The sequence below is a fragment of the Shinella yambaruensis genome (assembly GCF_050859155.1).
Lineage (GTDB): Bacteria > Pseudomonadota > Alphaproteobacteria > Rhizobiales > Rhizobiaceae > Shinella > Shinella yambaruensis.
Window position 1 is genome coordinate 115,343 of the sequence record NZ_CP150640.1, and the last position, 230,686, is coordinate 346,028.

186 protein-coding genes and 1 pseudogene (2 of these 187 cut by a window edge) are annotated in these 230,686 nt (G+C 66.2%); 78 read left to right on the plus strand and 109 right to left on the minus strand.

The genetic code is table 11. The annotated features are described in order from the left end of the window. The 3 genes in view from WMC41_RS26535 to WMC41_RS26545 are tightly spaced (at most 11 nt apart) and all read left to right on the plus strand, a layout consistent with a single transcriptional unit that may run on beyond the window. Positions 1–1,298, plus strand: the 3' portion of a protein-coding gene (locus WMC41_RS26535) for a sugar ABC transporter ATP-binding protein (protein WP_432349580.1). The gene continues 193 nt to the left of window position 1, outside the view; only the last 1,298 of its 1,491 coding nucleotides appear in the window; its start codon lies off the left edge, out of view; the stop codon is at positions 1,296–1,298. Between the two features lies 1 nt (position 1,299). After that, positions 1,300–2,310 carry an ABC transporter permease gene (locus WMC41_RS26540; RefSeq protein ID WP_432349581.1) on the plus strand — a complete coding sequence of 337 codons (1,011 nt, stop codon included), beginning with the start codon at positions 1,300–1,302 and terminating at the stop codon, positions 2,308–2,310. A gap of 11 nt (positions 2,311–2,321) precedes the next feature. Next, positions 2,322–3,305, plus strand: a complete 984-nt coding sequence (locus WMC41_RS26545; protein ID WP_432349582.1) for an ABC transporter permease — start codon at positions 2,322–2,324, stop codon at positions 3,303–3,305. 19 nt (positions 3,306–3,324) lie between these two features. Here WMC41_RS26545 and WMC41_RS26550 read toward each other — a convergent pair whose 3' ends face one another. From WMC41_RS26550 to WMC41_RS26585, 8 genes are all read right to left on the minus strand, one after another. Then, on the minus strand, positions 3,325–3,771 hold the full coding sequence (locus WMC41_RS26550; RefSeq protein WP_432349583.1) for an RrF2 family transcriptional regulator: 447 nt from the start codon (positions 3,769–3,771) through the stop codon (positions 3,325–3,327). A 112-nt stretch (positions 3,772–3,883) separates the two neighbouring features. After that, entirely contained in the window at positions 3,884–4,849 is a 966-nt protein-coding gene (locus WMC41_RS26555; RefSeq protein WP_288080106.1) for a helix-turn-helix transcriptional regulator, read from the minus strand. An 80-nt stretch (positions 4,850–4,929) separates the two neighbouring features. Beyond that, entirely contained in the window at positions 4,930–6,162 is a 1,233-nt protein-coding gene (locus WMC41_RS26560; RefSeq protein ID WP_432349584.1) for an MFS transporter, read from the minus strand. Positions 6,163–6,231: 69 nt separating this feature from the next. Further along, positions 6,232–8,520, minus strand: a complete 2,289-nt coding sequence (locus tag WMC41_RS26565) for a TonB-dependent receptor domain-containing protein (protein ID WP_432349585.1) — start codon at positions 8,518–8,520, stop codon at positions 6,232–6,234. 147 nt (positions 8,521–8,667) lie between these two features. Beyond that, positions 8,668–9,594 (minus strand): helix-turn-helix transcriptional regulator, encoded by a 927-nt coding sequence (locus WMC41_RS26570; protein WP_245081962.1) that lies wholly within the window; start codon positions 9,592–9,594, stop codon positions 8,668–8,670. Between the two features lie 274 nt (positions 9,595–9,868). Next, entirely contained in the window at positions 9,869–10,585 is a 717-nt protein-coding gene (locus WMC41_RS26575; protein ID WP_432349586.1) for a TetR/AcrR family transcriptional regulator, read from the minus strand. Then, positions 10,582–12,387: an ABC transporter ATP-binding protein gene (locus WMC41_RS26580; protein ID WP_432349587.1), complete on the minus strand. Its 1,806-nt coding sequence runs from the start codon at positions 12,385–12,387 to the stop codon at positions 10,582–10,584. Before WMC41_RS26580 ends, WMC41_RS26575 begins: the two co-directional genes overlap by 4 nt. Further along, entirely contained in the window at positions 12,384–14,153 is a 1,770-nt protein-coding gene (locus WMC41_RS26585) for an ABC transporter ATP-binding protein (protein ID WP_432349588.1), read from the minus strand. Before WMC41_RS26585 ends, WMC41_RS26580 begins: the two co-directional genes overlap by 4 nt. 361 nt (positions 14,154–14,514) lie before the next feature. Between WMC41_RS26585 and WMC41_RS26590 the strand changes: the two genes are divergently transcribed. The 5 genes from WMC41_RS26590 to WMC41_RS26610 are packed head-to-tail and all read left to right on the plus strand — an operon-like array spanning position 14,515 to position 31,349. Next, positions 14,515–23,601, plus strand: a complete 9,087-nt coding sequence (locus tag WMC41_RS26590; protein ID WP_432349589.1) for an amino acid adenylation domain-containing protein — start codon at positions 14,515–14,517, stop codon at positions 23,599–23,601. Further along, the gene (locus WMC41_RS26595) at positions 23,601–26,948 is read left to right on the plus strand and encodes an amino acid adenylation domain-containing protein (RefSeq protein ID WP_432349590.1); all 3,348 of its coding nucleotides are present in this window, start codon (positions 23,601–23,603) and stop codon (positions 26,946–26,948) included. Before WMC41_RS26590 ends, WMC41_RS26595 begins: the two co-directional genes overlap by 1 nt. Then, positions 26,945–27,715 carry a thioesterase II family protein gene (locus WMC41_RS26600; RefSeq protein ID WP_432349591.1) on the plus strand — a complete coding sequence of 257 codons (771 nt, stop codon included), beginning with the start codon at positions 26,945–26,947 and terminating at the stop codon, positions 27,713–27,715. Before WMC41_RS26595 ends, WMC41_RS26600 begins: the two co-directional genes overlap by 4 nt. A gap of 14 nt (positions 27,716–27,729) precedes the next feature. Next, a complete protein-coding gene (locus WMC41_RS26605) occupies positions 27,730–30,306 on the plus strand; it encodes an aminotransferase class I/II-fold pyridoxal phosphate-dependent enzyme (RefSeq protein ID WP_432349592.1) in 2,577 nt (858 codons plus the stop codon). Continuing rightward, a complete protein-coding gene (locus WMC41_RS26610; RefSeq protein ID WP_432349593.1) occupies positions 30,303–31,349 on the plus strand; it encodes an OsmC family protein in 1,047 nt (348 codons plus the stop codon). Before WMC41_RS26605 ends, WMC41_RS26610 begins: the two co-directional genes overlap by 4 nt. Here the strand turns inward: WMC41_RS26610 and WMC41_RS26615 are convergent. After that, complete coding sequence (locus tag WMC41_RS26615) at positions 31,312–32,046, minus strand: 4'-phosphopantetheinyl transferase family protein (RefSeq protein WP_432349594.1); 735 nt, start codon at positions 32,044–32,046, stop codon at positions 31,312–31,314. The two genes, WMC41_RS26610 and WMC41_RS26615, sit on opposite strands and share 38 nt — an antisense overlap. A gap of 244 nt (positions 32,047–32,290) precedes the next feature. Between WMC41_RS26615 and WMC41_RS26620 the strand changes: the two genes are divergently transcribed. From WMC41_RS26620 to WMC41_RS26650, 7 genes are read left to right on the plus strand one after another with little or no spacing between them, the layout of a single operon-like run. Then, positions 32,291–36,646 (plus strand): SDR family NAD(P)-dependent oxidoreductase, encoded by a 4,356-nt coding sequence (locus tag WMC41_RS26620; protein ID WP_432349595.1) that lies wholly within the window; start codon positions 32,291–32,293, stop codon positions 36,644–36,646. A gap of 11 nt (positions 36,647–36,657) precedes the next feature. Beyond that, entirely contained in the window at positions 36,658–40,683 is a 4,026-nt protein-coding gene (locus WMC41_RS26625; RefSeq protein WP_432349596.1) for a non-ribosomal peptide synthetase, read from the plus strand. Beyond that, complete coding sequence (locus tag WMC41_RS26630) at positions 40,680–43,985, plus strand: amino acid adenylation domain-containing protein (RefSeq protein ID WP_432349597.1); 3,306 nt, start codon at positions 40,680–40,682, stop codon at positions 43,983–43,985. The genes WMC41_RS26625 and WMC41_RS26630 overlap by 4 nt, the downstream gene beginning before the upstream one ends. Beyond that, the gene (locus WMC41_RS26635) at positions 43,985–45,196 is read left to right on the plus strand and encodes an isochorismate synthase (protein ID WP_432349598.1); all 1,212 of its coding nucleotides are present in this window, start codon (positions 43,985–43,987) and stop codon (positions 45,194–45,196) included. The genes WMC41_RS26630 and WMC41_RS26635 overlap by 1 nt, the downstream gene beginning before the upstream one ends. 3 nt (positions 45,197–45,199) lie before the next feature. Then, positions 45,200–46,852 (plus strand): (2,3-dihydroxybenzoyl)adenylate synthase, encoded by a 1,653-nt coding sequence (locus WMC41_RS26640; protein WP_432349599.1) that lies wholly within the window; start codon positions 45,200–45,202, stop codon positions 46,850–46,852. 3 nt (positions 46,853–46,855) lie between these two features. Beyond that, positions 46,856–47,203, plus strand: a complete 348-nt coding sequence (locus WMC41_RS26645) for an isochorismate lyase (RefSeq protein ID WP_432349600.1) — start codon at positions 46,856–46,858, stop codon at positions 47,201–47,203. 3 nt (positions 47,204–47,206) lie between these two features. Further along, positions 47,207–50,752, plus strand: coding sequence for an amino acid adenylation domain-containing protein (locus WMC41_RS26650; RefSeq protein WP_432349601.1), 3,546 nt, complete (start codon positions 47,207–47,209; stop codon positions 50,750–50,752). A gap of 43 nt (positions 50,753–50,795) precedes the next feature. On the opposite strand, the gene WMC41_RS26655 is transcribed toward WMC41_RS26650, so the two are convergent. The 9 genes from WMC41_RS26655 to WMC41_RS26695 form a co-directional block, all read right to left on the minus strand. After that, complete coding sequence (locus tag WMC41_RS26655) at positions 50,796–51,803, minus strand: AbrB family transcriptional regulator (RefSeq protein ID WP_432349602.1); 1,008 nt, start codon at positions 51,801–51,803, stop codon at positions 50,796–50,798. A 59-nt stretch (positions 51,804–51,862) separates the two neighbouring features. Next, entirely contained in the window at positions 51,863–52,501 is a 639-nt protein-coding gene (otnC, locus tag WMC41_RS26660; RefSeq protein WP_272808180.1) for a 3-oxo-tetronate 4-phosphate decarboxylase, read from the minus strand. Further along, on the minus strand, positions 52,498–53,760 hold the full coding sequence (otnK, locus tag WMC41_RS26665; protein ID WP_432349603.1) for a 3-oxo-tetronate kinase: 1,263 nt from the start codon (positions 53,758–53,760) through the stop codon (positions 52,498–52,500). The genes otnC and otnK overlap by 4 nt, the downstream gene beginning before the upstream one ends. Positions 53,761–53,779: 19 nt before the next feature. Continuing rightward, the gene (locus WMC41_RS26670; RefSeq protein ID WP_432349604.1) at positions 53,780–54,445 is read right to left on the minus strand and encodes an arylsulfatase; all 666 of its coding nucleotides are present in this window, start codon (positions 54,443–54,445) and stop codon (positions 53,780–53,782) included. A gap of 146 nt (positions 54,446–54,591) precedes the next feature. Further along, positions 54,592–55,668 carry an ABC transporter ATP-binding protein gene (locus WMC41_RS26675; RefSeq protein WP_432349605.1) on the minus strand — a complete coding sequence of 359 codons (1,077 nt, stop codon included), beginning with the start codon at positions 55,666–55,668 and terminating at the stop codon, positions 54,592–54,594. Beyond that, on the minus strand, positions 55,661–57,421 hold the full coding sequence (locus tag WMC41_RS26680) for an ABC transporter permease (protein ID WP_432349606.1): 1,761 nt from the start codon (positions 57,419–57,421) through the stop codon (positions 55,661–55,663). The genes WMC41_RS26675 and WMC41_RS26680 overlap by 8 nt, the downstream gene beginning before the upstream one ends. A 64-nt stretch (positions 57,422–57,485) precedes the next feature. Continuing rightward, complete coding sequence (locus WMC41_RS26685; protein WP_432349607.1) at positions 57,486–58,592, minus strand: ABC transporter substrate-binding protein; 1,107 nt, start codon at positions 58,590–58,592, stop codon at positions 57,486–57,488. A 130-nt stretch (positions 58,593–58,722) separates the two neighbouring features. Continuing rightward, positions 58,723–59,817: an isocitrate/isopropylmalate dehydrogenase family protein gene (locus tag WMC41_RS26690; RefSeq protein WP_272808186.1), complete on the minus strand. Its 1,095-nt coding sequence runs from the start codon at positions 59,815–59,817 to the stop codon at positions 58,723–58,725. Between the two features lie 86 nt (positions 59,818–59,903). Then, positions 59,904–60,830 (minus strand): GntR family transcriptional regulator, encoded by a 927-nt coding sequence (locus WMC41_RS26695; protein ID WP_272808187.1) that lies wholly within the window; start codon positions 60,828–60,830, stop codon positions 59,904–59,906. 181 nt (positions 60,831–61,011) lie between these two features. On the opposite strand from WMC41_RS26695, the gene acnA (WMC41_RS26700) reads away from it, so the two are divergent. Continuing rightward, a complete protein-coding gene (gene acnA, locus WMC41_RS26700; protein ID WP_432349608.1) occupies positions 61,012–63,582 on the plus strand; it encodes an aconitate hydratase AcnA in 2,571 nt (856 codons plus the stop codon). A gap of 189 nt (positions 63,583–63,771) precedes the next feature. Further along, a complete protein-coding gene (locus WMC41_RS26705) occupies positions 63,772–64,152 on the plus strand; it encodes an ectoine synthase (RefSeq protein ID WP_432349609.1) in 381 nt (126 codons plus the stop codon). A gap of 70 nt (positions 64,153–64,222) precedes the next feature. On the opposite strand, the gene WMC41_RS26710 is transcribed toward WMC41_RS26705, so the two are convergent. From WMC41_RS26710 to WMC41_RS26755, 10 genes are all read right to left on the minus strand, one after another. Beyond that, on the minus strand, positions 64,223–65,149 hold the full coding sequence (locus tag WMC41_RS26710; protein ID WP_432349610.1) for an IS110 family transposase: 927 nt from the start codon (positions 65,147–65,149) through the stop codon (positions 64,223–64,225). 267 nt (positions 65,150–65,416) lie between these two features. Continuing rightward, entirely contained in the window at positions 65,417–66,301 is an 885-nt protein-coding gene (gene purU, locus WMC41_RS26715; RefSeq protein ID WP_263195050.1) for a formyltetrahydrofolate deformylase, read from the minus strand. 35 nt (positions 66,302–66,336) lie between these two features. Next, entirely contained in the window at positions 66,337–67,482 is a 1,146-nt protein-coding gene (locus tag WMC41_RS26720; protein ID WP_288080134.1) for a quaternary amine ABC transporter ATP-binding protein, read from the minus strand. 4 nt (positions 67,483–67,486) lie between these two features. Next, positions 67,487–68,359, minus strand: a complete 873-nt coding sequence (locus tag WMC41_RS26725; protein WP_338341924.1) for an ABC transporter permease — start codon at positions 68,357–68,359, stop codon at positions 67,487–67,489. Positions 68,360–68,475: 116 nt separating this feature from the next. Next, on the minus strand, positions 68,476–69,480 hold the full coding sequence (locus tag WMC41_RS26730; RefSeq protein WP_272808191.1) for a glycine betaine ABC transporter substrate-binding protein: 1,005 nt from the start codon (positions 69,478–69,480) through the stop codon (positions 68,476–68,478). A 102-nt stretch (positions 69,481–69,582) separates the two neighbouring features. Further along, on the minus strand, positions 69,583–70,587 hold the full coding sequence (locus tag WMC41_RS26735; RefSeq protein WP_244770589.1) for an Ldh family oxidoreductase: 1,005 nt from the start codon (positions 70,585–70,587) through the stop codon (positions 69,583–69,585). 10 nt (positions 70,588–70,597) lie between these two features. Continuing rightward, positions 70,598–71,170 carry a DUF3726 domain-containing protein gene (locus WMC41_RS26740; protein WP_432349611.1) on the minus strand — a complete coding sequence of 191 codons (573 nt, stop codon included), beginning with the start codon at positions 71,168–71,170 and terminating at the stop codon, positions 70,598–70,600. After that, positions 71,167–72,861 carry a hypothetical protein gene (locus WMC41_RS26745; RefSeq protein WP_432349612.1) on the minus strand — a complete coding sequence of 565 codons (1,695 nt, stop codon included), beginning with the start codon at positions 72,859–72,861 and terminating at the stop codon, positions 71,167–71,169. Before WMC41_RS26745 ends, WMC41_RS26740 begins: the two co-directional genes overlap by 4 nt. Further along, a complete protein-coding gene (locus WMC41_RS26750) occupies positions 72,858–73,853 on the minus strand; it encodes a membrane dipeptidase (RefSeq protein WP_244770592.1) in 996 nt (331 codons plus the stop codon). The genes WMC41_RS26745 and WMC41_RS26750 overlap by 4 nt, the downstream gene beginning before the upstream one ends. 4 nt (positions 73,854–73,857) lie before the next feature. After that, positions 73,858–75,309, minus strand: coding sequence for an aldehyde dehydrogenase family protein (locus WMC41_RS26755; protein ID WP_432349613.1), 1,452 nt, complete (start codon positions 75,307–75,309; stop codon positions 73,858–73,860). 98 nt (positions 75,310–75,407) lie between these two features. Between WMC41_RS26755 and WMC41_RS26760 the strand changes: the two genes are divergently transcribed. Next, positions 75,408–76,301, plus strand: a complete 894-nt coding sequence (locus tag WMC41_RS26760) for a LysR family transcriptional regulator (RefSeq protein WP_432349614.1) — start codon at positions 75,408–75,410, stop codon at positions 76,299–76,301. Positions 76,302–76,320: 19 nt separating this feature from the next. On the opposite strand, the gene WMC41_RS26765 is transcribed toward WMC41_RS26760, so the two are convergent. After that, complete coding sequence (locus WMC41_RS26765; RefSeq protein WP_272808197.1) at positions 76,321–77,301, minus strand: GlxA family transcriptional regulator; 981 nt, start codon at positions 77,299–77,301, stop codon at positions 76,321–76,323. A gap of 98 nt (positions 77,302–77,399) precedes the next feature. Here WMC41_RS26765 and WMC41_RS26770 point away from each other — a divergent pair, with 98 nt between their 5' ends. The 4 genes from WMC41_RS26770 to WMC41_RS26785 are packed head-to-tail and all read left to right on the plus strand — an operon-like array spanning position 77,400 to position 82,412. Continuing rightward, a complete protein-coding gene (locus WMC41_RS26770) occupies positions 77,400–78,650 on the plus strand; it encodes a sarcosine oxidase subunit beta family protein (RefSeq protein ID WP_432349615.1) in 1,251 nt (416 codons plus the stop codon). 12 nt (positions 78,651–78,662) lie between these two features. Continuing rightward, positions 78,663–78,932: a sarcosine oxidase subunit delta gene (locus tag WMC41_RS26775; protein WP_244770596.1), complete on the plus strand. Its 270-nt coding sequence runs from the start codon at positions 78,663–78,665 to the stop codon at positions 78,930–78,932. Further along, positions 78,929–81,892 (plus strand): sarcosine oxidase subunit alpha family protein, encoded by a 2,964-nt coding sequence (locus WMC41_RS26780; RefSeq protein ID WP_432349616.1) that lies wholly within the window; start codon positions 78,929–78,931, stop codon positions 81,890–81,892. Before WMC41_RS26775 ends, WMC41_RS26780 begins: the two co-directional genes overlap by 4 nt. Further along, positions 81,885–82,412, plus strand: coding sequence for a sarcosine oxidase subunit gamma family protein (locus tag WMC41_RS26785; RefSeq protein WP_432349617.1), 528 nt, complete (start codon positions 81,885–81,887; stop codon positions 82,410–82,412). Before WMC41_RS26780 ends, WMC41_RS26785 begins: the two co-directional genes overlap by 8 nt. Here WMC41_RS26785 and WMC41_RS26790 read toward each other — a convergent pair. From WMC41_RS26790 to WMC41_RS26845, 12 genes are all read right to left on the minus strand, one after another. Continuing rightward, positions 82,409–83,344 carry an alpha/beta hydrolase gene (locus tag WMC41_RS26790; RefSeq protein ID WP_432349618.1) on the minus strand — a complete coding sequence of 312 codons (936 nt, stop codon included), beginning with the start codon at positions 83,342–83,344 and terminating at the stop codon, positions 82,409–82,411. The two genes, WMC41_RS26785 and WMC41_RS26790, sit on opposite strands and share 4 nt — an antisense overlap. Before the next feature lie 88 nt (positions 83,345–83,432). Then, complete coding sequence (locus WMC41_RS26795) at positions 83,433–84,332, minus strand: glycine betaine ABC transporter substrate-binding protein (protein ID WP_432349619.1); 900 nt, start codon at positions 84,330–84,332, stop codon at positions 83,433–83,435. Positions 84,333–84,360: 28 nt separating this feature from the next. Continuing rightward, the gene (locus tag WMC41_RS26800) at positions 84,361–85,368 is read right to left on the minus strand and encodes an Ldh family oxidoreductase (protein ID WP_432349620.1); all 1,008 of its coding nucleotides are present in this window, start codon (positions 85,366–85,368) and stop codon (positions 84,361–84,363) included. Beyond that, positions 85,365–86,489, minus strand: coding sequence for a mandelate racemase/muconate lactonizing enzyme family protein (locus tag WMC41_RS26805; protein ID WP_432349621.1), 1,125 nt, complete (start codon positions 86,487–86,489; stop codon positions 85,365–85,367). The genes WMC41_RS26800 and WMC41_RS26805 overlap by 4 nt, the downstream gene beginning before the upstream one ends. 139 nt (positions 86,490–86,628) lie before the next feature. Continuing rightward, positions 86,629–87,519, minus strand: a complete 891-nt coding sequence (locus tag WMC41_RS26810; protein ID WP_432349622.1) for a glycine betaine ABC transporter substrate-binding protein — start codon at positions 87,517–87,519, stop codon at positions 86,629–86,631. A gap of 23 nt (positions 87,520–87,542) precedes the next feature. Continuing rightward, the gene (locus tag WMC41_RS26815; protein WP_432349623.1) at positions 87,543–88,301 is read right to left on the minus strand and encodes an ABC transporter permease; all 759 of its coding nucleotides are present in this window, start codon (positions 88,299–88,301) and stop codon (positions 87,543–87,545) included. Continuing rightward, entirely contained in the window at positions 88,298–89,413 is a 1,116-nt protein-coding gene (locus WMC41_RS26820) for an ABC transporter ATP-binding protein (protein ID WP_432349624.1), read from the minus strand. The genes WMC41_RS26815 and WMC41_RS26820 overlap by 4 nt, the downstream gene beginning before the upstream one ends. Next, positions 89,410–90,072, minus strand: a complete 663-nt coding sequence (locus WMC41_RS26825; RefSeq protein ID WP_244770606.1) for an ABC transporter permease — start codon at positions 90,070–90,072, stop codon at positions 89,410–89,412. Before WMC41_RS26825 ends, WMC41_RS26820 begins: the two co-directional genes overlap by 4 nt. A gap of 24 nt (positions 90,073–90,096) precedes the next feature. Then, positions 90,097–90,777, minus strand: coding sequence for an isochorismatase family protein (locus WMC41_RS26830; RefSeq protein WP_432349625.1), 681 nt, complete (start codon positions 90,775–90,777; stop codon positions 90,097–90,099). After that, entirely contained in the window at positions 90,777–92,081 is a 1,305-nt protein-coding gene (locus WMC41_RS26835; protein WP_272808209.1) for a M24 family metallopeptidase, read from the minus strand. The genes WMC41_RS26830 and WMC41_RS26835 overlap by 1 nt, the downstream gene beginning before the upstream one ends. A 91-nt stretch (positions 92,082–92,172) precedes the next feature. Beyond that, positions 92,173–93,108 (minus strand): GlxA family transcriptional regulator, encoded by a 936-nt coding sequence (locus WMC41_RS26840; protein WP_432349633.1) that lies wholly within the window; start codon positions 93,106–93,108, stop codon positions 92,173–92,175. Between the two features lie 73 nt (positions 93,109–93,181). After that, entirely contained in the window at positions 93,182–94,717 is a 1,536-nt protein-coding gene (locus tag WMC41_RS26845) for a trimethylamine methyltransferase family protein (RefSeq protein ID WP_272808211.1), read from the minus strand. A gap of 228 nt (positions 94,718–94,945) precedes the next feature. Here WMC41_RS26845 and WMC41_RS26850 point away from each other — a divergent pair, with 228 nt between their 5' ends. Both WMC41_RS26850 and WMC41_RS26855 read left to right on the plus strand, forming a co-directional pair. Next, positions 94,946–95,833, plus strand: a complete 888-nt coding sequence (locus WMC41_RS26850) for a LysR substrate-binding domain-containing protein (RefSeq protein WP_432349626.1) — start codon at positions 94,946–94,948, stop codon at positions 95,831–95,833. Positions 95,834–96,054: 221 nt separating this feature from the next. Further along, a complete protein-coding gene (locus WMC41_RS26855) occupies positions 96,055–98,475 on the plus strand; it encodes a GcvT family protein (RefSeq protein ID WP_432349627.1) in 2,421 nt (806 codons plus the stop codon). Between the two features lie 23 nt (positions 98,476–98,498). Here WMC41_RS26855 and mmsB read toward each other — a convergent pair whose 3' ends face one another. From mmsB to WMC41_RS26890, 7 genes are all read right to left on the minus strand, one after another. Then, a complete protein-coding gene (gene mmsB / locus WMC41_RS26860) occupies positions 98,499–99,386 on the minus strand; it encodes a 3-hydroxyisobutyrate dehydrogenase (RefSeq protein ID WP_244770613.1) in 888 nt (295 codons plus the stop codon). A gap of 64 nt (positions 99,387–99,450) precedes the next feature. Further along, positions 99,451–101,046: a GMC family oxidoreductase gene (locus WMC41_RS26865; RefSeq protein WP_432349355.1), complete on the minus strand. Its 1,596-nt coding sequence runs from the start codon at positions 101,044–101,046 to the stop codon at positions 99,451–99,453. A 99-nt stretch (positions 101,047–101,145) separates the two neighbouring features. Continuing rightward, positions 101,146–102,150 (minus strand): branched-chain amino acid ABC transporter permease, encoded by a 1,005-nt coding sequence (locus tag WMC41_RS26870; RefSeq protein ID WP_272808215.1) that lies wholly within the window; start codon positions 102,148–102,150, stop codon positions 101,146–101,148. Position 102,151: 1 nt separating this feature from the next. Next, a complete protein-coding gene (locus tag WMC41_RS26875; RefSeq protein ID WP_244770616.1) occupies positions 102,152–103,039 on the minus strand; it encodes a branched-chain amino acid ABC transporter permease in 888 nt (295 codons plus the stop codon). Positions 103,040–103,043: 4 nt separating this feature from the next. Continuing rightward, positions 103,044–103,745 (minus strand): ABC transporter ATP-binding protein, encoded by a 702-nt coding sequence (locus tag WMC41_RS26880; protein WP_244770617.1) that lies wholly within the window; start codon positions 103,743–103,745, stop codon positions 103,044–103,046. 1 nt (position 103,746) lies between these two features. Further along, positions 103,747–104,529 (minus strand): ABC transporter ATP-binding protein, encoded by a 783-nt coding sequence (locus tag WMC41_RS26885; RefSeq protein WP_244770618.1) that lies wholly within the window; start codon positions 104,527–104,529, stop codon positions 103,747–103,749. 18 nt (positions 104,530–104,547) lie between these two features. Then, positions 104,548–105,753 carry an ABC transporter substrate-binding protein gene (locus tag WMC41_RS26890; protein ID WP_272808217.1) on the minus strand — a complete coding sequence of 402 codons (1,206 nt, stop codon included), beginning with the start codon at positions 105,751–105,753 and terminating at the stop codon, positions 104,548–104,550. 174 nt (positions 105,754–105,927) lie between these two features. Here WMC41_RS26890 and WMC41_RS26895 point away from each other — a divergent pair, with 174 nt between their 5' ends. After that, positions 105,928–106,911: a LysR family transcriptional regulator gene (locus tag WMC41_RS26895; RefSeq protein ID WP_244770620.1), complete on the plus strand. Its 984-nt coding sequence runs from the start codon at positions 105,928–105,930 to the stop codon at positions 106,909–106,911. Here WMC41_RS26895 and WMC41_RS26900 read toward each other — a convergent pair. From WMC41_RS26900 to WMC41_RS26940, 9 genes are all read right to left on the minus strand, one after another. Next, positions 106,881–108,143, minus strand: a complete 1,263-nt coding sequence (locus WMC41_RS26900; protein ID WP_432349359.1) for an MGH1-like glycoside hydrolase domain-containing protein — start codon at positions 108,141–108,143, stop codon at positions 106,881–106,883. The two genes, WMC41_RS26895 and WMC41_RS26900, sit on opposite strands and share 31 nt — an antisense overlap. 23 nt (positions 108,144–108,166) lie before the next feature. Next, the gene (locus WMC41_RS26905) at positions 108,167–109,225 is read right to left on the minus strand and encodes an ABC transporter ATP-binding protein (RefSeq protein WP_432349361.1); all 1,059 of its coding nucleotides are present in this window, start codon (positions 109,223–109,225) and stop codon (positions 108,167–108,169) included. A 12-nt stretch (positions 109,226–109,237) separates the two neighbouring features. Continuing rightward, positions 109,238–110,071, minus strand: a complete 834-nt coding sequence (locus WMC41_RS26910) for a carbohydrate ABC transporter permease (protein WP_432349363.1) — start codon at positions 110,069–110,071, stop codon at positions 109,238–109,240. Continuing rightward, complete coding sequence (locus WMC41_RS26915; RefSeq protein ID WP_432349364.1) at positions 110,068–110,919, minus strand: carbohydrate ABC transporter permease; 852 nt, start codon at positions 110,917–110,919, stop codon at positions 110,068–110,070. Before WMC41_RS26915 ends, WMC41_RS26910 begins: the two co-directional genes overlap by 4 nt. A 123-nt stretch (positions 110,920–111,042) precedes the next feature. Beyond that, positions 111,043–112,320 carry an ABC transporter substrate-binding protein gene (locus tag WMC41_RS26920; protein WP_432349366.1) on the minus strand — a complete coding sequence of 426 codons (1,278 nt, stop codon included), beginning with the start codon at positions 112,318–112,320 and terminating at the stop codon, positions 111,043–111,045. 31 nt (positions 112,321–112,351) lie between these two features. Next, complete coding sequence (locus tag WMC41_RS26925) at positions 112,352–113,362, minus strand: substrate-binding domain-containing protein (RefSeq protein ID WP_432349368.1); 1,011 nt, start codon at positions 113,360–113,362, stop codon at positions 112,352–112,354. Positions 113,363–113,877: 515 nt separating this feature from the next. Then, positions 113,878–114,747: a bile acid:sodium symporter family protein gene (locus WMC41_RS26930; RefSeq protein ID WP_244770627.1), complete on the minus strand. Its 870-nt coding sequence runs from the start codon at positions 114,745–114,747 to the stop codon at positions 113,878–113,880. A 25-nt stretch (positions 114,748–114,772) separates the two neighbouring features. Continuing rightward, entirely contained in the window at positions 114,773–115,141 is a 369-nt protein-coding gene (locus tag WMC41_RS26935; RefSeq protein ID WP_432349370.1) for an iron chelate uptake ABC transporter family permease subunit, read from the minus strand. A 272-nt stretch (positions 115,142–115,413) separates the two neighbouring features. Then, complete coding sequence (locus WMC41_RS26940) at positions 115,414–116,049, minus strand: TetR/AcrR family transcriptional regulator (RefSeq protein ID WP_432349372.1); 636 nt, start codon at positions 116,047–116,049, stop codon at positions 115,414–115,416. A 148-nt stretch (positions 116,050–116,197) separates the two neighbouring features. Between WMC41_RS26940 and dctP the strand changes: the two genes are divergently transcribed. Further along, entirely contained in the window at positions 116,198–117,298 is a 1,101-nt protein-coding gene (gene dctP / locus WMC41_RS26945; RefSeq protein ID WP_432349374.1) for a TRAP transporter substrate-binding protein DctP, read from the plus strand. Between the two features lie 127 nt (positions 117,299–117,425). Here dctP and WMC41_RS26950 read toward each other — a convergent pair whose 3' ends face one another. Both WMC41_RS26950 and WMC41_RS26955 read right to left on the minus strand, forming a co-directional pair. Continuing rightward, complete coding sequence (locus tag WMC41_RS26950) at positions 117,426–117,803, minus strand: DUF4112 domain-containing protein (protein WP_244770710.1); 378 nt, start codon at positions 117,801–117,803, stop codon at positions 117,426–117,428. A 445-nt stretch (positions 117,804–118,248) separates the two neighbouring features. Continuing rightward, positions 118,249–118,665, minus strand: coding sequence for a MarR family winged helix-turn-helix transcriptional regulator (locus WMC41_RS26955; RefSeq protein WP_244770630.1), 417 nt, complete (start codon positions 118,663–118,665; stop codon positions 118,249–118,251). Positions 118,666–118,819: 154 nt separating this feature from the next. Here WMC41_RS26955 and WMC41_RS26960 point away from each other — a divergent pair, with 154 nt between their 5' ends. The 9 genes from WMC41_RS26960 (at position 118,820) to WMC41_RS27000 (ending at position 128,091) form a co-directional block, all read left to right on the plus strand. Further along, positions 118,820–120,016 (plus strand): substrate-binding domain-containing protein, encoded by a 1,197-nt coding sequence (locus WMC41_RS26960; RefSeq protein ID WP_432349377.1) that lies wholly within the window; start codon positions 118,820–118,822, stop codon positions 120,014–120,016. A 314-nt stretch (positions 120,017–120,330) separates the two neighbouring features. Next, a complete protein-coding gene (locus WMC41_RS26965; protein ID WP_432349379.1) occupies positions 120,331–121,548 on the plus strand; it encodes an urea ABC transporter substrate-binding protein in 1,218 nt (405 codons plus the stop codon). Positions 121,549–121,614: 66 nt separating this feature from the next. Next, positions 121,615–122,481 carry a branched-chain amino acid ABC transporter permease gene (locus tag WMC41_RS26970; protein ID WP_272808229.1) on the plus strand — a complete coding sequence of 289 codons (867 nt, stop codon included), beginning with the start codon at positions 121,615–121,617 and terminating at the stop codon, positions 122,479–122,481. Further along, on the plus strand, positions 122,478–123,512 hold the full coding sequence (locus WMC41_RS26975; protein ID WP_432349382.1) for an ABC transporter permease subunit: 1,035 nt from the start codon (positions 122,478–122,480) through the stop codon (positions 123,510–123,512). Before WMC41_RS26970 ends, WMC41_RS26975 begins: the two co-directional genes overlap by 4 nt. Further along, positions 123,512–124,234, plus strand: coding sequence for an ATP-binding cassette domain-containing protein (locus tag WMC41_RS26980; RefSeq protein WP_432349384.1), 723 nt, complete (start codon positions 123,512–123,514; stop codon positions 124,232–124,234). The genes WMC41_RS26975 and WMC41_RS26980 overlap by 1 nt, the downstream gene beginning before the upstream one ends. Continuing rightward, complete coding sequence (locus tag WMC41_RS26985; protein WP_432349386.1) at positions 124,224–124,937, plus strand: ABC transporter ATP-binding protein; 714 nt, start codon at positions 124,224–124,226, stop codon at positions 124,935–124,937. The genes WMC41_RS26980 and WMC41_RS26985 overlap by 11 nt, the downstream gene beginning before the upstream one ends. A gap of 32 nt (positions 124,938–124,969) precedes the next feature. Then, positions 124,970–125,269: a putative quinol monooxygenase gene (locus tag WMC41_RS26990; RefSeq protein ID WP_244770637.1), complete on the plus strand. Its 300-nt coding sequence runs from the start codon at positions 124,970–124,972 to the stop codon at positions 125,267–125,269. 25 nt (positions 125,270–125,294) lie between these two features. Next, complete coding sequence (locus WMC41_RS26995) at positions 125,295–126,794, plus strand: aldehyde dehydrogenase family protein (protein WP_432349388.1); 1,500 nt, start codon at positions 125,295–125,297, stop codon at positions 126,792–126,794. A gap of 70 nt (positions 126,795–126,864) precedes the next feature. Then, positions 126,865–128,091 carry a M20 family metallo-hydrolase gene (locus WMC41_RS27000; RefSeq protein WP_432349390.1) on the plus strand — a complete coding sequence of 409 codons (1,227 nt, stop codon included), beginning with the start codon at positions 126,865–126,867 and terminating at the stop codon, positions 128,089–128,091. A 30-nt stretch (positions 128,092–128,121) separates the two neighbouring features. Here the strand turns inward: WMC41_RS27000 and WMC41_RS27005 are convergent, their stop codons facing one another. From WMC41_RS27005 to WMC41_RS27015, 3 genes are all read right to left on the minus strand, one after another. Next, complete coding sequence (locus WMC41_RS27005) at positions 128,122–128,682, minus strand: GNAT family N-acetyltransferase (protein ID WP_432349392.1); 561 nt, start codon at positions 128,680–128,682, stop codon at positions 128,122–128,124. 41 nt (positions 128,683–128,723) lie between these two features. After that, the gene (locus WMC41_RS27010; RefSeq protein WP_432349394.1) at positions 128,724–129,986 is read right to left on the minus strand and encodes a flavin-dependent oxidoreductase; all 1,263 of its coding nucleotides are present in this window, start codon (positions 129,984–129,986) and stop codon (positions 128,724–128,726) included. Between the two features lie 302 nt (positions 129,987–130,288). After that, positions 130,289–131,371 (minus strand): NAD/NADP octopine/nopaline dehydrogenase family protein, encoded by a 1,083-nt coding sequence (locus WMC41_RS27015; protein WP_432349396.1) that lies wholly within the window; start codon positions 131,369–131,371, stop codon positions 130,289–130,291. Positions 131,372–131,564: 193 nt separating this feature from the next. Here WMC41_RS27015 and WMC41_RS27020 point away from each other — a divergent pair, with 193 nt between their 5' ends. The 9 genes from WMC41_RS27020 (at position 131,565) to WMC41_RS27060 (ending at position 140,587) form a co-directional block, all read left to right on the plus strand. Beyond that, complete coding sequence (locus WMC41_RS27020) at positions 131,565–132,617, plus strand: LysR family transcriptional regulator (RefSeq protein WP_432349398.1); 1,053 nt, start codon at positions 131,565–131,567, stop codon at positions 132,615–132,617. A gap of 1 nt (position 132,618) precedes the next feature. After that, a complete protein-coding gene (locus WMC41_RS27025) occupies positions 132,619–133,719 on the plus strand; it encodes an extracellular solute-binding protein (protein ID WP_244770644.1) in 1,101 nt (366 codons plus the stop codon). A 71-nt stretch (positions 133,720–133,790) separates the two neighbouring features. Next, on the plus strand, positions 133,791–134,771 hold the full coding sequence (locus tag WMC41_RS27030) for an ABC transporter permease (protein ID WP_336314401.1): 981 nt from the start codon (positions 133,791–133,793) through the stop codon (positions 134,769–134,771). Between the two features lie 10 nt (positions 134,772–134,781). Next, positions 134,782–135,573: an ABC transporter permease gene (locus WMC41_RS27035; RefSeq protein ID WP_244770646.1), complete on the plus strand. Its 792-nt coding sequence runs from the start codon at positions 134,782–134,784 to the stop codon at positions 135,571–135,573. A 5-nt stretch (positions 135,574–135,578) separates the two neighbouring features. Next, complete coding sequence (locus tag WMC41_RS27040; RefSeq protein WP_272808241.1) at positions 135,579–136,649, plus strand: ABC transporter ATP-binding protein; 1,071 nt, start codon at positions 135,579–135,581, stop codon at positions 136,647–136,649. A 16-nt stretch (positions 136,650–136,665) separates the two neighbouring features. Continuing rightward, complete coding sequence (locus WMC41_RS27045; RefSeq protein ID WP_432349400.1) at positions 136,666–138,138, plus strand: NAD(P)-binding domain-containing protein; 1,473 nt, start codon at positions 136,666–136,668, stop codon at positions 138,136–138,138. Between the two features lie 27 nt (positions 138,139–138,165). After that, complete coding sequence (locus WMC41_RS27050) at positions 138,166–138,666, plus strand: CMD domain protein (RefSeq protein WP_432349401.1); 501 nt, start codon at positions 138,166–138,168, stop codon at positions 138,664–138,666. Position 138,667: 1 nt separating this feature from the next. Further along, a complete protein-coding gene (locus WMC41_RS27055) occupies positions 138,668–139,246 on the plus strand; it encodes a peroxidase-related enzyme (protein ID WP_432349402.1) in 579 nt (192 codons plus the stop codon). Further along, positions 139,247–140,587, plus strand: a complete 1,341-nt coding sequence (locus WMC41_RS27060) for an MATE family efflux transporter (RefSeq protein ID WP_432349404.1) — start codon at positions 139,247–139,249, stop codon at positions 140,585–140,587. It abuts the gene before it with no gap. Between the two features lie 6 nt (positions 140,588–140,593). Here the strand turns inward: WMC41_RS27060 and WMC41_RS27065 are convergent, their stop codons facing one another. The 9 genes from WMC41_RS27065 to WMC41_RS27105 all read right to left on the minus strand — a co-directional run bounded on the left by WMC41_RS27065 (position 140,594) and on the right by WMC41_RS27105 (position 149,733). Beyond that, the gene (locus tag WMC41_RS27065; protein ID WP_432349406.1) at positions 140,594–140,998 is read right to left on the minus strand and encodes a GFA family protein; all 405 of its coding nucleotides are present in this window, start codon (positions 140,996–140,998) and stop codon (positions 140,594–140,596) included. 275 nt (positions 140,999–141,273) lie between these two features. After that, positions 141,274–142,707 carry an NAD(P)(+) transhydrogenase (Re/Si-specific) subunit beta gene (locus WMC41_RS27070; RefSeq protein ID WP_432349408.1) on the minus strand — a complete coding sequence of 478 codons (1,434 nt, stop codon included), beginning with the start codon at positions 142,705–142,707 and terminating at the stop codon, positions 141,274–141,276. Between the two features lie 16 nt (positions 142,708–142,723). After that, positions 142,724–144,307, minus strand: a complete 1,584-nt coding sequence (locus WMC41_RS27075) for a Re/Si-specific NAD(P)(+) transhydrogenase subunit alpha (RefSeq protein WP_432349409.1) — start codon at positions 144,305–144,307, stop codon at positions 142,724–142,726. A 181-nt stretch (positions 144,308–144,488) separates the two neighbouring features. Further along, entirely contained in the window at positions 144,489–145,289 is an 801-nt protein-coding gene (locus WMC41_RS27080) for an ABC transporter ATP-binding protein (RefSeq protein ID WP_272808249.1), read from the minus strand. A 50-nt stretch (positions 145,290–145,339) separates the two neighbouring features. Further along, positions 145,340–146,110 carry an ABC transporter permease gene (locus WMC41_RS27085; RefSeq protein WP_244770655.1) on the minus strand — a complete coding sequence of 257 codons (771 nt, stop codon included), beginning with the start codon at positions 146,108–146,110 and terminating at the stop codon, positions 145,340–145,342. Between the two features lie 64 nt (positions 146,111–146,174). Beyond that, entirely contained in the window at positions 146,175–147,170 is a 996-nt protein-coding gene (locus tag WMC41_RS27090; protein WP_432349410.1) for an ABC transporter substrate-binding protein, read from the minus strand. Between the two features lie 331 nt (positions 147,171–147,501). Beyond that, entirely contained in the window at positions 147,502–148,500 is a 999-nt protein-coding gene (locus tag WMC41_RS27095) for a CobW family GTP-binding protein (protein WP_432349411.1), read from the minus strand. Between the two features lie 2 nt (positions 148,501–148,502). Then, a complete protein-coding gene (locus tag WMC41_RS27100) occupies positions 148,503–148,970 on the minus strand; it encodes a RidA family protein (RefSeq protein ID WP_244770658.1) in 468 nt (155 codons plus the stop codon). Positions 148,971–148,992: 22 nt separating this feature from the next. Continuing rightward, positions 148,993–149,733 carry a GntR family transcriptional regulator gene (locus tag WMC41_RS27105; protein WP_432349412.1) on the minus strand — a complete coding sequence of 247 codons (741 nt, stop codon included), beginning with the start codon at positions 149,731–149,733 and terminating at the stop codon, positions 148,993–148,995. 224 nt (positions 149,734–149,957) lie between these two features. On the opposite strand from WMC41_RS27105, the gene WMC41_RS27110 reads away from it, so the two are divergent. Then, positions 149,958–151,331, plus strand: a complete 1,374-nt coding sequence (locus WMC41_RS27110; protein ID WP_432349413.1) for a cytosine deaminase — start codon at positions 149,958–149,960, stop codon at positions 151,329–151,331. Positions 151,332–151,404: 73 nt separating this feature from the next. Here WMC41_RS27110 and WMC41_RS27115 read toward each other — a convergent pair whose 3' ends face one another. The 9 genes from WMC41_RS27115 to WMC41_RS27155 all read right to left on the minus strand — a co-directional run bounded on the left by WMC41_RS27115 (position 151,405) and on the right by WMC41_RS27155 (position 161,174). Next, positions 151,405–152,394, minus strand: coding sequence for an isochorismatase family protein (locus tag WMC41_RS27115; protein WP_432349414.1), 990 nt, complete (start codon positions 152,392–152,394; stop codon positions 151,405–151,407). Next, entirely contained in the window at positions 152,394–152,591 is a 198-nt protein-coding gene (locus WMC41_RS27120; protein WP_018431063.1) for a 2-hydroxymuconate tautomerase, read from the minus strand. The genes WMC41_RS27115 and WMC41_RS27120 overlap by 1 nt, the downstream gene beginning before the upstream one ends. Before the next feature lies 1 nt (position 152,592). Then, entirely contained in the window at positions 152,593–153,294 is a 702-nt protein-coding gene (locus WMC41_RS27125; RefSeq protein WP_432349415.1) for a resolvase, read from the minus strand. Continuing rightward, the gene (locus tag WMC41_RS27130) at positions 153,273–154,619 is read right to left on the minus strand and encodes a dihydroorotase (RefSeq protein WP_432349416.1); all 1,347 of its coding nucleotides are present in this window, start codon (positions 154,617–154,619) and stop codon (positions 153,273–153,275) included. The genes WMC41_RS27125 and WMC41_RS27130 overlap by 22 nt, the downstream gene beginning before the upstream one ends. Then, the gene (locus tag WMC41_RS27135; RefSeq protein ID WP_432349417.1) at positions 154,616–155,506 is read right to left on the minus strand and encodes a dipicolinate synthase subunit DpsA; all 891 of its coding nucleotides are present in this window, start codon (positions 155,504–155,506) and stop codon (positions 154,616–154,618) included. The genes WMC41_RS27130 and WMC41_RS27135 overlap by 4 nt, the downstream gene beginning before the upstream one ends. After that, a complete protein-coding gene (locus WMC41_RS27140) occupies positions 155,503–156,591 on the minus strand; it encodes an NAD/NADP octopine/nopaline dehydrogenase family protein (protein WP_432349418.1) in 1,089 nt (362 codons plus the stop codon). Before WMC41_RS27140 ends, WMC41_RS27135 begins: the two co-directional genes overlap by 4 nt. Before the next feature lie 661 nt (positions 156,592–157,252). Continuing rightward, the gene (locus WMC41_RS27145; protein WP_432349419.1) at positions 157,253–158,692 is read right to left on the minus strand and encodes an amidohydrolase family protein; all 1,440 of its coding nucleotides are present in this window, start codon (positions 158,690–158,692) and stop codon (positions 157,253–157,255) included. Between the two features lie 112 nt (positions 158,693–158,804). Further along, positions 158,805–159,977, minus strand: coding sequence for a M24 family metallopeptidase (locus WMC41_RS27150; RefSeq protein WP_244770667.1), 1,173 nt, complete (start codon positions 159,975–159,977; stop codon positions 158,805–158,807). Positions 159,978–160,013: 36 nt separating this feature from the next. Further along, the gene (locus WMC41_RS27155) at positions 160,014–161,174 is read right to left on the minus strand and encodes a mandelate racemase/muconate lactonizing enzyme family protein (RefSeq protein ID WP_244770668.1); all 1,161 of its coding nucleotides are present in this window, start codon (positions 161,172–161,174) and stop codon (positions 160,014–160,016) included. 139 nt (positions 161,175–161,313) lie between these two features. Between WMC41_RS27155 and WMC41_RS27160 the strand changes: the two genes are divergently transcribed. From WMC41_RS27160 to WMC41_RS27170, 3 genes are all read left to right on the plus strand, one after another. After that, positions 161,314–161,625 carry a hypothetical protein gene (locus tag WMC41_RS27160; RefSeq protein ID WP_272808262.1) on the plus strand — a complete coding sequence of 104 codons (312 nt, stop codon included), beginning with the start codon at positions 161,314–161,316 and terminating at the stop codon, positions 161,623–161,625. Between the two features lie 692 nt (positions 161,626–162,317). Continuing rightward, entirely contained in the window at positions 162,318–163,430 is a 1,113-nt protein-coding gene (locus tag WMC41_RS27165; RefSeq protein WP_432349420.1) for a tyrosine-type recombinase/integrase, read from the plus strand. 214 nt (positions 163,431–163,644) lie between these two features. Further along, entirely contained in the window at positions 163,645–164,109 is a 465-nt protein-coding gene (locus WMC41_RS27170) for a hypothetical protein (protein ID WP_432349421.1), read from the plus strand. A gap of 23 nt (positions 164,110–164,132) precedes the next feature. Here the strand turns inward: WMC41_RS27170 and repC are convergent, their stop codons facing one another. The 3 genes from repC to repA all read right to left on the minus strand — a co-directional run bounded on the left by repC (position 164,133) and on the right by repA (position 167,762). Next, complete coding sequence (repC, locus tag WMC41_RS27175; RefSeq protein WP_432349422.1) at positions 164,133–165,353, minus strand: plasmid replication protein RepC; 1,221 nt, start codon at positions 165,351–165,353, stop codon at positions 164,133–164,135. Positions 165,354–165,508: 155 nt separating this feature from the next. Next, the gene (gene repB / locus WMC41_RS27180; protein WP_432349423.1) at positions 165,509–166,483 is read right to left on the minus strand and encodes a plasmid partitioning protein RepB; all 975 of its coding nucleotides are present in this window, start codon (positions 166,481–166,483) and stop codon (positions 165,509–165,511) included. 70 nt (positions 166,484–166,553) lie between these two features. Continuing rightward, entirely contained in the window at positions 166,554–167,762 is a 1,209-nt protein-coding gene (gene repA / locus WMC41_RS27185; protein ID WP_432349424.1) for a plasmid partitioning protein RepA, read from the minus strand. 448 nt (positions 167,763–168,210) lie between these two features. On the opposite strand from repA, the gene WMC41_RS27190 reads away from it, so the two are divergent. The 6 genes from WMC41_RS27190 to WMC41_RS27215 all read left to right on the plus strand — a co-directional run bounded on the left by WMC41_RS27190 (position 168,211) and on the right by WMC41_RS27215 (position 173,846). Then, positions 168,211–169,212, plus strand: coding sequence for a LacI family DNA-binding transcriptional regulator (locus tag WMC41_RS27190; protein ID WP_432349425.1), 1,002 nt, complete (start codon positions 168,211–168,213; stop codon positions 169,210–169,212). A gap of 166 nt (positions 169,213–169,378) precedes the next feature. Further along, positions 169,379–170,413 carry a sterol desaturase family protein gene (locus WMC41_RS27195; protein ID WP_432349426.1) on the plus strand — a complete coding sequence of 345 codons (1,035 nt, stop codon included), beginning with the start codon at positions 169,379–169,381 and terminating at the stop codon, positions 170,411–170,413. Then, entirely contained in the window at positions 170,410–170,721 is a 312-nt protein-coding gene (locus WMC41_RS27200) for a MocE family 2Fe-2S type ferredoxin (protein WP_064333906.1), read from the plus strand. Before WMC41_RS27195 ends, WMC41_RS27200 begins: the two co-directional genes overlap by 4 nt. A 78-nt stretch (positions 170,722–170,799) precedes the next feature. Then, complete coding sequence (locus WMC41_RS27205) at positions 170,800–171,744, plus strand: substrate-binding domain-containing protein (protein ID WP_272808269.1); 945 nt, start codon at positions 170,800–170,802, stop codon at positions 171,742–171,744. Between the two features lie 48 nt (positions 171,745–171,792). Next, complete coding sequence (locus WMC41_RS27210) at positions 171,793–172,998, plus strand: NAD(P)/FAD-dependent oxidoreductase (protein WP_432349427.1); 1,206 nt, start codon at positions 171,793–171,795, stop codon at positions 172,996–172,998. Beyond that, entirely contained in the window at positions 172,998–173,846 is an 849-nt protein-coding gene (locus WMC41_RS27215; protein WP_432349428.1) for a sugar phosphate isomerase/epimerase family protein, read from the plus strand. The genes WMC41_RS27210 and WMC41_RS27215 overlap by 1 nt, the downstream gene beginning before the upstream one ends. 11 nt (positions 173,847–173,857) lie before the next feature. On the opposite strand, the gene treY is transcribed toward WMC41_RS27215, so the two are convergent. The 3 genes from treY to treZ are packed head-to-tail and all read right to left on the minus strand — an operon-like array spanning position 173,858 to position 178,751. Then, complete coding sequence (treY, locus tag WMC41_RS27220; RefSeq protein ID WP_432349429.1) at positions 173,858–176,509, minus strand: malto-oligosyltrehalose synthase; 2,652 nt, start codon at positions 176,507–176,509, stop codon at positions 173,858–173,860. A gap of 33 nt (positions 176,510–176,542) precedes the next feature. Then, positions 176,543–176,914, minus strand: a complete 372-nt coding sequence (locus WMC41_RS27225; RefSeq protein ID WP_244770681.1) for a CBS domain-containing protein — start codon at positions 176,912–176,914, stop codon at positions 176,543–176,545. Between the two features lie 25 nt (positions 176,915–176,939). Continuing rightward, entirely contained in the window at positions 176,940–178,751 is a 1,812-nt protein-coding gene (gene treZ, locus WMC41_RS27230) for a malto-oligosyltrehalose trehalohydrolase (protein WP_432349430.1), read from the minus strand. 238 nt (positions 178,752–178,989) lie between these two features. On the opposite strand from treZ, the gene glgX reads away from it, so the two are divergent. Together glgX and WMC41_RS27240 are read left to right on the plus strand one after the other, a co-directional pair. Next, the gene (gene glgX, locus WMC41_RS27235; RefSeq protein ID WP_432349431.1) at positions 178,990–181,074 is read left to right on the plus strand and encodes a glycogen debranching protein GlgX; all 2,085 of its coding nucleotides are present in this window, start codon (positions 178,990–178,992) and stop codon (positions 181,072–181,074) included. A 9-nt stretch (positions 181,075–181,083) separates the two neighbouring features. Beyond that, complete coding sequence (locus WMC41_RS27240; RefSeq protein ID WP_432349432.1) at positions 181,084–182,109, plus strand: DNA topoisomerase IB; 1,026 nt, start codon at positions 181,084–181,086, stop codon at positions 182,107–182,109. 10 nt (positions 182,110–182,119) lie between these two features. Here the strand turns inward: WMC41_RS27240 and WMC41_RS27245 are convergent, their stop codons facing one another. From WMC41_RS27245 to WMC41_RS27260, 4 genes are read right to left on the minus strand one after another with little or no spacing between them, the layout of a single operon-like run. Continuing rightward, the gene (locus WMC41_RS27245; RefSeq protein ID WP_288080202.1) at positions 182,120–182,377 is read right to left on the minus strand and encodes a DUF2934 domain-containing protein; all 258 of its coding nucleotides are present in this window, start codon (positions 182,375–182,377) and stop codon (positions 182,120–182,122) included. 29 nt (positions 182,378–182,406) lie between these two features. Further along, positions 182,407–182,667 (minus strand): DUF982 domain-containing protein, encoded by a 261-nt coding sequence (locus WMC41_RS27250; protein ID WP_272808450.1) that lies wholly within the window; start codon positions 182,665–182,667, stop codon positions 182,407–182,409. 2 nt (positions 182,668–182,669) lie between these two features. After that, positions 182,670–183,062: a CBS domain-containing protein gene (locus WMC41_RS27255; protein ID WP_244770686.1), complete on the minus strand. Its 393-nt coding sequence runs from the start codon at positions 183,060–183,062 to the stop codon at positions 182,670–182,672. A 13-nt stretch (positions 183,063–183,075) separates the two neighbouring features. Continuing rightward, entirely contained in the window at positions 183,076–183,282 is a 207-nt protein-coding gene (locus WMC41_RS27260) for a hypothetical protein (RefSeq protein ID WP_272808278.1), read from the minus strand. Positions 183,283–183,418: 136 nt separating this feature from the next. Between WMC41_RS27260 and WMC41_RS27265 the strand changes: the two genes are divergently transcribed. The 4 genes from WMC41_RS27265 to WMC41_RS27280 all read left to right on the plus strand — a co-directional run bounded on the left by WMC41_RS27265 (position 183,419) and on the right by WMC41_RS27280 (position 188,790). Continuing rightward, positions 183,419–184,201 carry an SDR family oxidoreductase gene (locus WMC41_RS27265; RefSeq protein WP_432349433.1) on the plus strand — a complete coding sequence of 261 codons (783 nt, stop codon included), beginning with the start codon at positions 183,419–183,421 and terminating at the stop codon, positions 184,199–184,201. Between the two features lie 397 nt (positions 184,202–184,598). Next, the gene (locus tag WMC41_RS27270; RefSeq protein ID WP_432349634.1) at positions 184,599–188,111 is read left to right on the plus strand and encodes a PAS domain-containing protein; all 3,513 of its coding nucleotides are present in this window, start codon (positions 184,599–184,601) and stop codon (positions 188,109–188,111) included. Between the two features lie 87 nt (positions 188,112–188,198). After that, positions 188,199–188,390 (plus strand): DUF3008 family protein, encoded by a 192-nt coding sequence (locus WMC41_RS27275; RefSeq protein ID WP_288080205.1) that lies wholly within the window; start codon positions 188,199–188,201, stop codon positions 188,388–188,390. 22 nt (positions 188,391–188,412) lie between these two features. Then, positions 188,413–188,790: a response regulator gene (locus WMC41_RS27280; RefSeq protein WP_244770691.1), complete on the plus strand. Its 378-nt coding sequence runs from the start codon at positions 188,413–188,415 to the stop codon at positions 188,788–188,790. A gap of 88 nt (positions 188,791–188,878) precedes the next feature. Here WMC41_RS27280 and WMC41_RS27285 read toward each other — a convergent pair whose 3' ends face one another. The 3 genes from WMC41_RS27285 to WMC41_RS27295 form a co-directional block, all read right to left on the minus strand. Next, complete coding sequence (locus WMC41_RS27285; RefSeq protein ID WP_432349434.1) at positions 188,879–190,462, minus strand: calcium-binding protein; 1,584 nt, start codon at positions 190,460–190,462, stop codon at positions 188,879–188,881. 197 nt (positions 190,463–190,659) lie between these two features. Continuing rightward, positions 190,660–191,598, minus strand: coding sequence for a helix-turn-helix transcriptional regulator (locus WMC41_RS27290; protein WP_432349435.1), 939 nt, complete (start codon positions 191,596–191,598; stop codon positions 190,660–190,662). A gap of 115 nt (positions 191,599–191,713) precedes the next feature. Beyond that, positions 191,714–193,474, minus strand: coding sequence for a peptidoglycan D,D-transpeptidase FtsI family protein (locus WMC41_RS27295; RefSeq protein WP_432349436.1), 1,761 nt, complete (start codon positions 193,472–193,474; stop codon positions 191,714–191,716). 266 nt (positions 193,475–193,740) lie between these two features. Between WMC41_RS27295 and WMC41_RS27300 the strand changes: the two genes are divergently transcribed. Both WMC41_RS27300 and scpB read left to right on the plus strand, forming a co-directional pair. Continuing rightward, positions 193,741–194,694, plus strand: a complete 954-nt coding sequence (locus tag WMC41_RS27300; RefSeq protein WP_432349437.1) for a DUF1403 family protein — start codon at positions 193,741–193,743, stop codon at positions 194,692–194,694. 2 nt (positions 194,695–194,696) lie between these two features. Beyond that, on the plus strand, positions 194,697–195,383 hold the full coding sequence (gene scpB, locus WMC41_RS27305) for an SMC-Scp complex subunit ScpB (RefSeq protein WP_244770697.1): 687 nt from the start codon (positions 194,697–194,699) through the stop codon (positions 195,381–195,383). A 39-nt stretch (positions 195,384–195,422) separates the two neighbouring features. Here scpB and WMC41_RS27310 read toward each other — a convergent pair whose 3' ends face one another. From WMC41_RS27310 to tcuA, 9 genes are all read right to left on the minus strand, one after another. Beyond that, positions 195,423–196,868 carry a M20 family metallopeptidase gene (locus WMC41_RS27310; protein WP_432349438.1) on the minus strand — a complete coding sequence of 482 codons (1,446 nt, stop codon included), beginning with the start codon at positions 196,866–196,868 and terminating at the stop codon, positions 195,423–195,425. A 130-nt stretch (positions 196,869–196,998) separates the two neighbouring features. Beyond that, a complete protein-coding gene (locus WMC41_RS27315; RefSeq protein WP_244770699.1) occupies positions 196,999–198,543 on the minus strand; it encodes an ABC transporter substrate-binding protein in 1,545 nt (514 codons plus the stop codon). A 29-nt stretch (positions 198,544–198,572) separates the two neighbouring features. Further along, complete coding sequence (locus WMC41_RS27320) at positions 198,573–199,436, minus strand: serine hydrolase (RefSeq protein WP_244770700.1); 864 nt, start codon at positions 199,434–199,436, stop codon at positions 198,573–198,575. A gap of 1 nt (position 199,437) precedes the next feature. Further along, positions 199,438–201,066, minus strand: coding sequence for an ABC transporter ATP-binding protein (locus tag WMC41_RS27325; protein WP_432349439.1), 1,629 nt, complete (start codon positions 201,064–201,066; stop codon positions 199,438–199,440). Continuing rightward, positions 201,063–201,881, minus strand: coding sequence for an ABC transporter permease (locus tag WMC41_RS27330; RefSeq protein WP_244770702.1), 819 nt, complete (start codon positions 201,879–201,881; stop codon positions 201,063–201,065). The genes WMC41_RS27325 and WMC41_RS27330 overlap by 4 nt, the downstream gene beginning before the upstream one ends. Beyond that, complete coding sequence (locus WMC41_RS27335) at positions 201,878–202,822, minus strand: ABC transporter permease (protein WP_244770703.1); 945 nt, start codon at positions 202,820–202,822, stop codon at positions 201,878–201,880. Before WMC41_RS27335 ends, WMC41_RS27330 begins: the two co-directional genes overlap by 4 nt. Before the next feature lie 176 nt (positions 202,823–202,998). After that, positions 202,999–203,904, minus strand: coding sequence for a LysR family transcriptional regulator (locus tag WMC41_RS27340; protein WP_432349440.1), 906 nt, complete (start codon positions 203,902–203,904; stop codon positions 202,999–203,001). Positions 203,905–204,118: 214 nt separating this feature from the next. Continuing rightward, positions 204,119–205,252 (minus strand): tricarballylate utilization 4Fe-4S protein TcuB, encoded by a 1,134-nt coding sequence (gene tcuB / locus WMC41_RS27345; RefSeq protein ID WP_432349441.1) that lies wholly within the window; start codon positions 205,250–205,252, stop codon positions 204,119–204,121. Then, a complete protein-coding gene (tcuA, locus tag WMC41_RS27350; RefSeq protein ID WP_432349442.1) occupies positions 205,249–206,670 on the minus strand; it encodes an FAD-dependent tricarballylate dehydrogenase TcuA in 1,422 nt (473 codons plus the stop codon). The genes tcuB and tcuA overlap by 4 nt, the downstream gene beginning before the upstream one ends. Positions 206,671–207,055: 385 nt before the next feature. Here tcuA and acnA (WMC41_RS27355) point away from each other — a divergent pair, with 385 nt between their 5' ends. The 4 genes from acnA (WMC41_RS27355) (at position 207,056) to WMC41_RS27370 (ending at position 213,179) form a co-directional block, all read left to right on the plus strand. Further along, complete coding sequence (gene acnA, locus WMC41_RS27355) at positions 207,056–209,749, plus strand: aconitate hydratase AcnA (protein WP_432345939.1); 2,694 nt, start codon at positions 207,056–207,058, stop codon at positions 209,747–209,749. Between the two features lie 114 nt (positions 209,750–209,863). Then, positions 209,864–210,601, plus strand: coding sequence for a sulfite exporter TauE/SafE family protein (locus WMC41_RS27360; RefSeq protein WP_244770279.1), 738 nt, complete (start codon positions 209,864–209,866; stop codon positions 210,599–210,601). 29 nt (positions 210,602–210,630) lie between these two features. After that, positions 210,631–211,785, plus strand: coding sequence for a 2-methylaconitate cis-trans isomerase PrpF family protein (locus WMC41_RS27365; protein WP_432349443.1), 1,155 nt, complete (start codon positions 210,631–210,633; stop codon positions 211,783–211,785). Then, the gene (locus WMC41_RS27370; protein WP_432349444.1) at positions 211,782–213,179 is read left to right on the plus strand and encodes a CoA transferase; all 1,398 of its coding nucleotides are present in this window, start codon (positions 211,782–211,784) and stop codon (positions 213,177–213,179) included. Before WMC41_RS27365 ends, WMC41_RS27370 begins: the two co-directional genes overlap by 4 nt. Before the next feature lie 32 nt (positions 213,180–213,211). On the opposite strand, the gene WMC41_RS27375 is transcribed toward WMC41_RS27370, so the two are convergent. Next, on the minus strand, positions 213,212–213,868 hold the full coding sequence (locus WMC41_RS27375; protein WP_244770276.1) for a GntR family transcriptional regulator: 657 nt from the start codon (positions 213,866–213,868) through the stop codon (positions 213,212–213,214). 139 nt (positions 213,869–214,007) lie between these two features. On the opposite strand from WMC41_RS27375, the gene WMC41_RS27380 reads away from it, so the two are divergent. The 6 genes from WMC41_RS27380 (at position 214,008) to rraA (ending at position 218,964) form a co-directional block, all read left to right on the plus strand. Beyond that, positions 214,008–215,096 carry an AbrB family transcriptional regulator gene (locus WMC41_RS27380; protein ID WP_432349445.1) on the plus strand — a complete coding sequence of 363 codons (1,089 nt, stop codon included), beginning with the start codon at positions 214,008–214,010 and terminating at the stop codon, positions 215,094–215,096. A gap of 118 nt (positions 215,097–215,214) precedes the next feature. Next, complete coding sequence (locus WMC41_RS27385) at positions 215,215–215,472, plus strand: hypothetical protein (RefSeq protein ID WP_244770274.1); 258 nt, start codon at positions 215,215–215,217, stop codon at positions 215,470–215,472. After that, on the plus strand, positions 215,390–216,286 hold the full coding sequence (locus tag WMC41_RS27390) for a LysR family transcriptional regulator (protein WP_064333882.1): 897 nt from the start codon (positions 215,390–215,392) through the stop codon (positions 216,284–216,286). Before WMC41_RS27385 ends, WMC41_RS27390 begins: the two co-directional genes overlap by 83 nt. A 120-nt stretch (positions 216,287–216,406) precedes the next feature. Next, positions 216,407–217,492, plus strand: coding sequence for an Ldh family oxidoreductase (locus WMC41_RS27395; RefSeq protein ID WP_432349446.1), 1,086 nt, complete (start codon positions 216,407–216,409; stop codon positions 217,490–217,492). Between the two features lie 3 nt (positions 217,493–217,495). After that, positions 217,496–218,473, plus strand: a complete 978-nt coding sequence (locus tag WMC41_RS27400) for a D-2-hydroxyacid dehydrogenase family protein (RefSeq protein ID WP_432349447.1) — start codon at positions 217,496–217,498, stop codon at positions 218,471–218,473. Next, on the plus strand, positions 218,470–218,964 hold the full coding sequence (rraA, locus tag WMC41_RS27405; protein WP_432349448.1) for a ribonuclease E activity regulator RraA: 495 nt from the start codon (positions 218,470–218,472) through the stop codon (positions 218,962–218,964). Before WMC41_RS27400 ends, rraA begins: the two co-directional genes overlap by 4 nt. 72 nt (positions 218,965–219,036) lie before the next feature. Here the strand turns inward: rraA and WMC41_RS27410 are convergent, their stop codons facing one another. The 4 genes from WMC41_RS27410 to WMC41_RS27425 form a co-directional block, all read right to left on the minus strand. Beyond that, a complete protein-coding gene (locus WMC41_RS27410; RefSeq protein ID WP_432349449.1) occupies positions 219,037–220,095 on the minus strand; it encodes an isocitrate/isopropylmalate dehydrogenase family protein in 1,059 nt (352 codons plus the stop codon). A 36-nt stretch (positions 220,096–220,131) separates the two neighbouring features. Next, positions 220,132–221,238 carry a 4-oxalomesaconate tautomerase gene (locus WMC41_RS27415; RefSeq protein WP_432349450.1) on the minus strand — a complete coding sequence of 369 codons (1,107 nt, stop codon included), beginning with the start codon at positions 221,236–221,238 and terminating at the stop codon, positions 220,132–220,134. Between the two features lie 92 nt (positions 221,239–221,330). Continuing rightward, positions 221,331–223,295, minus strand: coding sequence for a tripartite tricarboxylate transporter permease (locus WMC41_RS27420; protein WP_432349635.1), 1,965 nt, complete (start codon positions 223,293–223,295; stop codon positions 221,331–221,333). A 199-nt stretch (positions 223,296–223,494) separates the two neighbouring features. Further along, a complete protein-coding gene (locus tag WMC41_RS27425; protein ID WP_288079973.1) occupies positions 223,495–224,595 on the minus strand; it encodes a Bug family tripartite tricarboxylate transporter substrate binding protein in 1,101 nt (366 codons plus the stop codon). A gap of 175 nt (positions 224,596–224,770) precedes the next feature. Here WMC41_RS27425 and WMC41_RS27430 point away from each other — a divergent pair, with 175 nt between their 5' ends. Next, positions 224,771–225,682 carry a LysR family transcriptional regulator gene (locus WMC41_RS27430; protein ID WP_432349451.1) on the plus strand — a complete coding sequence of 304 codons (912 nt, stop codon included), beginning with the start codon at positions 224,771–224,773 and terminating at the stop codon, positions 225,680–225,682. Between the two features lie 21 nt (positions 225,683–225,703). Here the strand turns inward: WMC41_RS27430 and WMC41_RS27435 are convergent. Beyond that, positions 225,704–225,802: pseudogene (locus tag WMC41_RS27435) on the minus strand (hydrolase); the annotation flags it as partial. A gap of 60 nt (positions 225,803–225,862) precedes the next feature. Beyond that, on the minus strand, positions 225,863–226,051 hold the full coding sequence (locus WMC41_RS27440) for a pirin-like C-terminal cupin domain-containing protein (protein ID WP_432349452.1): 189 nt from the start codon (positions 226,049–226,051) through the stop codon (positions 225,863–225,865). Positions 226,052–226,171: 120 nt separating this feature from the next. On the opposite strand from WMC41_RS27440, the gene WMC41_RS27445 reads away from it, so the two are divergent. The 5 genes from WMC41_RS27445 to WMC41_RS27465 all read left to right on the plus strand — a co-directional run. Then, the gene (locus WMC41_RS27445; protein ID WP_432349453.1) at positions 226,172–227,284 is read left to right on the plus strand and encodes an FAD-dependent oxidoreductase; all 1,113 of its coding nucleotides are present in this window, start codon (positions 226,172–226,174) and stop codon (positions 227,282–227,284) included. Between the two features lie 123 nt (positions 227,285–227,407). Further along, entirely contained in the window at positions 227,408–228,034 is a 627-nt protein-coding gene (locus WMC41_RS27450; protein WP_432349454.1) for a hypothetical protein, read from the plus strand. A 97-nt stretch (positions 228,035–228,131) separates the two neighbouring features. Beyond that, positions 228,132–229,886, plus strand: a complete 1,755-nt coding sequence (locus WMC41_RS27455) for an alkaline phosphatase (protein WP_432349455.1) — start codon at positions 228,132–228,134, stop codon at positions 229,884–229,886. 72 nt (positions 229,887–229,958) lie between these two features. Beyond that, complete coding sequence (locus WMC41_RS27460; RefSeq protein ID WP_432349456.1) at positions 229,959–230,423, plus strand: hypothetical protein; 465 nt, start codon at positions 229,959–229,961, stop codon at positions 230,421–230,423. A 2-nt stretch (positions 230,424–230,425) separates the two neighbouring features. Further along, positions 230,426–230,686 carry the beginning of an ABC transporter ATP-binding protein gene (locus WMC41_RS27465; RefSeq protein WP_432349457.1) on the plus strand. 426 nt of this gene lie beyond the right edge of the window, so only the first 261 of its 687 coding nucleotides appear in the window; the start codon lies at positions 230,426–230,428; its stop codon lies off the right edge, out of view.

The following is a 230,686-nucleotide window of genomic DNA, read 5'->3' on the forward strand; positions in this document are numbered from 1 at the left end:
AGGTCGATTTCTCGATGCCGGCAGAGGCGCAAGGCGCCGGCATCGCGACGATCTACCAGGAAATCAACCTCGCCCCGCAGCGCTCGGTGGCGGAGAACATCTACCTTTCCCGCGAGCCGAAGCGCTTCGGCCTGATCGACCATGCCGCCATGCGGCGCGGCGCCGAGGCCGTGCTGAAAACCTTCAACCTCTCCATCGACGTCGACCGGCCCGTCGCGCATTTCGATGCCGCGACCCGGCAGATGGTGGCCATCGCCCGCGCCGTCACGCAAAAGGCCCGCCTCGTCATCATGGACGAGCCCACTTCCTCGCTCGACGAGCGCGAGGTCGCCGTGCTCTTCGAGACGATCCGCACGCTGAAACGCGCGGGCGTCGCCGTCATCTTCATCGGGCACCGGCTCGACGAGCTCTACGCGATCTGCGACCGGGTGACGATCATGCGGGACGGCCAGACGGTCGCGAAAAGCCCGATGGCGGACATGCCCAAGATGGCGCTGGTGCGCCACATGCTCGGCAAGGAGCTCGCCGCCTTCCAGGCGATCGCGCCAGATGAGGACGCGCCCGAGCGGCCCGTCCGCCTCGCGGTCGAGAATGCCGGTGCAGGCGTGCGTGTCCGCGATGTCAGTCTCGACGTGCGCGAGGGCGAGATATCGGGCCTTGCCGGCCTGCTCGGCTCGGGCCGTACGGAGACGGCGCGCCTGATCTTCGGTGCCGACAAGATGCAGCGCGGCACGATCCGCATGGACGGCCGCGCGCGCACCTATCGCGAGCCGGCCGACGCCATCGCCGATGGCATCGGCCTCGTCTCGGAAGACCGCAAGATCGACGGCATCGTGCCCGACATGAGCATCCGCGAGAACATGACGCTGGCGCTGCTGCCGAGGCTGAAGAAGGCCGGCATCGTCGACCGCGCGCGGCAGGACGAGATCGTCACCCGCTACATCCGCGCCCTCGGCGTCAAATGCGCCTCGCCCGACCAGCCGATCAGGGAGCTCTCCGGCGGCAACCAGCAGAAGGTGCTGCTTGCCCGCTGGCTCGCCACCGACCCACGTGTCCTGATCATCGACGAGCCGACCCGCGGCATCGATATCGGCGCCAAATCGGAAATCCTCAAGCTGCTGCGCAGCCTCGCCGACGAGGGCCTCAGCGTGCTGATGATCTCCTCCGAGCTGGAGGAGCTGCTCGCCGCCGCCGACTGCGTGACCGTGCTCAGCGACGGCACGTCCGTCGCGACCCTGCCGCGCAAGGACTTGAGCGAAGCGGCACTGCTTTCCGCCATGGCCCATCAGGTTGAATGACATGACGACGATCGAGACCCCCGCCCCGCAGCCCTCCGGCACGCTTTCTCCCGGCAGCCGGCTGTTCACGCTGGCGAGCCGCTACGGCACGTTCGTCGCCTTCCTGGCGCTCATCGTCTTCAACGTCGCGGTGACACCGAACTTCCTTTCCTGGCAGACGCTCAACGTGAACCTCACGCAGGTCGCGACCATCGTCATCGTCGCGACCGGCATGACGCTCGTCATCGCCACCGGCGGCATCGACCTCTCGGTGGGCTCGCTGATGGCGATAGCGGGCGCGCTCGCGCCGATGATCTTCATGGGCCAGTTCTGGCAGGTGGAGAACATGGCATTCGCCGTGGCGCTCGCCTTCCTCTTCCCCGTCGTGGTCGCCGGCCTCTTCGGCCTGTTCAACGGGCTGCTCGTCACGCGCTTTTCCATCCAGCCGATCATCGCGACGCTCGTGCTCTTCATCGCCGGACGCGGCATCGCGCAGGTCATGACCAACGGCAACCTGCAGGTCTTCAGGAACGAGGGCTTCCAGTTCATCGCCATGGGCCGCATCGCCGGCATTCCGGCGCAGGTCGTGCTGATGACCGTCATCGTCGCCCTCACCTTTGCGATGATCCGCTACACGGTCATCGGCCGGCAGATCATCGCCGTCGGCGGCAACGAGAAGGCCGCAAGGCTCACCGGCGTGCCGGTGAAGCGGGTCAAGCTCTTCGTCTACATGATCAGCGGCGCGCTTGCGGGGCTTGCCGGCCTCGTCGTGGTGGCGCGCAACTCCGCCAGCGACGCCAACCTCGTCGGCCTCGGCATGGAGCTCGACGCCATCGCCGCCGTCGCCGTCGGCGGCACGCTGCTCACGGGCGGGCGGGCGAACATCATCGGCACCGTGCTCGGCGCCTTCGTCATCCAGCTCGTCCGCTACACGCTATTGGCCAACGGCGTGCCGGATGCGGCCGCCCTCATCGTCAAGGCCGGGCTGATCGTGCTCGCCGTCTTCATCCAGCAACGCGCCGACAAGCCTTGAGGAGACCCATCATGCATGCCCTCCTCCGTCCGTTCGCCATCAAATCCTCCGGCGACATCGCCCGGCTCGGCGTCCTCCTCGCGCTTTTCGGCCTCATCCTCTTCGGGGCGCTGCGTTACGACAACTTCCTGTCGTCCTACAACATCCTCTCGTTCCTGCGCTACAATTCCATGTTCGCGCTGATCGCCCTCGGCATGGCCTTCGTCATCATCACCGGCGGCATCGACCTTTCGGTCGGCGGCACGGCGGCAATGGCGAGCGTGGTGGCGGCGCTCCTTTCGCCCTGGCACTGGGCGGCCGGTCTCCTCGGCGGCATGGCCGCCGGCTGCGCGGTCGGCGCACTCAATGGCTTCATCATCACGAAGATGCGCATCCAGCCCTTCATCGCAACGCTCGCGACCATGCTCGCCGCCTATGGCACGGGCCTGCTCATCGCCAACAACCAGTCGGTCTCCGTCTCCTACGACAGCGGCTTCACGGTGATCGGCCAGGACGATTTCCTGGGCTTTCCCATTCCTGCCTGGATCGCGCTCGCCGCCTATGTCCTCGGCTGGCTGGTGCTCGAAAAGCTGCCCGTCGGCCGCCACGTCCTCGCCATCGGCGACGGCGAGGCGACAGCCGGCCTGATGGGCCTGAAAGTCGAGCGCACGCTTGCCGCCGTCTATCTCGCCTCCGGCACGCTCGCCGGCCTTGCCGGCGTCATCCTCGCCTCGCAGTTCGGCGCCGGCCAGCCGACGGAAGGCGTCGGCTGGGAGCTTTTCGCGATCGCGTCCGTCGTGGTCGGCGGCACGCTGCTGACGGGCGGTTCGGGCTCGGTCGGCGCGACGCTGGCCGGCGCGCTCCTCCTGGCCATGGTGTTCAACATCCTGAACTTCGAAAACGGCCTCGGCTGGATCTCGTTGTCCGCCTACTGGCAGTCCGTCATCCGTGGCGCCTTCCTGCTCGTCGTCGTCGTGCTGCAGGCCAAGCTGATGGCGCGCCACAGGAGCGCCTGAAGCGGGCATGGCCCATCCGTCACGCGCGCCCGTCATGGCCCTGCGCCAGCCGCAAGGCCGGTGGCATCATGTCCGCTGGACACTGCACGTCGCGGTGGGCCTCCACGAGATCCGCGATCGAATGGCAATCCAGAAGGTCGAGCATGGAATTGGTGAGATCGCGCAGAAGCGGTCCCAGAAATGCCTCCTGATTGCTGGTTTCGAGGGCAAAGGCGCGCGGCTGCGTCAACCGCACGACGTCGCCGAGCAGGATGTGGTCAGGCGGTTGAAGCAGCTTGAGCCCGCCGAACCGGCCGCGGCGCGTGGCAATCCATCCGGCTTTCGAGAGCTGAAGCACGACATGGGCGGCGCGGTCCTTCGACGTTCCGGCCTCCGCTGCTGCAAGGTTGGTGTCGATCTGCCTGCGGCGCCGGGCGCAGGACACGAGAATGCTGATTGCGATTTCCGTTTGCCGTGTCAGGCGCATGCTGCCTCCTCCCGATCCCGGTTGCGCTGGAGCAATTCCGGTGGGATCCGGTTCACGGAATTGCTCCAGCATCTGTTTTCACCGCGGCGATGCCGCTTCGGCTGGAAATGCGTCAGAGCGCAAGGCTCGTCTCCCGGCCGACCCGCCCGATCTGCGTATGGGACGTCTTCTTCATCGCCTTCGGGGTCGTGCCGAACTGCTTGCGGAACGCCGCGGCGAAGTGGCCGAGATTGGTGTAGCCGACCTGGTTGGCCACCGTCGTCACCGACTGCTCGCCCGCCAGCAACGCGCTGCGCGCAACGATCATCCGCCGTTCCTTGAGATAGCCGAAGGGCGTCGTGTCGAAGAGGACCTTGAAGCCCTTCTTGAGCTTGAAATCGTTGATGCCGACCTCATGGGCGAGCGCCACCAGCGAGGGCGGATCGGAGAGGTTCTCGCTGAGAATGTCGCGCGCCCGCTTCAGCCGCTCGATATCGCCCGGCGAAAGCGCGCAATCGCAATGGGCCATGCACAGCCGCTCGAGGCCAAGCGCGATCAGCTCGTAGGCCTTGCTGGTCAGGAAGACCGAACGCAAGGGCTCGCTGACCTGGGCGGTGGCCATCTGGTGCAGCACGGCCTGAATGGAGGCGGACGGCAGGATTTCGCGGCTGAGCCCGCGCGCGCCGTCGCCGGCGAGAAACATCCGGATCGCCTCCGGGCAGGCCGCACTGAAGACGCGGCTCATATAAGCGTGCGGCAGGCCGACGATGACGACGGAGAGCGCCTCATCGCGCCCGACCGTCGCCGGTTCGGCCGAAAAACCGTTCGAGACGAGCGCCGCCTCGCCGCTGCCGAAGGCAATCCCGCGCTGCCCGGCCCGCCCGGGCAGGGTGAGCGTGCCGGCAACGACGAAAACCATCGCCGATCCGCGCCGCGGCAGCGCCAGCGGCAGGTTGCAACCCGTATGGGCCGCGCCGCTCACCATGGTGAGGCTGATGCCGTGATCGAGATGCACGACTTCGGTGCGGATGCCGAACGCCTCTTCGCAATCGGCACTGTCGAAAACCTTGATGTCTTCGCGCTGTCTGGTCTGCATCATGGGACACCTCACGCATTATGGAAGAAGGGACAGAGTCTTCCCGCTGGCATTGGCATCGGCATTTCCCGGCCCGTGCGCCTTCAGCCGGAGACGCCGTAGGCCGGCGCGCCCGCCGCCGGACTGTCCGCCACCGCCCGGTCTTCGCGGTAAAGCTTCAGCGCGAGCAGGCCGGCGAGGACCGCAAGGCCTGCCGCGATCAGCACCAGCGCCTGGTAACCCACCGCCCCGGCGACCTGGAGGGCGACGGCGCCCGACAGGAAGCCCATGAAGCTGTAGAGGCTGTATTGCGCCGTGAAATCGGTGCCCTCGCTGCCCGCCGCCGACCGGTCCATCATGATGGTCAGCATCACGGTGGCGATCGGGTTGTAGATCAGGAAAACGAGCACCAGGCCGGGCACGATCAGCAACGCCTCGCGCGCGCCGCCGGCAAGCGGCAGGACCGAAAGGATGATCGCCGCCTGCGCAAAGGCCGCGCTCACCAGCATGCGCTTGCGGCCGAAGCGGCGGATCAGCAGGCCCGCGCCGAAGACGGCGAGAAGGCCGACCAGCGAGCCGACGATGTTGAGCGTGAAGCCGACGGCCTCCAGCGGCCAGCCGATATCGACCAGCATGGGGCTCAGCATGGCGAAGATCATGCCGATGCCGAGCGGCACGATGACCATCAGCGCCGCCCAGCCCGCCATGCCCGGCCGCGCCCAGACGCGCCAGATGCGGCCGTAACCGGCGGCGGCGAGGGACGCCGGAACCTGCGGTTCCCGGAAGAAGAGGATCTGCACGAAGCAGGCGGCAAGCACGCCGGCCATCAGGAGGAAGCAGCCGGTCCAGCCGATCGTCGGGTAGAGCGCGAGCGTCAGCCCGCCGCCGAGCACGATGCCGACGAGGCCGCCGGCCACCTGCACGCTGTTGCCGAGACCGCGCAGCTCCGCCGGCAGGAGACGGCAGGTGACGGCGTCCGTCGCGATATCCTGCGTCGCCGAGAAGACGGTGAGCACGAGCCCGAGCACGACCAGCAGCGGGAAATTGGCGAGGCCGTCGATCTGGCCGATGAGGACGAGCATGGCGATCATCGCCGCCTGCATCATAAGCAGCCAGCCGCGATAATGGCCGAGCCGGCCGAAGGAGACGCGGTCGACGAGCGGCGCCCAGAGGATCTTGAACACCCAGACGAAGCCGAGCAGGTAGAGCGCGCCGATCTCTTCCAGCGTGCGGCCCTGTTCGCGCAGGATCGCCGGCAGGCCCATGAAGAAGAAGGAGACCGGCAGGAACTGCGTGACGTAGAGGCTGGCGATCAGGATCCAGTTCGCGGGTTTCATTTCGGTCCTCGTCTTTCGTTTTCACCGGCCCGGGCACTGGCCCGGGCCGTCATTTCTTCAGGGTGGCGATCAGAACCTGGTCGTGATGCCGAGGCCGATCGTGCGGCCGCGCGAGACCAGGACGGAGTTGATGTTCGCCGTCATATGCGCGCCCTGCTGCTCCAGCCGGTCGCCGATGAGGTTTTCGCCGAACACATAGAATTCCGTCTGGTCGATCTTCAGGCCCACCCGCGCATCGATGATGTGCTGGGCGTCGAGATCGAAATTGTTGCCGGTGTCGCCGGCGCGCTTGCCGACGAAACGGTAGCCGAGATAGCCGGTGAGCATCGGATCGCCCGACATGTTGAGGAAGTCCGCCTCGCCCTGGTAGGTGAGGCCGAGATTGGCCGACCAGAGCGGCACGTTCGGCACCTCGTTGCCGACCTTGGCCTGCAGGACGCCGCCCGCCGGGATACCGGTGATCTCCGAATGGGTGAGCGTGACGCCGGCGAAGACGCCGAAGCCGTTGTCGAACTCCTTGCGGACCTCCGCCTCGACGCCATAGGTCTTCAGGTCGAAGTTCTCGATCGGGAAGGTCATGGTCGCCGGGTCGAAGCCGAAGATCGCCTCGTCCGTCACGTCGTTGTAGAAGCCGGCGACGGCGAAGCTCGTGCCGCTGTCGATGAGGTCGCCCTTCCAGCCCACTTCATAGGTCCAGATCGAGGTGGCGTCGTACCCGTCTTCCGGCAGGCCGATCGCGGCATTGCCGGTGAAGCGCGGGAAGCCGCCCGCCTTGTTGCCGCGGCTGACGCTGCCGTAGATCAGGTTCTCGTCGTTGAGCTTGTAGCTGAGCGAAACGCGGCCGGAGAACATGTCGAAGTTGCGCGCGCTGTCCTGCGCGAAGCTCGCCACCGTGCCCGGGAAGCCGGTGCCCGTGTAGAGGGCGTCGATCTTCTTGCGTTCATGGGTGTAGCGCAGCCCCCCGCCGATCTCGAAGCGTTCCGCGAAAGGCTGGGCGATGTCGAAGAAGATCGCCGAGGACGTCGAGGTGAGGTTGACGTCGCGCGTGCCGTTGATCGAGGCCGACATGGTCGAGGTCCCGAAGGCATCTTCATGGAAATCGTTATAGGAGAAGACGCCGCCGACCACCCACTTCGTCTCCGAATCGTCGAGCGATTGCAGGCGGACTTCCTGGTAGAACTGGCTTTCGCGCTGGTCCGTGACGTTGAACTCGCCGTCATTGGTGTAGAATTCCGGCGGAATGACCATGCCGAACGCGCCGAAGGTGGCGCTGTTGATGTAACCGTCCGAATTGTCGGTCCAGTTGTAGATGTCGTAATAGGTGAAGCCCGTCGTGGTCTTCAGCGCGAAGGTCTCGAAATCGTGCGAGGTGTTCAGCGTGACATAGCCGAGGTCGCGCCTGAACTCGGGCGTCTCCTGATAGGCGTGGCTGTCGCGCAGGAGGTACGGATAGCCGGTGTCGCCGTCGTATTTCTCGTAGCCGAGCGTGAGCTTGACCTCCGTCGTATCGCCCGGCGTCCAAAGCAGGGTGCTCTTGATCGCGCCGACGTCGAAGCCGCCGATGTCCTTCTCGCCGGGATGATCGTTTTTGACGTAGGCCCCGCGGCCCTGGTAACGCACGGCGAAGCGGCCAAAGAGCTCCTCGTTGATCGCGCCGCCGAGGATGAACTCGCCCTTGCGGTAGCCCTCGGTGCCGACTTCCGCGGTGATCTGGCGGATCGTCTCCGCATCGGGAACCATGCTCGTGATGTTGATCGCGCCGCCCGTCGAGTTGCGGCCGAAGAGCGTGCCCTGCGGCCCGCGCAGCACGTCGATCTGGCCGACGTCGAGCATCTGCCCGCTTGCCGCGAAGGCCGGCATGGGCACGCCGTCGATGATGGTCGGCGCGGTCGAGTTGTCGGGCGACAGCAGCGTCGAGAGCGTGCCGACGCCGCGCACGATCGGCTGGGCGGTGCGCGGATCGTCACCGTAATTGGGGATCTGCAGGCCGACGACGCGGTCGGAAAGGTCCTGCACGTCGTTGATCCGCTCGTTCGCCAGCTTCTGATCCGTCACCACGGAGACGCTGACGGGCACGTCGAGCGGGTTTTCGGCGTAGCGGCGGGCTTCGACGGTGATCGCCTCCAGCGTGGTCGAACCGTCGGCGGCCTGGGTCTGGCTCGTTGTCACGCGGTCGGTCTTGTCCTCCTCGCGCACGTCCTGCGCCAGCGCCGAGCCCGCCGCCGCCATCGTCACCGTGAATGCGACGCCGGCCAGAAGCCGTGCCCGCCGGGTCGGCGCGCCGATCCGTTTGACGCCGGTCGCCGCATGGGTGCGGGCGAGGAAGGTGCGACGCGGTTCAGTCTGTGCGGGCGGCATTCGATACTCCAGTCGAATGGGCGAAGTTCACCGGCGCGGACCAAAAGGCCCACGGTCGGCTTCGCTTCGCGGTTTGAAATCAAAGGAAGATTATTGTCTCGGCTCCGGCATCGCCATAGGGCGGGTTTATGCCGGCGGGCAGTTTCCTTATGCGTGCGGATAAATCTCGCCGCGCGTCAATTGTCCCGGCGAATAACCGAAATAGCGCTGGAAGGCGGTCGAGAAATTGCTGCCATGGCGGTAACCGGCGAAGTGCGCCGCCTGGGTCACGGTCCAGCCGTCGCGTTCCAGCCCGTCGCGCGCCTTCTCCATGCGCACGTCATGCAGGAAGGCGATGACGGACTGGCCGTAGACCTCGCGGAACTTGATCTTCAGGCTGGAAACGCTGACGCCGGCCTCGCGGGCGAGCGAGGTGAGGCTGTGCTCGGCCCCGGGTTCCGACATCATCAGGTCGCGGATGCGCGCCATGCGCATGCGGTCGTTGCCCCTGACATGCGAGCGCTCGTCAGGGCCTTCCCGGCCGGCGGCCTGGATGGCGAGGGCCACGACCTCCAGCGTGTAGCTTTCGACGAGCAGGCAGCCCACCGTGCCGCACAGTTGCGGATTGAAGAGCTGGCCGCAGAGCGCGCTCATGCGCACGCCCGTGCCGAAGGGAACGATCTCGCTGCTGCGCGTGCGTGCATCGACGAAATCGGCGAGATTGGCCTCGGCGATCACCTCGGGCCGAAGCTGGATCAGCATGGACTTGCAGCGATGGCCGCGGCTGTAGCGACCGGTGGTACGCACGTCGTCGGCGAAGGAGAAGAAGGCGGCCTCGCCCGGTTGCAGCACCATGGTCTGGCAGCCGTTGCCCGGATTGAACTCGGAGGGCCGGCCCTCCAGCGACAACACGATGGAGAGCGAGCGCGGAAAGATCGCCGAATGGTCGCTGTCGCTCAGCGCCGTCATCTGCGCGGTGCTGAGATTGATGCCCGTACTCAGCTCGCGTAGCCCCAGCCAGCCTTCGAAGAGCGGACTTTCCTCGTCGCCGCCGGCCTTTTGCGTCAAAAGCGCATAGTCGTCACAGAACACCATCGACGCCTTGGAGAAATCCCGCGCGGAAACCGCAGGTCGATGCGCTTGAGAATGATCCGACAATCCCGTCATCTACGACAACCCGTTCAAGGTGGAACCGCGTGGGGCATAGACGAATGCAGCCGCCGGATCGGACCACGGCCGTTCCGGCGGTTGATGCGCCGCCATGTCGCAGACACTAAGTCATGAATTTGCATTTAGCAATAAACATGACAAAAAAACTCCAGATATATAACCCGCCGCAGAAGATCGGGCCATGCCGAGCGCTTCGCGGTCAGCCGTTTCCGCCCTGCGCGTCTGGCGGGCGCAGCGTCGCGGCTCCCGCAAGGATCACCTCCAGCTTGCGCCGCCACCATTGTCGCGGATGGCTGCGCAGGACCTCCGCCATGGTGTTGAGCGCGGTGGCGATCGACGCGTCGATCCTGCCCGCCTCGCTCCACGCGCCTGCGACCTTCTCGCCGAGCGTGTCGCCCTCCTCGCGCGTCTGCTGGAGGCTCTGCCAGGCGGAGACGCTTTCGGTCGTCATGTCGATGATCATATCGACGACGAGGGCAGCATCGGACGTCGAAAAACCGAAGGCTTCAAGCCGGCGCACCGCCTCGGCAAAGGCCTCTATGCCGGACTGGGGGGTGTTGCCCAGCCGCCGCAGCACCTGCGCGAGGCCCGGATGGGTTTCGTAGAGGTCCCACACGGCCTCCGCCATGGTCCTGAGGTAATCCTGCCAATCCTCTGTCTCGGATCGCCAGTCGAGCCGGCCGATCGCAAGATCGGCCGCCGCGAGCAGGATGTCGTCCCGGCTCCTGGCGTGACGATAGAGCGAGGAATGGTCGACACCGAGGCGGGCGGCGATCCGCACCAGCGTCGCCCCGTCGAGGCCGATGTCGAGGGCCGCCACCGCGATCGCCTCACGCGAGATAAGCGCCGGGCGTCCGGGACGGGCCTCTCCCTCCACGCCGCCGCGCGGCGCGCGCTTGCGTCCCGTCGTGCTCATGGCCTTGCCTCCGTCTCGTCGTCGCCGATCTGCCAGCGTGCCGCCCGGTTGCGCAAGCCCCAGAGGTGGGCATAGAGCCCGCCCCGCGCAAGCAGGTCGTCATGCGTGCCCTGTTCGGCGACCACCCCGCCGTCGAGCACGACGATATGGTCGGCGTTGCGGATGGTCGAAAGGCGGTGGGCGACCACGATCAGCGTGCGGTCCCGGGCAAGGCCGGCAAGGGCGGTCTGGATGGCCCGTTCGTTGCTCGGGTCGATGGCTGCCGTCGCCTCGTCGAGCAGCACGATCGGCGCGTCCTTCAGGATGGCGCGGGCGATGGAGATCCGCTGCCGCTCGCCGCCGGACAGCATTGCCCCGCCCTCGCCGACGCGCGTCTCGTAGCCATCCGGCAGCGCCATGATGAAATCATGCGCCTGCGCCCCGCGCGCTGCCGCCTCGATGGCCCGCCGGTCCGCCCCCGGCCGGCCTTCCGCGATATTGTCGTGGATCGTTCCGGAAAACAGGTAGACGTCCTGGAAGACCACGGCGATGTGCGCGGCGAGATCCTCGAACCGCATCGCGCGAAGATCGACGCCGCCGAGCGTGATTCGCCCCTCGCCGACCTCCCAGAAGCGGGACAACAGGTTGAGCAGCGTGCTCTTGCCCGAGCCGGACGGACCGACGACGGCGACGACACTGCGCTCGGGGACCGCAAAGCTGACGTTCCGCAGCACCGGCCTTCCCGGCACATAGGCGAAGCCGACCCCTTCGAAGGAGACGGCAAAGCCGTTCGGTCGCGCCGGTGTCTTCGGCTCCGGCAGGAGGGGGGCGTGAAAAATATCGTCCATGCGCGCGAGCGACGCCTCCGCCGTACGCGCCGTCTCCATGACGTTGAGCAGGGAAAGGATCGGCGCGTAGAGCGTCGTCAGCAGGCCGAGCACGCAGACCAGCGTGCCGGCCGGAATCTCACCCACGACATGGCGATAGCCCGCAAGCGCGATGACCAGCGGAATGCCGAGCATCACGATGGCGGCAAAGCCGACCATGGGCACGACGAGCGCGGCGATCATGCGCACCGAAACCGCATGGAACCGGTCGAGCGCGGCGCGAAAACCCGTCCAGCCGTCGGCGAGCCGGTTGAACGCCCGGATGACCTTCATGCCCTCGACATAGTCGATCATCCGCGCCGCCGCCTCCGCCTGTGCGCCTTGCCGGTCCGCCGCGAGCGCCGCCAGGCGCCGGCTCGACCAGAGGAAGACGGGCGCAGCGAGAAGGATCGGCGCGAGCGCGATCAGCGCCGCAGGCCAATCGGTCGCAAGGAGGAAGCAGAAGACGGCGAACGGCAGGCCGATCGCCTGGGCGATCTTCGGCAGGCCCTCGGCCAGAAAGACCTCCAGCATCTGCATGTCGCCGGTCAGCGCCGTCACCGTGTCGCCCTTGTGGCGGCAGAGGTGAAAGCCCATCGGCAGCAGGCGAAGCCGCTCCAGCATGGCCATCCGCAGGTTCCCCGCGACGAGATGGCTGGCGATCCAGCAGTCACGGGTCGCCAGCAGGCCGAAGAGCACCTGGCCCGCAAGGGCGCAAAGCATCAGCGCGCTCGCCTGCGCGGCCCATGCGGCGGTGACGGCGCGGCCCTCGGCGAGATCGGCGACGACCCAGACGGCGACGGCGAAGGAGAGGCCGAGCGCGGCCGATTGCAGGAAGCGGAAAAACGTTCCCCGCACCACCATGCCCCTGTGCGGGCCGGTCAGGCCGAAGAGGCGGACGAGGCTGCGGATATCGGAGCCGGCCGTGGCGGAAACGTCATGCACGTGGACGTTCATTGCGCCGCCTCCGGCATCCTGTTTTCCCCGGTGAAGGCGGCCGAACGCACCGCTTCCCAATCCGCCCACAGGTCGGCATAGAGGCCGCGCCGGTGCAGCAGGGCGTCATGGCCGCCGCGCTCGGCCACACGGCCCTCCGACAGGACGACGATCTCCGACGCCGCCGCGATGGTGTGAAGCCGATGGGCGACGACGATCAGCGTGCGGCCCTGGGCAAGCGCGCTGATCCCCGCCTGGATGGCCGCCTCGCTGTCCGGATCGGCAAAGGCCGTCGCCTCGTCGAGCACGATGATCGACGCATCCTTCAGGATGGCACGGGCGATGGCGATGCGCTGGCGTTCACCGCCGGAAAGTTGCACGCCACGGCTGCCGATAGCTGTGTCATAGCCCTGCGGCAGGGCCGAGATGAAGCCGTCCGCCTGGGCCGCCCGCGCCGCCGCACGCACCTCCTGCCGGCTCGCGCCCGGCCGGGCGATCGCTATGTTGGCGGCGATCGTATCGGAGAACAGGAAGACGTCCTGGAAGACGAAGGCGATCTCGTCCATCAGCTGCGCCGTCGGGATGTCGCGCAGGTCGACGCCGCCGAGCGTGATGCGCCCGGCGGCGACATCGTTGAACCGCGCGACGAGCGTCGCCGCCGTGCTCTTGCCCGAACCGGACGGGCCGACCAGCGCCGTGACCACGCCGGCGCGCGCTGTGAAGGACACATCCCGCAAAACCATGCGCTCGCCATAGGCGAACGAGACATTGTCGAAGACCACATCGCGGCTGGAAAACGCCACGCGACATGCCGACTCCGGCTGGGCCGGCGTCGCCAGCAGGTCCTCCACCGCCCGCGAGGCGACGGAAATCTGTGCGAGATGCTGGAATAGCGTAAAGAGTTTCATCAGCGGCAGGCTGTAGCCCGCGCCGAGAATGACGAAGAAGACGAAGGTCGCGACATCCAGCGTGCCGGCCGCCATGAGCCAGAGGCCCGCCGGCAGGATCAGCGTGATATTGGCAAGGACGAGCGCGTTGAACGCCCCGCCGAGCGGCACATAGGCCCGCGTGATCTCCGTTTCGATGCGCACATAGTCGCGCACGGCGGCCGCCGCCCCGGCGAGGCTCTCGCCGCTGCGGTTGAAGATCTTCACCACCGGCATGCCTGCGACATATTCCACCACGGCGGCGTTCATGCGCGCGCTCGCCCCCTGGAACGCCGGCACCTTGCGCGCGGAGCGCAGCATGGCGATGCCGATCAGCAGGAAGGAGAGCGGCGTCAGGAACACCGAGGCGAGCGCCATGCGCCAGTCGACGGCAAAGAGCCAGGCGGAGACCGCGAGCCATGTGACGACGGCACCCGTGCCCTCCGGGATGCCGTGCGCCGCGATCATCTCCAGCCGCTCCGGCTCGTCGATGACCAGCGCCTTCGCCTCCCCGCCGGTGCGGGCGGAAAGCCAGCCGAGCGGCAAACGCGAAAGATGCGCCGCGACGGCGAGGCGCAGGTTGCGGATGACGCCGAAGGCGGCGGCATGGCCTTTGGCGACGGCGGCTGCCTGCGCCGCGTGGCCGAGCAGGACGACACCGGCGGCAAGCCCCGCCGACGACAGGACGGAAGAAAGCGACACGGTGCCCTCGATCACCGAAACGACGACCCGCCAGACGATGTAGAGCGGCACAAGCTCGAAGGCGGCGGCGAGCGTGGCGAGCAGCATCGACAGGACGATGGCGCGCCGCGCGCCGCCGGCATGGCCGAGCAACAGGCGGAAGCTCGAAAGGTAGTCCACCCTTTCTTGCGCGCCGGCCGGCCGACAGGTCCGTCCGCGCCGCGCCGTTTGCGTTTCGTCACACTCCATCACGCACTCCCGGGCACACAGGCTGACGGCAGCACTAAACGGCTCGGCGACATTTTGCAACATACTGTTTCAAATTCTCCATGGCGCTACTCGCAAGACTTGTTTTCCTCAACGCTTTCAAGGTTATAAATCGAAAAACTCCGCAAGTGCCTCCCGCATCTAAACTCCGCATCCGGCCTAATTCGCTCCTCTGCGGAGCGGTCCGTACCCGGCGCTTCATTGTTTAAGGGACAACAGACCCGCGACCGCCGGCCGGCGGCGCGTGAACGAGTGCCGGACTGCGGAGAACGCCGTGACTGTTGAACCCGTTGCGATCATCGGAATGACCTGCCGGTTTCCGGATGCGCCCGACGTCGAGACCTTCTGGAAGAACCTCGTCGAGGGGCATGAGGCGATCCGCCCGCTCTCGCGCGAGGAGATGGAGCGCCAGGGCGTCGACCCGGCGCTCGCCGCACGGCCGGATTATGTGAACGCCGGCACGGTGGTTGCCGACGCCGACTGCTTCGATTTCGCCTTCTTCGGCTATTCGCCGCGCGAGGCAGAACTGATGGACCCGCAGCATCGGCTGTTCCTGGAGGAATGCCGGCGGCTGATGGACAGCGCCAACCTGACGCGCAGCGGTCTCAAGGTCGGCGCCTTCGCCGGCTGCCGCCAGAGCACCTACCAGCCGCTCCTGCCGCCGATCCGGGCCGAGGAGATCACCCGCACGGAAAGTTTCCAGCAGCTGATGGGCAACGACAAGGACTACCTCGTCACCCGCGCCGCCTACAAGCTGAACCTCACCGGGCCGGCAATGACGGTGCAGACCGCCTGCTCCAGCTCGCTCGTCGCCGTGCACCAGGCCGTCGAAAGCCTTTTGGCACGCGACTGCGACGCGGCGCTTGCCGGCGGGGTCGCCATTTCCTTCCCGCAGGGCGCGGGCTATTTCCGCCAATCCGGCATGATCTTTTCCGAGGACGGCCATTGCCGGCCCTTCGGCGCGGCCGGCACGGGAATCGTCGCCGGCAACGGCCTCGGCCTCGTCGCCCTCAAGCGGCTGGCGGATGCGGAGCGGGACGGCGACACGATCCACGCCGTCATCCTCGGGTCGGCCGTCTCCAACGACGGCAGCGCCAAGATCGGCTATACCGCGCCGGGCCGGGACGGACAGCAGCGCGCGATCCGTGAGGCGCTCGCCCGAAGCGGCGTTTCCCCCGCCGATATCGGCATGCTGGAGGCGCACGGCACCGGCACGCCGCTCGGCGATCCCGTCGAGATCGGTGCGATCTCGGATATTTACCGCGCCGCCGGCGCTGATCCGCAGAACACGGCCCTCGGCTCGGTGAAGGGCAATCTCGGCCATCTCGATACCGCCGCGGGGGTCGCAAGCCTCATCAAGGCGACGCTTTCGGTGCGCGAGGCCCGCATTCCCGCAAGCCTCCATTGCAAGCCGGAAAATCCCCGCATCGATTTCGCCGCTTCCCCCTTCGACCTGGCCGTCGAAACGGCCGAATGGCCGGAGCGTTTCGAAAGGCGCATCTCGGCAGTCAGCTCCTTCGGCATCGGCGGCACCAATTGCCATATGATCGTCGCGGCCGCCCCGACACGGAAGGCATCGGCCGGGATCGCCCCGCCGCGACAGGTGCTCGTCTGGTCGGGCCATGGCGCGGAGACGCTCGGCGAAAGCCTTCCCCTCATCGCCGATCGGCTCGACGACGGCCGCCTCACCGCCCAATGCGCGACCGCCGCGCTGCGCCGGCAGCATTTCGGCCATCGCGTCGCCGTGACCGGACGGACGGCGGAAGAGCTTTCGGATGCGCTTCGGGCGGCAAGGCCCGCCAAGGCCGGCGGAGGCCGCACCGCCTGGATGTTCAGTGGCCAGGGCAGTCAATATGCGGGCATGGGCGCGGCGCTCCATCGCGAGAGCGCGCCGTTCCGCGACGCCATTGAAGCCTGCCTCGCCGGTTTCGCCGCGAACGGGATTTCCGATCTCGACCGCGTGCTCTTCGATCCCGAGCGGGCGAGCGACCTCGACCGCACGTTCTATACCCAGCCGGCCCTCTTCAGCTGGCAATATGCCTTCGCCGAGATGCTGCGCGGCTGGGACTTTGCCCCCGATCTCGTCTTCGGCCACTCGGTCGGCGAGTTCGCCGCCGCGGTGACGGCCGGGCTTTTGCCGCTCGACGCCGCCATCCGCCTCGTTGCGGCACGCGCCCGGCTGATGGAGAACGGCACGGAACCCGGCACGATGATCGCCCTCTCCCTGCCGGCGGAACAGCTCAAAGCCCTGCTGAAAAACCATGCCGAGATCAGCCTCGCCGCCATCAACGGCCCCGATCGCTACAGCCTGAGCGGCCCGGAGCGTGCCGTGACGACGCTCGCCGCCGATCTCGCACGTCAGAAAATCGCCCATCGCCGCCTCGCGGTGAACCGAGCCTTCCACTCGCGGACCATGGAGGCGATCCGCGCCGACTTCACCGCAGCCTGCCCGGCACCGCAGCAAGACGACGAGAGCTGCATCATGCTCTCGACGCTGACGGCCTATGCCGTTGAGCCCGAAGAACTCGACGCCGCCTATTGGTATCGGCAGCTGCGCGAGCCCGTGAATTTTTACGGCGCGGCACAGCGGCTTGCCGAATTCGAGATCGACAATGTGCTGGAAATCGGCCCGGACGGCGGCTTCTCGCGTCTGCTCCGCAGCATGGAGCTACCCCAGACCATCGGGACCGTCGTCGACAGGAACGAAGCCGATCTCGCCGCCGTCATCGCGGCACTCTACCGGCTCGGCTGTGACGAACCGGTGGAGTCTCTTTATCGCGCGTCCGGCGCGGCGTTCACCGAAATGCCTGCCATCCGCCTCGCCAGAGGCCGGTGCTGGCCGGATGGCGACACTGTGGCGACCGCGCGCAGCGGCACGGCGTCCGGCCTCGCGCCGCTGCTTTCGCCCCTGTGGCAACCGCTTGCAGGACGCGACAGCGGCTTCCGCCTTTCCTTCGCACACCCGCTGCCGCTGGCGGCCCGTCCCCTGCACGCAACGGACAGCCGCGGCTTCCTCGGCCGCGGCGCGATCAGCCTCTCGCTCGAAGATGCGACAATCGACGCAACCTACGAGCCGGCCTGCGGGTCCGATCTGCCGGACGCCCCCTCGCTGCCGCTCGCCGCGTGGCTGGCAGCCGCCGCGAGCGCCGGCAGGGCGATTTCGGGCGGCTGGCTCTCGCCCGGCTGGCAGGCCGCGACGGATGTCAGGGAGGTGGAGGACGGCGCCTATCTCACCGATGGCCTGCGCTGCCTCGCCCGCCTCGATCTCGTCACGCCGAAAAGCGCCGAGGAAGACCAACCCGTCCAGCTCTGGCGCTGGCGCTGGCAGGAGCTTGCGCGCCTCTACCAGCAAAAGCTCAGCCGCTCGTCGATCGCGGCCGCCGAGGACTGGCTGATCGTCGGCGACAATGCGGTGGCCGGCGACCTCGCCGCCATCGGCCGCTGGATCGGCCACAACGTCATCCTGCGAGATGCGCCGGTCGAGGGCGATTTCGCCCAGGTGGTGGATTGCCGCGGAGCCGGCGCCGCCGACGCGTTCGGCGACGGCCATGCCCATCTCCGAACGGCGGTGACGCGCGCGCTCGAATGGCTGCACTACGGTCTCGCCCATCCGGCCTGCCGCATCGCCAATCTCGTCTCGCATGCCTGCGACCCGTTCGACGCCACGGCCTTCGGGCCGGACTGGGCGGTCATGCAGCTTTGGCGCAGCCTGCGCAACGAGCAGCCACACCTGCCGATCGCCTGCCTCGACATCGGCGACGCCACGGACATCGAGACGCTGGCGGCTCATCTCGAGCACCTGCACGATCTCGGCGCTGCGCTCGCCTTGCGGGGTGGAAAACTCTACGAGCCGGCGCTGGAGAGCCACCCGGCGATACGCGACACCGTGCCCATCGCCTGGCCGCAGGACAGGCTGACGCTGGTCGCCGGTTTCGGCGCGGTCGGCCGGGAACTCGCCCTGTGGCTCGCCGGTCAAGGATGCCGTCATCTCGCCATCGTCCTCCACCGCGCGCCGGACGCCGCGCAGGACGCCTGCCTTGCGGCCCTTTCCGCCGCTGGCGTCACCGTCACCATGGTCGAAGCCAGCCTCACCGATGTCGAAGCCCTGCGCAAAGGCATCGCCGCGCTCCCCCGGCCGGTCGGCCAGGTGTTCCACACCGCCCATGCCGGAACCAGCCAGTTGCTGGCCGACGAGACCGCGGAGCGCTTCGCCTCCGCCATCGCCGTGAAGGTGGCGGGCAGCCTTGCGCTTTACGAGGCCGTGGCGGACCAGCCGCTGGCGCTGTTCTGCCTGTTCAGTTCCGCCGCCTCGCTGCTCGCCATGCCGGGCGCGGCCTACAACACAGCCAATGCCTGGCAGGATTCCTTCACCGCCCATCTTCGGGCAAAGGGCGCGCCGGCGCTCTCCATCGCCTGGGGCCAGTTCGCCATGGACCGGCGCGCCGACAAGCTGGAGCAGCTCGGCAAGACGAGCCTTCGCCCGATCCCCGCCGAGACCGGCTTTGCCGTGATGAACCGCCTCCTGAAGGACGGCGTGAGCGGCCTCGTGCCCATCTCGGTCGATCCGTCCGCCCTCGCCGCCGCGACGGGCGGCATGCCCGCGACGCGCGGGCTGCTGCGCCCGCTGCTCGCCGCCGAGATGGCGCGGGAGGAGGAAAGCGTGGTCGATCTCGCGCTCGGCGGCCTTTCCCCGGCCGAGCGCGCCGCGCGCATCGCCCGCTACCTGCGCCAGGTCATCGGCAAGCGGCTGAAATTCGCCAGCGACGCGCTGGACGCCGCCAAGCCCTTGACCGAACAGGGCGTCGATTCCCTCATCTTCCTCGAACTCGTGCACATCATAAACGGCCAGTTCGCCCTGACGCTGCCGCCGACCGCCGGCTACGAGCACGGCACGATCGACGCATTGTCGAAACACATCGCCGGCCTCCTCGCCGAAGGCGACGACATCGATTTCTCCAGGCCGCTCGGCAAGGGCGAGATCGAGATCGTCGCACGCCCGCAAGAACGCTTCGAGCCGTTCCCGCTCACCGACCTGCAACAGGCCTTCTGGGTCGGCCGCAGCGGCGGCATGCAGCTCGGCAGCGTCTCCTGCCACGAATATATCGAGATCGACCTCGAAGACCTCGACGTCTGCGCGCTGGAGACGGCCTGGAACCGGCTGATCCGCCGCCACGAGATGATGCGCTGCATTATCACGCCCGCCGGCCGCCAGCGCATTCTCGAAACCGCGCCGCACTATGCCGTCAAGGAACGCGACCTCACCCGCCTCGCCGAGGCCAAGCGCGACGAAAGGCTCGGCGTGATCCGCGAGCGCATGTCCTATCAGGTCTTCGATCCGCAGGCCTGGCCGCTCTTCGAGCTGACGGTGAGCCATCTGCCGGGCGGCCTGTCGCGCATCCATCTCGACATGGACCTCCTGGTCTTCGACATCCAGAGTTTTCGCGTGGTCTTCGGCGAACTCGCCACGCTGCTCGCCGACCCCGATGCCGAACTGCCGGACCTTACCCTTTCCTTCCGCGACTATGTGCTCGCCGAGGAAGCCGCCCGCCGCGGCCCGCAATGGGAGCGCGCGAAGACGTTCTGGCTGGACAAGCTCGACGCCTTCCCGGCCGCGCCCGACCTGCCGCTTCGCCGCGCGCCGGCCGAGGTGACGCGCCCGACCTTCCGCACGCTCGACCATCGCCTGTCCTCCGCCCATTGGAAGCGTTTCCAGGCCGAGGCCGCCAAGCTCGGGCTGACGGCGAGCGGCGCGCTGCTCACCGCCTTCACCCATGTGCTGTCGACCTACAGCAAGGCCCCGGACTTCACCCTCAACATCACCTATTTCAACCGCAAGGCCGTGCATCCGCAGGTCATGGACATCTGCGGCGATTTCACCTCGCTGATGCTGCTGCCCGTCGCCGCGCGCGAGGGCGAGACCTTCCTTTCCGCCGCCCGCCGCACGCAGGACGATCTCTGGCAGGCCTTGGCCCACCGCGAATTCAACGGCATCCGCCTGATGCGCGAACTCGGCCGCCACCGCAGGACGGGGGCCGACAGCGTCGACATGCCCGTGGTCTTCACCAGCATGATCGGCATGGATTTCGACGATCCCGCCCGCGCCGACTGGCCGCTGACCAGCCGCCAGGTCTTCCAGATCAACCAGACGCCGCAGGTCTGGCTCGACTATCAGGCGACCGAATATGGCGGGGCGCTGGTGACGCGCTGGTTCATCGCCGACGACCTGTTCGAACCGCGGCTGATCGAGGGCATGTTCCGCGCCTATACCGACTTTCTTCAGATGCTGTCCGAAGAGAACGGACTCTGGGAGACGCTGGTTCCGGACCTCCGCCCCGCGGAAGACCGCAGCCTCGCCGCCGGCCTCGCCGTCGCCGGAGAGCGGCCTTCCGGCTCCCTCATGCCCTCGCTTCTGCAACGCAGCGCCGAGGCGCGGCCGGAGAGCGTCGCCATTCTCAGCCCGCAGGGCGACCGGACCTACGCCGCGCTCCGGGCCGACGTGAACCGCCTCGCGCACCACCTGATCGCGCTCGGCGTAAAACCGTCCGAACCCGTCGCCGTGGTCATGGCGCGCCAGCCGGATGCGGTGCTCGCGGCCCTCGCGATCCAGGCCGCGGGCGCGTGCTACGTCCCGGTCAACGGCGACTACGAGAACGAGCGGCTCACCGCCATCCTTCGCGACCTTTCGCCCTTCGCCGTGCTGACGAGCGGCGCCGGTCCCGCCCTGCCGCCCGAATTCCGCCGGATCGACCTTTCCGGCCTTACCCTCGACGGCCTGCCGGAGACGGCCCCGGAACTGCGGCAGACGGAAACGGACCTCGCCTACATCATCTACACCTCGGGCACGACCGGCCAGCCGAAGGGCGCGATGCTCGACCATCGCGGCCCGCTGAACACCATCGCCGCGCTCATCCGCCGCCTCGCCGTCACCGAGGCCGACCGCACGCTCTCGCTCTCGGCCTTCCATCACGACATGTCGGTCTTCGACGTCTACGCCATGATGGCGACCGGCGGGGCCGTGATCCTGCCGGATCGCGAGCGCTCGAAGGACGCCATGCACTGGCTGGACCTCGTAAAGCGCCACCGCCCGACCATCATCAACGCCGTCCCGGCCTTCGTCTCCATGCTGCTCGACGCGCAGGCGCTGAGGGGGGCGGACCTGCCCGCCCCGCGCCATGTCATGATGGGCGGCGACTGGATTCCCCTTGAGTTGGTGCGCCGCCTGAAGGCGCTGTGGCCGGACTGCGCGATCCACAGCATCGGCGGGCCGACGGAGACCGCGATCGTCTCGGCCTACTATCCCCTCGCCGCGCTCGACCCGGCCTGGACGAAAATCCCCTATGGAAGGCCGCTGGAGAACCAGACCTGCCGCATCCTCAACCCGGCCGGGCAGGAGTGCCCGACCGGCGTCGTCGGCGAGATCTGCACCGGGGGCCTTGCCATGTCGCTCGGCTACTGGCGCGACGAGGCACGCACGGCGGAGCGCTACCGCCTGCATGCGCCGAGCGGCGAGCGGCTGTTCCACACCGGCGACCTCGGCCGGCTCGGCGCGGACGGCGAGATCGAGATCGTCGGCCGCATCGACAACCAGCTGAAGATCAACGGCGTGCGCATCGAGCCGAGCGAGATCGAGGCCGTGCTCGGAGAACATCCGCATGTGGCGGAGGCGGCCGTGGTCTATGGCGGCGCGCCGCTGAAGCAGCTGCACGCCTATTTCACCCTGACCGCCGATGCGCCGGCGCAGCGCGGCGAAACGAACGGCGACAACGGCTGGCACCGTGCGCTCACCATTGGCGACTGGGCCTGCAACGACCTGCCCGACGATTTCGACCTCGACCGCTACGGCGCGCACTTCGCCGCCATGGAGCAGCTCAGCACCTGGGTCATGCTCGGCGCGATGCAGGAGGCCGGCTATTTCCGCAAGGCCGGCGACACGGCGCGGGAGGACGAAATCTCGTCCGCCCTCAGTGTGAAAGAGAACTACGCAAAACTCTTCCGAAGCTGGCTCGACGTGCTGGAGGCGGACGGCTATCTCGACCGCGCCGGGGACGTCTACCGCACCACGCCGCGCATCGCCGAGGCCGACGGCCGCGCAGAATTGCAGGCCGGCATCGCGGCCCGCGCGGCGGCGGGGGCGGATTACGATCGCCGCATCTGGTCGCTCTACGAGCGCTGCATCGCCAATCCGCGCGCCCTGCTCGACGGCACGCTCAATCCGCTCGAACTGATGTTCGAGGGCGGGCGCACCGATTTCGTCGAAAGCTGGTATCGCGAGAACCCGGTCTCGAAACACTTCAACACGGTGGCCGGGGAAACCGTGCGCGGCCTGTTCGAGGGCCACGATCCCGCCCGCCCCATCCGCATCCTGGAATTCGGGGCCGGCATCGGCTCCGTCACGCACGACATCCTGAAGGCCCTGCCGCACGAAAACTTCACCTACACCTTCACCGATCTTTCGCGCTACTTCCTGGAGAACGCGCAGAATGTCTTCGCCGACTGGCCGCAGATGCGCGTCGGCCTCTACGACATCAACGAAGACCCGGCGCTGCAAGGGCTGGAGCCCGCCGCCTACGACCTCATCATCGGCGCGAATGTGCTGCACGACGCGATGGACGTGAACCGCAGCAGCCGGTTCATCCGCTCGCTGCTGAAACCGTCCGGCCATCTCCTCCTGGTGGAAGGCACGCGCAATCCGCGCTTCCAGCTCGTCAGCCTCGGCTTCGTGGAAGGTCTCAGCCACTACGAGGACGAGCGGCTGGAGACCCATCTGCCCATGCTGAGCGCGGATGCCTGGCAGGCCGTGCTCGAACGGGCCGGCTTTGCGCGCCGCACCGCGCTACCGAAGCCGGGCAACCCGGTCGAGCGGATGAACTATCACGTCGTGCTGGCGCAGAACGGCGATACGGCAACCGTCCTCTCCCGCGAGACGCTCGACGCCTGGCTGAAAACCCGCCTGCCCGACTACATGGCCCCGCAGCAATGGCATCAGCTTTCCGCCATGCCGCTGACGGCCAACGGCAAGGTCGACCGCTCGCGCCTCGCGGCCGCCGTCGAGAGCGCGGTGCGCGAGGTCGAGCAGGCCGACGATCCCCTCGCCGAGGGGCTGGAAACCGTGCTCGCCGCGCTCTGGCGCGAGGTGCTGGGCCAGGAGATCGTCTCCGCCTCGGCGAATTTCTTCGTGCTCGGCGGCGATTCCCTGCTGATGACGCGGCTTTCGAGCCTCATCCAGCACCGCTTCGGCGCCGCGCCGGATCTCGCTTCGCTGCTGCGCGCGCCGCTCTTGAAGGACCAGGCGCGGCTCGTCGCCGATCTTCCGGCGGCGAAGGCCATCGAGGACGAAACCTTCGAGAGCGGAGTGATCTGATGACCGGCGCGGAACCGATGACGCTCGGCGAACTCAAGCGCCGCATGCAGGAAAGCCGCATCCGGCTGTGGGTGGCGGAGGGCGAATTGCGCTATGCCGCCCCGCAGGGCTCGATGACCGCCACGCTGCGCTCGGCGCTCGGCCACCACAAGGCGGCGCTGATCGGCGAGCTAACGCAGGCCGCGACCCTGCTTGTCGCGCGGCCGGAAGCGCGGCACGAGCCCTATCCGATGACCGACCTCCAGCAAGCCTATTGGGTGGGCGAGCATGGCGGCTACGCGCAATCGGCGATTCCCTGCTTCTTCCACCATTGCCGTTTCGAAGCGATCGAGCCCGAGACCGTGCAGACGGCCCTCCAGCGCCTGCAACGCCGCCATGAGGCGCTGACCGCCTGCTTCCTGCCGAGCGGCGAACAGGTGATCCCGCCGCCCGGCGCAAACCCCTGCCGGCTTTCGGTGGTCGATCTTCGCGCGCTCGCGCCGGACGAGGCGGCATCGCGGCTCGGCGCGCTCTGCGAAGCCTATCCGGAAACGCTGCCGCCGCTGGAAAAGGGCCCGCCGCTCGCCGCCACGCTGGTCCGGCTCGACGGCAGCGACCGCCTCCTCATCGCCTTCCGCCTGATCGCGATCGACGGACCGTCGCTCGCCATGATTTTCCGCGACCTGTTGCGCTATCTCTTCGACGACATCGCCGGGGAGGAACCGCCGCCGAGCCTCAGCCACCGCGACTATGCGCTTGCCTTGAGGGACGCGACGTCCGCCGAGAGCATCGCCTATTGGGAAAAAACCCTGCCGACGCTGCCCGGCCCGCCGGACCTGCCGGCGACGGGGGAAACGCCGCTCTGGTCGGATTTCCGCCGCCTCGCCGGCAAGCTCGACGCCGAACGCTGGCGGCGCCTCAAGAGCCGGGCGGCCGAACAAGGCGTCACGGCCAATGCGGCCATGCTGGCGCTCTATGCCGCAGCGTTGCGGCCCTTCGCCACGCACCCGGATTTCACGCTGAACGTGCTGGCGAACCACCGGCCCTTCCAGCATCCCGAGCTTTCGCTGATGACCGGCAATTGCTCGAACACGACGCTGGTCGATTGCACGGGAACGGGCAGCTTCGCCGACCAGGCACGGCGGCTTCAGGCGCTGATGGCCGAACGCCTCGCCCATGCGAGCGTCAGCGGCGTCTCGCTGATCCGCCGGCTGCAACTTTCCGCGAGCGCCGAGACGCCCGCCGCTCCCTTCGTCTTCACCAGCGGCATCAGCAGCGGCCGCCCGGTCCTGCCGGACGAACACACGAGCCGCTTCGAACTTGTCGGCAGCCACCTGCGCACGCCACAGGTTTCGATGGACCATCAGGTCATCGAGAACCATGAGGGCCTGATTTACTACTGGGATTACGTCGCTGGCGTCTTCGCCGAGAACCTTCCGCAAACGATCTTTGCCCGCTACGAGGCGGCGCTCCTGGCGCTCGTCGATGATCCGTCAGCATGGCTCCGCGACGATCCGGCGGAGACAGAGGCGCCGGCCCTGCAAGCCCTCGCCGAAGATCATCCGGACGACCGCGCCGGCACGCTGCCCAACCTCTTCCTCGCGACAGCGCGGGCGAGCCCGTCGGCCACCGCGATCATCGACGCCGAGGGTGCGGCCCTCACCTATGCCGCCCTGCGCCGGAAGGCCGAAGCGGTCGCCGCCGCGCTCCTTGCCCGAGGCGCACAGGCGGGCGACATCGTCGGGATCACGCTGCCGAAAGGCGCTGCCCAGATCGTCGCCGTCGTCGGCGTCAGCCTCGCCGGCCTCGTCTGGCTGCCGCTCGACAGCCGCCTGCCCGTTGAACGGCGCAACACCATCCTCAACCGCAGCGGCTGCCGCTGGCTGATCGCCGACGACCCGCGCGACCTACCCGCGGATGCGCGCGCCGTGACGGCCGATGACATCGCGGCGCATGCGGATGAAGCCGTCATCCCGCCCCGCCGCGAGCCCTCGGATCGGGCCTATGTCATCTACACGTCGGGCTCCACCGGCGCACCGAAGGGCGTGGTGATCAGCCACGCCGCCGCACGCAACACGATCCTCGACATCAACCGGCGCTTCGCCATCACGGCGGCAGATCGCGTGCTCGCGCTTTCCGCCCTGAGCTTCGACCTCTCGGTCTACGATATCTGGGGCACGCTCGCCGCTGGCGGGGCCATCGTCGTCCCGGCGGACAGCGAATTCCCCAACCCGCACGCGACGCTCGCCCTTTGCGCCCGCGCCGGCGTCACCGTCTGGAATTCCGTGCCGGCCCTCATCGACATGGCGCTCAGCGCCGCACGCCGCCGACCCGCGCCGGAACTGTCGCAGCTGAAGACCATCATGCTCAGCGGCGACTGGATTCCCCTGCCGCTCGCCCGCCGCCTGCGTGCGGACTATCCCAAAACGCGCCTTTGGAGCCTCGGCGGCGCGACGGAGGCGGCGATCTGGTCGAATTTCTATCCGGTCGAAACCGTCGAGAGCGATTGGACCTCCGTGCCCTACGGTTTTGCGCTGGCCGGCCAGCAACTGCATGTGCTCGACGCACGCAGCCGCCCCTGCCCGGCGGGCGTCACCGGCGAAATCCACATCGAGGGTTTCGGGCTTGCCGAGGGCTACCTGAACGACGCGGCGAAGACCACCGCGAGCTTCATCCGCCACGCCAGCGGCCGGCGGCTTTACCGCACCGGCGATCTCGGCCGGATCATGCCCTGCGGCGCGATTGAATTCCTCGGCCGCAAGGATTTTCAGATGAAGATTCGCGGCCACCGCATCGAGGCGGGCGATATCGAGGCGCATCTGACGCGCCACCCCGACGTGGATCAGGCGCTCGCCCTTGCCGTGCCGGGGCCGGACGGCGCGCCCATGCTCGTCGCCTGCCACACCGGCGCGGCCGATCCGTCGATCCCGCTCGCCGCCTGGCTCGCCGAGCGCCTGCCGCGCTACATGGTGCCCGACCGTTTCGTCCATCTCGACGCCCTGCCGCTCAGCGCCAACGGCAAGCGTGACCGCAAGACGGCCACAGCGCTCGTCGTCGCCGGCCTCACGCATACGGGCACAATGGAAAAACCGGCGCTCGGTGAAACGCTTGGCCCGCTTGCGAGCCTCTGGGCCGAAGTCACCGGCCGCATGCCGCTTTCGCCGGACGAGAATTTTTTCCAGAGCGGCGGCAACTCCTTGCTCGCCGTCCACCTCGCCCGCGCGATCTGCGAGCGTTTCGGCGTGGAGATCGGCCTTGCCGAAATTTTCCGCGAACCGACGCTCGGCGGCCTCCAGGCGGCGATCACCAGCCGCAGCCCCGCCGCCGAAAGCGCCCTTCCCCAGGAAACCCGACGAGCCGCCTCATGACCTGCCTTCCCTTCTCCGACACGAAACCGCTCGCGACCGTCGACCTCTTCTGCCTCACCTATGCCGGCGGCAGCACGGCGGTCTATCGCGACTGGAACCGCCTCTTCCCGGACTGGATCTCCGTGCGCCCCGTCGAATATCCCGGCCGCGGCACGCGCATGGGCGAGCGGCTGGAAAGCGACCCGGCCCGCCTCGCCGACCAGTTGCTCGCCGAAATCAGACCGCATCTCAGACGCCCCTATGCGCTCTTCGGCCACAGCCTCGGCGCGGCGCTCGGCTACCGCATCGCGCTCGGCCTGATGGAGAGCCTGCCGCCGCTCGCCTTCTTCCCCTCCGGCCGGCACAGCCCGGATTGCGAGGACCCCGCGCCGAAGCGCGCCCATCTCGACGACGCCGGCCTGCTCGATGAGGTGCGCGCCCTCAACGGCTCGCCCCGCGAGGTGCTGGACAACCGGGAACTGATGGCGCTGCTGCTGCCGATCATCCGCAGCGATTTCCGGCTCAGCGAGACGATCCGCGCCGAACGGGACGCACGCCCGCTCGCCTGCCCGCTGCATGTCTTCGGCGGCACCGGCGATCCGGAAGTGCCGGTCGAAGGCATCGGGCGCTGGCGCACCGTCGCGGCCGGCGATTTTTCGCAGACGCTGATCGAGGGCGACCATTTCTTCCTGCACCACGCCGGGCATGTGCAGACGATCGCCGACCGCATCGCCGCCGTGCTGGCCCCGCTCGCCGCGGCGCAGCCCGCCGCGCGGCGGCGCGCCTAGCCAAGGAGAACACGATGTCCCGCCCCTTCTGCCAGATCGTCGGGTTCGGCCCGGCCTGCATCAGCCTCCTCGTCAGCGCCGACCGGCGCGGGCTTCTGCCGGACTTGCTGGCGCGCGGCCTCGTCATCCACGAGCGGCGAGCCGGCGATGAAGAGTTGCTGCTCGCCGGCGCCAACTACGATATCCCCTCCAATTCCGACGCCAGCGACTTCCTCGACGGCATTTCCGCAGACGGCCTCTTCGCCCCGGTTCTCGACAGCGCGCCGGCCCGCCTGATCCGCGCCCGTGGCACGCAATCCGTGCCACTCCAGCTGGTAGCCCTCCTGACCGCCGAACTGCGCCGCACCTTCCTGGCGGCGGCGGGACAGCATTCGAATCTCTCGATCCGCCGTGGCCGGATCGCCCGGGAGATCACGCAATCGTCATCGGGCTGGGAGGCGCATTTCGACAACGGCCCCTGCGTCGAAAGCCGAATCGCCGTGCTCGCCGCTGGCAGCACGCCGCATCTTGCCCCCGATCTCCGGCGCATCACCGGCGAGGCCGGCGTGCCGCTCCTCCATTCGGAGGAAACGCTGCGGCCCATCGACCTCCAAAATCTTCTGCCGGAAAACGCCCGGCGCATCGTCGTCGTCGGCGCGTCGCACAGCGCCTTCTCCGTGCTGCACAAGCTGATCGAGGCCCTTCCCGAGCGCGACATGGCGCTGACGCTGCTCCATCGTACGCCGATCCGCCGCATGCATCGCAGCGCCGCGCTGGCCGAGGCGGCCGGCGAAACCTTCGATCCCGTCGCCGATGTGTGCCCTTCCAGCGGCCGCGTCTTCCGCTTCCAGGGCCTCTACACCCGCTCGAAGGCACTCTACGAGCAGATTCTCGCCGGGCGGCACCCGGCGGTCACGCTCCGCCATTGCCCCGATCCGGCGGAGGCCGAAGCGGTGCTGCGCGAGGCCGACGTCGTGATCGCGGCGACGGGCTACCGCCCGAACATCCCGCTGCTCGCCACGGCGGCGGGTCGTCCGATCCGCATCGGCCGCAACGGCAGCGCGGCGCTCGTCGACGCCTCCGGGCATCTCTGCGACACGCAGAACGGTCCTTGCCGGGCCTCCTCGGCATCGGCCTCGGCTTCGGGCGCATCCGCTCGGATATCGGCGAGCCGTCCTACCGGGGCGCGGCCGTCGGCATCAACATCTTCCAGGGCCCGGACGGCGACGCGCTCTGCGACAGCATCCTCTCGACACTCCAACAACAGGCAGGAGAACCTCTTGGCAAAGAGTATTCTTAAGGAATGGGCCGGGCGCTTCCGCAGCGAAGCCACCGGCGTTTCGGCGAAGACGGAATGGGCCGACCAGCTCACCCGCGCCCGCAACGCCGGCCCGCGCATGACCAACCAGACCACCATCGACCCCGCCCGCCACGGGCCGGGCACGCTCGCCGTGCATGCCGGCACCTATAACGACCCGATCACCGGGGCGGTCGGCACGCCGGTCTTCGCCGCCACCACCTTCCTTTTCCAGAAGGAAAGCTACGAAGCCTTCGACCAGGGCATGATCCGCGACTACCCGATCTACACCCGCTACGGCAACCCGAACCAATGGGCCGTGCAGGAGAAGGTGGCCGCGCTGGAACACGCCGAAAGCGCCATCGTCTTCTCCTCCGGCATGGCCGCGATCAGCACGACGCTGCTGGCGCTCACCAACAAGGGCGGCCATATCGTCACCGCCCGCGACCTCTACGGCGGCAGCTACAACCTGATGCGCGAGGACATGCACCAGTTCGGCCGCGAAGTGACCTTCGTCGACCCGATGGACATGGACGCGATCACCGCGGCGGTGCGGAGCAACACGGAGGTGCTGTTCTTCGAGACGCTGACCAATCCGCTCCTGAAGTTCGCCCCCGTCAAGGCGCTGGCCAAACTCGCCGCCGAGAACAACATCTTCCTCGTGCTCGACAACACCTTCCTCTCGCCCTGCTGCCTGACGCCGATCGACGACGGCGCGCATGTGGTGATCCACAGCGGCACGAAATACCTCAACGGCCACAGCGACCTCATCGCCGGCACCGCCGCCGGCAGCCGCAAATATCTCGACATGATCTGGGCGCAGATGCTCAAACTCGGCGGCAGCCTCAACCCGCAGGATTGCGCCATCCTCGAACGCGGCATGAAGACGCTGGCGCTGCGCATGAAGGCACATACTGAGAATGCCCTGGCGCTCGCCGAATGGCTCTCCCGCCATCCCGCCGTCGCCCGCGTCTACCACCCCGCTTTGCCGGGCTATCCCTACTCTTGGGCGGCGGAATCGCTAGCGCGCGGCAGCGGCGGCATGGTCTCATTCGAGGTGAAGGGCGGCGACAAGGCGGGCCTCAAGCTGATGGAGAACCTGAAGCTCGTCCATGCGGCGACCAGTCTCGGCGGTGTCGAATCGCTCATCAGCATGCCGTTCAACACCAGCCACAGCAGCCTCATCGACCGGCAGCGGCGCGAGGTCGGCATCAATCCCGGCCTGATGCGGCTTTCCGTCGGCATCGAGGATATCGGAGACCTCAAGGCCGACCTCGACCGCGCGCTCGGCGCAATCGGAGACATCAGACAATGAAGAACGGCATCAACGTCGCCGCCGTCAGCGAACTCGTGCACGAAATCCGCAAAGTGCCGGGCGAAAGCGAGATCTTCTACGGCGTCGACCTCGAATGGCTCGGCGGCCTGACCATGGACATCCGCACCAAGCCGCTGCGCTTCGGCAGCAAGCGGCTCGGCCGGGATTTCTCCTTCCGCGTCAGCCACCACGACGATCCGAGCCCGGAAGCGGCCCCGACGCCTGCGGATTACTTCACCACCGGCCTCGGCTCCTGCGTCGCCAACATCCTGGTGCAGGGCGCGTCCTACAAGGGCATGACCATCGACAAGCTGCAGGTGAACACAGTGACGCAGCGCAGCGGCGGAACGCTTTCCGGCACCGCCGTGACGGTGAAGCTGGAGGCGGACGGAAGCTGGCTGCAATACAAGCAGATGATGATGAACGTCGCGCGCTTTTCGCCGAACTACATCACCGTCACCCTGCCGAACCGCATTGACCTCACCTATCGCCACGTCCCCTCCGCCTTCCGCAAGAACGGCGCGGCAGCGAACGGTGACGGCCATGCGCCGGCCACCGCCCAGGCGGGCTCCAACGCGCCGATCCATCTCGGCGTCGATATCGCCTGGCGCAACGCCACTCAGTTCGACGTTTCTTTGCGCGACAGGCAGTACCAGGACGAGCGCTGGTCGCTGCCCGCCCGCTTTTCCGTCGATCAGCCGGCCCCGGCGCTCGGGCTGAACGAAGCGCCGAACCCGCAGGAATACCTGCTCGCGGCCGTGCTCTCCGATCTCGCCCAGCAGCTCGTCATCGTCTGCCGCGAGCGGGGCAAGCCGCTGCGCCAGCTCAACGCCTCCATGCGGTGCCGGCTGGACATGCGCGGCTGCTTCAACATCTTCGACAAGTCCGCCGTGCAGCTGCAGGACAACCAAGTCGAGATCGCCGCCGTCAGCGACAACAGCGAAGAGGAGATGAAGGATTTTCTCAAGCAGGCGCAGGCCGCCTCCGCCTGCTGGCAGGGTTTCGTCAACGCGACGCCCGCATCGCTGGATCGAGCCGGCTGAGCTCGGCAAGAATCGCTTCGAGGTCGCCGGCGTTCTCGCAAACGGCGACCTCGGGCACCGAACCATCGGCGGCGACGGCGAGCACATGCCCGTCGCCCAGCCGACGCCAGACGCCGGAAAAACGATCCGCGGGAAGGCGCGCCGCGAACCCTGCCCCCTCTGCCGTCACGGTCACGCTCTCCGGCGGAATGGCGAAGCCCGCGCCATGCGCCTTGAGAGCGGCTTCCTTCGCCGTCCAGATCTGCAGGTGACCAATGGCGCCCGCCGCGATCTCGGACGGCGCGAGGAACGAGGCGGCGATCTCGTCCCAGAAATGCTGCGGCCGGTCTGCCTCCACATCGACGCCGATCCGGCCCGACCGGGACAGCGCCACGGCCACCCAGCCGCCGCCATGGGAAAGATTGAAATCGAGCGAACCCGTATCGGCAAGGAACGGTTTGCCCCTGGGCCTGCGCGAAAAGGATAGGCTGGCGGGATTTCGCCCCGTCGCCGCGCCGAGCAGCCGCCGCAGCAGCCCATGCGCCGCGCGATACCGCTCCGTATCCTCCGGCTTCAGGAAACGCCCCGCCTGGAACCGCTCGGCGGACTCCAGCACGGCGTCCGGATCGAAGCTGCCGAGAACGGCGGAAACCGGCATGGCGATGGCGATGCCCGCGCACAGCCATTCTCCATCCACCGTCTTCGACCACTCGAACATTGCGTCCAGTCACTCCGCCAAGGGCACTTATTTCTCCGCATCTGGTCGGACAGGAAGCGCCGAGCAAGCTTAGGATGCCCTCGTTCCGGAAACAAGGCCGGATCACATATTCATAAATTGAATCACCCACTTAACCGTGGAACGCAGACGTGTGCCCGATGATCGACCCTGCTCTCTCGAAAATCCTCGCCCCGGCGCAGCCGAAGCACGGGCCATCCGCGTGACCGGCGTGGCGGCGCACGACATGCAAGAGGTTTCGGAAGCAATGGACGAACGGGTCGCCGTCATCGGCCTCGCCGGCCGCTTTCCCGGCGCGCCGGATGTGCACGCCTTCTGGAAGATGCTGGAGGCCGGCGCGTCGGGCCTTGCGCAGCTGCAAAGCCGGCCGGATGTGGTCGGTGCGCGCTTCGCCCTTGCCGACAAGGAGTGCTTCGACGCCGCCTTCTTCGGCTTCGCGCCCTCCGAAGCGGCTTTGATGGACCCGCAGCAGCGCGTCTTCCTCGAAACCGCCTGGCACGCCATGGAGGACGCCGGCTACGGCGCGGGCGATGGCGGACGTGTGACCGGCGTCTTCGCCGCCGCCGGGTTCGGCGATTATGTGCTGCGCCATGTCGGCCTGCGCTCCTATGCCGACAGCGCTGCCGACTATTTCGCCATGCTGATCGGCAACGACAAGGATTTCCTCGCCTCCCGCGTCGCCTATCTGCTCGACCTGAAGGGACCGGCCGTCGTGGTGCAGAGCGCCTGCTCCAGCGGGCTGCTCGCCGTCCACCAGGCCGTCCAGTCGCTGCTGTCGCGCGAGATCGACATGGCGCTTGCCGGCGCCGTCTCCATCTCGATGGATATCGAGGAGGGCTACCATGCCGATCCCGGCGGGCCGATGTCGCCGACCGGCAGGATCGCGCCCTTCAGCGCGGGCGCGAACGGCATCGTCGGCGGAAACGGCGTCGCCGCCCTCGTCCTGAAACGCCTCGGCGACGCCGAACGGGACGGCGATTTCATCTACGCGGTCATCGAGGCCAGCGCCGCCAACAACGACGGGCGCGAGCGCGGGAATTTCACCGCGCCGGGCATCGCCGGCCAGAAGCGGGTTCTCTCCGAGGCGCTCGGCCTCAGCGGCCTTTCACCCGCCGACATCACCTATATCGAAGCCCACGGCACCGGCACGCCGATCGGCGACCCGATCGAGATGGAGGCCATCCGCGCCGTCTACGGCCATGGCGATGCGCCATGCCTCGTCGGCTCGGTCAAGGCGAACACCGGCCATCTCAACACGGTGGCCGGGCTCGCCGGCCTCATCAAGGCCATCGGCGTCGTGCGCACCGGCACCGTGCCGCCGACAATCAACTTCACCACGGCCAATCCGCTGCTGGATCTTGCCGGCTCGCGCTTTTCCATCTGCGATCGCCCGACGCGCCTTCCGCCCGCCGAGCGCCATGTCGCGGCCGTCAGCTCCTTCGGCTTCGGCGGCACCAATGTACACATGCTGCTCTCCAGCCCGCCCCGCCGCGATGCGATCGCGACGGAGGAGCCCGCGCTTCTCTGCTGGTCCGCCCGCACGCCGGATGACCTTGCGGCCATGGAGCGATCCCTCGCCGCCGTCTGGACCGCCGACAACGGCGCAAGCCTCGTCGATCAGGCCGGGACGCTGCTGTTCGGCCGCCGGCAATTTCCGCACCGCCGGGCGCTCACGGCCCGCAACCCCGCGGAGGCGCTGCGCAAGCTGGAAGCCGGTGCCGCCACCCATTCCGCCGTGGCCGCACCTAGCCGACCGATCTTCCTCTTCCCCGGGCAGGGCACGCAATTCGCCGGCATGGGCAGCCCCTTCCACGACAGCCTGCCGGTCTACCGCGAGACGCTGGACCTTTGCGCCGCCCTGACCGAACCGATGCTGGGGGAGGACATCCGCCCCCTGATCTTCGGCACCGAGGACGACGCGCTGAAGCCGACGCTGGTCACGCAATTCGCCCTGTTCGCGACGGAATACGCCCTCGCCCGCAGCCTGATGGCGGCCGGCCTCACGCCTGCGGCGCTGCTCGGGCACAGCATCGGCGAATATGTCGCCGCCTGCCTTGCCGGCGTCTTTTCGCTGGAGGACGCGCTGCGGCTCGTCCATGCCCGCGCGCGGCTGATGTCACGCCTGCCGGCGGCCGCCATGCTGTCCGTTCATGCCGGAAGGGAAGCGCTCGTACCCTATCTGCGGGACGGCAGCGTATCGCTCGCCGTCGTCAACCGCCACGATCGCTGCGTCGTCTCCGGTGCGCCCGAAGCCCTCGGCATCCTTGCGGAGACGCTCGCCGCCGAGAGCATCGCGACGCGCATGCTGGCCGTCTCGCATGGCTTCCATTCCCACCTGATGGAACCGATCCTCGAGGAGTTTGCAGCGGCCTGCAGTACCGTAGCCTTCGCTGCACCATCGATCCCCGTGCTCAGCAACACCAGCGGCGATGTCGCGGCCGCAACGGAGATCACTACCCCGGATTACTGGGTCCGGCATCTGCGCCAGACCGTCCGCTTCTCCGACGACGTCGCCAGCCTCGCCCGCCTGTGGCCCGGTGCGACCTGCCTGGAGCTCGGCCCCGGCACGAGCTGCACCGCCGCCGTCACGGGCGCCGCCGCGGATCTTCGCGCCCTGCCGACACTCGCCTCGAACGCCTCGCAAACGGAGGATCTCCTGTCGGCGCTCGGCCGGCTCTGGGTGGAGGGGCACGACGTCGACCCCGACCTCCTGATGCTGTATCGCGCCTGGCGGCGCACGCCGATGCCGGGCTATCCCTTCCAGCGCGTGGCCCATCTGCTGCCGCAGATAGAGCCGGGGCGGGAAAGCATGGCGAAGCGGCCTCGGATCCTGCCGCCCGACGAATGGTTCCATGCTCCGCAATGGCGCACACTGGCCTTGCCGAAGACTCCTTCGACGCCGGGCCGCAGGCCACGCGTGCTCTTCCTGCCCGAGGGCGCGGCGGGGCCGGCCGGCCTCGGCGATATCCGCATCCACCCCGGCGAACACTATGCCGCGCTGCCGGACGGCGGGTTCCGGCTTCGTCCGGGACATGCCGGCGACTTCTTAAAGCTTGCCGACGCCTTGCAGGCGCGCGGCGTCACCGGCGCGGATTGCCTCTTCGGCTGGCTGATGGACGAGAAGGCCGACGCCCGAACGCATGGCCATGACAGCCTCGTGCGCCTTGTCCAGGCCTTTGCTCCCGCTGGCCTTCTCTCCCATATTGTCCTCTGCACGCGCACGCTTGCCACGCTCTGCGGCGACGAGGCGCCCGATGCGGAGCAGGCGCTTGCCCTCGGGGTTCTGAGAGCGATCCCGTTCGAGCAGGCCGGCCTTCGCGCAACCTGGCTGGATGCCGACCGACTCCCCGCTCAGCCCAACCTCGATCGGCTGGAGGCGGTAGAGACCGCAGGCGGCCTGCACGCTGGTGCCTTCGCCCTGCGGCGCGGCCGCTTCTGGCGGAGGGACGTTCCGCCGGTCGCGCTTGCGCCGGCGACGCTCCCCGACGTCATCCGCCCCGGCGGAACCTATCTCGTCGCCGGCGGCAATGGCGGGCTAGGCCGCCGCCTGGTCCAGGCGCTCGCGGCCGAGGGCCGCCATGTCGTGGTGATCGCCCGTTCGCTCGACGAAGACGCCCCGTATTTCGCCGAATGCCGGCGAAACGACGGTCGTCTCACCCTCATACGGGGTTCCGCCGCAGACCGGAATCTTCTGCGCTCCGTCGCCGCAAGGCTCGTCGCGGCGGGCGAACGGCTCGATGGCATCTTCAACCTCGCCGGCCGCTATATCTCCCAGACGATCGCGGACATGACGCTCACCGGGACGGACGGCAACCGTGCCGCAAAGGTCGAAACGACGCGCGCGCTTCTCGACGTCTTCGGTCCGCTGGAACCGGATTTCCTCGTCGTCTTTTCCTCGCTCGCCGGCGAAACCTCGGGCTACGGCAACAGCGACTACATGGCCGGCAATCTGTTCCTCGATTTTCTTGCCGAAAGCCGGGAGCCGGGCCTGCGCCTCGTCAGCATCGGCTGGGACAACTGGCGGGAGGGCGCGTTCGGGGCCGCGCAGGACGACGGAAAGACGCTTTTCGCCGGTGCGGCGGCCGACGCCATCGGGGTCGAGGCGGGCCTTGCCGCCCTCTGGCGGATCATCGCGAGCGGCCTCTCCCATGTGATCGTCACGCCGCGCAATCTCGACGACCGCCTGCGGGAAACGAGCGAGGCCGCCCGGCAACGCCTGGAGCGCATGGCCACGCCTGCGCAACCGGCCATCGTCGCGGCGGATGAAGGCTCCCCGCAGGAACAGGCAGTACGGCTGCTGTTCGCGCAGACGCTGGGCCTTCCGGGCGTCGCCCCCACGGACGACTTCCTGCAGCTCGGCGGCGATTCCATCCTCGCCGTCCGCTTCCTCTCGAAACTGCGCCGCATCTTCCAGGTCGAGCTGGGCCTGCCGGATTTTCTTTCGAACCGGACGGCCGCCCTCCTGTCGCGCCGGCTGGAAGCCGTCGCCGGGACGGAGCAGGTCGCCCTCGCCTACCTCCATATTCACGCCCTCCCGGACGCCGAGCGGCAGACGCTCGCGCGCCAGGTCGCCACAGCCTGAGACGGAACGTCATGTCGAGCAGCAGCACAGCCCTCTCCTTCGATCCGGCGCTTCTGAGCCGGCTCCTCGGCGTCGAAGCGGGCGCGGCACCGCCACAGCAGCGCACGGAGGACATGCACGCGCCCTTCCTGCTGACGGAGATCCAGCGCGGCTACCTGCTCGGCCGCGATCCGTCGCTGCCGCTCGGCGGCGCGGCCTGCCAGTTCTACTACGAGCTGGATTGCGAGACGCTCGACATCGCGCGCTACCGGGCGGCATGGGGCATCGTGATGGCGCGCCACCCGATGCTGCGCGCCCGCATCCTCGACGCCACGCGCCAGGAGATCGCCGAAACCATACCCGCGCTGGAGATCGTCGTGCGCGATCTGAGCGACGACGCGGCGCGGGACGCGACGATCGACGCCATTCGCCGGCGCCTCTCGCGCGCCCTTCCGGCGGAGAACCGCTGGCCGATGATCGATGTGGAGCTCAGCCTCCTGCCGGCCGGCCGCGTGCGTGTCCATCTGCGCTTCGACCTCCTGATCGCCGACCAGCAGAGCATCCTCATCCTTCTCGACGAAGTGGCCCGCTTCTACCGGGATCCGGACCTTCACCTGCCCACGCCCGACATCACCTTCCGCGACTGCGTGCTCAGCGAGCTCGATGAAGCCGATCTCACCCGCGCCCGCCGCTACTGGCGGGAGCGCGCGGAAAGCCTGCCGGATGCGCCGGCCCTGCCGGTGATCGCGCCTCCGAACGAGGCCGGCACGCCGGTCTACGACCGCCTCTCGCACACCGTCGACAAAACGCGGTGGGACCGTCTCAAAGCCACAGCGGCGACGCTCGGCGTCACGCCCTCGACGGCGCTGCTCTCGCTGTTTGCCGAAGCGCTCTGCGCCTTCGCGGCCGACCCGCATTTCTGCCTCAACATGACGCTCTTCAACCGGCCGCCGATCCACCCGGATGTCGATCGCGTGGTCTGCGATTTCACTACCAACATGCTGTTCGAGGCCGATCTCCGGCAGGCCGAGACCCGATGCGCCCGCTTTACCCGGCTCCAGGCGCTGCTCTGGCGCGACATGGAGCACAGCCTCGTCAGCGGCACGGCCGTCACCCGCGAAATGGCCTTAGCGCGCGGCCATCTCGACCGCCCCCTGATGCCCGTCGTCTTCACCAGCACGCTGACGCAGAACGACACGCGCCTCTATTCCGACGCCGCCGCCCAGCCGGGCCGGCCGGTGCTGGCCCTTTCCCAGACGCCGCAGGTCATGCTCGACAACCAGGTGATGGAATGGTCCGGCGCGCTGACGATCAACTGGGACATCGCCGTCAACGTGCTGGACATCGCCGTCGCCCGACCGCTCTTCGACCGCTTCGTCACTCTCGTCGAAGCCGTCGCCGACGATCCGGCCATGCTGGAGGAGACGGTGGGCGGACGCGCCGACCCGACCGATGCGTTGATTGCCCCGGCGATCGTGCCGGAGGCCGAGCGGCGCGAGCGGCTCGCCGACCTGTGGCTGCGCGCCCTGCCGGGCGCGATGGAGCGGCCCGCGATCGCCACATCGGGTGCGGTGCTGACCCATGGGGCGCTCGCCCGGCAGGTGGCGGGAATCGCAAACGCCCTCGTTGTCGCCGGCGTCCGCCGCGGCGAGACGGTGGCGATCCGCCTCGAAAAATCGCCGGAACAGATCGCCGCCTGCCTCGCCGTCGCGCTCGTCGGCGGCGTCTATGTGCCGCTGGACACGGCCCAGCCGCTCGCCCGCCAGGCCCGCATCCTCGAAGATCTCACACCGGCCGCCATGCTGGAGCGCGGCGCGACTCCCGACGCCCTTGCAACCGGCGCGCCGGCCGCGACGATCGACCTTTCCCGTCTTGGCGAAGGCGACCCCGCGCTGTTGCATCACCTCGCCGGCGCGCAGCCGGATGATCCCGCCTACATCATCTACACGTCCGGCTCGACCGGAAACCCCAAGGGCGTGACGGTGACGCATGCGGCCGCCGTGAACACGATCGCGGATGTCAGCCGGCGCTTCGGCATCGGCGGCGCGGATTGCGTGCTCGGCCTTTCGCAGCTTCACTTCGACCTCTCGGTCTACGACATTTTCGGCGTGCTCGGCGCCGGCGGCACGCTCGTCCTGCCCGATCCCGCCGAACAGCAGAACCCCGCCCATTGGCACGCGCTCGCGACCCGCCATGGCGTGACGCTCTGGAACAGCGTTCCCGGGCTCTTTTCGCTCTATGTCGACTATCACGAGGTCGCAGGCATCGCGCCGCCGCCGGCGCTGAAGACGGTGATGCTGAGCGGCGACTGGATCGGCCTCGACCTGCCGGGCCGCGCCCGCCGGCTCTGGCCGGACGCCGCGCAATACAGCCTCGGCGGCGCGACGGAGGCGGCGATCTGGTCGATCTTCCATGCCATCGACGAGGTCGATCCGGCCTGGACGAGCATCCCCTACGGCCGGGCGCTCGGCCGCCAGCAGGTCTTCGTCCTCGACGACGCCCTCGCCATCGCGCCGATCGGCCATACCGGCGATCTCTACATCGCCGGCGACGGGCTCGCGCTCGGCTATCTCAACGATGCGGAAAAGACGGCCGCGCACTTCTTCCCCCATCCGCGCACGGGCCTCGCCCTCTACCGGACGGGCGATCTCGGCGCCTATGGCCCCGACGGCGCGATCATCTTCCAGGGACGCGCCGACGCGCAGGTGAAGATCAACGGTTTTCGCGTGGAGCCCGGCGAGGTGGCGCGCGCCCTGCAGCGGCATGCGGATGTCGAGGAGGCGCAGGTGCTCGCCGTGGGCGATCCGCGCCGGCCGCGGCTCGTCGCCTTCTTCCGGCCGGCCCGGGCAAAAGTCGAGGAGACAGGGCTTGCGGCCCACCTCGCCGAGGAGCTGCCCGCCTACATGGTTCCCGCCGCGTTCAAGGCCGTCGACGCCTGGCCGCTCACGCCGAACGGCAAGCTCGACCGCAAGGCGCTCCTCGCCCTCGTCGCACAGGAGCCCGAGGCCGCCCCTTCACGACATCCGTCGTCATCGGGCGAAGGGGTCGAGCGGGCGGTGCTGGAGATGGTCGCCGCGATCCTCCAGCGCCCCGCCGTCTCGCTCGACGACAATCTGGTCCATCTCGGGGCCTCGTCGCTCGAACTGATCGCGCTCGCCAACCACATCGAGGCCTTCGCCGGCGCCCGCCCGCCGCTGACGGACCTCGCCCGCGCCGTACGCCTGCCGGACCTCGTCGCCCTGGTGCAGGCGCTGGCGCCGCAAGGGGCGGCGCAGCCCGCCGAGCTCGTCGCCGGAGCCGCGGCCTTGCGCGCCCACCTTTCCCGCAACCCGGTTCTCACCGACCCGGTCGCCCGTCGCCTTTTCAAGAGCCGCCCCCGTCCGGTTGCCGCCGCCGAAGCGCCGGTCTTGCTGTCCGGGGCAGCCGAGCCGCCCGCCGCGGCGGCACGGCGCAGCTGGCGCGATTTCATCGACCGTCCGCTGACGACCGACGAGCTTTCCACCCTGCTCGCCCCGCTTCGGCGCCACTACAGGGATGGCGAGGAGCGCCGGCTCTACGCCTCGGCCGGCGGACTCTATCCCGTCGAAACCTATCTTGCCGTTCCGCCGGGCGGGATCGAGGACCTCGCGCCGGGCGGCTATCGCTACGACCCGCAGGCGCACGCCCTATCGCCCTGCACGGCGCCGGACGGTTTTGCGGACCTCGCGCTGCTCAGCTCCGGAAGCCGCGAGACGTTGGCCGCAAGCCGCCTCGTCCTCTGCTTCGTGCTGTCGCTGGACGCCATCGCACCACTCTACGACGCTGCGAGCCTCGGCTTCGGGCTCATCGAATGCGGGGCGATGTGCCAGGCGCTCGAACAGCAGGCCGTCGGCCGGCCGTTCGGCCTTTGCCAGATCGGCGACCTGCCGCTCGACGAGATGGGCCGCCGCTTCGCCCTCTCGCCGGACCATGTCTGCCTGCATGCCATGGCCGCAGGCGCGCTGGAGCCGCAGGCGCGCGAACGCTGGCTTTCCGCGACGACCGCCTATGCCCAGGACATGACGGAGGGCACGCTATGAGCCTCACGCAGCTTCTCGACGAGCTCGAACGCCACCGCATCCACCTCTGGGTCGAGGAGGGCCAGCTGCGCTTCCGCGCGCCCGCCGGCGCGATGACCGCCACCCTCAAGGCGAAGGTCGCGGAACAGAAGCAGGCGCTGCTCCAGCGGCTGTCGACCGCCGCCGGCGCAGAGGCCGATCGCTTCGCGCCCTTCCCGCAGACGCCGATCCAGCAGGCCTATCTCGTCGGCCGCACCGGCGCGCTCGACCTCGGCGGCGTCTCCGCCAACAGCTATCTCGAATTCGAGCACGACGCCGTCGACTTCAGCCATGCCGACGCCTGCCTCAACGCGGTGATCGCGCGCCATGACATGCTGCGCACCGTGCTCCTGCCGGACGGCCTGCAAACCGTGCTCGAAAGCGTGCCCGACTACACCGTGCCCGTCACGGACCTGCGCGCCCTGCCGGCGGAGGAGCAGGACCGCCGCCTTGCCGCGCTGCGCGAGGAGATCGGCGAACGGGTGCGCGATCCCTTCGCCTGGCCGCTCTTCGAGCTGCACTGGGTGCGCATCGACGGCGGCCTGCGGCTTCTCTCCTGCGTCGATCTCATCGCGCTCGACGCCTGGAGCAGCCAGCTCTTCCACCGGGAATGGTTCGCGCTGATCGACGGCGAGACGCTTGCACCCCCGCCCGCCATCCGCTTCCGCAACTGCGTGCTCTGCGGCGAGGATGCCGCGCGGAAAGCGGCCTCCCGGGACTATTGGAGCCGCGAACTGGACCTTCTGCCGCCCGCGCCCTCCCTTCCCGCCAGCCGGTCCGGCGGCCGCCCGGGCCGTTTCCGCCGCCGCGCCGGCCATCTCGACCAGGCCCGCTGGAGCGCCCTGAAGGTGGCGTGCAAGGGCCTGGGCGTCACGCCCACCGGCCTTCTCGCCACGCTCTTCGCCAATGTGCTCTCCACCTGGAGCCGCAACGAGGACGTGGCCCTCAACGTCACGCTGTTCAACCGGCCGCCGATCCATCCGGATATCCGGCATGTGCTCGGCGAGTTCACCAACACGACGCTGCTCGGTTTTGCGGATATGGACGCCTCCCTCGCCGACCAGGTCCGCGCGACGCAGCAGCGGCTTCTGGAACGGCTGGAGCACAGCGCGGTCTCGGGCGTCGATCTCCTGCGCGACCTCGCCCGGCGGCGGCAGGATTATTCCGGTTCGCTCATGCCCGTCGTCTTCACCAGCCTTCTGATCGGCGAGGAGACGGACGGCGCGAAGGACGGGCGGTGGCGGCAGGTCGCCGGCATCAGCCAGACGCCCCAGGTCGCCCTCGACCACCAGCTCTACGAGGAACGCGGCGGCCTCAGCTTCAACTGGGACATCGCCGAAGCCGCCCTCGACCTCGACGCGGCCACGGCCGCCTTCGAGCGCTATGTCGAAACCATCGTCGCGCTCGCCGACGATCCGGACCGGTGGAACCGCGCCGTCTCGCGCCGGCTCCCCGCCGGCCAGGCCGCCACGCGCGCCGCCCTCCATCACCCGCCCGCAATTCCGCTCGATGGCGGCCTCGATATCTCCGCGCCCTTCTGGGAGGGGCTCGAAACCCATTGGGACCGCGATGCGCTGCTGTGGAGCGGCGGACGCATGACCTACGGCGCGCTCGCCGCCCGGGCGGCGGACCTCGCCCGCCGGCTGCGCGAGGCCGGCGCGGGCGCGGGCGACCGCGTCGCCGTCCGGCTCCCCAAGGGGCCGCTGCAGGTCGTCGCCGTGCTGGCGATCCATCACGCAGGGGCGGTCTATGTGCCGGTCGCGCCGGACCTTCCGCCCGCCCGGGCAGAGGCCATGCTGCGGCAGGTCGCGCCCGTCGCCCGGATTCTCGCCGCCGACGACGAAGAGGCGGCGAACGCGATCGCCGTCAGCCTCGACGACGCGGTTCCGGAGCTTTCGCCCGCCCGAGCGCTGGCGGGACGGGCAAAGGCCGACAGCGCGCGGGCGGCCTATGTCATCTTCACCTCCGGTTCGACCGGCATGCCCAAGGGCGTCACCATGTCCCACGGCGCGGTCGCCAACACGCTGGGCGACATGGCGCGCCGCTTCGGCATGACCCCGCGGGACCGCGTCTTCGCGCTCTCCTCCCTCAGCTTCGACCTTTCGGTCTACGACATCTTCGCGCCGCTTTCCGCGGGCGCGGCCGTCGTGCTGCCAGATGCCGGCGCGGAGCGCGACCCGGCACACTGGAACGCCATGCTCTCCCGGCACGGCGTCACCATCTGGAATTCCGTGCCGATGCTGCTGGACATGCTACTCGTCTGGTCCGCCAGCATGGCGGCCCCCCTGCCGTCCTCGCTCCGCCTCGCGCTCGTCAGCGGCGACTGGGTGCCGCTCGATCTGCCCGGCCGGCTTTCCGCCGCCGCGCCGGAAACGCGGCTGATCGCGCTCGGCGGGGCGACCGAGGCCGCCATCTGGTCGAACTGGCAGGAAGCCGGCGCCGTCGCGCCGGAGTGGAAATCGGTGCCCTACGGCCGACCCCTCGCGAACCAGTATTTTCGCGTGCTCGACCGCTACGGCGCCGATCGCCCGGATCGCGTCGCGGGCCAGCTGCATATCGGCGGGCATGGCCTCGCCGACGACTATTGGGGCGACGGAGAAAAAACAGCCGCCGCCTTCGTCACCGCCGCCGACACGGGCGAACGCCTTTACCGAACGGGCGATCTCGGCTGCTTCTGGGAGGATGGAACGCTGGAATTCCTCGGGCGCGAGGACGGCCAGGTCAAGATCGGCGGACATCGCGTCGAACTCGGCGACGTCACCCACGCGCTCGAAAGCCACCCGGATGTGGCGCGTGCCGTCGCGCTGGTGCAGGAGGCCGCCGGCGGCCGGCAGATCGTCGCCCATGTCGCGGCGCGGGCCGGAAGCGCGCTTACCGAGGCAGCGCTGCGGGAACATTGCCGCGCGCTGCTGCCGGCCTACATGGTCCCCGCCCGCTTCGGCGTCCATGCGGCCCTGCCGCTCTCGGCCAACGGCAAGATCGACCCTAAGGCGCTGCCCGCCTTCTCCAGCCAGAAGCCGAAAGCCGCCACGGCCGCTACGAGCCCCGTGCGAAAAATCCTCGAAGCGGTGATCGGTCGCCGGGGGCTTCCCACCGACGTCAACTTCTTCGAACTCGGGGCCACGTCGATCCGGCTCGTCGAGGCGCATGCGCGGCTTCGCCGGGAGCTCGGCGTCGACCTGCCGGTGACCGACCTCTTCGTACACACGACGATCGCCGCGCTGGAAGCCCACATGACCACCCTTCCCCTGCTTTGCGAGAGCGCCGCCACGGAGACCGCCTGATGCAACACACACCCGCCGCCCGCATCGCGGCAGATGTCGCCGTCGCCGAAACGCTGCCCGCGGCCGGCCTTCACGGCCGGACCGTCTACGTTTCGCCGACCACAAGAATGATCGGCCACGGCATCGCGCTCAGCGCGCGGCCCGCCGGCGAGGATTTGCGCGAGACGGTCGCGCGCCTGCTCGCGACCGCCCGGAGCGAAGGTTTTCCGCCGGTCGTCGTCGGCGCGATCCCCTTCGATACGCAATCGCCCGCCAGCCTCTATGTGCCGGAACGCCTGGAGCGGCCGGGCCGGCCTGTTCCGCTCGCCGTTACGCCGGGCGAGGCGCCCGCGATCGTCGACGTCCGCCAGACCCCTTCGCCCTCCGGCTACCGGGATGCGGTGGCCCGCGGCCTTGCCCGCATCCGCCGGACGGACCTGAAGAAGCTGGTGCTCGCCCGCCGTCTCGAACTGGAGCTCGACGCGGCGCCGGACCTTGCCGGCCTGCTGGCGACGCTGATGCGGCGCCATCCGGCGAGCTTCGTCTACGGCGTGCCGCTCGACGCCGGCAACGGCGAGGACGCGGGCGTGCTGCTGGGCGCCAGTCCCGAGCTGCTGGTGCGTAAGGCCGGCGACCGGGTTTTCGCCAATCCGCTCGCCGGCACGATCGCCGCCGATCCGGACCGGCTGCGCAACGCCCGCAACATCGCCCGCCTGCTCGCTTCCGCGAAGGACCGCCAGGAGCACGCCTATACCAGCCGCGCCGTCGGCGAGACGCTCCGCCCCTTCTGCAGGAGCCTCGACGTTCCCGAAACCCCGAGCGTGCTCGCCGCCGGTCCCGTCAATCACCTCTCGACCGTCATCACCGGCGAACTCGCCTCGCCCGATGTGACCGCGCTCGATCTCGCCCTTGCGCTCCATCCGACACCGGCCGTGGGCGGCGCGCCGACGGCCGAAGCGCTGGCGGCCATCGCGGATATCGAGGGGTTCGACCGCGGCCTCTATGCCGGCATGGTCGGCTGGTGCGATGAGAACGGCGACGGCGAATGGGCGGTGACGCTCCGCTGCGCGGAAATCCGCGGCCGCCGCGTCCGCCTCTTCGCCGGCGCCGGCATCGTCGAGGGCTCGGACCCGGAGGCGGAGTACCGGGAAACCGAAACCAAGCTGAAAACCATGCTCCAGGCCCTCGGCCTGGAACCGTCCGCCGCCGGAAAGGCGCGGGCAGAAAGGTAGACCATGCTCCAGGAAACGGCCCAAGATCTTTCGGTGGACGCGCCGACCTGGCCGGAAACGTTTCGCGCACGCTATGTTCGCGAGGGTTTCTGGCAGGCGGAAACCTTTTCCGGCATGCTCGACCGCATCGCCGACCGCCATGCCGGCAAGACGGCGCTGATCGAGAGCGGCCGGCATGTCACCTACGAAGACCTTCGACGCCGCGCGGGCGCGCTTGCGGCCGGCCTTCGCCGCCTCGGCCTTCAAAAAGGCGACCGCGCCGTCGTGCAGATGCCGAACGGCATCGCCTTCGTCGAAGTCGTCTTCGCGCTCCTGCGCCTCGGCGTCGTTCCGGTTCTAGCGCTGCCCTCGCACCGCCATATCGAGATCGGCCGCTTCCTCGACTTCACCGAGGCCCGCGCCTACTTCATCGCCGACCGCGCCGGCGGCTTCGACTACCGGGCGCTCGCCCGCGAGCTGCTGCCGGGCCTGCCGGCGCTCCGCCATGTGATCGTCGACGGCGAGGCCGAAGCCTTCACCGCGCTTTCCGGGCTCGTCGAGGACGCCGGTATCGATGACGCCGCCCAGCCCGAGGATGTCGCGGTCTTCCAGATTTCCGGCGGCACGACCGGCGTGCCGAAGCTCATCCCGCGCCGGCACAACGAATATCTCTACAACATCCGCACCGCCGCCGCCGCAAGCGGCATGGCGGAGGACACCGTCTATCTCTGCGCGTTGCCCGTCGCCCACAATTTCCCCTTCGCCTGCCCCGGCATCATGGGAACCTTCGTCAGCGGCGGCACGGTCGTCATCGCCCCCGATCCCGACCCGAGGACGGCCTTTGCCCTCATCGAGGCGCATGGCGTGACGATCACCTCGCTCGTGCCGCCCCTCGCTTTGCTCTGGATGGAGGCTGCCGGTGCGCCTGACGCCGACATATCGAGTCTCCGAACCCTGCAGGTGGGCGGCGCGAAACTCAGCGAGGAAGCCGCGCGGCGCGTGCGCCCGCGCCTCGGCTGCGGCCTTCAACAGGTCTTCGGCATGGCGGAGGGCCTGATCTGCTATACCGGCCTTGACGACGACGAGGAGACGACCGTCACCACCCAGGGCAAGCCGATGTCGCCGGCGGACGAGATCCGCGTGGTCGATGCCGAGGGCCGGGACGTCGCGCCCGGCGAGCCGGGCGAGCTCCTGACGCGCGGGCCCTACACGATCCGCGGCTACTACAAGATCCCCGAGCACAATGAGAAAGCCTTCACGCCGGACGGTTTCTACCGCACCGGCGACATCGTGCGCCTGACGTCCGCCGGCTATCTCGTGCTCTCCGGCCGCGAGAAGGACCAGATCAACCGGGGTGGCGAAAAACTCTCACCCGAGGAGGTGGAGAACCTGCTGCTTGCCCATGGGGACGTGCACGACGCGGCCGTCGTCGGCCTGCCGGACGAAACGCTCGGCGAACGCATCTGCGCCTTCGTGATCCCCCGGACCGGCGGGCTGAAACCGCTCGCCCTCATCCGGCATCTGAAGGCGCGCGGCCTCGCCGCGTTCAAGATGCCCGACCAGTTCGTCTTCATCGAGCGCTTCCCTGAGACCGGGGTCGGCAAGGTGAGCAAGAAGGACCTGCGCGAACGGTTGAAGCAGCTTCACCTTTCCGCCGGCCTCGACAACGGAGATTGACGCGTGCCTTCAGCGAAAGACCTCGGCATCCGGGCCGAAACGCCCGCCGATTGCCAAGACCTCAGCGACATCCGCCAGGCGATCGACACGATCGACCGCGCGCTCGTCGACCTGTTCGGCCTGCGCATGGGATACGTGCTGGAGGCGGCCCGCTTCAAGCCCGACGTCGCCAGCATACCGGCGCCCGAGCGCGTCGCGGCCATGCTGCCCGAACGGCGCCGCTGGGCGGAGGAAAACGGGCTCGACCCGGATTTCATCGTGCCGCTCTTCAGCCAGATCATCCAGTGGTTCATTCAACAGCAGATCCATCATTGGGAACAGAAGAACGCGCCCCGGCGCGAGGCGGAGTAGGACATGGCGGAGCCCGCACTTGCCCGCAGCCGGCATGAAACGGCTGCCGAAACCATGGCGCTCGAGCTGCACCGGCTCGTCGCGGAAGAGCTTGGCGCCGAGCCGGAGGAATTCGGCACCGATGAAAACCTCATCGAACTCGGCCTCACCTCGATCGCCCTGATGCGTCTGCAAAGCCGTCTCTCGGCGGACGGCGCAACGCTCTCCTTCAGCACCCTGGTGGCGACACCGACCGTCGAAGCCTGGGCTGCCCTGGCGGCGGAGGCGCAACATGGCGCCGGGAGCATGGCCGCGCGGCAACCGGCCGACCCGGTCGCCGACACCGGCCCGTTCCCGCTCACCGACATCCAGCGTGCCTACTGGCTCGGCCGGGATCCGCATTTCGAGCTCGGCGGCGTCGCCGCCCATGGCTACATCGAGGCGCTGACGCGCGATCTTGACGTCGAGCGGCTGGAGGCGGCGCTCAACGCCACCATCGCCGCCCATCCGATGCTGCGCGCGGTCATCGACACCGACGGGATGCAGCGCGTGCTCGACGACGTGCCGCGCCTTGCCATCGGGCAGACTGACCTCAGCGACCTTGCCGCGGAGGAACGGGAGCGGCGCCTCTCGGCGCTTCGGGCGGACATGGAGCAGGAGATGCTGCCTGCGGACCGCTGGCCGCTCTATCGTATCCACGCGACGCGGCTTTCATCGCACGAAACCATCCTGCATCTCAGCTTCGACATCCTCGTCTTCGATCTGAAATCCCTGGAAATCTGGCTTGCGGAATGGCGCGCTCGCTATGAGAACCAGACCGTCGCCCTCCCCCAGCCCGCAGCGTCGTTCCGCGAGCACGCCCTCGCGCGCGAAGCGGAGGCGAGGTCGCAGGAAGCCGCCCGCGCACGGCGATACTGGCAGGATCGGGCCGCCCGCCTCCCGCTCGGCCCGGACCTGCCGCTCGCCCGACCGGTCGAGGCGATCGACGCGCCACGTTTCGCCCGTGAGCAGCGTGTCCTTTCGCAGGCTGCGTGGCGACGCCTGCAGGACAAGATCCGCAGCCGGGGCGTCACACCCTCGGCAGCCCTGCTGGCCGCCTATGCACGCGTGCTCGCCCTGTGGAGCGGGAGCAGCGCCTTCACCCTGACGACGACGCTCTTCAACCGCCCGCTGTCCGGCCCCTCCTATGACGGCGTGATCGGCGACTTCACATCGCTGACGCTGGTCGAGATCGACACGCTCGCCCCCGCCTCCTTCGCCGCTCTTGCCCGCGCGACGCAGGAGCAGCTCTGGCGCGATCTCGACAACAGCGCCGTCAGCGGCGTCGAAGCGCTGTCGATGGTGGCGGCGGCCCGCAATACGCCCGGCCGGGCGCTGATGCCCTATGTCTTCACCAGCGCGCTCGGAACGGGAAAAAGCTATCTCGACGCCTTCTCGGGCTTCGGCCAAATCGTGCGCGCCGCGGTGCAGACGCCGCAGACCCTGCTGGACCACCAGGTACTGGAGCACGAGGGCAACCTCGTCCTCAACTGGGATTATGTCGACGCGGCTTACCCGGAAGGCCTGATGGCAACGATCGCCGACCGCCACCTGTCCCTGCTGAAGACGCTCGCCGCAGACGACGGCACCTGGAACACCGCCATCCTCTCCCTGCCGGAAGAGCAGGCGGCGCGGCGGATAGCGGTGAATGCAACGGCCTGGCACGCGGGCACGGACGCCGTGTTGCTGCACGATCCTTTCCTGCGCCAGGCGCAGGCGCAGCCGGATGCGATCGCGGTCATCGACGAAGAGCGCAGCCTGACCTATGGCGAACTCGACAGGGCGAGCAACCGCCTTGCGGGCCAGATCGCCGCCGCCGGCGCAATGCCCGGCCCGCCCATCGCCGTGCTCCTGCCGAAAGGCTGGCGGCAGGTGGTCGCCGTGCTGGGCATCCTCAAGGCGGGCGCGGCCTACATGCCCGTCGATCCCGCTCTTCCCCGCAAGAGGATCGAGACATTGCTTGCGGAAAGCGGCGCGACGCTGGCGCTGATACCCGCCGATGCAGCCGATGGTGACCTTCCCGTCCCCATGATCGCGCTGGACGATCCGTTGTTATCGGAGGCTGGCGCCGAGGAGGTCATCCCGCCACAGGCGGCCGCGGACGATCTCGCCTATGTCATCTTCACATCAGGCTCGACGGGCAAGCCAAAGGGCGTCGCGATCCAGCATGGTGCGGCGTTCAACACCGTGCTCGACATCAATGCGCGCTACGGCGTCACGGCCGCCGATCGCTGCCTTATGGTGTCCTCGCTCAGCTTCGACCTGTCGGTCTACGACATTTTCGGCATGCTCGCCGCCGGCGGCGCGATCGTCATTCCGCCGGCCGCCCCCGCGCCGGATCCCGATTGCTGGCTGCGCCTTCTCGAAGAAGCCGGCGTGACCCTCTGGAGCAGCGTGCCGGCGCTCCTGCAATTGCTGCACGACCGGCTCGCCGACCGCGGCACGCTCGCAATGCTCTCCCGATTGCGGCTCGTCATGCTCTCCGGCGACTGGCTGCCCCTGCCGCTCTGCCGTTCGCTCCTCAAGCTTCCCCGGCCGCCGAAACTGGTGTCGCTCGGCGGCGCGACGGAGGCCTCCATCTGGTCGATCGCCCACGAGGTCGAGCGCATCGAGCCGGGCTGGAAAAGCGTGCCCTACGGTAGGCCGCTCGCCAACCAGACGATCCACGTGCTCGACGAATCCCTTGCCGAGCGCCCCGACTTCGCCATCGGGGAAATCTTCATCGGCGGCGTGGGCCTCGCGCTCGGTTACTGGCGGGACGAGGAGAAGACAAACGCCCGCTTCATCCGCCATCCCCGCACGGGCGAACGCCTCTACCGCACGGGCGATTTCGGCCGCTGGCAGCCGGACGGCGTGGTCGAATTTCTGGGCCGGCGCGACGGCCAGGTGAAGGTCAACGGCCTGCGCGTCGAACTTGGCGAGATCGAAACACTCATCGCCGCCGATCCGGCGGTGCGGCAGGCAGCCGTCGTCGCGGTGCGCGGCGCGGGAACCGGCGACAGCCTTGCCGCTTTCCTCACCCTCGGTGGCAGCGCGGCCTACCGCGAGGAAACGTTGCTCGCCGCGCTGCGCGATCACTTGCCCGCCGCCCTTGTTCCCTCCACCTTCATCGTGCTCGACCGGATGCCGTTGACCGCCAACGGAAAGCGTGACGGCGCGGCGCTGGAACAGCGCGCCCGCGAAGCCGCGGCAGGCACGTGCGCGCCTCCCGCACGGCCGCTCTCCGATATCGAGAAGCAGGTCTGCGATCTCTGGAAGGATCTCCTGGGACGGCCGATCGAATCCCTCGACACCAGCTTCTTCCTCGTCGGCGGCAACTCGCTCCTCGCCACGCGGCTCGCGGGACGTCTTTCCCAGCTCTTCGAACAACCGGTTTCAGTGATCCGGATCTTCGAGCATCCGACCGTCGCCGGCCAGGCTCGCCTCTTCGCGCCTTCCTCGGCCGAAGTGCCGCATCAGCCGGAGAACGGCCCGCGGCGGGTGCGAAACCACCGGCAGAAAAAGAACGGGAGAATGGACGTTAGCGCGTAGCCGGCCGGACAGGCTTGCTGGCGATCTCGGTGGACCGAATACCTTACTGCTTGAAGAACCGGAACGCAGCAGATGCTCCGGCCACGACGGTCAGCACCCGCACGATGTGATGCAGCACCACGAACGGCACATCGACGTTCAATGAAAGCGCGATAAGGCTCATCTCCGCGACGCCGCCCGGTGAATAGGCAAGCACATAGGCGATGAAACGATCGCCGCCAGCAAGGGAGAGCACCGAGGAAAACGCGGCCGTGCAGAGCAGCATCACAAAAGTCGCGCCGGCCGACAGGAGCATGGACTGAAGCACGATCCGTGGCGAAGCCCCTGCGAAGCGGCAGCCGATCGTCGCGCCGATGACGACCTGGGCGCCGGCAAGGGCTGCCGCCGGCAGCTCGAAATCCGTCAGTCCCGTCAGATGGAACACGGCGCTGGCAAGCATCGGCCCGACGAGAAAACGCGCCGGCAGCCGCAACAGGCTTGCAAGCACGGCGCCGCCGATGACGGCAGCCAGGAACCAGAGGATATCGTCGACCGCGACCGTTGCCGAAGCCGCGGACACCGTTGCCGTGCGATCGATGTCAAAACCGGTAAGGGCCTCGATCAGGAACGGGAGCGCCAGGACGACCAGGAAAATCCGCGCGGCATGGATCAGCGCGATCATGCGCTCATCCCCGCCCCTTTCCGAGCCGAGCGTGATCATCTCGACAAGGCCGCCCGGCATCGCGGAAAAATAGGCCGTCACGGGATCGAGCCGGGCGATGCGGCGAAAATAGACGAAGGCCAGCGCACCCGTGATCGCGATGAAGGCGACGAGGCCGAGAAGCGAAACGATCCAGGCTGCGGCATGCCGGAAAATCTCCGGCGAGAAGGACGTGCCGAGCACGGCCCCGATCACCGCCGTCATCGGCGGCCGCGCATGTTTCGGCAGGGACACCGGGACATGCAGGAACGCAGAAAGCGCGGTCGCCAGCATCGCCCCGAGCAACCAGGCAAGCGGCATGTGCGCCAGCCACAGCAGGAAGCCTCCTGCCGTGGCGATGGCAAGCGTCAACGCAAACCGCGCCGCCGAGCTGGCTGCCTCCCTGCACCTCACGGATGGCGTCCCCCCCCTCAATAGCCGCCGAAGACGGCTTTCAGTTCCGCGACGTTTTCCGGGGAGAGCAAACGCGTGGGTGCATTGCGCAGCAGAACGAGCAGCCTGGCGGTTTCCTCCAGCTCCTCGGCGGCATAGACCGTGGAGACGATGTCCCTGCCGGCAACGACGGGACCATGATTGGCAAGGAGGACAGCGGCATGGCGGCCGCCAAGCTCCCGTATCATCTCGCCCATCCGCTCGTCGCCCGGCCTGACATAGGGCAGCAGCTTCACCTTGCCGACACGCATGACGACATAGGGCGTGAGCGGCGGGATGCAATCGTCCGGGTCGGTATCGCTGAGGCACGACAGGGCGGTCGCGAAGGTCGAGTGCAGGTGCACCACCGCCCCTGTCTGCGGCCGCGTTTCGTAGAACGCCTGGTGCAGGAACACCTCCTTCGAGGGCTTGTCGCCACTGATGTGGTTGCCGCTTCGGTCGAGTTTCGAGATTCGCGCCGGGTCGAGGAAGCCGAGACACGAATTCGTCGGGGTCATCAGGATCCCGTCCTCGACCACGGCGCTGATATTGCCGGCGGAGCCGACGGAGAAGCCGCGGTCGAACAGTGATTTCGAAAGACGGACGATCTCCTCGCGAACCTTGTTTTCCGCACTCATCTGCCTGCAAGCCTTTCCAATGCCTTGGTGAAGAAATCGGGCGTACCGAAATTGCCGGACTTGAGCGCCAGCGCCACGGGCTCATCGCCGCCCGACAAGAGCACCGGCACACCGGGGTCGATCTCGGCCCCGATGGTCAGCGCGCCAAGGTCGAGCGCCGAAACGACGGCGCCGGACGTCTCACCGCCGGCGACGACGAGCCGGCGGATGCCGGCCTTGACCAGTTCCCGCGCCGTGCTGGCGAAGAGGCCGTCGAGCGCGGCGGCAACCATCTCCCGCCCGAAGCGCGCCTGGACGGCCTGGACCTCACCGGGCGTGCCCGAGGAGTAGACCAGCGGCGCCCTGCCCCGGTTCGCAAGCAGGAAGGAAGTGAGGTCCGCGGCGGTGACTGAACCGTCCAGGACGCCGGCGACGTCGATGGCAAGCGCCGGATGGTCCTTGCGGTGGATGTCGACCTGTTCGCGCGTTGCGCCGGAGCAGCTTCCGGCGAGAATGGCTTCCGGCCCGTCCATGCCGATCACCGCCGCTCCCGTGCCCGCGGCAAGGCCGCGCCCGATGAAGTTGGCGGCAAGGCCGATGGCGATGCCCGAGCCACCGGTGATGAGGCGGCACGATGCCACGGCGCTGCCGATCGCGACGAGGTCGTCGTCCGTGATGGCGTCGACGATGACGAGGGTGGTGTCCTGCTCCCGCAAGGCGGTCTCTATACCGGCAGGACCTTCCCGGACGGTTGCGGTATCGACATGGCCGACGCCGCCCGTCGTCTGGAGCCGTAGCCAGCGGCGGATATCGGCGTCCGTCATCGGGTTGAGCGGATGGTTCTGCAGGCCGGATTCGTTGAGGAGCCTGTCCTTCACGAAGAGATGGCCCTGATAGACCGTCCGGCCGGCACCGGGAAACGCCGGACAGGCGACGACGCCCTTGACATCCAGGGCCCTGGCAAGCGCCTCGGCCACCGGGCCGATATTGCCTTGCGGCGTTGAATCGAAGGTCGAGCAATATTTGAAGACGATCTGCTCGCAGCCCTGGCCGAGCAGCCAGCGCAGGGCGGCAAGCGACTGCTCCACGGCAGCGGCGGCTTCGATCGACCGGCTCTTCAAGGCGATGACGCCCGCCTCGACATCGGGCTCGGCCTTGCCATGGGGAATGCCGAGATATTGCACCGTGCGAAGGCCGCCCTCGCCCGGCAAGCCCTTGGCGAGCGTGTTCGCGATGTCGCTCGCCCCGGTGAAATCGTCTGCAATCACGCCAAGCAGCATGGAACGGATACTCCCAAAATCAGGCAGCGCCGAGAAGGCGCTTGAGTTTGTCGATGGCGGCGGCCGGGCTCGAGAGAACGGGGATGTCCGTCTCCGCCCGCACGGCCGGCACGGCGCGCGCCGTGGAAAAATGCGCAAGCACGATGCTGTCGAAGCCCTTGAGACCCGCCGCGGCCGCGGCGACAAGGCGGTTGTGGGTTTCGACATCGCCAGCCCGCACGGCCTCGATCGCGTGCTCCACAAGGAAGCTCTCCAGGGTGGCGGTCGGGTCGATCCGCGCCGCCTCCTCGGCAAACTCCGCCTCCATGCCCTCCCGCGCCGGCGGGAAGGTGTAGAGCATGGCCGTCCGGCCGCCCTTGCGGATGGCGGCCTCGAACATCGCCTCGTTCGGCTTCAGCACCGGGATATCGACGGTCGCCGCCGCCTGCTCGATGGCACGGCCGAAGGCCGAGCAGGTGAAGAGCACCGCGGCGCTGCCGATCTGCTTCGCATAGTGCGTCAGCGCCGTGATGCGGGCCGTCAACGCCTCGGTGATATCGCTGCTTTTCGCCCGGTCGGGCGAGAGGCTGTCTTCGAGCAGGTTGACCATGTCGGCCTCCGGCCAGGCGGAGGCGAAGGCCTGCCTGATCGGCTCCATGGCGATCGGCGTCGCATGGACGAGGGTTATGCGGGGCTGTTGCGACATTCCATTCCCTTTGAAAGGAGCGGCCGCCCGCGGCGGACCTTCGCCGGGGCAATTCCTGTGAAATCCGGTTCGCCGGAACTGCCCCAGCATCTTGTTTCTACCGCATCGTCCGATGCCGAAGCGATGCCGCTTCGGCTGGAAAGGCGCTAGCGCTGGCCTGCCGAGAACACCCACACGCTTTCGGAGGGAATGCACGCCCAGACCGTGCCGGTCGAAAGCTGCTTTGCACCATGCGCCTTGGCGACGAAGTCGCCGCGCCGCAGGCGATATTCCCAGCGGTCGCCGAGATAGATGCTGTCGTCGAGGTTCATCTCCAGCCCGCCGGCCTGCGGCTGGTCGCTGACGCTGATCTGCTCGACACGGATGACCGCCCGCGCATCCTCCGATGCGGCCAGCCCCGAGGCCTCGCGCACCGTCCCGTCAAGGCTCCAGTTCTCGCCACCGATGATGGCGCTCTTGCCGTCGACCGACTTGACCTTCGCCGTGACGATGTTGTTGGCGCCCAGGAAGTCCGCCGAATAGAAGCTGTTCGGGTTGGAATAGATCTCCTGCGGCCCGCCCTGCTGGACGATCCGGCCATCCTGCAGGAGGAGGATGTTGTCGGCGGCGGCGAGCGCCTCGCTCTGGTCGTGCGTCACGAGGATGGCACAGATTTCGAGGTCGAGGATCAGCTTGCGGATCCAGTAGCGGGCTTCCTCGCGCAGCTTCGCATCGAGGTTGGAGAGCGGCTCGTCGAGCAGAAGCACGCGCGGCTCATAGACCAGCGCCCGGCAGATCGCGACGCGCTGCTGCTGGCCGCCGGAAAGCTGGGAGGGAAAACGATCGGCCAGATGGCCGAGCCCCATGCGCTCGAGGATCGCCTGAACGCGCTTTTCGATATCGGCCTGCGTCACGCCGCGCAGCTTCAGGCCGTAGCCGACGTTCTCCTTCACCGTCCGGTGCGGCCAGAGCGCGTAGGACTGGAAGACGAGGCCGATATTGCGCTGCTCGGGCGGCAGGGCGATCTTCGTCTCGCCGTCGAGCACGGTCTTGCCGCCGATGACGATCTGGCCGATTTCCGGCTGTTCGAGCCCGGCGACACAGCGCAGCAGCGTGGTCTTGCCGCTACCCGAGGCGCCGAGCAGGGCGACGATGGAGCCGCGCTGCGCCGTGAAGGACGCGCCCTTGAGGATCTGCAGGCCGCCCAGCCATTTCTGGACGTTGCTGACGACGAGTTCAGTCATGGATTTTTGCTCCCAAACGAAGGGCGAGCGCAAGGCCTGCGCCCGTCAAGACGATGCTGATGAGGGAAAGGGCGGCGATCGTGTTCATGGCGCCGGTCTGGAGAAGCGAGACCATCAGCGAACCGATGACTTCCGTGCCCGCGCCCATGAGGTAGACGCCCGTCGCATATTCGCGAAGGAAGATGATCATGATCAGCGCCCAGGCGCCGGCAAGGCCGGGCCTTACGATCGGGATCACCACGTCTTTCCAGGTCCGGCCGATCGTGGCGCCCGTGGTGCGGGCGGATTCCTCAAGCTCCGGTGCGACCTGGATGAGCGTGCCCTGCAGGAGGCGCAGACCATAGGACAGGCCGACGACGACATAGGCGATGAAGAGGCTGACCAGCGTCGGGCGCAAGGGCGTCAGCAGCGGCACGAACAGGAAGACCCAGAAGAAGGCAAGGCCGATGACAAGTCCGGGCAGGGCGCGCGGCAGGAGCACGATGTAGTCGAGCACCGTGTTCGACAGGCCCCAGTTGCGATGCCCCGCAAGACCGACCATCAGGTAGATGCCGACCGCGACGGCGCCGCCGACCACGGAGAGGAGCACGGTATTGACGATGCCGCGCACCAGGCTCGGGACCTCCAGCATGCGGTCGAAATTCGCGAATGTGAGATGGTCGAGCAGACTGACGCCCTCGCCCCAGGCATCGACGAAGGCGCGCACGGCGATACCGCCGATCGGCAGGGCGACGGAGACGAAGAGCCAGAAGCCGATGATCGAAAGCGCGATGGCCTGGCCGCTCCCGCCGAGTTTCAGCGTGGCGACGCGGGCGCCCTTGCCGCCCATCGCGGCATATTTGCGGGCATTGCGCAAAAGCTTGCGCTGCATCCAGACGAGCGGCAGCGTGATGAGGATGAGCACCACGGCGACGACGGCCATCAGCTGGTAGGTCGGCGTGCCGAACAGCGTGGTGAGCTTGTATATGTAGGTGGTGAGCACCATGATGCCGTTCGGATCGCCGAGGACCAACGGAATGCCGAAGGTCTCGAAGCCGAGCAGGATGTTGAGCGCGGCGGCGAAGATCAGCGCCGGCAGCACCATGGGCAGCGTGACGTCGCGCGAGACCTGCCAGATGGACGCGCCGGTGGTGCGGGCGGCCTCCTCCAGGTCCGACGGCAGGTTGCGCATGGCCGAGGAGACATAGAGATAGACATGCGGCACATGGCTGAGGCCGGCAATCAGGATCATGCCCGGCAGGCTGTAGATGTTCCACGGCACGAAGCCGAGGATGCCGCGGACGAAGAGCGAGACGAAGCCCGTCGGGCCGACGGACACCGTATAGCCGAAGGCCAGCACGATGGACGAGATGAACATCGGCACGAGCACGAGGATTTCGAGCAGGCGCCTGCCCCTGATGTCCGTCCGCGTGATCAGGAAGGCCAGCAGGCCGCCGAGCGGCACGGCAATCGCGACCATGCCGAAGGAGAAGATGGCGGTGGTGCCGAGCGCCTTGTAGAAGTTCCTGTCGGTGAAGACGTATTTGTAGGCGTCGAGACCGAATTGAGCGCGCGGGCTGAAGAAGGCCGCCGTCAGGAAGCTCTGGTAGACGATCAGGCCGACAGGCGCCAAAACGGCGATTGCCAGAAGGCCGATGACGATGCGCCGGTAAAGGCTGGCATTGCCGTGCCGCGGCATCCTGGCCGGATACTTCTTCTCGGCCGCGGCTTTCGCCAGGGCGAGCGCAGCCGGTGCTTGTGTATGGGTGGACATTCTATGCCTCTCGCAAACGGTGGCGGAGCCGCGGCGCTGTCTGAGCGCCGCGGCCGGCTGAGCATCAGCGGCCGAGGGCGGCCTTCCAGTCGTTGAGGAACTGGACGCGCTTCGTCGGCTTCATGTATTCGAGCACGCCTTCATCGACCGCGATCGGCTTCAGGCCGCCGCCGACGCGCTCGTTCAGCGTCTTGATGTTGAGGCCGGCGGTCACGTCGTCACGCACGGACGGCAGGCCGCCTTCGGCGAGAAGCGACTGCCCCTCGGCCGAGAGCATGAAGTCGACGAAGAGCTTGGCGGCGTTCGGATGCGGGGCATCCCTGGTGATCAGCGCGAGGCGCGAAAAGGCCGGCGTGTAGTCGCTTGCGAAATGCACGCCGAGGTTCGGGCTTTCCTTCACCCAGTCGAGCGCATAGGAGCCGATGATGTTGATGGCGATGACGTTTTCGCCCGATACCACCGTTTCCTTCATGCCACCGGAGCTGGAATAGATCTTCGCGCCGTCCTCGCCCATGGCCTTGGCCAGATCCCAGAAGTCCGATCGGTTGCGGGCATCGTTCGAGTGGTGCAGGAAGCCCGAACCGCTCTTTTCCGGGTCGAAGGTCGCGACCTTGCCCTGAAGCTCGGCCTTGTTGTCCTTGAGGAAGGCGATCATGTCGGCATAGGTCTTCGGAAGCTTGTCTTCCGACAGTGCCTTGGTGTTGTAGATCACGCCGACCGGCTCGACGGTCGTGCCGAACAGCATGTTCTTGTAATTGGCCCAGGCCGGCAGGTGGCCGGTTTCCGGCGAGGCATATTCGGCCGCATAACCTTCCTGGACAAGCGTCATCTGCAGGTCCATGGCGGAACTCCAGACCACGTCGGCCGTCGTCTGGCCGGCGGCGGCTTCCGAGATCACCTGGTTGTAGGCACCGTTCGTTCCGAGGTCGTTATAGGCGATCTTGATGCCGTATTTCTTGGTGAAGGCATCCTGCAGCTTCTGCGACTGGGCGGCATCGGTCGAGGTGTAGACCGAGACGGTGCCTTCCTCCTTTGCCGCGGCGATGACGTCGGCATAGCCGGCCGGATAACCGGCGGGAACGTCCTGTGCGAATGCGGCGGCGGCGAAGGCGGTCATGAGCGCCGTGCCGACGGCGAAGACGGCCGAGCGGGCGGATATTGTGTAATTCATCTCTCATCTCCCAAAAGATTGGCCCGCGCTTCGGAGCGGCCGGGCACGTCATGCGAGGGCCACTCCCTGCCCTCGCCTCCTCCATGCTTTGCATTTTGGATTTTAAAAAATCAAAATGCAAATGCTCTTCTCAGGCACTGGCACGCTTCCGCTCGCCGCCGCCCGCCCGAACCGCGCCCGCGACAAGCGAACCGAAGGTATCGGTGTTGGTGGTCCCGCCGAGATCGCGGGTGCGGGACGCCGGGTCGGCGAGAACCTCGTCGACGGCCCGTTCGATTTCCGCGCCCGCCGCCTCGAAATGCGCCAGGCCGCGCTGCTCGCCGAGCCAGCTCAGCATCATCGCCGCGGAAAGGATGAGCGAGGTGGGGTTGGCGATGTTGCGGTTCTGGATGTCGGGTGCAGAGCCATGCTGGGCCTGGGCGCAGACGAGGCCGGTCTCGGCATTGGCATTGATCGAACCGGCAAGGCCGAGGCTGCCCGAAAGCTCGCTGGCGAGATCCGACAGGATGTCCGAGTAGAAGTTCGTCGCGACGATCACGTCGAAGCGCGAGGGGTCGCGCACCAGATGGGCGGCCATCGCGTCGATGATGAAATCGTCGAGCGTCACGTCGGGGAATTCGGCGGCGACCTTTCGCACCTGCTGCAGGAACAGGCCGTCCGTCAGGATGAAGTTGTTGGCCTTGTGGACCGCGGTTACCTTCCTGTTGCGCTTCATGGCGAGCAGGAAGGCCTGGCGGGCAATGCGTTCGCAGGCGGACGCCGTGATCTTGCGCACCGAGAGCGCCACATCCGGCGTCGGCATGAATTCACCCGTGCCGGCATACATGTTGCGGTCGGGATAGAACCCTTCCGTCGCCTCGCGCATGATCACGAGGTCCATCTTCTTGGCATCGTTGAGGAACGGGCGCGAACGCGCCGGGCGGACATTGGCATAGAGGTCGAGCTTGACGCGGAAGCCGGCCGAAACGTTCACGCCGCCCTTGTCGCGGGCGGGATAATCCATGTGCGACTGCGGTCCCAGGATGATGCCGTCGAAGGTGCGCGCGCGCTCGATCGTCTCGTCGCGCAGCGTCGTGCCGAACTTTTCCAGGCTCGTGAAGCCGGTGTCCTCGAAGTGGTATTCGAGGCCCAGACCGAACGCCGCATCGGCGACCTTCAGGACCTCCATGGTTGCCGCTGTGATCTCCGGACCGATCCCATCACACGGCGTCACGAATATTTTCATCAGATATCTCCCATGAGGCGACGAGCGAAATCGCCGCTCTGCGTCACGGGGAGATTATTGGCTTTTTAAATCTAAAAATGCAATCACTATTTTTCGAGATTGTCTTTTTCATGCGCCTGGTGCGACCAGGACCAGGTAATGGGCGACTTCTTGGAGAGTGCACCGCCGAGGTGCCGGCGCATCGCGTAGGAAGCCTCAACGACCTCGCCGCGCTCCAGTAGATCAAGGATTTCGAGGTGTTCCCGGCACTGGCGCACGGTGCGGCTGCGGTCGACGCGCGAGCGGTATTCCAGCAGGCGCCGCATGCGGTTCACGCGCACGAGCGAGATGTGGAAGAAGGGATTGTTGGCCATCTTGATCAACTCCTCATGGAAGAGCGCGCCATTGTGCAGGAGGCGTTCGGCCGGCAGCCGCTCGATGTCCGTGTCCAGCATGCGGCTCTGGATCCGGCGCTGCTCGTCGATGATCTTGCGGTCGAGCCGGAATTCGGGTTCCAGCATCGCGGCCGGTTCGATCAGCATGCGGAAGCGGTAGATCTGCTCGAAGGCCTCCGGCGTCTTGGCGACCGGCAGGAAGCGCCAGCCGTAGCCCTGCTTGCGCTCGGCCCAGCCCTCGCGGGTCGCACGCATCAGGATGTCGTTGAGCTGCGACTTGGTGAGCTCATAGCGCTCGCGCAGCATCTGTTCGGTGACTTCGGCAGGAATGCGGTCCGTCAGCCAGTCCTCCGCCAGCCGCTGGTAGTCGTTGGCGACCTCGAAGGGTCCGGTATCATCGCGCACCTGCTCGACGACGCCGCTCGCCGCCTCGCGGACGAAGAAGCCGCGGTTTTCCTTCTGCTCCAGCAGCCCCTGGCTTGCCAGCATGTCCATGGCCTCGCGCACCGGCGAGCGGGACACGCCGAAACGGTCCGCCAGCTGCTGCGTCTTCAGGTGATCGCCCACCGAAAGCTCGCCGGATGTGACGAGAAGCGTGATTTCGTTCGCGATGGTCTGGGCGAGCTGGCTGGAGCGCATGGATACCGTCCGGTCTTCTGAAGCAATCGGCTGGAGGTTATTCCATGCTGCGGGCAAAGGAAACAAGAGGCGGGATTCTTTGCATATATACCGCATTAAAAGCCAATGAATCGTCGGAAACTCGTTGACATTCTCTAATTATTGGCTTTTTACGTATTAAAAATCACTTTGGAGATGCGAAATGGCTCTGTGGATCGAAACCGAGACGGGTCCGGTCGAAGCCATTGACCTGCGCGCGGCCTTCGGCGAAGTCCGGCGCCTGCCCTTCGTCCTGCGCATCCTGCTTGAAAACGTCGCCCGCCGCGACCCCGCGCGCCTTGCCGCGTTCACCGACGCCCTGCGCGATTGGCTCGGCGAGGGCACGAGCGAGGCGGAGGTGGATTTCCACCCCTCCCGCGTCCTCATGCACGACACGACCTGCGTTCCCGCCCTGGTGGACATCGCCGCCATGCGGGACGCCATCGCAGAGACTGGCGGCGATCCGTCGCGCCTGACACCCGTGCTGCCCGTCGACGTTTCGGTCGATCACAGCGTGGCCGTCGACCGGTATGGCCGCGGCGACGCGCGGGAACACAACATGCAGCGCGAGATGGATCGCAACAGCGAGCGCTACCGCCTGATGAAATGGGCGACCACGGCACTGCCGGGCGTGCGGGTGCATCCGCCCGGCACCGGCATCATGCACACGCTGAACCTCGAACAGCTCGCCACGGTCATGGAGGTCGTCGAGCGGGACGGCACGCGCCGGGCCGCCCCGGATACGCTGATCGGCACGGACAGCCATACGCCGATGATCAACGGCATCGGCGTGCTCGCCTGGGGCGTCGGGGGCCTGGAGGCCGAGAGCGTCTTCTTCGGCCTGCCGGTGACGATCCGCCTGCCCGACGTCGTCGGGGTCCGTCTCACCGGCCGCCTCGGCCCGGGCGTGCTGTCCACGGACCTTGCACTCGAGGTCACCCATCTGCTCCGAAAGCACGGCATATCGGGAGAGTTCATCGAGTTTTTCGGCGAAGGCGTTCCGGCGCTGACCTGCGGCGACCGCGCCGTCGTCGCCAATATGGCGCCCGAATACGGCGCTTCCACCGGCTTTTTCCCGATTGACGGACAAACCATCGCCTATCTGCGCCAGACCGGCCGCAATGCGAACCATTGCGCCTTCGTCGAAAGGGCGGCAAAGGCCCTCCACCTCTGGTTCGACCCGGCGGCGGAGCCGCGCTACAGCCGTGTGATCGATCTCGACCTATCGGCAATCGAACCGATCCTCGCCGGCCCCCGACGCCCGCAGGACAGGCTGCCCGTCGCAGCGGCCGCCGAGGCACTGGAGGCAGCAAGCGGCAAGCCCTTCGAAACCGGAAAAACCATACCGGACGGCGCGATTGCCATTGCCGCCATCACGAGCTGCACCAACACCTCCGATCAGCGTCTCCTCGCCGCCGCCGGCCTCGTTGCCCGGAAAGCACGGCGCCTCGGCCTTCGCCCGCCCGCCTGGGTGAAGACATCGCTGGCGCCCGGCTCCCCCGCGGCCGAGCGCTTCCTGGCGCGCAGCGGCCTGCTTGCGGACCTGGAAGCGCTCGGCTTCGGCATCGTCGGCCACGGCTGTACGACCTGCATCGGCAATTCCGGCCCCCTGCAAGCGGACATGGCCGCGGCAATCCCGGACGGAACGGTCGCCGCCGCGCTCCTCTCCGGCAACCGGAATTTCCCCGGGCGCGTCCATCCAAGCCTCCAGTTCGGCTTCCTCGCGTCCCCACCGCTCGTCGTCGCCCTCTCGCTCATCGGCAAATTCGTCTCCGATCCGATGAACCGCGACATCGGCCGCGGCCCGCACGGGGAAACCATCCGCCTTGGCGATCTCCTCCCCGCAAACGGGGAGATCGATGCCATTGTGCGAGGGGCCTCCGAGCCCGCCGATTTCGGAGAGGCCTTCGCGCAGGCCGCAGCCAACGCGGCATGGCAGGCGCTCGATGCCCCCGCTTCCGCGCGTTTTCCCTGGGATGCCGCATCGACCTATATCCGCCGCCCGCCCTTCGCCTCCGCGCGGACGGCAAGCCGGCTCGGCGCCTACGAAGCCCATCCGCTGCTCGTTCTCGGCGACGACATGACCACCGACCATATCTCGCCGGCCGGCCAGATCGGCGCGGCCAGCCATGCGGGACGGCATCTCGTCGCGCATGGCGACCCGCCGGACGACCTGAATGTCTACGCCGCCCGCCGCGGAAACTGGGAGGTTATGGTCCGCGGCCTCTTCGACAACCGCACCGCCGGCAACCTGCTGATCGACGGCCGGCCCGCCGCCCGCACCATCCATGCCCCGACGATGGAGGAAGGCCCCCTCTGGGCGATCGCCGAACGTTACCGGCAGGAAAACCGGCCGGTCGTCATCGTCGCGGGCGAACGATACGGCACCGGTTCCTCGCGCGACTGGGCGGCCAAAGGCGTCGCCCTCCTCGGCATACGCGCCGTCATCGCCCGCAGCTTCGAGCGCATCCACCGCAGCAACCTCATCGGCATGGGCGTGCTTCCCGTGGTGATCGATCGCGCCGTGCCGCTTTCGATAGGACCGCAGGACAGGATCGCGATCGATGCCACGGCAGTGGAGCCGAGAAGCGAGCTGAAACTGCTCATCCGCCGCGCCGACGGCCAAAGCCAGGCTTTGGTGGGAAGGGCGGCCGTGGAAACGGAACGGGAAATCCGGATCCTCAACGCCGGAGGAATGATCTCCACGATCTTGTCCGACACGCGAACGCGTTGAAGTATCGCGCCATACGCCAACAGGCCTGGTGAGACGCACCGGCCACGGCATTCCCTCCCATAGGATGGACGCTGCGCGGCCGGCAGGCATATCTCGCGCGCCATGGGCGTGATAATCACGGGAAGCCGCCGCACGGATAGAACCAGCCCTCGCGGACATCGAACAAGATATCGAGTAGGAGGAAAAAACATGATCGTCGTCACATCTGAGGAGATTGCAGGTACGCCGCGGGATGCGTCGGGTCCCGGCTGGCAGAGCCGCCGGATGATCGTGCGGGAACATGAAATGGGACACTCGGTTCACGAGACCCGGGTGGCAAAAGGTGCCGAACTGCACCTGCACTACAAGAACCATTTCGAAACGAACTATTGCATCTCCGGCGAGGGCGAAGTGGAGAATGTTTCCACGGGAGAGGTCTTTCCCATCGTCCCGGGAACGATCTATGCCTTGAACGAGCACGATCCCCATATCCTGCGCGCGAAGGAAGCGCTCCTGCTGGTTTGTGTGTTCACGCCGCCGCTCTCGGGCAGCGAGGTTCATCGCGAGGACGGCAGCTACGCCGAGGGCTGAGCACCCGTCTCCATTTCCACGGGATGCAAAACCAAAGGCACAAGCCGCGGGTGACACATGGCAACTGTGTTCAAGCGAAGTTGGTTTTGTCGCGCTGCATTGCATTGAGGATCGTGATGAGCTTTCTTGCGACGGCGATGATGCCGGCCTTTGCGGAACCTGTTCTGGCTGAGACGGCCTGATGGAAGGCGCGCAGGCGCGCTGAAGCCTTGATCGCGCCGAGAGCCGCCATGTAGAGGGCCTTTCGCACGCGTGGCCTGCCGCCCTTGATGCGGCGGCGGCCGGATCTCCTGCCGGAATCGTCATTGAAGGGAGCAAGGCCGGCAAGGCTTGCGGCTGTTTTGGGCGAAAGGCTGCCGAGTTCGGGCATATGGGCCAGCAGGGTCAAGGCTGTCACCTTGCCCACGCCGGGCGCGGAGGTAAGGCGGTGCGCCTGCTGAGCGAGATGTCCATTCTTCATCTGCTCGTCGATCGCAGCCTGGATCGAGGCGATCCTCTCGCCGAGGATGGCGATCATGGCCTCGATGTCGGCGCGGACGGCGGGATCGAAGGCATCGCAAAGATGCCGGCGCTCGGTTGCACGGGCATCGACGAGCTGATCCCGGCGGCGGGCAAGGGCCGCCAGGCGCTCGCGCACCGGGCAAGGCGGCGCCTCGGCCGTCAGGCCGAACATGGTTCCCATCTCGCAAAGCGAGCGGGCATCGATGCGGTCGGTCTTGGCCAGCCGTCCCCGCGCTTCGGCAAAGCGCCGGGCCGTCTTCGGGTTGACGCGGGCAAAGGCGATGCCGGCCTGTGCCAGACACAGGCGCAGCAGCCGGTCGCAATGACCTGTCGCCTCGAAGACGACCAGGTCGGTGGCCGGGTCGAGGCCACGGGCAAAAGCGGACAGCGCGGTCTGCTCGTTGGGAATGCGGCAGAACCTGGCCGTTTTCGGATCGAAGATGTCGATCATGTCCTTGCCGATGTCGCAGCCGATGAAGGTATGGTGTATCGTCATGGCGCCTGCTCCTGTGTGCGGGGTCTGTGGCGACAGCCCCGTGCAACTGTTCAGGTTGATGGGCGAAGCGGGAAGGGGCCAAGCCATGCCGCGGCCTGCCGTCACAAACGGCGGCCTGGATCCTCTCGGCCTCCTTCCCGCAACCATCTTACATCAGACCAAACACACAGGATCCTCGGGTCAAGCCCGAGGATGACGGCGGTGGGTGGGGCGGCGCTCTTCATCAGGCTGGGCCGGCGTTTCGCCGGCCTTTTGTCGTCTTTCGGCTCAGCCCATGCGCTCGGAGGCGTAGGAGCCGGGGCTGGGCGGGAAGACGATGGTCTTGTTGCCGTTCATGAAGACGCGGTGGTGGATATGGGCATGCACCGCGCGGGCCAGAACCTGGCTCTCCACGTCCCGGCCGATCGACACATAGTCGTCCGCCGACTGCGCATGCGTGATGCGCGCCACGTCCTGCTCGATGATCGGACCCTCGTCGAGGTCTTCCGTCACATAGTGCGCCGTCGCGCCGATCAGCTTCACGCCGCGCTCGAAGGCCTGCTTGTACGGGTTCGCCCCCTTGAACGACGGCAGGAACGAGTGGTGGATGTTGATGATCCGGCCCGACATCTTCTTGCACACCGCATCCGACAGCACCTGCATGTAGCGGGCGAGCACGATCAGCTCGGCGCCGGACTGCTCGACGATCTCCATCAGCCGCGCCTCGGCCTGCGGCTTGTTCTCCTTCGTCACCTTGACGTGGTGGAAGGGGATGTCGTGGTTGACGATGACCTTCTGGTAATCGAAATGGTTCGAGACGACGCCGACGATGTCGATCGGCAGCGCGCCGATCTTCCAGCGATAGAGCAGGTCGTTCAGGCAATGGCCGAAGCGCGAGACCATCAGCAGCACCTTCATGCGCTCGTCGCTGTTGTGGAACTCGTAGGCCATGGCGAAGGCCTTGGCGACCGGCGCAAAACCCGCGTCGATATCGTCCTGGCTTGCGCCGCCTTCGCTCTTGAAGGTCAGGCGCATGAAGAACAGGCCCGTCTCCTGGTCGTCGAACTGCGAACTGTCGACGATGTTGCACTCCTTCTCGGCGAGGTAGCCGGTAATCGCGGCGACAATGCCGCGGGTCGATTGGCACGATACGGTCAGCACATAGGTCTTCATCGGTTCGTTTCCCCTGGAAGCCGGACGGGCGCGCTTCAGGCCGGCCGCGCGGCGCGCGCGAGGGCCTTGAAGGCCATTTCACGGGTCAGCATGCCGATTGCCGCCCCGCCCTCCGTGACAAGGATGGCATTTTGCGCGGCGAGCGGCGCAAAGCACTGGCCGAGGGCGGCATTGGCGTCGATGCTGGCCACCGGGACGGCCTCGCCGGAAGCGCCGCGGGCAAGGAGGCGCAACGCGCCGTCCCGGGCGACGATGACACCCGGATGCTCGCCGAGCAGCGCGGCGGACCGCTCCGGCGTCGCCTCCGCCTGCGTCAGGACCGGAATCCGCGTGAAGGCCTCGTGGGCATAGAGGGCACGCGACAGGTCGACCTTCCGCACGAACCGTTCGACATAATCGTCGGCCGGCCGGAACAGGATCTCCTCACCCGTGCCGACCTGACGCAATTCGCCGTCCTTGAGGATGGCGATGCGGTCGCCGAGATGAAGGGCCTCGTCGAGGTCGTGGGTGATGAAGATGATGGTCTTTTTCAGCCGTGCCTGGATATCCTTCAGCTGCTCCTGCATGTCGCTCTTGATCAGCGGGTCGAGCGCGCTGAAGGCTTCGTCCATCAAAAGCACATCCGCTTGCGTCGCCAGTGCCCGTGCCAGGCCGACGCGCTGCTGCATGCCGCCGGAAAGCTGGCGTGGAAAGCGGTTCTCGAACCCCTTGAGCCCGACGAGCTCCAGCTGCTCCATGCCGAGGGCCACCGCCTCGCGGCGGTTGACGCCCTGCAGGATCGGCCCGCAGATGGTATTTTCCAGCACCGTCTGGTGCGGCAGCAGGCCGAAACGCTGGAACACCATGGAAATGCCGGTGCGGCGGAAGGCGATGAGCTCCTTCGCATTCATCTCCATGATGTTGCGACCGTCGACGAGGATGCGGCCTGCCGTGGGCTCGATCAGCCGGTTGAAATGACGGATCAGGGTGGATTTCCCCGAACCCGACAGGCCCATGATGACGAAGGTCTCGCCGCGATGGATCGAGAAGTCGATGTCCTTGAGGCCGACGACACAGCCGGTCCTCTGCAGAACCTCGGCCTTCTGCGCGCCGGCGCGCAGCTCGGCGAGCGCATCGTCCGGGCGGTTGCCGAAGATCTTGTAGACCTTGTCGACCTGGATTTTCACGTCGGAAGCACTCACGGCCTCATTCCCCGCTGGCAAGATGTTTCTGGGCACGCCGGCCATAGGACTGGGCGATGCGGTCGAAGATCACGGCGAGGAAGACGATGGCGATGCCGGCGATGAGACCGCGGCTGACCTCCAGCCGCTGAATACCCTGCAGAACCTGATAGCCGAGGCCGCCGGCACCGATCATCGAGGCGATGACCACCATGGAAAGCGCCATCATCGTCGTCTGGTTGACGCCGGCCATGATGGTCGGCAGGGCAAGCGGGATCTGCACCTTGAGGAGTTTCTGCCGCGGCGTCGCGCCGAAGGCAACGATCGCCTCGACCACTTCGCCGTCGACCTGGCGGATGCCGAGATCGGTCAGCCGGATCACCGGCGGAATGGCGAAGAACACGGTGGCAAGGATCGCCGGGATCTTTCCCGGGCCGAACAGCATGACGAAGGGAATGAGATAAACGAAGATCGGCAGCGTCTGCATGATGTCGAGCAGCGGCAGCGCGATCGAGCGCAGCCAGTCCGAGCGCGCCATGACGATGCCGAGTGGAATGCCGATCACGACGGCCACCACCGTCGCGGCGAGCATGAGCGCAATCGTCGCCATCGCGTCGTTCCAAAGGCCGAGGGCCCCGATGAAGACGAGCATGGCGACGGCCCCGCCGGTTGCCTTGAGGCTCCGTGCGGCCGAATAGGTCAGCGCGGCGATGACGGCGATGGTGACGTACCACGGCAGCCATTGCAGGAAGCTTTCAAGGGCGCTCAGGAGCTTGAGCAGCGGCAGCAGCATTCGTTCGAACGTATCGCCGTAATGCGCCACGACCCAGCTGAAGCCGTCGTCGATGGCAAAGCGGAGACCACGGGTATCGATGAATTCGGGGAAATTGTCTGCCACGGCACAAGCCTTTCACGCTGCATCTCTTGCCGGCCGCCATACGGCACGGACCGCCGGCAAAGGAAGGTCGCAAGAGCGGCGCAACCGCGCGGTCGCGCCGCCTCGCCAGAGGACCCTCAGAGCGAGGCCTTGACCTTTTCGGCGACGTCGGCCGGGACCCACTTGGTCCAGATGCTCTCATAGTTCTTGAAGAAATAGGCTGCGACTTCCTCAGGCGAGGCCTTGTTGTCGTCGCCCCAGGCCAGCACGTCGCTGATCTCGGCGTTCGGAACCTGCATCTTCGACAGGAACTCTGCGACATCCGGCGCCTTTTCCTTCAGGCTCGTGGTCGCGGCGACGGCAACCTCGCCCACGGCCCAGCCGGTCAGTTCCGGCTTCTCGCACTTGGCATCGGTGAGGCATGTGAACTTGGCCGCATCATAGGCGGGCATGTCCAGCACCTTGAGCCTGTACTTGCCGATCACCTCGGTCGGCCCCCAGTACCAGCCGACAAATGGCTTCTGGCGCGAGACCTGGCGGGCGATGGTGGCCTTGAGGTTTGCACCGGATCCGGTCGGATAGACTTCATAGGTCTCCTCAAGGCCGAGCGCCTTGATGAGGTTGTTGGTGATGATCTCGCAGCCCCAGCCGGGCGGGCAGGCAAAGAAGCGCCCCTTGCCGGGGGCCGATGCGTCCTCGAACACCTTCCAATTGTCCTTGAGGTCGCTGACGGAACGGATTTCCGGATGCGCCTCTGCAACATAGTCCGGGATCCACCAGCCTTCCTGGCCGCCGCTGGCGAAGATATCACCGGCCTTGTAGACCGTGCCCTTCGCCAGCATCTGGTCCCAGGTCGACTTGACGGTCGAGACCCAGAGTTCCGGCGCGATGTCCGGCTCGCCCTTGGCCAGCATGGAGGAGGCCGTCGGCACCGTGTCGCCGGGCACGATCTGCACGGTGCAGCCATAGCCTTCGGCAAGGATCGCCTTGGTCACATAGGCGAGCGTGCCGGCGGAAAGCCACGTCATTTCCGCCACCGTGATCGGATCCGTCGTGCCGCATTCCGCCGCCTGGGCAGCGTTGCCGCCGAGCAGCATGCAAGAGAGGCAAGCGCCCGCGAGAATCGATGTCCTGATCTTCATGTCCGTTCCCTTTGTTGTGGTTGTCGTGCTCGTGACGGTTACGATGTCGAATGCGGTAACTTTTATCAAACCGAAATAACTGATCCGCATTTCAGAAAAACTTTAGCGAATGAACGCCTCGATCCGCTCGATCAGCGCGGCGTCGACCGCCACGCCATCCCGCTCGGTGCGCTGGCGCGCGGCCCGCCGGCGGCCGCCCGGCAGACGCGCGCCCTCCTGCCCGGCGATGGCGCCGAGAAGGTTTGCGACCTGCGGCGAAAAGGTTGGTGAAAAGGCCGACGGATCGAAGGCGATGAAGCACTGGCCGGTCCGCGGCGGCCCGCCCGCCGTGCCGGAGAACGGGCTCGCATCCTTGCTGAGGGCCGCTCCCGACAGGCAGGATGCAAGGATCTCGACGAGAAGGCCGGCGCCGAACCCCTTGTAGCCGCCGGCCGGCAGCATCGAGCCCTTGAGGGCGGCGACGGGATCGAGCGTCGGCGCGCCATCGGCATCGAGCGCCCAGCCAGGTTCGATGGGCCTGCCCTCGCGCGAGCGCAGAAGGATCTCCGATTTCGCCACCACGCTTGCCGACTGGTCGAGCACGAGCGCGACCCCGCCTGCCTCGTCCGGCACGCCGAGCGCGAAGGGATTGGTGCCGATGACGGGCGTGCGCCCGCCGGGCGGCGCGATGGACGCCGGGGCATGGGTAGTGCAAAGGCCGAGCAGGCCCGCTTCGGCGATGCGCTCGGCATGATGGCCGAGCACGCCGCAATTGTAGGAGTTGAACACCGTCAGCGCGGCTACCCCGTTCCGCCCGGCGGCGGCGACGAAGCGATCCCAGCCGGCATCGATCGCCGGATGGGCGAAGCCGGTCGCCGCATCGACGACGATGGCGCCGGGACGCGGCTGCGACACGACGGGCGACGCCCTGCCGTCGACCTTGCCGCAGCGCAGGTGCTCCGCGTAGATCGGCACATAGAGCAGGCCATGGCTGCGAATGCCGTCGCGCTCGGCCAGCATCGTCGACCGGGCGACGGCGGCGGCGTTGTCCGTGCTGGCCCCCGACGCCGTCAGTGCGCGCAGGCACAGATGCTCGACCGCAGCGAGCGTCATCACCCGTTCCGTCATGGAAATATCCTCAATCGTTGTCCGTGGTTCCCGCGCCCGCACCCTGCGCGCGCGAAAAATCCGAGGCCGGGACGCAGGTTCGCGCCGCAAGCGCGAGTGCCGCCGCATAGGCCGCCAGATCACTTGCCGCCGGCCGCGGCGTTGCCGGCCGCGCAAGGCGATCGTCCCCGGGCAGGAGACGAAGCACCGCCGCGGACGGCATGAGGCCACCGGCATCCTCCACCAGCGCAAGCGGGACGACAGCGCCCTTCCCGCGCTCCACCGCAAGGCACAGCCCCATGTCCCCTGCCGTCGCACCGGCAAGACCGATCAGCACCAGGCCGCAATCCCGGCCGTGCAGCGCGACCTCGTCCCGGCCGCCGCAGCAGAGCGCATCGATGTCCGCAAGGCCGTCGAGAATGTCATCCGGCCCCCGCCCGGCAAGCGCGTCGACGACGGCAGCGACGGCATCGACGCCGCGCGCCGACAGCCAGACGGCGGCCTCGCCGATATCCTCCGCGACGCCGTAAGGCAGTCCAGCGCCGGCAGCCGCCTTGCGGGCGAGTGTCTGCACTTCATTGTAGGAAAGCAGGATCGTCGTCATGGCAGCACCGGAAGCCAGCAGTCGTCGGTTTCGCCGGCCGTGATCTCGCCGGCCGTCGGGGCGCCCTGGAAGAGCGTGATGCGCGTCCAGCGATCCGAGCGCGGATCGAATTTCGACGCGCCGAAGAAGGCGAGCTTGCAGCGTAGCATGTCGATCGGCAGGCAGCGGTCCGAGAGCAGGTTGTCGCGGATTTCCGCATAGGGCGCGCCGGCCGTTGCCTGGATGCGTCGGACCATGTGGCGATGCCGCGGGAAACGGGCGAGGAAGGCGGCGACGGTCCCGGTCTCCGGCACTTCGGCAAGGTCGGCGGCGAGCCGCTGCGCCTGTCGGGCGATGTCGAGCGGCAGTTCCAGTTCCGCCCCGGGCTCTGCGCCGCGGCGGCCGAGGCGCGGCTCCAGCTTCTCCTGCGAGACATACCAGAACTGGGCGGTTTCGGCCGGCTGCCCGAAGGCGATGGCGAGCGCCCATCCATAGTGCTCGCGCAGGAGCGCGCGGAGGGCCGCCAGGTCCATGCCCGGTCGGAGCACCCCTTCGCGCACCGCCGCCATGCCGCCCGCAAGGTCATCGTTTTCAGGTCCCGCCATCTCGATGAGCAGCGCGGCAAGCAGTTCCTGGAAATCCACGGAGAGGAGCTGCCCGCGGTCGAGCAGGGCCGCGACCGGAAAGGCCGTGGCCAGCAGCCGCGCAGGATCGATCCAGGCTTCGGCCTCCGTCCACTCCGCGCGCAGGCGGACGATGCGTGCCGCAAGGGCGCCGTCCTCCACCGACCATTGGTCGAGGTGCCGGGCCGCCTGTCGCCAGAGATCGGCCAGCCTGTTCAACGCCGCCGCATCAAGGTGTGGTTTCGACCGCACACGCGCCAGGGCGGTCTCGCGGGCGAGGACCCAGTTGTTCAGCAGCACGGGATGGTTTGCCAGGAACGGCGCCATGCCGAGGCCGGTGGAATTGCCGACCCCGATGTGGCGGCGCAAGTCCGGCGCCAGCGGCACGGCGGTTTCGGGCGCACGGCACCGGGCGACGTGCTCGACGAGGTCGTGCGAGAATTCGCGGATCAGCCAGACGGTCAGCATCTCCGCCTGGAAGGGGCCATCCAGTCCCCTGCGCCCGGCAAGGACGCAACGGTCGGCGATGCCGAATTTTCCATTGCCGTAGACGGCGGTGGTGCGCAGCAGATAGCCGACCTCGCCGAGACGCGCCCGATCCGGCTGGCGGCCGTGGGCCAGGCTGTCGGCGACATGCTCGAAGAAGCGCACGGACTTGTTGGCGCGGCTCAGCACCAGGTCGCGTGGGCCGAAGCGCCCCGCCTCCTGCCGCGGCGCGTTCGCCCGCAGCCGGCCGATCTCGGCGGCATCGGGAATGCCGTCATAGAGCACGTAGCTCGTATCCCAGGCCTCGGCGATCACGCGGTCGGAGCGCTGGTCGTCGGAGAGCGGGCAGGAGAAGGCGACAAGGCTGTAGTCATGACTGCCGAGCCGCAGCGTATAGACCGCCTCGCCAAACCCTTCGTCGTCCATGCGCCAGACACCGCGGTGCACCGCCGCGCCGCTTGCCGCAAGATGCCGGATCAGGCTGCGCAGGAAGCTGAGCCGCGTCGGGAAAGAGGCCCCCATTCGCCGCAGGCGCATGACGACATCCGGCGAGCGCAGTGCCAGTGCAGGCTCCGTCGTTACGTCGAGCGCGCGGCCGGTCATGGCATCGGCCCGAACGAAGCGTTGTAGAAGCGCAGCCAGTTGCCGCCCATGATGCCGCCCATCTCGGCCTCCGAGAAACCGGCCCTGTGCAGCCCGTCCCGCAGGTTGCCGAGATCGGCATTGCTGGTGAACCAGGCCGGCTGGCGGGGAAAGCCGGCCGCGGCGGCCGATCCTTCACCGAAATCCATCACCTTCGACCAGCGGCCATTGCGCATCCATGTCACCACCGAATCCGGCTGGTCCTGGCAAAGGTCGCTGCCGATGCCGACATGCTCGACGCCGTAGCGCGCGGCCGTCTCCGCGACCATGGCGCAAAAACCCTCCAGCGTGCAGTTGGACCCGTCCTTCAGGTGATGCGGATAGAGCGACAGGCCGAGCATGCCGCCGGATCGTGCCAGCGCCTTCAGGACCGTGTCGGACTTGTTGCGCAGGGCAGGATGCCACCAGTGCGGATTGGCATGGGTAATGGCGATCGGACGGGTCGAGATCTCTATCGCCTCCAGGGTCGAGCGTTCGGCGGAATGGCTCATGTCGATGACCATGCCGACACGGTTCATCTCGGCGATGGCCTGGCGACCGAAGCGGGTGATGCCGGGATCTTCCCCCTCGTAGCAGCCGGTGGCAAGCAAGGACTGGTTGTTGTAGGAAAGCTGCATGAAGCGAACGCCGAGCGTATGGCAGACCTCGATAAGCCCGATATCGTCCTCGATGGGCGACGGGTTCTGCAGGCCGAAGAAGATGGCCGTGCGCCCCTCCCGCATCGCCCGCTCGATATCGCTGCCGGATCGGCCCGGGAAGATGAGGTCCGGGTGGCGCTCGAAGTGGCGGTTCCAGGCGATGATGTTGGCGACCGTCTCGCGGAAGCTCTCGTGATAGGCGATGGTGGCATGGACCGCATGCACGCCGCCGGCCCGCATCTGGGAGAAAACGCGCGGGCTCCAGTTGGCATATTGCAGGCAATCGACGAGGGGGCTGGCGATCTTTGCATCCATGGCCTTACTCCGGCTCCCCCGCCCGGATATAGGCGGTCTTGACCTGGGTGTAGAATTCGGCAGCCGAGCGGCCCTGCTCGCGCGAGCCGAAACTCGAATCCTTCCGCCCGCCGAAAGGCACATGATAGTCCGTGCCCGCCGTGGGCAGGTTGACGGTCACGCAGCCGGTTTCGACATGGCGCCGGAAGTGGGTGGCGCGCGCGAGCGAGCCGGTGAAGATGCCGGCAACCAGCCCGAAGCGCGTGTCGTTGACGACGGAAAGTCCCTCCTCGTAGGAGCCGACCTTCTGCACCGCGGCGACGGGCGCGAACATCTCCTCGCGGTTGAAATCCATGGCATTGGTCGTGCCGGTCAGGAGCGCCGGCGCCATGTAGAAGCCGTCATGGGCAAGCTGCAGGCGCTCGCCCCCGACGGCGACCGCGGCGCCGGCGGCGCGGGCACGCTCCATCCAGGCGAGGTTGGCGGCAAGCTGGCGTTCGCTGACCACCGGGCCGACCTGCGTTCCGTCCGCCAGCGCATGGCCGACCTTCAGCGCCGCGACGGCGGCAGCCAGTTTCTCGACAAAGACGTCGTGGACCTTCGCATGGACCAGGAGACGGGAGGAGGCGGTGCATTTCTGCCCCGTGCCCGAATAGCCGCCGCCGATCGAGGCCGCGACGGCAAGGTCGATATCGGCGTCGTCCATGACGAGCAGGGCGTTCTTGGAGCCGAGTTCCAGCTGGAACTTGGTGAGGTTCGCGACTGCGGCGACCGCCACCTGGCAACCGACCTCATAGGACCCGGTAAACGTGATGGCATCGACCCCGCGATGGCCGGCAAGTCCGTTGCCGACGACCGAACCTGGCCCCATCAGCAGCTGGAACGTCCCATCCGGCAGGCCGGCGCGGTGGATGATGTCGGCAAGCGCGAAGGCCGAGGCCGGCGTCTCGTTGGCCGGCTTCCAGATGACGGCATTGCCATAGGCGAGCGCCGGGGCGATCTTCCAGCTGGCGGTGGCGGTCGGGAAATTCCAGGGGGAAACGACGGCCACCAGCCCCATCGGCTCGCGGCGCATGTCGATCTCGATGCCGGGACGGACCGAATCCGCGTTCTCGCCGAGCTGACGCAGCACTTCGGCCGCGTAATAGGTGAAGAACTGGCCGGCGCGGAACACCTCGCCGCGGCCTTCCGCCAACGGCTTGCCCTCTTCGCGCGATAAGAGTTCGCCGAGTTCGGCGGCGCGCTCCATCAGTTCCATGCCGATCGTGTTGAGGATCGCCTGGCGCTGTTCGAGCCCGGTCTTCCGCCAGGCCGGCAGTGCTGCGCGGCCGGCGGCCACGGCCTCGTCGACATCGGCTGCATCGGCCTGCGCGTAAAGGCCGATCAGGTCGGTGACATCCGACGGGTTGCGGTTCTCGTGGAAACGTTCGCCCTGCCTCCATCGGCCGCCGATCAGGTTGGCGTAGCGTTCTGCCATTTGCATCTCCATTCCGTTCAACCGAAAATCCGCCAGCGCCACGCTTCAATCAAGCAGATATTTCTGTTATCAATTTCAGAAGAATTGAAGTGAGCGCCATGATCAAGCTAGAAGCATTGCGGGTCTTCGTCACGGTGGCGGAGAGCGGGAACATCAAGGATGCGGCCGACGCCGTCGGCCGCACCGCGTCGGCCGTGTCGATGACCCTGAAGCAGCTGGAAGACGAGATCGGCGGACCGCTGTTCCAGACGGACCGCAAGAACAGCCTGACGGCGCTCGGCAACCTGATGCTCGATCTCGGCCGCGAGCAGATCAGGAGTTTCGACAAGTCCGTCAGCATCATGCGCGCCTTCGCGCACAGCCGCATCGGCAGCCTGTCGATCGCCTCGGTGCCATCCGTGGCGACGAACGTGCTGCCGCCGATCCTGCAACGGTTTCTTCAAACCCGGCCGCAGGTGCAGGTCGAGCTGTTCGACATCGACAGCGCGCAGGTGCGCCGCATGGTGGAAAGCGGCGTCGCCGATATCGGCATTGCCGGCGAAAGCCGCACGGGCGGCGCGGTGGAGTTCACGCCGCTTTTCAGCGACCGGTTCAAGCTGCTCTGCAAGGACGATCACGACCTCTGCCGCCTCGAACGACCCGTCAAATGGAGCGATCTCAATGGGGCGACGCTGATCCGCAACGGCGCGTCCGACCGGATCGAGGCGGCGGATTACAAGCAGCTTTCGGCACTGTCGCTGATCACCGTCTACAACGTCACCTCACTGGTCGCGATGGTGAAGGCGGGCCTCGGCCTGACCATCCTGCCCTCGCTGACCATGCATGGCGCGCATGAGGGCGTGGCGGCGCTGGACCTTGCCGATGCGACGGCGAGCCGCCGGGTGGGGCTGGTCGAGCGGCGCGACGTTCCCCCCTCGCCCGTCGCCGCGGCCTTCCGCGCCTTCGCCCTGAAGGAAATTCCGGCCATAGTGGCCGAGCGGCTTGGAACCTGACCATCAGGCGCATTGAACCTTACGAATGAGGCGTGGCGCCGGCGCGCCGGGCTTTTGCCGGCGTATGACCATAGGCGGCCCTGAAGGCACGGGAAAAGTGCCCGGCGCTGGAAAAACCGGTGGCATAGGCGATTTCGGCGATGGAAAGCGGGCTCTGTTCCAGGAGGCGCCGGCCGTGCGCCAGGCGGATCGCGCGATAGGTATCGAGGAAGCTCTGCCCGCGATGGGTAAGGAACAGCCGATCGAGATGGCGCGGGCTGATGCCGGCAAGCCGCGCCATCTCGCTGCGGTTCAGCGGATTTTCGATGGCTGTCTCCATCTTTTCGAGGACGGCCAGCAAGGCCGGATGGTTGGTGCCGAACCGCTCCGCCACCGCGCCGCGCTGCGGGTCGGCCGGTTCGGCAACGGCGGTGTGCAGATACCAGTCGCTGACGCGGCGGGCGAAATCCGCGCCCATGCGCGCGGCGATCACCGCATGCATCATGTCGAGCGGCGCCACGCCGCCGCCGCAGGTGACGCGTCCGCCATCGACCACAAAGCGCGCCTGACGCGGCACAAGATGCGGGAACGTCTCGCGCAGCAGCGGCGCATGCTCCCAATGGATGGTGAAGGCGCAGGCATCGAGCAGCCCGGCGGCCGCGAGCACATAGGCGCCACTCGAAATCCCGCCGATACGCACGCCGTCCCGGGCGAATTTGCGCAAGGGCGCATGCAGGGCGGAACTGCCCTGCCAGTCGGCGGGATTGCCGCCGGCACAGACATACAGCGTGTGGCAGCTGCCGCCGAGATCGGAAAGCCGACCGCAGGCGATCTCCAGGCCGGCCGAGCTTCTGACCGGAAGGCCATCCGCCGAGAGCGGCACGACCTCATAGAGCGGGCTGCCGGCGATGAGGTTGGCCGCGCGCAGCGGCTCGCTCGCCGAGGCATAGGACATCAATGCGAAATTCGGCAGCAGGATGAAGCCGATGCGTTGCAGGTTTCGGATATCAGGAGGCTGCATGTCCTGATTCTATCTCAAAAAGTCCCTTCAATGCAATGAAGCACGCCCGTTCGCTGCTACTCAAGGACCAATGGCCTCTCTCACGAAAAGCGACGGCGATGCGCTACTCAGCCCTCTCCCTCCTCTGGAACGGACTTCGCGGCAACCGCGACTGGCGACCGGCCTGGCGCCAGCCGCAGCCGAAACCGCATTATGACGTGATCATCGTCGGTGGCGGCGGGCATGGGCTGGCGACGGCCTACTACCTCGCCAAGGAATTCGGCATCGCCAATGTGGCGGTGCTGGAGAAAAGCTACATCGGCTCCGGCAATGTCGGCCGCAACACGACGATCATCCGCTCCAACTACCTGCTGCCGGGCAACAACCCGTTCTATGAACTGTCGATGAAGCTCTGGGAGGGGCTGGAGCGGGACTTCAACTTCAACGCCATGGTCTCGCAGCGCGGCGTGCTGAACCTCTACCACTCCGACGCGCAGCGCGATGCCTACATGCGGCGTGGCAATGCCATGCGCCTGCACGGCGTCGATGCCGAACTGCTTGACCGCGACGACGTGCGCCGCATGGTGCCCTTCCTCGATTTCGACAATGCCCGCTTTCCCATCAAGGGCGGGCTGCTGCAGCGGCGCGGCGGCACGGTGCGCCACGACGCGGTCGCCTGGGGCTATGCCCGCGGCGCCGACAGGCACGGCGTCGACATCATCCAGGGCTGCGAGGTCACCGGCATCCGCCGCGAGAACGACCGCGTCGCCGGCGTCGAGACGAGCCGCGGCTTCATCGGCTGCGGCAAGCTGGCGCTGGCGGCGGCCGGCAATTCGTCCGAGGTCGCCCGCATGGCGGATCTCAAGCTACCGCTCGAAAGCCATGTGCTGCAGGCCTTCGTCTCGGAGGGGCTGAAGCCCTTCATCGACGGCGTCGTCACCTTCGGCGCGGGACATTTCTACGTCTCGCAATCCGACAAGGGCGGCCTCGTCTTCGGCGGCGATATCGACGGCTACAATTCCTACGCCCAGCGCGGCAACCTGGCGACCGTCGAACATGTCGCCGAAGCCGGCAAGGCGATGATCCCGGCGCTCTCGCGCGTCAGGGTGCTGCGCGCCTGGGGCGGCATCATGGACATGTCGATGGACGGTTCGCCGATCATCGACCGCACGCCGATCGACAATCTCTACCTCAATGCCGGCTGGTGCTACGGCGGCTTCAAGGCAACGCCCGCCTCCGGCTTCTGCTTCGCCCATCTCCTGGCGCGCGGTGTGCCGCACGAAACGGCGGCGGCCTTCCGCCTCGACCGTTTCCGACGGGGTCACCTCATCGACGAAAAGGGCCAGGGCGCCCAGCCGAACCTTCACTGACGGAGATTTGACATGGCAAGCCTCGTGCCCTGCCCGCATTGCGGGCCAAGACCGAAAGAGGAATTCACCATCAAGGGTGCGGCGCTGCCACGCCCCGCGCCAACCGCCGATCCGGCAGAGTGGTTCGACTATGTCTATCTGCGCGACAATCCGCGCGGGTCCTATGCGGAATACTGGCACCACACCGCCGGCTGCCGCCGATGGCTGGTCGTCAGCCGCGACACCATCACCCACCAGGTCGCCGCCTGCCGCGATGCCGCAGCGCAAGGACACGCCGCATGAGCTCCCATCGCCTGCCACAGGGCGGCCTGATCGATCGCAGCAAGCCGCTCGCCTTCACCTTCGACGGCAAGCCGATGCAGGGGTTCCAGGGCGACAGCCTCGCCTCCGCCCTGCTGGCCAACGGCCGCCGGCTCGTCGGCCGCAGCTTTAAATACCACCGTCCGCGCGGCATCCTGACGGCCGGCGCCGCCGAGCCGAACGCGCTCGTGACCATCGGCAGCGGCGGGCGCACGGAGCCCAATACCCGCGCCACCATGCAGGAACTTTATGCCGGCCTTGCGGCCCGCAGCCAGAACCGCTGGCCCTCGCTCGACTTCGATATCGGCGCGCTGAACGGCCTCCTCTCGCCCTTCCTCGGCGCCGGCTTCTACTACAAGACCTTCATGTGGCCCGCCGCCTTCTGGGAGAAGGTCTACGAGCCCCTCATCCGCAAGGCCGCCGGTCTCGGGAGGGCGACGCATCAGGCCGACCCGGATCGCTATGAAAAGCGCTGGGCGCATTGCGACCTTCTCGTCATCGGCGCCGGGCCGACGGGGCTTGCCGCGGCACTTTCGGCCGCCCGGGCCGGCGCGCGCGTCATCGTCGCCGACGAGCAGGCGATGGCCGGCGGCGCACTGCTGTCCGAAACCGCCACGATCGCCGGCAGGACGGCGCCGGCCTTCGCGCGGGACTGTGCCGCGGAGCTGGAGGCGCTGCCGAACGTCACGCTGCTGACGCGCACCACCGTCTTCGGCTGGTACGACGGCAATGTCTTCGGCGCGGTCGAGCGGGTGCAGAAACATCTCGCCGAACCGGCGCCGTCCGTGCCGGTCGAACGCCTCTGGCGCATCGTCGCCAAGGGCGCGATCCTCGCCAGCGGCGCGGAAGAAAGGCCGCTGGTGTTCGGCGGCAACGACATTCCCGGCGTGATGATGGCCGGCGCCATGCGCAGCTACCTCAATCGCCATGCCGTCGCGCCCGGAAGGGCGACGGCGATCTTCACCACCAATGACAGCGGCTATGCACTCGCCCGCGATCTCGAGGCGAAGGGCCTTGATATCACGGCCATCATCGATCCGCGTGAAAGCGGCGGCGCGGACTATGCCGGAAAGGCGCGCCTCATCCGCAACGCGGTCGTCACCGACGCTCATGGCGGCAGGAGCCTGTCCGCCATCGACATTCGCACGGGCGGCCGTACGGAACGGCTGGCGGTGGACGCGCTCGCCCTGTCGGGCGGCTTCAGCCCGGTCATCCACCTGGCCTGCCATCGGGGCGGCAGACCTGTCTGGTCCGGCGAGAAGGCGGCATTCCTATCCCCGGCAAGCCTCGATGGCCTCGCTCCCGCCGGTGCCGCATCCGGCATCGCCGGCCTTGCCGCCTGCCTTGCGGACGGCGCGCACAAAGGCGCCAGCCTCGCCGCCGCGCTCGGCTTTGCCGCAAGCCCCATCCCCTTCGGTCCGGTCGAGGGCGATGCGCCGGCTGCGCCCGCCAAGGTGCTCTGGTCGATCCCCGGCGTCCGGGGCAAGGCCTTCGTCGATTTCCAGAACGACGTGCACCACAGGGATCTCGATCTTGCGGTGAAGGAAGGCTACGGCCATGTGGAACTCGCCAAGCGCTATACGACCAGCGGCATGGCGACCGACCAGGGAAAACTCTCCAACGTCAATGCCATCGGCCTGCTGGCCGAAGCGCGCGGCATTTCGCCGGGCGAGGTCGGCACGACCACCTTCCGTCCATTCTACACCCCGGTCTCCTTCGGCGCCCTTGCGGGCGCCTATCACGGAGAGCACTTCCAGCCGGTGCGCCGCTCGCCGCTGCATGGCTGGGCGGAGCGCCATGGCGCGGTCTTCGTCGAAACGGGCCTCTGGTACCGTTCCGCCTGGTTCCCGCGCACCGGCGAGAAAGGCTGGCGGGAGAGCGTCGACCGCGAGGTTCTCAACGTGCGCAACAATGCCGGGCTTTGCGATGTCTCCATGCTCGGCAAGATCGAGATCTGCGGGCCGGACGCCGCCGAGTTCCTCAACCGGGTCTATTGCAACGCCTTCCTGAAGCTGCCGGTCGGCAAGGCCCGCTACGGGCTGATGCTGCGCGAGGACGGCATGGTCCACGACGACGGCACGACAAGCCGGATCGAGGAAAACCGCTTCTTCATGACGACGACCACGGCCTATGCGGCGGGGGTCATGAACCACCTGGAGTTCTGCGCGCAGGCGCTCTGGCCGGAGCTCGACGTGCGCCTCGCCTCCGTCACCGACCAGTGGGCGCAGATGGCGATCGCCGGGCCGAAATCGCGAAAGATCCTGCAAGCCATCGTCGACGAGGATCTCGGCAACGACGCCTTTCCTTACCTGGCGGCCCGGGAGGTCTCGCTGTTCGGCGGCAGGCTGCACGGCCGGCTCTTCCGCATCTCCTTCTCCGGCGAGCGCGCCTACGAGCTTGCCGTGCCCGCGGCCTATGGCGACCGCGTCGCCGAGGCGCTGACGGAGGCCGGGCAGGCCGACGGACTGATGCCCTACGGCGTGGAAGCCTTGAGCGTTCTGCGCATCGAGAAAGGCCATGTCACCCACAACGAGATCAATGGAACCGTGACCCCGGGCGACCTCGGCTTCGGCAAGATGGTGTCGGCAAGCAAGCCGGACTTCATCGGCAAGGCCATGCTGCAACGCGAAGGCCTCAACGCCCCCGACCGGCCGCGCCTCGTCGGCGTCGTGCCGCTCGATCCCGACCAGTCTTTCCGCAGCGGCGCGCATATCCTGGCGAAGGGCGCGGCTCCAACCCTGGAGAACGACCAAGGCTACGTTACCTCCAGCGCCTTCTCGCCGCATATCGGCTCGACCATCGGGCTGGCGCTGGTCAGGCACGGCGACGAGCGCCATGGCGAGGAAGTCACCGTGTGGAACGGGCTGCGCGGCGAATTCACCGCCGCACGCCTCTGCGTTCCTGTGTTCTTCGATCCGGCCAACGAGAAGCTCCATGCCTGACCTTCGCCCCTTCCCGGCGCTTGCCGCCCGCAAGCCTCTCGCCTCGTCGCGCATCCGCCTGTCGGCGCTTCCCGAAGGCACGATCCTGCAAATGATCGCGGGACTGCAAACGCCTGGCCCGGTGGATGGCCTCGAACAGCTTGCCGCCGAGACCGGGCTTGCGCTGCGGGCGATCTCGCCCGGCCAGTGGCTGCTCGTCGGTGACCGGCCGACCCCCTATTCGCAGGCATGCCGCCTGCTCGCGGCACTGGAGCCGCATGCCAGCGGCATCGATCAGAGCCATGGCCGGGTGCGCCTGCATCTGGAAGGGCCGATGGCCGCGGCGGTGCTGTCCAAGGGCACGGCCGTCGACCTTCATCCGTCCGCCTTTGCGCCGGGGCATACGGCCGCGACCCTTGTCGGCCATGTCTCGGTCCACCTCACGCGCCTCGATGCGGAGGCCTTCGAGATCACCGTCCTGCGTGGATTCGCCGAAGCGCTGTGGGACGACCTCGCGCTTATGTGCGCGGAATTCCTCTAGCCTGCGGATCCGGCGGCGAGCCTCGTCGTTTCGCGGACGATCCCGTCGAAAGCGCGCCTGGCCCGCAGGGAAAGACCGCGGGCACGCACATAGCCGTGCGGAAGGGCTGCGCCAGCCAGCAGCAATGCCGTACCGCCAGCCGCGCCGATCGCCCGGCAATAGGCTTCTCCCTCGCAGGCCAGCGGATCGTATTCCGCGATGAAGACGACCGTCGGGGGCAGGCCGGAAAAATCACCGGCTGCGAGCGGGCTGAAGCGCGTGTCGTCATAGGGCGGCGCGCCGCCCGCCCGCGCCGCATCATAGGCCCTGACATCGTCATGGGAGAGCAAGGGGGCATGCGCATGCCGCTCATGGCTCTCGCCGATCCAGGCTGCGGACATCGCCGGATAGATCAGAAGCTGGCCGACCGCCGGCCGCCTTGCGCCCTTCATGGCGTGGCAGAGGCAAGCCGCGATATTGCCCCCGGCGGATTCCCCCATGACGAGAAGAGGCGCGGCGAAGTGCCGGCCGGCCCACCGGAAGGCGCACACGGCATCCTCGAACGGCGCCGGATGACGGTGTTCGGGCGCCAGCCGATAGTCGACCGAGACGACGGACAGGCCGGTCCTTGCACAGAGTTCGGCGCAAACATCGTCGTGGCTTTCGAGGCCGCCCAGAATGAACCCGCCGCCATGGAAGTAGAGAACGACCGGCCGATCCGGCCGATAATCCGCACCGGTCCGGTACTCCCGGACAGCGACGCTGTGCCCGCAATCCTCGGCTCGACGATCCGTGCGGCTCACGCCGTCGGGATGCGGCTGGCGCAGGGCACGGCACATGCGGTCATAGATCCTGCGGTTTTCGCCGACCGGCAAGGCGAGCGCATCCGGCGGATAGAACGTGTTGACCGTGTCCACATAGGCCTGCAGGTCGGGATCGAGTCGATAATCCATCTCGGGTCTCGGCATAGACGGGAAAGAGCCGCGCTGACCTTGGAACGCCAGCGCGGCAAGCGAGCCGGACAGGGGGCCGACAGGGGAGCTAGAGGCCGTTCGACGCCAGGAATGCGGCTGCCACCTCTTCGATCGACTTCTTCCGCACGTCGATCTCGCCGTTCAACTGCTGCATGGTCGCGTCGTCCAGTTTGGCGGAAAGCTGATCGAGGAGTTCGCCAAGCCTGGGATTGGCCTCCAGGACATCGCTCCGGATCGTCGGCACGAGCGCATAGTCCGGGAAGAAATGCCGGTCGTCGTCGAGCAGGACGAGGTCCATGGCGGCGATCCGGCCATCCGTCGCGGCAACAACCGCAAGATCGACGTCCCCGTTCTGAAGGGCGGGAAAGACCAACCCGATTTCCATCGGCCGGATATTCCTCCGGCCCGCCTCGAAGCCGTAGGTTTCCTGGAGGCCGAGCAACCCGTCCTGCCGCTTGGGAAACTCCGCAGTCGTTGCCATCACCGGATCCTTGCCGGCATTGTAGGCGGCAGCCAGGTCCGACAGGCTCGCCATTCCGTCGGTCTTCGGATTGTCCTTGCGGATCGCAAGCGCATAGGTGTTGTTGGCGCGTGACGGCGAAAGCCAGGTAATGCCGCGCTCGGCATCCTTTTCCTTGACGATCCTGTAGGTTTCGTCCGGTGTCAGGCGATCGGTGATCTTGTTGAAGTTGACGAGCGCCGTGCCGGTATATTCCCAGTAGACGTCGATCTCGCCGTTCTCCAAGGCGGCGCGGACGATGTTGGTGCCCATTCCGTCCCGCTTGCTCACCGTGAAGCCGTTCTTCTGCAGGAGCTGCGTCGTCATTTCGGCAAGCAGGAACTGCTCCGTGAAATCCTTGCCGCCGACCTTGATGTCCTGCGCCGCTGCCGCGCCGGCGGCGGTCATGGCAAGGCCGGCGACCAGTGCGGCCTGAATGGTAGTCTTCAGGTTATCGATGATGCGCATCATGTCGTTCCCTTCGTTCTGTCGTTGTTCAACTCACTTGAGGGTCTGCCGCGTCGTTCGATGCAGAAAGCCGCACCGCCGTCTCCCACAGATCGGTGTCGACGCGGACAGGCTGGCTTCTCCCGGATCGCCCGGGAAGCCTTGCCCCTGCGGCCTCGTGGGCCGCGGCCAGCCGGCCGATGGCCTCGGGGAAGTGGCCGGCGGAGAAATGGTCGGGATCGATCGCAATCAGGAACTGCCCGACGCACGGCGGGCCGCCCTCATCGTTGCCGAAGGCGCTCGCCTCCGTGCTGAGGACCGAACCGGTCAGCGCGGCGGCCAGGATTTCGACAAGGAGGGCGATATTGGCGCCCTTGCGGCCGCCGGCCGGCAGGAGCGAACCTTCCAGGCCGGTGGCCGCATCGGTCGTCGGCCGTCCATGCCTGTCCTGTGCCCAGCCCGCCGGGATAGCCTCGCCGCGATTGCGGCGGAGGATCATCTCCGTCTTGGTGACGGCGCTCATGCTCTGGTCGACGACAATGGGGGGAGCTTCCGCCGAAGGCACGGCGAAGGCGAGCGGGTTCGTTCCGAAGAGTACCCGCGTCGCACCGGGCGGCGCGACGGAGGCCGGCGCATTCGACAGGCAAAGACCGATCAGGCCGTTTTCCGCGAGCGGGACGACGTGATGGGCAAGCGCGAGACAATTATAGGAGTTGCGCACCGCCATCGCCCCGATGCCGGACCGGCGGGCCGCGTCGACCAGGGCCGGCGTACCGGCCGCGATGGCGGGATGCGCGAAGCCGCAGCGCGCGTCGACCGTCACCGTGGCGCCGCGTGGCGACACATCGGGAACGGCCTTTCCGTCGACCTTGCCGATCGTCAGATGCCGGCAGAAGATCGGCAGGTAGTAGAGGCCGCAGACATGGTTTCCGCCGGCCTCCGCCCTGGCGATCGCCTGCGCCACGGGGCGCGCGTTGTCGATGCTCGCGCCATGCTTCTCCAGCGCGGCGAGGCAGACCGCCTCGATCGTTTCACGGGTCGTCTCGACCGTGCTCATCGGCTGGCCGCGTAGCGTCTTTCGCCCGCGGCGACGAGGTCGTCGGCGAGGGTGAAACCCAGCCCCGACATCTTGAAGGCATCGAGCCAGCCGTTCCTCGGGGCAAGGCCCGGGGAGGACACGATATCCTTCTCGACGAGCTGCCACATGATCTGGTTGCCGTCGTCGAGATTGGGGATGGCAAGCCCGGTGTGATGTTCGGCGCAGGTGGTGATGCCCGTAGTGAAGGACGAATGGATGCAGATCTTCAGCCCGGCGGATTCCGCCACGGCCGCCGCCTTCATCATCGGCTGTATGCCGCCGATCTCGCGTGGGCCGATGCAGATCATGTCGGCGGCCCGCTGGCGGCAGATCTCGTAGACGTCGTAGAGCGTGAAGGCGGCCTGGTCCGCCACGATCGGAATGCCGACCTTCTCGCGCACATGCGCCATGGCGGGAATGCTCCAGCTCACGGTAGGCTGCTCGATGAACTCGATGTCGTATTTCTCCAGCTTGCGGCACATGTTGATCGCGTCGTGCACGCTCCAGCCCTCGTTCGCGTCGAGGCGCAGGCGGGCATCGCCGATCTCGCGGCGGACCGCGGCGGTGATTTCCAGGTCCAGCTTCTCGCCGCGGCCGACCTTGAGATAGAAGACCCGCTCGCCATTGGCGTGGCCGGCAGCGGCGTCGCGCGCAAGCTCCTCGGCCGTCTCGCCCTGGAGGAAATAGAAGTAGCCGACCGCCTTACGGTGCGCGCCGCCGAGCAGCTGGTGGACGGGAAGGCCGGCAAGCTTGCCCTGGAGGTCCCACATGGCCATGTCGATGCCGGAGAACATCTGGTTGGCGGCCCGCATGATGTTCGCGCCGTGCCCGAGATATTCCCGGTGGAAGATGCGCGCGATGAGCGGGGCCACATCATGCGGCGAATGGCCGACGAGATGGCCGGCGAGGCGCTGGAGGATGGCCGCCGTGCCGGTCTGGTCCGGTGCGACCGTGCACTCGCCGATACCGACGGTGCCGTCATCCGCCTCGATCTCGATGAGATTGACGGCAAAGGATTCCCGAATGCCGTAGGACCAGTGATAGGGCTGCTTCAAAGGCAGGACCAGCGGACGGATGCGGATGCTTGATATCTTGACCATTCCCGGGATTCCTCGAAACGACGGCCGGCATTGCCCGGCTTCCTGCATGCGGCGGCCGGCTTCCGGCACGCCTCCTCCCCTCCCGCCTGCTGGACCTGCAGGCGGGCGAGACTGGTGATGAGACGCGAAAAGCGCCAGCTTACATGCCGAGCGACTTCAGGTAGTCGGCGGCAACGGTCTCGATGGTCTTCTTCTCGACGTCGACCTCGCTGTTCAAACGCTGCATCGTGGCGTCGTCGAGCTTCGTCGAGATCGCTTCGAGCGCGTCCTTGAGATCGGGATGCTCGTCGAGCACCTCCTTGCGCACGACGGGGGTCAGTGCATAGTTCGGGAAGAAGCCCTTGTCGTCCTTCAGCACCTTCAGGCCGAGGGCGGCGATCTGGCCGTCGGTCGCCTGTGCGGCGATCGTGTCGAGATCGCCGTTGGTGAGCGCGTTGTAGGCGAGGCCGAGATCCATCGGCCGGACATTGGCGCGGCCCGCCTCGAACCCGTAGACTTCCTGCAGGCCGATCAGGCCGTCCGGACGCTTCGGAAACTCGGCGGTCGTGCCCATGAGGATCGGCTTGCCGTCGTTATAGGCCTTGGCAAGGTCGGAGATCGTCTCCAGGCCTTCCGTCTTGGCATTGCCCGGCTTGACGACATAGGCATAGGTGTTGTTGGCCGTGGACGGCGCCAGCCAGACGAGGCCCTTTTCGCCATCCAGCTGCTTGACGCGGTTGTAGGTCTCCTCCGGCGAAAGCCGCTCCGTCACCTTGTTGAAGGTGATGAGCGACGTGCCCGTATATTCCCAGTAGAGGTCCACCTCGCCGTTCTCCAGCGCGGCACGGACGATCTTGGTGCCCATGCCGTCCTTCTTGTCGACGGTGTAGCCCTTGCTCCCGAGGAGCTGCTTGGTGATTTCGGCGATGATCAGCTGTTCGGTGAAGTTCTTCCCGCCGACGGTGATCGTCGCAGCGAAGGCGGACGTCGCGGCAAGAGCGATGGCCGCCGCCGACAAAAGGGTCTTGGCAAGTTTCGGTACGAAAGTCATTTCAGTTCCTCTCTCTTTTCTTGTTATCGCAACGGATTTATCCCTCGTGGAACGAGGTGGTACTGGATCTGGCCGAAAACGAAGTCGACCAGGACCGCAATCAGTGCCGTGGGAATGGCCCCGGCCATCATCATCGGGAGTTCGTCCAGCGCGATCCCGGTGAAGATCAGTTCGCCAAGCCCGCCCGCGCCGATCAGAAAGACCAGCGGCGCCGAGCCGACGCAGATCGCGAGCGCCGTGCGGATGCCGCCGAAGATGACGAAGAGGGCGTTTGGAAGCTCGACACGCCACAGGACCTGCCGCGGCGTCATGCCCATGCCGGTCGCCGCCTCCACGAGGTGGGGCGGCACCGCGCGCAGGCCGGCATAGGTGTTGCGCACGATCGGAAGAAGGGTGGCTGCCCACAGGCCGAACACCGCGGGCACCGTGCCGATGCCGAGCAGCGTCATGGAAAGCGCAAGGATCGCCAGCGTCGGCACGGTGCTGCCGATGTTGAAGATCTGCATCGCCGCCTCGGAAATGGCGCGGAAGGCAGGCCGGGAGAGCACGATGCCCACAGGCACGGCCGTGAGGATGGCAAGTCCACCGGCCCAGGCGACGAGCTCCAGGTGCTGTACGGCAAGGTAGGAGATATCGTCGGAATAGGTGAGGATCTCCTCTGCCATGCCGCTCGACCACAGCCAGGCGACCGCGCCCGCCAGCACGACCAGCACGAGCACCGGGGCGAGCGCGGGGCGGCGGCGTTCCTGTGGCGGCGTGGTCAGGATGGCGGGAGCGCTCATGCGGTCTCCCCGTGGCCGAGATTGTGCACGATGGAACGATAGCTCATCACGCCGGCCAGCCTGCCGCCCTCGTCGACGCAGGGCAGCAGGGGCATGTCGTGGGCGAACATCAGCGACACCGCATGCCGCAGATCGCCGCTGACCGGCACAGCGCCCTTTACGGGTTCCGCGTGGTCGGCAACGGCACCGGAGCGCGCGCCCGCGACCTGTGCGCTCAGAAGGGATTGTGGCACGCCCTCCGCGTCGAGCACAAAGGCGGCGGCGCTGCCCGACGACCGCATGCGCTCCAGGGCGCTCTCGACCGAATCCGAGCTCTGGACCGTTATGAAATCGGTCTGCATGGCATTCCGCACCGGGATCAGCCTGAGGCGCTTGAGCGCCCGGTCAGAGCCGAGGAAATCCTCGATGAAGCTGTTGGCGGGACGGGCGAGCAGGTCGTCGGGCGTTGCATACTGTTCGAGTTTTCCGCCACGGAAGATCGCGATCCTGTCCGCCATCTTCACCGCCTCGTCGAGGTCGTGCGAGACGAAGATGATCGTCTTGCGGATCGTCTTCTGCATCTTCAGGAATTCTTCCTGGATGACCTCGCGGTTTATGGGATCGATTGCGCCGAACGGCTCGTCCATCAGCATGACCGGCGGGTCCGCCGCGAGCGCGCGCAGGACGCCGACGCGCTGCTGCTGGCCGCCCGACAGCTCCTTCGGATAGCGCTTGAGAAAGAGGTCGGGCTGAAGGCCCACGAGCTCCAGGAGCTCCTTGGCGCGCATGCGCGACTTCCGGCGGTCCCAGCCGAGAAGATCGGGCACGACACAGATGTTCTCCTCGATCGTCTTGTTCGGAAACAGGCCGATCTGCTGGATCACATAGCCGATGGAGCGCCGAAGCTCGATCGCATCGACGGTGCCGGTGTCCTTGCCGTCGATGAAGACCTTGCCGCTGGTCGGCTGGATAAGCCGGTTGATCATCTTCATCGTCGTCGTCTTGCCGCAACCCGACGGACCGAGCAGCACGCAGATCTCGCCGGTGGGAAGGTCGAGGTTGACATTGTCGACCGCCACGAAGGGATTGTGCGCGGGGCCGAAGTGCTTCGTCAGGTTCTCGAGCCGGATCATTGCGTGACGTCCCCCTGGATGCCGCGTGACGTGAGGAGGCGCTGCACGAGCGCCAGGAAAAGGTCGGCGGCGATTGCCAGCAGCGAGACCGCAAGCGCGCCCGTCACCAGCTGGCGGGGATCGGACTGGCTGATGCCCCGCGAGATGAAGGTGCCGAGTCCGCCCGCTCCGATATAGGCCGCAATCGCCGTCACGCCGATGTTCATGACGACGGCGGTGCGCACGCCCGCCATGATGACCGGAATGGCGAGCGGGATCTCGACCTGCCGCAGACGTTGCCAGGTGCTCATTCCCATGCCCTTGGCCGCCTCGCGCAGCGCCGGATCGACATTGGTGATGGCGGTGTAGGTGTTGCGGATGATGGGAAGCTGGGAATAGAGCACGACGGCCACGACGGCGGGCACATAGCCGATGCCGTGCCCGATCGGCGACAGGAGCGGGATCATCAGGCCGAACAGGGCGATCGAGGGAACGGTGATCATCATCGACGCAAGATAGAGAACGGTATCGGCCGTGCTCTTCGACTGCGTGATGGCAATGCCGATCGGCACCGCCGTGGCGACCGCAATGCCGACGGCCAGGAAGACGATCGAGATATGCTCGATCGCGCGCGCGCCGATGATGTCCAGATTGTCGATGATGAACCGGACGATCTCCATTCGCTGCGGCCTGCCTTTCCTTGACTAGAGTTGCCCGTAGATTTCGGCGGCATTCTCAAACGTGAAGCGCAGGGGCACGGATCCCTCGATCTGCCATGCCTCGACCATATCGCCGTCCATGAGGGCGCAGGCGGCCTGCGTATCGACGACCGCGCCGCCATAGAGGCGGTTCGCAAGGTTGAGGATGCCCGTCTGGTGCATCGCAAGGCCGCCGCTGCCGCAGGCGTCCTTGACGAGCAGGACATGCAGGCCGAGATTGATCGCGTCCTTGACCGTCGCGTCGACGCAGGCCTCGGTCCACACGCCGGCGACCACCAGCCATTCCACGCCGCGCTCGCGCAGTTCCGCGATGAGCGGGCTTTTGCCGAAGGCGCTCGCCTCGTTCTTGACGAGCAGCCGCTCCGACGCCCGCGGAGCGACCTCGGGACAGATCGCCGTCAGCGGATCGTCCTTGTCGCTGAACGCGGAACGCCCGTCCGGTCCCGCCGGATGGAACGGGCGGGCGTGGTCGGCGAGATCGACGATGTAGGCGCAGTGGAAGACGGGAATGCCGTTGCGCCGCGCCACCGCCTGGAGGCGGGCGGCATTGCGAAGGACGGTGTCGTATCCTTCCACGAGATAGCGCTCGTCATGGCGATGCTCCTCCTGGAGGTCGATGAAGAGACCCGCAACCTTCGCATGTTCGATCCGCAACGGCTTCCTCATCAAATCTCCCCGCTCAGGAATTCATCCTCATAGGGAAAGCGCGACAGCAGCTCCGTGCCGGTTTCCGTGATCAGGATCTCGTCTTCGAGCTTCACGCCCTCGCGGCCGCCCTTTTCGCCAATATAGCTCTCGACGGAGACGACCATGCCGGGCACGAGATGGCCGTCGCGGCCATAGGTCTCGTAGTCGATCGCATGGGCGATGAACGGCGTCTCGCCGTGCATGCCGACGCCGTGCATCACCGACGTGTAACGCTGGTCGACGAAGCGGTCGGGTATCTTCCATGCCTTTTCGGCGATCTCGCGGAAGGCCATGCCCGGCTTGACGATAGCGATATTGTGCTGAACCTGTTCGTATGCCATCCGGTAGAGCGATTTCTGGTAGGGCGTCGGCTTGCCGGGGCCACAGCGGAAGGTGCGCGAGAAATCGGAATAGTAGCCGTAGCAGCCGATCGTATCGGTATCGAGGGCGACCAGCTCGCCGGGTCGGATCTTGCGCCCGCTCGCCTCGTTGAACCAGGGATTGGTGCGCTGTCCGGAACTGAGAAGGCGCGTCTCGATGAACTCGCCACCCTGCCGGATGACCTCCTGATACATGATCGCGAAAAGCTCGTTCTCCGAAACGCCCGGCTTGATCGCCTCGCGAACGGCGGCAACCGCCGCTTCGGCACCGGCCATCGAGACCTGAAGGCACTTGACCTCCTCCGGCGTCTTGACGGCCCTGACGGCAAGGATCTCGCCCTGGCAGTCCCTGACCTCGCAGCCGCGCTTTTCGAGCGCGAGCGCCTGAAGGTGGCTGCAGCGGTCCATGCCGAGCTTCATCGAGCCGCCGCCGTGCTGCTTGAGCAGCTCCGTGATTTCGTCGGCGAACGGCCCGGCGGTCTCGTCGTCCTTGCCGGAAACCGAGGACCAGACGAGCTTGGACGGGCGGGCCTCGTCGATCGTGTCGAGCACCATCGAGACATGATAGCTCTGCGGGTATTCGAAAAGGACGATCGGACCTTCCGTGGGAATGAAGAAATAACGCGTCGAGTTGCGCAGGAAATATCCGAACATGTTGCGCGATCCCGTCGCGTAGCGCTGGTTGTAGGGATCGAAAAGCACCACGGCGCCGTAACCGGCCGCGCGCATCCAGTCGCGAAGCTTCCTCAGCCGCCCCTTGCGCAGCGCATCCGCGTCGATGAACGACGGCTCCGTGTCGGAAAGCCACATGCCGCCGGCCGGATCGGCTGCCGCCGGATGGCGCATGCGGTCCTTGAAATCCACGTCTTCCACGCTGTCGGGATCGAATACAACAATGCTCATGGGGCTCTCCTTTTCCAAGAGAATGGAGAAGGACCAGAGCACGCAATTGCGCGAATTCCGCAGATTCTATGCCGAAATCCGCACCCGCCCATTATTTCAGTCCCGCGATTGCACGCGGCGCCTCACCCGCCCGCGAGACGCGGCGGCGCACGCTGTGCGGCACATAGCCAAACCGCTGCTTGAAGGCCCGGGAGAAGGCGGCCGCATTGCCGAAACCGCAGGCGACGGCGACCTCATTCACCGGCAGGCTGGAATGCGTCAGCATGTCTGCGGCCCGACCGAGCCTTAGATTGCGGTAATAGGCATTGGGCGCCGTTCCGAGCTCGGCCTTGAAGGAGCGCTCAAGCTTGTCGGACGAGACATTGAGGCGGCGCGCCAGATCCTCGATCCGCAGCACGTCCTCGATGGCGTCCTCCATCATCGCCACGGCGGAGAGCACGAGGTCGTCGCGAATGCCGCTGCGGATGCGCAATGTCAGCAGCCGCCGGTCGGCGTCGGGCCGCAACGGACTGTGCATGTACCAGCCGGCGACGCCATCGGCGAGGTCTTCGCCATAGTCGCGCCGGATCATCTCCAGCATCATGTCGAGACTGCCGATCCCGCCGACGGACGTGAAGCGGCGGCGGTCGATGACGAAGAGGTCGGAGCGCATGTCGAGATGCGGGAAAGCCTCCTGGAACGCAGGCTGGCTGGTCCAGTGCAGCGTGCAGGCATGACCGTCGAGCAGCCCCTTGCGCGCGAGGAAGAAGGCTGCGTCGGCGATCGCGCCAAGCTCGGCCCCGGCGCGGAGGTTCTTGCGGATCCACGCCATCTCCTCGTCGGCGACGAGATGCTCGGCATCGCCGCCGGAACACACGACGATCCGGTCGACCTCCGGCGCGCGGCGGACATGGAAGTCCGGCTCGATGCCGATCCCGTTCGACGCCTTGATCCTTTCACCGGCCGCAACGGTGATCCAGGAATAGCACTGCCTGCCGGAGAGCGTGTTCGCCGCACGCAGGGGCTCGATGATGGAGCTGAAGGCCATCAGCGGGAAGTTCGGAAATATCAGAACCGCAAAGCGGATCGGTTCGGACCCTTTCACCGGCTGTTCTCCAAGCTTATGGCTCCCCTGCCCCGATCTCCTCGCGGCGCCGGACGATATAGGCGTCGAGCTCCTCGCGGATGGCCGGATCGAGCGCCGGCTCCTCGTATTCCCGCAAGGCCTGCTGCCAGACGTCGGTCGCGCGTTCCAGCGCATCGCGACCGCCGGCCTCCTGCCAGCTGCCGTAGTTCTGCCAGTTGGAAAGGATCGGCTGGTAGAAGGCCGTCTCGTATCGCGCCATCGTGTGTTCGGAGCCGAAAAAATGCCCGCCGGCCGGCACCGCCTTGATGGCTTCGAAGCCGAGATCGTCCTCGGAGAAGGGCATGGGCGCGAGGAAGCCCATCATGTTCTGCAGGATCTCGACGTCGAGCACGAGTTTCTCGTAGGAGGCCGTCAGCCCGCCTTCGAGCCAGCCCGCCGCGTGATAGATGAGGTTCGCGCCGCCGAGCACCGCTCCCCAGGTCGCCATCCCCGTCTCGTAGGCCGCCTGAAGATCGACGGTATTGGAGGCATTGGCATTCGACGTGCGATAGGGCAGCCCGTATCGCCGGGCGAGCTGGCCCGCAATAATGTTCGCCTTGGTGTTCTCCGGCGTGCCGAAGGCCGGCGCACCGGAGCGCATGTCCACATTGGAGGTGAACGCGCCGTACATGACCGGCGTGCCGGGATTGACCAGCTGAGCAAGCGTGACGCCGAACAGCGCTTCGGCATTCTGCTGGCAGAGCGCCGCCGCCAGCGTCACCGGCGTCATGGCGCCCATGAGGGTGAACGGCGTGATGGTCACCGGCTGCCCATGCTCGGCCATGGCGATGAGCCCGTCCGCCATCGCATCATCGAAGAGCCGGGGCGAGTTGACAGAGATGATCGTGATAACACCCGGCGACCGGCGCATCTCCTCGATGTCGATGCCCCGCGCGATCGCCATCATGTTGATGCCGTCGACAGCGCGCCCCCGGCCGATGGCGGTGCAGTGGAAGCTGAGATCGCTGAGCGTGATATTCGCGTTGTAGGTATCGAGGTGGCGCGAATTGGCCGGCAGCTCGATCGGCGCGCAGACCTGGTTCCCGAGGATGTGGATCGCGTTGAAGTAATGGGCCAGCCGCGTGAAGTTCCGGTAGTCGGCCAGATTGCCCTGCCGCCGGCCGTTGACCCGGTCGTGCACGTTCGGCGGGCCGGCGACGAGGCCGAAGGCCATGGTGTTGCCGCCGATCGTCAGGCGTTTTTCCGGATTGCGGCTGGTGAGCGTGAAGGCGGACGGCGTGGTGGCCAGCGCCGCCGCGACGATGGTCTCGTCGATGCGGATCGTCAGGTTCTCGCGGTCGACGATGGCGCCCGCCCTCTCGAACAGCGCCATCGCCTTTTCGCTCATCACGCGGATGCCGATCTCGGAGAGAATGCGCATCGAATTGCGATGAAGCGCCTCGAGACGCTCCTCGTCGAGAAGCTGCATCGGAGGATAGGTGTTGACGACCTCCTGCCACGGCAGCTGCGAAATCCCGCCGCCACCCCGGCCTGCCCGCGATCGCCGGCCGCCGCCGCGTCTGTCACTCATCGAGAACTGCCTTTCACACGCTTGCATCCGCCGCAAGGGGGCAATGACGAGCCCTCGGCAACGGACATGCGTTTATGTTCCGCCTCCCTGGAACTATGGCCAATCCCGATCCGGTCTTCACACGATAAGTTCGGCGGCAATGACCAAGAAAAACGATGTCATGGCGCATCCCGCACTTGCGCAGCGCGAAGGGACCGGATTAGCCTCGGGCAAAAAGGGGAATCCGCAATGAAGCCGCCGCCGCCACTGAACTATATCCGTTCCTTCGAATGCTCCGCCCGGCACCTGAGTTTCACGGAGGCGGCCAACGAACTGGGCTATACGCAGGCGGCGATCAGCAATCATGTGCGCGCGCTCGAACAGTATCTCGGCCGCCAGCTCTTCCTCCGCTATCCGCGCAGCCTCAAGCTGACGGAAATGGGGGAGGCCTTTCTTCCCACGCTGCGCCAGGCGCTGAACCAGATCGATTTTGCGACGGAAGCCGTGCTCGCCTCGGCCCGCAACAAGACGGTCGTCATCTCCTGCCCCACCAGCCTTGCCGAAAACTGGCTGGCGAAGTGCGTCGCCGGCTTCAGCCGGAAACATCCCGAGGTAGAGATCCTCCTGCACGGCACGATCTGGGAGGATTCGACGGAACAGATCGCCGATATCCTCATTTCCATCCGCCGCTTCGACAATATGCCGGCAAACGGCAGGCAGCTCTGGAACGACCGGCTCGTGCTTCTCTGCGCGCCCCAGCTCGTGCACGGGCAGAATGCGATCAGGACGCCGCAAGACGTCCTGACATCCAACTGGATCGCCGTGCATGGACGACAGGAATTCTGGCAGGACATGGCCGATGCGCTCGGCATCGACGCCTCCGCGAACGACAAGCGGCTTTCCACCAACTCCACCAATATCGCGCTCGAAATGGCGGCAAGCGGCGCCGGCTGCATCGTGACCACCTGGTCGCTCGCCCGCATCTATGTCGACCGCGGCCTGCTCGTCGAGCCCTTCCAGACCCGCGCCAGGAGTGCGTGGAACTACTATCTCGCAGAAGGGCAGGCATCGAAAGGAACGACCGTCGCCAAGGTGCGCGACTGGATCGTCGCCGAAGCGCAGACGGTGATCGGCTGACAGGCCAGTGCCGCAAAAGGCCGACTTCAGACTAGCCGAGCCCCATCCGGCAACAAGCGAAAATTGCGGGATCAATGACCTCGTTTTATTTGTCCATCCGAGGTCAAAAGCGGCCGATTTCCCGCTCCCGCCGCCTTTTGGAAGAAACCGCCCGCCCCTAGACTGGGCCTGCCGGCACAGGTTCGCCGGTGCAGAGGTCATCAGTTCAAGGCTGGAATTCTATGCGCTCCCACGCTCAAGCGGTCGTCATCGGCGGCGGTCTCATCGGTTGTTCCATTCTCTACCATCTCACCAAGCTCGGCTGGTCCGACGTCGTGCTTCTCGAGCGCAGCGAACTGACGTCGGGCTCGACCTGGCATGCGGCGGCCAATATTCACGGCCTGCACGACTCCACCAATATCAGCCTGCTCCAGCACTATACGATGGCGCTCTACAAGGAGCTGGAGGTGGAGACTGGGCAGGGCTGCGGGATCTTCCAGCCGGGTTCCCTCTACCTCGCGCAGACCGAGGCGCGCGAGCACCAGCTGAGGCTCCAGGAAGCGAAGGCCCGCCGCTACAGGATGAACTTCTACGAGATCGGCCGCGACGAGGCGGAGCGCCTGCACCCGCTCGTCGACTTCGACGGCATCCGCTGCATCATGTACGAGCCGGAAGGCGGAAACGTCGATCCGTCCGGGGTGACGATGGCCTATGCGGCGGGAGCGCGGCAGCGGGGTGCGGAAATCCACCGCTTCACGCCTGTCACGGGCACCGAGGCGCAGCCGGACGGCAGCTGGATCGTGCGCACGCCAAAGGGCGACATCCGCACCCGATGGGTCGTCAATGCCGCCGGGCTGTGGGGCCGCGAAGTGGCCGCCATGGCCGGGCTGGAACTTCCGCTGATGCCGACCGAACACCAGTATTTCGTGACCGAGACCATCCCGGAGATCGCCGCGCTCGACCGGCGGCTTCCCTCCGTCGCCGACCGCGACGGCGAATATTACCTCCGGCAGGAGGGACTCGGCCTGCTGATCGGCGCCTACGAGCGCGACATGCGGTTCTGGGCGGAGGACGGCACGCCGCCCGGCTTCGGCCACGAGCTCTTCCCCGATGACCTCGAACGTATCGAGGAGAACATGCTGCGCGCCATCGACCGCGTGCCGGTCGTCGGAACGGCGGGCGTCAAGCGCGTGATCAACGGGCCGATGATCTGGTCGCCGGACAGCGCGGTCCTCTTCGGCCCCGTGCCGGAGCTGGCGAACTACTTCTGCTGCAACGGCATCATCCCCGGTTTCTCGCAGTCCGGCGGCATGGGCAGGCTCGCGGCGGAGTGGATGATCGAGGGCGAGCCGTCGCTCGACATGTTCGGCTGGGATATGGCCCGCTTCGGCTATTGGGCGGGCAAGGCCTTCACGAAGGCGCGCGTACAGGACCAGTACAGCCATCGCTTCAAGATCCATTTCCCGAACGAGGAGCGCGCGGCCGGGCGTCCCGTCCGCACTCGTCCGGCCTACGAGAAGCAGAAGGCGATGGGCGCCGTCTTCGGCCTCAACTTCGGCTGGGAGCACCCCCTCTGGTTCTCCGCCGAGGGCGAGCCGAAGGAAGAGACGGCCGGCTTCACCCGCCAGAACTGGTGGGCACCGGTCGGCCGCGAGGCGCGCATGCTGCGCGAGAATGCCGGCATCATCGACATCTCCAACTTCGCCAAATATGCGGTGAAGGGGCCCGGCGCCGCGGACTGGCTGAATGCGCTCTTCGCCAATCGCATGCCGACGGAGGTCGGCCGCTCCTGCCTGACGCCGCTCATCGGCAAGCGCGGCGGCATCGCGGGCGATTTCACCGTGACGAAGCTCGCCGGGGACGAATTCATGGTCTTCGGCTCCGGCATGGCGGAACGCTATCACCAACGGTTCTTCAAGGCGGTTCCGCTTCCCGAGGACACCAGCTTCACGTCGATGACGGAACGCCTCTGCGCCTTCAACGTCGCCGGGCCGAAATCGCGCGAGCTGCTGATGCGCCTGACGAACGAGGATCTTTCCAATGGCAGCTTCCCCTTCATGCGCTCCCGCAGGATGAGCGTCGCCGGCATCGATGTCGTCGCGCTGCGCGTCTCTTTCACCGGCGATCTCGGCTGGGAGCTCTACTGCGACGCCGATGAGCAGGTGGCGCTTTACGACGCGCTGCTGGAGGCCGGCAGGGACCTGAGTGCAGGCCCCGTCGGCGCACGCGCGCTCACCTCGCTGCGCATCGAAAAGGGCTACGGCAGCTGGAGCCGCGAATATTCACCCGAATACAGGCCGCAGGAAAGCGGCCTCGACCGTCTGATAAAGATCGACAAGGGTGCCTTTCTCAACAAGGACGCCTACGTGAAAATCGCGGCGGAACCCGCAAGGCAAAGGCTCTCGATCGTCTCGATCGAAGCGGAAGAGGCGGACGCCACCGGCGGCGAGCCGATCTTCCTTCCCGATGGAACCCCGGCCGGCCAGGTTTCTTCGGGCGCTTACGGCTACACCGTCGGCATGTCGCTCGCCCTTTGCTACATCAATGCCGACCTGGCGAAGCCGGGCGACAAGGTGAGCGTCGCCATTTTGGGCCGCCCGCATGACGCCGTCATTCTGCAGCAACCGCCGTTCGATGCGGAAGGAACGCGGCTTCGCATGTAGCCGACCCTGCCGCCGCAAGGCGGTCAGACCTCCTCCAGCCCGCGCAGCATCTCGATGACCGCCGAGAAGTCGCGGCCACCCTGGCCCCGCTTCTCGAAAAGCCCGTAGAGCTGCGCCGCCAGACCGCCGAGCGGTGTCGCCGCGCCGGTCGAAAGGGCGGCCTCCTGCGCGAGCATCAGGTCCTTCAGCATCAGCGACGCCGCAAAGCCCGGCTTGTAGCTGTTGTTGGCGGGCGAGCCGGGAACGGGTCCCGGCACGGGGCAATAGCTCGTGAGCGACCAGCACTGCCCGGAGGAGGTGGACGCCACGTCGAAAAGGGCCTGGTGCGAGAGCCCGAGCCTCTCGCCCAGGGCAAAGGCCTCGCAGACGCCGATCATCGAGATGCCGAGGATCATGTTGTTGCAGATCTTCGCGGCCTGCCCGGCACCGGCGCCGCCGCAATGCACGATCCTGCGGCCCATGGCGGCGAGGATGGGCTCGGCCTGCCCGAAAGCGGCATCCTCTCCGCCGGCCATGAAGGTGAGCGTGGCCGCCGCCGCACCGCCCGTGCCGCCGGAGACCGGGGCGTCGAGGGACGGGCAGCCGCGTCCGGTGGCGAGCGCATGCGCCTTGCGGGCGCTCTCCACGTCGATGGTCGAACTGTCGATCATCAGCGTGCGATCCTTCACGAGCCCGCAAAGCTCGCCCCAGACGGACAGGACATGCGCGCCCTTCGGCAGCATGGTGACGACGCATTCGGCATCGGCAACGGCATCGGCAAGCGTCGCGGCCACCGAAATGCCGGCCGCGGCCGCCGCCGCCCGGGATGCCTCGGAAAGGTCGAAGCCGGCGACGGCATGGCCGGCCTTCACCAGATTGGCCGCCATGGGGCCACCCATATTGCCGAGGCCAACAAATGCGATCTTCGTCATGTCTTCCTCACTTCATCCGCAAAAGCGGTTCGTTGCCCGCAAGATAAGCCTCCACCGCGCTCCCCTACCGGTTGTCGGCAAGGATCATGTCCGCCGCCTTTTCGGCGATCATGATGGTCGGCGAATTGGTGTTGCCGGAGGTGATCCGCGGCATGATCGAGGCATCGGCGACACGCAGGCGGCCGAGCGCGCGCAACCGCAGCCGCGGATCGACGACGCTCTCGGCGTCGCTGCCCATCCGCAGCGTGCCGACGGGATGGAAGATGGTGGTGCCGATGTCGCCGGCAGCCCGTTTCAGCTCCGCGTCGGTCTCGTAGAACGGGCCGGGCTTGTATTCCTCGGGCCGGAAGCGCGCGAAGGCCGGCTTGGCGACGATCTCGCGCGTCAGGCGGATCGCGCGGACGGCAATGTCCCGGTCGCCCTCCGTCGAGAGATAGTTCGGGCGGATCTGCGGCTGCATGGAAAAATCAGGGCCGTTGAGATGGACCGAGCCACGGCTTTCCGGCCGCAGGTTGCACACGCTTGCCGTCATGGCCGGGAAACGGTGCACGGGATCGCCGAACCTGTCGAGCGAGACGGGCTGCACGTGATATTGCAGGTCCGGCGTCTCCCTGTCCGGGCCGGAACGGGTGAAGATGCCGAGCTGGCTCGGCGCCATGGACATCGGGCCGGACCGGCGCAGTGCATATTCCAGGCCGATCGACGCCTTGCCGACCAGGCTGCTCGCCTTCTCGTTCAGCGTCGGCACGCCCGTCACCTTGTAGACCAGGCGAAGCTGCAGATGATCCTGCAGGTTTTCACCGACCCCTCGCACCTCGGCAATCACCGGCACGCCCGCCTGCTGCAGTACCTCGCACCGCCCGACGCCGGAAAGCTCGAGGATATGCGGCGAGCCGATCGCCCCGGCGCTGAGGATGGTTTCCCGCCGCGCCCTGACGTTTCGGGCGACGCCGTCGCGCTGGAACTCAACGCCCGTGACCTCCCCGTTCTCGATCACCAGCCGTCTTGCCTGCGCCTTGGTGAGGATCGTCAGGTTGCTGCGGCCTCTGGCGGGTTTCAGGAACGCCTTCGCCGTGTTCCAGCGGATGCCCGATCGCTGGTTGACGTCGAAATAGGCGGAGCCCTCGTTGTCACCACGGTTGAAATCCGCCGTCGGCGGGATGCCGGCTTCTTCCGCGGCCTTGCGGAAGGCGTCGAGCACCGCCCAGCGCACGCGCGACGTCTCGACCCGCCATTCGCCGCCGACCCCGTGCATCTCGTCAGCGCCGCCATAGTGGTCTTCCGATTTGCGGAAATAGGGCAGCACGTCCTCCCAGCCCCAGCCGTCGCAGCCCGCCTGGCGCCAGAGGTCGTAGTCGCGCGCCTGGCCGCGCATGTAGATCATGCCGTTGATCGAGGAGCAGCCGCCGAGCACCTTCCCGCGCGGATAGTTGAGGGCGCGGCCGTTCAGACCCTCTTCCGGCTCGGTGCGGAAACACCAGTCGGTACGCGGATTGTTGATGCAATAGAGATAGCCGACCGGGATATGGATCCAGTGATAGTTGTCGCTGCCGCCGGCTTCCAGCAGCAGGACGCGATTGGCGCCGTCCGCCGAAAGGCGGTTCGCCAGCACGCTTCCCGCGCTTCCTGCGCCGACGATGATATAGTCGTATTCCTCCATTCCAGCCTCCGTCGTCCATCGTTCCCGCGCTCGATGGGGAGCAGCAGGTCGCCATGATCCTGATTGTCGCAAGCGGGGCCGGCGGCCGGCCCCGGTCCCCTACCGCCTGTGCTCGAAGCCCAGCCGCCGCCCGAGGCGGGAGGCATAGAACTCGCCGACCACGCCGCGGCGGAAGAGCAGCACGCACGCCATGAAGACCACGCCCGTCACGATCGTTACGGGGAAGTCGGACGTGGCGAGGTAGTTCTGCAAGGTCACGACCAGCCCGGCGCCGAAGACGGGGCCGATGAGCGTGCCGATGCCGCCGAGCAGCGTCATCAGGATCACCTCGCCGGACATCTGCCAGGTGACGTCGGTCAGCGTCGCGAACTGGAAGACCAGAGCCTTGACCCCGCCGGCAAGTCCGGCAAGCGCCGCCGACATGACGAAGGCGCCGAGCTTGTAGTACTGCACCGAGTAGCCGAGCGAGACGGCGCGCTGCTCGTTCTCGCGGATCGATTTCAGGATCATGCCGAAGGGCGAGTTGACGAAGCGCCAGATGATAAGCAGCCCGATCACGAAGACGGCGAGCGTGAAATAGTACATGTTGGTGGAGACCGAGAGGTCGACGAGGCCGAAGAGATGGCCGCGCGGCACGCCCTGGATGCCGTCCTCGCCCTTGGTGAACTCCGCCTGCAGGCAGAAGAAATAGAACATCTGCGAGAGCGCCAGCGTGATCATCGCGAAATAGATGCCCTGCCGGCGGATGGCGAAGAAGCCGATGACGAGGCCGAGCACGGCCGCGCCGAAGACGCCGAGCAGCACGCCCAGTTCCGGCGTCCAGTGCCACTCCTTGACCGCATGCGCGGTGAAATAGGCCGCGCCGCCGAAGAAGGCCGCATGCCCGAAGGAGAGCAGGCCCGTATAACCGATCAGCAGGTTGAAGGCGCAGGCAAAGAGGGCGAAGCACAGGAGCTTCATCAGGAACACGGGGTAGAGGAAGGCGGGCGCGACAGCGAGCGCGGCAAGCCCCACCAGGAGGAAACCAAGCCGGATCGAAGACGCCATGGCGCTGTGCGCCTCCGTCCGCCCGCCGGTTTCGGTCGTTTCAGCCATGTCCGCCATGTCACGCATCCTTCCCGAAGAGACCAGCCGGCCGAAGCAGGAGCACGATGGCCATGATGACGAAGATCACGATGTTCGAGGCCTCGGGATAGAAGACCTTGGTGAGGCCTTCGGCGATCCCGAGCATGTAGCCCGTGACGATCGCACCGAGGATCGAGCCCATGCCGCCCACGACGACCACCGCGAAGACCACGATGATGAGGTTCGTGCCCATCAGCGGCGAGACCTGGTAGATCGGCGCGGCGAGCACGCCGGCGAAGGCGGCGAGCGCGGCGCCGAGGCCGTAGGTGAGGGTCAGGAGCAGCGGCACGTTGATGCCGAAGGCCTGCACGAGCACGGTGTTCTCGGTCGCCGCGCGCAGGTAGGAGCCGAGCTTGGTCTTCTCGATCAGGAGCCAGGTTCCGAGGCAGGCGACGAGCGAGACCACGACGACCCAGCCGCGATAGTTGGGCAGGAACATGAAGCCGAGATTGGTGCCGCCGGCAAGCGACGGCGGCACCGAATAGGGCTGGCCGGCCGCACCGTAGAGATAGCGGAACGTGCCTTCGATCGTCAGCGCCAGGCCGAAGGTGAAGAGCAGGCCGTAGAGCGGGTCGAGGTCGTAGAGGCGGCTCAGCATCGTGCGCTCGATCAGCGCCCCGAACAGTCCGACGACGAGCGGCGCGATCAGCAGCGCCAGCCAGTAGTTGACCCCGAGATATTGCAGGAGCAGCAGGGCGACGAAAGCGCCCAGCATGTATTGTGCGCCATGCGCGAAGTTGATCACCCGCAGGAGGCCGAAGATGACGGCGAGGCCGAGGCTCAGGAGGGCATAGAACGAGCCGTTGATCAGCCCGATCAGCAACTGGCCGAGGAATGCCTGCAGGGGAATACCGAAGATCGTCGTCATGGCGTCAGACTCCGAGGACTTTGTGGAGCATGGTCATGCGGTCCGGCAGTTCCGAAACCGGGAAATCCGCCACCATCCGGCCATGGTCCATCAGATAGAAGCGGTCGGCGATCTTGCTCGCGAAGCGGAAGTTCTGCTCGACGAGCAGGATGGTCATGCCGCGCGCCTTGAGCTTCCTCAGCACCTCGCCGATGCGCTGCACGATCACCGGCGCGAGGCCCTCCGTCGGTTCGTCGAGGATCAGGAGACGGACGCCGGTGCGCAGGATGCGCGCCATGGCCAGCATCTGCTGCTCGCCGCCGGACAGTTTCGTTCCGGGGCTCGTCCGGCGTTCCAGGAGGTTCGGGAAGAGCTCGTAGATCTCGTCGAGCGCCATGCCGCCATCCGCCACAACCGGCGGCAGCAGCAGGTTTTCCTCGACGGTGAGGCTAGCGAAGATGCCGCGCTCCTCCGGCACGAAACCGATGCCGGCATGGGCGGTGCGGTGAAGGGGCACCGACAGCATGTCGCGGCCGGCGAAGCGGATCTCACCGCGGCGCTGGCGGATGATGCCCATGATCGTTCTCAGCGTCGTCGTCTTGCCGACGCCGTTGCGGCCGAGGATGGTGATCATCTCGCCCTCGCCGACCGACATGTCGACGCCGTGCAGGACGTGGCTTTCGCCATACCAGGCATGCAGGTTGCCGACCTGAAGAAGCGCTCCCATGTCAGGCCTCCTCCGTGCCCATATAGGCGACGCGCACCCGCGGGTCCTCGCTCACCGTCCGATAGTCGCCCTCCGCGAGGATCTCCCCGCGCTGGAGGACGGTCACATGGTCGCAGATGTCGGCGACGACCTTCAGGTTGTGCTCCACCATCAGCACGGCCCGATCGCGCGCGACATTGCGGATGATGCCCGCCACGACGGCGACGTCCTCCCCGCCCATGCCGGCCATCGGCTCGTCGAGCAGCAGGACCTTCGGATCGAGCGCCAGCGTGGTTGCGATCTCCAGCACGCGCTTGCGCCCATAGGAAAGGTCCGCCGCCATGACATTGCGTGCCTCCGAGAGGCCGACGGCGGAAATGAGCTGGTCGGCGCGTTCGTTCAGCCGGTCGAGCGCCGAAAGCGGCCGCCAGAACTGCGTGGCGAGCCCGTTCGGCCGCTGCAGGGCGACGCGCACATTGTCGAGCACGGAAAGGTGCGGGAAGACCGCGGAGATCTGGAACGACCGCACCAGGCCCATGCGGGCGACGCGGTCCGGCGCCATGCCGGTTATGTCGGTCCCGAGCAGGGTGATCGTGCCGCTGGTCGGGGTCAGGAACTTGGTCAGGAGGTTGAAGACCGTCGTCTTGCCCGCGCCGTTCGGCCCGATGAGGGCGTGGACGCGCGCGTGGTGCACGTCGAGGTCCACGTTGCTCACGGCGTTGAAGTCGCCGAAGCGCATGCCGAGGCCGCGGGCGGACAGCACCACCCGCGGCTCCTCCTTGCTTTGTGGTACGGCGAGCGTCATCACCAAACTGGCCGCCGCTTACTGCGAGACCAGCGGGCAGCCGCTCTTGGCCGGATCGATGAAGGCCTCGTCGCCCGGAATGGTCGCGAGCACCTTGTAGTAGTCCCACGCCACGTCGCTCTCGCCGGGCTTCTTCACTTCCATGAGGTACATGTCGTGGATCATGCGGCCATTGGCGCCGACCTTGCCGTTTTCGGCGAAGACGTCGTTGACCGGCATTTCATGCAGCGCCTTGGCAACGGCTTCCGTCTCGTCGGTCCCGGCCTTCTCGATCGCTTTCAGATATTGCAGGACGGCGGAATAGGTGCCGGCATGCACCATGTTCGGCATCGCGCCGGTGCGGTCGAAGAAACGCTTGCCGAACTCGGCCGCCTCGGGCGTGCGGTTCCAGTAGAAGCCTTCCGTCAGCGTCAGGCCCTGGGCCGCTTCGAGGCCGAGGCCGTGCACCTCGGCGAGCGTGAAGAGCAGCGCGGCGAGCCGCTGGCCGCCGGCGACGATGCCGAATTCCGCTGCCTGCTTGATCGAGTTGGACGTGTCGAGGCCGGCATTGGCAAGGCCGATCACCTTGGCGCCCGACGATTGCGCCTGCAGCAGGAAGGACGAGTAGTCCGTGGTCGCCAGCGGATGGCGCACCGCCCCCGAGACCGTGCCGCCGTTCGCCTTGACGAAGTTGGCGGTGTTTTCCTCGAGCGAATAGCCGAAGGCATAGTCCGCGGTCAGGAAGAACCAGGTGTCGCCGCCTTCCTTCACGAGTGCGCCGCCCGTGCCGACGGCGAGCGAATAGGTGTCGTAGGCCCAATGGAAGCCGTAGGGGCTGCACTGGGCGCCCGTCAGTTCGGTCGTGGCCGCGCCGGTGACGATGTCGATCTTCTTCTTTTCCTTGGAGATCGCCTGGACGGCGAGCGCGACGGAGGACGTCGTCAGCTCCATGATCGCGTCCACCTGCTCGGTGTCGTACCACTGGCGCGCGATGTTCGAGGCGATGTCCGGCTTGTTCTGGTGGTCGGCGGTGATGACCTCGACGGACGCGCCCAGCACCTTGCCGCCGTAGTCCTCGACCGCCATCTTGGCCGCCTCGTAGGAATACTTGCCGCCGAAATTGGCATAGACGCCGGACTGGTCGTTCAGGATGCCGATCTTCACCACGCCGTCGGACGCGTCGGCATAGGCCGCCGTGGAGCTTGCGAGCAGTACGGCCATGGATGCAATCAATCTGGTGCGCATGATTTCTCCTCCCAGAGAATACGAAAGTGCAATCTGTTCAAAAATGTCCGGACACTCTCCTCAAAGCGTCTGGCTCGCCTTGCAGTTTCCGGAATTTCGGCGTTGACACAAGGGCGGATGGCTGGCTATTTGCGAACAAAGCCTGTTCATTTTTGAACAGATGGAGCCACGAGCGTGCATCCGCAGTTTACCTGGGACGACCTGCAGTTCTTCCTCGCGGTGGCGCGGACCGGACACCTTTCTGCGGCGGCACGCCAGCTCCGCACGAGCCATGCCACGGTCTCGCGCCGCATCGACCGGCTGGAATTCACCCTCAAGGTCAAGCTCTTCGAGCGCAATGCGCGCGGCTACATCCTCACGCAGATGGGGCAGCGCTTCGTCGAGACGGCCGAGCGCATCGAGGGCGAGACGGAGCGGCTCCAGGCCGACATCTCCTCCGGCGCGACGTCGCAGCGCGGCGTCGTCCGGCTGAGCGCGCCCGAAGGCTTTTCCAACTTCTTCTTCGCCGAGCACCTGCCGGCCTTCGTGCGGCAATGTCCGGCGGTCTCGCTGGAACTGGTGACGATCCAGCAGATCATGTCGCTCTCGCGCAAGGAGGCCGACGTCGCCGTCACGCTCGATCCGCCGAAGGCCGGTCCCTATTTCGCCGAGAAGATCCTGGACTACAGCCTGCATGTCTACGGGGCACGATCCTACCTGGCCGCGAAGCCGCCCATCTCGACGCGGGACGACCTGCTGGCCCATCCCTTCATCGGCTATATCGAGGACATGATCTTCGCTCCGGGACTGGACTATCTCGGAGACGTTCATCGCGGGATCAAGGCGGCTTTCCAAAGCTCGAGCATCTTCGCCCAGCTGACGGCGACGCGCAACGGCCTCGGCCTCTGCGTGCTGCCGCATTTTATCGCCGCGCGCTATCCCGAACTCGAAATCGTGCTGCCGCAGACCGTGGACCTGCGGCGCAGCTACTGGCTGCTCTGCCACCGCGACATGCGCGACGTGCCGCGCATCCGCAGTGTCATCGGGTATCTCGGCGGCATGGTGCGCACCAATGCCCCCCTCTTCGTCCGCGACCGGCGGGCCGAGGCCTCGACGGACGTTCCGAACGCAAGCCCCGCCGACGAACCCTACCGCCCGCCCCTCTTGAGCCACAGATAGGCAGCTGCGGTCCAGGAAAAGCCGAGGCCGCCGCAGCCCTCGCCGGTTTCCGGATCGAAGTACTCGGCAAAGCCTTCGCGTTCGATTGCCGAGAGCGTCGAGCCCCGCAGCTCCTCGGCGAAGGCGCCTTCGCCATTGCGGCGCAGCCCTTCGATCAGCAGCCAGTTGATGATGCCCCAGGCGGGACCACGCCAGTAGCGCTTCGGCTCATAGGCGGCAAGGCCGGGCTTCGTCGTCGGGAATGCAACCTTCAGGCCGGCCGACCAGCGCCGCATCTCCGCGACGGCGGCCGACGCCATCGCGGCTTCCAGGTCGAGCGCGAGAAGCGGGAGGAAGCCCGCCTGCGTCGCCGCCTCGATGTCCGCGCCGGATACGAGGTCGCGCGAGACGAAGCGGGACAGCGCCGGGCGCCACTGGCCGAGGATGGCCTTGCGGCTGAGGGCGTTGAAGGCCGCGATCTCTTCCGCCTCTTCCGTCCTGCCGAGCAGGCGTGCGAGATGCTCCAGATCCTCGCCCGCCTTTAGGAGGATGGCCGTCGTCTGGATTTCGGCGACCTTGAACGGCGCCCTCGCCCATTGCTCCGCCGGGTTCCAGCCGCAGTCGGCATAGGTATCCACCAGATGGATGAAGCGGCGGTAGTCCTCGTCGCGCGGCCGCATGTCCGCATGCACATGGCCGATGTCCTTGCGCACCACGGGCGTCGTGGTGGTGGTCGGCACACGGGCCATCGCCGCGTCCCAGGCCGGCGAGTTGTCGCTGCCGCTTTCCCAGGGATGCAGCAGCGCGACGAGGCCGGTCCCCTCCGGGTCGCGGGCGGCATACCACCAGCGATGCCATTTGAGTGCGGCAAGATAGAGCGCAAGCGTGCGCTCCCTTGCCCCCTCGCCCGCGGCGTCGTGCACCTGGCGAAGGGCAATGGCGAAGACCGGCGGCTGGGTTATCCCCGACGTCGGAATGCCGTGCTTCGTGCGCCAGACGGAGGGACCGGGAAAATAGGTGTCGCTCGGCTGGTGGAAGACGATGTGCGGGATCATGCCGTCGGCCCACTGGCCTTCGGCAAGGCGTTCCAGCTCGCGATAGGCCCGGTCGACGTCGTAGAGGGCAAAGCCCATCGCGACGAAGGCCGAATCCCAGTTCCACTGGAAAGGATAGAGACGGTCGGTGGGGACCGTATAGCCGCCGCGGTCGTTCACGGCCAGGATGCGTCTGGCTTCTTGGATATGGTCTGTCATGGTCTGCTCTGATGTTTCTGTGTTCATGCCGCCGACGGCGGGTAGGACTTGCCGCTTTCCGGGGAAAGCCAGGTGATGCGGTTCCGGTCGGGCCTGAGGCCGATCACGTCGCCGCTCCGGACCGCTTCGGACGGCGGCAGGACGACGCGGGCGGGCTGCCCCTGGATCGAGCCTGTCAGGAGGAGATGCGAGCCCATCGGCTCCGCCACCCTGACCTGCATCTCCAATCCGGCCTCGCGCGGCACAAGCGCCACGGCCTCGCCGCGAAGGCCGAGCACCACGCTGTCGCCGGCGCCTTGCGGCACGGACAATTGTTCCGCGCCCGCGGCCACATGGCCGCGCTCCACCGGCACGGTGATGAAGTTCATCGGCGGATTTCCGATGAAGCCGCCGACGAAGCGCGTGGCGGGATGGTTGTAGATCTCCACCGGATCGCCCACCTGCTCGACCACGCCGCCGTGCATCACCGCGATGCGGTCGGAAAGGCCCATGGCCTCCGTCTGGTCGTGCGTCACGTAGATCGTCGTGGTGCCGGCCGCCTGCAGCACCGTCTTGAGCTCGGTGCGCATCTCCAGGCGCAGCAGCGCGTCGAGGTTGGAGAGCGGCTCGTCCATCAGCAGCACCTTCGGCTCGACGGCAAGCGCCCGGGCGACGGCCACGCGCTGGCGCTGGCCGCCCGAAAGCTTGTTCGGATAGCGGTCGAGATAGGGCTCGATGTGGAGAAGGCCGGCCGCCTTCTCGACCTGCTTCTTCACGCGTGCCTCGTCGGCCTTCTGCATGCGCAGGCCGAAGGCGACGTTCTCGTAGACGGTCATGTGCGGGAAGACGGCGTAGTTCTGGAACACCATCGCAAGGCCGCGCTCCTTCGGCGGCAGGCCGATGATGGAGCGGACGCCGATGCGGATATCGCCGGCGGTCGCGCTTTCGAGCCCGGCGATGATGCGCAGGAGCGTGGTCTTGCCGCAGCCCGAAGGGCCGAGCAGGGAGACGAACTCGCCGTCGTTGATCGTCAGCGAGACCTCTTTCAGGGCCTCGAAGGCGCCGAAGGCCTTGCGGATGCGGTCTATGACAATATTGGCCATGGCTTGGTCCCGTTATTTCGAGGAAATGCCCCAGATCGCGAACAGGTAGCGCCTGACCGCGAAGATGAAGATGACCGAGGGGAGGATGAGAAGGAGGCCGCCCGCGAAGCGGTAGTGCATCGGGCTTTCCGACAGGACCGTCAGAAGATATGCCGTCAGGGTGCGGTTGCGCACCGTCAGCACGGACGCCGCGAACACCTCGTTCCACGAGATGACGAAGGCGAAGACGGCCGTGGCGACGATGCCCGGCAGCGCCAGCGGCGCCACCACCTTGAAGAAGGCCTGGATGCGCGTGCAGCCGAACACCCAGGCGGCCTCCTCCAGTTCCCGCGGCACGCCGAGGAAGATGCCCTGCGTGACGAGCGCGGCGAAGGGCAGCGCCAGCACCGTGTGGATGAGGCCGACGCCGACGATCGTGTCGTAGAGCCCGAGCCGGATGAAGGAGACGGTGAGCGGCAGGGCGAGGATCGCGAGCGGAAAGGCGCGGGTGAGGAGAACGAGCAGCCGGTAGCCGTCCTTGCCGGGGAAGGTGTAGCGGGCGAGTGCATAGCCGGCGGGCGCGCCGAGCAGGATCGACAGCGCCACGGTGATGCCGGCCGCGCCGAGCGAGTTGAGGAAGCTCTGGACGACGCCCTCCGTCTTCAAGAACAGGAGGAAAGGCTCGATCGACAGGCCGGTGGGCAGGCCGGTCTTCGGCCATTGGTAGACGCCCGTGCGCCCGCCGAGAGCGCCGATCGCCACCAGGTAGATGGGAACGATGACCCAGGCGCAGAGCGCGGCGATGCCGCTCCACAGGAGGAGCCGGCGCGAGGAGGAAAATCCCGCAGTCTTCGTGGCTGTGCTCATGGCAGGCGCTCCGGATCGACCTTGACGACCTTGAGATAGACGAGGGTGGCGGCAAGCGAGATGACCATGATGAGCACCGCATAGGCAGCGGCCACGCCATAGTTCTGGTTCTGGTTCTGCCAGGCATAGGCCTCGCCGACGAGGACCGGGAAATTGCGCCCGCCGAGCGCGTAGACGACGGCGAAGACCTCGAAGGCGAGAACCGTGCGCAGGATGAGCGCCGATTGCAGCGCCGGGCGGATGAGCGGCAGGGTGATGCGCCAGAAGCGCGTCCACGGCCCGGCGCCGAAGACCTCGGCCGCCTCGCGGAATTCCTTCGGCACCTGGTTGAGGCCGGCGACGATGATGACCATGACGATCGCCGTGCCGCGCCAGATCTCGGCGATCGCGATGCCGATGAAGAGCGCCACCGGCGTCTGGTAGGTGAGCCAGGCGGTCTGCCGCTCGATCAGCCCCAGGCCGAAGAGCAGCGAGTTGAGATAGCCGGTGTTCTGCAGGATCGCGAGCCAGACCATGCCGGCCGCAAGATCGGAGATGCCGAGCGGAATGGTCCAGATCCACAGGATCGTCTCGCGCCCCGCGCCGATCTTCGAGACCAGCGTGCCCATGGCAAGGGCGATGGCGATCTGCACGGGGATGACGGCGAGCGCCAGCAGGAACGTGTTCTGCACGGACCGGGCGAAATTGATGTCGCCCGCCATCGTGCGGATATTGGCAAGCGACGGCGCGCCGTTTTCCGACAGCGCGAGCCACACGGTCTGCACCAGCGGCACCACGAAGAGCAGGGCGAGAAAGGCGACGGATGGCAGTATCAGGGCATAGGGTAGCCAGGGGCGATCATTGGTCATGGGCTCTTGCCTCGCGGGACATGCAGCGCACCGCGAGCGGAGGCGGCCTCTGGCCCTCCGCCCCGGCAGGACGCCTGGGATGCGGCCGGGCACGAAGGCCCGGCCGCGGTTGCCTTGGGAGGCTTATTCCACCGGGCAGGCACCATCGCTTGTGGCATCCGGCGCCCAGCAGGCCGCACCGGTGTCAGCCATCAGCTTGGCAAGCACGTCGCCCTGGGATTTCAGGACATCGGCGATAGGCTCGTTCTGCAGGACGATGCGCTGGAAGCTGTCCATGTAGACCTTGTTGAACTCGCCGCCCTTGTCGCCGAGGCCGACGGGAAGCAGCGAGATGACCGCATCCTCGGCCGACTGCGTCGCCTTGACCGCGCCGGCCAGAAGCGCGACGCCCGGATCGAGATCCGTCGGCAGGTCGATGTTGAGGGTCGGGAAGAAGCCGACATGCGTGGCGGTCAGGAGCTGCGTATCCGGTTTCGTCAGATGCTCGATGACGGCGGTCGCTCCGGCCACATCCGGTGCGCCCTTGGGGATCGCAAGGCCGGCGATGACCGGCATGTATCCCCGCCCTTTCGAGCCGGCCGGCGCCGGGAAGACGACATAGTCGTCGGGCGCGGCGGAGATCGCATTCTTGAGGCGCGCGACGTGATCCCACGCGACCATCACCTCGCCCGCGGCGAGCGGCTCCTGCATGAAGTCGTAGTTGGTGGAGTTCGGCGTCACGACCGACCAGAGCTCCTTGAACGTCTCCCAGCCGGCGACCGCATCGGCGTTGCGGAAGGTCCGCACCACCCCGCCCGTGAAGGACGGGTAGAAATAGCCCTCGAAATACCGCGCCATCAGCCCCTTCGGACCGGCCGGGAAACCGATCTGCGGCTGGCCCGTCGCCTCCTGCATCGCCTTGCCCCAGGCGATGAGCTGGTCGTAGGTCAGCGCCTTCACATCGGCGCCTTCCGGCAGGTATTGCAGCGCATCCTTGTGGGCGGCCATCACATAGGTCGCCTGCAGCCAGGGAATGTACTGCTGGCTGGACTTGCCGAGCTTGCCGAGGTCGAGGAAGGACTGCGGCATGCCGGCTTCGGCCAGTTTAGCGGCCAGCGTGTCGAGCGGCTCCAGCGCGTCCTTGTCGGCGATGGGCGACAGCTCGCCGTGAAGCGCGCCGACGAGGCTGATCGTGTGCTTGCCGGCCTGGCGCTCGGCTTCCATGCGCACGGCAAATTGCGGCGGCTCCTCGACGATGTAATCGACCGGAGCGTCAAGCCCCTTGAGAATCTCCTCGCGGACGACCGTCGCCTCCTCGATCGGACGGAGCTGCGTGGAGAGAAAGACCGTCTGGGCGAGCGACGGCGAAGCGAGCGCCGCAACGGTCGTGGCCAGGATTCCAAATGACAGCAATCGTTTCATGTTCTCCTCCTTATCAACGATGTAAGTGCGCTCAGCGCGTCAGCGCGCTGCGGCGATGGCTCTCGCGATCGACGAATTCGATGCCATACAGCTCCTGCAGGGTTTCCGCCGGCTCGCCGGCAATGGCGCGCAGCAGGAGCGAGGCGAAGTTCGCGCCGAGATTCTCCCCCGTCATGCGCATGGTCGACAGCGGCGGACTGGTGAACGCGCCCATCGGCAGGTCGTCGTGCGCGACGACGTCGACCGCCGCGCCGCCTTCCACTTCGCGCAGCGCCCGGAGCGCGCCGATCGCCATCTCGTCCGTCGCGCAGACGAGCGCGGTCGGCCGATCGGGCCGGCCGAGCAATTCGAGCGCCGCCCGGTAGCCGCCCTGCTCTATCGGCACGCCCTCGGCGCAAAGATCGGCGTCAAGGCCGAGCTCCTCCATGGCCGCCTGCCAGCCGCAGCGCCGGACATGGGCGAAATAGTATTCCTGCGGCCCGGCGATATGGCCGATGCGGCGATGGCCGGCGGCGTGGAAGCGCATCGTTGCCCGGTGAAAGCCGGCAAAGCCGTCGCCATCGATGAAGGGATGGGGCACGGGCGATTCCGTCCGACCGTTGGTCACGAAGGGAATACCCCGCGACTGCAGAAATTCCACGCGCTCGTCCTGCCGCCTGGTTCGCACGAGAAGCATGGCGTCGACACGGCGGCCATCGACGAAGCGCTGGCAGAGTTCCAGTTCGCTTTCGCCACGCGGGACCGGGGCGATCACCAGGTTGAGGCCCGCATTGGCCAGGTGCTCGGCGCAGCCCGTCAGCATGTCCAGGAAGTGCGGCGGGCCGATATGGCCGGGATCGCTCGGCAGCGGAACGGCGACCAGCTCGGCCCGCTGCTTGCGCAGCCGGCGCGCCCAGGCGTTCGGGTGGTATCCGGCCTTCTCGGCGGCCAGGCGCACGCGCTCCCGCGTGGCGGCAGACACATCGGGATAGCCGTCCAGGGCCCGCGAAACCGTTGTGATCGACAGGCCGAGAGCCTTCGCAAGTTGCTTGATGTTGGACATGCCATTCCTCCCGAGGGCCTAATTGATTCCCCAAAACGTTTTGGACGTCAAGTCCAAAACGTTTTGGGGAATTGGCGGTGCCCTTCGCCGCGGTCTTCCATATCGAAGGCATCAAGGCGGTCGGCGCCGACCTCCTCTACCTTCTACAATGCGGGGCTGATGCGGCATGTCGACTACATCGTCGAGTGCATCGGGATCGACCCTGTGGCGCTGGGCTCGGATTTACGGCACGGCCATTTCGGACGACATGAAGGACGCCGCCGACCTGCGACCACGATGATGTTCTCGCGCATGCCGCGCAGAGCCGGATCAAGGTGCCCTATCTGGACTACGGCCAGGCCTCGTTCTTCGGCACCGCCCTGCGGCTTTCGCCGACAGGCCGTTCCAACGCCGCACGATGCACGAAAACTCGATCAGCGTCGGCCTGCGCGAGGTTGCCTCACACGGCTGGGGCTTGTGCTGGCTGCCCCGAGATGCTCGTGAAGGAAAATCTTGCCGAACAGCGCCACGACGCCTCAGGCTTGAGCCTTGATGGTCATGCGACCATAGGCAACGAGGCCGAAGCCGGTCGCATACATCAAAAGGCCGAACAATGCCGGCGGTACGGCCACTTCCGGCGAGTGCATCATGGTGATTGCGAGTACCATGCCGATCGCCGCGTTTCGAATGCTGATCGAAAGGGTTACCGTGACGGCCTCGGCGGCAGACAGGCCAAGCACCCGTGAACCCAGCAAACCGAGGGCGATCGCGCAGAAAACCAGGGCGATGACCGCCGGCCCCGCATTGACGAGAATCTCCAGCCATCGCTCATACACCGAAATACCGATTCCGACGATCAGTGCCACCAGCACCACCAGGCCAAAGGCGCCGACCAGCTTTTCCGCGCGGACGGCGAGAGCAGGCGCCTTGTGCCGGATCCCCATGCCGACGATCACGGGAAACAGGATGATCGTGATCATCACCCCGATCGTGCGCAGCACCGGAAGGTAGATGCGGGCATCGCCGTCACTCAGGCGCTCGATCGCGAAATTGGCGAAAAGCGGCAGCGTCGCAATCGCGACCAGGCTGCCGACGGCGCTCAACGCGATCGACAACGCCAGGTCCCCCCGCGCGAGGTAGGAAAACAGGCTGGACGTGGTTCCGATCGGGCAAGCGGCAACGATAACGAGACCGACCGCGATTTCCGGCGGCAGGCCCATGAGCACGGCAAGCGACAGACCCACCAGCGGAAGAAGCAGGAGTGCGGCCGCGATGCCCCAGATCAGGGCCTTCGGCCGCATGGCCACGCGGTGGAAATCAACGGGGGCGAGCGTCATGCCGATGCCCGTCATGATGATGAAGACGGCAACCGGCAGGCCGATGTCGATGAGGACGGACTGTTCCATGCGACTGCTCTTTCCAACAGAGGCGTTACGGTCCCGCCCGGTCGCCTAGCTTTGATCCATCGGCCCCCGGAATGCAACCGGCCTGTGTCGCGCATCCCGGCCGGCACGCCGAAGCCCAGCCCGTCGCCATCATGGTGACGGCAAGGCCACCGAGCAGCGTGCGCTCCGGCCGCGCCCGGCCGTGCACGAGCACAAGGCCGATGCCCGCCGAGACGGTGAAGGCGCCGGCCGCCGCGCCGATGGAGAAAAGGACCGGATCGAGCGCCGTCGTCGAGACGACAACAAGCAGCACGGCGATCGTCGCCCCGCGCGAAACACCGAGGGCCTCCGGCGCGGCGAGCGGATTGGAGGTGCGGCCGAGACCCGGGTTTCCTTTTACCGCCATTGCGCTCATGAAAGCCTGCCCCAAATATGATGAATTCCTTCATATTTTCGCGGGCGCCGCCTGACAAGCCCAATAGCAGACGCCCGGCGCGGGGGCTCCAGCCTCCCCGCAGGTGGCATTCTGTACGGCCGTGGGAACAGGCCTTCGGCCACGTCATCAAGGAGAATGCCGGTGGCGGTTTCCTTCATCGCAGGCGTCCAGCGATTTTGAGGAAAGATGGGATCAGCCTTGCCATGGCCGATCACGGCCATCGGGATCATCTTGCTGCTTGTACTTGTTCGTCAGTCGTCCGCGGCTGCCCGGAGGTAAGCCCTCGACAAAAGGCGGGCCTCCTCGCGAAATCTGCTGAGCACGTCGGGCCCGGAAGCCAGGGCGCCGAAGCTTCCGCGAGAGAGCCCGGCAAGGGCTGACAGAAGCGTGAAGGCGACCCGCCCGAAATCGCCGTATGTTGCATCGGAGGCGTTTTCGAGCCCCCTTACGACAGCCGTTTCCAGCCGCTTGTAGACACCTGCGGACAATCGGAACTGATCTATCGCGCCGGCGACCCGGTAAAGAGCGGTCGTCGCATCGGGACGCGCGATCTTCACGGAGACATAGGCATCGGCGATGCCGTCGGCGAGATCGGAAAGTGGTCGTTTGGCCCCGTCGGCGCTGACGCGCTCGATCGCCTCGGCCATGTCCTCGAAATGGCGCAGCAGGATCGCATAGAGCAGCGCATCCTTGTTCGGGAAATACTGGTAGAGCGTGCCGACCGAAACCCCGGCGCGCTCTGCCACCCGTGTCGTCGTCAGCCGTGCCAGACCCTCCGAGAGCAAAACCTGAATAGCAGCCTCGTGAATGGCTTCGATAGTCGCGCCAGCGCGCGCCTGGACAGGCGGTTTTCGTGGCTTGAGTCGTTGAGGAACGGCGCTTTCCAAATGCGAATACCGAAGTGAAGGATTGTTCAGTTATATTGACGACATCACCTGCTGGTCAAGCGCGGCGTCCGGAGCGACGGGCAACGACAGCCTCCAGCGATGGCGTGCAAAGCTCGGTTTCAGGTCGCGGCAAGCAAAGGACAACGAGATGATCGATGATATCAAAGGTTGGAGTGGACCCCGGATGACCCGCAGGCGGTTCCTGGTGTCCGCGGCCGGTGCAGCCGCCGTCACATCCGCGCCCGCGCTGTCGATGACGGCTTCCAAGGCGATGGCCCAGGCGCCCCGTGTCCTCAAGTTCAGCGATCATGAGCCGCTCGGCGGAATGCGAACCCGTTTCCTCAAGGACGTCGTGTTTCCGGCGATCGAGGCGGAATCGAACGGACGCCTCAAGATCGAGGATCACTGGAACGGCGAGATCGCCGCAGTCTATGACGCACTCGGCGCCGTGACCGATGGAACCACCGACATCGGCACCGTCGTGCCGGAATACACCGCAAGGCAGCTGCCGCTGCACCAGATATTCAAGAGTTTCATCACTGGTCCGGTCGGCGGCCGGCAGATCGATTTCTTCGAGCGCGTCTATGCGGAAGTCCCCGCCTTCCCGGCGGAGCTGGACAAGAACAACATCGTCCAGATCTATTTCGGCACAGGATATCCGGTGGCGTTTTTCCGCAACGCGCCCATGGCCGGCCTGGAAGACCTGCAAGGTGGCAAGTGGCGATCCGCCAGCTTCTGGCATCTGGATTTCCTCAAGAACGCCGGGGCTACGCCCGTGACCATGCACTGGGGACCGGAAATCCCCGCCGCCTTGAAGGCGAAGGAACTGGATAGCCTCATGGTGAACGTCGACAGCGGCTACATGCTGAAAGTCCACGAAACAGCACCACATGTGCTGGTTTCAAGGGATTTGTGGTTAGGCCATGTCTACATCCTGTCCATGAACAAGGATGTCTGGAACAGCCTTGCGCAGGAAGACAGGGACGCCATCCGTCGTGCCGCCAGAAGCTCTTACCAGACACTGGGTGCTGTCATGGACAAGAGCTTCGACACGCAGCTGGAGGACCTGAGGAAGGCCGGTGCGACCGTACGGATTCTCGAACCCGCGGAGGTGCGGCAGTTCCAGGCAGCCACCCGGTACAAGGAGGTGCAGGTCGCTTGGGCAGGAGAACAAAAGGGACAGGGCGTTGCGGACGCCGACGTCGTTGTCGGGAAGGTCACGTCAGTTATGGACGATTTTGTCGGGTGAGCGCTCGCCGGAGCCGAAAACCTCCCAAGGACGTCATAGCCCTGCCCTGAGCGGGAGTTCGCGTCAACCACCGCGGCGAAGCAATAGGCGATGAGATGATGACAACCGCCATGCCGCGGAAGTGGAACTAGCGATCGAGGTCGGCATGATCGAGCCCGAAGTGGTCCAGCACCAGTTGAAGATTACGATGGTTGGACTTGAAATAGACGTCGAAGACGTCGCCAAGCACCGGCACGCTTCCCGCAACCGTGTCGAACCCGACATTGAACAGCATCCTGACGAGCTTGTCATTCGGGACGCCGAGACGACGCGCTTCATTGACGATGACGAGGCTGACGGCGGCTGCGGCAAAATCGCCGATGCCGGGGATCAGGCCCAGGACTGAATCCGCCCCGAGCGAGACCCGCGTGCCGGGAATGCGCAGCGCCGTATCCATCAGCCGTGCCAAGCCGCGCATCCTCCGGAGGCGTGCCAGTCGTTCGATCGGTAGATTATGTTTGTTCATCGCCCACCTGTACTCTGTATAGGTAGTCCTGCCGGCCCGCCGTTTCCAGCTGATCGCAATGGCATGAGCCGGCGCGGGGCATATCACCGCCATGAATTCCGGAGATGCACCGACCTTTGGATGGCTTTGCAGACTACGCCTCCTTCCGCTTCAGCGTCCCTGGCTTTTCGCCGTCGGAAAGGAACGGTTTCCGGATGAAGACGCTCGCTCGGGAAGCTGCTCCGGAGACGGCCATCGTTCGGCGACCTCCTGCGCGCGGTCAAAGCCGTTGCGGTCGCCCCGCATCCGGAGATCGGTGAACATCAGGACGAAAGCAGCCCGATGCCGTTCCAACCGGGCGATGCTATTCGCGACATCCGTTGCTTCGAGCGCACGAAACCCCGCATCCTACAGGCTGAGGACGCCGTCTAGCTTACAGCGAACAACCGGATTCGTTTCATCGAGGTCAAACGATCTGCTTGATAAAGCTCTCCAACATGGTTTTCAGGCGCTGGGCATCCTCGTTGCCATAGCTGTCCTCGACCTTGGCCTCATGCTCCTCGACCCGCTTGTTTTGCGACGCAAGCATCGCGGCGCCTTTGTCGGACAGGAACATGCGGACCTTGCGCCGATCCGCCGGATCCGGAACCCGGTAGACCAGAGCGTCCTGCACCATGCGATCGACCAGCTTTGTCAGCGTCGGCAGATTTAGTGCCAACTCCTCCGCGAGCTTGCCCATCGGCAAGCCGCCTGATTCCGAAAGAACCTTCATCAGGCGCCACTGGTCCAGCGACACGCCCTCGGCCGTCAACTGCCGGCTCAGATGGCGATTTGCCTGGGCAAGCAGATGCGAAAGATGTTCGTTGAGCGAGCGTTCGGCCATGATTCTTTAATCAGCAATTGTTTAATCGGAAACTGTATATATAGTGCTTCTGTCCTGCCGCATAGGCTGGCGCCAACGAAAACAAAACATTCACAATCCGGCATTGCGGAGCGTGTGTCTGGGGTGGAGCGAAAAACAAAAAGGGGAGAATGCCGTGACGCTCGATTTCGCCCTGGCCGGTGGCGCCCGCAGCATATGGATGCGCGGCCCGACCTCCTCGCGTCTGCCAAAGGCTCCCCGGGGTTCGTTTCCGTTTTCGCAAAACGCGCGCGGACACAAAGCGTTCGCGTCGCGCAAGCGTGAGCCCATCCGGATCGGGCTGCTGGTTCCCTTTCAGGGCGCGGATGCGATCTGGGGGCCATCCTGCCAGTACAGCGCCGTTCTCGCGGCGGCGGAGCTCAACGAAAAAGGCGGCATACTTGGCCGGCAGATAGAGCTTCTGGCGGCCGACGCCGGCGGCAGCCCGCAAGCCGTTGTCGAGCGCGCCCGCGACCTTGTCGAGCGCCAGGGCGCCAATGCGTTGATCGGCGTCCACCTCTCCTCCGTCAGGGTCGAACTCGCCCGTGCGCTGGCCGACCGTGTGCCCTATGTCTTCGCGCCGCTCTTTGAAGGCGGCACGGAAAGCGAGACGGTCTTCAGCATAGGCGAGGTGCCCGAAAGGCAGTTTTCAGGTCCCGTCAGCCATTTCATGGACAATCAGGCGGCCAGGCGCTGGTTTCTGGTCGGCAATGATTACGTTTGGCCCAGGGCTTCGCACAACTGGGTGCGCGATTTCGTTCTGGGGCGTGGCGGAGCGGTCGTCGGCGAGGAGTATGTCGGGCTTGGCTATGACACGACCCACCTTGTCGATATGATCGAGGCGGCCAATCCCGATATCGTTTTCCTCTCCCTTGTCGGTTCGGAATGCGTGCCGTTCAACCGCATGTTTGCCGAACGCGGCCTTCCCCGCCATATCCTGCGCCTGTCGGGCGCTGTCGAGGAAAATACGCTGATGGCGATTGGCGCGGACAATACCGAGAACCTGTTTTGTGCCGCAGGCTATTTCAGTGCGTTGCAGACGCCGGAGAACCACACCTTTCTCAAACGCTACCGGGATGCTTTTGGCGTGACGGCGCCCGTGCAGGGCGTGTTGAGCGAAGCCTGCTATGAAGGCCTTCGCTTCTTCGGCGCCCTGGCAACCCGCGCGCAGTCGCTTGAAATCGATGCCCTGTCGCAGGCCTTCGAAGGCTTGAGCTTCGAAAGCCCGCGCGGCGTAACCACGGTTCGAAACGGCGTCGCCTCCGGGCCGACCTATCTCGCCCGCGCCGAAGGCACCGAGTTCGAAGTCTTGCGCAGCTTCGACAACGCCTGATCCGGAATTTCCGAGCTTCGATAAACAGATAACACAGGTTCAGCCCGCGATTCCGGACCGCGCTTGAAAAGCGTGCGCCGCATCTTCCCCATCCGGCTGTTTTGAAAGCGCTTTCCAGCTTCGCCAAAGGGCTGCGGAAGGCAAAACCTGTCGCCTTATAAAAATACTTGAAAAAGAAAATATTGAATATATAAACATATCGACCGCATGAAATCCTCCTGCCCGCCTCCTTCCGGTTCGGGCCGGGCCTGCAGGCTGCCGCCTGCCGGAGCGGATTCGTGCGCCTATCCGGAGCTATAAAAGAGGGTGAACTCATGAAAATCAGCAGACGCCTGTTTCTCGGCGGCACGGCCGCTGCCCTGACCGCACCGTGGGTCAATCGCGGCTTTGCGGCCGACGACATCACGATCGCAAGCATCTACGATCTTTCCGGCGGTCTCGAGATCTACGGTCAGCCGATCGACGCCTGCCTCGATCTTGCCGTTTCCGAACTGAACGAGGCCGGCGGCCTGCTCGGTCGCCAGATCAAGGTCCAGAAGTACGATCCGCAATCCAACATCCAGCTCTATACGCAGTTTGCGACGGAAGCCGCAACGAGCCTGCAGGCTGCAACGGTCTTCGGCGGCATCACCAGCGCCTCCCGCGAAGCCATCCGGCCGATCCTCGGCCGGTACCAGACGCTCTACTTCTACTCGCCGCTCTACGAGGGCGGTGTCTGCGACCGCAACACCTTCCTGACGGGATCGACCCCTTCGCAGACCATCGGCCAGCTGATGCCCTTTGCCGTCAAGAACTTCGGCAAGAAGGTCTATGTTCTGGCAGCGGACTACAATTACGGTCAGATTTCCGCCAAATGGGTACGCGACTTTACCGCGCAAGCCGGCGGCGAAGTCATTGCCGCCGAATTCTTCCCGCTCGACGTCACGGATTTCAGCGCGGCGATCCAGAAGATTCAGCGCGAAAAGCCCGACGTGATCTATACGCTCCTGGTGGGCGGCAACCATATGTCCTTCTTCCGCCAGTGGGCGGCGGCGGGCATGGCAGGCCAGATTCCGATCGTCTCCACGTCTTTCGGAGGCGGTAACGAGCACATCGTCCTGACACCCGCCGAATCCGATGGCGTCATGGCCGCGTTCGGCTACTTCCAGGAGATAAAGTCGCCGGCCAACGAGGCCTTCGTGAAACGCTACCACCAGAAGTTCGGAGACAAGGCACCCTATGTGACCGAGCACGCCTCGGCGACCTACAACGCCGTCCACCATTGGGCAAACGGCGTCAGGAAGGCGAACTCCCTTGATCGCATGGCGGTTATAGAGGCGATCGAGAGCGGCTCGACGGTGGACGGCCCCGGCGGCTCCTCGACGATTGATCCCAAGACGCACCATTGCGCCACGGACGTCCATATCGGCCGGGTCAAGGACCACAGCTTCGAAATCCTCGAAAGCTTCGCGAACCAGCCGCCAGCCGACACGGCTGCCATTTGCGACCTGGTCGCCAACCCGAACGACAACCAGCAATACGTCATCCAGTAGCCGCGGACGCATTGCCTCCCGGCGCGTGGCAGGCCGCGCACCGGGAGCCCATACGGGACAAATCCAGTGGACTATCTTCTTGTTGTGCTGCTCCAGATCGCTGGAGCCGTCGGCAATCTCGCGCTTGTCAGCGTCGGGCTTGCCGTCATCTTCGGCATGATGCGGGTCATCAACCTCGCCCATGGCGAGTTCATCATGCTCGGCGGCTTTGCCGCCATCTTCAGCGTGCAGGCCGGCATCAACATCTGGCTCGCCATGCTGGTGATCGCGCCGCTGAGCGTGGCCGTGCTCGGCGTGCTGGTCGAACGCCTTGTGATGCGCCGTCTTTATGGCCGCATGGTCGACACCATGCTGGCAAGCTGGGGCCTGAGCCTGCTGCTCATCGGGCTCGCCACCACCTTCTTCGGCAATCGCGTCGTCGGCGTCGCCGCCCCGGTCGGGAGCTTCCGCATCGGTGAATACAATCTCGGCGCGTATGATTTCGTGCTGGCCGGCATCGCCCTCGTCGTCTTTGCCGCGGGCTACGCGATATTGCGCTTCACCCGCGTCGGCCTGGTTGCCCGGGCAACCATGCAGAACCGGGAAATGGCCTCGTCCCTCGGCATCGAACCCTCGCGGGTCTACGCCGTCACCTTCGCGATCGGCTCCGCCCTCAGCGGCTTGGCGGGCGGGCTGCTTGCGCCGATATCCGGCGTCTTGCCCACGATGGGCGTCGCATATGTCGCCAAGGCCTTCATCACCGTCATCACCGGCGGCGCCAGCGTCATCACCGGCACGGCGCTGAGCTCGACCCTGCTTGGCAGCATAAACACGGTCTCCACCTTCATCACCACACCGGTTCTCGGCGACGTGGCCCTGCTTCTGGCTGCCACCATCTTCCTGCGCCTCCTGCCGACAGGCATCACCGGCCGCATCTTCAAGGGGGCACCATGACATTGTCCACGTTCTGCCGTGCCAGCGGCACGCATATCGCGCTCGCAGCCGTCGCCATGCTGGCAGCGATCGTCATCTTCCCGAAGGTTGCGCCGCTCTACACGCTCATCAACGTGACGCTCTACATGTCCATGGGCGTCTTTGCGCTGAGCCTTGCGCTTCTCTGGGGCTACGGCGGTATCCTTTGTTTCGGCCAGTCGGCCTTCTTCGGCCTCGGCGCCTATGCCTATGCCATTGCCGCCATCAACTTCGGCGACACAACGCTGGCATCTGCGTTCGCCATCGGGATTCCTGCCCTCTTTGCCGCCGGCCTCGGTTATTTCCTGTTCTATGGCCGTCTCAGCGATGTCTATCTCGGTGTCATCACACTCACCGTCACGCTCATCCTGTTCAAGCTGATCAACAGCACCGGCGGCGACGCCTGGCGGATCGGCGAGGCGCGGCTCGGCGGCTTCAACGGCATTCCCAACACGCCGCTGCTGACAATGCCGTTCACCGGCATCCCGCTGTCCCCTGCAAACCTGTTCACGCTCGCCTGCATCGCCCTGTTTGCAACCTATGCCCTTTGCAAGAGGCTGATCACCACCCGCTTCGGCCGCGCCGTGATTGCCGTGCGGGAAAACGAGGTGCGGGCGGAACTGCTCGGCTACAATGCCAGGCGCCTGAAGCTCGCCATCTTCGTCATCTCCGCGGGCATTGCGGGGCTGGCCGGATTGCTGTTCGCCAACTCCGTCTTTGTCAGCCCGACCATGTTCAGCCTTTCCATGGCCGCGCAGGTGCTGATCTGGGTCGTGGTCGGCGGCCTTGGCACGCTCTTCGGCCCAGTCGCGGCCTGCTTCGCCCTGCAGATAGCGGCGGCGGCACTCGGCAAGCTCGGCCTTATCGACCCCAACATCGTGCTTGGGCTGGTGCTGGTCGTCTTCGTGGTCTTCGTACCGGGCGGCATCCAGCCGGCCCTCGCCGCGCTCCTTGCCCGCATCGCCACCCCGCCCTGCGGGTCCCCGGGACATATGCGCGAGGAGGCCGCATGATGAGCGACTATCTCCTCGAAGCGCGGGATGTCGCCATGCATTTCGGCGGCGTAAAGGCACTCGACGGCGTGGATTTCCGCCTGAAGAAGGGCGAACTGCGCTGCCTTCTCGGCCCCAACGGCGCCGGCAAGAGCACCTTCTTCCGCTGCCTCACCGGTACCCACAAGCCAACCCGGGGGCATATCCTCTTCAAAGGCACCGATATTGCCGGCAAGGAGCGGCATGACATCGCCCGTGCCGGCATCGGGGTGAAGACCCAGGTGCCCAGCCTGTTCGATGGTCTCACCACCCACGAGAACCTTTGGCTTGCGCTCCGCACGGTTCGGAATGCTGCCGCGCGGGAGGAGAAGATCGCCGATGTGATGGAGCGGGTGGGCATTTCACCGCTGCGGGACAACGTACTCGGGCGCATGGCCCATGGACAGCGCCAGCTCGTGGAACTGGCGATGGTTGTCGCCAGCGATCCGGACCTCGTGCTGCTCGACGAACCGGCCGCCGGCATGACCGACGGCGAGGTGGAGCGCCTCGCCTCCATCATTCGCGATCTGAACCGCACCCATACCGTCGTGGTCGTGGAGCATGACATGCACTTCATTCGCATGATCGCGGACCAGGTCACCGTCTTCCATCAGGGCCGCATCCTCGCGGAAGGCCATGTGGAAAGCATCCTTGCGAACCAGACCGTCCGGGACGTCTATCTGGGGAAAAAACATGGCGCCTGATCTCCTGACCGCCAAGAACCTTCAGTCCGGCTATGGCCGCATTCCGATCCTCTTCGGGATCAGCCTGTCGATTGCGGAAGGCGAGTTCGTCGGCATTCTCGGCCATAACGGCATGGGCAAATCAACGCTGCTGCGCACGCTGATGGGCCACATCGTCCCGACCGGCGGCAGCATCCATCTTGCCGGCCGCGACGTGACCAGCGCCTCTCCCGCCGCTCGCTCCCGCGCCGGCATCGGCTATGTCCCGCAAGGGCGCCAGATATTCCCGGCGCTTTCCGTAATGGACAATCTGCGCGTCGGCGCCGCCCACCAGAGCCCGAAACAGGCTAAGGCGATCATCGATCAGGTGATCGAGGACCTGCCGCGGCTGAAGCCGATCCTGTCGCGGGCCGGCGGGGTGCTCTCCGGGGGCGAGCAGCAGATCCTCGCCCTTGCCCGCTGCCTGTGCGCCCATCCCAAGCTGATCCTGCTCGACGAGCCGACCGAGGGCCTTCAGCCGTCCATCATCGAGGAAATGAAGGACACGCTGAAGGCCCTCGCCCGCTCGCGCAACCTTTCGATCCTGCTCGTGGAGCAGAACCTCGAATTCATCAGCGATCTCGCCACCCGCGTCCTCGTCATCAAGCGCGGCCAGCTCTCCGGCGAGATCGACCCCGCCAAGCTGCACGACGCCGATCTGGCGGGCGAATTCCTGCCCGCCTGATCTCTTTCAACACCCAGAAAACGAGGGTCATCATGATCACCATCACCGCCGTCATCCGCGCCCGCAAGGGCTATGAGCAGACCATGGCCCAGGCCCTGCTCGAAGTCGCCGAGCATGTGCGCGCCAACGAGCCGGACACGATCGGCTTCCATATTTCCCAGGATGCGCAGGATCCCTGCCTGTTTGCCACATACGAGCGCTTTGTCGATCGCGCCGCGATGGACCTGCACAACAATTCCGACGTGGTCGCCCGCTTCTTCGGCATCGCAAAGCCGATCCTCGACGGTGAGGTCATCCTGATCACCGCCAACGAAATTTCCGCCAAGGCCTGAACATCGACGAGGGGAGCAAAGTATCATGAACGCACCTGTAACTCTCCAGCGCCTAGGCGCGGATGCTGCCCGCTTCGTGGCAAAGGAAAAGAAGCTCTATATCGACGGCACGTGGGTTCCGGCCACGGAAGGTGGCACCATCGACGTCATCGACCCCGCAACCGGCAAGGCCTTCGATCGTGTCCCGGAGGGCAAGGCCGCCGATATCGACCGCGCCGTTGCCGCCGCCCGAAAGGCGTTCGATGACGGCCCATGGGCCAACATGACGCCGGCCGACCGCGGAAAACTCGTCTGGAAGCTCGGCGATCTCGTCGAAAGGCATGCGGACGAACTGGCGGAGCTCGAAGCGCTGGACAATGGCAAGCCGGTGACGGACGCCAGGAACGGCGACGTTGCCTTCTCTTACGAGCTGCTGCGCTACATGGCTGGCTGGAGCACGAAAATCTGCGGCCAGACCATCCCGCTGTCGGCTGGCGCTCCGTTCCATGCCTATACGCTGCGGGAGCCCGTAGGTGTCTGCGGACAGATCGTGCCGTGGAATTTCTCCTTCATGATGGCTGTCTGGAAAGTGGCCCCGGCGCTTGCTGCGGGCTGCACCATCGTCCTCAAGCCGGCCGAGCAGACGCCGCTGACGGCCCTGCGTCTTGCCGAACTCGTCGAGGAGGCCGGTTTCCCCGCTGGCGTTTTCAACGTGGTGACAGGCTATGGCGAAACGGCAGGCGCGGCCCTCGCCGCCCATCCCGATGTCGACAAGGTCGCCTTCACCGGTTCCACCGAAGTTGGCAAGAAGATCCTCGACGCGGCCAAGGGAAACCTGAAGAAGGTCTCGCTCGAGCTCGGAGGCAAGTCGCCGATGATCGTCTTTGCCGACGCCGACCCGGCCGTTGCAATCCCCGCCATTGCCTACGGCATCTTCTACAATATGGGCCAGACCTGCACCGCCGGAACCCGCCTGTACGTGCACAAGGACATCGCCGATACCATCTTGACCGGCCTCAAGGCCTTTGCCGAATCCATGTCGATCGGCGTCGGCCTCGACCCGAAGACCCAGATCGGGCCGCTTGTGTCCCAGGAGCAGTTTGACCGCGTCAGTGCATATGTGAAGGCAGGACTTGCCGATGGCGCCAAGCTCTATTGCGGCGGAAATCGCGCGGGAACGGAAGGATACTTCCTCGAACCGACGATCCTGACGGAAACCACCTCCGACATGTCTGTCGTCAAGGAAGAGATCTTCGGACCGGTTCTCGTCGTTGCCACCTTCGACGATGACGATATCGACTCCGTCGTCAAGGAGGCCAACAACTCGATCTACGGATTGGCAGGCAGCGTTTTCACGCGCGATGTCAGCCGTGCCCACAAGGTCGCGAAGAAGCTGAAGGCAGGCACGGTCGGGGTCAACACCCACCACGTCATCGACCCCGCGCTTCCCTTCGGCGGCTTCAACCAGTCCGGCTGGGGGCGCGAGCAGGGCTATGAGGCCATTCTTCTCTATACCGAGGTGAAATCCGTCGGCATCGCGCTGTGACCACCCTGCGGCGTGGCGGCTTCAACCGCCGCGCCAACCCTTCCGGCATCGGAGCAAGAAGCGAAAACGCATGCACAACCTGACGATCAACGGCGAACGCCTTTGGCAGACGATCACGCAAACCGCCGCCTTCGGCGCCGGCCCGGATGGCGGCATCCGTCGCCTTACGCTTTCACCGGAAGACAAGAAGGTTCGCGACTGGCTTCGCGAACAGTGCGAAGCCATCGGCTGCAGTCTTAAAGTCGATACGGTCGGCAATATGTTTGCGACACGCCCCGGCACCAGGGAGCATGCACTGCCAATTGCCATGGGCAGCCATCTCGACACGCAGCCAACCGGGGGCAAGTTCGACGGAATCCTCGGCGTTCTTGCCGGGCTGGAAGTCCTGCGGACGTTGCACGACGCCGGTTATGAAACCGAGCATCCGGTGATGCTCATCAACTGGACGAACGAGGAAGGCGCTCGTTTCGCGCCCGCCATGCTCGGCTCCGGCGCGCATGCCGGCGTCTTCGACCAAGCCTTTGTGGACAGCCGCCTCGACACCGACGGCGTTTCCTTCGCCGAAGCAATCGAAAAGATCGGCTATCGCGGCGAGACGCCCTTGGGAGAAACGTCCTTGGCCGCCATGTTCGAACTGCATATCGAGCAGGGGCCGGTTCTGGAACGGGAAGATATCGAGATCGGCGTCGTGACCGGCGTTCAGGCGATGCGTTGGTACGATCTTGTCATCACCGGTCAGGAAGCCCATGCTGGCTCCACACCGATGGACATGCGCTGCGATGCGCTCGCCGACGCAGCCGCGATTGTCCTTGGCGCCCAGGACATAGCCCGCAAGCTGGGCGGCATGGCGACGACGGGCCAGCTGTCGATCAACTCGCCCTCCCGGAACGTCATTCCGGGCAAGCTGACCATGAGCCTCGACCTGCGCCACGTCACAGACGGCGGGCTCGATTCACTGGAGATCGAAGTGACAGATCTCATCCGGAAGCAGTGCGGCAATCGCGCGCATCTCCAAGCGGTCTGGATCAGCCCGGCCGTGCATTTTGATAATGATTGCATTGAAACGGTTCGGTGTGCCGCGGAACGGCTCGGAACCAGTAGGCGCGATATCGTCTCCGGCGCCGGCCATGACTCTGTCCATGTGTCGCGCATCGCGCCGACGACGATGATCTTTATTCCATGCAAAGACGGCCTGAGCCACAACCCAGCCGAAAGTGCACGGAAGGAGCATTGCGTTTTGGGAGCCCAAGTGCTGCTCGAAAGCATCATTTTGCACCAGTCCTTCGCAGGCATTTGAAATTCCTTCGATCTCCTCCGTACCAGCCGATCAGTGGTCGGGCGCATGTCCAGCATCCGCGAGCGGCAGGGCGTACGCTATGATCTTCTGATCGGCCAGGCGGGGACCGAACCCGAGAACGCGCGACGCCGCCAGGTCGTGTGAAGGTTGCCTGCAAAAACCGAGGCTCTCATACAGCTTGCATGCCGCCGTCATGAACTCGGCGGTGTGCAGCGTGAGCGCATGTGCTCCATCTTGGCGGGCGCGCCCTATGCACCACGAACACAGTGCGCGACCGTAGCCATGCCCCTGTGCCGACGGTGCGACGGCCAATGTTCGCAGCCCTGCAACCCCCGAAGGCCAGCCCATTCCCTCATGCGATGCGTCTGCGTAGTAGGTGACCGTTCCGACGAGGCACCCTTGCATCTCGAGCACCGCAATGTCCGCCTGCCCCCACCGGCTCGCGAAATCACACGAGTCCTTCAAATAGGGATCGAAGATGTGCGCCGGCAAAACTCCCCGATAGTGCGCGAAAGCATCGGCAACAAGAGCAGCCACGGCGTCAAGTTCCCGGCGCCCGGCAAGGCGTATCATACGTTCCGTGTCGATCATTTCGTGTCCTCGCTTGAGGTGACGGGAAAGGCTGCTTTCCCTCAAGGCTTACGGCGCTCCGCCTTCCGCGACGTCCCATTGTTCGGAGCAAAGCCGGCCAGGCTTGCATAACCGCGCACGACCTGCTCGCGTTCCTCGTAGGATGCGACCGCCTCGATGTCGTCGAAACCGTCGGGTGCGCGCGCCTCGACGAGATCGATCACGCCTTCCGGCCCACCCCTGCGGTTCGACAGGACGACTTGTGATGTGGGCGGGCGGCGCTCGCTGTCATAGGCGCCGAGCGCCGCTTCGACGGTTCCATGGGTTCGCAGATGCTCTGCCACGGACCGGGCGTCGAGGATGGCCTGGCTCGCGCCGTTCGAGCCGACGGGGTACATGGGATGGGCGGCATCTCCCAGCAGGGTGACGCGTCCGAACGACCAGCGCGGCAACGGCTCCCGGTCGCAATTGGAATATTCGTAGAACGCGCCGGTAGCGCGGATGATCCCGGCCGGATCGACGTAATCCAGGCGGAAGCGATCCCGCACGAACGGCAGAACCTGTGCGAGTTTCCCCGGCCGACTCCAGTCCCCGAGGGTGAAGCGCCCGGCCTGCGGCGCACGGCTGCGGGCCATCACGGCCCAGTTGGTGAGGCGCATGGCCGGATCGTCCGGATCCTTGCCGATCGGATAGAAGACGAATTTGGCATGGTTGCCGCCGGCGACTGCCATGGTGCGGCCGTCCCGCCATTTCGGCCAGCGCGTGGCGCCGCGCCAAAGCATGACACCATTCCAGATGGGCGGACCTTCATCCGGGTAAAGCGTTGCGCGTACAGTCGAATGAATGCCGTCAGTGCCGATCAGCAGGTCACCGCCCGCCTGCGATGCCCTACCACCTTGCGACAGGTGAACGGTGACGCTCCGCTCGTCTTGCGCAAAGCCGTGCACGCGGCATCCCGTGCGGATGATCCCCTGCCCCAGCCGTGCGATGACGGCCTTGTGGACAAGGCCCAGCAGCCTGCCGCGATGGATGCTGACCTGCGGCACGGCATGGCCGGCCTCGACCCCGCGCAACTCCTGCCAGACGACCTGGCCGAACCGATTCGCATAGATCAGCTCGCGCGTGCGGATTCCCGCTGCGTCGAGGTCGTCCATCAGTCCGAGTTCGGCCAGAAGGCCGACAGCATGCGGCAACATGTTGATGCCGACGCCCAGCTCCCGCACCGCATCCGCACGCTCGAAGATCTCCACCTCGACCCCGGCCCGGTGCAGGAAGAGGGCGGCCGTCAATCCACCGATACCGGCCCCCGCGATCAACGCCTTCATGGCCCTGCTCCCGGTTCGCGCTGCATGGCGACGGGTTCGGCAGTACCATGCCCATAGCGAGCTCCGATCTCCCGCAAAGCGCGGAGAAGATGGCGCGTGAACATCCAGCGCTCCGATCCTGCATTGCTACCAGGCTATCGGTATCGAACGCGTGCTCTGACGGAAATGACAGAAGTATCGTATTTTCTGCCAAAGGCGCCGCCGAAACCCTGGCGGCAGCGATTTCCAGAAGTGTGCGTCGGCCACATGTCTAGCTGGGGGACATCCGGGCCTTAACGGATGCGTCGGCAATACCTCAACGATCAGCCCGGCACGGGCCAGTTCTCGCAGCGCTCGAGCAGGACCGCGGGTGATATACCCTCCAGGTCCAGGGCCGGGAGAAGGTCGTTGTCGGCAATCAGGTCGCGATTCATCGAGGATGAGAAGATGTTGATGCCGGCTTCGTGCAGAATGGCCGGCCGGCCGGCGATGCGGCCGAGCAGGCTGGTGGGCACGAGGCCGAAGGGCACGTCCTCGTAGATGTAGCGGCTGTCGACGGTCGCCGGGCCGAAGCCGCCGCGCCCTTCCGCATGCATCTGCTGGTTCATCTCGGACACGGTGCCCATCGGCACGTGGAAGGACAGGGAGAAGTGTTCCTGTACCGTGCGAACGGACAGGCCGAAGCTCTCGGCGATCCTCAGCCGTTCGAGGTCGAGCGCCTCGATGAGCCGCCCGACGGCGGGCGTGACGTTTTCACCCTGGCCCCATGTCTCGCCCTTTTCCATACGGGTCAGGTTGAGAAGCGCGATGCCGAGGTGGTTCTGCGGATTGAGGTTTGAAAGCGCGATGGCGAGGAGGCCGTCGCGGATGACGAACCGGTCGCCGAAGAGCTCTGTGCAAAGCGCCTTGCCCATCTCGGCTTCGGACTTTGGCAATGTTGCCACATCGACCTTCTGGCGCACGGAATTGACCGCAACGCTGGTGCCGTCCGGCTGCTGGCGGCCGGTCAGGAGCGTCGTGCCCCAGACGATAATGGGCAGGCGCACGCCGCGTTCGGCGAGACGCCCGGCAAGGTACAATGCGCCGAAGGAGCTGTGCGAGCTGATGATGACGGGCTGTCCGGAAACAAGGTGGGGAACGGCGGCGTCGAAGACATGGCGGTGGCCGTTGGCGGGCAGGGCGACGACCACCGCATCCACGCCCTTGACCGCGTCGGCGCAGTCGCGGGCGACCGCAACCGTTCCGGAGAATTCGACCGCGCCTGTCGCGGTCAGCGGCGCGCCTTCCGCGAGCTTGCGGGTGCGCTCCCCGGAGGGAGACCACAGGACGGGCTGGTGTCCAGCCCTGGCCAGGAAAGCCGCCATGCCGAAGGCGATCGCGCCCGCGCCGAGAATTCCAATCCGCATCGATTATCTCCCTGTTCGTTTCGAGCGCCGGGCAAGGCTGCCGCCAGCGCCGCTTGGCCAAAGGTTTCCCTGCCGATATGGCAGCCGGGGGTGTATTTTCTACAAAAACACCAGACAAAAAAATCTTGTGTTTTGTCACTAGCGCACAGAATGCGTTTTATGCACAGTAGAATTGTCATAATGCAAGGAATGCATGATACCCATGGAAGTCCGCGACCTCGAGGCATTTCTGGCAGTCATGTCCACCGGCAGCATCACCGCTGCCGCCCGGCTGCTCGATCGCTCGCAGTCGCAGGTGACGCGCCTCATCCAGGATCTCGAGACATCGCTGGGCTTTCCGCTGTTCGAGCGCAACGGTCCCAAGATCACGCCGACGGACGAAGGGGTCGCCTTTCATGACGATGCCGAGCGCTTCTTCAGCGGCATCGGCCACCTGCGCGACCGGGCCAAGGCGATTGCCGGCCGCGAGCCCGAGCCGATCGAGATCGCCGCGACGCCGGCCTTCGCAAGCGGCATCATTCCGCTCGCTCTCGCCGAATTGCCCGCGGAGCGGCTTCCCCGTACCATGCAGCTGCGCAGCATGCCGGCGGAAGCCGCCATCCAGTCGGTGCTCGGCCGCACCGCGGATTTCTGCGTGACGTCACTGCCGGCCGACCAGCCAGGCCTGGAAGTGCAGGGTTTCTTCGAGGGGCGCTGCGTCGCTGCCGTCGCCCATCACGATCCGCTGGCGAAAAAGTCCGTCATTTCCATCGCCGACCTTGCCGATCGTACACTCGTGACCATGGCGAACCCGTTCCGCCTGCGCCACCGGGTCGATCAGGCGCTCAAGGCGGCGAATGTCCGCCCCGCCCGCGTCATCGCGACCAACGCGACGATGAACGCCGTGCAGATCGCCTCGACCGGGCTCGGCATTGCCGTAATCGAGCCCGCCACGGCCTACGGCCTGCAGTCGGCGCCCGTTGCGATCCGGCCGCTCGATGTCGATGTCCCGTTTCTCTGGGCGATTTTTTCCGCAACGGCGCGCCCACTTTCGGCCGGCGCGCGCGCGCTCATCCAGCAGATCGTGGATGTCGCATCCAGACGTATTCCGGATCTCGTCATCCATGACCCGCGCCAGATGGCGCGCATCGCAGACCGCACGTTTTCCGGCCGCGCCGGCGATCCCGCTCCGGCCGGCGGCGGTGCCCACGACATGCCCGACGTGAATGAAAATGAGCCCGCAAAGACCAAAACAAGGAGAGAGTGACATGAAGGACTTTACCACAACGCGCCGCTCGACGCTGAAGCTGCTTGCCGCCGGCACCGGCATCCTTGCCGCTCCGGCCATTATCCGTCCGGCCTTTGCCCAGAGCAAGGTCGTCAACATCACGACCTACGACAAGTTCGTGCCCCAATCCTTCATCGACCAGTTCCAGAAGGATACCGGCATCGAAGTGCGCATCCGCCTCACCGACGACCAGGGCAAGCAGTACAATCTGCTGACCGCCGAGGGTGCGACGCCCTCCACCGACATCGTCACCGTCACCGGTCACCGCCTGTCGCAGTTCCTGAACTCGAACCTGCTTTCGGCGCTCGATACCGGCCGCCTGAAGAACTGGGACAAGCTCGCCGCCGCCTACAAGGGCGCGCCGCAGCTCACCATCGACGGCACCACCTACGGCCTGCCGCTGCTTGCCGGCTATGAAGGCCTGGCGCGCAACACCGAATACACCAAGGAGACCGATACCTGGGGCCTCATGTTCGAGGACGAGTTCAAGGGACTTACCTCCTATATCATCACCGACTTCCTCTCGATCGTCATGACCTACCAGGGCAATGACGGCGACTACGTGACCTATGGCGACAAGCCGGATGTCGCGCAGACCGCCACCAACCAGGCCCGCGACTTCCTGATCCAGCACAAGGACAAGGTGCGCAAGTATTACGACGCCGGCTCCGAGGTGCAGCAGATGTTCCTCAACGAGGACATCTATCTGGCACAGGTCTGGTCCGGTCCGGCCGCCAAGCTCATCATGGACGGCCACCCGATCGAGATCTCGGTGCCGAAGGAAGGTACCTATGGCTTCCTCTACTCGTTCAACGTCGTCAACAACGCACCGAATGCGGACGCCGCCTATACCTTCCTCGACGCGATCCTTTCCTCTCCGGAAATCGGTGCGGCGATGACCCGCCAGTCCGGCTTCGCCTCGGCGTTCGCAGGCGTCAACGACGTGCTGGACGATCGTGAGCGTGCAGCCCTTTCGCTGCCCGACGAGCAGGCCCAGCGCATCCAGTTCTTCAGCTCCGTCAACCGCGACATGAAGAACGAGATGATCGACAAGGCCGCCGCCGAGATCAAGGCGGCCTGATCCTGACGACAGGCGCGGCCGGTCTTCGGCCGGCCGCGCATGGGCATCCTTCGAAGCCGGGAACGACGAGAATGGTGGATACGACGATGCAGCCCCGAACCGTCACCTCGACGGCGCCGCCGCGCTACGCCGGATGGATCGGCAGGACGGTCAATTCGACCCTTTACCGCAATACGATCGGGCTTCTGGCCAGCAACCGCTGGGTCCGGCTTGCCGTGCTGGCGGGCGTGCCGCTCGTTTGGATCGCCGCGTTGCATCTCGGCCCCATTCTGCAGATGGCCAATATCAGCTTCCTCGCCAACTACCCGCCCCGGCCGGGCGTGGATAGCGGATACACGCTTGAGAACTACGGCTTCTTCTTCTCCGACCGGCTCTATTTCATGCCGTTCGTGCGCAGCCTCATCTTCGCGGCCGTCGTGACGGTCTCGACGCTGGTGATCGTCTATCCGGTCGCCTACTATGTCGCGAAAGTGGTGAAGCCGAAGAACCGGATGCGCGCGCTGCTGCTGCTGCTCATTCCGTTCTGGGCCGGCGAGCTGATCCGGACCTTCTCGGTCATCATGCTGCTTGCAAACCGCGGCGCCGTGAACGTGCTGCTGCGGGAGCTCGGCTTCATCGACCGGCCGATCCCGATGCTCTACACCTTCTTCTCGCTGAGCTTCGGCGTCGTCTACCTGCTGGCTCTTTACATGCTGCTGCCGCTCTATTCGGCGATCGAGAAAATCCCGACGCCGCTCATTCACGCCGCATCCGACCTCGGCGCCGGGCCGTTCCAGCGCTTCCGCCGGGTCATCCTGCCGCTTTCCAAGGACGGCATCGTGTCGGGCTGCAGCCTCGTCTACCTCACCACCATCGGCGTCTTCGCGGCGCCCCTGCTGCTCGGCGGACCGAACGCGGTCATCTTCCCGGAGGTCATCGCCACCCTCTTCCACGGTTCGAACGACAAATGGCCGGAAGGCGCCGCCTTCTCGATGCTGATGCTCGCCGTCTCGCTGACGACGGTCGGGCTCTTCATGCGGATCGTCGGCGGACGCTCCGTCAGGCTGATGTGAGGAGAGGATGATGAAAACCTACTTCAACGACCTGCCGAAGACGGCGCTCGGCGCGTCCTACTGGCTCTTTGCGGTCTATCTCGTCCTGCCGCTGTCGCTGATGATGGTGATGAGCCTCAAGGATGCCAATTTCATCGCCTTCCCGATCAACAGCTGGACGCTCGACTGGTATGCGAAGGTGCTGCAGGACCGGCAGTTCATCAACGCCTCGCTCTATTCCATCGGCATCGCGCTCGCGACCACGGTCTGCGCCACCATCATCGGGGTCTGGATCGCGCTCCTGATCTCGGCGGAGAATATCTGGGGCAAGGCGGCGATCTTCGCGCTTGCCTGCCTGCCGGCCGTCGTCCCCGGTCTCATCAACGCCATTTCCATGCGCATCTTCATCCGCGCGCTGGACATTCCGACCGGAACCTTCGCCATCGTGCTCGCGCACACGGTGCACGCGGTTCCCTTCGTGGTGATCATGGTTCTGACGCGCCTGCGCTCGATGCCGGCGAACCTCGTGGATGCCGCGCGCGATCTGGGGGCCGATCCGTTCATCGCCTTCCTGCGCGTGACGATCCCCTATCTGATGCCCGCGCTCATCGGCGGCATGATCTTCTGCGTGCTGACCAGCATCGACGACTTCGTGCGCACCTTCTTCCTCGGCGGATACCAGCCGACCCTGCCCATGCTGATCTTCGCCAAGGTGCAGGGCGGCATGTCGCCGGAAATCAACGCCATGGCGACGATCGTGCTCATCGTCACGACCATTGTCGGCCTCTATGCCGAATACTTCACCCGCCGTTCCAGGAGCTGATGCGCATGCAGCCTGTCGTCCAATTCAAGAACGTCAACAAGTTCTACGGAACGCAAGCCGCCGTGGAGGATCTGGACCTTGCCATCGATGCGGGCCAGTTCGTCACGCTGCTCGGCCCGTCGGGCTGCGGCAAGTCGACCACGCTGCGCATGCTCGGCGGCTTCGAGGACCCGACCTCCGGCGAGATCTATCTCGATGGCAAGCCGATCTCGCACCTGCCGCCGAACCGGCGCAATGTGAACATCGTCTTCCAGGACTATGCGCTGTTCCCGCATCTCTCCGTCATGCGCAACATCGCCTTCGGGCTGGAGCTGAAGGGCCTGGCGCAGGATGCGATCCATCGCCGCGTCACGGAGCTTCTCTCCCTCGTCTCGCTTGCGGATTATGCCGAGCGCATGCCGGCCCAGCTGTCCGGCGGCCAGCGCCAGCGCGTGGCGCTGATGCGCGCGCTCGCACCGGACCCGAACGTGCTGCTGCTCGACGAGCCGCTTTCGGCGCTCGACGCCAAGCTGAGGCAGCAGATGCAGATCGAGCTGAAATCGATCCAGCAGAAGACCGGCAAGACCTTCCTCTTCGTTACGCACGACCAGGAAGAGGCGCTTACCATGTCCGACGTCATCGTGGTGATGAACAAGGGGCGGATCGAGCAGATGGGCGGGCCGGACGAGCTTTACGCCCGTCCGCGCAGCCGCTTCGTCGCCGACTTCATCGGCCGGAGCAACTTCATCGAGGGCAAGGTGGTCTCCGTCTCGGGCAATATCGCCAGCCTGGACTGGCAGGGCAACATCATCCACGCGGACGTCAACGGCACGTCGCCTGCGACAGGCAAGGTCGTAACGGTCGCGCTGCGCCCGGAAGCCCTCTACTGTCTGACGGAGAAGCCAGAGGGACGGCTGGCGCTCAAGGGGCGCATCACCGGCCGCGTCTTCAAAGGCGCGCATACCTCGCTCACCGTCACGCTCGAAAACGGCACCAGCCTGCTGGTCCAGCTCGACCCCGTGGCACTGTCGCATATCGAGGGGGACGACGTCTGGATCGGCTGGCGCGAACGCGACGCCGTCCTCCTGGCGGATTGAAACGGAGAGTGGAACCATGATCGACAGACAGCAGCAGCAAAGCCGGCTCTCCAGCCTCAATGCGCGCGTGAAGCAGGACCTCGGCTATCTCAACTATCCGCCGGCCAACTGGTCGAAGCCGGTCACGACGGCCGACGGCGGGCCGGTCAGCGACGTCGTCGTCATCGGCGGCGGCATGTGCGGCCTCGTCGCCTGGCATGCGCTGACGCGCGCCGGCATCGTCAACCTGGGCATCGTCGACCGCGCGCCGAAGGGGCTCGAGGGCCCCTGGCTCACCTATGCCCGCATGGAGACGCTGCGCTCGCCGAAGATCCTGCTCGGCCCGGCGCTCGGCGTCGCCTCGCTCAGCTTCCGGGCGTGGTTCACCGCGCTTTACGGCGAGGGCGAATGGGAGGAGCTCTACCGCATCCCCAGGCCCATGTGGATGGATTACCTGTCCTGGTATCGCGAGGTCATGGACGTCCCGGTCGAGAACGACACGCATGTCACCCGCATCCTGCCGCGCGAGGACGGTCTTCTCGAACTCGAGATCGCCGGCGGTGCCCGTCCGTCGATCGTCACCCGCAAGCTGGTGATGGCGACCGGCCGCGACGGCCTCGGCGAGCCGACGATTCCGGATTTCGTCAAGGGCATGGAGCGGCACAGGTCCTGGGCGCACTCGGCCGACGAGATCGATTTCGACCGGCTGAAGGGCAAGCGCGTCGTCGTCATCGGCATCGGCGCCTCGGCGGTGGACAATGCCGCCGAAGCGCTCGAGCAGGGCGCAGGCGAAGTCCGCCTTCTCGCCCGCCGCAAGGAGATGCCGACGATCAACAAGCTCATGGGCATCGGCTCCTACGGCGTCATCGCCGGCTTCGCCGAGATCTCGCCGGAATGGCGCTGGCGCCTGATGGACTATGCCGCCAAGCAGCAGACGCCGGCACCGCACAATTCGACGCTGCGCGTCAGCCGTCACCCGAACGCCTATTTCCATTTCGGCTGCGCCATCGCCTCGATGAAGGAGGAAGACGGCGAGGTCGTCATCACCACCACGAACGGCCGCGTCTTCCGCACCGATTTCGTCATCCTGGGGACCGGCTTCTCCATCGATCCCATGAGCCGGAGCGAGCTTGCGCCATACCAGGACAGGATCGCCTGCTGGGAGGACCGCTACGACCCGCCGGCGGGCGAGGAAAATCCCGGCCTCGGCCGCTTTCCCTGGCTGAACGGCGATTTCTCCTTCACCGAGAAGGAACCGGGCACGGCACCCTGGCTGAAGGACATCCACTGCTTCAACTACGGCGCCTCCGTCAGCGTGGGCAAGGTGAGCGGGGACATCCCGGCGATCAGCGAGGGCGCGCTCTGGCTCGCGCGCGGCGTCGCCGCCTCGCTCTTCATCCGCGATGTCGATTATCACTGGGAAGCGCTGCTCGCCTACGAGAAGCCGGAACTCGACGGAACCGAGTGGACCGATGCCGACGCGCCGGTGCAGGCACAGAAAACCGCGTGAACGAACACGCGAGATGAGGACACGCCCATGACCGCCTCCCCCGCCGCCGATGTCATCGACACCGTGCTCGGCCTCGACCGCTTCCCGGACCTGAAGGCGCTGCGCGAGCAGCGCGGCAAGCTCAAGCACCTGACCCAGACGAGCTACGAGGCTGCCCTTCGCCCCGCCGAGCCGCGCAACTTCTCCTACGGCATGAGGGCGGCGCTTGCCGCGCGCATGGCCACGCTCTGGAAATCCGGTGAACTCGTCGCCCATTACCGGGCGCTTCTCGATGGCGAGAATCCGGCGTTGAGCGCCATCGCCGATCCGGGCACCGGCGCGGCCGATGCGGATGCGCGCCTTTCCGCGATCCTCGCCCATGTCGACCTGGTGACGCTCGCGCCCAAGGAGGCGACGCGCGCCAATATCGAGAAGCTGGCCGCCGCCGGCCTCGACGACCGCGATATCGTCACGCTCGCCGGCCTTATCGCTTTCGTCAACTACCAGGTGCTGGTCGTGGCCGGCCTCAAGATGCTGAGGGACAACTGACATGTCGGACGCCGTTCACGAATTCACCGTCGAGGCGCTCGACTGGAAGCCCTATATCAGGCCGGTAGACCTGGACACGGCAACGCCCGAACAGCTGGACGCCTTGAAGGTCACGCCGTCCAACAAGAAGGTCTCAGCCTATGTGCTGGTGCTCGCCAACGAGGCGGAGACGCTTCGCGAACGCACGCCGCTCTTCAACGACATCATGTACAGCGAGGGCGGGCTTTCGCGCGGCGGCCGCGAGATCGGCGCGCTCGCCGCCTCCTTCGTCAACCATTGCATCTACTGTGCCGCCGTGCATGCGGCCCGCTACATCCAGCTCGAGAAGCGGCCGGAGGTGGTGGAGGAAATCTACAGGAACGGTCTTGACGCCGACCTGCCGGAGTTCGAGCAGGCGCTTTTCAACTTCGGCGTGGACCTGACCGCCCATCCCGACAATGTCGGCACCTACCAGTTCTACCACCTGCGCGAGACCGGCCTCGACGATCTCGAGATCCTCGACCTCATCCATTCGGTCGCGATCTTCGGCTGGGCGAACCGGTTGATGCACACGCTCGGCGAACCGCACCGGCAGGAATGAGTGGAACAGCTTTCCCGCACTGACGGGGGCGGCGCCGTCCGCCCCTTCGACATCACCCATCGCGACGTCCTGACGATCGCGCTTCCGATGATGATCGCCTATCTGTCGAGCCCGCTGGTCGGGCTGGTCGCCACGGGCGTCATCGGGCAGCTCGGCGACGAGGCGCTCATCGGCGGCGTCGCCCTGGCGGCCGTCATCTTCGACGTCATCTTCGTCACCTTCAATTTCCTGCGCGGCGCCACGACCGGTTTCACGGCACAGGCGCTCGGGGCGGGCGACAGACACGCGGAACAGCGCATGCTGGCGAGCGGCCTGATCATCGCGCTCGTCGGAGGTCTCGCCCTCCTCGTCTTCCACAAGCCGCTTGGCGAACTCGGCCTTGCCGCAATGGGCGCGAGCGGGGCCGTCGCCGAGGCGGCATCGACCTATTTCGCCTGGCGCATCTGGTCGGCGCCCTTCGTGCTCTTCAATTTCGTCGTCTTCGGCTGGATCATCGGACGCGGCGAGGCGCTCTGGGGCATGATCCTGCAGACGCTTCTGAACGGGATCAATGCCGGGCTCAGTATCTACTGGGTGCTGGGGCTGGGCTGGGGCGTCGCGGGTGTCGCCGCCGCCTCGCTCGTTGCGGAAGCGGTGACGGCGCTCGCCGGCCTGTACCTCATCTGGAAGAAGACCGATCCCAAGGCCTGGAGCCTGCCGGGTGCTGCGGCTTTCCGCCGGGCCTTCTCGGTCAATGGCGACATGATGATCCGCTCCTTCGCGCTGCTGATCGGCCTGTCGCTCTTCACCCGGCAGAGCGGCACGCTCGGCATCGAAATCCTCGCAGCCAACACGATCCTGCTGCGCTTTTATTTCTTCGGCGTCGCCTTCCTCGACGGGGTCGCGACGGCAGCCGAGCAGCTTGCCGGCAAGGCCGTCGGCGCGCGCTACCGCCCGGTCTTCGACCGGACGATCAGCCTGACGACGCTCTGGGGCTTCGTCTTCGCAGGGCTCGTCTCTCTCGCCTTCCTCGCCGCCGGCGACTGGGTGATCGGCATCACGGCACCGACGGAAGCGGTTTCCACGCTCGCCCATCTTTACCTGCCCTATGTGGTGGCGCTGCCGATCTTCGGTATCGTCGCCTTCCAGATGGACGGCGTCTATATCGGCGCGACCTGGTCGAAGCAGATGCGCAACCTGATGCTGCTCTCGCTCGCGCTCTATCTCGTCGCCTGGAAGGTGCTGCCGGCGCATTTCGGCAACCACGGCCTCTGGATCGCGCTCATCCTGTTCCAGAGCGTCCGCAGCATTGCCTTCCGCTTCATGCTGCCCGGTCTGGCCGACCGTACCTTTCCCCGCTGATGCCATTTAGCCGACCGGGAGGCCCTGGAAAGACTCGATCGTTTCGTCAAGACGCACCCATTCGTGTTTCGATTGCTCGAATACCGACATTGTCGGTGCGGCGAAGGCCGGATAGGCAAACGAGCCGACGGCCACACCGATCCAGGAGGGCGAGGCATCGGCCTTCCAATAGACCGTCGAACCGCAGGCCGGGCAAAAATGCATCCGGACCTTGCGGCCACTGTCGGCAATACGGATGAACTCCGTGGACGGTCCGGATATCTCGACACAGTCGATCGGGTAGAACGCATTGGCGCTGAACGGCGCGCCGGTTCTTCGCTGGCAAGCGAAGCAGTGACACAGGGCGGTCAATTGTGGCGGTTCGCTGAATGTCAGTCTCAGGGCACCACAGGCGCATTGGGCATCGACCATGGAAATTCCTCCCGCTTGCGTGGTCAAATTTTGCTGATTGAGGGCTGAAGCGCAGGTCGGAACCGCGAGTCCTTGCGGTCGACGATGCGAAGGGGCCGAAGCCTGATAGGTTTCAGGCTAGCCGGAACAGCAAAATAGAGCGAGGGAATGCCGAGGTCCAGAGGCTTACGGTCGTTTCTGCCCGTCCGCCTTTCGCGAGACTCATAGGGAGTATAGCGGCCGCACGGTCGGCGGTTCTGAAGGATATCAGATCGCCGACCGTGTCAAACGGTGACCTAGGCCAGCGCGGGCAGCAACTGATCGATGCTTTTCTTGGCATCACCATAGAACATGCGGGTGTTGTCCTTGTAGAACAGAGGGTTCTCGATGCCGGAATAGCCGGTGCCCTGGCCGCGCTTGGAGACGAACACCTGCTTGGCCTTCCAGACCTCAAGAACCGGCATGCCTGATATCGGCGAGTTCGGGTCCTCCTGCGCCGCCGGATTGACGATGTCGTTCGAGCCGATGACGATCACGACGTCGGTGTTGGCGAAGTCCTCGTTGATCTCGTCCATTTCCAGCACGATGTCGTAGGGCACCTTGGCTTCGGCCAGCAGCACGTTCATATGCCCCGGCAGCCGGCCGGCGACGGGATGGATGGCGAAGCGCACGGTCTTGCCGGCAGCCCGCAGCTTGCGCGTCAGCTCGGAAACCGATTGCTGCGCCTGCGCCACCGCCATGCCGTAGCCCGGCACGATGACGATGCTGTCGGCATCGTTGAGCGCGGCGGCGACGCTTTCCGCGTCGATGGCGATCTGCTCGCCGGTGATCTCCATCTGCGGCCCCGTCGTGCCGCCGAAGCCGCCGAGGATGACCGAGATGAACGAGCGGTTCATCGCCTTGCACATGATGTAGGAGAGGATCGCACCGGAAGAGCCGACCAGCGCGCCGGTGACGATCAGGAGATCGTTGCCGAGCGTGAAGCCGATGGCGGCGGCCGCCCAGCCCGAATAGCTGTTCAGCATCGAGACGACGACGGGCATGTCGGCGCCGCCGATGCCCATGATCAGGTGATAGCCGATGAAGAAGGCGGCGAGCGTCATCAGGACGAGCGTCCAGGCGCCCGCGCCGTTGACATAGAGGATCAGCAGGATCAGCGACAGCAGCGCCGCACCGGCATTGAGAGCATGCCCGCCCGGCAGCTTCTTCGCCTTGCCGTCGACCTTGCCGGCCAGCTTGCCGAAGGCGACGACCGAGCCGGTGAAGGTGACCGCGCCGATGAAGACGCCGAGGAACACCTCGACCTTCAGGATCGTGAGCTCGGCGGGTTCCTTGTGGGCGAGGAGCGCGGCAAAGCCGGTCAGCGTGGAACGACCTGCCTCGTCGAGGCCGGCGACATGGGCCGCCTCGATATGGGCGTTGAAGCCGATGAAGACGGCGGCAAGGCCGACGAAGGAGTGCAGCGCGGCGACGAGCTGCGGCATCTCCGTCATCTGCACACGCGAGGCGACATAATGGCCGAGCACCGCGCCGCTGGCGATCATCAGGAGAATGACGAGCCAGTTGCCGACACCAGGCCCGAAGACCGTGGCGACGACGGCGAGCGCCATGCCGACGATGCCGTACCAGACGGCGCGCTTGGCGCTTTCCTGGCCGGAGAGACCGCCGAGGGAGAGGATGAAGAGGACGGCTGCCGCGATATAGGCGGCCGAGACGATACCGATGGTCATGATGCAAATCCCCCGATCACGACTTCTGGAACATGGCGAGCATGCGCCGGGTGACGAGGAAGCCGCCGACGATGTTGATCGTGGCGATCAGCACCGACAGCGCCGAAAGCACCACCACCAGCCCGTTGCTTGATCCGATCTGCAGCAGCGCGCCGAGGATGACGATGCCGGAGACCGCATTGGTGACGGCCATCAGCGGCGTGTGCAGAGAATGCGAGACGTTCCAGATCACCTGGAAGCCGACGAAGCAGGCGAGCACGAAGACGATGAAGTGGCTCATGAAGGCCGACGGCGCGAAGGCCCCGACGATCAGGAGAGCCGCCGTGCCGATGGCGAGCAGTACAAGCTGATTCTTCGTCTCGGCCCTGAAGGCGGCGGCCTCGGCCGCGCGCTTCTCCTCCGGCGTCGGCTCCTTCACCTTCTCCTTCGGTTTCTGCGCGGCGATGGCGGCGATCTTCGGCGGCGGCGGGGGATAGGTGATCGCGCCCTCGAAGGCGACGGTCGCGCCGCGGATGACGTCGTCCTCCATATTGTGCACGATGACGCCGTCCTTGCCGGGCGTCAGGTCCGTCAACATGTGGCGGATGTTCGTGGCGTAGAGTGCCGAGGACTGCGCGGCCATGCGGCTCGGGAAGTCCGTATAGCCGATGACGGTGACGCCGTTGTCCGAGACGATCTTCTGGTCGGCGACCGTCAGGTCGCAGTTGCCGCCGCGCTCGGCGGCAAGGTCGACCACGACGGAACCCGGCTTCATCGCCGCCACCATGTCGGCCAGCCAGAGCTTTGGTGCGTCACGGCCGGGGATCAGCGCCGTGGTGATGACGATGTCCATCTGCGGGGCCAGTTCGCGGAACTTGGCCAGCTGCTTCTCGCGGAACTCCGGCGAGGACGGGGCGGCATAGCCGCCGGTCGCCGCACCGTCCTGTTGCGCACCACCGTCGAAGTCAAGATAGACGAACTCGGCGCCCATGCTCTCGATCTGCTCGGCCACTTCCGGCCGCACGTCGAAGGCATAGGTCTGCGCGCCGAGCGAGACGGCGACACCGATGGCGGCAAGGCCCGCGACGCCCGCGCCGATGACCAGCACCTTGGCCGGCGGCACCTTGCCGGCGGCGGTGATCTGGCCGGTGAAGAAGCGGCCGAAATGGTTGCCCGCCTCGATCACCGCGCGGTAGCCGGCGATATTGGCCATGGAGGACAGCGCGTCCATCTTCTGCGCCCGGCTGATGCGCGGCACCATGTCCATCGCGATGACGTTCGCGCCCTTCGAACGGGCAAGCTCCAGAAGCTCACCGTTCTGGCCGGGATAGAAGAACGAGATCAGCGTCTTGCCTGCCGACAGAAGATCGACTTCCGCCGTCGTCGGCGGGCGGACCTTGACGATCACATCCGACGCCGCGACCAGCGCAGCCGCATCCGCGACCACCGTCACCCCGGCGGCGCAATAGGCCTCGTCCGATATGCCCGCTTTCTCGCCTGCGCCCGCCTCAACGAAACACACATATCCAAGCTTTCGAAGCTGAACCGCACTGTCAGGCGTCAGCGAAACGCGCGACTCTCCAATGGCCAGCTCCCTGAGAGCTCCAACCTTCTGTCCCATTTCTCTTCCCGGCAGAGCCGGCCTCTTGTGTAGGCATGTGTTCCGAAAATCGCCGAGAGGTGATCGCGCAGCGGTGTGCCCCCGGCGATGCTTGCCGGCATCTTTCCAGCGAAACGGCGATCACGGATGACGCGAAAACGCCGAGCGCGGGGCCACGCAAGCTGTCCCTTACCGGCCTGCCCTAGTGAGCAACCAGAATGCCCTTGGCCTCGAAGATGTCGCGGATCTTGCGGACATAGCCGTGATAGTCCTTGTTCTCGTGTATCCGGCTCCACTGACGGGGGCGGGGCATGTCGATATTGAGATCAAGGTCGACCCGGCCCGGGCGGGGCGACATGACCAGCACGCGGTCCGCCAGGAACACCGCCTCGTCGATGCCGTGGGTGATGAAAAGCACGGTGTTGCCGAGCCGCATCCACATGGCCTGGAGATCCATGATCATCTGTTCGCGCGTCAGCGCATCAAGCGCGCCGAACGGCTCGTCCATGAGCAGGAGACCGGGCTCCTGGATCAGCGCACGGCAGATCGCCACACGCTGGCGCATGCCGCCGGACAGTTCCGAAGGATACTTGTTGCCGAACCCTTCGAGCCCGACCTGGGCCAGCAGTTCCTCCGCGCGGCTACGGTATCGCGCAACATCCAGCCTCTTGATCTCGATGGGCAGCAGAATGTTTTCGAGCACGGTGCGCCAATAGAGCAGAAGATCGGACTGGAAGACGACGCCGATCTTGGGATGCGGTTTGTTGATGGTCTCCCCATCGATAGCGATCGTGCCGGTCGATGCGCCCGTCAGGCCTGCCAGCAGCGAAAGGAGCGTGCTCTTGCCGCAGCCGCTCGGGCCGACCACGGCGACAAAGGTGCCGGGCTCGAACTTCAGGTCGATCTTGTCGAGGGCCACGACATCTTCGTCTTCACGCGTCTTGTAGATCTTCGAGAGCCGGGCGATGTCGACCGCCGCACCCGCCTGGATAATAGCATTCATGGGATTACCTCATTGAATCTTCATTGCTTCGCCAGCCGCGGGCGGCCTGCTTACTTGGTGTCGCGCTTGTAGGTGACGCGGCTCTCGACGAAGTCGATGACGAAATAGAGCATCACGCCCAGGCCGGAGATGGCGACGACGGTCGCGAAGTTCAGCGTGGTATCGAACAGGGAATTGGCCTGGAGCTGCAGATAGCCGAGGCCGCGTTCGGCGGCGACGTATTCGCCGATGACCGCCCCGATGACGGCAAGCGACACCGCCACCTTGAAGCCACCGAATATGTTCGGCAGCGCGGCCGGCAGGCGCACCTTGAAGAAGGTCTGCCATTCGCTGGCGCCCATGGAGCGGACGAGGTTGACGAGGTTCTTGTCCAGCGCCTGGAGACCGACCACCGTTGAGATGACGATGGGAAAGAACGAGATCAGAAAGGCGAGCGTGATCTTCGGCGCCCAGCCATAGCCCAGATACAGCACCAGCAGCGGTGCCAGCGCCACCTTCGGCACCGTCTGCAGCGCGACCAGGATCGGATAGATGGCACGTTCGAACGCGCGCGAGTAGAAGATCGCGAGCGCCAGGGGAATGCCGACGAGCACGCCCATCGCAAATCCGGAGACGACTTCGAAAAGGGTCACATAGGCATGGCTGGCGAGCAGAGGAAGCTCGTTGACGATACGCGTCGCGATGGCCACCGGCGTCGGCAGGACGAATTCCGAAAGTCCGGAAAGCGGAACCAGGACCTGCCACGCCCCAAGCAGCAGGGTTGCGAGAATGATCGCCGAATAGCGTTCGAGCCATGGCCCCCGCGATTTCTTCCTGCGCATGGCCTTATCCTGTTTTGACTGGGCGCGATCGGCGCCGAATACATTCGTGCTCGCCACCTTAGCCTCACTGTGTCAGAAGTTCGTTGGTAAAGAAGGTCGATGCCGGCTTGGGGTCGCCGATCTCCTCGGCGCTGCTGACGAGTTTCAGCGCATCGACGACCGCCTTCTCTTCGATCCAGCCGAGCGGCGTGCCGCTCGTCGGTGCATGGATCGATGCCGACGTCGCCTCGATCTGCTGCTGGATGACCTTGTCGGAGGGACCGGCCTGCCAGACCGCCTTGAGGGCCGCCGTCGCACCCGCCGGATCGGCTTTCGTCATCTCGATCGCCTTGGCATTGGCGGCGAGGAAGCTCTTCAGGGCAGCGCCCCGCTTGGCAATGCCGCTGTCGCTCACGACCACGGCCATGCCGGGGATGGCAAGGCCGTATTCCACCATGTCGAGCGTCGGGAAGGTCTGGCCGGTCTTGTCTTCAAGCACCGGCAGGTCATTGGTCTTGTAGACGCTGACCACGTCGACCTGGCCCTGCAGGAACTGCGGCACCCGCGACTGGGAATCCATCTGGACCTTCGAGACCTTGCCGCAATCGACCTGGTTGATTTCGCAGAAGGCGTCGAGATAGGACGTGCCGGTTTCCCCGACGGCATGGGCGATGGTCTTGCCCTCCAGATCCTTCGGCGTCTTGACCGGCTTTTCGGCATGCGAGATCAGGGCGATCGGCGTTTCCGGCTGGTAGAGCGCGACGATCTTGACCGGCATGCCCTTCTGGATGGCCGAGATGGCGAAGATCCCGGGCAGGATGACCGCGTCTTCCTGGCCCTGGATGAGCGAACCGAGCGCGGCCTGCGAGCCGGCGCCTTCGCCGAGCTTCAGGGTGATGCCGGCATCCTTGTAGACGCCCTTCTGCTCGCCGAGATAGAAGAAGCCGTATTCGCCCTTCAGCTTCCAGCTAAAGCGGACCTTCACCTCCTCGGCCATTGCACCCTGGCTCGCCACAAGCGTGGCGATGGCGGCTGACGCGACGAGTGCGGCTCCGCGAATGACACGTCTGACATGCATCATTTCACTCCTCCCTAGCGGACGCCCGCTGGCGTCCCGTTGGCTTCCTGCCTCATTCATTCCCCAAGGATCGAACCAGGGCCTCCTACCCGTTAGCTCAATTCTTGATCTCATAGTGTGATCACACATTGGGATTGTCAAGTAAAGAATCTGAGAGAGATCACATGTTGTTGCCCATGACGCACGCGCACGGCCGAAAGCCTCGCACATCGTTCAATGTCCGGAAATCGCTTGTAAATTTTATTCGAACGGCACTGTCACCACCCTCCGTTGCCGGGGCGTGGTGCATGGTGTCGGCGTCCATCGGCAGGCCCCGACGAGGCCGCTCGTCACGTCACGGTGTCGAGGCGAAAATGCTCGGCAACGAGTTTTCTATGGCCGAACGGCTGAGGTCCCTGGCGATGAACACCAGCCATCCGCCCGAGACACCATCCGGCCAGCGCGGCAGGTATTCGGGCGGGTAGACGACATGCTGAACCCCGTGAATGACCACGGGGCGGGAATCGCCCGCAACGGACAGCAGGCCCTTGACCCGCAGGATGGACTGGCCGCGGCTGGCGAGCAGCAATTCCAGCCAGTCGACAAAGGCCGGCCAATCCACGGCGGCGTCGACTTCGACGACGAAGGTCTCGACGCCGGCGCTGTGCCGGCCGAAAAGCGGCCCGTCGGAAACATCGAGGTAGCGCGGGCGCCGGTCTCCGGTGCTCTCGAAAAGCACGCCGGCGCCCGGCATCTTCGCCTTGCTGGAGACGAGCTGGCTGACCGTCGGGTTGATCGCGGCAATGTCATTGCGCAGCGCATCGAGCCGCCAGGGCTCGGCAAGATCGGACTTGGTCACCACCACGCGATCGGCCAGCGCCACCTGCTGGACGGCTTCGGCGAAGCGGGCGATCGTCCCCGCGCCCCCGACGCCATCGACCGTGGAGACGATCGTGCCGGCGCGGTAGCCGCGCCTCAACCGCAGATCGCTCATCACCGCCTGCATGATCGGCGCGGGGTCGGCAAGTCCCGTCGTCTCGACGACGACGCGGCGAAAGGGCTCCACCTCCCCACGGCGCACCATCTCGAACATGTCGGCGAGCGTCGAGACCAGATCGTCCCGTACGGCACAGCACAGGCACCCCGAAGACAAGAGCACGGCGTCTTCGGACACTTCGCGCACCAGGAGATGATCAAGGCCGACCTCGCCGAACTCGTTGATGACCACAGCCGTGTCGGCGAAGTCCGGTTCGCCGAGCAGATGGCGGAGAAAGGTCGTCTTGCCGCTGCCGAGGAAGCCCGTCAGGACATGGACGGGAATACGATCATCCAGCGCGGGAGCGGCAGGCTGCACGGTCAGGCCACCTCGAAGATCGCGTCGATCTCCACCGGCACGTTTCGCGGCAGCGAGTAGCAGCCGACCGCCGCGCGGGCATGGCGCCCCGCCTCACCAAAAACCTCGACCATCAGATCGGATGCGCCATTGATGACCTTCGGATGGTCCTTGAAATCCGGTTCGGCATTGACGAAGCCGCCCAGCCGGATCACGCCGACGACGCGGTCGAGATCACCGCCGAGCGCCTCCTTGAGCTGGGCGAGGATGTTGACGGCGCAAAGCCGCGCTGCCGCCTGGCCGTCCTCGACCGAAAAGTCGGAGCCGAGCTTGCCGGTGAACTTGTCCCTGCCGCCCTCGGCCGGCACCTGTCCGGAAATATAGACCTGGCTGCCATGGCGGCGCGCCGGCACATAATTGGCCAGCGGTGCCGTCGTCGTCGGCAGCACGATGCCCAGGCTCGCCAGTTTGTCGTCGATCTTTCCCACCACGATGCGTTCCTCCCCGATCATTTTAGTAGTCGAATTGCAGCTCCGGCCCGTGCGCGAAGGGCAGTTCCAGCCCCTGCGGGCCGGCGACGCTGAGCAGGGCCTTGCAGGTGGTGCGGATGTCGTGGACGATGCCCTTCTTGGCCGCCGCGGCGTTCTTGTCCTTGAGGGCTGCCAGGATGTTCTGGTGGTCCGACGCATTCCAAGGCATCGAGGGGATCAGCAGCGACATATACATGGTCGGGCCGAACTGCAGCCAAAGCGACTCGATCAGCGGCATCAGGACTTCGCTGTCCGCTGCCTGGTACAGCGTGAAATGGAATTTCTGGTTGGACGACAGGCAGTTCAGGATGTCGCGCTTTTCAATGGCCACCAGAAGCTGCTTGTTGATCGCCGACAGCTCGTCCGCCAACCCGGCCGGATCCTTTTTCACGGCGAGCTCGGTCGCCATGCCCTCCAGCATCTCCCGGATCGTAAACAGCTCGGTCAGTTTTTCGGGCCGCAGCCTCGGCACGCGGACCGAACCGCCCTTGGTTTCCTCCAGCGCATTGGCAGCAACGAGGCGGCTGAGCACTTCGCGCACCGGCATCGGACTGGTCCCGAGCCCGACAGCCAGCTTGCGCAGGCTCATCACCTGTCCCGGCAGAAAGGCGCCGACCATGAGCCCACGGCGCATGTAACGAAGGACATGCTCATGGACATGGCCGCGTGCCGGCTTTTCGGCAGCGTCGCTGTTGACTTCGTTTTCCGGCTTCTTGATCGGCATCTTGTCTTCAGACTCCGTCATCTCGTCTTAAATCCGCGATCCGCCAGAAGGCCAATCCCGCCACACCGCCCGTCTGCCCCAGGGGTTGACAGGTCAAAATTTGTGATCTCACATTGTGATCAATAAACGACTTTTCTCAAGACGGCAACCTTTAACTGTCCTGCCGCTCCGCAGACGCCAGCCGACGGAAAAGTCGCCCTGAGACTCCGATGGGAGAATGAGACATGACTGCGACCGTTTCCGACCAATCCGCCTTGCGTGCCCATATCGACCGCGCCGCCGGTCTCGGCCGCTATGTGCTGCGCAACGTGCGGCTTCACACGGCGACCACACGGGCGGACGCTGCCGATGCCGCAGACAGCGCGTTCTTCCTGGCCGATATGAGTGTAGAGAAGGACAGAATATTAGCAATAACGCCTGCACGTCCGCGCACCACCACGGCGGATGACCCGAACCTGTCGCTCATCGACGTCGGCGGGCGCGTCGCGCTGCCGCCCTTCGTCGATTGCCACACGCATCTCGACAAGGGCCACATCCTGCCGCGCACGCCCGCGGCGGACGGGACGTTCGACGGCGCGCTGGCGGCGACGCGCAGCGACCGCACGGCACGATGGTCAGCCGGCGACCTTGGCAGGCGCATCGATTTCGCCCTTCGCTCGGCCTTTCACTACGGCACATCCGCCATTCGCACGCATCTCGATTCGCAGCCGCCGCAGGCCGAAATCTCCTGGCCCCTGTTCACGGAACTCCGCCAGCATTGGCGCGGGCGGCTCGCGCTACAGGCTTCCTGCCTGTTCCCCATCGACATGGCACGGGACGATGCATTCCTGCGCGACATCGCAAAGCGCGTCGCCGATGCCGGAGGGATCCTCGGCGCCGTCGCCTATCCGGTGCCCGATATCGATCACCTGCTCGACCGGATGTTCCGTGCCGCCTCGCATTACGGCCTCGATCTCGACTTTCATGCCGACGAGAGCGCCGACCCGGCCGCCGATGTGCTGTGCCGCATCGCCGAAACGGCCTTGCGCTCCTCTTTCGCCGGCAGGATAGTGGTCGGGCACTGTTGCTCCCTGGCGATGCAGGAAACCGCGATTGTCGACACGACGCTCGACAAGGTCGCGGCGGCCGGCATCACCGTCGTATCGCTGCCGACCTGCAACCTCTACCTCCAGGATCGCAGGAAGGACGGCACGTCGCCACGCTGGCGCGGCGTCACCCTGCTGCATGAAATGAAGCGGCGCGGAATAGCCGTCGCGCTCGCCTCGGACAACACGCGCGACCCGTTCAATTCCTACGGGGACCTGGACATGCTCGATACGTTCCGCCTCGGCACGCGTGCCCTTCATCTCGACCATCCCCACGGCGACTGGATCAAGGCGGTTTCTACGACACCGGCCGAGATCATGCGCCTGAACGGCCACGGCGCCATCGCAGCAGGGCAACCGGCCGACCTGATCCTTTTCGAGGGACGCTCCTGGTCGGAGATCCTCTCCCGGGCGGAGAGCGACCGTATCGTTATCCGAAACGGTTCCCCGATCTCGGCCCCCCTGCCCGCCTATGCGGAACTGGATTCGCTGGAGGGATTTGCGCTTACCTGAAGCACCGGCCCGCCAAGAAAAACCCCGCCTGGTCAGGCGGGGTTCCCCAACATTCCGATCACCTCGAAGCAGATCAGGCCGTCGCGCCGACCTGGTAGAGCTCGACCTTCGTACCATCCGGGTCGGCGATATAGATCGTCAGACCATAGGGACCGTCGTGAAGGTCGGTATAGTAGCGGACGCCGGCTTTCTTCAGCTTCGCATCCATGGCGCGCACATCGTTGACCTCGAAAGCGATATGGTCGAGCTGACGGTGCTCGCGCGTCTTGCCGTGGATGAGGGCGATCCCCTGATGGAAGGCGGTGAACGGGCGGCCGTCGGCGAGCGGCTTGGCCGGGCGGATCGTGAAACCCAGCAGGTTGGTGTAGAAATCGACCGACGTGTCGATATCATCGACCATGATCAGCTGGTGGCCGTAGTTCGTCACGCGCGGCTTGACCTGTTCGCCGATCCAGTAAAGCACTTCGGCTGAGGGAGCGATCTCGCAGAAATACTGCTTCCACACCTGCTTGGCCGTCGCCTCCCAATCCGCATTCACCCCCGAGATGCAGTCATCGACGGCAATGACGTCGAGGTCGCGCAGATAGGCTTCGCGTATGGAGGTCTCCACGCAGGCATTGGTGGTCGCCCCGGTAACGAAGAGATGCTGGGTGCCCAGCATCTTCAGCATCATCTCGAGACGCGTCTCGTAGAATGCGCCGAAACGATGCTTGCGAATGACGAAGGCCGGATCGAAATCCGCAAGATCCTTCAATTCGTCTATGATCTGCTCGTCCCAGGTTCCGGCAAGCGCGGAAACGCGCTTGCGGCGCGCGGTATGGCCGAGCAGCTTTTTCCTCGCGCGGTTGTGGTCGATCGCAAAATGCTCCTGCATCGTCCAGATGACCGGGATGCCCGTGTCCTGGCAACGCTTGATGAGCTTGGCCAGCGGCGGCACGATGGAGGAGAGCCGTTTGGTGTCGACGCCGGAAACACCCAGCGTTCCCTCCTCGTGAATGAACGCATTCTGCAGGTCGATGACCAGAAGCGCCGACTTGCGATAGTCGAGGGTTTCAAGGGCCATCACTTGTGCTCCACCATGTCGATGCCGAGCACGCCGCCGCGGCCCCAGCTATCCTTGGGCGTCTCGTGGATCACCACATGCAGGTGATCCGGCTTGCAGGCGGCCTCTTCGACCATGGCCTTGGTGATGGCTTTCACGAGGTTGCGCTTCTGCTCGACGGTGCGCCCCTCCCACATTTCGACGACGACGAATGGCATTCTATGTCTCCTCTCTTTCAGCGGGCGTGGCGCCGGAGGCCCAGACGGGCACGGCGGACGCAAAGCCCGAAACCAGGTCATTGTCGGCCCGGTCGGCGCCGGAGAGCAGCCAGAGCGGGCGGTTCGAATAGTTCACCAGGACCTGCTCTTCCATGCAGGCCCGGTTGGCCGGATGCGCGGGATCGCGCACGAAGCGGCTCGTCGCCGGCATCAGCCGGATCACGTAAAGCGGCTCCGCATCCTCAAGGCCGCAAAGTGCCTCGGAACCCATCGCCGCCAGCGGGACGGCCCGCGGAACAGGATCTTCTCCGGCGACAGGCACGAGCACAACGGCGCCGGCGAGCGGCGCCACCGGCCAGTACCGGCCTTCCCGGCGCGCATCCAGAAACGCGCGGTATCGACCGGCCTCTGTGAACAGTTCACTGTCCCAGAGGATGATATCGGCCCCGAGCACGTTCCTCGCCGCCTCGACGACGAGGTCGCTCTCGCACAGTTCGAGGAAGGCCCATGGGTCGGTCAAGGCGATGCCGTGGCCCCAGGGATTGTGGATCCCCGACAGTCTCTCCTGGCGGATCGACGCCTTGCGGCCGACGATCCTGGCGACGGCCTTGCGCACCGGCAGTCGCGCCGGTGTCAGCGGGACCCGGCCGGCCAGATCGAGATGGTCGGGGATCGCCACGGTCATGCCGGCACGGTCACGCAACGGCCGCGGCCGTAATGCCGCTCGTCGACCGCGCCGTTTTCATAGACGACCTCGCCGCGGGCGACCGTCATCACCGGCCAGCCCTTCAGGGTCCAGCCCTCGTAGATGCAGGTGCCCTTGCCCGTGTGCTCGACCGTGCGCTCCTCATCAAGATCGACCAGAACGAGGTCCGCATCGAAGCCGACATCGATATGGCCCTTGCGCGGCCAGAGGCCGAAGCGGCGGGCCGGATTGAACGAGTTGAGCTCGACCAGGCGGCTGAGCGGCAGCCCGCGCTGGTGCACGCCGAAGTGCAGCATCAGCGACAGTTCCCAGGGGAAGCTGACGACACCGGGGAACTCCGTCCAGAGATCCTCGAGCTTCTTGGGCAGGAACGGCACATGGTCGGTGCCCAGGCTGTAGACCGAGCCGTTGAGCATGCCGGCCCACAGGCCCTCGAGTTCGTTGCGGTCGCGCAGCGGCGGCGAGATCTTGGCGCGCATGTCGAGATCGTCGTCGTAGCAGGTGCGCGTCAGGTAATGCGGGCAGGTTTCCACCGTGACATGGATGCCGCGGGCCTGCGCTTCGGCGGCGAGGACCGGCCCCATGCCGACCGATGTGTGCACGAGATGCAGGGAGCAACCGGTCTTCTCGGCCAGGAAGATCATGCGCCGGATCGTTTCGACCTCGCAGAAGGCCGGGCGCGATTCCGTGTAGGCGCCGAGGTCCTGGCGGCCGGTCGCGGCGATCTCCTTCTTGATCCACGAGGCGATCTGGGTGTTCTCGCAGTGCACGTTGATCACCGAACCGGGGATCTTCGACAGGATGCGCATGGCGGCGTAGACCCAGCCATCGGTCGCCGGGACGATGCCGATCGGGTTGTCGGGCTCATAACCGAAATAGCATTTGAAGGACTTCACACCGGTCTTGGCGACGATTTCGGGGATTTCGGCGATGTGCTCCTCGCGCTGGATGCCGAAGTGGAAGCCGAAATCGATAACCGCATTCTCCTCCCCCAGCGCCTTGCGCTCCTCGTAGAAGGGCAGGTAGGATTCCTTCAGATTGCGGATGTAGAGCAGCGCCGTCGTTACGCCACCGGAGGCGGCGGCGGCCATCTCGGTCCGCATGTCCTCCGGGAAGGGGAACTTCACACCGAGATGGCAATGCGGGTCGATCAGGCCCGGCATCAGGACCCGGCCCCCGGCATCGATGGTGCGGGTGGCGTCCGGCAGGACCTCGTCCGCCCCGGTCAGCACGATCTTACCGTCCTTGACGGCGACCCCGCCGAAATATTCGCCGTCGTGGCGAACCACGCGGGCGTTCTTGATGACGAGATCCGCCTTCATTGCTTTTGCTCCAATATGCCTTCGATACGCCGGCTGATGCCGGTCCACTGGCTGCGCCCAACGGTGATCGGCGCGCGCGCGCCCATGCCCCGGGCCCAGACCGCCTTCAGCCCGAGTTCACCGGCCGCTTCGCGGTCGATCGTGCCGGGCGGCGCCGCCACATCCACCAGAAACGCATGCTTGGGCAGCAGTTCGAGCTGCGCACGCTCCATCAGGCGCTTGGGAACGCTGCCAATGACGATATCCATCCGGGGCAGGTAGTCAGGCAGCTCCTCCAATGTCAGCGACTGCGCGCCGGCCGCATAGGCCGCGGCCCGCTGCACCGGGTTTCGCGCCGCGACATGGACATGGGCACCGAGCGCCACCAGCGTGTTGGTCAGCAACGAGCCGATGGTGCCCTGCCCGACGAGCATGACGTTCGACTTGTGGATGGTGATCTGCGTGTTCTCGATGATCACCTTGAGCACGCCTTCGACGATGGCGGGGCCGCGCAGCAGCATCAGATCGACATCCCACTCATATTCGTGCAGCGTGATGCCGAGCGCCTCGCAATGCCCCTTCAGATTGGCGTCGGCCCAGCCGAGGATGATGTGGCCCGGCTTGTTCATGCCCGCGAGCATGTCGCGCGTCGGAATGATCTTCTCGGGGCACTTCGGCGCGAACAGCGCGCCCTCCGCCGTAATGCCGGGGATCGGGAAGAGGGCGATGTCGGCCCCCTTCAGCGCGTCGGCCGCATCCCTCGCGTGGTAGACGCCCTCGATGCCCTCGTCCGGCCAGGGGAAACCATAGGCCCGAACGGTCGCGCCGGCCCGCAGGGCACAGCGGGCAATCTCCTGCTCGCGGGCATCCCCGGCGACGACCGCGATGACGGTGTTCTTCCAGCTCATTTCGCCCTCACCTTCTCGATCACCTGCTCCTTGCTCATCCCTGCTATGCCCATCGCCTCGGCGGTACGGCCGCCCTCGCGATAGTTGGCGCCGACCGCGATCTGCGCCAGGCTGTAGAGGGAATGAGCCACCGGCGTCTCGACGCCGGCGATCCGCGCGAATTCAAGGAACGGCAGCAGGCCGTGACCGAAATCCTCCTTGTAGTAGCGGTATTCCAGGGAGTCGGGTCCCTTGATGCGCTTGTTGGCTTCGCCGCCGGCAATTGCCGCCCGGTAGTCGCTGGTGTCGACCACATCCGCTTCCACCGTGCCGAGAAGCTTCATCTCCTCGATCAGGTTCGGCAGGTCGTGCCCGAAAGCCCTGGCGACCGCCAGCCGTTCCTCGTCGAGCTGCTTCATGACGCGGGCAACGCCGGGGGTCATGGCATCGACATAAAAGGTGAAGTTGCCGCCCGTCGCCTCCACCCATGCGGCCGCCAGCACCGCGCCCGGCGGATGCAGGACCATGTTGACGTTGGAAAGGTCCGAGGCGATGACATCGGCAACGGGATCGAGGCCCGGAAAGAGCTTGCCGGCGATCTCCAGAACCTCCGCCCCACCCTTCAGGGCGGCCGCCTTGAGCCGCTTCGCCCGGCCGGAAACCGTCACGCCGTCCGGGCGATACTTGCGGGCCACATAGGTCAGCGTCGAGAACTCGACCACGGCCGGCGCCGCACGCCCGCTGCGCGCGAAGGTTTGCGCAAATTCCAGGGCGCCACCGGTATGGCCCGGATTGAGGATGACGGGGCTGGACGAGGGCCAGCCTGCGGCCGCGAGCGCCGCGGCAATCGGCGAATGCGAAAAGGTCGGCAGTGCCACCACCGCGACATCGACCCCCGCGATCGCCGCCTTGAGGTCGGTGGTGATCAGCGCCGGCCTGGCGACACCCTCGCCGAGCTTGCCTTCATGGGCAACGCCGCCGAGTTTGATGTGCGGCTCCAGCGTTTCGGCCGATCTCGCCCAGAAATGCACGTCGTGCCCGGCCTGGACCAGCTCCGCAACCGAAGCCGCCCCACCGGCGCCTGCACCTAGTACTGCTACCTTCATTCTGTCCTCCTGGGGGAAAGCGTGGGCAAGACCACCTGTCCCCATTCCCGGAGCGGGCTTCAGGTCCCGGCTCCACTGGTTGCTCCTCAACAACTTTGATCACACTTTATGATCACAAATAGAATTGTCAAGCAGAAGAATATGCTTTCGCATGCTCAATTCGCCCGATCGGTGAAGGCTGCTTGCCGCGCCGGGCGAGAACCATACGCCGGTCAAATCCGGACGGATTCTCGCTGGCGCCCACACCGGGATTCGCACTGAATCCATCGCGGATGAGCAGATTTACCGACCCCCGCACACCCGGCAACCAGCGTGATCCGCTTCACCGACTTTCTTCCGGAATATTGTTTCTACCGTATCATCCAGCGGCACGCCCTTTCGGCGCGATCCGCGATGCAGGGGGCCGAGAGGTCCAACACCACCATCATGAACGGCAGCTTTATGATATCCCCTGCAGCGCACGGTGCCCGGAACGAGACCATCCGTCAGACCTTCGACGGCAGCGCACCATTGCTGCGCGGCCACCCTTCAGCCAGGCCGATAGGCCGAGCTTCGACATGCCGCCCCAAAGCGCCCGCTTCTAACAAGGCAGGCTTCAGGGCAGCCTCTCGGCCGCAGCTTGCCTCGGCCGGCGCGGAACGCCGGCCAGACAGGCCCCGGCTCAGTTTCCTTCGTCGTAGAGCGTCGTGGTCGTCTCGACATTCCCGTGGTGGAGACCGGCCCGCACCACCGCGGCGGCGGCCAGTTCGCGGGCCTTGGCGCGGATCGCCGCCTCGTCGACGCCCTGCACCTTGCCGTCGGCATAAAGTGCCTTGCCGTCCACCCAGGTCTGCGTGATCGACGCGGTGGATGCGGAGAAGACCAGCGCCTGCAACGGATCGTAGAACGGCGTCCACTCGATATGGTCGAGGTCGAAGAGAATGAAATCCGCCTTCTTGCCCACTTCGAGCGAGCCGATTTCGTCGTCCCACATCAGGGCCCGCGCCCCTTCGATGGTGGCGGCGCGCAGCGCCTCGCGCGCGGTGAAGACGTCGGGCTTCAACCGCGCATCCTTGAACATCCCGGCCACGACCAGCATCTGCCGCATGAGGTTCATGTTGCCCGCCGCCGACACGCCATCGGTCCCGAGCCCGACCTTGACGCCGGCCTTGACCATTTCGGGATATTTGCCGATGGACGTCGCGCCCTTGCCGAGCTTGAAGGACGAGCACGGGCAGAAGGCGACGCTGGCGCCCCGCTCCGCCAGCAGCCTGACCTCCTCGTCCGATACCGCCGCACCATGGGCGATGACGAGATTCTTGCGGATGCCGCCGGCTTGGTCGACCCGGGTGATCGGCCAGCAGCCATATTTGCTCTCGCAGACCTTGGCCTCCTCGATCGAGGTCGCCAGATGGTAGGTCGTGCCGACACCCAGCTTCTCGGCCAGCGCGACGGCGCCGACATGCAGTTCGAGGCTGCACGGCTCCTTGCCCTCGATGTTCACCCAGCAGCGGGCGCGGCCGTCGAGCGTATTGTTGTAGCGTGTGACGCATTCCTCCAGCACCTTCAGCGCCGTCTGCGCGTCCGGGAAGAAATGATGCTCGGCCATTTCCTCGGTCCAGCCACGCGGCAGCTCGGCCGGCCGGTTGTCCGCGGCATGGCGGCCGGTGATGCCGCGCATGCCGGTCTTTTCCATCGCCCGGATGACGATCCCGGGATCGTATTGCGAGCCCATGTCGAGGAAGCAGGTCGTGCCGCATCGGAGCATCTCCGTGATGCCGAGCAGTGCGCCCCAATATTCGTCCTCTTCCGTGATGAAGGCGTAGAAGGGCTTGGCCCAGTGGAAGACCCAGGCCCGCGTGTTGAGATTGTCGGGGAACACCGCGCGCGAAAGCGTTTCCGACAGATGGACGTGGCTGTCGACGAAGCCCGGGCACATGCCCAGTATCCTGCCGTCGATCACCTTGTCGAAAACCCCGCCCTGGTGGCGCGTCTTGATCTCATCCGCCGCTCCGATGTCTGCGATGCGGTCGTTCTCGATCACCACGCTGGCATTGCGCAGCACCGTGTCGTCCTTGTCGACCGTGAAAGCGAAGTTCAGATTTTCAATCAGCGTACGCATGCGGCTCCACCCAATGCTTCAACACGTTTCCCTCCCGATCGCCCGCCGCGCGAGATGGCGGGCGACATTCATGGCGGCCGGGCAGGACACCGGCCCGGCCGCCGTAGCGCCCTCAGGCGACGGCCTGTGCCTTCACGCCCTGCCTGGCGGTGCCGCAGACGATAAGCTTGTCCGTGTTCGTGTAGTCGGACAGGAGTTCCGATCCGTTCGACGTCACAAGCAGCATGTCCTTGTTCTGCATGCCAAAGCCGTAGCCGGTGTTGTAGCAGAGCGGCTCGAAACCGAGGACCATGTTTTCCTCCAGCGGCGCGTCGCTGCCCGGCTTGCCGAGCACCGGCGTGAGGCCGAGATAGGGATCCTCATGGAGATGAAGGCCGATGCCGTGGCCGACGAAGGAGATCGGCGGCAGGTCGAGCTTGGCGAGCTTGGCGATGAACGCGTCGTAGATCGCGCGGCAGCTGGCGCCCGGCTTCACCTTCTCCATGATCTCGTACTTGCATTCCACCAGATGGGCCCAGATCTTGTCGGCCATGGGCGGCGCTTCGCCGACGATGGCCGTCCGGCAGACACCGGCCTGGTAGCCGTCGATGACGGAGAAGATTTCCACGCGGCAGACATCCCCGCGCTTGAGGATGCGGTCGGACGGGCCGACATTCGGCAGCACGCTGCGCTCGCCGGTGGCGACGATGAGGAGCTTGAAATGCTCCGCGCCAAGCGAATAGACGTTGCGCGTCAGGTGCCCGGCAATATCCATTTCACTGTTGCCCGCATCCACCTCCGCCAGTGCGTCGGCAATGGCTTGGTCGGCGATGCGCGACAGTCTGCTGAGCAGCGCGATCTCTTCTGCCGTCTTGATCTGGCGCAGCCGCGCGAGGATCGGCTCGGCGTGCTCGAACCGCGCGCCGGGCATCGCCGCGATCAGGCGGGCGAAATCGCCGGCAGGCAGATAGTCCATCTCGAGGCCGATGCGCGCCTTCGCAAGGCCAAGACCGGAGAGCTGGTCGGCAAGGACCAGCATCGGGTCATCGGAAAACTCCGCCCAGATGCGTGACGGTACGTCGGGCAGGCGCCGCTTGATCGTCGACGCTTCCATATCGACACCGAAAATGGCGCTGCGCCCGTCGGCGGTGACGATCGTCATCGCGTGGCGATGGCGGATCAGCGGTTGCGACGGAACGACGAAGCCTGCCGTATAGGCAAAGTTCTCAGGCGAGGAGCAAATGATGGCATCGAGCCCATGCTCCGCCATAGCCCTGACCTGTTTTGCAACGATTTCTGCCCGCATATTCTTTCCTCTCTCCTTGCGTTTGCTGGCGGACGCTCAGTCGCGAACGCGATATTTCTCGACCTTGGCAAGATCGACATCGATGCCCATGCCAGGCCCCGTCGGCACGACGATCGCGCCGTCGACGAACTGCATCGGCTCGACCAGAAGGTCGTCCTTGTAGTAGATGCCGCCGACCTGGCCATGCTGCGCCTCGGCCGGCGTCGATACGGGAATGACGCAGGACAAGGTCACCGCCGGTGACGCGGCGGCGAGCTGGACATTGGCGAGGTTGCCGATGCCGGTCTCGATCGATCCGTTGACGTTGCAGAGGATGCCGGCGGCGCGGCAGACCGCGCCCACCTCCATCGCCTTGTAGAGGCCGCCCGCCTTTGTCGTGTAGATCGAGACGATCTGGATACCGCCATTCTGGACGATCTGGATGGAATCATGGGCATTCCAGGCCGATTCGTCGGCCATGACGGGCGCATCGATCCGGCGGCCGACCTCGGCGATCCGCTCGATGCCCATCACCGGCTGCTCGACATATTTGAGCCCGTTCTTCTCCATCTTGCGCACGGTCTGCACGGCCTCGCCCGGCGTCTTGTAGCCCTCGTTGGCATCGACGCAGATCTCGACCGCATCGCCGGCGACCTCCCGCACGGCATCGACCATGGCAACGTCCCGCGCCGGATCGACGCCGATCTTCACTTTGATCGTCCTGACGCCTTCCGCGACCAGCTTGGCGACCTCGGACCGCGCCTCTTCGATGGAGATCAGGCCGATGGAATGGGTGACCGGCACCCGTTCGCGCGCCTTGCCGCCGAGCAGGGTGTGCACGGGAACGTTCAGCCAGCGGCCGGCAAGATCATAGGCCGCAAACTCGACCGCAGCCTTCGAATAGGGATAACCACGGATGATCGCATCCATCCGGGCATGCAGTTCCGCGAAATTGCCGAGTTCCAGCCCGATGACCGCGGGCGCGAGATAGGTGTCGATGACCGCGCGGGTGATCATGGCGGATTCGCCGAAATAGCGGCCGAACTCCCCGCCCCAGTCCTTGAGCGCCGGCGCCTCGCCCCATCCGACCCGGCCGTCGCTATCGGTCATCCTGACCATGACGTAGCGGCCGATGACCTCGGTGAGGCCCGCCCACTTGTGCTCGCGCCGCGTGGGCAATTGGACAATCAATGTTTCGATGGACTTGATCGTTGGCACTGGCTCCACCTTCTCCTTGTCGTCGCAGACATCTCGTTGTAGAATGCGATCATCTATTGTGATCACACTTTATGATCATGATTTGGAATGTCAAGGATGGCCGGATCGATTTTTTGCACCGGCAGGCGGGAGGGAAAACATGATCGTTGAAGCGACCAACTACTTCGCCAGGGAGGGCCTGGCCGACGCGGTGCTTGAGCAGCGCCGCAAGGCAAGCGAGATCAGGCGCGGGCTCGGGCTCGAGCCAGGGCTGATCCTCGTCAAGCTGGAAGGAGACGGTCCGGATGTCCGCTGGGAGTGCAGGTTCGCGTCCAGAGCAGCATATGAAGCCGACCGGGCAGCCAGGGCCGCGTCCCCGGACTTCGAGGAAGCACGCAGGGCCATGCATCGCCTGCTGGCAAAGTTCGAACGGCACGTCAGCCAGGAAGCCGACGCGGTGCAGAACCGCTGAGATCCTCGCCTCTGCACCGGAGAGCGCCATTTTGGGTGACGGCGTGTAAACCCGCAAAGACGGGTGCAGATATCGCCGCCCATTGCCTTTGCCCGTCCACCCTGAAGGACACGCCGCATCGTCCAGCGCCGAATGCACGCCTTCACAGAGCTGCCCATGACAAAATTATCGCTTCCTCATCTGTCACGACAGGCAGGCATGCTTCGGCGATCGCACTTGCCGCCGAAGCACTGAGGCCGGTGCGGTATCCACGGCAAGCCGGTCGTCCCATGCAAATCTGGCCAGTTCAGCAACGGCCTTCGAGGAGAGGGCAGGCCCTTCGCATGGAAACTTCTTCGAAGGCCAAAACACCCATCCGTACGGCGCGAGTGAGCAGCATCGCTTCGTCCTCACCGCAGGTGGTCAGCCGTTCGGCGAAAGAGCAGCATTTCTGGGTTTCGCGAGATCGCCGGCACCCGGTCCAGACAAGCCCTAAGGGCTTACAATATTTCAGCTTTTTTTAACACCCAGCCGGGTAATCTACGGCAGTCTCACAGGAGACGCTGAAGAGCGCACGCAGACCAGTCCATGGCGAATAAGCTGCAGTGCGCGAGCGGTTTGACCATTCTTTTCCGCCAAAACAACACCGCCCGCAAAACCTTTAATATGCCGGATAACGTTGCCTTATCGCTCGTTGTGCGCATTATGAAGAAATGAGCCGAATCGACGACCGCAATAGCGAACTTCATCCTCCGCAGACCTCTGCACCGCCGCACAGCGCGCCGGCTGTCGACGGCATGGCCACCGCCGTTGCCGCGCCGTCCGCCTCCCCTGCCCTGCCGGCCCACCTGCAGGACCTCACCGAACGTGCCCGATCCTATGTCGAGGCCGCCAGCGCCGCCAACACGCGAAAGGCCTACGCCTCCGACTGGAAGCACTTTTCCGCCTGGTGCCGCCGGCAGAACGTTTCCCCCTTCCCTGCGGACCCGCAGGTCGTCGGCCTCTACATCACCGCCTGCGCCTCCGGCACGGCAGAGCGCGGCGGCAAGCCGAACACCGTCTCCACCATCGAGCGGCGCCTTGCCGCGATCGGCTGGAACTGCGCGCAGCGCGGCCAGCCCCTCGACCGCAAGGACCGCGCCATCGCCACGGTCATGGCCGGCATCCGCAACCGCCATGCCGCCCCGCCGCGCCAGAAGGAGGCCCTGCTTCCCGAGGACCTCATCGCCATGCTGGAGACGCTCGACCGCGGCACGCTGCGGGGCCTGCGCGACCGGGCCATGCTGCTCGTCGGCTTTGCCGGCGGCCTGCGCCGTTCGGAGATCGTCGGCCTCGACCTTGGCCGCGACCAGAGCGAGGACGGCCGCGGCTGGATCGAGATCTTCGACAAGGGCGCGCTGGTGACGCTGCGCGGCAAGACGGGCTGGCGCGAGGTCGAGATCGGCCGCGGCTCGTCCGATGCCACCTGCCCCGTCGCCGCGCTGGAAACCTGGATCCGCTTTGCCAAGATCGCCCGTGGCCCCCTCTTCCGCCGCGTGACGGGCCGGGGCAAGGCCGTCGGTCCGGACCGGCTCAACGACCAGGAGGTGGCGCGCCTCGTCAAGAAGGCGGCGCTTTGCGCCGGGGTGCGCGGCGACCTGCCGGAGGCCGAGCGGATGCAGGCCTTCGCCGGCCACTCGCTGCGCGCCGGGCTCGCCTCCTCGGCCGAGGTCGACGAGCGCCATGTCCAGAAGCATCTCGGCCACGCCTCGGCCGAGATGACCCGCCGCTACCAGCGCCGCCGAGACCGCTTCCGCGTCAACCTCACTAAGGCCGCCGGGCTTTAGCCGAGGGCTGGCCCGGTTCGAAGTTTTATGAGCCTCCTATCGCCGGCATTAGGGCGTCGGCTCGAACCACCCAGGAAAGCCCCCTGCCCTCTCGGGGAGACGGGCAACGTCACTGCACCACATCGGTTGACGGATGGGCGGCCCGACAAGAGAAGGGCTTGCGCGCGTCGCGGGGACGGGGCCAGTATCGTCCGGGCCGGCTGGGGAGGGTTCCATGGTGCGACGGTTCACTGCAGCGATCTTGTCCCTTATCCTCGCCATGGCCATTTCGGCCCAATCGAGCGTACCAAAAGGCTGGTTTCTGCATGAAGACCAGGCGCCGACGCTGACCCTAGCCTATTATGACCCCTCCTCCGGCGACGTGGTGTTCGCCGTGACCTGCACGCAAGGCTACACCGATGCCGTCATCGCCTTTTATCCCGAAACCGCTTCTCCCGGGAAGAAGGCCGTGCGCCTCACGCTTTCAAGCGGCGATAGCGTGCTTGTGATCGATGGAACCGCTCAGATACACAATGGCCGCTACGCGATCGATGGCCAAACGTCGATGGAGCAACGCCTTGTCGATCTGTTGCACAGTGGTTTCACGCTGGCCTCAGACGGACAAGAGATGCGGACATTCTCGACGACCGAGCAGGATGCCGTGCATGTCCGCAACCTCACCAAGGCATGCCAAGGCTAGCACAATTTTAGCAAACGTACGGCCTAGCCGGCATTCCCGACTGGCACCGCCTTGCCATTCGCGCGCAGCAGCGCCATGAGCATGGGGCCGAGCGAGAACTCGCCGCGCGCCGCTTTCCGTGTCAGGTCACGCAGATAGCCGCCGGGCGAACTGATATGCCCCGCCCTTTCGAGAATGCAGGCGATCGCGACGGCCGCGTTTTCGGGTCCCATGGTTTCGCAGGCCTCCTGATAGGCTGATGGGCTGACACCCAGCATCGAGCGGACGACCACGGCGGCCGCCATCAGGTCCCGCCAGCGGGAAATTGCCCCGTCCGGCCCGTACATCCCGATTTCAGGGCACGCCCGCAGCACCATGCTCAACGGGAATGCCCTTCCCGGTTCTGCTGGACGCTCCCGGTTGGAAACCGACGGTTCGCCCTGCTCTTTTTTAGAGCTAGGTTCAAGTTCATGGATGGAGTCGGATTTTGAATTCTGTATATGCTGACGGCATTCGACATCATTGGTGTCGGATTTTTTCGAAATAAGCTGATCTTCCAGCATGTTGACGATCTCATCGCGCAACAGGGCCAATTCGTCGAGGCATCCTTCCAGCTCGGTTGCCTGTTTTGCGAAACGCAGCCGGGCGACAGCCGCCACATAGTGATCCTCGATGAGGCTCCAGTCGCCGGCAGCCCCCTCCTCCATCGCCGCGGAGATCAGCTTGCGGATATCCCGGCGCGTGATGGAGATGCGTTCCCGGACGATCTTCTGGTGCCGGCGTTCCTCAGCCACCTGCTGGGCCATCCGTGCAAGCTCCTCCGAGCGCGCGAGCAAGGGCGCCAGGCTGAAGCCATAGGCGGTCTCGATCACGCCATCCCTGCCCTTTCGCGCGTAGCGCTTGCCATTGGGGCTGTCCTGGCGGTTGATGAGGCCCGCCTGAACGAGGAGCGACAGGTTCTCGCGAAGGGTCGTGCCGGCAATGCCGTTTGCCCGTGCCGAGAGCTGCGCGTTGGAAGGAAAGACGATCAGATTGGCGTCTTCCTTCAATTCCACCTCGGGATGGAACGATAAAAGCGCGCTGAGAACCGCTAGCGCCCGGTCGCGCAGGCCCATCAGGGAACGCGCATCGCAGGCGTCACGATAGATCTTCCACTTGTCGACGGACTTCCCGCGTTTGATATTGGCCGCCTCGAACTGGTTTTTCACCAGCGCAAGCGTCATCGGCCGCCGCCCAAAGGGCGTCGTCACATATCCACTCTGCATTTCCTTCACCTTCCAAAAGGCAAAAGAAATCCGCTCACCAAAAAGGGTGCCAAAAACTCTTGACTGTGATTCGTGGAAATGCGATTCTCGGAGTGCTTAGTTCTGAGAGAGGCTTCCACGTGGGCAACCGCTTGGGGGCCTTTTTCTTTTGCTGTTCAGTCTCCCTTGTTTTCCTCGTCCAGGAACTGCGCATAGAGCGCGTCCAGATTGCGCGAAAGAAAGTCACCGAAACGGGCGGCATTTTTCGCCTTCATCGACAGCGAAAAGACCTTGCCGCTGTTCTTGATCTCCGCCAGCACAGCCTTGTCCTGCGGCTCCCACTTGACCTTGGCTGAAGCGGGCTCGGCCTTCCGGACCGGGCGTGTGCTCTTGTTCAGCGCGGCATAGAGCGCCAGGAAGCGCTCGTCCGGCGCCAGCGCCTGAAAGTCGGCGTCACGGACGATGCCGCGCACCTTGTCATTGTTGGATGCCTTGCCGGCCAGGAGGGAAAGCTCGACCCAGCGTTCCCGCCCGATGCCCGGCGCCGCACCGATCGCGCGGATGACGTCGGCCGGGATGCGCTCCGTGACGGACATCATCTTGGAGATCGCTGCCGCATTGGCGGCCAGTGCCGAGGCAATGACCTCCCGGTCATACCCCAGATCCTCCAGGCGCCGCGCGAAGAGCGCCCGCTCGATGAAGGTCAGGTTGGCGCGCGCGGAGTTTTCCTGGCCCTGCGCGATGACGTGGGTGCGGTCGTCGATCGACTTGACGACCGCCTTGACCTTGCGGCCGAGCTCCCGGGCCGCCCGCAACCGCCGGTGACCGAAGACGACCTGGTAGCGCCCGGCCGCCGTGGCATGGGGCCGCACGAGGATCGGCGTGTCCTGGCCCCGTTCGCGGATTGCCTCGACGAGCTCTCGGAAATCGTCATTGTCCTGCGCCAGGCGATCCTGCACGAAGGAATCGTCGATCAGGTCCGGATCGAACTCGACGACCGCCTCCCCTTCGAGAAAGCGGTCCGCCTGCTTGGCAAGCTCGTCGAGCGAGCGGACAAGCGACTTGCCGGCGCCCCGCATGGGATAGGAAGCGGTGACGGTGCTGTCGTCGGTCAGGGCCGCCAGGCCTTCGAGGAGATTCTTTCTTGCCATCTTGTCAGTCCCGATAGGCCTCAGCCTATTGTTTTTCCTTCAATAAATACCGATTTTGTCAGCCGACAAATCAGCGACCCCACGAACGGTGGATAAGATCTGTGATTTCCTCATTGACGGCATCGAGCGATTCCAGCGCGCGGTCATAGGTTGCGCGATTCATGGTGGCGCGCTCGACCTCGTAGAGCGTCTGCTTGGTGATGCCGGCATCGGAGACGGCCGTGGACTTCACCATCTGGTTCTTCAGCATGAACTCGTGGAACATGGTCGACATGAAGCCGACCATCTGCGCCTGCGGCACATCCATCGGCTCGTAGCGGGTGATGAGGTAGCGGTACCAGGAAAGATTGACCTCGGCCCCGGCCGCGCGGATCGGCTTCAGAATGCCGCCCAGCATCAGCAGGAACTGGCCCATCGACATGACGTCCAGCATCTGCGGATGGATGGTGATGAGCACGCTGGTCGCGGCCGTCAGGGCCGTCAGCGTCAGGTAGCCGAGCTGCGGCGGGCAGTCGATCACCACGACATCGTACTTGTCGTCCACCTCGGCCAGCGCCCGCGAGATGCGGGTGAAGAAGGTCTTGCCCTCGTTCGACGATTTGTCCGCCATGGCAAGCGGCGTGTCGTATTCGTATTCCTGCAGGTCGAGATTGGCCGGAACGACATCGAGCCCGGGGAAATTGGTCGGCCGGATGATATCGGCGAGAGCCTTCTTCTCCCCATCATAGCGGATGGCATCGTAGATCGACGCCACCTGGTCGAGCTCCGGCTGAAAGCCGTGCAGGGAGGAGAGCGAGGCCTGCGGGTCGAGATCGACCGCCAGCACCCGATGCCCCGTCAGGGCGAGATATTGCGCCAGATGCGCCGCGGTCGTCGTCTTGCCGGAACCGCCCTTGAAGTTGACGACGGCAACCACCTGCAGCTTCTCGCCATTGCGGCGATGCGGCACATACATGCGGCTTTCCGAACGGCCGTGCTGGTCGAGATACTGGCGCAGCTCCAGCATCTGCCCGGCCGTATAGGAGCGGCGGCCGGAAGGCGAGGTCTGCGGGGAGGGGCCCTTGCCGTCGAGATGCAGTTTCTTCAAGGTGCTCTGCGAAACACCGACATAGTTCGCAACCTCGGCCAGCGAGAATGGTCGTAAGGTCTTCCTCGCATTCGGCGGGAATCGTTGCACGCTGAGCAGATGCAGCTTCTTCGAGATCAGATCGCCCTGTTCGAGGATCTGGTCCTCGAAATTCACGGGGTTGTGCACCGAAGCGCTGGGATTAGCGTTCATGAACGGTCATTCTCTCAGATAACGATTTTCAGCCGTAAAAGGCTACATAAGCGTGATTATGTGCGATTCTCTAGGGGGGGCAAGGTTTTTAAGGTTAACAACCTGCCAGCCGGCTGCCATGAAACGGCAGCGAGAAGCTAACACCTTGCCGCAGCTTTGCTTTTTCACCCAGCCGCAGGCGACCGCCTCGCGCCTTCCGATGCTTCGCGGCACCCTTGCGTCATGGTCGCGCCGGCGGCCGACGATCCGGGCGGCCGAATCGCGCTTCATCCTGCCATCCGCGTCGCATTCCGCCCATGCCTTGCGACAATGGAAGGCCCATCGACAGATTTGTCGGGATCAGGCCTTGTTGGAGACAGGGATTCGATGATGCATTCATGCGAAAACCCGCGGCAGGCGCGAGGCCTGCCGGGCGAAGCACGGACCGGTTCGAGGAGCCCGCGATACAATGAGCAAGTCCAACTACAAGGACATTGCCCGCCTTGCCGGGGTCGGCACCGCGACGGTGGAGCGGGTATTGAACGGGCGTGGCGGCGTGCGCCCCGAACTGACCGAGAAGGTGGTGATCGCCGCCCGCAGCCTCAACTATCCCCGCACGCTGCCCGATGCGCATCGCGGCTTGCTGCGCATCGAAGTCCTGATGGTCCGTCCCGAGACGACGTTCTACCGGCGCCTGTCCAAGGCGTTCGAGCGCATCGCCGCGACACTGGATCCCTTGGTCGTGGTGCATCGCAGCTTTACCGAGGAGATGAACCCGGAGCAGATCGCGCGCCATATCCGCTCGATCGACCTGCCGCGGGCGGGCCTCATCCTCGCCGTGCCCAACAGCCCGCTCATCAAGGCGGCGGTGGAGGCGGTGGCGGCCCAGGGGGTGCCCGTCGTGCATGTCGTCACCCGCGCCTCGGAAAAGACCGGCGCGTTCGTCGGCATCGACAACCAGGCCGCCGGGCGGACGGCCGCCTGGTTCATCGCCCGCATGGCCCGGGCAGACGGCCCCGTCGTCGCCCTCTGCCATCCGATCTACCAGGTGCACCGCGACCGCATCCGCGGCTTTTCCGATTATTTCGCCGCCCATCCCGGCCCGATCGCCTTCGAATGGCTCGGCTTCACCCGGGACGAGGAGCATTTCAGCGCGGAGACCCTTGCCATCGCGCTGGAGAAATATCCCGGTCTCGTCGGCCTCTACAATGCCGGAGGGGCCAATTCCGCGCTGATCAGCGTTCTGCGTCGCCATCCACGGGGCAGGGACATCCTGTTCGTCGGGCACGAGCTGACCGACTATACCCGCGCGGCGCTCAGCGAGGGCATCATGGATGTCGTTCTCGACCAGGCGCCGGAAGCACAGGCCCAGCGCGCGCTCGATCTCGTCCTGCGCCGCATCGGCCTGACGGATGTCGAACCAGACCCGAGCCCCATCCGCTTCATCACCATCACCGCCGAGGGCCTCTGATCTGATTTGATCAAGGAACCCTTCGGCATTCCGGCGAGCTCTTGATAATTTCCAAGTCGGGAGGAAAGCCGGCAAGGCGCAACGCGGCGAGCGGCGCGGCATGCGCTCCTTCCAACAGGGAAATTCCGCGGGTGCCGATGCACCCGCACGTCCGAGGGAGAGCGCAATGGACGATCTGCAATACGGAACGCGCAACAAGCGCGGGGACTGGGCGCCGAACCAGCCGGTGGAAACCGCGCCGCTGTTTACCTTTCCGCCCCGCTTCCTGGCGATCCTCAAGTGGTTGCCGCACTATTTCTTTCCGTGGAACGCCATCTTCGCGGCCTCTGCCGTCGCCTACTGGGCCTGGGTGACCCCGCCGGTCGAGACGATGCAGACCCTCGGCATCGGCTGGGCCGCCTGGCTCTATGCGGTGAATGCGGTTTGCGTTCTTCTCTTCTACGGCGCCTTCGAACTGCATCTCTATGTGCTGAAGCGGCAGGAAAACCGCTTCAAGTACAACGGAAAATTCCCCGCCGACCAGAAGAACAAGGCCTTCTGGTTCGAGAGCCAGAACCTCGACAACATCCTGCGCACGTTCCTTTCGGGCGTCACCATCTGGACGGCGATCGAGGTCGCCATGCTCTGGGCCTATGCCAATGGCTATGCGCCCTGGCTGAGCTTTGCCGAAAATCCGTGGACGCTGGCACTCGTCGCCCTTGTGGTGCCGATCATCCACGAGTTCCACTTCTTCTGCATCCACCGGCTCATCCATACGCCGTTCCTCTACAAGTGGGTGCATTCGGTCCACCACAATTCGGTGAACCCGTCGCCCTGGTCGTCGCTGTCGATGCATCCGGTCGAGCACCTGCTCTATCTCGGCACCGCTTTCTACCACCTGATCCTGCCGTCGAACCCCGTCCTGATGCTCTACCAGCTCCACTATGCCGGCTTCGGCGCCATTCCCGGCCATGTCGGCTTCGACAAGGTGGAGGTCGGCGAGGAGACGCTGGTCGACAGCCACGCCTATGCGCACTACCTGCACCACAAATATTTCGAGGTGAACTACGGCGACGCCCTGATCCCGCTCGATAAATGGTTCGGCACCTGGCACGACGGCTCGGCGGAAGGCGAGGCCCGCATGCAGGAGCGCTACCGCAGGCGCAAGGAAAAGCTCGCCGCCCGCAAGGCCCGCGCTGAAGTCCAGGGAGCCGCCGAATGACCTGGGTTCAAGCCTGCAAGCTCACCGATATCGAACAGGAAGGCGCCATCCGCTTCGATCATGGCGGCCGCACCTACGCGATCTACCGCGCGCCGGACGACAGCGTCTATTGCACCGCTGGCCTGTGCACCCACGAGGCGATCCATCTTGCCGAAGGGCTGGTCATGGATTTCGAGGTGGAATGTCCCAAGCATTCCGGCGCCTTCGACTATCGCACCGGCGAGGCCCTGCGCCTGCCGGCCTGCGAGAACCTGAAAACCTATCCCGCCGAGGTGATCGACGGAGAGGTTCGCGTCGCCCTCGGCTAGGGCGGCGTGCCGACAAGCGGGCCCGTCGGGCCTCCGGAGTGCGAGCGGGTGGACCGGCACCCACATTGGGAGGATACCATGAAATCCATGTGCCTGGCGGCCGCTCTGGCCGCCTTGATGGGAAGTGCTGCCGCAGCCGAGACGATCGGCGTCTCGATGCAGAGTTTCGACAACAATTTCCAGACCCTCTTGCGCGAGGGGATCGGCGCGCGGGCCGCCGAGATCAATGGCGTCAATGTCCAGATCGAGGACGCCCAGACCGACATTTCCAAGCAGCTCAACCAGGTGAACAACTTCATCGCCGCAGGGGTGGACGCGATCATCATGACGCTGACGGACACCTCCGCCGCTCCCGGCATCAGCGAGGCGGCCGAAAAAGCCGGCATCCCGCTCGTCTATCTCAATCTCGAGCCCGACAATGTCGGCGCGCTGCCGCAAAAGCAGGCCTATGTCGGATCCAAGGAGACCGATTCCGGCGAACTTGGCGCGGAAGCCGCCTGTTCCCTGCTGAAGGAAAAGGGCAAGGCGAGCGATGCGCAGGTCTACATCCTGATGGGCGACCTTGCCCACCAGGCCTCGCGCGACCGTACCTCCTCGTTCAAGGACGCGCTGGCCGCCAGCGACTGCAAGGGCGTCACCATAGCCGACGAACAGTCCGGCGCCTGGACGCGCACCAATGCCATGGACCTGACGACCAACTGGATCACCGCCGGTCGGCCCATCGACGTGGTCTTCGCCAACAATGACGAAATGGCGATCGGCGCGATCCAGGCCCTCAAGGCAGCGGGCGTCTCCATGGACGACGTGATCGTCATCGGCATCGACGCGACGCAGGACGGCCTTGCCGCCATGGCGGCGGGCGACCTCGACGCGACCGTGTTCCAGAATGCCAAGGGCCAGTCGGCAAGCGCGGTGGATACCGCGGTGGCGCTGGTGCGCGGCGAGGCGATCGAAAAGCAGGTCTGGGTGCCCTTCGAGCTCGTCACGCCGAAGAACATGGCTGACTACGCCAGCCGGAACTGATCCTCCCCGACCGGCGCCCCGCGCCGGTCCCTTTCCACGGAGACCAGCATGGACGATATCGTCATCATCGGGGCGGGCGAGGCCGGCACCCGCGCAGCCTTTGCCACCCGCGAAGCCGGATTTTCCGGCGCCGTCACGCTGATCGGCACGGAGCCGCACCTGCCCTATGAGCGTCCGCCGCTCTCCAAACCGCTGGACGGAGCCGTGCAGATGAAGGCGATCTGCACGGCCGGGGCACTGGAAGCCGCCGGCATTGTCTATCACCAGGGCCTCGCCGCCATCCGCATCGACGCCGCCCGCCGCAGCATAGCCCTCAGCGACGGCCGGATATTGTCCTATGGCAAACTCCTGCTTGCCACCGGCGCCCAGCCCCGCCGGCTGGCATGCCCCGGCGCCGAGCGCGCGCTCGACTTCCGCACCTATCGCGATGCCGCGGCCCTCTTTTCCCGCGCTGAAACCGGCAGGCCTGTCGCCATCATCGGCGGCGGGCTGATCGGCATGGAGCTTGCCGCGGTGCTGCGGGGCAAGGGCATTGCCGTCAGCATCATCGAGGCAGCGCCCAGGCCGCTGGGACGGGCGGTTCCGCCACGCTTTGCCGAAAGGCTGCATGCCCGGCACCGGGAGGAGGGCGTGCATTTTCATCTCGGTCTCGGCATTGCCGAAATCACCCCCGATGCCGTCATGCTTGCCGATGGCAGCCGCGTTCCCGCCGGCACCGTCATCTCGGCCATCGGCGTTCTGCCCGATATTGCGCTTGCCGAGAGGGCAGGGCTCGCAACGGCGAACGGCATCCTCACCGACAGCTTCCTGCGCACGAGCGACCCGCATATCTTCGCCGCCGGCGACTGTGCCGCCGTCTCCCAACCGGGCGGCGGCGCCATGCGGTTCGAGAGCTGGCGCAATGCGCGCAGCCAGGCCGAGACGGCCGCGCGGAACATGACCGGCGCCCACGAGGCCTTTGCCGCCACGCCCTGGTTCTGGTCCGATCAATACGATCTCGGCCTGCAGGTGGCAGGCCTGCCCCAACCGGGGCACCAGAGCATCCTGCGACCGGTTGCCGGGGGCGAACTGGAATTCTACCTTGCGGGCGGTCGCCTCGTGGCGGCAGCCGGCCTCGGCGCCGGCAACGCGGTGGCGAGGGACATCAAGCTGGCCGAGATGCTGATTGCCGCCGGCATCCGTCCCGATCTCCCGGCGCTTGCCGATCCGGCCGTCAACCTCAAGGCGCTTCTCAAGAGCGCCCGGGCCGCCTGATGCAGACGCTGCTCGTCTTCCAGTCGCTCTGGGCCATGGAGCGCCGCCATACGGATGGTCATGAGCGCAGCCTTGCGGAAAACATCGAGATGATCGCAAGGGCAGGGTTCGACGGTGTCAGCGCGCACTATACCAACCGCGCCGATGTCACCCGCCTTAACGAGACACTAAGCGGCACCGGCCTGAAGATCGAAGGCGTCTGCTTCCCCCGCAGCGTAGACGACCTGCGCCTGCCGCTGGAGCTGGCCGCCGAATTCCCGGTCAGCCATATCAACCTGCAACCCGATGTCCGCCCACGCCGGATCGAGGATTGCCTGCCGCTTCTCGACGGATGGATGGAGCTTGCCGAAAAGGCAGGCGTTCCCGTCTATATCGAGACGCATCGCGACCGGATGACCACGGACCTCTACTTCACGCTCGATCTCCTCGACCGGCGGCCCGACCTACCGCTTCTCGCCGACCTCTCGCATTTCCTGGTCGGCCGGGAGTTCGCCTTTCCGGTCTCGCAGGAGAACCATGCGCTGATCCGGCGCATCCTCAACAATGCCCAGGCCTTCCACGGCCGTGTCGCCTCGCGCGAGCAGGTGCAGATCGAAATCTCCTTCCCGCATCACCGCCCCTGGGTCGATCTCTTCCGCGCGTGGTGGGACTACGGCTTCCGCGACTGGCGCTCCCGCGCAGCCGAGAACGCCACGCTGGTCTTCACCTGCGAGCTGGGGCCGAAACCCTATGCGATCACCGGTCGGGACGGCAACGACACGACGGACCGGTGGGAGGAGGCGCTTCAGCTCCGCCGGATGGCGCTCGATCTCTGGGCTACCAGCGCCGTGCCCGCTCGGGATGGTTAACGAACGCTTACCTACTGGTCCACCGAAAGGAGCAGTGCCGCAGGGGACTTGGCGAAGAGGAGGGAAAGCGGGAGATCCTGGCCGAGCGTGAAAGTATCTCCATCGAGAACGGAGCGCACGACGCGGCCAACCAGGCGAGAGGGGAGGGCAGCGGCCATCTCGCGCAGGGCTGTATCCTGCAACAGCAGAGTGCCGGGCGTCACCTTTCCAAAGGTGAGCCGGGGAACGGCGACGATCGCGAAGGCCTGCTGCGTGCCGCGCAGGAAGGCAAGCGCGCCACCGTCGCCGCCGGAAACGGCGAGGGGCTGGTAGGGACCCGAGAAGGGGAGGGGGCTCTTCCGTCTTGCCGCCAGCACGGTCGCCGTGAGCCATTGCTTGTAGAGGGGAAAGGCCGTACCGGCGGGTTCGAGCCTTTCGGGGATCGCCACTCCGTCGGCATCCAGCATCGCCCGGTTGTCGGGATCGACGAGGGAGAAATCGCAGTGCTCGCTGCCCTGGTAGAGATCGGGAATCCCCGGCGCCGTCAGCTTGATCATCGCCTGGCTGAGGGCATTCACCCGGCCGGCATCGATGAAGGGAGCAAGTGTCGCGTCGAAATCCCGCAGGAAGGCATCGTGCTGCATCAAACCATCGACGAAATCACCGACCATCCGTTCGTATTCGGCATCGGGTTCTGTCCAGCTCGTGGCGCGTTTCGCCTCGCGCAGGGCCTTGGTGGCGTAGAGCCTCATCCGCTCCCCCAGCATCCGCAGTACGGCGGGGTCGTCAGGAGCACCGGACGGCCAGATGCCGGCGAGCGACTGGTAGATGAGCCATTCCACCTCCGGTTCCGGCACGCTTCGCCCACCGGACGCATGGCGCAGGGATGCATTGAGCCCGCTCCACCGCCGTGTCGCGGCAATCCAGGCATCCGGCGCCTCGGTCAGCGTGTAGAGCCGGGCACGGGCGTCCTCGCCCCGTTTCGTATCATGGGTGGAGCTTGCCGACAGGCCGTTCGGCATGGCTTCCGCCCGGTTCGCCATGAAGGCATCGAATGCCGGCACGCCGCCAGCTGCGGTGCCGGGGTCGCCGCCGACCTCGTTGAGGGCGATAACGGCATTTTCCCGGTAGAACAGGGTGTCCTCCACCGCCTTTGCCATGATCGGGCCGCTGAGCTGCTGGAAACGTCGCCGGAATTCGGCGCGGGGTCCTGCTTCGGCGGGAACCGGATCGTCGATCAGAAGCGCGGCCACGAAATCGATCGCAGGACGAAGCGTGGCCTTCTGCGCGGCTTCGATCGCATTCTTGCGCACCGCATGCACCAAGGCGCGGTCGCCTTCGGGCACGACAGTCTCCGTCGTATAGGTACGGTAGACGGGGAGCGCGATGATGAAGACACGGATCGCCTCCGCCAGGATCGCGCGGTCGAAACCCAGCCCGCCCGCATCGGCGATCGTCTTCGCAAGCCTTGCGACGCCCGCCACTTCGCCCGCGAAATTCTCCGTCAGCATCTGCTGTTTGGCGCTCCGCCTCTCCTCGGAGTAGGCGTGCTGCCGGTCCGGCGGTTTCAACGCGGCGAAAGCCTGTTGCAAGCGCTTCTGCCCCCGTTCGTCGACAAGGGCGTCCGCCAGCGCCCCGATGAATTCGTAGCCGGTCGTGCCCTGGACGGGCCAATCCGCCGGGAAGGGCTCGTTCCTCTCAAGAATCTTTTCGGTGACGATATAGGGGGCAAAGCCGACGGCGGCCCGCAGAAGCTCGAGATAGCCGAGAGGATCGGCAAGCCCGTCGATATGGTCGATCCTGAGCCCGTCCACGATCCCCTCGCGCACGAGGTCGACGATCAGGCGGTGGCTGTCTTCGAAAACGCGGGCATCCTCCACGCGCAGGCCCACCAGGCCGGCGATCTCGAAGAATCGACGATAGGTCAGGTGCCGGCCGGCGGTCTTCCAGTCGGTCAGCTGCCAGGGCTGGGCATCGTGGATTGCACGAAGCCGGGCAGTATCCCGCGATATCGCCTCCAATCCTTCGGTGATCACCTCCCGATTGCCCGGGACAGCAAGCACGCCGGACAGACGGTGCAGGTTTTCCGTCTCATCTCCGGGATGGAGGACGGCACCGGCCGCACGCAGATCCGCAAGGGCCGGCGGCCCCGCATCGGCCAGGACCAGCGGATAGCTGCGCGGATGAAGTGGATAGAAGGTCTCGTGATAGCGAAGCGCCAGCAGCCCGTCGCGCGGGTCGAGCGCGAGGCTCATCGCCCCGCTTGCCAGCTCCGCGTCAAAACCATCACCGAGGAAGGGAAGCGTCAGGCGCTCGGACCAGTCGATATCGAAGTACCGGGCGAAGGGGCTTTCCGCGCCCCATGTCACGACATTCCGCCACCAGGGATTTTCCAGATGGGCAGCCATGTGGTTGGGCACGATGTCGAGGATGAGCCCCATGCCGCGGGCACGGAGATCGACAGACAGGCGCCGCAAGCCATCGAGCCCGCCAAGGCCGGGGTCGATTTCGTTTGCATCGGTGATGTCGTAGCCGTGGGTCGATCCACCGACCGCGGTCATGACGGGAGAGGCATAGAGATGGCTTATGCCGAGCGCCTCGAGATAGGGCACGAGATCGCATGCCCGGGCAAAATCCATGCCGTTGCGGAACTGGAGGCGATAGGTCGAGCGGATCGGGATCAAGGCACTGCCTCGCTGGCCGGCGGCACGAAGAGGTCAAGTCCGGCGGCGCTTGAAATCCGATTGCGAAACGACCCCGGCCAGCCGGTTCTGCCGGTCGAGCACGGCGAGGCGGCGCAGATGCAGCGACTGCATGTTGGCCAGCACGCCCTCCGGCTCCTCATCCTCGAAACAATAGGTGATGTTGGTCGTCATGACGTCGCCGACCTTCGTCGTTTCCGCGTTGAGCCCCGGCGCGACGGCCCGCAGGATGATGTCGCGATCGGTGAGGGTGCCGACCAGGCCGCTTGCGTCGGCCACGGGCAGGAAGGCTATATCCCATTCCGCCATCAGGCTTGCGGCGTATTGAAGGGTCTCTTCGGGCCGGACGAGATGGACATTGCGGGTCATGATGTCGCCGATGGGCATGGGGACCTCTTGCTGAGCGCTTTCGCTAGGAACCGGCGAGCGCGACTTTGGTTCCAATGGGCGCGCTCGCGGCGTGATCGACGGTGACGATAATCCCCGGGCCGGCCGCGGTTTCCGCCGCCAGTTCGAAGATCGCATCTCCCCCGGCCGCCGGCCAAGACTTGCGTTCCCCGGTCAGGTTTGCCCGCAGGCAAAGCGTGGCGGCAGGAAAACGCCAGTCGATGGCAAGAACGCCGTTCTCGGCGGGCAGGATATGCGGGGTGGCCTCTGCCGAGAGCAGCGGCGCGACATGCGTCTGCCGAAGCCGGATCAGCGCGCGCACGAAGTCGATGCGCCGCCGGCCACCGGGCGAGGTCGCGCGGGACCAGTCGAGCTTCGAGCGCTGCAGGGTCTCCTCGGCATTCGGATCGGGAAGGTCTTCCACGGTCTGGCCCGCCTCCAGCCCACCGAACTTCTCCGCCTCCTTCTTGCGCCCCTGCCGCACGGCCCTGGCCAAGTCGCCGGTAAAATCGGCGAAGAAGAGGAAAGGCCGCTCCTCGCCATACTCCTCTCCCATGAAGAGCAGGGGCACCGGCGGAGCGAGCAGCAGCAACACCGTCATGACGTCGAGCAGCGCCGGATCGGCAAGCCGCGCGAGCCGGTCGCCAAAGGCCCGGTTGCCGACCTGGTCATGGTTCTGCAGGAAGTTGACATTGACCTGCGGCGGCAGGCGATCCTGCGGCGCCGGCCCCACCCGGTCCCGGCTGCGATCCGCATGCACGAACCCCTTGGCCGCCGCCTCGCGCAGGAGCGCATAGGTGTCCTGCGCAAAGGGCGCGTAGTGTCCCTGCCGCTCCCCGGTCGCGACGACATGCAGGGCATGGTGGAACTCGTCGTTCCAGCCGGCCGTGTAGTGGCGCACCACGCCATCGTCGCGGTTCAGAAGGCTCTTGCGGCTCAACTGGTCCTCGACGACGAGGTGGACCTGCCGATCCGGGACAGCCTGCCGGATCGTTTCCGCCATTTCGATGAGGACGTGCCGCTCGCTTTCGTCATGGATCTCCTCGGTCGCATCGAGGCGCAGGCCATCGAACCGGTAGCCGACGATCCAGTGCAACGCGTTGTCGATGAAATAGCGACGCACCACCTCGCGCTCGAAGGCGAGCGCCGCGCCCCAGGGCGTATGGCGTTCGGGATGGAAGAAGGGCGGGGCTATGCGCGGCAGGACGTTCCCGACCGGACCGAAATGATTGTAGACGACATCGAGCAGGACCATGATCCCATGGCCATGCGCGGCATCGATCAGCGCCTTCAGGTCGTCGGGCGTGCCATAGGCATTGTGCGGCGCATAATGCAGCACGCCGTCATAACCCCAGCCGCGTTGCCCTGCGAAATGCGCGACGGGCATGATCTCGATGGTGGTTATGCCGACATCGCGCAGGTGCGGAAGCCGCTTGATGGCGGCACGGAAGGTGCCCTCCGGCGTGAAGGCGCCGACATGCAATTCGTAGAGAACCGCCTCCTCCCATGGGCGCCCCTTCCAGCGGGGATGCTGCCAGGCATAGCCGGCATGGTCGATAAGGACGGAGGGGCCTTCGACATCCTTCTCCTGCGCATGCGCGGCAGGATCGGGGATCACGAGGCCATCGGAAAGCCGGAAGGAATAGCTGTCGCCCGGACGCGCAAGGTCCGTCTCGACCGCGTACCAGCCGTCGCCGGCCGGGCGCATGGCGATCTTGTTGCGTCCGACAAGCAGCGTGACCCCGTCTTCGGCGGGCGCCCAGAGGCGGAATTGCACCCGCCCGTCCTCAAGGAGGGCCGGCCCCCAGCATCTCGGCGTCAACGATGCCTGCGTCATGCGGATCCTCTTGCTGAACACGGGGAAGGGAACCGGGCAGCGGTGAAAATGTTCCGGAACAAATCCCGTCTTTTCGCGTTGCACCATCGCTCTCCTCGCACCGGACCGGCGCTCTCCGTTCCTCCCGGCGAAACCCGTCGCGGGCCACGATGAGAACTTGCGGCGGCGGCACGGGATTTTCGGCCCGTCTGCCTGTTGCTTCAGGGGAGCACCTGCTCGACCGAAGGGGACGCATCGCATGAGCTATTCATTTTCCGAACTCGACTTCATGAAGCCGGAGCTCGGCGCCGAATTCACCGGCGAGGGCACGCATTTCGCCGTCTTTTCCGCCCATGCCGAGCAGATGGAACTCTGCCTGTTCTCCGACGACGGCAAGGAGGAGACCGACCGGTTGCCGCTGCCCAAGCGCGAGGGCGACATCTGGTCCGGCTATATCGCCGGCCTGAAGCCCGGCACCGTCTACGGCTACCGGGCGCAAGGCCCCTACGACCCGAAGAACGGCCACCGCTTCAATCCCAACAAGCTGCTCCTCGATCCCTATGCCAAGGAAATCGTCGGTGAGATCGCCTGGGACGACGCCCTCTACGGCTACAGCATCGGCGATCCGGCCGGCGACCTCTCCTTCGACGAGCGGGACAGCGCACCCTTCATGGTCAAGGGCGTGGTGCAGGATCCGGACTTCGACTGGGCGGGGGATGCCGCCATCCGCCGGCCATGGACCGAAACGATCATCTACGAGGCGCATGTGCGCGGCATGACGATGAGCCATCCCGGCGTACCGGAAGAGCTGCGCGGCACCTTCATGGGCATGGCGAGCGATCCGATCATCGAGCATCTCGTCGATCTCGGCATTTCCGCCATCGAACTCCTGCCGATCCAGTATTTTCCCGACGACCGCTATCTCGTGGAAAAGGGGCTGCGCAATTATTGGGGCTACCAGACGCTCGGTTTCTTCGCGCCGCAGCCGCGCTTCCTCTCCGGCCGTGCCATCACCGAGTTCAAGACCATGGTCAAACGCTTCCATGCCGCCGGCATCGAGGTCATCATGGACGTCGTCTACAACCATACGGCCGAAGGCTCCGAACGCGGCCCGACCCTGAGCTTCCGCGGGCTCGACAATCTCAGCTACTACCGGCTGTCGCCGGGCGACCTGCGCCATACCTATGATACGACCGGCACCGGAAACACACTCAACATCGCCCATCCCATGGTGCTGCGCATGGTGCTCGACAGCCTGCGCTACTGGGTCGGCGTCATGCATGTCGACGGCTTCCGCTTCGACCTTGCCAGCACCCTCGGGCGCACGCGGCACATCGAATTCGACCGCGAAGGCACGTTCTTCGATGCGATCCGGCAGGACCCGATCCTTTCCGGCGTGAAGCTGATCGCCGAGCCTTGGGACGTCGGCGACGGCGGCTACCAGGTCGGCGGCTTCCCGCACCCCTTCCGCGAATGGAACGACAAGTACCGCGACGACGTGCGCCGCTTCTGGAAGGGCGATGGCGGCCTCGTTTCGGGGCTTGCGACACGGCTCACCGGCTCGGCACCGCAGTTCAACCATTCCGATCGCGGCGCCACCTCGTCGGTCAACCTGATCAGCGCCCATGACGGCTTCACGCTCATGGACACCGTCTCCTATGACGGCAAGCACAACGAGGCGAACGGCGAGGACAACCGCGACGGCCATTCCGACAACCATTCGCACAATATGGGTGTCGAAGGCCCGGCGGAGGACCCGGCCATCCGCTCGGCACGCGATCGCCGCCGGCGCAACATGATCGCGACCCTGCTGCTCAGCCAGGGCGTGCCGATGCTGCTCGGCGGCGACGAACTCGGCAACAGCCAGAACGGCAACAACAATGCCTATTGCCAGGACAACGAGACGGGCTGGACCGGCTGGGACGGCCTCGATGATCCGTTCCTCAATTTCTGCAAGGGCGCCATCGCCTTCCGCAAGCGCCATCCGGCGCTCCGGCAGGAACGGTTCCTGACGGGCGAGGCAGGCGAGGACGGCACCGTCGAGATCGCCTGGTACGGACCCGACGGCGCTCTCATGACCGACGCCGCCTGGAAGGACGGAAATCTGCGCACCCTCGGCCTCTTTCTCGCAAAGCCGGCCAACGGGGAAGGGGCGGACCAGCTCTTCATGGTCTTCAACGCGGGCGGGGACTGCACGGTGGCGCTGCCCGCGGCGAACGGCATCACGGCATGGAAACGGGTGCTCGACACGGGATCTGACGACGATGCTTTTGCCGAATATCCCGCCGACGGCTCCGTCATGGTCTCCGGCGCAAGCATTGCCGCCTTCGAACCGGCAGGCTGACGATCGACCATGGCACCGGAAAACCTCAAGGAAACCGGTCTCGTCTATGTCAGCGACAGCGAGCCCGGCATCCGGCGCCAGCGGTCCGGCCGCGGTTTCTGCTATCGCCTGCCCGACGGGGCGCTGCTACGCGATGCGGATATGAAGGCGCGTATTGCCGCGCTAGGCCTGCCGCCGGCCTATCAGAATGTTTGGATCTGCATGGAGGCCAACGGCCATCTGCAGGCCACCGGCTATGACGCGCGCGGGCGCAAGCAGTATCGCTACCATCCCGACTGGCAGGCACTGAAGAGCGGCGACAAGTTCGACCAGCTCATCGCCTTCGGCCGCGCGCTGCCGAAACTGCGGCGCGCGGTCCGGCGCGATCTCGAGGGAGCACCGGGCGCGGTCGATACGATGCTGGCCGCAATCACGGTCCTGCTCGACGAAGCGCAGCTTCGTGTCGGCAACCGGGCCTATGCGGTGGAGAACAAGACCTATGGCGCGACGACGCTCCTGAAACGCCATGTCTCGCTTGCGGAGGGACGCATCGCGCTGCGGTTCACCGCCAAGGGCGGCAAGCGCGTGCGCCGGACGCTGAAACATCCCCGCCTCCAGCGCCTGCTCGAGGACTGTGCCGACCTGCCGGGCCGCCAGCTCTTTGTCTGGAAGGACGAGGGCGATCTGGTGCGGCCGATCGATTCCGGGCGGCTCAACACCTATCTCGCCGAGATTTCCGGCATCGCCATTTCGGCGAAGACCTTTCGCACCTGGGCGGGCAGCCTCACCGCCTTCGCCCATGCCCGCCACGCGATCGAGGAAGGCGGCCGCCCGACGATCAAGGGCATGGCCGAGGCGACGGCCGAAGCCCTGCACAACACGCCGGCCATCGCCCGGTCGAGCTACATCCACCCGGATATCATCGCACTCGCCGAAACACCGGAGGCCCTCGGCCTTGCCCTGAAATGCCCCGTGCTCGACATTTCAGGATTGAGGGTGGAGGAGGAACGCCTGCTGCGCTTTCTCGAAAACCGGAAAAGGGCGCAGCAGGGTTAGGGTCGCCGCATCAATGGCTAAGGGTAAGTGCCTTACCGTCTTTCCGCGGCGGGCGGCGGATCGCGTCGACGGCCCTGCGGGTGGCGTCGTCGACATCGTTGGAATTGCGTTTCGTCTTCAGATGCTCCGGCAGGGCGACCCGCTCCAGTTCGACGCGCTCGCGTGCCGCCTGTTCCCAATGCTCGCGATCCTTGCCGTGCGGGCGGCCTTCCGCCTCCCATAGGCCATAGGCACGCTTGCTGATCCATTCCTGGCGTTCGTCGTTCACGATGATGTCCCTTCGGTAGTGGCAGCGGTCTATGCCGCCGTCCATGAATTCACGCGGAAACCGGCTTCCTTCGCCGCTTCGATGAAGGCGCGGCGCGCGAAGGCCGGGTCGTCGTCGTTTGTCAGCCCCTGCTCGCAGACGCTTCTGGCTATCAGCGCTGCAGGTCCGTCTTCGATCGGCCAATGGTTCTTCAGGCACAGCAGGGCGTCCCGCGTGCTCTGAACGCGAAGAACCTGCTTGTCGCCCTCCAGCACGACCGCTTCGTCCCATAGCCGGTCGGTTGCAAAGATAGTCATTGCGACCCCTCCATTGCGGGTCTTTCGGCGGGAATATCGACAAGGCTGACGATGCCGACGACCCGCCGGTCGTCATTCACCACCACGAGGCGCCGCACGCCGAGTTCGCGCATGCGGGCTGCCACCGCAGCCGTGTCGTCGCTCTCGTTACACACTTCAGGCGACACGGTCATGAATTCGGCAATTGCCATGGACGTGGAATGCCCCCGGCCGAGGACCGACACGACGATATCGCGATCCGTGATGATGCCGACGATGGCGCCGACGCCCGGCACCTCGACCGGAAGGGCGCCGACCTCGGTTTCCAGCATCAGCCGTGCGGCCGATTGTGCGGTGTCATTGGGAGAGACGGTCACGATCTGGGCGGACATCACGTCCTTCACACGCATCTTCGTCGCCCCTTCATAACCGCCCATTGATGAGGCTGCGGCCGTTCGGCGCGGCGGGGACGACCACCTCGTCGTGGTCCGGTCGATTGAGCGGCAAATCGACCTGCTGCGGCACGATCACCTGCGGCTCCCAGGAATTGCGGCGTTTGCGGGTGTTCCGGAGGTCCGCATCGGGGGTAACGGCGGGTTTGCGGGCTAGCGGCTTCTTCTTCTGGCGCACGTCGGACTCCTGCGAACGGTTTTGTCTTTTCAACAAACGCAAGCGCCCGCGCTTGGTTCCCGAAAAACCCCGGAACCGACGTGCCTTCCGAGCATTATTGCCGAGCCGGACCGGTATCACGCGGAGAAAGTTGCCCATGCTGTTTGCAGGAAAGATCGCCCTCGTCACCGGCGCTGGGTCCGGGATCGGCAAGGCGACGGCCCTGGCATTCGCGCGCCATGGCGCCAGTGTCGGTGTCTTGAGCCGCAACCCGGACGAGGTGGAAGCGGTCGCCACCGAGATCCGCCGGCAGGGCGGCGAGGCCCTGGCGCTCCCGGCGGATGTGGCGGACGAGGCGTCGATGCGCGCTGCCGTGGAGCAGCTCTCCACGGTGTTCGGCGGCCTGCACATCGTCGTCGCCAATGCGGGCATCAACGGCGTCTGGGCGCCGATCGACGACCTGACGCCTGCCGAATGGGACGAGACGATCGCCACCAACCTGCGCGGCACCTATCTCACGCTGCATCTCACCGTCCCCCTGCTCAAGCGGGCAGGGGAGGGCGCGATCGTCGCCGTCTCCTCGATCAACGGCACGCGCACCTTCTCGACGGCGGGCGCGACCGCCTATGCGGCCACCAAGGCGGCGCAGGTCGCCATGGTGCAGCAATTGGCATTGGAGCTCGGCAAGGTGCGCATCCGCATCAACGCCGTCTGCCCCGGCGCCATCGAGACGCGCATCGACGACAACACCGAGCGGCGCGGGGCGGGCGAGGCCGGCATCCCCGTCATCTGGCCGCAGGGCGATATACCGGTCTCGCAGGGCAAGCCCGGGACCGCCGACGAGGTTGCCGACGCGATCCTCTTCCTCGCCTCCTCCAAGGCGCGGCACATCACGGGTATCCCGCTGTGGATCGACGGCGGACAGGGTCTGTTGCGCTAGGGTGCGGGTGCCGGGATATGGCGCCTGCCCGTCGTTTGACGCGGCGGGGCCGCGCCCTATCTCCTCTCGCGGTTCCGCCGTCGTGAGAGGTGCGGATCGAGACGGGCAGCATGGGCAGCGGCTTTTCCCGGTGACGCCATATAAGGCGCGTAGCCGGCCGCGGGGCATTTGAAAGAGGCAGTGAATGGGGCTGGGTGAGGGTCTGAAGGACGCGGTGGACAGCCGCTATCCATTTCTGAGTGGTGGCGGCGATGCCGCCCTGTTGATTGGTGCTTTCGATTGGTCCCGAACACCGGTCGGCCCCTTGGACGGATGGCCGCAGAGCCTCAAGACGACGGTGGGCTTCCTGTTGCGCTCGCCCGTACCGATCGTCCTGCTCTGGGGTGAAGACGGCATCATGATCTACAACGATGCCTATTCCGTCTTTGCCGGCGAGCGGCATCCGGCCCTGTTCGGCAGCAAGGTCCGCGAGGGATGGCCGGAGGTCGCCGATTTCAACGACAATGTCATGAAGGTCGGTCTAGCCGGCGGAACGCTCGCCTACAAGGACCAGGAGCTGACGCTCTACCGCCGCCGGGGCGAGCCGGAACAGGTCTGGATGAACCTCGACTACTCGCCGGTGCTCGGCGAGGATGGCCGTCCGGCCGGGGTCATCGCCATCGTGGTCGAGACCACCGCCAAGGTGAAGGCCGAGGAGCGGCTGAAGACGGAGCGCGAGCGGCTTCGCCTGATGTTCGAGCAGGCACCCGGCTTCGTGGCGACGCTCTCCGGCCCGGACCATGTCTTCGAGATCGCCAACAATGCCTATCTCCAGCTCGTCGACCGCCGGGACATCCTGGGCAAGCCGATCCGGGAGGCGCTGCCCGAGGTCGTCGAGCAGGGCTTCGTCGATCTGCTCGATCGTGTCCTTTCGACCCGCCGCCCCTATTTCGGCAGGGGCGCGCGCGTCCTCCTGCGGCGCGGGCATGACGAGGCGCCGGTGGAGCGCTACCTCGATTTCATCTACCAGCCGGTTTTCGACGACAGCGGCATGGCGACCGGCGTGCTCGTCCAGGGCCACGACGTCACCGAACAGCGGGCGGCCGAGGAGGCGCTGCGGGAAAGCGAAGCCCGCTTCCGGCTCGCCGCGGACAATGCACCCGTCATGCTCTGGATGGGCGACCAGAACGGCAGGTGTCTCTACCTGAACGCAGCGAAACGCGCCTTCTGGGGCGTGGCGCCGGAGGACGTCGCCAGCTTCGACTGGAACGACACGGTGCATCCCGACGACCGGCAGGCACTGGCCGCCACCGTCGGCGAGGCCATGCGCCGGCAGGTGCCGTTCACCGCCGAGGCACGCTATCGCCGCAAGCTCGGGTGCTACCGGCTGCTGCGCACGCAGGCGCAGCCGCGCTTCGGCGCGGGCGGCGAGTTCCTCGGCATGATCGGCGTCAATGTCGACGTCACGGAGGAGCGGGCGGAGGAAATCCGGCGCAACGCCCTGATCGAACTCACCGACCGTTTCAGCCAGCTCACCGACCCCGCCGACATCGCCTTCGCCGCCGCCGAGACGCTGGCGAAGGCGCACAATGTCAGCCGCGCGGGATATGGCACCATCGACCTCGTTGCCGAGACGATCACCATCGAGCGCGACTGGAACGCCCCCGGCGTCAAGACGATCGCCGGCGTGCTCAATTTCCGCGAATACGGCACCTATATCGACGACCTGAAGCGCGGCGAGACCGTCGTGGTGGCGGATGCCGAACAGGACCCCCGGACGAAGGCGACCGCCGAGGCGCTGAAGGCGATCAAGGCGCGGGCGTTCATCAACATGCCGGTGACGGAGGCTTCGGGCCTCGTCGCACTGCTCTACCTCAACCATGCCGAGGTGCGCGAATGGTCGGAAAGCGAGCTCGACTTCGTGCGCGACGTCGCGGCCCGCACCCGCATCGCCGTGGAGCGGCGGCGTGTCGAGCAGAAGCTGGAGCAGCTCGCCAACTCGCTCGAACGTCAGGTCAGCGAGCGCACGGCGGAGGTCAACCGTCTCTGGCGCAATGCCCGCGACCTGCTGGTGGTGACCGGCGAGGACGGCACGATCCGCTCGGTCAACCCGGCCTGGACTGCGGTGCTGGGCTTTCCGGCGCGCGAGAGCATCGGCCGGCGCCTCGGCTCCTTCGTCTGGCCGGAGGATGCGGCCACCTTCCTTGCTGCCAGCCGGCGCGCCGGCGTCCCGGACCTCGACGTGCGCTTGCGCCATCTCGACGGCTCGGTGCGCTGGATCTCCTGGCGCATCTTCGCCGAGGAGGGCCTGACCTTCGCCTACGGCCGGGACGTCACCGCCGAACGGGAACAGGCCCGCGCGCTCGCGGAGGCGGAGGACCAGCTTCGCCAGGCCCAGAAGATGGAATCGATCGGCCAGCTGACGGGCGGCGTCGCCCACGACTTCAACAACCTCCTGCAGGTCATCTCGGGCAATCTCCAGCTGCTCGGCAAGGACGTGGCCGGCAACGCCCGCGCGGAGCAGCGCGTCGCCAATGCCATTGCCGGCGTCAGCCGCGGCTCCAAGCTCGCCAACCAGCTTCTCGCCTTCGGCCGCCGCCAGGCGCTGGAACCGAAGGTCATCAACATCGGCCGCTTCGTCATGGCGCTGGAGGACCTGTTGCATCGCACGATCGGCGAAGCGATCGAGATCGAGACCATCCGCTCCGGCGGCCTGTGGAACACCTTCGTCGACCCCTCGCAGATCGAGAACGCCATCCTCAACCTCGCGATCAATGCCCGTGACGCCATGAACGGCATCGGCAAGCTGACGATCGAGGTGGGCAACGCGCATATCGACGACGCCTATGTCCGCCATCATCCGGATATCAAGACCGGCCAATATGTCGTCATCGCCGTCACCGATACCGGCGAGGGCATGTCGGCGGACGTGCTGGGGCGCGCCTTCGAGCCCTTCTTCTCCACCAAGCCCGCCGGCAGGGGCAGCGGCCTCGGCCTTTCCATGGTCTATGGGTTCGTCAAGCAGTCGGGCGGGCATGTGAAGATCTACAGCGAACCGGGGGAGGGCACGACGGTGCGCATCTATCTGCCCCGCTCGCTGGAAGAGGAGGACCGTCTCGCCGAGGTCGATTTCGGCCCGGTCACCGGCGGCACGGAGACGATCCTGGTGGCCGAGGACGACGACGAGGTGCGTGCAACGGTCGTCGAGATGCTGGGCGACCTCGGTTATTCGGTGCTGAAGGCGCGCGACGCGGCAAGCGCACTGTCGGTCATCGAAAGCGGCGTGCCCATCGACCTGCTTTTCACCGATGTCGTCATGCCAGGCCCGCTGCGCAGCCCCGACCTTGCCCGCAAGGCCCGCGAGCGCCTGCCGAACCTCGCGGTGCTCTTCACGTCCGGCTATACCGAAAATTCCATTGTTCACGAGGGCCGGCTCGACGCCGGCGTCGATCTCCTCTCCAAGCCCTACAGCCGGGAGGCGCTGGCCCGAAAGATCCGTGCCAGCCTCGCAGGCCGCCGACCGCCTTCATCGCAGGCCGACACGCCCGCGAACGGCGGGATGGTCGCGGCGCCGGAAACAAAGCGGCTGGCGATCCTGCTGGTCGAGGACGATTTCCTGATCCGGCTCAATGCGGTCGATCTCGTGCAGGAACTCGGCCATGAGGTTGTGGAGGCGGCGACGGCGGAACAGGCGTTGCCCCTGCTGAAGGAACGGCGCTTCGACGTCCTCCTGACCGATATCGGCCTGCCCGCCATGTCGGGGGCGGACCTTGCCATCCATGCCCGCGCGGAAGACGCGGAGATCGGCGTCGTCTTCGCCACCGGCCACGACCGCCTGCCCGCCATTCCCGGCGAACGGGCGGCCGTGCTGCTGCTGAAGCCCTATGACAGCCGCGAGATCGCCGCGGCGCTGGCGGCGGCGACCGCCTGAGACGTTTTCCTCGATGCGCACGCGTCGAGGGAACATTGCATGGCCTTGCGGGTTTGGCGGGGAGATCCCCAACGAGGAGGCCATTCCATGCCTGCAAAATCGAAAGCACAGCAGAAAGCTGCCGGGGCCGCGCTCGCAGCCAAGCGCGGCGACATCAAGAAGAACGAACTGAAGGGCGCATCGCGCAGCATGGAGAAATCCATGTCCGAGAACGAGTTGAAGGAGCTGGCATCGACGAAGCGCAAGGGCAAGCCCGAGCACGCTTCGAAATCCGCCTGACGCTTTGAACCGGGAGGAGCCGATGCGTGTTCTGATCGTCGAGGATGAATTCCTGATCGCCAAACTTCTGGAAAATGTGGTGGAGGACGATGGTTACGAGGCCATCGGCCCGGTTTCGACCGTCGAGCAGGCCCTTGCCTATGCTCCGCGCGCCGACATCGCGCTGGTGGACCTCAGCCTTTCCGACGGAAACAGCGGCCAGCTTCTGGCGCGCCGGCTGATCGACCGCTTCGGTATCGACGTGATTTTCGTGACGGGTGATCCGGGCTCGGTGCAACAGGGGTTCGACGGCGCGCTCGCGGTGGTCAACAAACCGTTCCGCGACGAGGAGATCACCGGCGCGCTGGCCATGGCGCTGGACAAGCGCAGCCGGTCGATCGCCCGCCGCGCAGCCCCCTGACGGCGGCGGCCGGCCAGAGCAACTCCGGCGAAACCCGGGATTGCTCTGGAAACCAGTTTCTGCCGCATTATTCCCGGCGGGGAATGCCCTAGAGAACGAAGATGTCCGCGGATGTAAGGCGCAGGCCCGGATCCAGCGTTGCGATCTGCTGGCGCGCCGCATCGCCCGAACCGTCCGCATCATAGTAGAGGGCGCCGGTCTTGTCGTCGTAGATCACCCTGTCGCTGGCATCGACGGCCGCATTGCCGATGCCGATCGTCTTGAACAGCGCCGAGCCGAGCCGGCCGGCCTCGCCGAGGCCTGCAAAGATATCGTTGTCCAGGCCGATCATATCGGCCCCGCGCTTGAAATCGGTGATCACGTCACGGTTCGCCGCCGTCGGCGCATGGCGGAAGATGAAGGTGTCGTTGCCCGCGCCCCCGGTCAGGATGTCCTTGCCGGCGCCGCCGTTGAGCTTGTCGTTGCCCGCGCCGCCGCCAAGACGGTCGGCCCCTCCGCCGCCGAAGAGCACGTCGCCACCGGCACCGCCGAGGAGCCGGTCCTTGCCGGCCCCGCCTTCGATGACATCATTACCGGCGCCGCCATTGATGACGTCGTTGCCGCCGAGGCCGCGCAGCGTGTTGGCGGCGCCGTTGCCGGTGATGACATTGGCCGAGCCGTTACCCGTCCCGTCAAGGGCGGCCGTGCCGGTCAGCGTCAGCTTCTCGTGATAGCGGCCGAGCGTATGGGAGATCGAGGAAAGGACGAGATCGACACCGTCGTCGGAATACTCCCATTCGAATGTGTCGCCCGCGCCGAAAACATAGGTATCGTTGCCGCCGCTGGTGCAGCGGTAGATATCCGCGCCCGCGCCGCCGTCATAGAAATCATTGCCGGTGCCGCCGTTCAGCACATCGTTACCGTTGCCGCCAAAAAGCCTGTCATTGCCGGAATAGCCGAAGAGATAGTCGTTGCCATTGCCGCCGTAGAGCCTGTCCGCCTTGTCGCCGGCTTCGGTCGCGTAATAGCCGCCGCCGTCGATATAATCGTCGCCATCGCCACCATAGATGACGTCCGCGCCGTTGCCGCCATCGACATTGTCGTCGCCGCCGGCGCAGTACAGCACGTCATTGTCGTCGCCACCGTCCATCTCGTCATTGCCGGCGCTGCCGTAAAGCCTGTCATTACCCGCGTCGCCGAACAGCGCATTGCGGATGGTTTCGAAATTCGTGTCGTTCTGCAGGCCCGCCCAGAGCACGTCGTTGCCGTCGCCGCCGCGCAGGGTGTCCCCGCCGCTGCCGCCGACCAGAAGATCGTTGCCCGTGCCCCCTTCCAGCCTGTCGTTGCCGGCCTGGCCGTAGATGCGGTCGTCGCCGGCATCGCCGTAGAGCACGTCGCTCGCGCCGTTCTGGCTGGTCTGCCAGTTCGGTTCGTCGGCGCCGCAATCGCCATAGATCACGTCGTTTCCGTCACCGCCATAGATTGTGTCGCCCTCCGTGTGGTCATCGCCGTTGTTGTAGATATCGCCGAAGATGATGTCGTCACCGCCGAAACCGCGCAGCGCTCCCTTGGTGTTGGCGGAGTCGTAATCCCCGTAGTTGTCGTAGGTGCCGTCGCTCAGCAGCAGGGCCGTGCCCCAGAGGATGTCGTTGCCGTCGGTGCCGTTGTTGTTGCCGTTTGGATCGCGTGCCATGTTTCCCTCGTTTGCCGTGGCGGCCCGCACCGCCGTTTCCGGCGTTTCCGGCCGCGAACCATCGGTTTCGCGGCAGAAGACACCGACCGTCCCATCGCCGCCCGGGTCAGCCGGGCTTCGACAGGATCGCGAGCCTACACCGCCACCAGACGCGGTGGCTTGGGGAGGGAATCAGGGTTTTGGGATACTGCAGCCCGTCAATTCGAGAGGAAATGCTGGCGGATATCGGACGGCGTCGCCTGGAAGCGGCGGCGGAAGAGCTGGTTGAACCAGGAAATGTCACCGAAGCCGGCCATCAGGGCGATGGCGGCGATCGTATGGTGTTTCAGGCCGGGATCGCGCAGCAGCCCGTGCACATGATCGAGCCGCTCGGCGGTCACATGGTCGGTGAAGCTGGTGCCTTCCTCGTAAAACAGCGCGCGCACATAGGGCACGCTGATGCCGTGGCGCTTTGCGAGCCATTCGAGGGAGAGGCGCGGATCGCTGAGATGCGTGGCGATATCGGCCTTGAGCGCCTGCCGCCGCGCCGCGCGCGCCCCGTTCCCGCGCGCCTGGTGGGCGGCGTCGCGCTTTGCGCCCAGCATCAGCACGGCAAGGTCGACGAGATGGGCGGCAAAGACCGTCTGGTCCTCCTCGGTGATATCGGCATCGTTGTCGAGCAGCGAGGCGGCATAGCTGTTCAAGAGATGGGCCGCCGGGTCGCGCAGCGACCGCGTCTTCAGCAGGCTGTCTGAAGACGCGATGCGATCGATGACCAGGGCGCGCGGAATGGCGATGCTGAGGCAGGAGCTCTTTTCAGCGACCATGGTCACCGTCTTGCGGTCGCGCCGCATCACGTTGACGTCGCCCGGCCGGATGAAGAGGTCCTCGCCGCGGGCATCGTGCACGCCGTTGCCGCCGGCAATGCTGAGATAGAGCAGGTCGTCCTCGTCGGACGGGGTGAGCAGCGTGACGGGTGTCGTATTGGCGGCCGCGATATGCACGCCGCCGACCCCGCGCAGCCGCATGTCGATATCGACCGGCATCTCACCGAGAAAATCGATCGTGGTGCGGACGTGGCCGTTGTAGACCGCTTCGACCAACTCCTTGCGCAGGCATTCGGCAGTCTCTCGCGTAGAAAACTGGACGACGGTCATCAGGCCCCCGGCAATCGTTGATCGTTCGACCCGAAGCGCAGACTATGTCGCTGGAGGCCACAGGATCAAGACGTGCCGATGCACGCGCCTATTCGCGCGCCAGTAGAACGACAAACTAGTAATCGACCAGCCGCATCTCCGCCTCCGGCGTGCCGAAGCGCGGCTTGACGCCGAGAAGGGGCGCGACGCGCTGGATGATCGCCTTGATCATCGGCGCCGCGGTGGACGCCGCGGTTCGCCCGCCATTTTCCCCCGTGCGGGGTGCATCGATGATGGAAAGGACGATGTATCGCGGCCTGTCCATCGGAAACGCGGCGACGAAGGCGTTGAAATTGATGTCCTTGGCGTAGCGCCCGTTGATGACCTTGTCGGCCGTTCCGGTCTTTCCGCCGACATGGAAGCCGTCGACCTGCGCGTTGCGGCCCGATCCCCTCTGCCCGTTCCAGTCATAGAGGAAGCGCATGTCCGCGCTCGTCGTTTCCTTGAGGACACGGGTCGCGAGCGCCTGCGCCTCGTCCTTCGTGCGCGGAAGGAAGGTCGGCGGGATGAGGTAGCCGCCGTTCACCAGCGCGGCGGCCGCGACGGCGGTCTGCAGGGGCGTGGTGGCGACCCCATGGCCGAAGGAGATCGTGACGGAATTGATCTTCTTCCATGTCCGCGGCTGGGTGGGCGTCGCGACGCCCGGCATTTCCGTCGCCAGTTTCGACAACAGGCCGAGCCGGGTGAGGAACTGCTGGTGGCCGTCGATGCCGACCATGTCGGCCACCGCGGCGGTGCCGATATTGGAGGAATACTGGAACACTTCCGGTATGGAGAGCGGCCGGTTCTTGCCCCTGAAATCCCGGATGGTGAAGCCGCCCATGCGGATCGGGCGGGAGGCATCGACGACGGAGTTCAGCGTGATCTTGCCCGCATCGAGCCCCATCGCCAGGGTGAAGCTCTTGAAGGTTGAGCCCATCTCGAAGGTCGCGTTGCTGATGCGGTTGAACCAGCCTTTCTCATAGTCCTTGTCGACGCTTCCGTCCGCCAGGGTGCGGGACGGGGCATTCGGGTCATAGTCGGGCACCGAGGCCATGGCCAGCACCTCGCCGGTCTCCACGTCGAGGATGACGGCGCCGGCCGCTTCCGCCTCGTAGTCGGTCATCGCCTTGGCGACGACATTGCGCACGATGTTCTGGACGCGAAGATCGATCGACAGCCGGACCGGCGCAAGGCGGGCATCGTTGGTCAGCCCGGCGGCCCGGAGGTCCGCCAGCCCCTGCTGGTCGAGATAGCGCTCCATGCCCGCAAGGCCCTGGTTGTCGACATTGACATGGCCGACAATATGCGAGGCGGTGGCGCCGCCCGGATAGAAGCGCCGCTTTTCCGGCCGGAAGCCGATGCCCGGAAGCCCGAGCGCCAGGATCTCGGCCTGCTGCCTGGGCGTCAGCTGCCGCCGCAGCCACTGGAAGGCGCTGGGGGAGCGCAGCTTCCTGTGCGTATCGCCCCAGTCGAGGTTGGGAATGACGAGGGCGAGCTTTTCGACCACTTCGTCTGCATCGACGATGCGGCGGGGATCGGCATAGAGCGAGACCATGTGGAGGTCCGTCGCCAGCAGCTCGCCATTGCGGTCCATGATGTTGGGGCGTGAGGCGATCGCATGGCCATTGCCGCCGATCGACGCGGAAAGGACAGGCTCGGAAAGGCCGTATTGCAGAAGGCGCCCGCCGATCAGCAGATAGACCGCCGAAAAGATCGCGATCATGATCGCCACCCGCTGCCGCGCCTGCTTCCGGCGGCGCGCATTGGTGCCGACGAATGCCTCGCCCCTGGCGTTCAGGCCCCGGTCGAGGACGAAATGCGCGCGGCTCTTCAGCCGGATGACGAACGAGATCATTCCACAGCAATCCAGGCCGTGTCGCCGCAACGAAGGGCGGATCCCCGCGCGCTGACGGGAGGGAGCCTGCATGCAGACGGCCGGGAAACCAAGGAAAGACTGGGCAGGCACCGGCACACGATTAAATTTGCATTAATATACATTTAAAGTCGTGCCGGCCGTCTTAACGGTTCATTAGGCGGGCATCCGCCGGAGAAAATGGAAAAGCTGTGCGAATGCGCTGGAAAAAACAGCACAAACCGCACGTGCCATGTAAACTCGCCGCCATGGATTCGCGCGCACGCCCACCTGTTCCCGTCCTCCTGCCGCCTACGCATCTGCCCGGCTGGGCGCTGCCGCGCGGCCGGACACCGGATGAGCTCGACGCCGCCTTCGCCGCCGGCATCGCCCTGAAAACCCTGGACGACCTCGTTCGCGCCGAGCCCGTCTGGGCCGGCTGCTGGCGCGCGCGCCAGGCGCTTGCCTGTGCCGTCGCCGCCGTCCGGCTGGCGGGCAGGGGAGAGGACGAGGCGGCCCTGCGCGATGCGGCCCTGCTGACGGCACCGGGCGACGATCCAGGCCCGGCCGGAAAGCTCTTCCTCGCTTTCGGCAAGCTCGCCGGCCGCAAGGGCGCCATCACCTCGAAATTCGTCGCCGAGCTTACCGATCTCTTCGGCCTTGCCTGGGACGCCCGGCTCGGCGCGACCGTCGATCATGCCGACGCGATCCTCCAGTCGGGTCGCCCGGCGCCCTTCGCCGCGGCCGAGCTCGTGGCCGCCATCCATGCCGAGCGGCCGGACGCCGAAGCGCTCGCCTGGGCGCTCGGCGATGCGATGATCGCGGAAAAGCTCAAATGGCAGCATGCCGTGCCGCTGCTGATGGCCGAACGCCATGGCCCGGCCTTCCGCACGCTCGGGGGCAGAGGGCGGGTGCGCCCCGGCGAGCCGGGCTTCGAGCGCGCCGTCTGCCTCGCGCTGGCCGAGGGTGCCACGGCGGCGCTGCGCTCGGCCGGCGAGGTCGCGCGTCGTGCCGAACAGCTTCTTGCCGCCGCACCGAAGGTGCGCACCAAGGGGGCCGGCGCCGTCATCCGCAAGCTGCTCGACGAGGACGCCATCTCGGCCTCCGCACGCAGCACCAACCTCTCCCGCTGGGCTAGCACGCGGCTGTTCGAGCGGCTGGAAGGGTTCGGAGCCGTGCGTGAGCTGTCGGGCCGCACCACCTTCCGGATCTTCGGGCTGTGACGATGACCGGATCGACCGCTCCCAGGACACCGCGCGCCGGCAAGGCGAAGACGGAGAAGGAAATCCTCTTCGATCGCGAGCTGGAGGATTTGCCGCCGGACCTGCGCTGGCGGGAATGGATGCTGCGCGTCGAGGCCGTCATCTTCGCTTCCGCCGAACCGGTCACACGCGAGACGCTGTCCCGCATCGTCGGCAAGGATTGCAGCATCGACCTCCTCATCGACGATCTCAAGGAAGACCTGCACGGGCGCCCCTACGAGATCGTCGCCGTCGCCGGCGGCTGGCAGCACCGGACGCGCCCACGCTACACCGATGCGATCCGCGCGTCCTCCACGCCCACGCGCGGGGGCGGGGCGCTGCTTTCGGAATTCGAGGCGATGGTGCTGATGGCGGTGGGCTATTTCCAGCCGGTCACGCGGGGCGAACTGTCGAAGATCTTCGGCAAGGAGGTCAGCCGCGACACGATCGGCGCCCTGCGCAATATCGGCTTCATCGGCTCCGGGCCGCGCAGCCCGACGCCGGGCGCGCCCTATACCTATGTGACGACCAAACAGTTCCTCTCCGCCTTCGGCATGGAGACGCTGCGCGACCTGCCGGATATCGAGGCGCTGGAAGATGCCGGACTGCTGAGCCGCAAGGAAATGGTCGACGAAACCCTTCCGGCCCCGGCGGATGACGGGGAAGGATGACCGGGCCGGACATCACCGCCCATTCCTGAGAGGGCGTCCTCACACTCGCTTTTCGGTCGGCTTTATCCCGGCCGGAATGGGGCAGACATAGGGTTTGCCGTCCTTCTTCTCCAGCCATTCCCGCTTTGCTTCGGCAAGCAGGGCCGGGCTAGTCATCAGCGACAGGCCGGTGGCGGCCAGCGTCTTTGCGGCATGCGTCATCGCCTTGTGCGCGGCCGGGCTCTTGCCCTGTGCCACCACCTGCCAGGTGTGCGGGTTGGTGCCGATCGCCCAGGCGGGCGTCCAGCACTGCGCGGTCGGCGTCACCCAGCTGACATCGCCGACATCGGTCGAGCCGGCGCGGAAATGCGACTCCCCTTCGAAGGCGCGCAGGCCGAGATGCAGCGGGGTCGTTCCATCGACCTTCGCATTGGAAAAGACATCGTCCCTGATCCGGTAGAGCCGCAGGCTGCTGTCGATCGCCTCCTGCGTGAAGGTGTCCTGGATGGCCTTGGCGAAGGCGATATCCCCCTCGTCGAAGGCGATCGGGCCAAGCGCCACCATAGTCTCGTGCATCGCCGTCTCGAGCGCGATATTGGGGAGGAGATTGGTCGAGGCCGTGTCGAAGACGATCTCCACCTCCGTCTCCGTCATCATCGCCGCGCCGCGTGCCACCTTCTCCACGCGCGCGGCGAGCGCCAGCGCCTGCGACATTTCCGGGGCACGGATGAGATAGAGCACCTCCGCCCGCGCCTGCACGACATTCGCGGCCTTCCCGCCGGTATCGGTGATCGCATAATGCACCCGGCAATCCTGCGGCATGTGCTCGCGCAGGAAGTTGACGCCGACATTCATCAGTTCCACCGCATCGAGCGCCGAGCGGCCGAGATGGGCGGCGTTGGAGGCATGGGCGGCAAGGCCCTTGAATCGGTAGAAGTATTCGAGCACGGCAAGATTGTTGGTCGAGCGCACGCCGTTGAAGGGGGCCGGATGCCAAGTCAGCGCCGTGTCGACATCGTCGAACAGGCCGGCCCGCACCATGAAGGTCTTTCCGGAGCCGCCCTCTTCGCCAGGGCAGCCATAATAGCGGACGGTGCCCGGCAGGCCCTCTGCCTTCAGGTGACGGGCGAGCGCGACCGCCGCAAGCAGCGAACCGACGCCGAGCAGGTTGTGGCCGCAGCCATGCCCGCTTTCACCGGCGGCCATCGGAGCGGCTTCGGCAATGCCCGAAACCTGGCTCATTCCTGCCAGCGCATCGAACTCCCCGAGGAAGGCGATGACCGGGCCGCCGCTGCCGCATTCGCCGATGAAGGCCGTGTCCATCTCCGCCACGCCGCGCCGCACCGCAAAGCCGTTCTCCTCCAGCGCCTTCGCCAGGACCTCCGACGATCGCCGCTCCTCGAACTTCAGCTCGGCGAAACCCCAGATGGCGTCGCTGAGCGTGGTGAAATCCGGCGCCATCGCCTCGATCGCCGCGGCGATCGATTGTACGTCGTCATGGTTCATGGCCTGTCCTCGCAGTGTATCCGCCCGTTTTGGGGCGCAGAAAAGTGTCCGGCGGGCGAGCCGCCGGATCCGGTTTCGATGAAATGGACGTCCCGCGCCGGGGGCCGCCTCCGGCGCGGGACGGCAAGGCTCAATCGTCGACCGAGACTTCCCAGAGCCGGGCGTTCGACTGCCAGACCGGCTGTCCCTTCAGCTTCTTCGTGGCGCCCCAGACGTCGACCATGTCGTAAAGGAAGATGCCGGGCATTTCCTTCAGCATCAGTTCGTGAAACTCGTCGAAGATCGCCTGGCGCTTGGCCGGATCCGCCTCGACATGGGCCGCCTTCATCAGCTCGATCGCCTTCGGATCGTCCCACATCAGCGAGGCGTTCTTGTCCTTGTCGCCGACATAGAAGGCATACATCAGCGCCGGATCGAGACGCGGGGCGACGGACTGCGAGATCACCTGGTAATTGCCGGAGCGGCGGCGATCGACCTGGGTCGCATAGTCCAGCACCTCGATCTGGATGTTGAGGCCGACCTGCTGCATCATGGCCTGCGCCATCACGGCCGCCGGGAAGCTCGGCACATTGCCGCGCTTGTTGGCAATGATGGTGATCGGCTCGCCATTGTAGCCCGCATCCGCCAGTTCCTTCCTGGCAGCTTCCAGATCATAGGGCAGGCGCTTCTTCTGCGTTTCGCTGAAATAGACCGAATCCTGCGAGACCATCGAGCCGTTCGCCTCGCCCGTGCCGTTGGAGGCGGCCGCGGCAAGCTCGTCGAGATCGAGCGCCATCGCCATGGCGCGGCGCACGCCGGGCTTGCTGAGGACCGGATCGCGCGTCTGGATGTAGAAGAGGTTCTTGCCGTTGTTGCGCGAGACGATGAGCTGCGTCTTGTCGCTCTCCTTGAATTCGGGGATCAGGTCGGGCGAGATCTCCGCCGTGTCGAGCACGCCGGATTCCAAGCCCGCCTTCACGGTCGAGGCATCGGGAATGACCATGAACTTGACGCCGTCGGCGAGCGGCCGCTTGGAGCCGACCATGCCGTCCGGCTTGCCGTCGTTTGCCGGCGAAACATAGTCCGCAAAGCGGGTGAGATGGATGTATTCGCCCTTCTTCCACGCGTCCCACTGGAAGGGACCGGTGCCAATCGGCTTGTCGAAGACGCCGTCCGCAGAAACGCTCTCCGGCGAGATCATGCCGGTATAGCCGCATTCCGGACGGGACATCAGGCCGAGGAAGACGGCGGACGGGTTTTCGAGCGTGATCTCGACCGTCTCTGCATCGAGCGCCTTGACGCCGGCTACCGGCGCCGCGCCGCCCTCCGTGAAGTCCTTCACGCAGGTCCATTTCGTTTCGGGGTTCAGGTAACGCGTCCAGTTCCACACCACGTCGTCCGCCGTCAGCGGCTTGCCGTTGTGGAACGTCACGTCCGTGCGCAGCTTGAACGTGTAGGTGAGCCCGTCGGCGGATGTCTCGAAGCTCCTGGCGAGAAGCGGCTTCACCTCGCCGCTGTTGTTGTAGCCGACGAGGCCTTCGACGATATGCAGGATCACGCCGTCCGTATTGCCGTCGCGGTTGACGCCGGGATTGTTGCTGCGCAGGTCCGAGCTCTGCGCGACGGTGATGTCGCGCGCGGCGGCGATATGGACCATGGCAAGCAGCGCCGTGCCCGAAAGGAGAAGTTTCTTCATTGTTCTACCCTCTTTGCTGTCGTTGATTTTCAAGCCTGGAAGCCGTCCCAGCAGGCGCGCGAGAGCCTGCCGATGGTCTCGAGCGCCATCGTGTATCCCGGCGTGCCGTCAGGCATGACCTGCGGCACCTCGTCGGTGAAGGCGGCGATGATGTAGAAAGGGGCGCCGTCGCGATAGACGATGCCGGCATTCATGCGGCCGCGCTTGCCCGTGCCGCCCTTGTGTGCCACGACGGTGGCAAAGGGCAGGCGCGAGGGGATCGCGTAACGCAGGATCTGGTTCTTTAGCGTCTGCAGCGCATAGGCGCAGAGCTCCGGCGACGTGCCGAGCCGCGCGGCGGCCTCGGCCGAGGTCTGCGCGTCGAGGATCGTCTGGAGGAGGAACGCCTGGTCGCGCGCAGTCGTCGTGGTCACCGAGGTCAGCGCGTGGTCCGGGGCCAGCGCCAGCGGGGGAATGAGGAAGCGGTGATGCGTGCCCGTCAGGCCGATGGACTTGCAATAGGCATCCACCTCTTCGAGGGTCAGCCGCTCGAACACCATCTTGGTGCAGACATTGTCGCTCAGCACCATCATGCCGGTGATGGCATCGCGCAGCGAGATGACGAGGCCGGGCGTCATGTAGCGCAGCATGCCGCTCGCCACTTCCTCGGCAAAGCGCGCCTCGTAGGTGATCTGTTCGTCGAGATCGAGCCGGCCCTCGTGCACCGCCTTCAGCGCGGCCATCATGATCGAGGTCTTGCGGGTGCTGGCCGAAGGGGTCTCTTCATCCGCGCGATGCTCGATCGTCTCGCCGGTCTTCAGGTTGCGGACGAAAAAACGCGTGACGAAAGGCTGCGCATTGCAGATGTCCGCCAGCCGCGCGGCGACGGGGCCGTGATGGGAAGAGGTTTCCACGTCAATTCTCCAGGCGCCACTTGAGTGTCACGCCGCCCTTCTCGTTCTGGTCGAGGGCGGGGATGGCCGAGAGGAGCCGGCGCGTATAGGCCTCCTTCGGGCTGTCGAAGATCGTGTCGCGGTCGCCTTCCTCGATGATCCGGCCGTCCTGCATGACGACGACGCGGTCGGCGACCTGCTCGACGACGCCGAGATCGTGGCTGATGAACAGGCAGGAGAAGCCGTAGCGCTTCTGCAGGTCGGAGAAGAGGTCGAGCACCTGTGCCCTCACCGTCACGTCGAGGGCGGAGACCGGCTCGTCGGCGATGAGGAAGCGCGGGCGGCGGGCGATGGCCCGGGCGATCGCCACGCGTTGGCGCTGGCCGCCGGAAAGCTCGTGCGGATAGCGCTCGGCATAGTCCGCCCCGAGACCGACCTCCTCCAGCGTTTCGAGCGCGCGTTTGCGCTTGGCACTCACATCGAGGCCCGGCACCAGCCGCAGCGCTTCCTCGACCAGCGCCAGGATGGTCATGCGCGGATCGAGCGAGGAATAGGGATCCTGGAAAACCATCTGGCAGTTCAGGCGATAGTCGGTCCAGTCCGCTTCGCGCGAGCGGCCCTGGAACCGGATCTCGCCGCCGCTTTGCTTGACGAGGCCGGCAATGGTGCGGCCAAGCGTCGTCTTGCCCGAGCCGGAGCCGCCGACCAGCGCCACGACCTCGCCCTCGTGGATATCGACGCTGACGCCCTGCAGTGCCCGCTTCGCCTTGCCCCGGCGGAACAGCGACCTGCGACCGGCATAGTCGACCATGACATTGCGGGCCGAGACCATCGGCGCCTTGCTCATGTCGATGGCGCGGGCCTCGCCGCGAAAAGGCAAGGAGGAAAGCAGCTTCTTCGTATAGGGGTGCTGCGGAGCCTCCAGCAGGTCCTCCGTCCGGCCCGCTTCGACGATGGCGCCCTTTTCCATGACGACGATGCGGTTCGTGTAACGCGCCACCATGGGAAGGTCGTGGCTGATCAGCAGCACGGCGGTGCCCTCGGCCCGCGTCAGCTCCACCATCAGCTCCATCACGTCGCGCTGGATGACGGCGTCGAGCGCGGTGGTCGGTTCGTCGGCGATCAGGAGCGCCGGCTTCAGCAGCATGACGGAGGCGAGCATGATGCGCTGGCGCATGCCGCCGGAGAATTCGTGCGGATAGGCGGTAAGCGCCCCTTCCGGATCGCGGATACCGACCCGCTTCAGCATGTCGAGGATGCGCGCCCGACGCTCCTCGGGCGAAGCCTTGGTATGAAGGATCAGGCCCTCTTCCAGCTGCCGGCCGATGGTCATCGACGGGTTGAGCGAGGTCATCGGCTCCTGGAAGACGACGCCGATCTCGGCGCCGCGCAGGTTCCGGAGTTCCCGGTCCTTCATGGCGAGGACATCGCGCCCCTTGTAGCGTACCGATCCGCCCTTCACCCGGATGGCCGGCGGCAGGAGCGCGATCAGCGCACGGGTTGCCAGCGTCTTGCCGGAGCCGCTCTCGCCGACGATGCCGAAGATCTCGCCCGGAGCGATATCGAAGGCGATGGACTGGACGACCTCGCGGCCGGTCCCGGCGACTTGAAGCGAGAGGTCGCGAACGGTCAGAAGCGTATCCGTCGTCATTTCAGGCCCCTCATGCGCGGGTCGAGCTTGTCGCGAAGGGCGTCGCCCAGGAGATTGATGCCGAGCAGCGTCAGCGCGATGCAAAGGCCGGGAAACAGGCCGAGCCAGACGGCCTGCTCGACGAAGGGACGGCCGGCCGCCAGCATGTTGCCCCAGGTCGGGGCCGGCGGCGGCACGCCGAGGCCGAGGAAGGAGAGCGCGCTTTCCGACAGGATCGCCCAGCCGAACATGGAGGTTGCGAGAACCGTGATCGGCGCCAGGCAGTTCGGCAGGATGTGGCGGACCATCGTGTAGAGTTCGCCATTGCCCATCACCCGCGAGGCCTCGATGAACTCCCGTTCGCGCAGCGACAGCACCGCGCCGCGCACGACGCGGGCCATGGAAGGCGTATAGGCGATGCCGAGCGCGAAGATGATGCCGTACTGGTTGGCGCCGAAGACGGCGAGCAGGCCGAGCGCCAGCAGAATGCCGGGAAAGGCGAGCAGCGCATTGTTGACGGCCATGATGACGCCGTCGACCCAGCCCCGCGCATAACCGCTGACAAGGCCGATCAGCGTGCCGCAGATCGTGGCGAAGCCGACGGTCAGCGCGCCGATCCAGACGCTGGCGCGGGCACCGACCATCAGGCGGCTCAGGACGTCGCGGCCGAATTCATCGGTGCCGAGCAGATGGTCGGCACCCGGCGCGGCGAGGCGGGCGGTGAAGGACAGCTTCATCGGATCGAAAGGCGTCCAGACGAGGCCGAGGGCGGCGGAGAGGAGCAGGATGGCGATCAGGATGCCGCCGATGAGCCCGTTGAAGGTGAACTTTTTCATTCGGCGACAACACGCGGATCGAAGAGGGGATAGAGCAGGTCGACGACGAGGTTGACCAGCACGTAGGACAGCGAGACGAACAGAAGGCACCCCTGGATGACCGGGTAATCGCGGGCGAAGATGCTGTCGACCATCAGCCGGCCGAGGCCGGGAATGGTGAAGACCGTCTCGATGACGGCGATGCCGCCGAGCAGGTTGCCGAGGATCAGGCCGATCATCGTCCAGGTCGGGCCGAAGGCATTCTTGAAGGCATGGCGCCAGAGCACGGCTCCCTCGGAAAGCCCCTTGGCCCGGGCATGGGTGATATAGTCGAGGCGCAGCACTTCCAGCGTCGAGGCGCGCGCCATGCGGATCAGCACGCCCGCCTCGTGGATCACCAGCGTCATGATCGGCAACACGAGATAGAGCATGCCGCCGGCAAGATCGTCGCGGATCGACACGTAGCCGAGCACCGGCAGCCAGCCGAGCTTGAGGCCGAAGAACAGGAGAAGCAGCAGGCCGAGCCAGAAGGTGGGGATCGACAGCAGCACCGTGGCGGTGCCGACCAAGGCAAGGTCCGTCAGGCTGTTCTGGCGCCAGGCGGCGATGACGCCGGCCGGCACGGCGACCAGGCTGGCGAGAAGAACGGCGACGACGACGATCTCGGCGCTGACGAGGAAGCGCGACACCACCAGCGGCAGCACCGCCTCGTCGTTGACGATCGACCGGCCGAAATCACCCTGCAGCACATTGCCGGCCCAGATGAGGAACTGTTGCGGCATGGACTTGTCGAGGCCGAGCTCGGTGCGCATCTCGGCGATCTGCTCGGGCTGGGCCATGTCGCCCAGCATGAGGGCGGCAGGGTCTCCGGGAATGAAGCGGATGAGCGCGAAAACCGTCACCGACACGAGCGCGATCGTCGGCAGGGCCATCACGAGACGGCTCAGGATGAATCTCAGCATTGTTTCCCCACGATTGGGGCCGACTTTCCTCTCGGCCGCCATCGGTTTCGTTGGATTGACTATGACGGAATGAATAAAACTGCGCAATATTATGCGATTTTGTCATACTGTTATGCAGACTTGCGAGCACTGCCCATCGCCGCCATCGATGGAAGCCAAAAGCTATCAACTTGATTTCAATGGCGTTCCTGCGAAAGCAGAATCTGCCGCTTGAGCGCATCGCTCAAGGCCTGGGCCGCAATCGAGAGCGGCATCCCGGCGGCGCGGGCCAATCCGAATTCCTGCGTGGTCTGCGGCACGAACGGGCGGTGGACCACCGGAAGATGGCGATAGAGATTCGCATAGAAGCTGCTGATGATCGTGATCCCCAGCCCGTGCGCCACATAGGAGCAGGCGGAGCTGTTGGTGTGCGTCTCGATCTTGACCATCTGCTTCACGCCGGCCCGTTTGAAGACCTGGTCGAGCGCCATGCGGTTCGGGCGCTGCCGGCCGATGAGGACGAGGGGTACGTTCCGCAGATCGCGGACGGTGACCTCCTCCAGTCCGGCCAGCGGATGGTCCTTCGGGATGACGCAGACGCTTTCGCCGCTGGCGACCTTCTCGACGGCGATGCCCGGCCCGACCTCGCCCTCCAGGCGCAGGAAGCCGAGGTCGATCACCCGTTCCCCGACCAGCTTGTTGATCGCCGTCGTCGATTCGAAGAACGTCTCGATGCGCACGCCCGGAAAGTCCCGCACATAGTCGAGCAGCATGGCCGGCGCGAAATTCTCCCACATGCTGCTCGGCAGGCCGATGCGGACGATCTCCGGCCCCGAGGCGCCGTTGCGCAGGTCCTCCGCATGCCCCGCCATGCGATCGACGGCGAGCAGCACGTTTTCCGCGTCCCGCGCAAGGATCACGGCCTCCGGCGTCGGGATGAGCCGCCCCTTGTCGCGGGCGAACAGGGTCAGCGCCAAATCCGCCTCGAGCTGCGCCAGCAAGCGGCTGACACCCGACTGGCTGAGCCCCATGGCCTTGGCGGTCGCGATGGTCGAGCCGGTGGAAAGAAGCGTGCGCAACACGTCGAGCTGCCTGATGTTCATGATGCCGGCACCCTCAAGGCAAGATCGATCACGCCGCCGATGCGCTGAAGGACGAAGGCGGCAGCCCTCGCAGCACATTCCCGTCGCTGCCGGAAAGGCAATAAGTCACCGGCAGCGCCTGTTCAAGCGCGATGAAGCGCAGGTACCACGAACAAAGCCAGGGTCCGCCGTCGCGAGCCCGCGACGGCAACGGCGTCATGGGTCCCGACGGGCTTCAGGCTCCGTCGATCTGCCGCTTCTCCTTCGCATAGCGCACCAGCGCGAGGAAGCGGTAGATGCCGTGCACGAACTTGCCATAGGGCATGGTGACGAACAGGCTGAAGACGACGCCGAGATGCAGGGCGAGCAGCAGGCCCATGGCCGGCGTGGCGCGCAGGACGAGCAGCAGGAGGCCGGTCAGGCTCGTCAGGAACAGCATCACGAGGAAGGCGACGTCCATGCCGGTGCGCGAACCGTCCTTGAGAACGGGATCGCGCCGCCATTTCGCGTGGAGCAGGCCCGCCGGCCCGACGAGGAGGCCGATGCCGCCGAGCGTGCCGAGCACGACCGGCAGATCATAGACCGGGTAGGGGGCTTCGAGGCCGAGAAGGTAGTGGTAGAGCGTCGCCGTCGAGGTCGCGGCAAAACACAGGAGGAAGCCGTAGAACGTCATGTGATGGTAGAGGCGCCGCCGGTCGGTCGGCCGGTCGTCCTCGTTCATGCAGCCGACCCCGCCGCCATCGAGGTAACGCAGGCTTCCCGCATCGCGGACTGCCTGCCAGATCGAGGCGGGTTCCCCGAGCGTGCCTGCGGGCTCGCCGATATCCTTCCAGAAATTGCGGATGCCCATCGCCATCGCCACCACGGCATAGGCGAAGGCCGCGCCGAAGAGCAGCGCCATCGCATTGTGCGGCATCAGCTTGTAGAAGGCGCCAGGCCCGGTATGCACGCCGAAGAGCACGGCAGGATCGTGCCAGGCGGCAAAGCCGGCAATGAAGAGCGCGACGCTCAGCGCCGCGATCAGGCTGATCGCCAGCCCGTTGCGATGGAAAAGGCCGGAAAAGGCACGCGGCCAGGCATAGGTCCGGTAGGAATCGTTGCGCACGATCGCCAGCGTCTTCGGCACGTTCACGTCGAACTCGTGCGGCGGCGAGAACTGGCAATCGTGGAAGCAGGCGCCGCAGCTGTGACAGAGGTTGGCAAGATAGTTGAGATCACCATCCGAGAAGGCCCGCCGCATTTCCATGGCCGGAAAGACGGCACAGAGCCCCTCGCAATAGCGACAGGAATTGCAGACCGTCATCAGGCGGTCCGCCTCGGCAAGGCTTGCCGTCGCATGGGCCGGCTGGAGCGGAGTGTGGATGTTCATGCGGCCTCCGGGGACTGGCTTGCGGACGAAACGAGACGGGCGGCCTCCCGCCCGGCAATGCGGCCGAAGACGCTGCCGATCGTCATGCCGATGCCGGCGGCATAACCCTGGCCGAGCACGTTGCCGGCCATGATCTCGCCGGCGGCGAACATGTTGGCCGCCGGGCGGCCATCCACCATCATCATGCGCGCCGCCCGGTCCACCTTGACGCCGAGATAGGTGAAGGTGATGCCCGGCCGGACCGGATAGGCATAGAAGGGCGCCGTCTCGATGCGCCGCGCCCAGTGGGTCTTGGCCGGCTCGAGGCCCTCGGTGCGACAGTCGTCGAGGGCCGTATGGTCGAAGGTGCCGGGCCGGACCGCGGCGTTGAAACCGGAGACCGTACGTTCAAGCGCCGCGGGCGCAAGGCCCAGCTTCTCGGCAAGCCCGCCGATCGTATCGGCTTCCACCGGCGGGAAGAGGGACGGCATGAAGAGTTCGAGCGAGGGCGCGTCGAAGACGATATAGGCGATCTGGTCCGGCTGGGCGGCGACGAGCCGCCCCCATATGGCATAGCGCTTCGGCCAGACATCCTCGCCCTCGTCATAGAAACGTTCGGCATGCCTGTTGACGACGATGCCGAAGACGACGCAGTCGAGGCGCGTGATAATGCCGCCGTCGAATTTCGGCGCACGCGCGTCGATCGCGACGGCGTGGCACTGGGTGGGATCGCCGATCTGCATCACGCCCCTGTCGATCAGCATCCGCAGCACCGTGCCGCGATTGTAGGGCGTGCCGCGGATCAGGAAATTTTCGGCGATCTCGCCCCAGCCTTCCTTCAGCCAGTCGATGTTCGCCTCGAAGCCGCCGCTGGCCGCGATGAAGGTCTTTGCGCGGATGGAGACGTCCCTGCCGGCATGCCGCACGATGGCGGAGCGGAACCGTGCGCCCTCGATCGCAAGGTCCACGACTTCGGCGTCATAGACGATCTCGACGCCGAGGCTTTCGGCCGTCCGGTAGAGGGTGTTGAGCATCGCCCGCCCGCCGCCTAGGAAGAAGGAATTGGTGCGCCCGAGGCTGAGCGTGCCGCCGAGGGAGGGCTGGAAGCGCACGCCCTGCTCGACGATCCAGGTCAGCATCTCCTTGGATTCGGCGATCATCATGCGTGCCAAAGCCTCGTCCGTCCGGCCGCCGGTCACGCGCAGCAGGTCGTCGAAGAACTCCTCCTCGCTGTAGGGACCGGAAAGCGTTTCGGTCGCCGCATCGTGCGCGCAGCGCATGTTGCGGGTGTGGCGCGTGTTGCCGCCCCGATAGAAACGCGGCGCACCCTCGGCAATGAGCACCCGCGCGCCGGCCCGCCGGGCGCTGATCGCCGCGCAGAGCGCGGCGTTGCCGCCGCCCGTGATGAGCACGTCGTAGTCTGTCGAACCGTCAAGCATGCTGGAGCCGTTCCGCCTTTGCTGCACTGCGTTGTTCATACTGCACACATTTGTATACAGTCAAGCACGGGACGAACGAGCGCCTGCTTCCGCACGGCATCGATCGGTAAATCGCAAATGAAAACAGGGCCTCGCAATTGGAGAAGCCCCCATTCGCCGAACGGCAGTATGCAAATGGATACATTGCTGTAGCGGGGCGCCCGGAAATTATCTATAACGCGGTCGCCACGCCAGCGGTCGGCGTGAATTTGATGTTCAGCGCCGAACACGGGGAGAGATTTCCGGGTACGGACAGCGGAAATGGCCGCACCCGCATCCCGCAGGCGCTTTGGCGCGAGGGCGTTCGTACGTCAGTTTCTGGCGACCAGACGGAACGGGGTATAACGTGTCCAGATCCCTAGACAGTTTCCATTGTCGTTCGACCTTGACGGTGAACGGCACCGACTATGTGTATTACAGCCTGCCGAAGGCCGAGGCGAACGGGCTTGCCGGGGTCTCCAAGCTGCCCTATTCGATGAAGGTGCTGCTGGAGAACCTGTTGCGCTTCGAGGACGGCCGCTCGGTAACGAAGGAGCACATCCTGTCGGTCGCCGAATGGCTTTCCAACAAGGGCACGGTCGAGAACGAGATCGCCTACCGCCCGGCGCGCGTCCTGATGCAGGATTTTACCGGCGTTCCGGCGGTGGTGGACCTTGCGGCGATGCGCGATGCGATGGTCTCGCTCGGCGGCGATCCGGAGAAGATCAACCCGCTGGTGCCGGTCGACCTCGTCATCGACCATTCGGTCATCGTCGACGAGTTCGGCACGCCGACCGCCTTTGCCCGCAACGTGGAGCTGGAATACGAGCGCAACGGCGAGCGCTACCGCTTCCTCAAATGGGGCCAGCAGGCGTTCAAGAACTTCCGCGTCGTTCCGCCCGGCACGGGCATCTGTCATCAGGTCAATCTGGAATATCTGGGCCAGACGGTTTGGACCAAGGACGAAGACGGCGAGATCATCGCCTACCCGGATACGTGCGTGGGCACGGACAGCCACACGACGATGATCAACGGCCTCGGCGTTCTCGGCTGGGGTGTCGGCGGCATCGAGGCGGAGGCGGCCATGCTCGGCCAGCCGGTCTCCATGCTGCTGCCCGAGGTCATCGGCTTCAAGCTGACGGGCAAGTTGAAGGAAGGCGTGACGGCGACCGACCTGGTGCTGATGGTCGTGCAGATGCTGCGCAAGAAGGGCGTGGTGTCGAAGTTCGTCGAGTTCTTCGGCCCCGGCCTTGACAACATGACGCTGGCCGACCGCGCGACGATCGGCAATATGGGCCCGGAATACGGCGCGACCTGCGGCTTCTTCCCGGTCGATGCCGAGACGGTCAACTATCTCACCATGTCGGGCCGCGAAGAACAGCGCATCGCGCTGGTCGAGGCCTATTCGAAGGCTCAAGGGATGTGGCGTGACGGCGACGGCTCCGACCTCGTCTTCACCGACACGCTGGAGCTGGACCTAGGCGACGTGGTTCCGGCCATGGCCGGCCCGAAGCGCCCCGAGGGCCGCATTCCGCTGGAGAACATCGCCTCGGGCTTTGCGAGCGCGATGGAGAACGACTACAAGAAGCCGGGCCAGCTCGAGAACCGCTATCCGGTCGAGGGCACGGACTACGATCTCGGCCATGGCGACGTGGCGATCGCCGCCATCACGTCCTGCACCAACACGTCGAACCCGTCGGTGCTGATCGCCGCCGGGCTTCTCGCCCGCAACGCGGTCGCGAAGGGTCTGAAGACCAAGCCGTGGGTGAAGACGTCGCTGGCGCCGGGATCGCAGGTCGTCGGCGAATACCTTGCCAAGTCCGGCCTGCAGGCCGATCTCGACGCGCTTGGCTTCAACCTCGTCGGCTTCGGCTGCACGACCTGCATCGGCAATTCCGGCCCGCTGCCGGCGCCGATCTCCAGGACGATCAACGACAAGGGGCTGATCGCCGCGGGCGTCCTGTCGGGCAACCGCAACTTCGAGGGCCGCATCTCGCCGGACGTGCAGGCGAACTACCTCGCCTCCCCGCCGCTCGTCGTGGCTTACGCGCTGGCCGGCTCCGTGCAGAAGGACCTGACGAGCGAGCCGCTCGGCGAGGACAAGGACGGCAAGCCGGTCTACCTCAAGGACATCTGGCCCTCCTCCAAGGAGATCCAGGCCTTCATCATGAAGTATGTCACGCGCGAGCTCTACGCCACGAAATATGCCGACGTGTTCAAGGGCGACGCCAACTGGCAGGACGTGCAGGTGCCGGCGGGCCAGACCTATGCCTGGGACGACCAGTCGACCTATGTGCAGAACCCGCCCTACTTCGTCGGCATGGGCAGGACCGGCTCGGGCCTTTCCGACATCAAGGGCGCGCGGGTGCTGGGCCTGTTCGGCGACAAGATCACCACCGACCACATCTCGCCGGCCGGCTCGATCAAGGCGGCCTCGCCGGCCGGTGCCTACCTGATCGGCCATGGCGTCGGCGTCGCCGACTTCAACCAGTACGGCACGCGGCGCGGCAACCATGAGGTGATGATGCGCGGCACCTTCGCCAATATCCGCATCCGCAACCACATGCTGGGGCCGAACGGCAAGGAGGGCGGCTACACGATCCACTATCCCTCCAAGGAGGAGATGTCGATCTACGACGCGGCGATGAAGTACAAGGAGGAGGGCGTTCCGCTCGTCATCTTCGCGGGCGTCGAATACGGCAACGGCTCCTCGCGCGACTGGGCGGCCAAGGGCACCAACCTTCTCGGCGTCAAGGCCGTGATCGCCCAGTCCTTCGAGCGCATCCACCGCTCCAACCTCGTCGGCATGGGCGTCGTGCCCTTCGTCTTCGAGGACGGCACGACCTGGGCGTCCCTCGACCTCAAGGGCGACGAGACCGTCACCATCGAGGGCCTGGAAGGCGACATCAAACCGCGCGAGAAGAAGATCGCGAAGATCACCTATGCCGACGGAACCGTCCGCGACATCCCGCTCCTCTGCCGCATCGACACCCTCGACGAGGTCACATACATGAACAACGGCGGCATCCTACAAACCGTCCTCAGAGACCTCGCTGCCTGACGAAACGACGGGCACCGGGTCGCGACCGATCCGGTGCCCATCCATGCAAGGCGGCGGCGCTGCCGCCGAACGATGCCGCGCCGGGTCTTTCACCCGGACAATCCCGAGTTCTCCATGACCGTTGTTCTCTTCGCCGGCATGACCGTCACGGTTTTCCTGACATCGCTGCTCTCAGGCATTTTCGGCATGGCTGGCGGGATGATCCTGCTCTGGGTCCTCCTGTTCCTCGTGCCCGTCGCGACCGCGATCGCCGTGCATGGCCTGGTTCAGATGGTGTCGAACGGATCGCGGGCCTGGTTCTCGCGCGACTATCTGGACTACCGCATTCTCGCGACCCTCACGGCCGGCCTCTTCAGCGCCGCGATCCTGCTCATCCTCGTCGCCTATCGCCCGAGCCTCATCGTCGTCTCGATCGTCGTCGGCCTCCTGCCGATCCTCGTCTGGCTGCCGCTCGGCAAGCTGGAGCTCGACGCCTCGAAACCGCTGCACGCCTTTACCTGCGGCTTCCTGTCCGGCGGGCTGGCGATCGGCGTCGGCGTTTCCGGGCCGAGCATCGACGTCTTCTTCATCCGCACCAACATGGACCGGCGCACGGTCATCGCCACCAAATCCGCCATCCAGTTCCTCACCCATGCGACCAAGGTGGCCTTCTACTGGGATGCGGCGATGACGCTCTCGTCGGAGGGCTGGCTGGCGATCGCCGCGGCCGTGCCCATCGCCGTATTGGGAACGCGCTCCGGCAACATCATCCTGCACCGCATGACGGATGCCAATTTCCGCGCCTGGACGCGCTGGATCGTGACGGGGATCGGCGCCGTCTATTTCGTTTCGGGGATCATGCAGCTCGCCTGAGGGAAGAGCCCGGGCGGGGAGGAGGGAAGATGACACAGATTTTCATACCGGCCGTCTTCTATCGCGGCGGCAGCAGCAAGGGCGTCTTTTTCCATGCCCGGCACTGTCCGCAGGACCCGGCCGCGCTCGACCGGATGCTGCTCTCGGCGCTCGGCAGCCCCGACCCCTACGGCCGCCAGCTCGACGGCATGGGCGGCGGCACCTCGTCGCTGTCGAAGGCCGTCATCATCGGCCCGCCGACGCACCCGGACGCCGATGTCGACTATACGTTCGCGCAGGTCGCGGTCGACCGCCCGGTCGTCGACTGGGGCGCCAATTGCGGCAACCTCTCCTCGGCCGTCGGCCCCTTCGCGGTCGATGAAGGGCTGGTGCGCGCGGCGGACGGCGAAGCGCTGGTGCGCATCCACCAGGTCAACACGAAGAAGATCATCCATGCCCGCTTTCCCGTACGCAATGGCAAGGCCGTGACGGCGGGAGATGCCACCGTGGACGGCGTCGCGGGAACGGGGGCGCCCATCGCGCTCGACTTCCTCGATCCCGGCGGCACGGTGACATCCGGCCTCCTGCCGACGGGGCAGGTCATCGAGAGGGTCGAGGTCGACGGCCGCATCTTCGAAATGTCGCTGGTCGATGCCAGCAATCCCGTCGCCTTCGTGGCGGCGGAAGACGCAGGTCTCACCGGATCGGAACATCCCGACGCCATCGAGGGCAATCGCGAGGCCATGACGCTGCTCGACCGGCTGCGCCGCGCCGCCGGCGTGCGGATGGGACTTGGCTCGACGCCGGATGGCGTCGGCCTTGCCAATCCCAAAATCGCCGTCGTCTCGGCGCCTGCCCCCTTCGTGACGCTCGACGGCCGGACCGTCGGCGGCGAGGCGCAGGACATCGCCATCCGCATGCTCTCCATGGAACGCGCGCACCGGGCGGTGACGCTGACCGGCGCCATGTGCCTTGCCGTCGCCTGCCGGATCGAAGGCTCCCTGCCGCACCGGCTCTGCTCCAGGGACGCCGGCACGCAAGCCATCCGGATCGGCCATCCCTCCGGCATCGTCGCGGCCGGCGCAACCGTTTTCCCGCGCGGCGAAGGTTGGCATGTCGAGAGCGGCCGGGTCTACCGCACCGCGCGGCGCCTGATGCAGGGCGAGGTGGCCGTGGCCCCGTTCGACGGGGAGGGGAAGCCATGAGCCTCGGCGCGGCGGAAAGGCCGCTCCGTGACCTCCTCAATGCCATCGGCTGGGACGATGCGCCGGTCGAACGCCTCACCATCGAGGAGCGGCCCAAGGTGCTCGCAACACCCTGGCCGGTCGCGCCGCTCGCCGCGGCGGTGCTCGGGGCCGTGGGGCTGGCCGCCTCGCGCATCCGCGAGCTGAGGACCGGCGAGCGCCCGCGCATTTCGCTGGACATGCGGGAGGCGGAGCTTGCCATGGCGAGCTCCAGCTACCTGCTGGTGGACGGAAAGCCGGCCAAATTCCGCGATCCCTTCACCGGCTTCTATGAGGCGGCGGGAGGGGAATGGGTCTATCTGCACGGCAACTTCCCCCATCTGCGGGACGGGCTGCTCGCCCTCCTCGGCGTTGCCAACGATGCCGATGCGGTGCAGGCGGCGGTGGCCGAACGCCGGGCGGACGATATCGAGGCCGAAGCGATCCGGCGCGGCCTGTGCGCCGCCCGGGTGCGGGAACGCGCGGCGTGGCTGCGCGAACCGCAGGCCGCGGCCATCGCCGCACAGCCTCTCGTACATCTCGAACGAAACGGGACAGCGGCCATGCCGCTACCGCCAGGCGGCGAACGGCCGCTTTCCAGCCTGCGCATGCTGGACCTCTCCCGCGTCATCGCCGGCCCCATGGCGGGCCGAACGATGGCCGAGCACGGCGCGACGGTCATGCGCATCGCCAGCCCCCGTCTTCCCTCGATCCCCTCCCTCGTGATCGACACCGGCTTCGGCAAACACGCGGCCTTCGCCGAGCTGGACACCGCGGAAGGGCGGGCATCCTTGCGGGCGCTTGCCGCCGATGCCGATATCGTCCTCGATGCCTACCGGCCGGCATCGCTCCGCGGTCGCGGCTTCGGCCCCGATGATCTCGGCCGTCTCAATCCGCACCTCGTCCACCTCTCGCTGTCCGCCTTCTCGCTGCAAGGCCCCTGGCAGGGGCGCCGGGGCTATGACAGCCTCGTACAGGCGACGACGGGCATGGCGGCGGAGGGACGCGAGGGCAGGGGACCGGCGCTGCTGCCATGCCAGCCGCTCGACTACCTTACGGGCTACCTTGCCGCCTTCGCCGCCATGCTCGCCCTCATCCGGCGCCACGAGCAGGGCGGGCAGTGGCAGGCGACGCTTTCGCTTGCCGCGACCGCGCACTGGATGTGGCGCATGCGCGATGCCCTGGGTGACGACGCCGCGTATCCGTCCGCCAACCCGGAGGTCGCCGCCGTGGCCGATCTGCTCGACACGCACGACACCGCCTTCGGCCGCGTCACCGCCCTGCGGCCGGCGCTTCGTTTCGACGGCATGCGCACCGCCTGGAGCCGCATCCCCGTGCCGCTCGGCAGCGATCCCGCCCACTGGCCGCAATCATGACGGCGGCGCGGGCGGCGGCGCACCGAAGCGCTTCAGGTCTCGCTTTTCGTGATGATGAGGCGGGCTTCCAGCGCGGCCTTGATGTGCGCGGCGGCCGCCTTTTCCGCCCCGTCCGCATCGTGCCGGCGGATTGCGTCTATGATTGCGACATGTTCGTCGGTCGCCGTCGTCGTGCGGCCCGGCTGGATGAAGGTCGTGTCCGGCAGCAGCGCGATCGTCTCCTGCAGGTCTTCCACCGCCTGGCGGAGGTAGCGGTTGCGGGCGGCGTCGTAGAGGCGCGCATGGAACTGCCGGTTCCACTGGGCGGCGACCTTGGGGTCCTCCGAGGCGGCGAATCGGGTATTGAGCCGTTCCAGATTGGCGATCTCGGCCTCTGTCGCATGGCGCGCGGCAAAGCGGGCGACGATACCCTCCAACTCCTCGCGCATCGCATAGAGCTCGAAGATCTGCTGCATGGAAAGGATCGAGACGGCGACACCCCGGCCGGGCGCCGCCTCCAGCAGGCCCTTTTCCTGCAGGCGGCCAAGCGCCTCGCGCACCGGCGTGCGGCTGACGCCGAGGCGGGTCGCCACCTCCTCCTCGCGCAGCGGATCGCCCGGCCGGTAGATGCCGTCGCGAATGGCCGTCAGAATGGCCTGGTAGGTGCTCTGGCCGCGCGTCTTGGAAAGCAGGTCCTTGGATGCGGTCATGACTGGCTCTCCCGTCCGTGTGGACTTTCCGGCTACAGAAGGAAAAAGGCGTTGTCCACGGGGTTGTTTAATTGCATGCCATTGGATGCAAAGCAAAAGCGAAATGGTACGACCTGTGTCGAAGCATGAAATCCCACCCTTGAAGACGGCCGGGCACGGCAAGACCGTCCCGCTGCTTCATACCCTGCGCACGCTCGCCATCGGCACGGTCGGCGGCTGGTGCGGCTATATGCTCGGCCTGCCGCTCGGCTGGCTGCTCGGCGCAATGGCGCTGACCATGGCGCTGGCGGTTGCCGGCGTGCGCGTGAGCGCCTCGCCGAAGCCGCGCGCGGCGATGATCGCGGTGGTGGGGCTGATGGTCGGCAGCGCCTTCAAGCCGGAGGTGCTGCGCCAGGCGACCGAATGGCCGGTGAGCCTTGCCGCGGTCGCCGTCTATACGGTCATCGTCGCGGCGTTCGGCATCGTCGTGTGCCGCCGCCTCGGCCGGCTCGACCCGGCGACGGCGGCCCTGAGCGGCATGCCCGGCGGCCTCAGCGAACTGATCTCCATGGCGCCCTCCTTCAAGGCGGATGTGCGCAGCGTGAGCATGGTGCATGCGACGCGCCTCGTTCTCCTGATCACCATCGTGCCGCTGTCGCTCACCCTTTCGGGCGCGCTTGCCGCGCTCACCGGACGCACGGTCGACCGGACGATGCACTGGGCGCTGACGCTCTCGGCCCTCGACGCCATCGTGCTCGCCGGCTGTGCCATGCTCGGCATCTTCCTTGGCCGCCGCCTCCGCCTGCCGGCGGCGAACCTCACCGGCCCGCTGGTGCTGAGCGCCGCCGCCCACATCACGGGCCTGACGGATGCGGCGGTGCCCGATCTCGTCATCGCCGTCGCACAGGTGGTGATCGGCGCGACGATCGGCCAGCACTTTGCCGGCGTCGCGCGGCGCACCATGCTGACCGGCGTGGTGCTCGGGCTGGTGCTCACCTGTTTCAGCCTCACCATGGCCGCGCTCTTCGCCATCGCCTTCGACCGCTATCTCGACATCCCCTTCGCGCTCGGCCTGCTCGCGCTGGTGCCGGGCGGGCTGCCGGAGATGAGCCTGATCGCCATCTCGCTCAATGCGGATCCGGCCTTCGTGAGCCTACATCACCTCTGCCGCGTGGTCATCGTCGTTCTGGCGGCGCCGTCGATCCTGCCGCTCTGGTTGCGGTTGTCGGGCGGGGAGGGTAAGGGCTGAAGGCGAAAGGCGGGTGTTGCCGAGGCGCGATGCCCTCCTCGCCAACCGTCGCTACCCGCAAGCAACAGGAACCGATAGGCCATGGATATCGAGCAACCCCCAATCGGTGGAACGTGCCATGATCCTGGTCATCCTTTCCAACATCGCCTCGGCCATCGAGCGCCACCTCGCCTTCGTCCGGCGCTGCGCGGACTATTCGCTGCATCGTTTCGACGCGCGCCTCATGGCGCGGGTGTACCGCGACTTCGGCTTGGCCGACCCATCCCCGCCGCCGGCGGCATCGGAGGTGCGCCATGCAGCCCTTCGATCCGGTAACGGCGCGCCTCGTCGTCGCGGTCTCCCGGTACGGATCCATCGGGCGGGCGGCGGAGCATGAGAACATCGCGCCGTCCGCCGTCAGCCGGCGTATCAGCGAGCTGGAGGCCCGGCTCGGCGTCGCGCTGTTCGACCGCTCCCTGCAGGGCGCGCGCCTGACGCCGGCGGGCGAGGTCTATGTCGCCGGCTGCCGCGAGATCCTGCGGCAGGTCGCCGACCTCAACACGCAGATGGTCGATTTCTCGGCGGGCACGCGCGGCTCGCTGCGGCTCGCCTGCACCAGCTCCTCGCTGTCGGGCCGGCTGCCGGAGCTTCTGGCGGCCTATGCGCAGAGCCATCCCGGCATCGGCCTCGACATCCAGGAAATGTCGGCGGCCCTCGCACTCGCCGCGATGGACGACGGGCAGGCGGACATCGCCTTCGTCGCCGACAACAACGATGTCGCGCGCTTCGAGACCGAGGTCTTCGAGGACGACAACGTGCTCGTCCTGTGCTCGCCGGATCATCCGCTGGCCGCGCGCCTGCAATCGGGAAAGCCGATCAGCTTCGATGCGGTGGCCGAACACGAGGTGGTGGGCATCCACCAGAGCGGCGCGCTCGACCGGCTGCTGAACGAAGCCGCCGCCCGCAGCGGCCGGGCGCTCGGCGAGCGGGTGCGCGTCGAAACCTTCCCGTCGCTTGTGCGGATGGTGGAGGCAGGTTTCGGCATCGGCTTCCTGCGCTCGACGAGCCTGCATCTGCTTGCGGGAACGGATGTCATCAGCGTGCGCCTGTCGGACGCATGGGCGAGCCGAAAGCTGCTTTCCGTGCGGCGCGGGTCGAGTCCGCTCTCCCGGCCCATCCGCGAGTTCCTGGCGCTGGCCCGCAAGCGCTAAGGATCGAAGCGGGGACGCGGAATTCCATCCGGAATTTCTGGATACAATAGTATACATTGGCATCCATGGCTGATAGTCCATGATGTCGTGAGCCGCGGGCTTCTGGAGGAGGATGGTCGAATGCAGGCGAAGGATGGAACGATCGTGCATGCGGATGCCGCTCGGCTGGAGGCCGCGGTGGCGGCGATCTTCGCCGGCCTCGACGTCCCCGCGCAGGACGCGGCCACCGTCGCGCATTATCTGGTCCTCGCCGATCTCCGTGGCGTCGGCACCCACGGCATTTCGCGCATTCCCGTCTATGCGGACCGCCTGCGCCGCGGCCTGGTGCGCGCCCGGCCCGATATCCGCATTTCGCATCCCATGCCCGCCGCCGCACATGTCGACGGCGATGACGGCCTCGGCTTCGTCGTCGCCCGCCGGGCCATGCAGGAGGCGATCGCCGCGGCGGAACGATGCGGCATCGGCATGGCGAGCGTCCGCAACAGCGCCCATTTCGGCATGGCCGCGGCCTATCTCCTGGAGGCGATCGATGCCGGTCATGCCGCCTTCGTCTTCACCAACGCCTCGCCCAGCATGCCGGTCTGGGGCGGGCGCACGCCCTTCCTCGGCACCAGCCCCTTCGCCTTCGGTGCACCGGGCGGCGAGGGCTCGCCGCCGATCGTGCTCGACATGGCGACCTCGGTCGTCGCGCGCGGAAAGATCCGCCGGGCGATGCAGGCGGGCGAACCGATCCCGGCCGGCTGGGCGCTCGACATCGACGGCCGGGAAACGACGGATGCCCGCCGGGCCTATGAGGGCATCGTGCTGCCGCTCGGCGGCGCGAAGGGATCGGGACTGTCGCTGATGATGGAAGTCCTTGCGGGCGTGATGAGCGGCGCGGCCTATGGCGGCAAGGTGGGCGACCAGTATCGCGATCTCGACCGGCCGCAGAATGTCGGCCACAGCTTCATCGCCTTCCGGCCCTCGCTGTTCCTCGGCGAAGCGGCCTACCATACGCGCATGGACGATCTCGTCAGCCGCGCCCGCGCCTGTCCGCGGGTGGATGACGACCAGCCGATCCTGATGCCGGGCGAGCCGGAGGCGAACCGGATGAAAACACGGCTGGCCGAGGGAATCCCGCTCACCGCGGCCGACCTTGCCATGCTGCGTGAGCAGGCGGGCCTTGCCGGCCTCTCGATCGACCTCGACACGCTTGGAAAGGCCTGAGCCATGCTGCGGATCGCGATCCTCGACGACTATCAGGATGTGGCGCTCACCCTTGCCGACTGGGCCTTGCTCGGCGACGACTGCGAGATCGTCCGCTTCGGCCGCAACCTTGCGAGCGAGGACGAGGCCGCGGGCGCACTCGCCGGCTTCGACGTGCTGTGCCTCATGCGCGAGCGCATGCCGCTGTCCGCTGCGCTGATCGAGCGGCTGCCGGCGCTGAGGCTGATCGTGGTCACCGGCGCGCGCGTGCGCACCATCGACATGGAGGCCGCCGTCGCCCGCGGCATCACCGTCTGCCACACCCATGCCGGCGAATCCGCCCATGCGACGCCGGAAATCGCCTGGGGGCTTATCCTCTCGCTCGCCCGGTCGATCCCGGAAGAGCACGCCCGCATCCGCGCCGGCGGCTGGCAGCACACGGTGGGAACCGTGCTCGGCGGCAAGACGCTGGGGCTGGTCGGGCTCGGCAAGCTCGGTGGCCGCATGGTGCCGATCGCCAAAGCCTTCGGCATGGAGGTGATCGCCTGGAGCCAGAACCTGACGGACGCGCGCGCCGCGGAGGCCGGCGCCCGCCGCGTCGACAAGGAGACCCTGTTTCGCGAGGCCGACGTGGTCTCGCTGCACCTCATTCTCGGCGAGCGCAGCCGGCACACCGTCTCCGCCGCCGAACTCGGCCAGATGAAACAGGGAGCATGGCTGATCAACACCGCGCGCGGCCCGCTGGTCGACGAGGCGGCGCTGGTGGAAGGGCTGCGGCAGGGCCGCATCAAGGCCGGGCTCGACGTCTTCGACATCGAGCCGCTGCCGGCCGATCATCCGCTGCGCACCATGCCGAACACCGTGCTGACGCCGCATCTCGGCTATGTCACCGAAGGCGCCTATGCCGCCTTCTACCGCGACACGGTGGACAATATCAGGGCCTGGCGCGACGGTGCGCCCGTGCGGGTGCTCGCCGCACCGAAGACGGAGGAAAGAACGTGACGGACATCATCAAGACGGCGGATCTGGTCGACAGCAACGATGCCGAGGTGCGCTTCTGCGAGATGCAATGGAAATCCTACGGCCGGCGCAAGGGCTTCCATGGCGAGATCGTCACGCTGAAGACCTTCGAGGACAACCGACTGCTGCGCGCGACGCTGGAGGAAAGCGGCACGGGCAAGGTGCTCGTGGTCGATGGCGCCGGCTCGCTGCGCTGCGCGCTGGTGGGCGACCAGATCGCCGCCCTCGGCCAGGCGAACGGCTGGCAGGGCCTCCTGATCAACGGCGCGATCCGCGACAGCGCCGACATCGACGCCATGGATTTCTGCGTGATGGCGCTCGGCCAGGCGCCCAAGAAGAGCGGCAAGACCGGCCATGGCGCCCGCGACGTGCCGCTCGTCTTCGGCAATGTCGAATTTCGCCCGGGGGCCTATCTCTATGCGGATGCCGATGGCGTGCTGGTGGCGGACGGACCGGTGCATCCGGCCGACTGACCAGGGCCACGCGAGGAGGCGAAGTTGCTGCGGCACCGGGGCAGGCGCTCCGGTGCCATTTTCCTTGCCGGCCTAGCCGAGGGCCGCAACGACCGTTTCGGTGAACTGCGCCGTGCCGAGCGGTCCGCCAAGGTCCCGGGTGCGGGTGGCGGCATCGGCAAGAACCCGGTCGATGGTCTCCTCGATGAGGGCCGCAGCTTCGATGTAACGCGCGTCGCCGGCGCGTTCGCCGTGCCAGCGCAGCAGCATCGCGGCCGACAGGATCATCGATGTCGGGTTCGCCTTGTCCTGCCCGGCGATATCGGGTGCCGAGCCGTGCTGGGCCTGCGCGGCGGCATGATCGGCACCGGCATTCAGCGAGCCGGCGAGGCCAAGGCTGCCGGAGAGCTCGGAGGCGAGATCGGAGAGCGTGTCGCCGTAGAAATTGGTGGTGCAGATGACGTCGTAGCGGCTCGCATCGCGCACGAGCAGCGCCGCCATCGCGTCAACCAGCACCTCTTCGAGCTCCACGTCGGGATAATCGGCGGCGACCTTGCGCACCTCCTTCAGGAAGAGCCCGTCGGTCAGCACGAAGGCATTGGCCTTGTGTACCGCCGTCACCTTGCGGCGGCGCGCCCGCGCCAGCGCGAAGGAGGCCCTGGCGATGCGTTCGATCGCCCTTGCCGTGACCTTGCGCATCGAGATCGCCACGTCCTCCGTCGGCATGTATTCGCCGGTGCCGGCAAACATGTTCCGATCGGGATACATGCCCTCCGTCGCCTCGCGCATGATGACGAGGTCCATGTCCGTGCCGCGGTGGAAGACACCCTTGCGGGTGCGGGCCGGGCGGATGTTGGCGAAGAGGTCGAGCTGGGTGCGGAAGGCGGCCGAGACGTTGATGCCGCCCCTGTCGCGCGGCGGATAGTCGAGATGGGAGATCGGGCCGAGCAGGGTTCCGTCCATGCCGCGGGCCTCGTCGAGCAGATCCGCGGGCAGCGTCGTGCCGGTCTTCTCCAGCGAGACGAAGCCGATGTCGCGCGTCGTGTAGCGAAAGCCGAAGGCGAAGCGGCGGTCGACGGCATCCAGCACCGCGACGGTGGCGCCGACGATTTCCGGGCCGATCCCATCACCCGGAAGAACAAGCAGTTTCATGATTCCATAAACTCCAGGAACAGAGGTATCGGTGACTCAGGCCGCAGGAGATGCCGGCAGCAGGGTCGCCGCCGGCACGAAGATGTTGCCCTGCATCAGCTTGCGCGCGGTGCGCACCACCCCGCCGCTGATGATCTCGACGGCATTGCCGTGCGGCTTGCTCGTCATGGCGACATCGATGAGACCCGTCGGATGCTCGATGACCACGGTACAATCGTCCCCCTGCGGCCGTTCTGCAAGGCCATCCGCCACGGTGCCGGGCACCAGCACGCAGGAGGAGACGCAGAGGCCGCCCGTCACCGCGAAGGCCGCATGCGTCTTGTGCGGCACGAAATAGCGCGCGGCGACGTTCCCGCCCTCCCGCGGCGCGGCCAGCATGGCCATTTTCGGCACCACCTTGCCGGTGACGTCGCCGAGACCCATGCGGCGGCCGGCCTCCATGCGCATCGCTTCCATGCGTGCGAAGAAGGCTCCGTCGGCATCGAGTTCGGCGGCGCTCTCGTAGCCCGTCTTGCCGACATCGGCGGCGCGCACGATCATCATCGGCACCGCGACGTCGATGAGCGTCACATCGATCCCCTCGATTTTCTCCATCGGCTTGCCGGTGGGCAGCAGCGCGCCGGTCTTCGAGCCGACGATATCCATGAAATTGAGCCGGATCTCCGCCGCCGTGCCCGGCACGCCGTCGATGCGGGCGTCGCCCTCGTAATTGACGGCGCCGTCCGGCGTCTCGACGATCGCCTCGATGCGGCTCTGGGTGTTGATGTCGTAGATGACGACGCTGGTCTTCGCCCCGCCGACCGGCACCATGCCCGTCTCGATGGCGAAGGGGCCGACGCCGGACAGCATGTTGCCGCAGGAGGGCGAGGTGTCGACGATCGCCTTGTCGACGGAGACCTGGGCGAAGAGATAGTCGACATCGACCCCCTCGCGGCTCGACGGGCCGACCATCGCGACCTTGCTCGTCAGCGTGTCCGCGCCGCCGAGGCCGTCGATCTGGCGGATATCGGGCGAGCCCATCGCCGCCAGCAGGACGCGCGCGCGGATATCGGGATCCTGCGGAATATCCTGCATCTTGAAGTAAGGCCCTTTCGACGTTCCACCACGCATGAGGATGCAGGGGATGGGATGTTGTGCTGGCATGATGCCCTCGCTGATTGATGTAGACAATTGGATGCAATTGCACACCTTGAAAACCGGCGTGCGAGCCCCGGCATCGCCGCCGGGGCCGAAGGTCAGCGCAACGGCCAGACCAGCTGGTCGTAGAACTGGTTCTGCAAGAGGCCGCCCGGCAGGTTCATGTGCAGGATCGACGTCAGCAGCAGCACCAGACCGACGGCGGCGGCGGTCAGCACCAGCGTCTGCAGCCAGCTCGACCTGGCGACGACCTTCAGGAAGGCGACGAAGAAGCCGATCAGCGCCAGCGTGAAGCCGACGAGGCCGATGGCCGCGACGAAGCCGACCAGCCAGCCGACGAAGCGCCAGAGGCTGCCGCTGGTCGTGCCGTCGTCGAGATCGAAGTTCATGTTGCCGGCCGTGCCGCGCCCCGTGGCTCCCCGGACCTGCCAGAACAGCACGGTGGCGGCCGTCAGCAGGCCCACCAGGCCGACGGCGATCGGGAAGACGGCATCGAGGAACGAGTTCTCCGCACCTTCGACGATGGTGAAGACGAAGAAGGCGACGGCGATGGCGGTGAAGACGACCTGCGGCCAGAGGTTCCTTGCAGCAGCCGTCTCGTCCTCCTCGCGCTCGAACTCGATGTCGGTGGTGATGCCGCCCGGCACGGCCTCCTCCTTCTGGCGCATGCGCGAGCGGCTGGTGAACCAGAGCGAGGCGACCGTGACGAGCGCGATGACGATGGCGATCGGGCGCAGCGGGAAGCCGTAGCCGTAGAACTGCACCGCCTGGTAGAAGTAGGTCTCGACCTGGCCGGCAAGCACGAAGCCGATGAGGAAGGCGGGGCGCGGCCAGCCGAAGCGCTTGAGGAAGATACCGGTGAGCGCGACGACCAGCAGTGCCACGATATCCTCGAACGACCGGGTCGACTGGAAGGCGCCGAACACGATGATGAGAATCATGAAGGGCGCGAAGAGCACGAAGCGGATGGTCGTCAGCCGCGCGATGCTGGGCGACAGGGCGATGCAGGCCGCGGTGCCGACGACATTGGCGAGCGCCAGCGTCCAGACGACCGTATAGGTGAGGTTGAGGTCGCGGTTCGGATCGGCCATGCCGGGGCCGGGCTGGAGCCCGATCAGGATCATCGCCGCCAGGAAGATCGCCATGGAGCCGGAGCCGGGGATGCCGAAGAGAAGGGTCGGGATGAGGTTGCCGCCGGCGCAGGAATTGTTGGCCGCCTCCGGGCCGATGACGCCGCGGATGTCGCCCTTGCCGAACTGCGACTTGTCCTTGGCGGTCTGCACGGTGTGGCCGTAGGAGATCCAGTCGGAAACGCTGCCGCCGAGGCCGGGCATCAGGCCGACGCAGGCGCCGATCGTCGAGCAGCGCAGCGTCAGCCATTTCTCCCGCCAGGTATCGCGCACCCCGTCCAGCCAGCCGCGGCCGAGCTTGCCCGTGCTCGAAATGCTCGAATTGCCGCGCAGCAGGTCGAGCACTTCCGGCAGGGCGAAGATGCCGAGGCCGATGATGGTGATCTCCAGGCCGCTCATCAGGTAGAGAGAGCCGAAGGTCATGCGCTCGCCGCCATTGGCCGGCGCCGTGCCGATCGCGCCGAAGGCGAGGCCGAGCGTACAGGCGGCGATGCCCTTCGCCAGGCTGCTGCCCGAGAGCACGCCGACCATGGAGAGGCCGAAGATCGCCAGCATGAAGAGTTCCGCCGAGGTGAAGCTGAGGATCAGCGGCCGGGCGACGATGACGATGCCGGTGAGACAGAGCGCGCCGAAGAGGCCGCCGATCATCGAGGCCGAGAAGGAGGCGCTGAGCGCGCGGGCCGCTTCCCCCTTGCGGGCGAGCGGAAAGCCGTCGAGCACGGTCGCCTGCGAGGCGGACGAGCCGGGAATCCCCATGAGAATGCAGGAGAAGGTATCGGAGGTCGGAATGACCGCCAGGAGGCCGACCATCATGGCGATCGCCGCGGTCGGTTCCATGCCGTAGACGAAGGGCAGCAGCAGCGACATGCCGGCAATGCCGCCGAGGGCCGGCAGGATGCCGACGATAAGGCCGACCGCGACACCGATCATCATGTAACCGAGATGGTGGAGGGTCAGCAGGTTGTGGAGCGAAGTGACGAAGACATCGATCACTGTGGCTGTCCTTTCGATAGCAACAGGTGCGAGACGGCGCGGGTGCTCCGGCCTCGTCAGTGTCGGCAGATGGCTGTACGGGCCCGGTGGCTGCGGGCGGGCGTGCCCGCCGCCCTTCGGCGGCGGGGGGCGCTTCCGGTCAGAGTTTGACCTGGTATTCCGTCGTCAGGAAGTTGCGCACCCATTCGCGCGCTTCCGGCTTGATCGACGTCGCCACCGCATAGAGCTTCTCGATATCGTCGCCGACGGCCTGCTCATAGTCGCCGAGGACATCGGCCTTGGCCTTCTGCAGCTCGGGATCGGCCACCGCGTCGGCAAAGGCCTTGCGGTAGGTCGCAACGATGTCGTCCGGCGTGCCTTCCGGCAGCATGCAGGGTTTCTGGGCCGCAAAGCCGGAACCGAAGAAGGCGAGATAGGCGTCGTATTCCACCCCGGACGGCTTCTGGCCGTGCATCATCTCATAGGCTTCGACGAAGTGCGGCAGGTCGGGGAAGGTCGGGTCGCGCGCGACATTGCCCTCGGCGTCGAGAACGCCCCAGGAGAACATCGGCACGGCGGTGCCGGCCTCGACGAGCGGGGTGACGTTGGTGAGGTAGGCCGACGAGGTCTGGTAGTCGATCGTCGCTTCGCCGCGCTCGAAGGCAAGCCGCCCGTCGCCGCGCCCCTGCATGCCGAAGACATGGCGGACATTGAGGCCGAGCAGGCGGAAGGCGAGCATCGGCACGAGGTCGAGCGAGGTCGCGCCCTGGCTACCATAGACCAGTTCCTGGTCCTTGATCTTGCCAAGGTCGGCCGGTGACTTCACCTCGAACTTGGCGGGCAGATAACAGACGCCGCCGGTGGGCGAGACGAGCACGGGGATCAGCTTGGCATAGTCGTAACGCACGCGCGGATCGCCGAGCAGGAACGGGAACTGCGTCGAGCCGGAGGTGCCGAGGATGGCAAGCCCATCCGGCCGGGCGCGGGCGACGAACTCGTTCGAGCCGGTGATCGATCCGCCGCCCGGCACGTTGCGCACGACGACATTGGGGTTGCCCGGCAGATATTTCGACAGGTACGGTGCAAAGAAGCGGGCCCAGACATCCGAGCCGCCGCCCTCGGAGAACGGCATCCACCATTCCACCGTCTTGCCGGCGAAATCGACGGATGCCTGAGAAAAGGCGGGGCGCGCTCCCACAAGCCCCAGAGCCGCGGCGGCAGAGCCGGCGGCCAGCAGTTGACGACGCGTGAAATCAGCCATGTTTTTTCCTCCCACGATGGCAATGCGTTCAAATGTATACAAAGGTACACATGAAAGTTGGAAACGCCAAGCCCGTGATCGCCCCGGGCAGACATCATCCCTTCTTTCTCCCTTGAAGGGTATGCGCTACCTGGATTATTAAGTTAAGTGCAAAATTTTGGACCACTGATGCACAATGCGCATTAATTGTGAAATCCTCGACCTTCGTGCCTTTCTTGCCGTCGTGGAGCTGGAGAGCTTCCACCGGGCGGCGGAAGCCCTCAACCTGTCGCAGCCGGCGCTCAGCCGCCGCATCCAGAAGCTCGAGGCCTCCATCGGCGCCCCGCTGCTCGAGCGCACGACCCGGCACGTCTCCGCGACGGCACTCGGCCTCGAATTGATGCCGCTCGTGCAGCGCATGCTGGAGGAATTCGACGGCTCACTCTTCGCCGCCCGCGACCGGGGGCTGCGGCGCAGCGAGCTGGTGACGATCGCTTGCCTGCCGACGGCGGCCTTCTATTTCCTGCCGACCGTGATCAAGCAGTTCAACCAGGAATATCCCGACATCCGCTTCCGCATCCTCGACCTCACGGCGACCGAGGGGTTGCAGGCCGTCTCGCGCGGGGAGGTGGAATTCGGCATCAACTTCATGGGAACGTCGGATCCCGATCTTCTCTTCGACCGCATCGCCGAGGATCCGTTCGTGCTGGCGGCGCGGCGCGACCATCCCCTGGCGGCGCGGCAGGAGGTCGGCTGGACGGACCTTGCGCCCTACCGGCTGATCACCGTGCACCGCTCCAGCGGCAACCGCACCATGCTGGACGCGGCGCTGGCGCGCGCCAATATCGAGCTGCGCTGGTCCTATGAGGTGACGCACCTGTCGACGTCCCTCGGCCTGGTGGAGGCGGGCCTTGGCATTTCCGTGCTGCCGCGCACGGCAACCCCGGGGCCTGACCACCCCATCATCGTCACGCGGCCACTGGGCGCTCCCCGGATTTCCCGAACCATCGGCATCGTGCGCCGCCGCGCCGCTACGCTCTCGCCCGCCGCCGAACATTTCCGGCGCATGCTGGTGGGAACCTGGCAGGGCGCCGGGGCCGATGACTGAGGGCATCCAGCGAAACGAAGAATCGGCAACGGTCTGGAACAGGCCGCTCTGGTGGTCGATCAGCAGCATGACGGTGTCGTCGACATCGGTGACCGGGCGCTGACCGTTGGTGGGGCAGGGGCCGGAAACATTTCCGGCCCGGTCTGCCTCGGGCGAGGGGCGTCGCGGACACGCTGGGGATCAGGCGGCGATCGTGCCGAACCTGCCGGCGCAAAAGTCTGCAAAGGCCTGCTGCAATTCTTCCGGCGTGTTCATGACGAAGGGACCGCGCATGGCGACCGGCTCGCCGAGCGGCGCACCGCTCAGCACCAGAACCGTCGTGTCGCTCTCAGCCTCAAGACTGAAGGCGCCGCCCGTGCGGTTACGCAATCCTGGCTAAGGCCGAGCAACACGCGCGAACGACGCGACCGTCCCGAAAGGGTCCCGGTTTCGTCCGGGGCGGGAATAGGGTATCGGAGGGCTCGCGCAGCCGAAGCAACGGGGATCGACTTGCCATCCGCAACGCCAGCGAACGAGGCGAGCCTGCGTGCCGCCATCAAGATCGACATCGTGGTCATCGGCGCCGGCCAGGCGGGGTTGTCCTCGGCCTACCATCTCCTGAAACTCGGCCTCAAGCCGGGCCGCAACTTCATCGTTCTCGACAGGAACGAGAAGCCCGGTGGCGCCTGGCAGCACCGCTGGCCCTCGTTGACGCTGAGCACGGTCAACCGTGTACACGACCTGCCGGGCATGGGCTTTTCCGAAGTGGTGCCGGCGGGGGAGACCGAGGCCAAGGCCTCCGTGGCGGTGCCCGATTATTTCGCCGCCTACGAGGAGCGGTTCCGGCTGCCGGTCTATCGTCCGGTCACGGTCACGGTGGTCTGCGACCGCTTCGAAAGGCTGCGGGTGGAGACGGATCGCGAGGCCTTTTCGGCCCGCGGCCTCATCAATGCCACCGGAACCTGGGAAAGCCCGCAGATCCCGGACTATCCCGGTGCCGCGCTGTTCCAGGGCCGGCAGCTTCATTCGCGCGACTACCGCACGGCCGATGAATTCGCGGGCCAGCATGTCGTCATCGTCGGCAGCGGCATTTCCGCGCTCCAGCATCTCGACGAGATCTCCAAGGTGACGACGACAAGCTGGGTCACGCGCCGCGAACCGCAGTTCCGCGATACGCCGTTCACGCCGGAAGACGGCCGCGCGGCCGTCGCCATCGTCGAGGATAAGGTGCGCAACGGCCTGGTCCCGGGCTCCGTCGTCTCCGTCACCGGCATTCCCTGGACACCGGCGCTGCGGGCCGCCGCCGCGCGCGGCGCACTGAAGCGCCTGCCCATGTTCAGCGAGATCACCGCGCACGGCGTGCGCTGGCCGGACGGCACGGAACAGAGGGCCGATGTCATCCTCTGGGCGACCGGCTTTCGCAGCTCGCTCGACCATCTCGCCCCCCTGCAATTGCGCGGGGAGAAGGGCGGCATCGTCATGGCCGGACGCCTCGCCACGCAGGTCGGGAAGGACCCGCGCATCCATCTCGTCGGCTACGGCCCCTCCGCCTCCACCATCGGCGCCAACCGCGCAGGCGCGGCGGCGGCGCGCGAGCTTGCGACCCATCTCGGCCTGTTGTGAGCCCTGCACGGGCCGCGGCGTCGGAACGGCACAGGCGGCTGCGATCGAGCCGCCTTGAAAGGAAGACGACGAGTGCCGCTTGGGGATAGGATGGCGCATCGTCCCTGATCCCGGTGGAGCACCATGCCCCTTCAAAACCGCGTCACCCCCTTCGGCGAGATCGTCGCGCTCCCGCAGCGCGGCCTGTTTACCGGCAATCGCGGCATCATCCATGACCCGGCGACGAAGACGCTGCTTTCGAAGCGCTGGGCGTCCAGGGCCTGGCTGGTCTGCCTCTGCGACTTCCAAGGCCGCCGCCGGAAGGTGATGGGAGGGCGGAGCTGGACCGAACTGTTCTTCCTCGACGAGGCGGTCGCCCTTGCCGCCGGCCATCGGCCCTGCTTCTTCTGCCGCAGGGAGGCAGCGCAGCGCTTCCAGGCGTGCTGGGCATCGGCGAAGGACGAGCCGCCGCCCGCCGCCGGCGCAATGGATGCCGTCCTGCACGGCGAACGCCTGGAGCGCAGGCGCAAGCGCCTCCACCCGATCGCCGGGCCGCTGGCGGTGCTTCCCGACGGCGCCGTCGTGGCGGCGGGCGGGCACGCCTTCACGCTTCATGCCGGCCTCGCCCACCGCTGGACCGCCGAAGGCTACGCCCTACCGCAACGCCTCGACAGCGCGGATGCCCTGCTGACGCCGCCGTCGACGGTCATGGCCCTCGGTGCCGGCTATCGGCCCGTCTTCCATCCATCGATCGAGCGAGGCCCGGTTTGAGCGACGATCACAGGAGTGTCACGGCCGTGTAATACGCCTGTCATCCAGGCTTTCTATGCGCAGGGGGCCAACGCACCGCTCAAGAGAGGCTCCTCCCATGCGTGAACTCATCCTCGCCCTGGCATCGGCAACGATCCTGGCCGGCACTGCAAACGCCGCAACCGTCTACCCCATCGATCGCGCGACGATCCTCGTCGGCTCGCCATTCGACTTCAAGGTCGAGTTCGATGCGGTCGTGACACCGGAAGACGTGAAGGTCACCGTCAACGGCAAGGACTATGCCGACGTCTTCGGCAAGGCCGCCGAATTCGTCGCGGAGGAAAAGGGCGCCGAGGACAAGGTACTGGGTTCGGCGCTCATCCTGCGCGACCTGGCGATCGGCACGGCCGGCGCCTACACGGTCGAGGTTTCCGCCGGCGGCGAAACGCAGTCGGTCAACTGGGAGGTCTACGAGACCGCCGCCCAGCCGAAGGCGAAGAACATCATCTTCCTGATCGCCGACGGCCTGTCCGTCGCCCACCGCACCGGTGCACGCATCATGTCCAAGGGCATGACCGAGGGCAAGGCGAACGGCCGCCTGGCGATGGACGACATCCCGCCGGTCGCCTTCATCGGCACGTCCTCCACCCATTCGATCGCCACGGACAGCGCCAACACCATGTCGGCCTACATGACCGGCCACAAGTCGCGCGTCAACGCACTCGGCGTCTACGCCGACCGCACGCCGGCAAGCCTCGACGACCCGAAGGTCGAGACCATTGCCGAGGCGCTGCGCCGGAACACCAAAAAGTCCATCGGCATCGTCTCCACCTCGGAACTTCAGGATGCGACACCCGCCGCGCTCGTCGCCCATACGCGCAAGCGTGCCGACAAGGCCGAGATCGTCGGCATGATGCTCGACGTCAAGCCGGACGTCCTGCTCGGCGGCGGCTCGGCCTATTTCCTCTCCAAGGATGTGCCGGGCTCCAAGCGCAAGGACGACAAGGACTATATCGCCGAGTTCCATAATGCCGATTATGCAATCGCGACGGACAAGGCCGAGCTCGCCGCGGCCGCAGGATCGAACCAGGAGCGCCTGCTCGGCCTGTTCCATACCGGCAATCTGGACGTGACCCTCGACCGCGAATTCCTCAAGAAGGGCACCGTCGACAAGTTCCCGAGCCAGCCCGGCCTCGTCGACATGACCAGGGCCGCGCTCGACAAGCTTTCCAAGAACCCGGAAGGCTTCTTCCTGATGGTGGAGGCCGCGTCGGTCGACAAGATGAGCCACCCGCTCGACTGGGACCGCGCGCTCGTCGAGACGATCGAGTTCGACAAGGCCGTCGGCGTTGCCCGCGAATTCGCCGAGAAGAACCCGGACACGCTGATCGTCGTGACCGGCGACCACACCCACGGCGTCGCCATCATCGGCACGGTTGATGACGAGAAGCCCGGCGAGGTGATGCGCGAGAAGGTCGGCACCTATGACGATGCCGGCTTCCCGAACTACGAGGACAAGGACGGCGACGGCTATCCGGACCGCATCGACGTCTCGCGCCGCCTGTTCCTGGCCGCCAACAACGGCCCGGATCATTACGAGACCTTCCGCCCGAAGCTGGACGGCCCGTTCGTGCCGGCCGTGCAGAACGAGGCGAAGGAATACGTCGCCAACGAGGCCTACAAGGATGTGCCCGGCGCCGTCTTCGTCGAGGGCAACATCCCGAAGGAAGGCGACACGGGCGTGCATGCCGTGGACGACGTCGTGCTGCAGGCCGCAGGTCCCGGCTCCGAAGGCTTCCGCGGCTACATGGAGCAGAGCGACGTCTACCGCGTGCTGGCCGATGCCTTTGCGCTCGGCGTGCCGAAGGAATGACACCAGACCTTGCTGGACAGGCGGCCCGCGCCGCCTGTCCACGCTCCTGCCGATAAAGAAGGAGGCCCGGCCATGACGCAGATGGACCGCGTGTCGTTCGAGAGGCGCCGGCTGCTTTGCGCGCTGGCGGCCTTGCCCGCTCTCGCCCTTTCCCGCCCTGCCCTTGCCGGCGAAACGCTCGGCTTCGGCGAACTCTACAAGAGCTTCGGCGTGCTCGGCCTCGAATTCTCCGACAAGGTGAAGCGGCTGAACTGGCGGGAGGTCGCCATGAAGGGTTTCATGGCCCCGCCGCTGAAGGCCGAGGCGAATTTCTTCGTGCTCACCGAAATCCCGATGTCGCTCTGCCCCTTCTGCTCCTCGGATGCCGACTGGCCGGACAATATCCTCGTCGTCTACCTCGCCGAAAAGCAGACCTTCGTGCAGTACAATGCGCCGATCGAGGCGCGGGGCATGCTGGAATACGGCTCGTGGGTCGACCCCGAAACCGGATTCGTCAGCCAGCTGCGCCTGCGCGATGCCGCATTCGAGACGGTCTGACGATGCTCGCGCTCGATATTGCCGCCCTGGAGATGCGCTTTCCCGGCCTCGATGCGCCGGTGCTTTCCATCGAAAACCTGCACCTTCCAGCCGGCGGCGGACTCGCGATCACGGGCGCCTCCGGCTCGGGCAAGAGCACGCTGGTCAATGTCGTCACCGGGCTGGAGCCCGCAACGCGGGGATCCGTTTCCTGGGGGGACACGGAGATCACCCGTCTGCCCACCGGCCGGCGCGATGCCTTCCGCGCCACCCATATCGGCCTC

Coding starts and splice junctions, on each gene's coding strand:
- WMC41_RS26550 (WP_432349583.1), bottom strand. CDS start 3,771: ATGCGCCTGACACGGCAAACGGAAATCGCAATCAGCATTCTCGTGTCC.
- WMC41_RS27055 (WP_432349402.1), top strand. CDS start 138,668: ATGTCGGACGCCGTTCACGAATTCACCGTCGAGGCGCTCGACTGGAAG.
- WMC41_RS26920 (WP_432349366.1), bottom strand. CDS start 112,320: ATGAAACGATTGCTGTCATTTGGAATCCTGGCCACGACCGTTGCGGCG.
- WMC41_RS26985 (WP_432349386.1), top strand. CDS start 124,224: ATGGCGCCTGATCTCCTGACCGCCAAGAACCTTCAGTCCGGCTATGGC.
- WMC41_RS26875 (WP_244770616.1), bottom strand. CDS start 103,039: ATGACGACGATCTTCGGTATTCCCCTGCAGGCATTCCTCGGCCAGTTG.
- WMC41_RS27360 (WP_244770279.1), top strand. CDS start 209,864: ATGACCGTTGTTCTCTTCGCCGGCATGACCGTCACGGTTTTCCTGACA.
- WMC41_RS26545 (WP_432349582.1), top strand. CDS start 2,322: ATGCATGCCCTCCTCCGTCCGTTCGCCATCAAATCCTCCGGCGACATC.
- WMC41_RS26995 (WP_432349388.1), top strand. CDS start 125,295: ATGAACGCACCTGTAACTCTCCAGCGCCTAGGCGCGGATGCTGCCCGC.
- WMC41_RS26930 (WP_244770627.1), bottom strand. CDS start 114,747: ATGGAACAGTCCGTCCTCATCGACATCGGCCTGCCGGTTGCCGTCTTC.
- WMC41_RS26570 (WP_245081962.1), bottom strand. CDS start 9,594: ATGGTGTTCTGTGACGACTATGCGCTTTTGACGCAAAAGGCCGGCGGC.
- WMC41_RS26820 (WP_432349624.1), bottom strand. CDS start 89,413: ATGATCCGGCTCGAGAACCTGACGAAGCACTTCGGCCCCGCGCACAAT.
- WMC41_RS27370 (WP_432349444.1), top strand. CDS start 211,782: ATGAGCCTCGGCGCGGCGGAAAGGCCGCTCCGTGACCTCCTCAATGCC.
- WMC41_RS26950 (WP_244770710.1), bottom strand. CDS start 117,803: ATGAACAAACATAATCTACCGATCGAACGACTGGCACGCCTCCGGAGG.
- WMC41_RS26750 (WP_244770592.1), bottom strand. CDS start 73,853: ATGGATGCAAAGATCGCCAGCCCCCTCGTCGATTGCCTGCAATATGCC.
- WMC41_RS26955 (WP_244770630.1), bottom strand. CDS start 118,665: ATGGCCGAACGCTCGCTCAACGAACATCTTTCGCATCTGCTTGCCCAG.
- WMC41_RS26740 (WP_432349611.1), bottom strand. CDS start 71,170: ATGACGACGATCCTGCTTTCCTACAATGAAGTGCAGACACTCGCCCGC.
- WMC41_RS26670 (WP_432349604.1), bottom strand. CDS start 54,445: ATGTCGCAACAGCCCCGCATAACCCTCGTCCATGCGACGCCGATCGCC.
- WMC41_RS27280 (WP_244770691.1), top strand. CDS start 188,413: ATGCGTGTTCTGATCGTCGAGGATGAATTCCTGATCGCCAAACTTCTG.
- WMC41_RS26870 (WP_272808215.1), bottom strand. CDS start 102,150: ATGGCGGACATGGCTGAAACGACCGAAACCGGCGGGCGGACGGAGGCG.
- WMC41_RS26775 (WP_244770596.1), top strand. CDS start 78,663: ATGGCAAGCCTCGTGCCCTGCCCGCATTGCGGGCCAAGACCGAAAGAG.
- WMC41_RS27455 (WP_432349455.1), top strand. CDS start 228,132: ATGCGTGAACTCATCCTCGCCCTGGCATCGGCAACGATCCTGGCCGGC.
- WMC41_RS26810 (WP_432349622.1), bottom strand. CDS start 87,519: ATGACTTTCGTACCGAAACTTGCCAAGACCCTTTTGTCGGCGGCGGCC.
- WMC41_RS27045 (WP_432349400.1), top strand. CDS start 136,666: ATGATCGACAGACAGCAGCAGCAAAGCCGGCTCTCCAGCCTCAATGCG.
- WMC41_RS26540 (WP_432349581.1), top strand. CDS start 1,300: ATGACGACGATCGAGACCCCCGCCCCGCAGCCCTCCGGCACGCTTTCT.
- WMC41_RS27195 (WP_432349426.1), top strand. CDS start 169,379: ATGGACGATCTGCAATACGGAACGCGCAACAAGCGCGGGGACTGGGCG.
- WMC41_RS26925 (WP_432349368.1), bottom strand. CDS start 113,362: ATGTCCAACATCAAGCAACTTGCGAAGGCTCTCGGCCTGTCGATCACA.
- WMC41_RS26965 (WP_432349379.1), top strand. CDS start 120,331: ATGAAAATCAGCAGACGCCTGTTTCTCGGCGGCACGGCCGCTGCCCTG.
- WMC41_RS27460 (WP_432349456.1), top strand. CDS start 229,959: ATGACGCAGATGGACCGCGTGTCGTTCGAGAGGCGCCGGCTGCTTTGC.
- acnA (WP_432349608.1), top strand. CDS start 61,012: ATGGCTCTGTGGATCGAAACCGAGACGGGTCCGGTCGAAGCCATTGAC.
- glgX (WP_432349431.1), top strand. CDS start 178,990: ATGAGCTATTCATTTTCCGAACTCGACTTCATGAAGCCGGAGCTCGGC.
- WMC41_RS26735 (WP_244770589.1), bottom strand. CDS start 70,587: ATGACGGAACGGGTGATGACGCTCGCTGCGGTCGAGCATCTGTGCCTG.
- WMC41_RS26560 (WP_432349584.1), bottom strand. CDS start 6,162: ATGAAACCCGCGAACTGGATCCTGATCGCCAGCCTCTACGTCACGCAG.
- WMC41_RS27005 (WP_432349392.1), bottom strand. CDS start 128,682: ATGATCGACACGGAACGTATGATACGCCTTGCCGGGCGCCGGGAACTT.
- WMC41_RS27210 (WP_432349427.1), top strand. CDS start 171,793: ATGGACGATATCGTCATCATCGGGGCGGGCGAGGCCGGCACCCGCGCA.
- WMC41_RS26935 (WP_432349370.1), bottom strand. CDS start 115,141: ATGAGCGCAATGGCGGTAAAAGGAAACCCGGGTCTCGGCCGCACCTCC.
- purU (WP_263195050.1), bottom strand. CDS start 66,301: ATGAAGACCTATGTGCTGACCGTATCGTGCCAATCGACCCGCGGCATT.
- tcuA (WP_432349442.1), bottom strand. CDS start 206,670: ATGCTTGACGGTTCGACAGACTACGACGTGCTCATCACGGGCGGCGGC.
- WMC41_RS26630 (WP_432349597.1), top strand. CDS start 40,680: ATGAGCCTCACGCAGCTTCTCGACGAGCTCGAACGCCACCGCATCCAC.
- WMC41_RS26850 (WP_432349626.1), top strand. CDS start 94,946: ATGAAGCCGCCGCCGCCACTGAACTATATCCGTTCCTTCGAATGCTCC.
- WMC41_RS26915 (WP_432349364.1), bottom strand. CDS start 110,919: ATGACCAATGATCGCCCCTGGCTACCCTATGCCCTGATACTGCCATCC.
- WMC41_RS26555 (WP_288080106.1), bottom strand. CDS start 4,849: ATGATGCAGACCAGACAGCGCGAAGACATCAAGGTTTTCGACAGTGCC.
- WMC41_RS26730 (WP_272808191.1), bottom strand. CDS start 69,480: ATGAAGATCAGGACATCGATTCTCGCGGGCGCTTGCCTCTCTTGCATG.
- WMC41_RS27200 (WP_064333906.1), top strand. CDS start 170,410: ATGACCTGGGTTCAAGCCTGCAAGCTCACCGATATCGAACAGGAAGGC.
- WMC41_RS27315 (WP_244770699.1), bottom strand. CDS start 198,543: ATGAAGAAACTTCTCCTTTCGGGCACGGCGCTGCTTGCCATGGTCCAT.
- WMC41_RS26690 (WP_272808186.1), bottom strand. CDS start 59,817: ATGAAAATATTCGTGACGCCGTGTGATGGGATCGGTCCGGAGATCACA.
- WMC41_RS27015 (WP_432349396.1), bottom strand. CDS start 131,371: ATGCGGATTGGAATTCTCGGCGCGGGCGCGATCGCCTTCGGCATGGCG.
- WMC41_RS27145 (WP_432349419.1), bottom strand. CDS start 158,692: ATGCGTACGCTGATTGAAAATCTGAACTTCGCTTTCACGGTCGACAAG.
- WMC41_RS26855 (WP_432349627.1), top strand. CDS start 96,055: ATGCGCTCCCACGCTCAAGCGGTCGTCATCGGCGGCGGTCTCATCGGT.
- WMC41_RS27165 (WP_432349420.1), top strand. CDS start 162,318: ATGAGCCGAATCGACGACCGCAATAGCGAACTTCATCCTCCGCAGACC.
- WMC41_RS27240 (WP_432349432.1), top strand. CDS start 181,084: ATGGCACCGGAAAACCTCAAGGAAACCGGTCTCGTCTATGTCAGCGAC.
- WMC41_RS27365 (WP_432349443.1), top strand. CDS start 210,631: ATGACACAGATTTTCATACCGGCCGTCTTCTATCGCGGCGGCAGCAGC.
- WMC41_RS27150 (WP_244770667.1), bottom strand. CDS start 159,977: ATGCGGGCAGAAATCGTTGCAAAACAGGTCAGGGCTATGGCGGAGCAT.
- WMC41_RS26805 (WP_432349621.1), bottom strand. CDS start 86,489: ATGGTCAAGATATCAAGCATCCGCATCCGTCCGCTGGTCCTGCCTTTG.
- repA (WP_432349424.1), bottom strand. CDS start 167,762: ATGAACGCTAATCCCAGCGCTTCGGTGCACAACCCCGTGAATTTCGAG.
- WMC41_RS27290 (WP_432349435.1), bottom strand. CDS start 191,598: ATGACCGTCGTCCAGTTTTCTACGCGAGAGACTGCCGAATGCCTGCGC.
- WMC41_RS27115 (WP_432349414.1), bottom strand. CDS start 152,394: ATGGCCCTTGAAACCCTCGACTATCGCAAGTCGGCGCTTCTGGTCATC.
- WMC41_RS27325 (WP_432349439.1), bottom strand. CDS start 201,066: ATGACGACGGATACGCTTCTGACCGTTCGCGACCTCTCGCTTCAAGTC.
- WMC41_RS26780 (WP_432349616.1), top strand. CDS start 78,929: ATGAGCTCCCATCGCCTGCCACAGGGCGGCCTGATCGATCGCAGCAAG.
- WMC41_RS26770 (WP_432349615.1), top strand. CDS start 77,400: ATGCGCTACTCAGCCCTCTCCCTCCTCTGGAACGGACTTCGCGGCAAC.
- WMC41_RS26880 (WP_244770617.1), bottom strand. CDS start 103,745: ATGGGAGCGCTTCTTCAGGTCGGCAACCTGCATGCCTGGTATGGCGAA.
- WMC41_RS27040 (WP_272808241.1), top strand. CDS start 135,579: ATGCAGCCTGTCGTCCAATTCAAGAACGTCAACAAGTTCTACGGAACG.
- WMC41_RS26830 (WP_432349625.1), bottom strand. CDS start 90,777: ATGAGGAAGCCGTTGCGGATCGAACATGCGAAGGTTGCGGGTCTCTTC.
- WMC41_RS26905 (WP_432349361.1), bottom strand. CDS start 109,225: ATGGCCAATATTGTCATAGACCGCATCCGCAAGGCCTTCGGCGCCTTC.
- WMC41_RS27335 (WP_244770703.1), bottom strand. CDS start 202,822: ATGCTGAGATTCATCCTGAGCCGTCTCGTGATGGCCCTGCCGACGATC.
- WMC41_RS27070 (WP_432349408.1), bottom strand. CDS start 142,707: ATGACCATCGGTATCGTCTCGGCCGCCTATATCGCGGCAGCCGTCCTC.
- tcuB (WP_432349441.1), bottom strand. CDS start 205,252: ATGAACATCCACACTCCGCTCCAGCCGGCCCATGCGACGGCAAGCCTT.
- dctP (WP_432349374.1), top strand. CDS start 116,198: ATGATCGATGATATCAAAGGTTGGAGTGGACCCCGGATGACCCGCAGG.
- WMC41_RS27450 (WP_432349454.1), top strand. CDS start 227,408: ATGCCCCTTCAAAACCGCGTCACCCCCTTCGGCGAGATCGTCGCGCTC.
- WMC41_RS27300 (WP_432349437.1), top strand. CDS start 193,741: ATGGATTCGCGCGCACGCCCACCTGTTCCCGTCCTCCTGCCGCCTACG.
- WMC41_RS26650 (WP_432349601.1), top strand. CDS start 47,207: ATGGCGGAGCCCGCACTTGCCCGCAGCCGGCATGAAACGGCTGCCGAA.
- WMC41_RS26865 (WP_432349355.1), bottom strand. CDS start 101,046: ATGGAGGAATACGACTATATCATCGTCGGCGCAGGAAGCGCGGGAAGC.
- WMC41_RS26825 (WP_244770606.1), bottom strand. CDS start 90,072: ATGGAGATCGTCCGGTTCATCATCGACAATCTGGACATCATCGGCGCG.
- WMC41_RS27285 (WP_432349434.1), bottom strand. CDS start 190,462: ATGGCACGCGATCCAAACGGCAACAACAACGGCACCGACGGCAACGAC.
- WMC41_RS26845 (WP_272808211.1), bottom strand. CDS start 94,717: ATGAGTGACAGACGCGGCGGCGGCCGGCGATCGCGGGCAGGCCGGGGT.
- WMC41_RS27030 (WP_336314401.1), top strand. CDS start 133,791: ATGGTGGATACGACGATGCAGCCCCGAACCGTCACCTCGACGGCGCCG.
- WMC41_RS27170 (WP_432349421.1), top strand. CDS start 163,645: ATGGTGCGACGGTTCACTGCAGCGATCTTGTCCCTTATCCTCGCCATG.
- WMC41_RS27295 (WP_432349436.1), bottom strand. CDS start 193,474: ATGATCTCGTTCGTCATCCGGCTGAAGAGCCGCGCGCATTTCGTCCTC.
- WMC41_RS27415 (WP_432349450.1), bottom strand. CDS start 221,238: ATGCCAGCACAACATCCCATCCCCTGCATCCTCATGCGTGGTGGAACG.
- treZ (WP_432349430.1), bottom strand. CDS start 178,751: ATGACGCAGGCATCGTTGACGCCGAGATGCTGGGGGCCGGCCCTCCTT.
- WMC41_RS26615 (WP_432349594.1), bottom strand. CDS start 32,046: ATGTTCGAGTGGTCGAAGACGGTGGATGGAGAATGGCTGTGCGCGGGC.
- WMC41_RS26620 (WP_432349595.1), top strand. CDS start 32,291: ATGCAAGAGGTTTCGGAAGCAATGGACGAACGGGTCGCCGTCATCGGC.
- WMC41_RS27160 (WP_272808262.1), top strand. CDS start 161,314: ATGATCGTTGAAGCGACCAACTACTTCGCCAGGGAGGGCCTGGCCGAC.
- WMC41_RS27000 (WP_432349390.1), top strand. CDS start 126,865: ATGCACAACCTGACGATCAACGGCGAACGCCTTTGGCAGACGATCACG.
- WMC41_RS26835 (WP_272808209.1), bottom strand. CDS start 92,081: ATGAGCATTGTTGTATTCGATCCCGACAGCGTGGAAGACGTGGATTTC.
- WMC41_RS26675 (WP_432349605.1), bottom strand. CDS start 55,668: ATGACTGAACTCGTCGTCAGCAACGTCCAGAAATGGCTGGGCGGCCTG.
- WMC41_RS27385 (WP_244770274.1), top strand. CDS start 215,215: ATGATCCTGGTCATCCTTTCCAACATCGCCTCGGCCATCGAGCGCCAC.
- WMC41_RS27215 (WP_432349428.1), top strand. CDS start 172,998: ATGCAGACGCTGCTCGTCTTCCAGTCGCTCTGGGCCATGGAGCGCCGC.
- WMC41_RS27035 (WP_244770646.1), top strand. CDS start 134,782: ATGAAAACCTACTTCAACGACCTGCCGAAGACGGCGCTCGGCGCGTCC.
- scpB (WP_244770697.1), top strand. CDS start 194,697: ATGACCGGATCGACCGCTCCCAGGACACCGCGCGCCGGCAAGGCGAAG.
- WMC41_RS26755 (WP_432349613.1), bottom strand. CDS start 75,309: ATGGCAGAACGCTACGCCAACCTGATCGGCGGCCGATGGAGGCAGGGC.
- WMC41_RS26625 (WP_432349596.1), top strand. CDS start 36,658: ATGTCGAGCAGCAGCACAGCCCTCTCCTTCGATCCGGCGCTTCTGAGC.
- mmsB (WP_244770613.1), bottom strand. CDS start 99,386: ATGACGAAGATCGCATTTGTTGGCCTCGGCAATATGGGTGGCCCCATG.
- WMC41_RS27140 (WP_432349418.1), bottom strand. CDS start 156,591: ATGAAGGTAGCAGTACTAGGTGCAGGCGCCGGTGGGGCGGCTTCGGTT.
- WMC41_RS27400 (WP_432349447.1), top strand. CDS start 217,496: ATGCTGCGGATCGCGATCCTCGACGACTATCAGGATGTGGCGCTCACC.
- WMC41_RS26565 (WP_432349585.1), bottom strand. CDS start 8,520: ATGCCGCCCGCACAGACTGAACCGCGTCGCACCTTCCTCGCCCGCACC.
- WMC41_RS26910 (WP_432349363.1), bottom strand. CDS start 110,071: ATGAGCACAGCCACGAAGACTGCGGGATTTTCCTCCTCGCGCCGGCTC.
- WMC41_RS26815 (WP_432349623.1), bottom strand. CDS start 88,301: ATGAGCGCTCCCGCCATCCTGACCACGCCGCCACAGGAACGCCGCCGC.
- WMC41_RS27265 (WP_432349433.1), top strand. CDS start 183,419: ATGCTGTTTGCAGGAAAGATCGCCCTCGTCACCGGCGCTGGGTCCGGG.
- WMC41_RS27065 (WP_432349406.1), bottom strand. CDS start 140,998: ATGGTCGATGCCCAATGCGCCTGTGGTGCCCTGAGACTGACATTCAGC.
- repB (WP_432349423.1), bottom strand. CDS start 166,483: ATGGCAAGAAAGAATCTCCTCGAAGGCCTGGCGGCCCTGACCGACGAC.
- WMC41_RS27190 (WP_432349425.1), top strand. CDS start 168,211: ATGAGCAAGTCCAACTACAAGGACATTGCCCGCCTTGCCGGGGTCGGC.
- repC (WP_432349422.1), bottom strand. CDS start 165,353: ATGCAGAGTGGATATGTGACGACGCCCTTTGGGCGGCGGCCGATGACG.
- WMC41_RS27375 (WP_244770276.1), bottom strand. CDS start 213,868: ATGACCGCATCCAAGGACCTGCTTTCCAAGACGCGCGGCCAGAGCACC.
- WMC41_RS27425 (WP_288079973.1), bottom strand. CDS start 224,595: ATGGCTGATTTCACGCGTCGTCAACTGCTGGCCGCCGGCTCTGCCGCC.
- WMC41_RS27225 (WP_244770681.1), bottom strand. CDS start 176,914: ATGCCCATCGGCGACATCATGACCCGCAATGTCCATCTCGTCCGGCCC.
- WMC41_RS26900 (WP_432349359.1), bottom strand. CDS start 108,143: ATGACAGACCATATCCAAGAAGCCAGACGCATCCTGGCCGTGAACGAC.
- WMC41_RS26885 (WP_244770618.1), bottom strand. CDS start 104,529: ATGACGCTCGCCGTACCACAAAGCAAGGAGGAGCCGCGGGTGGTGCTG.
- WMC41_RS27050 (WP_432349401.1), top strand. CDS start 138,166: ATGACCGCCTCCCCCGCCGCCGATGTCATCGACACCGTGCTCGGCCTC.
- WMC41_RS27430 (WP_432349451.1), top strand. CDS start 224,771: ATGCGCATTAATTGTGAAATCCTCGACCTTCGTGCCTTTCTTGCCGTC.
- WMC41_RS27025 (WP_244770644.1), top strand. CDS start 132,619: ATGAAGGACTTTACCACAACGCGCCGCTCGACGCTGAAGCTGCTTGCC.
- WMC41_RS26795 (WP_432349619.1), bottom strand. CDS start 84,332: ATGCGCATCATCGATAACCTGAAGACTACCATTCAGGCCGCACTGGTC.
- WMC41_RS27080 (WP_272808249.1), bottom strand. CDS start 145,289: ATGAATGCTATTATCCAGGCGGGTGCGGCGGTCGACATCGCCCGGCTC.
- WMC41_RS26765 (WP_272808197.1), bottom strand. CDS start 77,301: ATGCAGCCTCCTGATATCCGAAACCTGCAACGCATCGGCTTCATCCTG.
- WMC41_RS26800 (WP_432349620.1), bottom strand. CDS start 85,368: ATGAGCACGGTCGAGACGACCCGTGAAACGATCGAGGCGGTCTGCCTC.
- WMC41_RS27130 (WP_432349416.1), bottom strand. CDS start 154,619: ATGAAGGCGGATCTCGTCATCAAGAACGCCCGCGTGGTTCGCCACGAC.
- WMC41_RS27420 (WP_432349635.1), bottom strand. CDS start 223,295: ATGATGATCGGTGTCGCGGTCGGCCTTATCGTCGGCATCCTGCCGGCC.
- WMC41_RS26705 (WP_432349609.1), top strand. CDS start 63,772: ATGATCGTCGTCACATCTGAGGAGATTGCAGGTACGCCGCGGGATGCG.
- WMC41_RS27085 (WP_244770655.1), bottom strand. CDS start 146,110: ATGCGCAGGAAGAAATCGCGGGGGCCATGGCTCGAACGCTATTCGGCG.
- WMC41_RS27395 (WP_432349446.1), top strand. CDS start 216,407: ATGCAGGCGAAGGATGGAACGATCGTGCATGCGGATGCCGCTCGGCTG.
- WMC41_RS27340 (WP_432349440.1), bottom strand. CDS start 203,904: ATGAACATCAGGCAGCTCGACGTGTTGCGCACGCTTCTTTCCACCGGC.
- otnK (WP_432349603.1), bottom strand. CDS start 53,760: ATGCTGCTTGGCGTGATTGCAGACGATTTCACCGGGGCGAGCGACATC.
- WMC41_RS26695 (WP_272808187.1), bottom strand. CDS start 60,830: ATGCGCTCCAGCCAGCTCGCCCAGACCATCGCGAACGAAATCACGCTT.
- WMC41_RS27330 (WP_244770702.1), bottom strand. CDS start 201,881: ATGAAAAAGTTCACCTTCAACGGGCTCATCGGCGGCATCCTGATCGCC.
- WMC41_RS26600 (WP_432349591.1), top strand. CDS start 26,945: ATGACCTGCCTTCCCTTCTCCGACACGAAACCGCTCGCGACCGTCGAC.
- WMC41_RS27105 (WP_432349412.1), bottom strand. CDS start 149,733: ATGCCGATCAAGAAGCCGGAAAACGAAGTCAACAGCGACGCTGCCGAA.
- WMC41_RS26760 (WP_432349614.1), top strand. CDS start 75,408: ATGATCAAGCTAGAAGCATTGCGGGTCTTCGTCACGGTGGCGGAGAGC.
- WMC41_RS26990 (WP_244770637.1), top strand. CDS start 124,970: ATGATCACCATCACCGCCGTCATCCGCGCCCGCAAGGGCTATGAGCAG.
- WMC41_RS26575 (WP_432349586.1), bottom strand. CDS start 10,585: ATGAGCACGACGGGACGCAAGCGCGCGCCGCGCGGCGGCGTGGAGGGA.
- WMC41_RS26980 (WP_432349384.1), top strand. CDS start 123,512: ATGAGCGACTATCTCCTCGAAGCGCGGGATGTCGCCATGCATTTCGGC.
- WMC41_RS26680 (WP_432349606.1), bottom strand. CDS start 57,421: ATGTCCACCCATACACAAGCACCGGCTGCGCTCGCCCTGGCGAAAGCC.
- WMC41_RS26710 (WP_432349610.1), bottom strand. CDS start 65,149: ATGACGATACACCATACCTTCATCGGCTGCGACATCGGCAAGGACATG.
- WMC41_RS27205 (WP_272808269.1), top strand. CDS start 170,800: ATGAAATCCATGTGCCTGGCGGCCGCTCTGGCCGCCTTGATGGGAAGT.
- WMC41_RS27255 (WP_244770686.1), bottom strand. CDS start 183,062: ATGCGTGTGAAGGACGTGATGTCCGCCCAGATCGTGACCGTCTCTCCC.
- WMC41_RS27135 (WP_432349417.1), bottom strand. CDS start 155,506: ATGAGCTGGAAGAACACCGTCATCGCGGTCGTCGCCGGGGATGCCCGC.
- WMC41_RS27390 (WP_064333882.1), top strand. CDS start 215,390: ATGCAGCCCTTCGATCCGGTAACGGCGCGCCTCGTCGTCGCGGTCTCC.
- WMC41_RS26595 (WP_432349590.1), top strand. CDS start 23,601: ATGACCGGCGCGGAACCGATGACGCTCGGCGAACTCAAGCGCCGCATG.
- WMC41_RS26635 (WP_432349598.1), top strand. CDS start 43,985: ATGCAACACACACCCGCCGCCCGCATCGCGGCAGATGTCGCCGTCGCC.
- WMC41_RS27110 (WP_432349413.1), top strand. CDS start 149,958: ATGACTGCGACCGTTTCCGACCAATCCGCCTTGCGTGCCCATATCGAC.
- WMC41_RS27020 (WP_432349398.1), top strand. CDS start 131,565: ATGATACCCATGGAAGTCCGCGACCTCGAGGCATTTCTGGCAGTCATG.
- WMC41_RS26745 (WP_432349612.1), bottom strand. CDS start 72,861: ATGACCGGCCGCGCGCTCGACGTAACGACGGAGCCTGCACTGGCACTG.
- WMC41_RS26605 (WP_432349592.1), top strand. CDS start 27,730: ATGTCCCGCCCCTTCTGCCAGATCGTCGGGTTCGGCCCGGCCTGCATC.
- WMC41_RS26890 (WP_272808217.1), bottom strand. CDS start 105,753: ATGCGCACCAGATTGATTGCATCCATGGCCGTACTGCTCGCAAGCTCC.
- WMC41_RS27275 (WP_288080205.1), top strand. CDS start 188,199: ATGCCTGCAAAATCGAAAGCACAGCAGAAAGCTGCCGGGGCCGCGCTC.
- WMC41_RS26610 (WP_432349593.1), top strand. CDS start 30,303: ATGAAGAACGGCATCAACGTCGCCGCCGTCAGCGAACTCGTGCACGAA.
- WMC41_RS26840 (WP_432349633.1), bottom strand. CDS start 93,108: ATGGCCTTCAGCTCCATCATCGAGCCCCTGCGTGCGGCGAACACGCTC.
- WMC41_RS26580 (WP_432349587.1), bottom strand. CDS start 12,387: ATGAACGTCCACGTGCATGACGTTTCCGCCACGGCCGGCTCCGATATC.
- WMC41_RS27090 (WP_432349410.1), bottom strand. CDS start 147,170: ATGATGCATGTCAGACGTGTCATTCGCGGAGCCGCACTCGTCGCGTCA.
- WMC41_RS26640 (WP_432349599.1), top strand. CDS start 45,200: ATGCTCCAGGAAACGGCCCAAGATCTTTCGGTGGACGCGCCGACCTGG.
- otnC (WP_272808180.1), bottom strand. CDS start 52,501: ATGAGTGCGGAAAACAAGGTTCGCGAGGAGATCGTCCGTCTTTCGAAA.
- WMC41_RS27075 (WP_432349409.1), bottom strand. CDS start 144,307: ATGGGACAGAAGGTTGGAGCTCTCAGGGAGCTGGCCATTGGAGAGTCG.
- WMC41_RS26785 (WP_432349617.1), top strand. CDS start 81,885: ATGCCTGACCTTCGCCCCTTCCCGGCGCTTGCCGCCCGCAAGCCTCTC.
- WMC41_RS27410 (WP_432349449.1), bottom strand. CDS start 220,095: ATGAAACTGCTTGTTCTTCCGGGTGATGGGATCGGCCCGGAAATCGTC.
- WMC41_RS26790 (WP_432349618.1), bottom strand. CDS start 83,344: ATGGATTATCGACTCGATCCCGACCTGCAGGCCTATGTGGACACGGTC.
- WMC41_RS26685 (WP_432349607.1), bottom strand. CDS start 58,592: ATGAATTACACAATATCCGCCCGCTCGGCCGTCTTCGCCGTCGGCACG.
- WMC41_RS26975 (WP_432349382.1), top strand. CDS start 122,478: ATGACATTGTCCACGTTCTGCCGTGCCAGCGGCACGCATATCGCGCTC.
- WMC41_RS27120 (WP_018431063.1), bottom strand. CDS start 152,591: ATGCCATTCGTCGTCGTCGAAATGTGGGAGGGGCGCACCGTCGAGCAG.
- WMC41_RS27310 (WP_432349438.1), bottom strand. CDS start 196,868: ATGAACCATGACGACGTACAATCGATCGCCGCGGCGATCGAGGCGATG.
- WMC41_RS27010 (WP_432349394.1), bottom strand. CDS start 129,986: ATGAAGGCGTTGATCGCGGGGGCCGGTATCGGTGGATTGACGGCCGCC.
- WMC41_RS27270 (WP_432349634.1), top strand. CDS start 184,599: ATGATCTACAACGATGCCTATTCCGTCTTTGCCGGCGAGCGGCATCCG.